Origin of the sequence: Aquibacillus sediminis (assembly GCF_005870085.1) — a bacterium.
Classification (GTDB): Bacteria; Bacillota; Bacilli; order Bacillales; family Amphibacillaceae; genus Aquibacillus_E; species Aquibacillus_E sediminis.
The window spans coordinates 1-230,686 of record NZ_SZNM01000005.1 but is presented as its reverse complement, the minus strand read 5'-3'; the positions used below and the strand labels follow the sequence as shown (position 1 = coordinate 230,686).

Sequence of the window (230,686 nt, the reverse complement as noted above, 5' to 3'; positions counted from 1 at the left end):
TCACCTCGTTCTTATGTGTTAAAGCCATCATCATGATCTGCTTAATATGATCATCATCTAACGAATAAAACGCTAATTTCCCTTCTTTTCTAAACTTTACAACCCCTTGTTTATGAAGGGTCCGTAAGTGATGAGAAGCATTTGCAATCGTAACACCTACAATATTTGCTATATCACAGACACATAACTCTTCCTCTAGACACAAAGCATAAGTGATTTTTGCTCTATTTTCCTCCGCAATAGCTTTTAGCATTTGTGAAACACTAGTAATGTCTACTGTCTGCATATCAGTTTGTATTCGATTAACCTTTTCTTCGTCATAACAATAAATTTCACAAGTGTCTTTCTTATTCATTTTCTCACCTTCTACATTCAAATACATGCTTGAATATAGTATAACGCTTCCTCTCCACGTCATTCAAGTGCACATTTGAATATAAAAGAATTAACAGAGCCCAATTGTAATTAACATTGTAAGTGACAGTTAAACGAACATGGTTATTGACGTTCATTTTTACACTTTAAACCCATACAGCACCATAAGATTTATGTACATTTGTAAAAAAATGTTACTTTTTACAATACCCATTTGGAGTTGAATTAAAAAAGAAGTACAAAACGCTAGTGCGTTATGTACTTCTTTTTGGTAGTATTTTTTAATTTTCCCCTCCGTTAATCAAACACCTAGTTTTACCTTGATTTCCTTGGGTCTATTCCTCTATACTTAGCTCTCCATCTACCATCAATACTTGTAATGTTAACAGTAATTGGTAGCTTACCGAAGGATCTCTTAGTTCTTGTTTAAGGATCGATTCTAATCGTTTAATACGATACCTTAATCCACTCATTGACAGGGCTAGGTCCTCCATTGATTTTTCTAGGTTTCCTCCATTCGACAAAAATACATACAAAGTCTTTACTAGTTCAGCATGTTCCTGTTTATTCGTATATAATTCTCCAAGCAGGTGTTTTGCTTTTTGTTTTATTGCTTTTCTATTGCTACTATTAATTAAAAAACCAACTACACCAAGGTCTTGAAACAATACGATTTTTTTCGATGTATTAGTCATTTGTAATGCTGTTATTGCTTCCTGATAGTACTCATTTGCTTCCTCAATTCTTTCGGCACAGGTACTGACACCTAACTTAAACGTTATTTTCTCAAAGGAATTCTCCAAGTTGTTCAAAAGGTTAGTAGATAATGAACCGATATTATCTTCTTTTTCCTCAACTGGAATCAATAAAACAATCACACCAGATCGTTCACCAATTAAAACATTCGATCTTTTTTTAAAATAATTTCGAATATACTCTCTTAACTCTTCATAAACCATTAACTCTGCTTCACGATCATCAGGTAGTGAATGATAATTCAATGCGAGTATATAATAGGCGTTATTAAGGTTAACATTAAGGTAATTTCCACGTTTGAAAATTTCTTCATTTGATGAAATGTCACCATTAATCAATTGGTCTAGCAAGTGACCTTTAATTCTCTCCATCGTTTCAAAAGATGTCTTCTCATTTAATAAGTATAAAGAACAAACAGTAGCAACGTTTTCTAGGATCATCTTTTCTACCTTCGATGGTGTTTCATCATGCCTGTAAATAAAAGTACAATAACCTAAACATTTTTTCTTCAACATGATAGGTGTTGTTAAATAGTGATAAGGTTTATTCTTAAGATGAATCGTTTTATAGAAATGCTTATTTTGTTGCCTATTATGCTCTAAACAGTCTCGTAATTGGGTTTCAAATTGTTCTAAAGAATCCTCACTTAAACCTGAATAAGACAAGGCGGATAAATTGATATCCTTAATAATAATTGGAAGTTGTGTCTCTTGAAACACAATATCTGTAATCGATTGTAAATTGTTTCCGTTAATTAATTCATCTGTTAAACGATTATGAATCGATACAGATTTGGATAAATTATTTCGTTCTTCTAATAACTGTTTATATGTATTTTCTAGTTCATTAAGGATGGTTGGATTATCATAATATTTTATTTCATCTTCTATTTCTCCATCCCATTCACGTAATGATTTCCCCACATAATAACAATCGCTAGCCCCTGTAGCTTTACAAGCAACTTCTTTAAAAATAATAGGTTGTTGGCAAATCTCTGAATAATACCCACTAGCATAACCTACTAACGTGTAACATACTGGATAGGAAGAATGTCCGAAATGGTTCATATGATCTTCAGCTTCAAATGAATCAATCCATTTCCCTTCAACATGAATCGACTTAATCGTTCCATCTAAGTGCGTTTCCATTTGGAATTTCGTTCGTTTCACATTCGTATAGCCCTTCATCATATGCAGTGTTGGACCTTGCTTCAAAAGATCTTCCATAGAATCAGCATTTTGACGTAATAATTTTTTAGCATCATCTTTGCCCAAATTCCATCCATAGCGAATCAAAAAACCTTTCATGTGATCTTCACTAATATAATGCATTAAATCCTTTCGAAGTGTGCCGAAAACTTTCGTAGATGTTAAAATCATTCGCTCATCATCTAAATAAATCCTGCCCTGATCATTCATAACATCTTTAAAAATATTATGCTCTAATTCCATTACGTCACCTCTTTAAGTGAAGGTTAAATACTTTTTCTAGATCTATTTATTGCATATAAGTTATATTATGCGACATAACCTTCGTAATTGTCTCTCTGCTATTCTGATTGAAATAAGTGATATACCATCGCTGCGGCAGAATACTACGCTTTCCATGGGCACGGCCTCAGCTAACTTGGTAAAGAAGACCACTTTACCAAGTGGATCTTCGGCTCGCGCTATTCCCATAGGAGTCTCCGTATTCTGCCTTCGCTGGTAACACAATTCTGATTAATAGTGAGTGTTAGACACTTTGCGGCGTTCTCCGCCATGAACAAAAAGCTTATAAGGTGTTATGGAACACTTTAGCAATGTGTATTTAGGCTTAAAATCATTTTTTAATAAATGACAACTTGCTTACTTGGACATAGTAAGCAAGTTGCACAAAATACAATGCACTCAAGTAGCGGAGGAAATACACGGAGACTCCCGTGGGACTAGTGGCATCGGTGAGACCCCGCAGTGAGGGACGAACGAGGAGGCTCACCAGCCCCCCACAGGAAAGCGTAGTGTATTTCCGCAGCGATCTATTGGCACTCACCATTTTAGGAAGTTGCTTATTTATGTCGCATAATATAGCTAATACGCACTTAAATCCATCACCGTTTATGAAAAATGTTGTATAAAAAGAGGGAGTGTTTGAACTCCCTCTTCTGTTTCTAGTTAAAATGCTAGCGATACATATTTGGTTTCTAAATATTCTTCAATACCATAGTAGCCACCTTCACGGCCTAATCCACTTTCTTTAAATCCGCCAAATGGTGCTTGTGGAGTGGATGGTCCTCCATCATTAAGGCCGACAATTCCATACTCTAGTCCTTCACTAACACGAATGGCACGACCAATATTTTCTGTAAATACATAGGCAGCTAAGCCAAATGGAGTATTATTCGCTCGCTCAATCATTTCCTGTTCCGTCTCAAAAGCCGTAACAGGTACTAGAGGGCCAAACGTTTCTTCACTCATGCACAACATATCATCAGATGCCCCTGCTACAACGGTAGGATAGTAGTAATTTCCTTGTTTAGCATCAGAAACAGTACCACCGACAGTTACATTTCCACCTTTGCTGGCAGCATCTTGTACATGTTCATCTACTTTCTCAATCGCTGCTTTGTCAATTAGTGGACCAATATCGGTAGAGTCACTTAAGCCATCACCTAATTGCAACTCTTTAACAACATCTGTTAACTTTTCAACAAATTGCTGTTCAATCGATTTATGAACATAAACACGATTCGTACAAATACAAGTTTGACCCGCATTACGGAATTTAGATCCTACTACCCCTGCAACCGCTTTATCTAAGTCAGCATCGTCCATGACGATAAAAGGAGCATGACCACCCAATTCTAGCGAAATTTTCTTCATTGTCTCTGCTGCATCACGCATTAATAGTTTTCCAACTTCCGTTGAACCAGTGAAAGTTAGTTTCCTCACGCGAGCATCATCCGACCACGCTTTTCCGATTTGACTGGAGCTTCCTGTTACGATATTGACAACACCCTTTGGAATACCAGCCTTTTCTGCCAATTCGACTAGTTTAATAGCAGTAATTGGTGTTTGGGAAGCAGGCTTTATTACGACTGTACAACCAGCAGCTAATGCAGGTCCGACTTTTCTTGTAATCATCGCAGCCGGAAAGTTCCATGGAGTGATCGCAGCAACTACTCCAACAGGTTGTTTTTGGACAAAAATCCGTTTATTTTGATGGGAAGCTGGAATAATATCTCCATATACCCGCTTTCCTTCCTCTGCATACCATGAAATAAAGCCATTGGCATAGTTTACCTCTCCAATCGCTTCTTTTAATGGCTTTCCTTGCTCTAATGTCATGGCCCTGCCAATTTCTTCTTTTTCTTGTTCAATCAATTGATGCCATTTAATTAGATAACTACTTCTTTCTTCTGCTGTTTTTTGTCTCCATTCGACTAATGCTTCGTGCGCCGCATCGACAGCTTGTTTTGCTTCCGCGGTACCGCCTTTAGGCACGGTAGCAATAACATCATCCGTCGCTGGATTTACGACATTAACTTGTTCGAGATCTTTTCCACACCACTGGCCATTAATGTATAATTGATAGGAAGTAACTGTATTCGTTTCCACTTACCTCACCCCTTCTTCCAATAGTTTGAATCTTCATACTATTATAGCACCTGGTCAACAGGCTGCAAATTCGAGATAGTCTTTTTGGTCATATTTTTATTACTAATCTTTGTAACGATGATGGATATTGTTTTGTTTATATGTCGGGTTTGTAAATTCATACAATTCCATCGATAATGCTAAGTATCGTTTTTCAAACAGATCTGCAAAATGATCTTTAATCACTGCAAATAAGTCCTCACATACTACCTTCTTTTGTTCTTCGGTTCGACCTTTTCCCAATTTTAATGTCACATGGACAAACGCATCGTCTTCCGAACCATCGGCAACAAGATAATCTTGTAGTGCAATTGCTCTTGAACGCAAGCCACCTATTGGGATAATATCCTGGTGTGTTAAAAGGGTTTGATTTACTTTCTTTAACAATTCTGGAATGTTGGATTCTGTTTTGATATTATCTGTAAATTCGATTACTAAGTGTGGCACCGGTAACCTCCTCCTTAACCTTCAACCTTATGCATGTTGGACATATGTCTCTTCCCCTACTATAGTGTTCACTAGTCTTCCGACACCTTCTACTTCCGTTATAACTTCATCTCCAACCTTAGTATCAACGGATCCCTTAGGCGTACCAGTTAACAGTACATCTCCTGGATTCAATGTCATAAATTCACTTAAATATTCAATTAATTCCACAATACCTAGCATCATGTCGGCTGTCGTACCTTGTTGTGTTAATTCACCATTTACGTAAGTCCGTAAAGCAAGGTTCATCGGATCCTCTATGTCTTCTTTATCAACTAACCAAGGACCAATTGGTGTACACGTATCACGGTTTTTCACGCGGAGGTTTGGTCGATAATAATTTTCTAGATAATCCCTCAAAGCATAATCGTTGGCTACAGTATAGCCACGCACGTAATCATATGCATCTTCTTTTTTTACATTTCGCGCTGTTTTCCCAATTACTACTGCTAATTCACATTCATAATGCATAAAAGTCACATCACTAGGTCGATAAGTTTGACTGCGGTGGCCAATAAACGTGTTTGGTCCCTTAAAAAATACGAGTGGCTCTTTTTGTTTGGCTGAAAAAGAAAGTTCTTTCGCATGATCCGCATAATTTAGTCCAAGTGTAAAAACTGTTTTTGGTTCAATTGGAGGGAGCCATACAACATCCGATTCTGATACAACTCTGCCGTCATTCAATTGAACACCGCCTGCTGCTTCTATCGCATCATGAATAGTACCATCATAGGCTACACGTGCATGCTTCATTATTTTCTGCCTCCTACCGTAACTTTTTCTTTTACAAGAGTATTTTCTAAAGTTCCTACATGTTCAATTTCAATTTGGATTTGATCATTTTCTTGTGCTAATGGTGCATTTTCAGGAACACCTACCAATAAAATATCTCCTTGATAAAGTGTCATAAAGTCTGTTACATCAGCGATTAAACGTTCAACAGAACGGATTAGATTTTTAGTACTATTCTCTTGTTTTAATTCTCCATTTATATAAGTACGAATTATTAATTGATTCGGATTCTTTACCTCATCACGATGAACAACCCATGGTCCAATTGGACAAAAACCATCTCGTGCTTTTTGTTTAATTGCCGGGCGGTAAACGCTCTCATGCGGAATACTGACATCATTGACAACGGTGTAGCCTGCAACATGTTGTAAAGCAGATTCTTCTTTTACTTTTGTTGTTGTTTTTCCTATCACAATCCCTAATGCTGCTCCCATTTCAAGGACAGATTCCTCTTCAGGCATTGGCACCGAACTAGCAAATCTATTGAATGTATTTACTGGTTTAATATATAAAATAGGTCCTTTAGGAGGAGCTTTATATGGATCTTCATTCATAGAAGGTTCTAACTGATCATAGACACCTTGATAGTTTAATAGTGCACCATAAACCGTTCCTTGTGTAGGCACATCAAAACTAACTTCGTCTACATTATATATAGTTCCATCAAGCTCAATGGTACGATCGTTTAAATTTGCGGTCGTTTCTTTGGATAGTTGGTCTCCACAAAGTTTGACTGTTACATTGCTCACGATTATCTCTCCTTTATGTTCGAGATGAATGATACGGAACCCGCAATCTAATCTACCACGTAAGGTCTGCTTAAATTGCGGACCTCTTTCAACGTCATTGTCTTCTACTCTTAGAAAAACAGACCAGTTACAAACTGGTCTAGATGAAAAGCGTTCCCTATTATTTAATTTAACGATTAGGCATGTTGTAATAGTAAACCATAATCTACTAATGTTTCACGTATTTCTTTTTGTAGTTCTTGTGAAGGTAGGTCCATCGGCAAACGCAATACTGGTTCGATTTTACCCATCATGCCTAATGCAGCTTTAACTGGTGCAGGATTCGTGTCTTTAAAAAGCACATCGTTTAAGCGCATAAGGTCATAATGAAGTTCCTGTGCTCTTGCTACGTCTCCTTCTTCCCAAGCGTCATGCATTTCTGCTACTTTCTTAGGTTCTACGTTGGCCGTTGCACTAATCGAACCTGCGCCACCAATTGCAAGCATTGGATAGCAAAGTAATTCAATACCTGAATATAATAAAAAGTCTCTACCGCAATGAAGCAATACGCGATTGACATGTTCAAAATCTTTATTGGATTCTTTCACACCAACAATATTTGGACAATCTTCATTTAAACGTGCTAATGTTTCCACTTCTAGATTTTGAGCAGTACGCCCTGGAATGTTATAAACGACAATTGGAATATCAACAGCATCTGCAATCGTTTTAAAGTGTTTATATAATGCATTTTGATTTGGCTTATTATAATATGGAACAATAACTAATGCTGCATCCGCACCCAATTCTTGTGCTTTCTTTGTTAAATACATTGCTTCATCATGATTGGTAGAACCAGTTCCTGGTGCAAATGGTACTCTGCCATCAATTGTTTTCACCGCATTTTCCATTACCTTTACTCGTTCTTCGACTGTTAACGAGCTAGGTTCACCTGAAGTACCTGTTACAGAGATACAGTGTGTTCCATTTGCTAGTTGAAACTCAATCAATTCTGATTGTTTTTCATAATCCACTTCATGATTTGATTTAAATGGAGTGATCACTGGTGTGATCGAGCCTCGTAGTCGTTGTTTGATTTCATCGTACTGGTTAGTCATCAACAATTTCCTCCCTATCAAGCTGTAATAATATATTAGACTAAGGCTGTTTTCATCAATGTTTAGAAAACAGCCTAGACTATTCATTTAGTTAAATAACAAATTGTGGCTTTCTTTTCTTCAGTGTTGGTTCATTTAATCCAATCTTTTCTCCAGTTTTTACATCCAATACTTCTGATGCTTCATCAAACCAGCTATCTGGTGCTTCATGTCCCCAGAATGTTTGACGTAGTGGGTCATCAAGGTCCCATTTAATCGGTTTGAAGTCTGGATCACCTGTATAGTAATCACCATTATATAATTCAATTCTGTGGCCATCTGGATCGCGCAAATATAAGAAAAAGGCATTGGATAGTCCGTGACGTCCTGGTCCACGCTCAATACTTGGCGCAAGCCCTGCAGCAGCTAAATAGTCACAACCATCAATTAAACTCATTGGATCTTTTAACCAAAAACCAATATGATGAAGTCGAGGTCCTGGACCATTCATAAATGCTACATCATGCACAGCTGGTTTACGGTGCAACCAAGCAGCCCAAACTCTTTGTTCCTCCCCTTCTGTATATTCAGAACATGAGAATCCTAGATTGTTAATGTAATAGTCATACGCTTTTTCAACATCAGGTACCATACAATTAAAATGATCAATGCGCTGTACTTTTGCACCTTTGTATAGGTCATAGCGTTGTAACAATCGCTCAACTGTATCCATTTCGGCATAATATTCTACTGGAAGGCCTGAAGTATCTTGAATACGGAACGAACGTCCTAACGCTTTTTGAGTTCCTTTCTCAAACCAAACAACTTCTGTTCCTTCGTTCTCAAAAACAGCTGCTAATTTGTCAAGGTCTTCATCAGAACGAACCCTATAGCTTATCGTTTCAATTGCAGGAACCGCTTTCTTTTTTAGTAAAAGGCTGTGATGGTTATGCTCTTCTAATCCTCGTAAATAAAGACTTTCTTCGTCTGAATCCGTTACCACAAATCCAAGTGCATCATAAAACTCTCTCGACCTTTCTAAATCTGTCACATGTAAGACGGCCCGACCTGTACGAATAATATCAAAACTCATAACGCATTCCCCTTTCCATTTATATATGGGTTCAAAAAGGGGGATAAGCACGCATCGAAGTTGATGTCGGTGAAGTGAAAGAGAAAATCATTGCGTTTTTTCCCTGCTTTTTGAACGCTTTAACTTGTTTCGTTCTTACTTACCAAACTGCGGAATATGGTGATCTTTTATTGCAACATGGATAATTTGTTGTTCTGTATAGAATTCAAAGGCATAATAGCCACCTTCACGACCAATGCCACTATGTTTTGAACCGCCAAATGGTGTGCGTAGGTCACGAACATTTTGCGAATTTACCCATAACATACCAGCGTCAATTGCTTGTGCCACGCGATGACCACGTTGGATGTCTTTCGTCCATACATATCCAGCAAGTCCGTAGCGCACATCGTTAGCAAGTTCAATTACTTCCGCTTCATCTTTAAATGTCATCGCTGCAATAACAGGACCAAAAATTTCTTCTTGCACAACACGCTTGTCATTGTTTGCATTTAAAATGATGGTTGGTGCTACATAGTTTCCTCGGCTTAAGTCTTCAGAAATATGTCCACTATATAATGTACATCCCTCTTCTTCAGCAATACCTAGGTATTTTTTCACATTATTATAATGCTTCTGGTGAATAAGTGGTCCAACTTGTGTATTATCTTCAAGCGGGTCACCAACTTTAATGTTATCGACACGTTGCTTTAACTTTTCAATGAATTCATCTGCAATACTTTCATGTAAATACAAACGGGAGTTGGCAGTACACCTCTCCCCATTAAAGGAGAAGATTCCCCATGTACAAGCATCCAATGCTCGATCGAAGTCTGCATCATCAAATACGATAATCGGTGATTTTCCACCTAACTCCATCGAAAAACGCTTCAATGCATCTGCACCGTTTTTCATAATTTCTGAACCTGTTGTCGTTTCACCAGTAAACGAGATCAGTTCAACATCTGGTTGCGCAACTAAGGAAGCCCCAGCAGTTTCACCAAAACCATGAACAACATTAAATACACCATCAGGTAAGCCTGCTTTATCAATGATTTCTGCCAAACGGTTAGCTGTTAATGGTGACCATTCTGCAGGTTTTAAAATAACCGTATTACCTGTTGCAAGAGCTGGTGCGATTTTCCATGTTTCTAGCATAAATGGCGCATTCCATGGTGTAATCAATCCAGCAATCCCTACCGGCTTGTGTACAGTGTAATTGATGAATTCATCATCCACTTGGTATGCTTCACCATATAAATGACTTTTCACCATGTTTGCATAGAATCGGAAATTATTTGCTGCTCTTGCTACCATCTTTCTTGTTTGGCTAATTGGCAAGCCTGTGTCAAATGATTCAAGTGGAGCAATTTCTTCAATATGTTCATCAATTAAATCTGCAATCTTATATACATAAGCTAATCTTTCATCTAGTTTTAAATTTCCCCATTCACCTTTAAATGCTTTTTTGGCAGCTTTAGCAGCTTTTTCGATATCTGCTTTATTCCCTGAAGCAACCATATTGATCTTCTCATTTGTAAAGGGACTGATATTTTCGAAAGTAGCTTGGCTTTCTGCCTCTACAAATTCCCCATCAATATACAACTTTATGTCTTGTACTTGTTGTTGCATTTGCACATGTTTATCCACTACTTGTTGTGTCACACGATCCTCTCCTTCTTCATATTCACTATTCGTTCAATTGAGGAGTAACAATTTTCTGATTATTACATTTTTAATTATATATTAAATCGTATATGATTTCAAACAGTTTGATCACGTTTTAATTTGGAAGCGTTTACAATGTTGTCACTCCATTCCCTCAAAAAAGAGAATGGTGAAGATTAGATAAATGTTGTCCCATTAGGCTTTGACTTTTGTGAACGATACGCTTCGATTGTATTTAGTTTATGGTTTCGAACAGCAGTCTCGATCTTTTCAAAACTTGATTGATCTTGTAACAAATCAATAATTTCAGCATGTTCTTCAATAGAAGCTTTTGCTCTTTTTGGGTTAAACGTTGACCCCGCTACCCTGATCGAGTCTAACCTACGCCAAGTTTTTCGGATATTATCCACTAAATATTTGTTTTCACAACCTTGATAGGTTAAATCATGAAATGCCCTGTTCAACCTCCCAAATTCACTAAAGTCAAATTCCTCTAAAGATTTCTTCATGTCTTCATTCATTTCTTTTAATGTTTCTATACTCTGTTGCGACATGTTTTGATGATTCATCGCTGTAGCGTATCCTTCCATTAACGCTAAAACGGATAACGTATCTAAATACTCGTTTTCATTGATTGGCGTTACGACCGGGCCTACATTTTGTTTATATTCGATTAAACCTTCCGCTTCCAATTGGCGGACAGCTTCCCGAATGGGAATAGCACTTGTTGACAACTCCTTCGCTAATTGATTGATTACAATTCTTTGACCTGGAGCGTAATACCCTTCAATGATTCTTGTTTTCATATAGTTGTATGCTTTTTGTTTTTTATTCATATTAGTAGTCATAGTATAAAAAATAATATACTAGATTATATATTATGTCAAAGTAAAGTTGCCAACGTTTTGCCGTTCCTACCCGTTATCTTGCGTAATCGACTTTTTCCTGTGTGCCATAACAACCACAGTAAAACAGTAATGGATCCCCATCTTTTATTTCGATCTCTCTTACCTTCCCAATAAACAATGTATGATCACCAACCTCATAGGTACGATCAACATCACATACAACCGAAGCAAGTGAATCTTTTATAACGGGAACATCCATCAGCCTTCCGAATTCAATTTCCTTCTTTTCCTTAGTCTGACCTGCAAAATGCATGGAAATATCCTTTTGCTGTTCCGACAAAATATTAACAGCATAAGAACCTGAGATATTAATTTTCTCTAACATCGTTGCTTTATTATCAATTGAAATAGTAACTAATTTCGGATCCATAGAAATCGACATAAATGCATTTGCCGTCATTCCATGGATGTTCTCCCCTACTTCTGTCGTTATTACAGTAACACCTGTTGCAAAGCGCCCCATCGCTTGTCGGAAAAGTTTATCATCCATCATGCTTTCTCCTCCCTTTTTCTATTTATATAGATACTGACCTTGTCGTTTCGATCCTGGCTAGAAATTCTATTGAACAAACTTGATCCATATCTAATAAAGACGCTGATAGATCTAGTTCATCCTCACTGTCCGTATAACAATGATAGATCCCCCTAATTTTTCTATCATGTTGAGATATTTCTACATCATAAGCACCTGATTTTGGAAGCAGAAACGCTTCCGTAGGTTTGACGATCAATTGGTTAGCTTTTGTTACGTGTAGCGTTGCCTGGATTTGATAATTAGTCCCCAAGTAACTTGGAATCAAATTCATTTCCCCTTTGCTAATCAATTCACGCACCAGTGTAGAGCTAATTTTATCCTTTAAATACGTTTTCTTAGGAATCACGGATAATCCAAATGATTGTTTGATAGACTCTCGACGTAGCATATTTGTGTTTCCAAGCGCCTTGAAACCAAACGTAAAGTCAAATCCAACCACAATATGTCTCGTATTCATATCCACAATATATTTAGTTATAAATTCTGATGGCGGGAGAGATGCAAACGATCGATCAAAATGTATGACAAATAATTTGTCAACCCCCATCGCTTCCATTCGTCTTATCTTCTGTTGCAATAGCATAATATACTTGCGATTTGTATCTCCCTTTAGCACTACATCTGGATGAGGACTAAACGTCATGGCTGTAAATGATAGATTTGCGTCTCTCGCAAGTTGTTTTGCATGACTTAGTAATGCTTGATGCCCTTTGTGAATACCATCAAAAAAGCCTACTGCCATCACATGTGGTTTTACATTGACCTTATCATCAGAATGGTTTAAGTAAACGACTTCCAAGTCTCTCTCTCCCTCCATGCTGTTGTTTTAATCAGACGTCATTTCCTTATGATTTTACCAAGTCAGGTTTTACAATATTTTCACGTTTTAGGAAATCACGGACCGCTTCTTTATATGGCTCTTTGTCATACTTATCAAAATAAGCCATCCCCATTTTAACCGGGTCACCAAAGAAATAATATTCATAGTGTGTTTGTCTGCTACCAAATGCACTCATGGTTAAATCCCATGCTAAGCGGAATAATTGGACACGCTCATACCCTTCAACATTTTTACCTTGCATTGCACGGTGTAAGATTGGGCCGATATCTTCATTTGCAAAGTCGTTGTATGTTGGAATCCCCATCAGACCAGAAGCACCTAGAATCCTTAGAATCTCTGTCATGCGTGGATAAATACGCGGGAACCAGTTTCTTGCTGCGTCCAGCGCTTCAAAGTCTGGGGTCATCACACCCCATTTATCAATTTTGGCATTGTGCTCTGCACGATATAGATGTGACTTCATGTTTTCTAGCGTTAACATAATCTCGGTTCCCTTATCTTTAACATGTTGGAAACCGTCGATCCCGATTGAATCCATTAATGTAAGGGTTACTCCCAATAGAAATTCTGTCTTAGCAATTCCCTTTGTAATAACTTGGTGAGACATATGCACCACTGCATTTGTTTCACCAAAGGCACGGTTACAGATGGAAGAATTCTCAAGTACAAAAACACGATCCCATGGTACTAATACATTATCGAATGAAACAATCGCATCTCCTTCTTCAAAAGAAGAACTCAATGGGTGATCGTATTTATTTTTACCATAATCAAAAGCTTCACGACTCAAATATTTCAAGCCTGGTGTATTGTTCGGTATTGCAAATGCTAGGGAATATGGATCATCTAGTTCCCCTGATTTCTTAACAGTAGAAGGGAAAACTAGGATTTCATCGGTAATACCTGCCTGTGTGGCTAATAAGCGAATGCCATCAACAACGACACCATTATCATTCTTTTCTACAACATGTAAGGCAACATTTGCATCTTTTTGCTCCGCTTGGATTTTTGCACGATTTACTTGTGGGTGAATTAATGTATGGGTGAGACTGATGTCATTTTCACGAGCGAATTCTGCATATTTTCTTGCATTTTCGGCAAACATCGGATCACCTTCACCATAAAAATCTGCCGCCTCTCCCATTGTCATGATTTCTGCATTTAAATAATCTGGAGAGCGTCCCATTAATCCTTTCGTAAAGTTTTGCCATTCCGCAATGGCTTCACGTCGTTCAATTAAATCTTCAACCGTTCTCGGTACCATGAATGTCTTTCCTACTTTTTCCCCTGTCGTCGGTGAAGTGTAAAGCATTTTATCAGGTTTTTCATATTGAAGATCATATAACTTTGCCATTGACTGAATCGCATTTTTAAATGCGGGATGTTCTGTTACATCATCAACACGTTCCCCATCCATATACACATTGTTATTTGCTTTTTTCAAATTATCAATATACTGTTGACCTGTTTTTGCTGGCATCTAACCATCTCCTTGTCATTTTTTAAACGCGCTAGTTGTAAACGATTTCAACTTACATTAAACTAATAGTAGATGAATTTTTTCTACGATAGACTAGTTACTCACCATTAGAGTTACCATCCATCACCCCTTTGATTTTTTCTGAAAAATTATTATATTTAAAATATAGCATGCGCTTTCATATTTTAAAAATATCTATTAGATTGGTTATCTATACAAAAAATATATACGAAATAATATATCATTTTAGACAAGGAGAATAAAACATGGATCTTCGACAATTACGTTACTTTTATACGATTGCCAAAGAAGGACAAATCACTCGCGCTGCTAACAAACTACATATGGCCCAACCTCCGTTAAGTACTAGTTTAAAAGAATTAGAGACTGAATTAGGTGTTTCACTATTTGAACGTAATCGAAAAAAAATGGAGTTAACAGAACCTGGGTTGCTACTATATGAAAAAGCTGAAAAACTATTTGAGTATTTAGATGAAACGGTGATGGAAGTAAAAGAAACTGGAGATGGATTAAGAGGGACACTTTCCATTGGATGTGTAAAAACTTGTTTTTCCCATATGCCAAAGCGATTAAAAACCTTTCGAACGCAATATCCCAACATCACCTATGAATTGATGGAGGGTGACTCCTATTTTCTCGCAGATCAACTGATGAACAGAAGTATTGATCTTGCCCTAGTCCGATTACCACTAGAAATGAAAGATTTTGAATATGTCCCATTGCCCGATGAAAATTATGTCGTTGTGATCCCAAATAGTTGGGCAGAAGATTTTTCCACGGGAAAAATTACGATGGCTAATCTGGTTAAGCTTCCTTTATTGCTATTACATCGACTTAGTGGGATTGGTCAATATGAAGTAATCCTAGACAAGTTTCATAAAAACAACTTACAACCAAAAGTCGTGTGCCAATGTCCTGATGTTGATATTTTATTAGAATTAGTTAGAGAAGGTTTAGGGGCATCGATTGTTCCTACTTCTGCTTTAACAGATCACCAATTAAATGGGATTAAAAAGTTAATGATAGAGGATGAAAATATTGTTTCCAAATCAGCTATTATATGGCTAAAGAATCGGTACCTATCTAAAAGTGCTAGACAATTTATTGAATTATTTCATGCATAATGGTTAACAGCAGTAAAATAGCATACCAATCATGATAGGATTGGTATGCTATTGCTTATCTTCTATCTATTTTAAAAATGAATAACTTATTAAACCAATGTCTTAGCTAAATCAAACGCTATTGGTTCGATTGGTTTGATGTCTTTACGGTTTGCTAAGAATTCGGGACGAGGTGACAGTTCAGAGAATGGTTGTTGCAATTTGTTTTCAACACTATTAAACACAAAGAATACATTACTGCGTGGGAAAGGAGAGATATTCCCTGCTGACCCATGCATAATATTGCTTTCAAAAAATAGAACAGAGCCAGCTGGACCTGTTGCACGGTCAATTCTTCCCCCACTTTGATCTACTAAGCCTTTCAAACTATCATTATCTGGTGTACCAAATTCTTGTTTCTTCAATGATTGTTCAAAGTGTGCATCTGGTGTGCCTGCAGCACATTGAATATAGTGCTTGTGTGAACCAGGTATTAACATCAGTGGTCCATTGTATTCATAGTTATCGGTTAAAATAATCGAACAACTAACTGCACGCATCCTTGGCATTCCATCTTCTACATGCCATGTTTCAAAGTCGGAGTGCCAGTAAAATTCTTTCCCTTTAAAACCAGGTTTAAAATTAATTCTCGACTGGTTTATGTAAACCTGGCTTCCTAATAATTGTTGTGCCACATTTACGATTCGCTCATGTGCAGATAATTTTTGAAAGAAATCCGTATTGCGATGGACATCAAAAATGGAACGAATTTCATCGCTACCTTGTTCCCGTACAACATGAGGTTGATTAACGGATTTATGATCATCCATCGTACCATTTAATTCTTTACGTAGAACATCTACTTCTTCATCTGAAAATAGTTTAGGAAACATTAAATAACCATTTTTTTCATAAAAGTTTAAATCTTGACTATTTAGTGGTCCGTCTTGTTGGGAGCCATAAATGACTGGATCCTTTCTTTCCATCATTGAAGGCGTTGCACTGATTCTGGAAGGATAGAAATCAACCATTATAACACTCTCCCTTTTCAAATGTTTTAAAAGTTCAGTTTCGAACTTTTTCCAGTTATGATTCTACTAATTTAGCACTACTCACTCAAGTCTGCTAATAATTGATAAGCTAGCACAAGCGGGCAAATTAGAAAATGTGTCACACAAAATTCATATTTATCTAAATCTTTCGGCTTTTATCAATCACTTGCTCTTTTTATTTTCGTTCGACTGAATCATCCATAGATGTCGAATAAAAATCACGCTTTTCCTTATTAAATTCGTATATTCTAAATTTCAACATGGCGATCATCCCTATAATTGGACCAATCGCTAAAGAAATAAAAGCCCATTCCCAACCAACCACTTTTTGTATCAACGGGATTATATTGATGGAAAAAATAGTGATTAGATATCCCATACACATTTGAAAGGTTAAAGCTGTCCCAACGTATTCCGAATCTGCAAAATCTGATACCGCGGCAGAATACTGAGCAGAATCTGAAATAATAAAAATTCCCCAAATGATTGATACAAGAACTGTAAGCCACAGTGTTTGACCATAGGTGAAACCAATCAAAATCGCACATGTTGCACTTATTCCCATTGAAACAATGGTTAATTGAGATCGACCAATCTTATCTGCAGCTACTCCACCAACGACACATCCAATTCCGCCTGCAATTCCGATCACTAAAAAAGAAATCAAGCCAATAACCCATGAATTTAGCGGCTCGGAATTTGTATGTGCGCTAGCCGTTAGAAATATCGGCAACCATGTCCACATCGCATACAATTCCCACATATGACCGATATATCCATAATTTGCCAACATAACTGGTCTATTAGTACTTACCTTTTTAATTAACCTAATCGTAAACGGCTTTCTTTCAACAACGATCGGTGAATCTTTTACCCACCAATTGATGATGATTGCTGCTAATACCGCTAAGATCGAACTGGTCCCAATTACCATTTTCCAATCTAGACTAGAATATAAAACAGTAGAAAGATGCGGCAATGATGAACCAATGGTTAACGCTGCGATTAAAGTCCCCATCGCCAATCCACGATGTTTAGGGAACCATTGTGCGATAAGTTGTACTGCTGGCGGATAGACACCTGCTAACGTTACTCCTGTTAAAACTCTTAATAAAATTCCAAATATAGCATGGTCCACTACAATCAACGCACCATTCATGCTTGCTCCAACTAGTGCAGAAATAGCAAACACTTTGCGAGGATTGTAATGATCTGTAAGACCCAATAGGGAACTAGTAAATGCTCCAATAACAAAACCTGCTGGTACTGCAGCTGATAACCATGCTTCTACCCGCAAAGTTGTGTTCCAATTATCAATTAAAGAGGGAGCAATTGCAGAGGCACTAAACCAGAGGCTTAATGCAAATAATTCAGCTATACTAATAAGACATAATGCTTGCCAAGATTGCTTCATATTATCACCCAACAATTAAATATTCATTTAGTTTACTAGAATATTGTTCAAAAGACAAAAGAGTATTTCAACTAAATGGGTTGATCAATCCAGAAAAAGGATAAACAGTATACCTGTGCACCAATTTTATAGAATAAACAAGAACCTTTTAATAGATAACTAAAAAACGCTCTAGTTGCATGACTAGAGCGTTTTTACATTAAATTCCGTGCAATATGAAGTTTACCAAAAATAAACCTGCAATAATATATAATGGAAGTGACACTTGACTTGGTTTTCCAACAACTAACTTAGCTAATGGATAAGCAATAAATCCAAACGCAATCCCATCCGCAATGCTGTATGAAAATGGAATCATGATAATAATTAAGAATGCTGGAAATCCTTCAGACAAGTCTTGTAGATTAATATTTTTGATATTTTGTAACATTAATCCACCAATAATAATTAAAATCGGTGCAATGGCACTACCTGGGATAATTGTAACAAACGGAATAAAGAAAATCGATAGTAAAAATAATAACCCGGTGACAATCGATGTGATCCCTGTTCGACCACCCGCTGTAATTCCTGCTGCCGTTTCAACTGTTGATACCGTTGGACTAGATCCAAACACACTACTCAACATCGTTGACACAGAGGTTACACGAAAGGCAGAATCGTATTTTTCTGGTTGCTCCGCTTGTTGCACTTGACCACTAACTAGCCCGATATTTTCAAACACTAGTACCATGGTAAGAGAAAATGTCGCAATCCAAAAAGTCAATGTCGCAATTCGTTCAAATGACAGTGCTGCAAACACTTCGCCGTATTCACCCAGGCCAGATCCAACACCAATTCCAGATGCTTGAATCCCGCTCATGTCAATTAAACCAAACATCCATGCAATCATTGTCCCAGCAAAAATAGTGATTAATAAGTTGGCTGGTACATTTCGTAAAAATAATACAAGTGCAATAATCAATGTCAGTAGAAAGGCAATCACTTCCAGGCTCCCGATATCACCGAGTGCAATTAAGGAGTGCTCTCCCTTGACAATGATTTGACTTTTTTCCAAACCAATCAATGCTAAAAATAGACCTAGGCCTACAGAAATTGCATCTTTTAAGGAGCTTGGGATCGATTTTGCCAATATTTTCGACAAACGCGTACTTGCAACGATGATAAAAAGTACACCAGACAAGAAGACAACGGCTAAAGCTTCTTGCCATGTTAATCCCATCGATTGTACAAAGGTATAAGCAAACATGACATTAACGCCCATACCTGGTACAAGTATTAATGGTGCGTTTGCCCAAAATCCCATAATCAAGCAACCTGCAACAGAGGTTAAAATTGTCGCCCATACAGCCGCTTCAATCGGTATACCTGTATCAGCTAAAATCGATGAATTGACGGCAATGATGTATACAATGGTAAAGAATGATATACAACCTGCTAGTAGCTCTTGCTTAATGGTAGAGCCTTTTTCATAGACACCAAATTGTTTATTTATTTGTTTCTGTAACATTTTGTTTCCTTCTTTAAAATTGTCCCTCTCCCACCCGCCATTCAAGTGGAATGACCAAAATAATAGTATACGTTTTTATGCAAAACAAAGCAATAGCCTGAAACGAAATGGAATTTCCTTCCAGGCCATCACAACTTTAGGCTTTAATAATCACTAGTAGATGTACCGCCAGTAACAATTGCAATACCTGCACTTGCACCAATACGTGAAGCGCCTGCTTCCACAATCGCATCAGCGGTTTCTCTATCACGAACACCACCAGAAGCCTTCACTCCAATATCAGGTCCAACTGTTTTACGCATTAGAGCGATATCTTCAACGGTAGCTCCACCTGTTGAGAAACCAGTGGAAGTTTTCACATAATCCGTACCTGCTTTCACAGCTAATTCACAAGCTCTCACTTTTTCATCATCTGTAAGTAGACTTGTTTCAATGATAACTTTCACTAGTGCTTTGCCCGCTGCCGCATCTACAACGGCGCGAATATCTTGTTCAACAGCGTCGTAATCGCCATCTTTTAGTTTCCCAATATTAATGACCATATCAACTTCATCTGCGCCCTTACTAATGGCATCTTTTGTTTCTAATGCCTTTGCTTCAGCTGTTGTTGCGCCTAGTGGGAAGCCAATCACGGTACACACCTTTACATCCGAATCTTTTAATAATGCTGCCGCTTGCTCGATTCGAGATGGATTAATACAAACGGAGAAAAATCCATATTCCATTGCTTCTTCACAGACTTCTTGCACTTGTTGTTTTGTTGTATCAGCTTTCAATACCGTATGATCAATCATGTTTGCTAATTTTTTATCCATTCGATCACCTCATTATGTGTTATAGTTCCGTTTCATTTTGGGGATGTCTACGCTTCTTTTGTTAAATCATCTGGAGTGAATGCTCCTGGCAAGAGCTCTTCAACGGTTGTTTCGAACTGCTCATGTTTTAAATTTGTTAAGATTACCTTCATATCTCTTGGACATAACTCGGACATTACTTGTCGACAAGCACCACATGGTGGAACAGGGCGCTCTGTATCTGCAACAACAACTAACAAATCAAAATCCTTTACACCTTCTGAATAAGCTTTAAATAGCGCTGTTCGTTCTGCACAATTACATACTGGATAAGCCGCATTTTCAATATTACAGCCATGATAAACATCACCAGTTGTTGTACGTAATGCTGCACCTACTGCAAATTTCGAATATGGTACATAAGCCATGTCTCTTGCTTTAACAGCCTCATCTATCATCATTTTGTTATCCATTCGTAAACACTCCTTTAGATGAATTTAACGGTCTAGTCTCACTTCATAGTATGACCTGTATTTAGTTTAATCTTGCAACAATTTCTTTCACGAATAAAAGGAATTTCTCTCTTGCTTGTTCTGTAGTTTCAATCACTTCATCATGAGACAATGGTTGATCTAGTATACCTGCCGCCATGTTGGTAATACATGAAATCCCGACAACATCCATGTCAGCATGTCTTGCAACGATCACTTCTGGTACAGTCGACATACCTACAGCATCGCCACCCATTGTTTGAAGCATACGAATTTCTGCTGGTGTTTCATAACTTGGACCGCTATTCCAAACATATACGCCTTCTTTTAGCGATATATCAAACTTTTTGGCAGCGTCTCTTGCTAAATCTTGTAGTGCTGGTGTGTATGCCGTTGACATATCAGGGAAACGAACACCTAAATCCTTATTATTTGGGCCGGTTAATGGGTTTGATCCAACATTGTTAATATGATCAGTAATCAACATTAAATCACCTGGTTCAAACGAGCGATTAACACTACCTGCAGCATTTGTCACCACAACAGTTTCAATCCCTAAGTCTTTCATCACGCGAACTGGGAATGTTACTTCATCAAGTTGATACCCTTCATAGTAATGAAAGCGTCCTTGCATCGCAAGAACTGTTACACCTTGCAAGTTTCCAATCACTAATTGCCCAGCGTGGCCTTCAACGGTTGAAACAGGGAATCCTGGAATGTCTGCATATTTAATTTTTACAGGTTGTTCAATTTCATCTGCAAGCACACCTAGGCCTGAGCCAAGTATAAGTCCAACTGTAGGACGTGTTTCGATTTGTTCTGCAATAACTGTTGACGCTTGTTTTATTTTATTGATATCCATAATTTTCTACCTCCATTACTTTATATCGTTTAGGAAACTTGTTCCATAATCTGGGTGTTTAATATTATAATTGTCTGCCACTGTTGCACCAATATCTGCAAACGTATCTCTTAATGCTATACGATTTCCTTGTTCAATTCCTTTATGGTGTACAAGCAATGGTACATACTCTCTTGTGTGATCTGTTCCATGATGAACTGGATCGTTCCCATGATCAGCCGTGATGATTAACACATCATCTTCACGTAATTTTTCGAACACCTCAGGAAGTCGCGCATCAAATGCTTCAAGTGCTTCCCCATATCCTTGAGGATCGCGTCGATGACCGTATTTTGCATCGAAATCAACTAAATTCAAGAAACTTAATCCATGAAAATCCATGTCCATTGTTTCTAGTAACTTATCCATACCATCCATGTTGGAAACCGTTCGTAGCGATTTGGTTACACCTTCTCCATCATAAATGTCAGAGATTTTACCGATCGAAATCACATCGAAACCTGCATCTTTCATTTCATTCATAACCGTACGACCAAATGGTTTTAATGCATAATCATGACGGTTTGGTGTACGTTCAAATGCACCTGGCTCACCAACAAATGGGCGAGCAATCACTCTACCAATCATATATTGTGGTGCTTTTGTAATTTCACGTGCCGTTTCACAAATTCGATAAAGTTCTTCCAATGGTACAACTTCTTCATGAGCTGCGATTTGAAGAACAGAGTCTGCAGACGTATAGACAATCAAATCACCTGATTGCATGTGTTGTTCACCTAATTCGTCTAAGATCGCTGTTCCAGAAGCGGGTTTGTTACCGATGATTTTCCGGCCTGTGCGTTCCTCTAGCTCGTTGATTAATTCATCAGGAAACTTTTCAAACGTACGAAATGGTGTATCAATATGAAGGCCCATAATTTCCCAGTGACCCGTCATCGTATCTTTACCAGCAGACGCTTCTTGCATTTTTGTATAATGAGCTTTTGGTGTATCTGCTTTATCAATCCCACCAATTTCACGAATATTACTTAAGCCAAGTGCTCCCATATTTGGCATTTTCAAACCACCCATATGATTAGCAATGTGGCCAAGAGTATCTGCTCCTTTATCATTGAATTGTTCTGCATCAGGTGCTTCACCGATGCCAACAGAATCCATCACGATTAAAAATGTTCGTTTGAAGTTTTCACCCATATGTCATTCTCCTTTTCAATGGACTTCTTTTATATTTCCATTATAAACCATTTTTCATTAAATTGTAAGACGTCCAACCTCTTTTTCGAAAAAAGATGGGGGCTATGATTAATGAGCCCCTGTTTTATTGGTGGATGATGTCATGAATTAACGGTCTTGTTTCAACGGTTTCTGTCGTGATACTATAAGTTTGGTAGATCTTCTCAACTACTTCTGCAACATCTTCCGTGTTACTGTGAATTGTAACGAGTGACTCCCCTTTTTTCACTTGGTCGCCAACTTTCTTGTTTAATACTAAACCAACAGCTAAGTCGATTTCCGACTCTTTTGTTGTACGTCCTGCACCTAGAATACTTGCAGCAATACCAATTTCATCTGCGATTATTTCTGATACATACCCATCTTGTTTTGCTTCCACTTCAAATGTGTAAGAAGCTGTTGGTAATTTTGCAGAATCATCTACAACAGATGCATCGCCGCCTTGAGCTGTGATAAATGTCTTAAATACTTCGATCGCTTTTCCAGACTGCATCACATCTTCTAATTTTTGTCTTGCCTCTTCAATTGATTTCGCTTCACCAGCTAAATATACCATCTGGCTACCTAGGGTAAGACATAGCTCTTGCAGATCTTCAGGCCCATTTCCTCTTAAGGTGTCAATTGCTTCTTTAACCTCTAAAGCATTTCCAATTGCAAAACCTAATGGCTGATTCATATCTGAAATAACTGCAATCGTATTACGACCTGCACCATTGCCGATTTGCACCATTGCTTGTGCCAATTCTTTCGCTCCGTCTAGTTCCTTCATAAATGCACCTGAACCTGTTTTCACATCAAGCACAATCGCATCAGAACCTGAAGCAATTTTCTTGCTCATAATTGAACTTGCGATTAACGGAATGGAGTTAACGGTTGCAGTCACATCACGTAAACCATATAACTTCTTATCAGCAGGTGTTAGGTTTCCACTTTGACCGACAACTGCCACTTTATTTTCATTCACTAGTTTCGTAAATTGGTTACTATCAATCTCTACTTCAAAACCTTCAATTGATTCTAATTTGTCAATCGTACCACCAGTGTGACCTAGTCCACGTCCAGACATTTTCGCAACAGGTACACCAACAGCTGCCACAAGCGGTGCTAAAATTAATGTCGTTGTATCACCGACTCCACCAGTACTGTGTTTGTCCACTTTGATACCTTCTATCGCGGATAGGTCAATTTGATCACCCGACTCTACCATTGCCTTTGTCAAAGCAACACGCTCATCTGTTGTCATGTCCTGGAAATAGATCGCCATTGCAAAAGCTGACATTTGGTATTCTGGAATCTCACCATTTGTATATCCTTCAATAATGAAATCTATTTCTTGTTTGGATAGTTCCTGTCCATCTCTTTTTTTGCTAATTAAATCTACCATTCTCATTTGAACATCATCCTTTTTTTACAAACTAAATATATTTAAAATAGCCGCACCTCCGCCGACAGGCTAAGGTGCAGACTATTCTCAATGTGATTTTTAATTAAAAGAACATACCTGCTACAGCAGCACTTAGTAGGGATGCCAATGCACCTGCAGCTACTGCACGAAGTCCCATTTTCGCAATATCACTACGACGGTCTGGAGCTAATCCTCCTAGTCCACCTAGTAAGATTGCCATTGAACTTAAGTTAGCAAATCCACATAATGCAAAACTTACGACAAGATTTGTTTTGTCAGATAAACTTTCCATTTCTGGAGCAAATGAAGCATAGGCAACAAATTCATTTAATACTAGCTTCTGTCCAATAAAACCACCTGCGGTTACAGCTTCTGCCCATGGCACACCCACTGCAAATGCTAATGGTGCAAAGATATAACCAAGAATTGTTTCTAGCGTTAAACCACCAAAAATTCCTAAAATACCATTAATTAAAGCGATTAATGCAATAAACGCAAGTAACATCGCACCAACATTCAATGCAAGTGACATACCATCTGATGCACCTTTAGCTGCTGCATCGATCACATTAGTTGTTTCTGTATCTTTTTCAATTTCAATTTCATCGGAAGTTTCGGATTCTTCTGTTTCAGGCATAAACATTTTCGCCATAATCAAACCAGATGGTGCAGCCATGAAACTAGCTGCTAGCAAGTACTCTAATGGAACACCTAATAAGTAAATACCTACTAAAACGGAACCAGCAACAGACGCCAATCCTCCAGTCATAACAGCAAATAATTCTGATTGAGTCATTTTTGATAGGAAAGGACGAACAACTAGTGGCGCTTCGGTTTGTCCAACAAAAATATTTGCTGCGGCTGACATCGATTCTGTCTTACTCGTACCTAATAATTTCGATAGTCCACCACCGATAAATTTAATTAAAATTTGCATAATTCCTAAATAGTATAAAACAGAAATTAAAGCAGAGAAGAATATGATAATTGGTAGTACGTGAAAAGCAAAAATGGAACCCCATTCATCAGTATTAGCTAACGTACCAAATAGAAATTCAATACCTTCATTTGCATAGTCAATAATATTTTGCACTCGGAATGTAACCCATTCTAATGCTTGTTTACCAGTTTCCCACTTTAAAACAACAAATGCGAAAAAGATTTGGAATGACAGTCCACCGAGAATTGTTCTTAATTTAATCGATTTCTTGTTTTTCGAAAAAATAAATGCAATGGATAAAATGACGAAAATACCAAAAATACCCCAAATCAAATGCATATTACTCACTCACCTTCTATTTATTTATGAAGCAAAAACTGCACCATTTAGTAACTCTTCCAAACTGTTTTAAACGCTTGCAAGATTAATTGATTTTGTTGTGATTTGGAAGAAAAATAGTAAATGGTAGGATGTCCAACGACAAAACAATTCATTGAATCCCCTTTCATTGCTTACATTACATATCATAAAGGTGAGACGTCCTACAAGTCAACAGTTTTTGACATATTTCTTTTGTTGTGCATTCTATCACTTATAACTCTTTCCTTTGAAAACGCACTCATATCAAGCATTTGAACGGTTAAAAGGCTTACCATAATATTAAATAGTCGGAACTTTTTAATAATACAAAATTAATACACTCTTTTTCTTAAAACATGGAAACTTATTTGGTCGGACTTAAAGAAGTTAATAGATGATAGAATTGGCCGATCAGCTGCGTCATAATGAAGTTGTTGCAATACTAATAATGGCGTATTCTCATCACAATCCAATATGTCCGATATTTCTTCATGATAGCCAATCGTTTTAATATTTGCTTTCGCATAACTAATTGGCATACCTGTTTCCGCTTCAAGGGAAGCGAGAAATGATTCTTCATTTAATTTGTAGCCCTTTGATAATAGGTTAGCCGGGATTTTATCAATACAATATACTAAAGGTGTCGTATCAGCTGTTCGCACCCTTTTCACTAACAACACTTGCTCATCTTTTGTCAGTTGTAATTCTTCGATGTCATCTCCATGTGGTTCCACATACCCAGTAAAAAGCAATTCCGTTCCTGGTGTCTTCCCTTTTCTTTCGATAAATTCGGTGATACTAAATAACTCCTCTATTCCCCCTGAGAATACGGGCTTTTTATTTACAAATGTTCCAACACCATGCTTCCTAACAACAATATTCTCTTCTTCTAATATACGTAACGCCTCTCTTAACGTATTTCGAGAAACGCGTAATTCTTTTGCAAATTCTGTTTCTGATGGCAAACGTTCACCTGGTTCTAATTCGCCATTCGTTATTTTTTCTTTTAATTGTTCGATCACAACTAAATAACGTGGTGTTTGGTAATTAAAATTCATTATCATCATCCTCCAATAGCTATGATTGTCAATAGTTACGTTAATCTCACCGAATGGTTAAAGCTTTTCATATTAATTGCTTCATCAAACAAACGGAATGCATTAATATCATAGCATAATATTGCATCGTATGTCCGACAATTTTAAAACCGTTTACAAAAATGTTTGTTTTTTAAAGGAGCCATCTTACCTTACTGTGTTCCATAACTTTAGAAAGTGATTGCTCTTCCACGGCAATGTAATGTTCCACTAAAAAATAATCATGTCGTTACGTATTTTTTACAAATTTCGATCATTATGTTAAAACATCTATTCCATTCGACTTTTTCATAATATAATACAACTAAGAAATTTCAATTTTTATTTTTAAATAGGAGCGTTTGTGATGAGATATAAGCGTGATGAAGCATTTCGTTATGAATTCGGTACCCCCATACCATGTGAAATAAAAATCATCAAAATCAATGAACAACGAGTGGATAGTAGTGAAGGGGACGCTAACATTCATGACCTTAGTCCTAGCGGGTTGCGGATTGCTTCTGATTTGGATTTATTAAGTGATCGAAATGATGTTGAAATCAGAATTCGCTTTACCCTATCCGATGGGCCAACTGAATTGGGTAACTCTGAAGATTCAGACAGCCAGGATGAAAACATTGTAACAGGAAAAATCATTTGGCAAAAGCCTCATTTTTCTGGAGAACAGTTTTATGGAGTCGAACTATATAATGATGACCAAACAAAAGACCAAATTATCGACCAACTAAAACATTTCATCCAACAAGAAAAATCGACGAACTAAATAGTAATGGCACCAATCTAATAATTAGATTGGTGCCATTAACCCTTCCGTTTTACAGTTTTTTACCTCTTATCATTCAAGAGTAACCGTTAACTAACGATATACCACACCACTTGAAGATAAACTTGAACAAACAAATAAAATGTTAGTGCATACAGTAAATTGAACTTAAAACCGTTTTTTAAGATACTTAGTCCATTTGAAGCACTTAAGACGATGATTGGTAATATGACAGGTGATAATAATACCGCAATCACACTGCCGGATGTCATCGATAGCACAACTAACTCTGGTGGATAAACCAACTGCACATGTTGCAAAATCCCCGCTACCAATACAATCACCGTTAATGGACCAAGTCCTAAAAAGCCTAAAAGAATCGCTGTAAACGGTAAAATCATCAAAAAGTTAACAAATGGCACCGTATTTTCAATATAAAACAGACCATCGACTAAATAATTACCAAGGCCCGATTGGTTGACAGCATAAATGAGCATACTCGCCGATAGCATTAGACTAAATTGTTGTGATTTATGTTTTACTTCCTTCGTGATATATTGTTTCATTTGCTCAACTAATTTGTAAGTCCGTTTTTTCAATAGAAAATACGCACTAGTCCATAGCATGATAATAGGTGGAATGATCAGTAATAAGCCCCATCCTAGTGTGATATGTACAATAAAGATAGTACTGAATAAGGTAACAAAAAGACAAGAAAATTCTAGTACATGTCGATGGACTTTTTTCCTATCGTTTGATTGCTGCATAAGGGTTCGAATCTCTTCTTTTATTCCTTTAGTAATATTGATTTGATAGTTTTTTTCTTGATAGGATTCAAATGGTAACGACAGTAGAATGCCGCCTAGTGAAATAAAGAAACCTTGCACAATCGTCCAACCAAGTGATGCATCCAATTGATCAACGGCAAAGGCAAAACTTGGGATACTAATTACCCAGAGTGTTGTCAAAGCAAATGAACGTAACAGAGCGGTTCCTTTAAAATACTCCCATGCTTCTGTTGTTTTGTTACGCAAGAAATCATTCACGAATTGATACATCATCGGAATCGCACCAAACAGCAAAAAATAGGCAATGATTTGGTTGACAAACATGATACCAACATAAAACTTTTTACTTGTATTTAAAAAACGATGGGCTACATGCATGATCGCTCCAATATAATCTTCTTCACGTAGGATCCACCCAATAACAGGAACAATGAATAACAATGCAATTAAGCTTCGCATTTGTAAAATCCCTTCCATCAAATACGGAATGATGGAACCTCCTGAAACTAATTGAATGATAGTTGCAACCACTAATAAAAATATTGGTACGAGAAACGAACGAATAGGTAAATAAACCGCTGCACATACCAATGCTAATAGACCAGTAACCGAAAGAATAGATTCGCCTATCTCGGATGGATATATGTATGTAAAATAATGCAATAACGTATACATCACGATCGAAACAGTAAAACCAATAGCGACTATTTTTCTCAATTTAATAATCCCCTTAATGATTTAAAAATAGAAACATAGTTAGATAGTTTCATTGTTTAACTTGTTTGTTATTTAACCAAACACGTGCGAAGTCAATCATCGCTCGTTGTTTCATTAGCTTACTTGGGGCAAGCCCAATCGTTGCTTGATTTACATGATGCGTTTTTTCAAAATCCTTGCCTACGTCCTCGAAACAGTCAGCATCATAGTCGATTTCCTCATAAGTTTTCCACACTCGTTCACCATTCTCTAAAAGAGCCGTACCCTTTTGCACCAAAGGTTTACCCTTCACATCATGTTCTGCAAAATGCAACGATGTGTTACTATCATGCCCTACCCCCAATAACAAAATCACTGCATTCAAATCATACATTTTTGCTAAAGGAGATGATGATCCAAACCCAGCTTCTAGCGATTGCTCAGATACTATGGCATCGGCATACTTCCCCCATGCCGCGAACGAGTAAGTTGGATGATTACTTCGCTTTACACCTGGATAACTTCTGAAAGCTTCAGCAATCTTGCCCATCCCTCTAGATGGCGTCACATCAGGTTCAAATGCTGGCATTTGTTCGCGAATGATTGGCCACCATTGTTCTGGCATTGGTGGATTTCCCCAATCACAAGGATCTGAATTATCACCAGTTTGAGTTGGCATCACGATGGTCCCTCCTTCCCCAACGACATCGATTAATGCTTGAATGACTGCGGTTGTTCCTCCACATACCCATCCCATTGAACTTAAGGAGGTATGGACTAGAACAATATCTCCTTCTTTTAGTCCAAGATGAGCAAAATCTTGCCTTAATGTTGCCCTAGTATTCGGTCGGTTCATTTGTGTTACTTTAGAATCTTCCTTCATATTCCTCTCCCCCGTATTAAAATGCTGATCTCGCAATCTTTGTTTTTTAATGTGCAGTTGCTATTTTACACGCAACAACCACCACTGTCCTTTATAAAATGAGTGCTAATATATCGCTGCGGAAATACACTCCGCTTTCCTGTGGGGGGCTGGTGAGCCTCCTCGTTCGTACCTCACTGCGGGGTCTCACCGATGCCACTAGTCCCACGGGAGTCTCCGTGTATTTCCTTCGCTGATTCGTGAACAATGAATTTTTATAGAAAATGGCTTAATTGCTTTAATGCTAATGATTCGCTTTTAGCATAACGCTGTATACAATATTGCCTTCAACGATGTACACTATTATAAATCAGAAAACTTATACCAGCGAAGTCAGAATACGTAGACTCCTCGAAAATAAAAATCAATTTTCTTCGTGCGATGTAACGCTGCCGTAGCATTCCTTGTCCTATGGGAACAGCACGAGCCGAAGATCCACTTGGTAAAGTGGGTTTCTTTACCAAGTTAGCTGAGGCCGTGTCCATGGAAAGCGGAGTATTCTGCCGTAGCGATGGTATAATACCTATTTCAATCAGAATAAAAGAAAGCAAAATTCCGAATGTTACTGCACAGTATAGAGCTACTGTGCAACAACACTCTTCCTGGAACAACCACTTAAAATTGTTCCCCCGTTTGATAAAACTGATATTTATTTCGGTCTTGTTTTGCAGCATATAAAGCAATATCTGCGTGATGTAATAGCCGCTTAGCTGAGGTACCATGTTCAGGGAATAGTGAAATCCCAAAACTCGACGTAACTTGAAATGGTTCTTCAATCAAACGATACGGTTGTTGTAACACCTCATGCAAACGTTCTGCAACCTCAACCACAGCATGTTGGTCTGCTATATGATTAAGCAATACGATGAATTCATCCCCTCCAACACGACAAAGTATATCTGACCCACGCACCGTCTTCCGCAACCGATCCGCAAATTGTTTTAACAACTCATCACCAGCTTCATGACCAAGTGAATCATTAATACCTTTAAAATTATCCATATCCATATACATGACAGCAAGTTTGGACTGTGACTCCTGAGCATGTTGGATGGCTTGATCTAATATTTCGGTAAACGATCTACGATTTTTTAACCCTGTTAACGGATCATGATAAGCTAAATATTGTAATTGCTGTTCATATTCTTTGCGCTCCGTTATATCACGGAGAATGACTTGTAATGCTTCTTCCCCATTATATTCCACTGGAGCAACCGATACTTCTGTATCAATCACCGTTCCATCTGACCGAACAAATTCTTGTGTAATTGGTTCAGTCTCTTCTTCATTACTATTTTCATATCTCATATTAGCTATCTGCTTGATTTTTTCACGTTCCTTGGATGTGACAAATTCCCATATCGAACGACCGATCACATCTTTTTTACTAGCATAACCAGCTAATTTTACACCCGCGTTATTAATATAACGAATTTTACCTTTTGCATATACAATCACCGCATCTGGTGACAGTTCCACTAATTTACGATAACGTCGTTCACTTTCTTTCAGCTTTTTTTGAAACTTTTTGCGTTCGGTTATATCCTTATACATACCAACTGCTAAAATATTACCTTTGTTAATCGGCCGATAGGAAGCTAAAATTTCAAGAATTTCATTTGATTTTGTCACGCGTCGTACTTCTGCATTTAGTACCTCTTGCCCTTGTCTAATCTTTTCGACAATCGATTGGTGATGGAGATCTTCCCCACCACCAGGAAAAATTGGTATCTGCTGCTTATCACGAATCTCTTCTTCCAAGTAACCAAACATTGCTTCAAACGTTGGATTTAATGATGCAATTGAACCATCCTGCGCAATGATAAAGATAGCATCTGTTGTATTCTCCCATACTAATTGTAACTCATTTTTTATTCTTTCCAACTCATTTTCCATTGCTTTTTCTTGGGTGATATCCTTTGCAATCCCATAAATTCCCTCTAATACCCCGTCCACCACGATCGGAATGTTTTTAACATGAAGAAGAATCTTTTTTCCGGTGTGGTGATAAACCCATATTTCATATTCCATATTCTTATCACTTAATGCTTGATTGAAATTGTTGACCGCCTTGTCTAAATCAAATTCAACGATAAGAGGATCGAATCGTTGACCAACTAATTCTTCCTCCTTATATCCAATAACCTTCACTGCTTTGTTATTAATACTTTTAAATTTGCCTTGTAAATCTAACTCAAAAACAAGATCGTCATTATGTTCAATAATGGAATAAAGATGTTTTTCCTGTCGTTCTAAGTTCTCTTTGATTTGTTTTAATTCCTCCTCCTTGAGATAACGATCGGTAATATCACGAACAATAGCTAATACATATGTACATTGCCCATCTTCGGTTAAAATCGGATTCAAGGAAGTTTCACCGATGCGGTTGCCATCGGCTGTTTCAATTGTATTCTCTACTTCTATCGATTGTTTCGTCTCGACTACTTCTCTGTATTTCTCAATAAGATGTTTTGCAAGTGGTGGAGAATCGACTTCCTCAATTCGTTTTCCAATTAAATCGTATGGTCTATTTAAAATGTTAATGCCAGCCTGATTGACATAGACATAACGAAATGAGTCTCCTTCAACTTCCATCAAAAACACTAAATCTTTAACAGAGTCAAATAATCCTGTGAAAACTTTATAACCATTCATTCTGTTTAAAAAACTTTTCATCACCTAACGTCCCTTTTCCTGCAAATTTAACTGCATTGTTTCTATTTGTAATCTTTTCTTACGTTTCCCATATCAAAGCAATAGAAACCTATAGAAAGGAATGATATGATAGGAAAATACTGTTAAAAATAGACATAGCAAAGGTGACTTGAATGACTAGACATAATATACAAAAGATCCCTCTCTCTACTTGGATGATCAGTAGTGGTATATTACTATTGTCCTTATTTCTCGAGGTATTTTCCACGCCCCATTATGACGGACTATTTTGGGTATTGAACCTTATCTCGGTTTCCCTCTTTTCGTTCCATTTAGGATTATTGGGCGGTGTTACAGCACTAGTGATCATTCTTTCTGTTCGCATCGGTGTCGACTTTCAACAATTCTCCTCCCTCCCAAATGAGATATGGACCCAGATGCTAATCATCAACGGATTCGGATTTGTTACGTCGATATTAATTGGTTATTTAGCTGGTAAACTAAGAGCGAATGAACGGAACATGCAAGAGATCATTGCTAATAATGATGTAACGTTTTGGTCAAGGAATCTAAAAACTGGTGAAGTGTATGTCACAGAAGGGAACGCCAAAATCTATGGTGTTACCCGTGAAGATTTCGATCGCAACCCAAATTTTTGGTTCGAAGTTATCCATGCCGATGATCAACCAACAGTGTTAGATGCCATCAAACGACAGAAATCTGGCCAGAAAACAAAAATTAGATACCGAATCATCCGTTCCAACGGCGATATTCGATGGGTAGAGGACCGTGGCACACCTATCATCAATCACAAAGGGACAGTTATCAAAGCAGCAGGTATTGTCATGGATATAACCAACCAAAAACAAAATGAAGAGAAAATGAATAAAATGGCCTATCTTGACGCACTGACAGGTCTTCCCAACCGAAATTGGTTCCAACATTACGTCGATCAAATGATTGATCAAGCTATCGAAAAAAACAACTCGATTGCGGTCATGTTTATTGATTTTGATAATTTCAAACGAGTCAATGATACATTGGGACATCGTGCAGGCGATGATTTGCTTAAACAAATGGCAGTACGGTTAAAATCATCGATACGAAAACACGATATCATTTCCAGACAAGGTGGCGATGAATTTCTAGTATTGATTGAAAATACAACCGTATCAGAAGTAGAAGATATTGCTAGAAGGATCCTAACGAAGTTGAATGCTTCTTATAATGTCCATGGTACAGAAGTTTTTTCTACACCTAGTATTGGTATTAGCGTCTATCCTGGCGAAAGCAGTTCGGCTGAATCCTTGATTGAGAAAGCTGACTTTGCCATGTACTTGGCAAAAGAAAATGGAAAAAATAACTACCAATTTTACAACGATGAATTAAACCGAAAAATGAAACGAAAATTAGTCGTTGAAACACATTTACATAAAGCGATTGAACAAGATGAATTTCAATTATATTACCAACCACAAATTAATTTGGCGACTGGTTGTCTAGTCGGTGCGGAAGCTCTTATTCGTTGGAACTGCGAATTAGGAAACGTGAAACCAGATGAATTTATCCCAATTGCTGAAGAAACTGGATTAATCGTTCCAATTGGTGAATATGTTATTAGGCAAGCTTGTCGTGATATTAAACAATTTGATCGTCACGGACTAGAGGCCTTTCCTGTTTCTGTGAACATATCGACAAAACAACTCATGAACCTTGATTTTATTGACCGTTTAATTTGGATTCTTGATGATGAACAAGTAGATGCACAAAGGCTTACGCTAGAAATCACCGAATCAACACTGCTGTTTTATGAAGAGGCCAAAACGAACATTATGCAATTACGTAACTTAGGTATCGGTATATCGATTGATGACTTTGGTGTTGGTTATTCATCCCTTAGTATGATCAAAGATGTTAAGATGGATGAATTAAAAATTGACCAATCGTTTCTAAATGATGCACTAGAAGATGCGCGTGTCTATTCGTTATTAAAGACCATTATCTCGATCGGAAAACAGCTACAAGCCAAAATTGTCGTAGAAGGGATTGAAACAGCAGAACAGCTTGAGATGTTAATTAGAGAAGATGTCTATGGACAAGGGTACTTTTATAGTAGACCAGTACCTATATCCCATTTTGAAAAGTGGTATCATGCCTTCTATCCAAAGGAGGTAGTTAAGCAAAATAGTTGATCATTGCTTTTAAATAGGTTGTGCTTGATCACTATTATGTCGTTGATTGAGGCCTGTGGATTCTGGGCGAGAAATAGTTAATTGAACTAGCATACCAAATCAATTTGGCATGCTAGTTTTTTGCTTAAAATTCGTACATTTCATATACTAAATATTGAAATTCAATTAGAAGTATTTGCAGAAGGGATGTGAAAGTTTGTCTTCCAAAAATGATAAAAAACGTGAAATCATCGATGCTTTTCATTTTAGACATTCGACAAAAGAATTTGATCCAAACAAGAAAATTACCGATGACGATTTCCAATTTATTTTGGAAGCTGGCCGTTTATCTCCAAGTTCATTTGGTTTTGAACCATGGCGATTTGTGGTCGTACAAAACAAGGTTCTTCGTGAAAAAATAAAAAATACATCATGGGGAGCTTTTGGAAAACTGCCTGAGGCAAGTCATTTTGTGATTTTTTTAGCAAGAACAAAATTGGACACAAAGTATGATTCAGCCTATTTAAAAAATCATTTCCAACAAGTTATGCAAATGCCTGAGGATTTTCTTCCAAAATATTTGCAGCGAATTGAAGAATTTCAAAAAGATGACTTTAAACTATTAGATGGCGAGCGTCCACTATTTGATTGGGCTTGTAAACAAACATACATTGCTTTAGCCAATATGATGACTGCTGCTGCACAAATTGGGGTGGACTCTTGCCCAATTGAAGGTTTTTCTATCGATAAAATGAATCAGTTATTAGACCAAGAAGGATTATTAGAAGACGGTCATTTTGGCATTGCTGTTATGTGTGCGTTTGGTTACCGAATCAACGACCCAAGCCCTAAAAAGCGCCGTCCACTTGATGATGTAGTGAAGTGGATTAATTAAATAGGTTCTTTTTGTAAGGTTTGTTACTTTTGTCTGTCGTAGTTAATAGCAACTACGACAGACCTAACCTTGCTGAAGGACGGAAGCGGACCCTCCCTTCCACTATTCAGTATACATTCCCATATACCTATCGAGGGTTATAGTTTTTGCGATAAAACAACCTAAAATTTTTTTAAGATTCCGCCTTCTGTTTTACCTTAAGCGCCCTACCGCTTTGCTACTTTCCGTTGACTTACAGGTACTTCTTTCCCATATGGAAGTGCGTGGTAAATAGTAAACAAAATGGTTCCCACTAAAGATGATATTCCTAGAATCAGATAAAGGGTGTCGCCACCAACAGAATCAATTAATGAGCCTCCAATTAAGGAACCCAATATCCCTGAAACACCAAAGAAGACGGTAACAAATAATAAGTGCCCTGTCGATTGCAAATTTCTTGGAATAAGTCGTGACACATATTGAAATGCCGCTAAGTAAAAAACACCGAATGTTAAACCATGCAAAAATTGAAAACCGATCACAATCATCGGATCCATTGCGGTAGCGTAAATAAACCACCTTGTCGAATACAACGCACCAGCTATAATAATAAAAATTAATGGATGAAACTTGCGGAACCAAAAGCCTGCAAAAGCAAACACAGCAGCCTCACTCGCTACTCCAATGAACCAAGAAAGACCAACAATCGCTTCCGTTCCACCAAGTTGTTTAATATAAATACCTAGAAAACTATCATTTGCACGATGTGTGATCGTTAAAAACATAATCAAGACTAAAAAGATAACGAGCGGCACATTTTTCAATAGTTTTTTTACATCGGCTAATTGGACTGTGGAACTTGATTCAACCTTGACATCTGTTAACCGTGAACAGAATAATAGTGTGGCCAATCCAAACAAAACATATGGCCACATAAGATATTGTACACCAATCCAATCTAGCACTTCTCCAACAGCTAACGCGGAAAATGCAAAGCCGATTGATCCCCATGTGCGAATACTCCCAAAGTTGACACCTAATTGAACCGATTTACGTTGAGCCAAACTATCACTAAGCGCCCCAATTGGTGAAGTGAAAAAGAAAAACACAAACGCCATTACTAAGATATATGCGAGCGTTGTCATTTGTAAAAAAATAACACTAGTAATGATTAAACCAAAAATACAAATAGTAAGTATGCGCTTCACTGTTCGATATTTGTCACTCATAAAGCCCCAAAACGGTTGTGCAACAATCGAAGCTAATGGACCAATCGCTAAGACCCAACCAATTTCACTACCACTCAAGCCAACATATTGTAAGTATAAAGGTAAAAACGTTACGATAATGGAATTGGCTGCATGAAAACTAAACAACATCGATTTTAGCGGTATGACTGATTCTCTGTTTGTCATAAAAAACTCTCCTATAAGATAAAGTGAAACTTCCAAAAGTGGACTTTTCGATTTCCCACTCCCACTGCTGTCCAGCTTAATGAAATGGACTTTTACAAGTAATTGATCACCTTCTTATTTTTTTATGCTTCATCTTGACACGGGGGAACTGCCTGTTAAGATGGGGTAAACTATAAAAAAATAACACTATTTTCATACTACACTATTTAACTTGTACAACATAACCATTTAATTTCGATTTTTTTGTGAACTTCTCTTTTTTTCTTTTCTTGTCATAGAATAAGAGGTGTAGAAAAAACTTCTCCACTAAAGTGGAGAAGTTGATGCATATGCTTATTCAGTAGTTAAAATGATTTTTCCTATATTTTTGTTGTCTTCCATATACTGATGGGCTTGTTGGGCTTGTTCTAACGGAAAAACTTGATCCACGATTGGTTTGAGTCTCTGTTGGCTAAACATTGGATAAGCATGTTGCATAAAATCCGTTGTTAATGCTGCTTTATAGTTATCGGATCGTGGTGTTAGTAGTGTTCCTTTAAGGTGGATTCGTTTTGCCATCAGTTGTTGAAGATTTATTTGATCTACTTTTGCACCACCAAGCAAGCCGATTAAAATCCAGCGACCATCTGTTTTTAAGCTTGCAAGATTTTTTTCATAATAAGAGGCGCCAATAAAATCGAGTACAACATCAACACCTTTTTGATCGGTTACCTCTAATACATGTTCGTCAAATGCCTGTTCCTTATAATTAATCGTATAATCTGCACCAAGTTGACGGCAATACGCTAACTTTTCCTCTGATCCAGCCGTAATTATGACCGTTGCACCTACTACTTGTTTTGCTAGTTGGATAGCAGCAGTTCCAACGCCACTCCCTCCAGCGTGAATTAGAACGGTTTCGTTTTGTTGCAAATTACCAAGCCAGAATAACGTTTGATATGCTGTCAAAAATACCTCAGGGATCGCTGCGGCCTGTTCAAAAGTTAAATGATCTGGTATGATCATTGCTCGATCTGCTGGCATGACTGCATACTCCGCGTACGCTCCACCATTGACCAACCCCATTACACGTGCGCCAACTGGAATTGACGGGTCATTGCCATTATCCTCTACAACACCAGCAATTTCCACACCTAAAATAGGATTTTTTAAATACCCTCCACGTCCTTTACGACTAATAATATCTGTTCGATTAATCCCTACCGCTTTCACATTTATTAACAGTTCCGTCATTTTTCGAGTTGGTTTATCTACAGTAGCAACTTGTAGCTGTCCTTCTTGTACAACCATCGCTTTCATTATTCAAACCTCCCTATCCTATTTATCTATATATTCTCTTTATGATATCGCCTTTCCTAGTAAAATAACATAAGTTTCAATAAATTCATAAAATACCACTTCACTTACAATTTTCATATAGATTTACAAAGCTCCTACATCATTTTTATTTCACTCGCTTAATCAAGACGACACCACCTGGGATCGTTGAACCTTGCCCTAACACCATAAAAATACAAAAATGCAGGCATTGCCTTCTTCCTTTTCTTCCGCTAAAATAATAGTTTGTGATTGAACGATTATCAATATTGAATTAACCTACATGCTGTTGAGACAAGGTGAAATAAAAATCACGCCAGCTGCAGGCACTTTTTAGGTGCGGTTAATTAGGGAAGCAATTACCCACATTATTTCCGGTACAAAAGAATGTAAGGTGAATAAAAATGACAAAAACAAACGAATTTCATATTCTTCCCCATGGGGCCAAACATAATAATGTAAAAAGTGCGAACTTTGCAGATCAAAACACAACAGTTGATCTCGTTATGGATCATGAAGAAGACGCATTTTTCTTCCGTTCTTTAGAACAAAACGGCATTAAACTCAATCAACCACAGCTTGAAGCTGTCCGTCACTTTGCTGGTGCTGCGCTTGTGTTAGCTGGCGCTGGAAGTGGAAAAACAAGGGTATTAATTTCAAGAACGGGTTACCTCATTTCCGTCAAAAAGGTACATCCTAAGAAAATCATGCTCGTTACTTTTACCCGCAAGGCATCAGAAGAAATGAAACAAAGAATTAGTCAGTTACCAGGATTATCTTTTACTGTGGCACAGACAATTACAATTGGAACATTTCATTCCATCTTTTTAAGGTTATTGCGAAGCAGGGGCTACCATCAACAAATACTTAGTAATGAAAAACGAAAACAAGTAGCGATTAAAATCATATTGAAGGATAAAGGGTTGCAGGATTCCTATGAACCAGAAACATTACTAGCGATTTTATCTGATTATAAAAATAACATTCAATCGATTGATGACATCCCGTCCAAATCAACAGTTGATAAAGAGATCAAATCAATCTTACAAGCTTATGAACGGTGGAAACAAGAGCATGGGTTGCTTGATTTTGATGATATATTGCTTGAAACCTATCATCTCCTTCTTCGTGACCCGAAACTATTAAAAGCGATGCAGACGCGATTTGACTACATTCTTTGTGACGAATGGCAAGATACCAACCCAATTCAATTTGCTCTAATTCAACTTATTGCCAAACCAACCAACAATCTATTCGTTGTCGGTGATGATGACCAAACCATTTATAGTTTTAATGGAGCGGATCGATCGATTATATTAAATTTCGAATCACACTATCCTTCTACTAAAGTAATTACACTCGATATTAATTATCGGTCAACTGCAAGTATTATTGGTCTAGCAAATCAAGTGATTGACTATAACAAAGACCGCAATAAGAAACAATTATTGGCAACCAAAACGAGCGAACACCCTCCCTATTATTTGCGACCGTCAAATACTGATGAGGAAGCGAAACAAATTATTAAAAAAATAACCGAAGAGGTTGAGCAAGGACATCGTAGCTATAATGACTTTGCAATTTTACACCGAACGAATAGTAGTTCAAGGGCAATATTTGATCTGCTCGTGCTTGAAGGGATTCCGTTTCTATCCTTTACGAAGGGAGAAACATTTTATGAACAAGCGCTTGTTAAACCAGTGATTGATTATATGCGGATTGCATTGAATCCAGTTGATATGGCGGCCTACCCAAGTATTTTACCGACCATGTACATTAATCGGGACTTCGGTTTTAAACATATCGAAACTAATCAACTCCTTGAACCTAAACAACAACCACTTGAGCATCTATTAACAATGACTCATTTGAAGCCATTTCAAAAGAAACAGATAGAAGAACGACTGAAAATAATTAAACAAATTAAAGCAATGAAACCTATTCAAGCAGTGAAAAAGATTCGAAGCTTTTATGATGAGTATTTGGAAGCGAATGAAACAAAGAATTTAACCATGCATAAAGAAATGATTTTAGAAACATTATCAGAAATGGAAGCTTCAGCCAACAAGTTTGATACGATCACAGATTTTATTAACTTTATCGATCAAGTTATTGAAAAAAATAAAGAGATGGAAACGATAAGAAGAACTCCAGATGCCAATGCTATTTCGTTAATGACGATTCATCGTGCGAAAGGGCTAGAATATCCTGTTATTTTCTTAGCTGGTGCTTCTGAAGGGATTCTTCCTCACAGTTCCGCAATCGAAGCTTCAGACAAAAAGGATCTTATTTCGATCAACAAGGGGTCTAAAAAGGTCGAAGCTGCCATTGAAGAGGAACGTAGATTAATGTATGTTGCGATTACACGAGCAGTTGAAGAATTATATATTAGTTCCCCTTCTTATTACAGAGGGGAACCAGCCGAAGAATCTCGTTTTATCCTAGATCCATTCACACCCGCAGATCAACAAAAAAAGCAACCAAAACACGGTGTATGGGTTTGGGAATGCTCTAAAGATACTTGCATATGTTGGATGCGAATGGAATCAAAAGATGAAATCAATCAAGAAACTCGCGAATGTCCAATGTGCAAAGCTGATATGGTCAAAACAAAACGCGAAATCTAATGAAGTCAGATAACCCTAACATCATGTAGTGTGTTAGGGTTATCTGGCTTCTCCTTTTGCAAAACGATATGCCAAACTAGGTTTATCAATTAAACTTAGTTGTTTTGAATTTGCATTTTGAAATATACAATGTTATTTTTTGGATTGATAACTAAAAAATTGCTTGCTGTATAATTGTTAAATAATGTGCAGTAACCACCACTGCCCTTTATAAGATGAGTGCTAATAGATCGCTGTGGAATACACTACGCTTTCCTGTGGGGGGGCTGGTGAGCCTCCTTGAAAATAAAAACCAATTTTCTGCGTGCGATGTAATGCTGCCGAAGCCTTCCTTGTCCTCGTTCGCACCTCACTGCGGGGTCTCCACCTAGGCCTTTCCTCCCGTAGGACAAGGAAAGCTACAGTGAATTCACATCGCACGCAGAAAAAGCGATTTCCTTTTTTAAGGAGTCTCCGTGTATTCCCGCTATTTAGTGTGCATTGAAGTCAGGTAGCCTTTCTTAAATTGATATTATTACGTATTTACACTTTTCATTAACCAGAAAACTTACTCAGCGTAGGCAGAATGCGGAGACTCCTGTGGGAACAGCACGAGTCCGAAGACCCCGCAGCGCGGTCTTCGCGAGGAGGCTGAGGGCGTGCCCACGGAAAGCGGAGCATTCTGCCGAAGCCATAGTATAACACTCATTTCAATTAGAGTTTAAGAAAGCAAAGTTACTACGCAGTATATAGCTTATGCGTATTAAATGTAACAAACACTGAAAACTTTTCTGTCCTTTATTAGCCTTTATCTCTATATTTTATCGCCAAATTAAGATATACTATATTTATTGAATAAACAATGAGGGGATACGTGGAAAGGGATGAACAAGCTACAAACTGGTGATCAAAACCTTGTTAAAAAAATAAACAAATCAATCGTATTACATGCTATTCAAACGAAAGGTCCTATTTCTCGGGCTCAAATTTCAAAAGATACAGGCCTAAACAAAGCTACTGTATCATCCATGGTGACAGATTTAATTGATGAGCATTTTGTTAATGAAATTGGTCCAGGGCCATCAAGCGGTGGCCGTAAACCAGTCATGCTTTATTTTAACAATCATGCTGGATATGCAATTGGCATTGACTTAGGGGTTAACTATGTATTAGCAATATTAACTGATTTAAAAGGTAATATTATTGAAGAGGAAATACAAACATTACATGGTGTAGAAGAAAACCAAATTATCGATCAATTACAGGGTATCATAGAGATATTGATGAAAAAATCTCCTAAAAGCCCCTATGGAATCGTTGGGATTGGAGTAGGTGTCCCAGGTATCGTAGATCAAGATGGAATATTATTATTTACGCCATATTTAAACCTACAACAGGCTAATCTAAAAACAGTATTGGAAAGTAAATTTGATATTCCCACCATTGTTGCAAATGAAGCGAACTCCGGTGCTTATGGTGAACAACTTTACGGTACAGGAAAAAATGTATCCAATCTAATTTATGAAAGTATTGGCATTGGGATCGGAACAGGAATTATTATAAATGGAGAGTTATATACCGGTTCAACTGGGATCTCTGGTGAAATGGGCCACCTAACCATTGAAACAAATGGTAAAAAATGTCGTTGTGGTAACCGTGGTTGTTGGGAACTTTACGCTTCGGAAAGTGCATTACTACAAGAAGCGAAAAAATTAGAAGTATTTAAAAATCAGAATGAAATTGACTTAGATACAATTGAACAGGAAGCAAAGAATGGCAATGGTGAAGTACTACAATTACTTAATACCATTGGTGAATTTATCGGTATTGGGTTAACAAATATCATTAATACTTTCAATCCTGAGATGATTATATTAGGAAATCGAATGACTCGATTTGAAAGCTGGATCTTAAACCCAATACATCGTGTGTTGGATGAGCGACTGTCTACTTATCATCGGGAATCAATCACAATTACAACATCTGCGCTTGGAGTATATTCCAATGCATTAGGGTCCGCTTCCTTTGCCCTTTCTAATTTCTTAGACACAAACCGAGTAACAGTAAATCATTAAATGGAAAAGTTACCAGGGCTCATCAACTGGTAACTTTTTTCTTTATCATATACTGCCTCACCTAATCAAGGAGATCTAGAAAACTAACATTCTCAGTGTATTGTGTGCGGTAGCATTTATAATAATTTTTTAATTGTTGTTTTGTCATGATAACGTGTATTAAGATTTTTCTTACATCATCCTGCACTTTTTCTCTAGATCTTGCGGATTTACAGCTTTTTCTTACATCATCCTGCGCTTTTTCTCTAGATCCTGCGTATTTACAGCTTTTTCTTACATCTTCCTGCGCTTTTTCTCTAGATCTTGCGTATTTATGGGTTTTTCTTACATCATCCTGCGCTTTTTCTCTAGATTCTGCGTAATTACGGCTTTTTCTTACATCATCCTGCGCTTTTTCTCTAGATCCTGCGTATTTACAGCTTTTTCTTACATCATCCTGCGCTTTTTCTCTAGATCCTGCGTATTTACGAGTTTTCCTTTTATTCCGTCGTGTATTTTGGATAATCACTGTACTTCAGTGGTTAAACAAAATACAATTTATGTTCATTAAAAGAGTCTAACCTAGTAGAAGTTAGACTCTTTTTATATGACGAGCTAATGTTTTATGGTAAGTCGTTTCCTGCTGCACGATAAAGTTCATACCATTCTTCTCTTGTTAATGTCACATCAGATGCTTTTGCGATATTAGTTAGCCGTTGCGGGTTCATCGTACCGACAACTGGTTGAATGTTAGCTGGGTGACGTAAAATCCAAGCAATCGCAATTGCCGAATCTGTTACCCCCTTCTTTTCTGCCATTTCTTGTAATTTAGCATTCACTTCAGGGTAGTCCGGATTCCCAATAAACGGTCCCTCGATCATCCCATATTGGAATGGTGACCATGCCTGGATTGTCATATCATTCAATCGGCTATATTCAAGCACACCACTGTCACGTACAATTGCTGGGTTATTTTGCATATTCACATTAAATCCGGCATCAATCATTGGTGTATGCATCAAACTTAATTGCATTTGGTTAATAATTAAATCTTGCTTCATATATTTCTTTAACAATTCCATTTGTAACGGATTTTGGTTACTTACCCCAAAATGACGCACTTTACCATTCTCTTTTAAAGTTGTAAATGCCTCTGCCACTTCTTCAGGCTCCATCAATGTATCTGGACGGTGAAGTAATAATACATCAATATAATCCGTTTTTAAACGTTTTAAACTGTCGTCCACAGATGCAAGAATATGTTCTTTTGAAAAATCAAAATATCCTTTGCGAATACCACATTTTGTTTGTAATACCATTTTCTCTCGCATAGATGGAGACATAATCGCATCAGCAAATACTTCCTCTGACTTTCCTTTTCCATAAATATCGGCATGATCAAACAAATCAACGCCTGCATCCATTGCATTTTCAATCACATATGTAGCTTCTTTTTTCGTTAAACGATCCATCCGCATACAACCTAACGCTATCTCACCAACTTCTAGATTGCTAGTACCAAGTTTGATTTTTTTCATCTTTGCACCTCTTTTCTATGATATAGCTCTATTTTACCACTAATGGTCGATCAAGTTATACTAATTTAGCAACAATTTGATGTGGCATAAGGACTTTAACTAAAACACAACGCATGGATAACCCACATTTCCAATCATCCATGCGTTGCCATTAATCTATCATTGTTTGCTCAATCATTTACTTCCGTTATATCAAACGAAATAATCCGATCGGTACTTGGATTATAGGTCACAGTTCCTCGCACTTTCATCTGCTCTTGATTTGATTGTAAAATATATTCATATGTTTCTTTCATTCTTTGATTAGTTAATTGATTTTTACTTACTAAATTATATTCTGTCACATTGTAATTGGGATAAGCCACTTGTGTCACTTCCAATAAATACTTCCCCCAACGTTCTTGTTCCAATTCTGGAGAAGGTGTGATTTCAATCGACAGAACACCAATCGACGGGTTTGCCCCTAAAGCTTGAAATGCTTGACGATGCAGATTCACTTTATTAGCTGGATAGCCTTCCACCTTATCCACTACTGTTACAATAATTTCTCTTTCACCTGGTAGTGATAAGTTTTTTATTTTCAATAGTTGCCCACATTGGTAGGGAGAGCTGTCACTTACAGCAGCTGTCATGTATTGATTAGTTGACCAAGCTATTCCACACTGCGTCGTTTGGCCACCTTCTGTCCATGTCGCTTGACCTTGTACAGATTGTTGCCTGTCTTGAAAAGCTGAGAAATTATTATGATAAGGTCCATAAACTTGCGGACTATAAGCATACGGATAAGTGTAATTAACTGGCTGATAGTACCCATTACCATGATAATAATGTTGATACATATTTTTTCCTCCTGTCTGCAGTACATGTGCGTATATAATAAACTATGAACAACAGCAGGAATTGTGACGAAATGCTTTTCAATGTTTCTTTCATTACGCCATATCTAGTTTTTCAACCGACAACTTTACTTTTCAACAATGGCACTAGCCACGTCATAATCTTTAAAATCTAGTTCGGTAGCTTGACCTAATACAAGCTTTGCTAACTGATCCCCAACATATGGTCCACTCGTTAACCCTGAAGCACCAAGTCCATTCGCAACATATAAGCCATCCACCTGTGGAACGCGACCAATAATAGGTAAAGAACCTGGTGTGAAAGGACGGAATCCTACCTTTGTTTCTAAATACGTACTTTCTGTTAATCCTGGGGCTACTTGTAATGCTTTATCAATGATCCCATGCATACCAGATACTGTTACATCATGGTTAAACCCAGCTTGATCTTCATGTGTCGTCCCTATAACCACTCTTCCATTTTTAAAGGTGAGCATATACTGATTGTAAGGAGCCATCACGACTGGCCAATTACTTGTATCCGTATTCGGCATTTGCAAATGCACAATCTGCGCCTTTTGAGGTGCCACTTGATAGTTTAGTCCAAGCGGTTTTAATAACTCGTTATCCCATGCCCCTCCTGTTGAAATCACACGATCAGCCGGGATCGTACTTCCATTTACCAACACCCCATTAACCGTTGATCCTTGATAAATTAACGAGGCACTACCGTGTACAAATTTCATACCAACTTTTTTAGCAGCACGAATCAGTGCATCACGAACTGCACTACCGTTAACTCGAGCACCCCCACTAATATGTACTGCTCCAAATCGATCGGACAATGGAGGAAAAATTTGACGTGTTTCTTCTGCACTTAATTTTGTTACCTCCCCCATATCAGGCGTATACGTTTTTCTGTTCTGAGCGACCTCCAACTTATTATCTAATTTTTGTTCGGTGTCATAAATATTAATGGCTCCAACTTGGGCATAGCCTGTTTCTGCTTCTCCATCTGCTTGCAAGCTTTGAGTTAGCTTGGGGTAATAATGCGCCCCATTTTCCACTAAGCGATACCATGATTTATTTTTTCGATTGGTGAGCCATGGACAAATAATACCCGCACCAGCATCGGTTGCTTGACCACGATCATTGCGATCAACGAGTGTCACATTTGCTCCCTGTTTTACTAAATGGTAAGCCGTGGAAGCACCAACAATACCTCCACCTATTACAACAATGTTTGGCATAATAACCTCTTTTCTTTTTGGGTGTTTCTAGATTGTTAAGTATGATACGCCATACGCTTCTATATTAAAACAATAAGTATTTATAAAAAGCAAAAAACTCTCTGAAAATCGAATAGGGGTCTCTCCACTCTAGTATTTCTGCGTGCGTACCACCTACATGACTAAATCCAGCTTGCTTAAACGCTAGTTTTGTTCGTGTCACATGGTAATATTGTGTGATCACCGTGACGGTTTCCATCTCTAATCGGTCGATGATTTGTTTGGCATTTTCAGCAGTCATCTCTGTATTATATCCGTTACTGTCGGTGGTTATATCCTCTCTAGCAATACCTTGATTGATTAAATAGTTATTCATTACTTTCGCTTCATCAAACCCTTCTTTCCCGGTTCCACCGCTAACAATGATATGTCTAATATTTCCTCGATCGTAAAGTTCCACTGCTTTGTCAAGTCGGGCTTTTAAGCGATCGGATGGTTCGCCATTTTGATTGACTTTGTTCCCAAGTACCACCCCGACATCTGAAGTCGTTTGGTCATCCTTCCATCCATCGATCATGATAACAACAGAATGAATGACGAACCATGCCAACATCACACTGATAAATAGAAGGATCCCCTTTTTAAGGATTTTCATGCCACTTCCTCCGTCGTTTATTATCCTTTTTCATGGTTGGTAGGACACACCGAATAAATCGTTTAGTCAACCAAACCTTTTACTGTTTATCCATTAAAATCAACTAATGCTTGTTTAGCAAGAGAGGAAATGACTATATCATCCATCGGTGGATTATGTAAACCCGCACGAATATCGCGATAATAACGTTGCAATGGATTGTTACTGGCTAAACTACGAGCCCCAACAATTCGCATCGCCAAATCGACAATCGTATTGGCACTGTTTGTGACAATATGTTTCACTGCACCTAGTTCACCAGCCATTTCCACTCGACGATCTGGTTGATCTTCCCAGCGCGCTGCCACTCCATATAACATTTGTCTTGCTTTGAATAGTTCTAGTTCCATTTCCCCGATTTTTCGTTGTACCTCAGGGACTTCTTTAATGGGACCTGGCAAACTATTTGGTTTATATTCACTTGCAAATTTTATCGCATAGTCTCTTGCTGCAGTAGCAATCCCTAAGTAACAAGCTGGTATATGTAATAGCCATGCTTTTGGTGTTGTGTTGTTAGCTAGAGTATCTTGATCTTCCACAAGTGCTGATGCCTCTACTCGAACATGTTCTAATACAAGATCATCACTTCTCGTCCCCCTCATGGAGATGGTATTCCATGTTTCTTCTATACGAATTCCTTCTTGACGATGGTCAATTAAAAACACACCTTTTTCTTCCGTGTTGTCAATTCTTGCTGTAACAAGAGAATAATCTAAAGCAGGTGCCATCGAAGTAAAGGTTTTACGACCGTTGATTACCCACTCATTCCCTTCCTTTACAGCTGTGGTTTGTGGCATCCCTCCCCTTGTTGGACTTCCTGTTGCAGGTTCTGTAGCTGCTCGATTGATTAATGCTTGATCGTTTACTATTTTTTCACACATGCTTGCAAATGTTTTTGGTTCCCACATGTTATTTTCAGCTAGTTCTAAAACAATGCCTAAATGCCAGCCAAGGGATAAACCTGTCGCTCCATCACCTCGTGCAATTTGTTCTTGCACAACCAACATGTCATATAATGTTAAACCTTCCCCACCAAATTTCTTTGGTACCGTTAAGGATAAATAATTCGCATCCTTTAAATCTGCAAAATTTTCAAAAGGAAATTTTCCTGTTTCATCTATTGTATCTGCGCGTTGGGCAAATTGTTTTGCCAACTGTACACTTGATTGGAATAAGGATTGTTGTTCCTTTTTTATAAATGAATGAACCATTGTTGACCATCTCCTTCATTATGTTTCCTTCTAGGATATCAAGTAATGATTTGATTTGCCATTCACAACTCATAATGTAGTATTGCATCTATGCTTTTGGAAAGGTTCCTTTCTAATGGTTTTGTGTCGCAGTTGCTAGAAAATACGACGTAGATACAAGACGAAAACTTAAGAAACGTGCACACCTAGCTTAAAAATTGATCTTAATGTACACGAAAACTTAAGAAACGTGCACATCTAGCTTAAAAATTGATTCTAATGTACACAAAAACTCAAGAAACGTGCACATTAGGAGGGAGTTTCGCCTCAAATATAGACGGGCACTAGATAATTGTACACATCTGACTTAAAAATTCGGTGAATATGAGTAATGATATTGAGCTACGTCTGAATCTATATTGTTTGTGACAAAGCAACAATCTTTCAGAAAACAGACTTTAGAATCGTTTAGCATTTTACACGTTTGAGTTGCTTATATTACTATCTTTAGTAAAAAAAAAGAGAGTGAAATTCACTCTCTTTTAACGACGTTTAAATTTGCTACCTTTACTTTTAGCACGAAGTTTTTTCATCATATCCTCGGTTTTTGCCTCTTCGGCTTGGGTTGTTTTCTCATCTAATGTAATCGACGTGACAGTATCACCTTCCATTGTGATGCGAAACCAATCATGTACCTCGCTTCCACTCGGGAGTTGATCCTTTGGAAGAATAACTTCTCTGTTATGTTCTTCTAATAAAATAACTGCGTATCGATCTTCTTCAATTCGATCTAAAACACCTTTCATGTTATTACCCTCCAATACATGCAATTCCTTCAGATTTAATATCGTCTATTCTGGATGGTCCAATACCATTAATACTTGATAAATCATCGATGGAATCATATGGTCGCAACTGTATTAAATCTTCTGCACGTGCGGGTCCAATATGAATAATCTGCTGTAAGTCTTCCATGGTTGCACTGTTTACATCCACACAACCATCATTGTTCGTTGACGGTGACGAGTTTGGTTCTTGTTCTGATTGGTTTGTTTGCTCAGAACTAGTAGAACCCTTGCTTGATGGGGTGATCGTACCATCCGCTTTAGTTGTGACATCATATGTTACCCCGTTTGTCGTTACAATAATCGTTCCATGAACATCGGTACCATATAAGGTTGCACCGTAATTTTTGACGGCATTTACGACTTCTACATGTGGATGACCATAAGAATTATCAGTACCAGCGCTATATATAGCTACTTCTGGTGAAACAGCTTCTAAAAATGCTTGGCTCGTTGAGGTATTTGAACCATGATGTCCAAGTTGAAGAATATCGGCATCAAGATCGATACCACTTTGCATCATAGACTGCTCTTGTTGTTTCTCCGCATCTCCAGTAAATATAAACTCCGTTTCACCATACGTCAATTTTAAAGAAATCGATTCTTGGTTTGCCTTTCCTGTAATACGACTCGGATGAAGGACTTCTATTTGTAATGAACCAACATCAAATACATCACCAGTACGTGGTTCATCATAATCAACACCATTTGCTTCAATTGCAGACAATACTCGTTGAAACGTCTTCGATGAACTTGTGTTACCTGACAACCATACCTCTCCAACATCAAATTGATTCACCACTTTGTCAAGTTGACCAATATGGTCGGCATCTGGGTGGGTGCCAATCGCGATATCAATAGCTGATATATTTTGTGAATTCAAATAGTTAACCACATTGTTACTATTCCAATCTCCAGCATCAATTAAAATCTTATAGGAGTCAAACTCTAACAAAGCAGCATCGGCTTGCCCTACATCGATATAATGAACCTTTAATGTTGACAACGGGCCATCACGCGGGGCATCTTCTGTTTGTTGCTCAGTTGAACCGTTTTTCTCCTCTGATTCTTGTTCTTTTAAGTTCTGTTTTTCTGATGAAGTTTCTTCATCGCTATCAGTACTTTGGTCAGCCTCTTCTTCAGCTTGTTGATCGGATGGAGCAGCCTGAGATGATTGTTCAACGTCATCATTCCCGCCACCCAACTCTGTCTCTTGTGGCGCTGTACCACATCCGCCCACTGAAAAAATAACAATGAACATACTAATCGTAAAAAGATATAAAGAATTTTTCATTAATCCATAACCCCCTAACTTTCTTATAATAACATATTTATTGGTTGTGATAGTTTCTTAAATACGCACCAATAGTAGGAAAAAATTGTTCCATTAATGGATAAAAATTCAACACCGTGGCAGGATACGATTAACCAACTATTACAAAGGAGGTGTTAATCATGAAAAAACTAACTATCCTCTTCGCCTCTGTGTTTGCTGCAGGTGTGACCGTAACAACTTCCTTACAGTTCACAGAAACCACTAGCGCTGATGGAGAGGCTCAACAAGTTTCTACCTCCCATATAACAAATGAACAAACGGTTGACCTAGAAAAAGGAATTGAAGTCGTTATTTATAAGGTTGGAAAGTTACAAGGCAAGGTAAATGTATCTCCAGATGACATTGGACAGATCAATGAGATTACCGAGTCAATTGAAGAAAATTGGGATATGATTGAAGAACAAGTAGAGGAAAAGTATCCAGATGATTATACGTATATTGAAGAAAGTCTGTACCCTTTAATTGCTGTTGGAAAACAGGAAAAACCTGATATGGAAGAACTTGAAAAATATATCAAAGAATCCGAACAAAAATTAACCGAGTTTCAAGAAAAGATTTCGGAATAACAACAGACACCGAACTAGGACGACGGTTCGGTGTTTGTTCATTAAAAAACAAATTATGTTGAATATAATTCATGTTATGACATGAACACAAGCTGTATTATACGACATAACTTACCGCTTCCTATCGAAGATGAGTGCTTAAAAGTCGCTGCGGCAATACACTACGCTTATTCGTGTACTCTGAATTTTTATAGAAAATGGTTTAATAAATATATATGGTCTTTTTATTGTTATTTAACACTTTTATAGAAACTGTTGGATTAGAATAAAGTATGCAATGAATGTCTTTATATAGCTTAATCACTTATCCCAATCTGAAAAACTAGTACAAGTGGAGGCAGAATACGGAGACTCCTCGAAAATACAAACCAATTTTCTTCGTGTGATGTATCGCTTCCGAAGCCTTCCTTGTCCTATGGGAACAGCACGAGCTGAAGATCCACCCGTGGATTAAGGAACGTAGGCTAAGATCGCCACGTCCTGTGGCAACGCCTGCGTGACCAACAACGTGTTGGCCCGAGGCCGTGCCCATGGAAAGCGTAGTATTCTGCCGGAACGATGATAAAGCATTTATTTCATTCAGAATGTAAGTTAGTAAATAGACCTGGTTATGTCGTATAATATAGCAATTGTATATGATGGAGCACCAAACCTTTCTATAATAACCACAAGAGAAAACGCTTTTTTATACTTTTATTCTGTGTTAGTATAATGATAACTTCTAAAGCGCCCTCACCTAACCTATCATCAAGAGCTATCTCCCATCATATGATCATCATCTAGTAAGAAAAAGTAGCATATACAAACTAGAGGGACCTATTTTTGAAACATTAATATACTAATGATATGAAAGGGATGTTGAAATGGCTCGTTCTAACATGCATGTTATTTTACGTTTAGAGATTGACAAACAACAAACAACCTTTGGTGAAATTGCTACAGCCATCGGGAATGCTGGTGGTGACATGGTCGCAATTGACGTAATTAAAGAAGGTCCAGACTTGACCGTTCGAGATGTCACCATACGTGTCAATAATGAAAGCGGTCAAGAGAAAGTCGTTGACGCAATTAATGCGTTAAATGGAGCAAGTGTGAAACACGTATCTGACCGAACCTTCCTTGTACACCTAGGTGGTAAAGTCGAAGTTAAATCGAAATTATCGATAGATAACCGTGAACAATTATCCCAAGTATATACACCTGAAGTGGCGCGAGTTAGTAAAGCAATTGATGAAAATCCACTGCTTGCCTACAACTTAACGATCAAAAATAATGCGGTAGCTGTTGTTTCGGATGGAACCGCGGTCTTAGGGTTAGGAAAAATTAAGCCCGAAGCTGCAATGCCTGTGATGGAAGGTAAAGCAATGTTGTTCAAACAATTTGCCAACATTAATGCCTATCCACTTTGTTTAAGTTCACATGAAACAGAAGAAATGATTAACGTGATAAAATCCCTTAGCCCAACGTTCGGCGGGATTAACTTAGAGGATATCGCATCACCACAATGCTTTGAAATAGAAGAAAGATTAAAAGAAGAACTAGATATACCTGTCTTCCATGATGATCAACATGGGACCGCAATTGTTGTGTTAGCTGGTATTTTCAATGCATTAAAAATAACGAAAAAGCGATTAGAAGATGCTAAAATTGTCGTTTGTGGTATTGGTGCTGCAGGGATTGCTATTACGAAAATGTTACTAAATGCTGGAGCTAAAAATGTAGTCGGTGTCGACCGTGATGGTGCGATTACACGAGATGAAACCTATGACAATAAAATGTGGAATTGGTACGCGGAAAATACCAATCCAAATAATGAAACAGGAGCCTTGTCCACTGTGATTGAAGATGCTGATATCTTTATCGGGGTATCTGCTGCTGGCATACTTAAAGTGGATGACGTCAAGAAAATGGCGACAGATCCAATTGTATTTGCACTTGCGAATCCAAATCCAGAAATTTCTCCAGAGGATGCAAGTCCCTATGTCAAAGTAATGGCAACAGGACGTTCTGATTATCCAAACCAAGTAAACAACGTGTTGTGCTTCCCTGGTATTTTCCGTGGTGTGCTCGATTGCAAAGCATCTGCCATTACCGAGGATATGAAACTAGCTGCAGCCAAAGCGATTGCATCAACGATTAGTGAAGATGAATTAAATGCTGAATATATTATTCCTGGTGTTTTTAATGACCGTGTTGTACCTAAAATTAGAGATGCTGTTATAGAAACTGCCTATAAAACAGGGGTTGCACGCCGAACTTAACATTGCCTTAAGAGTCGCAAAAAAATTGCGGCTCTTTTTCCTTAATATCTATATTCTAATAAAGAGGCTGTCCAAACCAATGGACAAGCCTCTTACTAATACAACCTACGCAATCACTTCTTCTCGTTTATCCTTAACTAGGGCACGATGTTGAGGGATTTCTGTTAATCCTATTAATAATGCTGTTAAGACCGCACCCCAAAACGTCACTTCTCCACCAACAAAAAACGGGGTGATAAAATAAACGAGCGCAGCAGCTGCGACAAAATCTGCAATTAATGCAAGTGTCATCGTTTCACGTCGCAGGAGCATTCTCTCCATCACACGTCCAACAATTGCTAACACAACCCCTAATATGATCGGTTGGTAGAAGTAGGCAAAATCAATTGGAAATAAAAACCAGGCAATCACAACAGCAATTGGACAGATGATTAATTTTGCAATCAAGTTACCGATCGTTCTCATCTCCTTTCAAATACAATTTTGTTTCCATCCCTAATTTGTGCATTTTAGTCAATCACATACAAAAAAAGGTCTAACCCCCTATTTGGGAGTCAGACCTTCTACATCCGTCTTTACACTTTAATGTTACCTTTTTTAATTTGTTTACTTCTTAACTGCCCACAAGCTGCATCAATATCAGATCCTTGTTCAACGCGGACACCACAATTTATCCCATTTTCCATCAATGTCTCATAAAACTTCAAGATATCCGCTTTCGTACTGCGTTGATATTGATTATGTTCATCAACTGGATTGTATGGAATTAAATTCACATAGGACAAGTGGCGTTTGTCTTTAAGCAATTTAGCCAACTGTTTTGCCTCTTCCACATGATCATTGACATCTCGCAGCAAAATATATTCAAACGTAATTCTTCGATTGGTCTTTTCTAAATAATAATCAATTGCTGGCATTAATTTTTCTAACGGGAATGCTTTATTAATTTTCATGATTTTGGTTCTTAATTCATTGTTTGGTGCATGTAACGAAACCGCTAAATTAATTTGAATGTTCTCATCGGCAAAATCATAAATTTTATGAGCAAGCCCACTTGTAGATACTGTAATATGTCTTGCCCCAATTGATAGTCCTTGCTTGTCATTGACAACACGGAAAAAGTCCATCATATTACTGTAGTTGTCAAATGGTTCACCAATCCCCATGACAACGATATGACTAACACGTTCCCCATTGCCTTGTCCATCAAGGTGATGTTGCACGTTCATGATTTGTTCAACAATTTCCCCACTGGATAAATCACGATTTTTTGTTAACAAGCCACTGGCACAGAAAGTACAACCGATATTACAGCCAACTTGTGTGGTAACACAAACCGATAACCCATAATTAAATCGCATCAATACTGTTTCAATTAAATTACCATCCTGTAATTTAAATAAAAACTTAATTGTGCCATCTTGAGATTCTTGTTTTATTTCTTCTGATAATGTTTGTATATAAAAATTGTTTTCCAATAAATCAATACAGTCTTGGTTTAAATTACGCATGTCCGAAAAATTAGTAACACGTTTTTTATATAGCCAATCCCAAACTTGCTTGGCCCGGAATTTCTTTTGACCTTGATCGACTAACCAAGCCGTTAATTGTTCAAACGTTAATCCATAGATGGATGTCTTTTCCATTTCTACCCCTCATTTCAAAACCTGTTCGTTCATTCCACTTATCTATACTACCTAGATTCACGTAAACGCGCAACCCGTATATATTGGAAATGTGTTAATTGTTGCGTATATAACTTTGATAAACTTGCTTCACATAGACACAAAAACCGAGTGCGATCGGAATAACAATTAAATAAAAACTAAACGAATAGGTTAACTTCCAACCGTTATAATGAAACACTTCAAAAAATGCACTTATTCCTTCAAATCCCATTGAAGCTAAAGACCATAGGAATATATAGCCAACTAGCCAGATACTTTTTGGCTTAAACAGATCATATAAATAAAATAAAAAATAGCCAAATGGACCATAGGTGACATAGGTTAAAAAGTCAAAAAGCTCATAGACATTCGTATCCATAATATCATATACATCACCAATAATTGCCCCAGACAATAAATGATCGGACAATCTGGCCACCGTACTCGTAAATAGCATAATGATAATAGAAACACTTAATGGAAAACGCTTTGGTAACAAAAATATGAGACCATAGAAGACTGTTATCGTAATCAAAATAAACCATTCATTATAGTCAAAATCCTGTGGTAAAATCATTGTTTAAGCACTCCTTCATTGACTAGCACTCGCCTAAATCCTAGCCATAAAAAAAGCGTACCGACCAAACCAATCAATAAAACAATGCTCGAGTAGCCTATATTCCACCCTGTATATTGGATTACTTCCGCATTGACAAGTATTCGTTCAAAACCAATGGCGAGGAACAGGAAAAAGAAACTTAAAACTACTTTTTTAAACCTACTTGTTATAATTTTCTGTAAATTAAAGAGAGACAAATAAAGCAATGGTAACAGAATGATTTCATATAATATAAATGTTACACTTTGATCTTTATTTGAACTCGCAATATCAACTAAACTAAATGTAGCGTAAATACTTGAATAGTAACTCGTAATCCAAAACTCCAAAACTAAAAAAAGATAAATATTCTCGAAGATACTTAATTGCTTTTTCGTCACAAAAAAAGTAATCACCAACAGGGTAGTTAAATTGATAGTGATCCATAATTCCATGTATCATCACTCACAAACATTTCGTATTAGCTACCAGTATGACCAAATATACAATTTTTAAACAAAAAACGACAAACATTAGAATAGTTGACATTATTTCAAAATAGATCGCTAACCAAAGTGAAACTTCAATTAGTAGGAGCCTAGCGTCCATCCATTTAGGATAAAAAAGACAGAATGATGATCTCATCCTGCCTTTTGATCTCGTAATCGTTGTTTAATAAACAAAACGGAACGGTTCCAAGCCCTAACTATCCATTCCCTACATTCCAAAAACTGATGCTTTTCCATTTTAGTTCGTGTTTTATTCAATATACTTACAAGTAGAATTTCACTTATAAGAAATAGCTCTAATCCAACATAGAAAACGTGAAGAAACAATGCCTCTTGGATTGTCCATGCATAGATAAACCAACCAAATGTTGCCATTGTGAAAAGAAGTAATTGTATCATCGAAGCTACAACCACGTTAGTACCAAAAACCGTAGAACTTGTAACGCTGTTCAAATAAATCGCCATCATGTAACTCACTATAAAGGATAAACCGGTAAATAGTAACACCATTAGCACATGACCAAATGCCAACTGTGTTCCCCCTCTCCTAATAAACTACTATACTACAACTGTATGCTTTACTTTTGTTTAGTAGTAAAAGGGTGTCCAATTTTTCCCATATTTAAACAGAGATAAAGAACACGAAGACTAATAAATAGCTCATTCACATAGTAGCGAGGCAAGAGGCTGTACATGGAAAGCGGAGTATTCTGCGGGAAAGATTGTATCGTACTTGTTACAATCAGTTTGAAATACAAAGCTTTATATAGGAAATAGTAACTCACCCTAATTTTTTTATATACCACGCGTCACAGCTATTATGCTCTGATCCATCTAGCCCTTGATGAAGCTGCTGAAACCCTAACTTGATGTAGAGAATATTTGCTACTTGAAGTTTCTTCAATGTTTCCAAGTAACAGTAGCTATAATATTGTTTGGCATAGTCAAGTGCTACCTTCATTAATTTTTTTGATAATCCTTTGTTTTGTGCTTTAGGTGCAATGTATAACTTTTGCAGTTCACAGACATCTTTTTTTCCTGCAAATGGAGCAATACCCACGCCTCCTACTACTTCTTCTTGTTCGTTCACTACCACCCAATATTTTGCATTGAATTGTTGTTTGTAAAATTGTGTCAACCTACTCAATTCTGGGTCATAATAAGCTGTTCCTGGTATGTTTAATTCAAACGATTCCAATGAACGTTTGATAATGTTTTCGATTTTTTGATTGTCTTTTTCTTCTATTTCACGAATCTGCATCCTATCACTCCCTAATCAAAGTATCTTGATTGCTTGTTTGAACCAACCATAGTGTAGCACACCCGCTTTCCTTTTTTAATAATCTAACTAAAAAGGCAACGTCAAACTGATGACGAAGCCTTATGAATAAGTCACCTATTCTATTCTTTAGAAAGGGGTTACTGTGACCTTAACGGGTTCCGTTCTGAGGTTCTCGCACCTTAAAACACAAGTGTATTATTAGTGCTATTAAAGGAAATATCACACAGAATTCACAATTAAATCACAAAAAAGGAACTTGGATTGAAATTCCAAGTTCCTTTTATAATTCTATGGCTTTGATCTTCAACTAACAGCTCCCGTTAGTGAAGTAAACACTTTTTGTTTTTAATATGGCAAGAAATTTATTCTGGCATTTTAAAATTAAAGTAATTTCCAAAATCAGAAGAGCAGTCACTTAAATGGTACTCAATTCCATCTTCAGTGTTGCTACTTTCAAGATTTGCACAAGTTGTGCTTTTTTCTCCTTTATCAGAACCTGCATATTCATCTTGTGAATTATCATAAGTGTATTTAATATCTTTTCCGTTATACTCTAAAGCAAGGAATATTGGGTCCCCTTCAGTAGTATATCTTACTATGCGTACTGAGTCTTTATCTTCATTTTCAACATTTTCAATGAAGTTTTTAAACTCATTTAAATTGCTGATTTCTCCACCTTGATTGACCGTCACATCTCCTTCTTTCACTTGTTGACAGGCAATTAACATTGGTAAAAGTATTATAAATACAAGTATTAAATTTCTCCTCACAATTTTCCCCCCTTCATAATTTAAATCTGTTTATCGAATTAGACGAGTTAAAACTTTATTAGTTTCAAATATTGCTGTTAAACATTCCTGCCTCGTTAGTTGAATAAGCTCGTTTGTTTCCCTATCTATATTTTAACATAAAATCCCAAACCCTTTATAAAAAAATCACCTCTGTATAAAAGGCGATTTATTTAAAGTAAATAATATCTTGAATAGAAAAAACACGGTCAGCAATCCCTAATCGTTGTGCAGGCGTTTTCTTTTGTCCATCATACCCCTTGATTTTAAAGCAGAAATTATAATACGTTCTTAGGATAGTAATAGCGTATTGGGCATACTTTGGGTTAAAATTAGAGTATATATAACTTTTACCATCACCTCTAGCCGTGACCAATGGACGTTCTAATATAGACAGTCTCCTTCTAATTTGTTGCATAAATGCACTTGTCGGACGATCACTAACTTTTAATATCATATTAGCCACATGACTATCATCAAGTGAAGATATGTCCGTTGTACAATCCACATAATGAAATCCTTTATCAATGCTTGGAATAGGGTGTTCAATTGGATTTTTCGCCCAAACATTGTAAGTTTTCGTTCCGTCAGTATCGACTTTATGGAAACTGTGTGTTTGCAGTTCTTCTAATAATCTGCGATAACCCAATTCGCTCATTGAGGTTTTATTATAACCATTCATTTTTCCCCAAGAGAACAGATCATTTCTGCCATCTTTATATTCTTGATAAGAGTCTTTTAAGCTTTTGCTGCGATCTACTTGGCATAAAAAATGGTGTGCATCGGTTAGTCTAATCTCTTTTGCAAAAGTTCGATATAAAGCAGTTAGAATAGATTTGTCATCATCTGTTACGAAACGCCAGTTTTGTGCATTAACCTTTTGTTTGATATGCCATAAATGAGCAAAAGTTGTATAGGTAGAGTTTAAGTGTAATCCATCAATATACTTTGACCTACGCTCGAATTTATAAAGTTCGTTTTGGTATTCATGCTCTGTCTGCGTATCATTTGATGTTGGTGGTTGCGGAAAGAAGGAAAAGCGATCAAAACGATCATTCTTTCGCACAAAAGGGTGCACATGGTCTTCTTTGAATAATTGAGTATCTTCGTTAATCTGTTCCATTGAAATATGCCAGTCAAAAGCAATATCAGAACGAAAAACATAGTACGAGTCAATATCACCACTTATAACAACATGTGTTGGGAATTGGCTATCCTCCAAATTATCATACCTTCGTCCGCCTTGCCCTTTCTTACGAACATTGTTCAAATAGTAAATCATTTTGTCAGTATTAATCCACATCGAATCGAATGACTTCGTTTCAAGAGGCTTTGTTTCATATCTTTCCAAAAATTCAAGACATCTACGGTATAGCCATTCTAATTTGGTGTAATAAGTCTGTGAGCCAATGCCCAATATTTCACAGGTTCTTTTAACAGGAGTGCGGCTGAGTAATGCTTTCATTAAAAGTGGCAACACATCATTTCTTTTTTGATTATAAGAAAAAGATTGTTCCCTTTTCGGCAATATATTCGTTATTTTATTACAAACTTTACATTGCCATTTCTGAGATTTCCCTTTACTTTTACCTCGTTTGCGGAAAGATACTTTATCAGTAAAAGGAGTTGTATGGCTAATCGTACAGCTATCACGATGAAAATTGTACTCTGGCACCCAGTCTTCCACTCGGTCAATCATTGCAAGACGCTTTATCTCTTCTGCGATAGACCAATTAGAGTAGGGTTTAGTGTTACAATTTAGCGTCATACCAATATGGGGTCTCAGAGGGTCTGGGTTGCAAACTATTGCTTGATTTTTTCTCTCGGCATTTCCGACGAGCTTATAACGGCTTGGTTTATACTTAACATCATCGTAACGAACTTGCGGTTTACCATGCCATTTGCAAAAAGGATTGTCGCAGTAATTCATTTGGATTTCGTGATCTTCGTTGTTGTAGGTGATCTTCACAGGATTGAAAGTCAAGGAGTTATATTTTCTGGAAAACCGCATAGGAGTTAATAGAGGATAATCACGAGTCCGTTCAACAATTTCATTACTTGCGATTGGCATTTGAACATTTAATATCTCATCATCAATTGTTGCTAACCGTTTTAGTTTAGCCAATATCCAATTCCTCCATTTCCTGATCGCTAAATAATTGATTAAGAATTCGCTTGTTGTAACGTTTGTTTTTAATCCACTCTAGGAATTGCTTATCTAATAAAATGTTAGTTAAAAACTCATCAACAATTTCATCTTCCGTGTGTTCTGTGAACTCGGCATAATGCTTAACAATAGATCGAGTCCGTTCTGAAATCTTCCAATTCACTTTGGTAATTCGCTTGTTTTTAGGTTCTATAAATTTGAAATCCATACAACTGCCTCCATTTCTGTATTCACATGAAAAATCACAATTTTTTCACACACAATTCACATACCCTACAATAATTATTTCCATATGTGCGAATTTCTATACGAATTTAATTGAAAAAACTTGAAAATTTGGATTAAAACACTGTTATGATAACAAATAAAAGCGTGTGAATTCAACTGTGAATTCACACGCTTTTTATAGTGTTAATTATACTGCGAGCACCTCTAAACGGAACCCATTACTGTGACCTCTCTCCTCTTCGTTTCCACCTAACAAATTGCATTCGCTCATTAAATAGGGTTGGATAGGACAAGTAGCCAACCATAATACTTGTAACCACCGCTGTTGTTAATAACAGAAATAAGATTAACAATTGAAATTGAACTGCCCGGACTGGGTCGGCACCAGCAATTATCTGCCCACTCATCATCCCTGGTAATTGAACTAATCCAATCGTTTTTTGACTTTCAATTGTCGGGATCGTACTCGCTTTAATAGCACGAATTAATTGATCATGGATTGCTTGTTTTGGTGTTCCGCCAAGGGTTAAAATCAACTCTGTTTCATCTTGATGGTCCTCCACTTCTGAAGTAAATCGATTTAAAAATAAAATAGACAGGACCATTGAATTCCCGATAATCATCCCACTAATGGGAATGATGTATTGCGCCGTTGCTGGTGTAATGGAAAGTCCAAGTAAAATGCTCTGTGTTAACACTTCTATAAACACAAAGGTTACAATAAGTTTCCAGGTTATTCCAGGGATTGTCGAACCTTTACGCCTAGCGTTTTGCGTTGCTGCCCCAATCATGAGCACAATCATCAACCAAATGTAAACCATGTGCTCTGCATCAAATACATACTGTAATAAGTATCCAACTGCTAACAACTGAATAATGGAACGAATCGCTGCAATGATCGTGTCTTTTTCTAAACCTAACCTAAGCGTTTTAGATAATACAAGGGGGATGATAACAAAAATAAGTGCAATCGATAACGTCAAATAACTCATTCAAACTCCCCCTTCACAAACTGTTTGACTCGTTTATCTTTAGGATCCTTTAACAAGCTACTTTCTCCTGTTTCCACTACTTCTCCTTCCATCATCACCCAGGTATAATTCCCAATCGTTAAGGCCTGTTCCAAATTATGGGTAATCCAAACCATTGTTGTTCCATACTTTTTATTAATTTTTTGAATAAGATGTTCAATATCCTGTTGGGATACACGATCAAGTGAAGAAGTGATTTCATCGAGCAATAAAATTTTGGGGTAATTGACGAGTGTACGTGCAATCGATAATTTTTGTCGTTGCCCACCAGATAAGTCCTTACTGTCCCGATGTAATATGTCCTGCTTTAAACCGACCACTTCTAGTAGCTCTTTTGCTCGTTGTTCTGTTATCTGTTTTCCTTGTAGTTGTTGTGGGAGGTTTAAATTTTCCATCACGTCTCCCCGAATCATTGTCGCTTGTTGCAGGGCAATCCCCACATGCCGACGCAATTCAATTGGCTCATAGTCAACTATTGGCTTATCACTAATCATAATTTCCCCTGCATCTGGTGATTGTAGTCCATTACAAAGCTTAAATAATGTTGATTTACCCGCACCAGACGGTCCAACAATCGTTGTAATCTGACCTTCAGGGAACATTCCAGTTATATTTTTTAAAATGGTGTCTCCTCTCATAGAGTAAAAGACATTTTCAAAACGTATCGCTGCTTGTGTACTCAATCTACCACTTCCTTCTCTCAATGAACTTACCAATAGTATGTACGATTATTTTATCATTCAATTACACAACTTCTGCCATCTACTTTCTTTTCGAATTGTCTTCTCTTGCATGTTCTCTCACTCTTATGTACTTCCTTGACGTAGACTTACTAGGTATAACCCAGAATTTGCACAAAAAAAGAGAGAGATACTCTCTCTTTAAAAGTTAATTGATTTTCTTTATAAATACAACCTTCAAATAATCCCCTTGTTTATACTGCTTGACCGTCTTAAAATCTGCCGGGAGACTGAACTCTTCCATTAGCTTATAGTTACCATGCGTTTCTTTAAATGCCTTGTCGATAAACCCTTTAAATTTATCGATACCAAAACCACTATAATTGGTGGATGCCACAATGACGCCATTCTTCTCGGTAATGGCGATTGCCTGTTTCAGAAGGTTTTTATAGTCTTTTGCAGCACTGAACGTATGTTTTTTCGAACGAGCAAAACTTGGAGGATCGAGAATTACCATATCAAATTTAAGACTATGTTTCATTGCATAATCGAAGTAATTAAACACATCCATAACTTTTATTTCTTGTGCTTGCTCATCAATGTCATTAATTTGGAACTGTTCGATCGTTTTTGGTAAACTTCTATTAGCTAAATCAACACTCGTTGTTTTTTTGGCTCCACCTAATGCTGCATAAATCGAAAAGGCACCAGTGTAGGAAAACGTATTTAACACTGTTTTACCATTCGCATAGTTATCTCGAATCGTTTTTCTCACTTCACGTTGATCAAGAAAAATCCCAGTCATTGGGCCTTCATTCAAGTAAACCGCAAAGTTCACACCATTTTCTTTGATGATAATTGGCGATTCAGCTCGTTCTCCGGCCAAAAAATCATCATCGTCGATATATTTACCACCTGTATCAAACCGTTTCTTTTGATAAACCCCTTTAAAAGTAGTGGCGTTTTTCAAGGCTTGCACAATTTGATCTTTAAACTGATAAATACCATGACTGTACCAATTAATTACAAAATAGCCATCATAATCATCAATCGTAACACCACCAATGCCATCACCTTCTCCATTAAATACACGAAAAGCATTTGTGGTCTCCTCTTGGTATAATGCACTGCGGTATTGTATGGCTGCAGCTATTTTTTGATCGAAAAAAGCTTGATCGAAAGTTTGATTTTGCCTTCTTGTCAACACCCAGCCATACCCTTTATTTTGTCGTCCATAATACCCGCGTCCAAGGAAGTTTTCATTCTCATCCACTAGTGTCACAATCGTTCCTTCTTGTTTTAATACCCCTACATTAACAATTGCCTCTTTAAAAATTAATGGATAGCCTGACTTAAATTTGTTCGCAAATTTATTTTTAATCACTAATTTTTCATGGTTTTGCATCGTTTTCATCCTATCTCTTCATTTACTATCGTGTTTTTTGTAAGTCATTTAACAGATCTATCCTTATTCTACCTGTTTTGGTGATTTTTAAAAAGTTTTTGCCTATTTAGAACAAACAGTTAAAATCTTACGCTCGTATTTAGCATGGTAGTTAGGTTACATAACGATGTTCATTGATGCGGATTGTTCACATCTGAGGCCACGATTAACGCATCGATAATGCTATTTAATTTCCATCGAATATCCTGAACTGTTTCGATATTAGAGTAAGTCGGAGTGTATTTATAAACGAGAATCATATTGTTAAACTGGTAAGCCTGCGCTAACGAATTGCTTGAAACATACGTATCTTTCACTTCGCTTTCAACAGTACTTACAAGTTGATCGTCAGTATATTGATGAACATATAACATCCCTTCCTTTAAATGATAACCATTTGCTTCTACACCATGAATGGATGGAAGGTCTTCTTCAGTTGGATCAATGGTTAAATTCTTATCCCGAAACAACTGTATCATCTGATCCAAGCTCACTGGTATATTTATCTTTCTGTAGGTTATTTCATCTTGTTGATCATTCTCATCTACACTCAACCGCGAACCATCGGGAGTAATGTAATAATGGTTAATGCCATCCATGGACACATGATCAACCAAAATTTGTTCATCCTTCACATAATAGATCGAATAGCTTGAAACCTTTTTCTTAAAAAGGTTGGAGGACCATGTTACTTGAAGTTGCGCATTCATTTCCCCCGTTATAAGTGCTTGGTAAAGATTACCGTCATTAAAGCTATTTCCGGTACGCATAAAGTGATAGTTCCAAACTTCTGAATTATGTGATACGTCCTCAATCGAATTTTCCGGTGTAATTGCATCAGGTTTTCCAAATAACTCCCTTACTTGCCCTTTGGTCGCTTCAATTTCCAATTCATGTTGTATCCTTGTTGCAATATCCTTTGTATCATTGAATTGACGATTTGACCCTGTCTGCCCTAAATCCAACGTTCCATTCTGATCAACTGGAATGATCATGATTAAAAATAACAACACCGCAGCTAGACTTCCAAAACCAATCGCTACTCGTCTAAACCAATTGGTCGGTGTTTTATTCTTTTTTGTAACATGTAGGAGATGTTGATGAATCTGATCTTGTCTTTCTTTATTAAAATGCCTTTCATAATCGGGTTTAGGAAGAGAGCGGATTTTTTCTATTAACTCATTATATTGATCATTCTTCATCAAGAAATCTCTCCTTTTCTTTTTGCAACGCATGTAATGCTCGGTGAAACGTAACGCGTACTTTATTTTCGTTCCAATTTAAAACAGTTGCCGTTTCTGTTACCGTCAGTTCCTTTACCCCACGTAAAATGATGACATCGCGATAATTTTTTTTCAGAGATTGAATTGCTTGGTATAGTCGTTTATGTTTTTCATTTAACTGCAAGATTTGCTCCGGGGTTGTATCATCTTTCGGTTCCGATACGTTATCAATTGTCAACATTTCTTTTAATCTAGTACGTTTCTTTTTTCTATTTGCATCGATGGCTACATGACGAGCAATACTAATAAGCCATGTTTTGGGACTTGAATCTTCCTTAAAGGTGTCCATCGCTGTGATCGCCCGAATGAATACCTCTTGCACCAAATCCTCGACATCTCCAGAAGCCGTATAATAGATTAAGAAATGGTAAATATCTTTGTTATATTGGTAAAACCAATCTGTTATGTCATGAGTGGTCATCCACTTTCTCCTCCATTTCTTTGTCTCTATTAATTAGTCGAACGTTACCGTCATTTATTACAGTTATTTTCATATTTTAATTCGTGGTTGATAGAAACTCCGACGTAACTGATTTTCTCGCTCGCCCTTTATAAAGTAAGTGCTAGTCTAGCGCTGCGGAAATACACCTACGCTTTCCATGGGTGGCTGATGAGCCTCCTCGTTCGTCCCTCACTGCGGGGTCTCACCCAGGCCATTCCTCCCATAGGAGTCTCCGGTGTATTTCCTTCGCTCTGTTGTGTGGATCGTAATTTTAAAGTATTTTTTTGTTTGATTATACGTACAAAAAATTTCTTTTCTCGTAGACATTAAACTCAGACTCAGCTATTGGTTTAGGTGTTTTATCTGACGTAAAACAGAACATTAATAACAGCGTAGGTAGAATACGGAGATCCTCGAAAATAAAGACCAATTTTCTTCGTGCGATGTATCGCTGACGAAGCTTTCCTTGTCCTATGGGAACAGCGCGAGCCGAAGATCCACTTGGTAAAGTGGTTTTCTTTATCAAGTTAGCTGAGGCCGTGCCCATGGAAAGCGGAGTATTCTACCGAAGCGATGGAATATTACTTACTTCAAATCAGAAAAATTAATCTTACACAAACTTACGTCGGAGTTTATTGTTTTTACGACAAATCAACAAGAATCCCGTATGATTTATCATACGGGATTTGGTACCAATTTTTCCATTATTGTTTTTGATAATTCAGCAACCAGCCAATACCATATTTGTCAGTCACATTCGCATGTAAGGCACCCCAAAAAGTGTCTTGTAATTTAACTGGGGCGTGTCCACCATCGAGTAAAGTTTGATACACTTCACGAATCTCTTGTTCACTTTCTAATTCTAATGTGATTTTGATCGTATCCCCTTGCGTCATGGCATCAAATTGATCAGAGAAATGAATGACACTACTCCCTAGGTGAAGTTCTGCATGCAACACCTTTCCCTCTTGACCTTTAAACATCTCTACATCATCCGCTAACTGAACATGTTTGATTTCACCACCGAGCACCTGTTGATAAAAATTCATTGCTTCTTGGCAATTTTCAATAAATATGTATGGACTTGCTGATTTCATTTATTCTTCCTCCTAACCTTCGCAATTAAAAACGCTTAGATAAAATCTAAGCGCCCTTAAACTCAATTATAATCTATTTAGCTCGTTTGATCGATTATTCTAATCCTCTTCTCTTATACCCTACACGTGAGCGATATTGCTGTGGGGAACGTCCTAAATAATGTACCGGAACACTATAGAAGTGTACAAGTTTCGTAAATGGAACTGATGCGAATAAGGCAAATCCTGTAATGACATGTAATTTAAAAATAAACGGTACGCCTAACATTAGCTCATACTGTGGGTTGAAAGTGAATAAGCTTCTAAACCACGGACCAATTGTTAAACGGTACTCATATTCGACAACCGTTAAATTGTAAACCAATGTCATATATACACCAATACCAGCGACAATAATTAAACTAATCACAGAGAAAAAATCTGCAAACGTAGCATGTACTCGAACACGGTCGATGGTCATTTTTCGGATTAATAAAATGATCGCACCTACTACCACCATTAATCCCGCTAAACCACCACCATAAATGGCACCGATATGATACAGATGATCGGAAACACCCATCCAATGATAAAATTCAATCGGGATAAAAACCCCCATGATGTGTCCGATAATTGCAAATAGCAAGCCATAATGGAATAAGGGAGAGCCAATTTTCAGCCATTTTTTTTCAAAAAACTCGGTTGATGGTGCTACCCATGAAAGCTGACCATACGCAAACCGATAAATACTCCCTATGATCATGATTGCTAATGTGAGATAGGGAAAAATCACCCACCAAAAGATCCCTTCCATTTTTTCGCCTCCTTGATAACGTTCTTGGTGTTAGTTATACATAATTGGGTATGGCAATTCTTCAAGGTCTGCTTCTTCACGATCTTGATCCATCTTCTGCAACTCTTCTTCTGTAGGGGCTTCAAATACGTATTTCATCATTAACGAAAGAAATGGATAATACGGATTTTCTTCTGGAAAATGGTTCAAGATGCGTTGTGTCACACAGGACATCCGTTTTAATAGTCGTTCCCTTCCTTTAAAATCGTCTTCAACTGCAACAAACTCAAACAACATTGGCAAGTAATCAGCCAATTCTCCGTCCACTCGATCATAACCCGCTTCATTAATCATTTTTTGCAACTTAATTAGGGCAGCACCACGTTTGGGACTATCGCCAAATTCGTGCGCTGATAAATAAAGGCCAACCTTTGATTTTAAATCAAAGGTATCCACATATGTCTCTTGCAATTGTTTGAGTGGGATGCGATAGACCGTATCTATCGCATCTCTCACTTCCTGCTTCATTTCTGTTGAAGCCACCATATGTTCTGCACAGTCAAGAACAGCTTGGTTGTCTTGTCCATCTGGATAGCTGAACATACGAGAAGCAATCATTAACAGGTCCGTTTGATAAGCTTTCATCCTTAACTACCCCTTTCGAATGGATAGGTTACCATGCCTTCAGGTGGTGCTAAATCCTCAATGCTACATGCGCCTTGTTCGTAATGGAGATCGTCATCCATTTCTCTACGACCAGTTGGGATCACAAAACGTTCATCATATTTTGCTACCCCTAATAATCGCGCCATGTCTTCAATATCTTCCACACTCATCCCTGCTTCATCTAGTAATTTACTTTCATTCAATGGATCAATCCCACCAACATTGATACTGCGCATATGCACACGCATCGCTGTTAACTTCAGCAATACTTTGCGGATTACTTCCGTATCTCCCGCAGATAGTAAAGAAGCTAAATACTCAACAGGAATACGCATTTGATCAATTGCTGGGATGTAGCCATCCGTGTTTAGTTCTTGTTCATTTGTTACGTGGTTCATAATTGGGCTAAGTGGCGGTACATACCAAACCATTGGCATTGTTCGATATTCAGGGTGTAACGGAAGCGCAATTTTCCACTTCATCGCCATTTTGTAAACTGGTGAATCTTGTGCGCCTTTGATCCATTCATTATTGATCCCTTGTTTTTCTGCTTCGGCAATTACTTCTGGATCAAATGGATCTAGGAAGCAATCTAATTGTGCTTCATATAAATCTTGTGGATCCTCAACAGACGCTGCTTCTTTCACTTTATCTGCATCATAAAGCACGACACCAATGTAACGAATGCGACCAACACAAGTTTCTGAACAAATCGTTGGCAATCCTGCCTCTGTTCTTGGATAGCAGAAGTTACATTTCTCTGCCTTGTGCGTGTTCCAGTTGTAGTACACTTTGTTATACGGGCAACCGTTCATGCAAAAACGCCAGCCACGGCATTCTTCTTGGTCAACCAAGACGATCCCATCTTCATCACGCTTATACAGCGCACCTGATGGACAGGATGCGACACAAGATGGATTTAAGCAATGTTCACAAATTCTTGGTAAGTACATCATGAATGTTTTTTCATATTCCATGGCGATATGTTCTTGTAGTTCCTGCACATTCGGATCCATTGGTACAATTTCACTACCACCGGCTAAATCATCATCCCAGTTAGAGCCCCACTCCGGTTTATCGATATATTTGCCTGTAATCATCGACTGTGGTCTTGCCACAGGAAGGTGCTCTGACTTTTCACTTTTGATTAAATTTTCATAATCATATGTCCATGGTTCATAATAATCGTCTAACGTTCCCATATTTGGGTTGTAGAATATGTTTTTCAATTTGGAAAGAGGTCCACCAGCACGCAGACGCAACTTTCCGTCTTTATATTCCCATCCGCCTTTATAACGGTCTTGGTCTTCCCACTGTTTCGGATATCCTGGACCGGGACGAGTTTCTACATTGTTAAACCACATGTATTCCGTACCTGGACGATTGGTCCAAGTGGATTTACATGTAACGGAACATGTATGGCATCCAATGCATTTATCCAGGTGCATGACCATACTTACTTGTGCCTTAATTCTCAAGCCAATCGACCTCCTTCATTGGTTTGACCACCGCGATCGTATCGCGCTGACTTCCGGTTGGACCGTAATAGTTAAATCCATAACTTAATTGCGAATAACCACCAATCATGTGGGTTGGTTTCTGTGTAATACGAGTGACACTATTGTGTGTACCCCCACGTTTTTTACTAATCGTAGAACCTGGAACCCCCATTGTCCGATCTTGAGCATGATGCATATATACCATCCCTTTAGGAATTCGATACGTAAGCACAACACGTGCTGTTACGACACCATTACGGTTATACACTTCGATCCAATCATTGTCTTTTAACCCAATCGAATTACCATCTTTTTCGTTCATCCAAACAACTTGCCACCCTCTAAACAACTGAACCATTGGGGATGCTTCCGTAAACATTGTGTGAATTCCCCACTTTTGGTGTGGTGTTAAATAACGAACCGTTAGTGATTGTTCATTATGCTGTGCTTCTGTTTCACCTTTTACATATGGACCTTTAGTTAATGGCGGCAAGTAGGTTGGTAATCCTTCACCATAATCTAGTATCATTTCATGATCTAGATAAAAACTTTGTCGACCAGTCATCGTTCTCCATGGGATGTTGTATTCCGTATTAACGGTAAATGGCGAATACCTACGACCATCCTTTTCTAACCCACTCCACACTGGTGTAGAGATGGTTTGTCGAGGTTGGGCGGTAATATCAAGTAACGTAAAGTCTTGTTCTTCATGTCCTTCTGCTATATCAGACAAGTCTTGCCCTGTTTTTTCCTCCAGTGATTCCCAACCTTCTACAGCTCGACTACCATTGGTTGCACCAGACATGAATAGAATGGATTCAATTGCATTAATGTCAGTTGATAAATCTGGATGTCCTTTACCAATTCCTTCATGCTTAGATGTACCAAGTCGTTTCCTAAGTGCGTTATATACTTTTTCACCAGGTAGTTTAACACCTTTGGCACCATAGCCTTGTTTCAAATTCGGGCCAATCGTCGTCATTTTCTGATATACATTTGGATAATCACGACGAACAACAGAGAAATTCGGCATTGTTTTGCCTGGTATTGCTTCTGTTTCTCCATGACGCCAATCTTTAATTTCGCCATTTGGCTGGGCAATTTCATCTTTGGAATCATGACCTAATGGTGAGGTCATAATTTCTTCTACTTCATTAGGTAAATGTTCTTTAGCAAGTTCAGAGAACACTTTAGCTATTTCCTTAAATCCATTCCAATCACTTTTCGCTTCCCATGGTGGATTGATTGCTGCGTTAAATGGGTGGATAAATGGATGCATATCTGTTGTACTAATATCGTACTTTTCATACCATGTTGCCGTTGGTAACACGATATCGGAAAATAGACCAGAACTTGTCATACGAAAATCAACACTTACAAATAGATCCGTCTTACCTTCTGCCCCTTTTTCTCTAACATTGACATCATTTGGTTGCCAAGAAACTGTATCATCTGCTTGGACTTGATCCTCCCCACCAATTAAGTGTTTAACAAAATATTCATGACCTTTCCCACTATCACCAAGTAAGTTAGACCTCCAATTAAAGAAAACACGCGGGAAGTTTCTTGGGTCATCGGGATTTTCAATCGACCATTCCACCTCTCCTTTTTTCACACGTTCCACGACGTCATTGATCACTTGTTGGTTGTTTGTTGCACCATTTTGTTTGGCTTCTTTCACAAGGTCAATCGAATTTTGGGAGAATTGCGGATACGATGGTAACCAACCCAGTCTTGCAGATAATGCATTCACATCTGCTGGGTGCATTTTATGATATTTACCACCCCATTTGGACTGTTCTGTTTCAACTACTTTTTCTTCGTAACGATACTGATCGGTAGCAAAATAGAAAAAGGATGTCCCGTTTTGCAAGCGTGGTGGTGCACCCCAATCTTTTGCAAATGCGACTTGTTGCCAACCTTCGACAGGGCGTACTTTTTCTTGTCCAACGTAGTGTGCCCATCCGCCACCATTTGTACCTTGAGAACCGGTAAGTAATACAAGATTTAAAATCGCTCGATAAATGTGATCACTATGGTACCAGTGGTTCGTTCCACCACCCATGGCAATCATTGATTTTCCTTTCGTTCGAGCTGCATTATCAGCAAACTCACGCGCCACCTGAATCACATGTTGTTTATTCACACCTGTAATACTTTCTTGCCATGCTGGTGTGTATGGTTTTTCATCGTTGTAATCTGTTGGGTAATCACCTTCAAGTCCACGGCTCACACCAGTATGCGCCATCATCAAGTCATATACCGTTGTAATTTTCAAGTCATTACCATCTTTATCTTTTACATGTTTCACAGGGACACCGCGACGAACGACATCACCATGTTCTTTCGCAAAGTATGGAAATTCCATTTTTACAGTTTCATCTGACATTGGTAAAAAGCTAAGTTCAGGGTTAATCATGGTGCCATCGTCTTTTTCAAGCTGCAGGTTCCACTTATTATCTCCGTCCCAACGGTGTCCTTGCGTACCATTTGGAACGGCAAAATTATTAGTATTTGCATCCCAAACAACTGTTTTCCATTCGCCAAGCTCGTGGTCATTATTAAGGTCTGCAGCATGTAAGAACCGACCAGAACGATATTCACCATTTTTCTGATCAACCGTTACTAGGAATGGCAGATCCGTGAATTTCTTGGCATAATCCATAAAATATGGCGTTGGGTTATCAACGTAAAATTCTTTCAAAATCACATGTGTCATAGCCATTGCCAATGCACCATCTGTACCAGCTCTTGCAGGTAACCAAACATCTGCAAATTTTTCATATTCGGCATAATCTGGACTAACCCCAACAACTTTGGTTCCGTTGTATCTCGCTTCTACCATGAAGTGGGCGTCTGGTGTACGGGTTTGTGGTAAATTGGTACCCCAAATGATGAAGTACTTGGTGTTATACCAATCCGCACTTTCTGGTACATCTGTTTGTTCTCCCCAAACTTGCGGGGACGCTGGTGGTAAATCGGCATACCAATCATAGAAACTAAGAATTGTTCCACCAATTAATGATAGAAATCTAGTTCCAGCTGAATAACTAACCATTGACATCGCCGGAATGGGACTAAAACCAGTTACACGATCAGGACCATACTTTTTAATCGTATGTATCGTTGCACTAGCAATCATTTCACAAGCATCGCGCCAATTTGCTCGCACAAAACCGCCTTTTCCCCTTGCTTTGACAATTTTGGTTCGTTTGGCGGGATCATTTTGGATATTCGCCCAAGCGGTGACAGGATCATGGCCTTGCTTGCGTTCTTCTTTCCACATATGAACCAAATCACTTCGAACATACGGATATTTCACTCGAACTGGACTATAGGTATACCAAGAAAAGCTCGCCCCCCTTGGACAACCTCTTGGTTCATATTCAGGAAAATCCGCACCGTTAGTTGGATAATCAGTTTGTTGCGTTTCCGAAGTAATAATTCCATCTTTCACATAAATTTTCCAACTACAAGATCCTGTGCAGTTCACTCCATGTGTCGAACGTACAACTTTATCATGGGCCCAGCGATTACGGTACATCTTTTCCCAATCACGTGGTCGTTTACTTTCTTCTGTCCAATTGTCATTAATTTTTTCTCCAGGCGTCAAAAATTTCAAATGCTTAAAAAATTTATTTTCCTGCTTAGCCATCACTATCACCTTGTTGATCTTCAATTGGATTAAAACGTTCTCCTACGATTTTGAACGTTCCTTCCCCTTCTGTAAGTTCCTCCACGAACGTTTTTAATGTAGGGGCATTAGCTGCCACTAAAATTAACCGTTCGATTGTCTCGAAATCATCTAAGCTATAAATCTTCTCCATCAACTCAGGTGAAATCGATCCAAACCGCATGGTCACTAGTTGGATTAAATCTTCACGATCTTGTCCAATTTCTGCTTCTTGTTCAAATAAAAACATTCGAGTCCCTCTCTTTCTATGGTTTAACCATTTTGAAATAGTCTGCAATAAGTATCTCTTTACAAGTCTCTCCAACCTGTTTGAAAAAATTAGTAATTTCTTCACTTTTTTGCTTGATTTCTTTTTCTCGGAAGGTTTGTGTTTGTTCCTTGCTAAAGTCCTCACCAAAACGAACTTGGATTTCAACATATTGGTCTACTTTTTTAGCAGTTGCTTGCACATCGTAGGCATGGATATGGTGTTTAGATAACTCTGCCATTAACAATCCATATGTTTCTGGATAGGCAACCCGTAATAGCTGTCGATTGGTTTGTTTAGATTGATTTTCCATGTGACATACCTCCCATAAAAGTTTTCCCTTTTGGTTGAGTCATAATATCCCTGTAAATGACAGGATCGATCAATGTTCAGGTAATACTTTTAATTCTTCTTCATTATGAAGTTCGTCTACTAAAATGAGACTATGGAAATGATGGACAACTTGTTCATTTATTCCATCCTGATCAAGTATGTCTTTTATTTGCTGAACAAGTTTTCGCATCAAATTATGATCCCGTGTTAAACCTGTAACTGCATCGTGTAGTTCCTGTGATTCTTTCGCAAGTTCTTTATATAAACCTTTTTCCTCTGCATCCGCATGGGCAAGCGTTCTCGTTTCCCAATGTTCAATAGCAATAAATGCCGTTTCTAATGCACGCTCTTCATCGTCTTCTTTTAATAAATTACCGATAACATTCGTTAATTCGCGTGCTTCTTGTAATGCTGCTTCATGAATAGCCGAATGGCTATCTAACTTTCGTAAAGCTGGTCCTGACATATACATCACTCCTTTTCTTGTTTGTAATTATTTCCATAAATAGACACACTATACTTCAGGAGGATAAATTTACCTTATGGCAACGGTGACATTAGTCAGAATAATCTTTCAATTAAGGTTAGTAATTCCTTACCCACATCTTGCTGAAATTAATCTTATTTTGATTAATAAAGTCGAAATTTCTGTAAATGAATTCATAAAAAAAACAACAAAAAGCAAATAAGCTTCTTGTTGTTTCTTCTAAAACATATAAACTTTACTATTTTCCCATTTAGGGAGCTTAAACTATTTGTTCTCAGCATCAGCACGATATAATTGCACTAGATAGTATATATTAATGAAGACAATACCTAAATTCATAAATCCCACTGGCAAAGCACCTATTAAAAAGCCATACAGTGAAAACAAACCCGATCCCAACAAATTGATCCATCTTAGTTTAAGAATGTTACTCATTAATAACGAGACAAGTACAATAAAAGATGCCAAATAACCTAACCATTCTAACCAATCAATATTCATGATCCTTGAAAACTCCTTTCCATAACTAGGAACAAACCGTATAACCTATTCAAAATTATTATTTGAATTGTTGGCCATTTTATTCTATCGTTATGGAACATCACTCACTGGTTAGAGGAATTCACTAGTAAATTTAGAGATGAATTACTATAAGCAAAAAAACTTGGGTTTAATTTCCAAACTTTTTCTAGTTTTCAAATCGTGTTGTTCAACTAAATGTCTCCGTAAATTCAATATACTACTTACTTTTTTCTTCTAAATATTCTCTTTCCTCTTTTGGTGATATATTTGAAATTCTATTATAAATTCCATTTAATAAATACAATCCTCTAAATATGCAACCCACTACAATTCCAAAAGCAACAATACCACCAACAAGTGGTCCCATCATCATTAAGATATAACCTAAAATTGCACTTAAAATGATTGATAAAAGTAAATACAAGAAATCCCTCCCATACATACTTTACCACAAGAAATTATTACCTTTGTTAAACTTACTTTTTACTTGAATAAGAAGGAGTTGTCGATGCGACAACTCCTTCTTTTGGTAAAGCTCGTCTTTAACAGACTTATTACTAATCTTGAAGAACTCATTCACTTGAAACATACCAATATTTTAGGTTACAACGATTATTTGCCACACACTGGTTCATTTGTAGTTTAATTAATCATTAAGGACATGCTTTACTCTACCAACTTGTCCATCTTGAAGGCGAACTTTAATACCGTGTGGATGGGTTGCAGAGTTAGTTAATAAGTCTTTGACAACCCCTCTCGTTAACTTCCCACTTCGTTGATCTTTTTTTAACACAATATCAACAGTCATTCCTGGTTGGATATCACTACGATTATTCCCGTTCAAAATAACCACTCCTTTTAACACTTGCTATTTTTTGTTATACCATCGTGCATTTTCATCCATATGTACGAATGGGATATCTGTATCCACTTCCCCTAAGATTTTTTGATCTTGGATGTCTGCACCTTTCAACCACAATCCAAAGTCAAACTCTGTAGGTTGTTGGTCACCACCTAATGTCATCCATGCTTTCAAGTCATGTGGAAAGTAAGCAGACGTATGGATCGTACCAGCCCAACTTTTGTAATCTGTCGAAAAAATTCCATTTCCAGTTCCGTTAAGTAATCGGTATGCCTTATCAACTTTTTGATCACCATGTTGTTCGATCACACGTTGCCTGCGTTCGGAATCAACTAAATAATTTCGATTTTCATGTTTCATAATTTCAAAATGATTGGTGCAAACAGTTGACTGACGAACTTCTACTCCACGTGGAGAAGCTTCTACGACATAGGTCTGTCCACTTGTATCATATACAATATAGCTAAACGAATGTCGGTGTGGAATTTCTTTTAACATATTAACTGCCTCACCTACATTTGCACAGGTCTCTAGGACAATTCTAGCGATCATACAACAAATAAAGCCATCTCCAGGCTTTTTACGGTGCATAAAATTATAGCCTAGTGCTAGTCCTTCCTCATTAATTCCATCGGTTCTACCCGTGATTCGTTGACTTGGCCCAATCATAGCATAGCCCTTGTCTGATGGTTGAAATAATACATATCGTCCTTCATACGTTTTGGGATGATAATCATAGTTTCGGATTAAATAATTTTCCCCCGTTACGATCGAGCAGCCTGATTTAACATACTCAGTGCGATAACCGCCAAATTCTTTCAGTACGCGTTCCATCGGCCAATTAAGCGCATCACCAAGACCTTCAAACTCATCCCACAACTGCGGTGCAAACATAGAAAATACCTGTTTCGCTTCTTGTTGGTCAATAGAGAATCTTGGTTTTCTTACTTTCCATTGTTTTTCACGATTGTTTATGATCAATGAATTCTTTAATTGTTCTCCCTGCTTATAACCAAAGTCATAATGATTTCCTCGGTATTGAATAATTTCACTATAAATTTGCTTCATGCTAATCCCTCTTTTACTGTGAAATAAGACTCTTTTGCAGGAAAATGTCGATCAATTCGCATAAGCTGTATTATGTGCAGTAACATTTATAATAGTTTTTTAATAGTTGTATTGTCATGATAACGTGTATTTAGATTTTTCTTACATGATCCAGCGCTTTTTCTCTAGATCCTGCGTAATTACAGCTTTTTCTTACATGATCCAACGATTTTTCTCTAGATCCTGTGTAATTACAGCTTTTTCTTACATGATCAAGCTAATTTTCTCTAGATCCTGCGTAATTACAGCTTTTTCTAACATGATCCAGCGCTTTTTCTCTAGATCCTGCGTAATTACGGCTTTTTCTTACATGATCCAGCGCTTTTATGGTTTTTCACGCATTATCACAGCTTTTTCCTTTGATTCCGCCGTGTATTTTGAAAAATCACTGTACATCAGTAGTTAAGTTAGTTAATGATTTGTTGCACATAATACAGCTAATACGTAACAACGATCAACAATACTACCAAAAAGAGCGTAATATAATATGTATAGCGTAAACGAAAATGATAGCAAAAATAAAGTAAATTACTTAGCAGGCACGGATCTCACCACAGAACCAACAGTTGTAAACAAAATAATTTTATTTGTTGTTGACTTTCCATGCCATTCTGGATTATAATAAGTTTACGCTATTTTGTTCGTCAAACACTTCAAGTAATCCGCAACGTAAAGTTTTCGTTTTGAGGCAAGAGCAAGAATAGTAATACATTTGTGTGGACGCCCCACACTAGGAGGAAAATAATATGATTCAAGGTTCAGTAAAATGGTTTAACGCAGACAAAGGTTTTGGATTTATCGAAGTAGAAGGACAAGACGATGTATTCGTACACTTCTCTGCTATCCAAGGCGAAGGCTTTAAAACACTTGAAGAAGGTCAAAGCGTAACTTTCGAAATCGAAGAAGGTAACCGTGGACCACAAGCTGCTAACGTTCAAAAGAACTAATTTTTTGAATTAGCATCGATAAAAAGCGAACTCTTAGGAGTTCGCTTTTTTTTATTTGCTCTCTTCCTCTCTTGTTAACCTCTTAAAACTGTAACCAATCCAGCGTTCGAGACGTCAAATTATAGTAGAATGATGTCGAAAGGAAGTTTTGTTATGTTCAAGCTAGGAAATACAAAATATGCACTCTTCTCTTTTATGCTTTCCCTTTTTTATATGGAACTTATATTTCGAGGACTAGTCACTGAAGAAATTTTTTCTATCCACCTACTTATTTCCCTACTATTCCTGACTGTTGGCGGATTAATCTTTTTTGTCTTAATAAGCTTTTTTAAACAAAAAGTTGCCTTTAGTATAACGGTGACACTACTTGGAATTACTGGACTTATCTATTCTTCTCAATTTATTTATTTTAAATTTTTCAAGACATTTTATAGTCTTTATTCAGCCGGAAACGCCACACAAATTCTAGACTTTTGGAATGATATCGTAACGATGACAGCTCAAAATAGCTTCTGGATTGTTCTTTTTTTTATACCGATCATCCTATTAGTCGGATTTCGTAAAAAACTTTTCCAGAAAGAACCAATTAAATGGCCAACTAGATTGTTTTTAATCGGTTGGATGATAGGGATACATATGACTGCGCTTGCCATCATTTATGTTGACGGTAAAGAACAACATTCTGCTTATGACCTATATTTTAATAGTAGTGATCCAATTACTTCATCGGAGAAGTTAGGGTTAATGACAACAATGCGGCTAGATTTCCAACGACTAATGACAGGATGGTCACCTAGTCTTGAACAACCAACAGCTGTCCCAGCATATCAACCAGAAGCTATAGAACAAACGGAGCCCGTTGATAATACAAATAGACTTAACGACACAAAAAAAGATATGGAACCACCAACCTACAATACGTTGGATATTGATTTCGAGCAGCTAGCATCAGAGGAAAGTGATGAGTCCATCCAAGCAATGCATGAATACTTTCAAGAGGTACAACCGACAGAAAAAAATGCATACACGGCTAAATTTGAAGACTATAACTTGATCCTAATTACTGCAGAAAGTTTTTCACCTTATGCAATCCATGAAGAAGCAACACCTACATTATACAAACTGGCACATGAAGGGTATCAGTTCACTAACTTTTATACCCCTTCTTGGGATGTTAGTACAACCGATGGTGAATATGTAGCACTTACAAGCCTCCTTCCCCAAAAAGGAGTTTGGAGTTTTGAAGAATCAGCCAACAATGAATTACCTTTTGTAATGGGAAATCAATTAAAAGAACAAGATTATCAAACGATGGCTTATCACAATCACTCCTATGATTACTATGAAAGACATCTATCTCATCCTAATATGGGATATGATTATAAAGGAATTGGCAATGGTCTTAATGTTAAAAAGGATTGGCCGGCATCCGATTTGGAAATGATGGAGAATTCGATTGATGAATACATCCACCAGCAACCATTTCACGCTTATTACATGACCGTTAGCGGCCATATGCAATATAATTTCTCAGGCAATAATATGGCGATAAAAAACAAACAAGTTGTCGACGATTTACCGTATTCTGATGAAGCGAAAGCATATTTAGCTACACAAGTTGAATTAGATCGTGCGTTGGAGTATTTGTTAAATAAGTTAGAAGAAGAAGGTATTGCGGAAGAAACATTAATTGCGATCAGTTCTGATCACTATCCATATGGGTTGGATAAACAAACAATCGATGAATTTGCTGGTCACGAAGTGGAAGAGAACTTCGAATTATACAAAAATGCCTTTATTTTATATACAAAGGATATGGATTCCAAAACGATTGATAAACCAGGATCTAGTCTAGATATTATTCCAACATTATCCAACTTACTCGGATTAGACTATGATTCAAGACTTTTAATGGGCAATGACTTGTTCTCGGAAACTGATCCACTTATCCCATTTTTAAACAAAAGCTTTATCACTGACAAAGGTCAATATAATGCTGAAACAAAAAAATTCACTCCTAAGGATGGTGAAGACGTGGATCAAGATTATATCGATTGGATGTCGTCTGAAGTAGATCGTAAATTTTATTATTCTACTATGATTTTAGAAAACAATTATTATGCTAGAGTATTAGATCGTAATTATTCCCAATAACAAAAAAGGAAGGTTGAAACATTGCTGGGTTTCATCCTTCCTTTTGAACGTTACGATTGTCTTCTTGAGAAATCAACAAACCTAAATTTATCAGGACGGTGTCGTGACTCTGTATACTGGAATAAGTGGGCATCATTTAAGTACACATAGTTTTTGATAATCACGATATTATGGAATCCTTCGAGATCTAGCAACTCTCGATCTTGTTGAGTCGGTTCTTCAACAACAATCTCTTTTTTAGCAAAACTAATCGTTAAACCAAGCTCATTCTCAATATAATCGTATAAAGAATCGGCACAGATTTGTTCGGTTAAGGAAGGTACAATTTTACTGTTCAACCAATCCTTATCTAAAATAATTTTTTCACCATTGATTTCCCTTATACGAACAACCCGCCAAATATGATCCTTTCCACCTAATTGGAGTTGTTGTTTTACATAGTGGTCAGGCTTTTCTAAAGACAGTCGATGTACAATCGTTCTCCAGTTATTTCCCATCTTTTTCCCAATTTCTTTAAAACTAACAAGTCCTGATACTGGGAAATCAAATTTGGTACGATCAAGCACTAAAGATCCCTTCCCCCGTACCTTCTGAATGTAACCATTTTGAGATAACAGGGTTAAGGCTTTTCGTATTGTTTCTCTTGATGTTGCAAATTGCTCTTTCAGTTCATTTTCAGATGGAATAAATGTGTTCGGTTCCATCTCTCCCTTATCAATAAGATTCGCAAGCTCATCATAGATCATCAAATACTTATTTTTCATGACACGTTCCCCATTTTACTTTTGTAAATAATAAACAATCGATTCATAAGGTCGTAATGTCAGTTGCTCAAACTGTTCGCTTGAATCATCATAATTAGATAGAATGATGGATCGTTCAAAACCTTCAACATCAACAGCGTTTGGAAGTTCAAACGTTGTTTCCGTTCCATAGAAGTTGTTTACTACTAATAATTTTTCATCTTCACTGTTTCGAACATAAGCAAAAATGGCATCATGATCCTCTAAAATCAACTGATAATCTCCATCTGTAATGATATCATATTCTTTACGTAATTGATTCAATTTTTGATAATGATAGAAGATTGATTGCTTATCAGCCACTGCGTTTTCTGCATTAATTTGTTTATAATTTTTAGCAGTTGGGATCCATGGGGTTCCAGTTGTAAAACCAGCATGTTCATCACTATTCCATTGAACAGGAGTTCTAGAATTATCACGAGATTTATCTTTCAATATCTCTAAAATCTCTTGTTCGTTCATGCCTTCTTCTTTTTTAATGTTAAACATGTTTAACGACTCCACATCACGATAGTCATCAATTGCTTCAAATTTAGGATTGGTCATGCCAAATTCTTCACCTTGATAAATGTATGGTGTACCTTGCAGCATATGAATTGTCGTTGCTAACATTTTCGCTGATTCATTATGGTACTCCTCATCATTACCAAAGCGTGATACCACTCGTGGTTGGTCATGGTTACACCAGAACAGCGCATTCCAGCCACCACCCTTATGCATTTCCACTTGCCATGTTGACAAAATTTGTTTTAGTTCCTGGAAATTAAAATCAGCTTTTGACCATTTTTCCCCATTTGGATAATCGACTTTTAAGTGATGGAAGTTGAAGGTCATACTCAATTCTTCACGCTCGGGATTTGTATATTTTATACAGTTGTCAATCGTTGTAGAGGACATCTCCCCTACTGTCATGATGTCATACTTTGAAAATACTTTCTGATTCATCTCGTGCATAAATTCATGCACACGTGGACCATCTGTATAAAATTTCCTTCCATCGCCAGGAGCTACAGATCCATCATCATTTGGAAAATCTTGATTTTTTGAAATCAAATTAATAACGTCTAACCGGAATCCATCAACCCCCTTATCCAACCAGTAGTCCATCATGTCATAAACAGCTTTCCGAACTTGTTCATTTTCCCAATTTAAGTCCGCTTGTGTTACGTCAAATAAATGTAAGTAGTATTGGCCTGTTGTTTCATCATACTCCCATGCAGAACCACCAAACTTAGATTGCCAATTGGTTGGTACTTCTCCGTTTTTACCATCTTTCCAAATATAAAAGTCGCGATAAGCATTATCTTTCGAAGCCATCGACTTCTGAAACCATTCATGTGCTGTTGATGTATGGTTGACAACGATATCCATGATGATCTTCAAATCACGTTTGTGTGCTTCTTCTAATAACTGATCAAAGTCTTCCATTGTGCCGTATTGTTCATAAATATTGAAATAGTCACTGATATCATAACCATTATCGCGTTGCGGTGACTCATAAATTGGTGTTAACCAAAGTACATCAACACCTAATTCTTTCAGATAATCTAATTTCTCAATGATCCCTTGAATATCTCCAACACCATTACCTGTTGTATCATTGAAACTCTTTGGATAAATTTGATAAACGACTGCTTTTTTCCACCATGGTTGCTTCTGCTTCATATGTAGACACCTACCTAAATATTGTTATTATTTTCTCATTTTGTAAAAAAGAGAGGAAGAAAAGCTTCCCCCTCCTCATTGTTTCGGTTATTTTATTTTCCTAATCGTTTATAAGCATTCGTCCCCATTTTTGTTCTTGACAAGATTACTGTTAGGATAAATGGGACAACAATCGCAATAATCATTGCCAAGCCAAACATAAGCATATCTTGTGCTTGAATGGATAGAATTCCCGGAACCCCACCGACACCAATAGAATTGGCCATAACACCATTACCTACAGAAATAACGGCTGCGATAGCGGAACCTACCATTCCCGCAATAAATGGGAACACGTATTTCAAGTTAATACCGAATAAAGCTGGTTCGGTAACCCCTAACCAACAGGAAATCCATGCTGGCACGGATACTTGTTGTTCTTTTTCATCTTTACGGTTCAGATAAATCATTGCAAGTACCGCAGAACCTTGTGCAATGTTTGACAATGCAATCATTGGCCATAGGTTTGTACCACCGAATTCACTCATCAATTGTAAATCAATCGCATTGGTCATATGGTGCAACCCTGTAATGACAAGTGGTGCATAAGCAAAACCAAAGATTGCAGCAAATAACCAGCCAAATGCAGAAGTTAATCCACTGTATACAACATCAGAAATCCATGAACCGATTGTCCAACCAATAGGTCCTAATACCATATGCGCGATTAAAACCGCTGGAATTAACGCAAAAAACGGTACAAAAATCATTGACACGACGTTTGGAATAACTTTACGCAAACCTATTTCTAAGTAAGCCAATACAAACCCAGCTAAAATGGCTGGAATAACTTGTGCTTGATAACCAATCATGTCAACTTGCGCGAAACCAAAGTCCCAAAATGGTTGGGTATCCGTTGTGGCAACATCATAGGCATTTAATAACTGCGGGGATACCAAGGTAAGCCCCATGACAATACCAAGTATTTGAGTTGTCCCCATCTTACGTGAAATAGCCCATGTTATCCCTACAGGTAAGAAGTGGAAAATGGCTTCTCCAATCAACCATAAAAACGAGTGGGTTCCGGCCCAAAACTGAGAAATGTCAACCAATGTTTGGGTACTTTCTTGATTTCCAAACAAAGTAAATGCTCCCGCATCATTAAACATCGCAATTTCACCGATAATATTTCTAAAACCTAAAATAAGACCACCAACAACAAGTGCTGGAATAAGTGGTGTGAAAATATCAGCCAAGTGTGAAATTAAGCGCTGAATAATGTTCATATTTTGCTTTGCTGCTTCCTTTGCCTCATCTTTTGAGGCAGTATCCCCTACACCAGCAAGTTTAGTGAATTCATTATAAAAGCTAGAAACCTCATTTCCGATAATCACTTGAAATTGGCCTGCATTTGTAAAGGTGCCTTTCACAAGATCAATCTCTTCAATCTTATCTGAATCTGCTTTGTCTGTGTCATGTAACACAAAGCGCATTCTCGTAGCACAGTGTGTGACAACTGAAATATTTTCGCTTCCTCCAATGCGTTCTAACAATTGTTTGGAAGGCTCTGTAAATTTACCCATTTTATTAACCTCCTACTGCATCAACAACTTAATACATAGTTTTATCTGTTTCATCATCAATATACAAAACTAAAAACTATTAGATTAACTTGTATATACATGATCCTGTTTGACTGCGTTTTCAATTATATCTTGTATATACATGTTGGTCAATCATTTTTTTGTCGGCTTTTGTTATTTTTCTACCAAAACGCTACTATTTAAAAGAGAACAAAATCGACGTAAGAAACATAAACTGCCAGTATCGACACCTAACATAAAAAGGATGAATAGATAATGTCAGTCATCAATACAAACAAACTGTTAAACGAATATGTAAAACATCAAAAACAATCCAAAGAAAAGCATCTTGATCTTCAAAGAAAACACATCTGCCAACCATTGACCTCCTACTTTGACGGCGTTTCAGCTTATGATATTCAACGACATTTGTTAGGACATGGCTTATTTTTTCCAGAATCTAATGACAAATACGATATAGAGCAGATCAATTCCAATAAAGTTTGGCAAAAAGTAAACAAAACCTATCACGTATTAAGAAAAAAATGGCATGGACCTGATGTTCCTATTTTTATTTTCCCTGCTAATAAAACACGACAATTAAGAGAGGAGTTAAACGGTGTTTCCGGCTTAGCACACGCAGACAAAGTATTTCTATTTGTTTCAGATTCTACCAATAGTGGCGATCTTCAAGCTTTAATTACCCACGAATATAATCATGTATGTAGATTATGTTATCTAAATCAAGAGGAAAGGAACATTCAACTTCTTGATTCAATTGTGCTTGAAGGATTAGCTGAAAACGCTGTGAACAAGTATGTTGGAAAAGAATATAGGGGAAAATGGACAACATTCTATTCACAAGATTTTGCCTTAAAGGCTTGGCGAAAGTGGATTAAACCACATACAGAGCTTCCGAAGAGCCACCCCTATCATAAACAACTATTGTATGGACAGGATGCTATACCTAAATGGCTTGGTTACAATGTTGGTTATTATATCGTTGAATCTTACCTTTCTAACACAAACAAAACAATAAAAGAAGCGATCGAAACACCTGCTTTGACTATGATAGAACAATCTAATTTCAGCAAAACTTAAAAGCATTGGATATTGGTAAACCTTTAGGGGAAGACAGAGTGACCAACGTCATAAGTAACATCTGTACTAAATAGGATTACTACTAAACGCATAAGATAGTCTGCAGCTTATCGCTACAGACTATCATCATTACCAGAAGAAAAACGGTAACAAAGTAATTCCCGCAATCGCACCTAAAGCTAATCCATATCCGAATCCGTAACCAGGTCCCCACCCCCAGTAAGGATAGCCAAAACCACCAAGATCTCGTCTTCGATCTAATGGATCAAGAAAGACACGATTTCGATTCACATTTCGAATAATACCTCTATGCACCTTACCATCATGCGTTCGGATTGCTACAGGACGATTCTTATAACGACAACACCGATGATACATGTGCTCAACTGACATCTATCCATCTACTCCTTTCATAAAATCAATAAAAAAACATTAGATTGCTTTTACAAAAATGAAAGTTTGTACCATTCATTAATACACCATATGTAAAAAGGAGTTATAGTGATTGGACAAAATAATTAAATCGAAAAGGAGAGGGAAAATTGAAAGGCAATACGTATCATGACTTCTTAGCTTATATGGGAATTAGTAGTGCCCATCCGGGTGGCATGGCACTTACGAAACAGATGCTTGCAAAATTAGGATTAAAGGCAGATCACCATGTCCTTGACGCGGGTTGTGGCACAGGCCAAACAGCTGCTTATATAGCAGAAACATTCGGATGCCAAGTAACAGCTGTAGATACGCATCCGGTCATGATTGAAAAAGCAAAGCAGCGGTTTAATGAGCAAGGAGTACAAATTCATGTATTACAAGGGAATATCGAACAATTACCACTAAAGAGTGAGGCTTATGACCTTATCATTGCAGAATCTGTTATTGTTTTTACAAAGATAGAAGCGACTCTGTTTGAATTTTTTCGATTATTAAAACCAGGTGGAGTAATTTTGAATTTGGAAATGACCACAAAACCTCCCATTAACCAATCGATGGTCAACCAATTTAAACAGGTATATGGAATAAAACAACTACCACAAGAATCAACGTGGCTAGAGTATTATCGCAAGACAAATTTTGATAATATAGAAGTCCTTAAGCGCGTCCAAGTTGCAGATCAAATTGCAACCGACTATGCAACCGGAGCAAAACAAATTGATTTAAATATTTCAGAATCCATGGATCACTCTCTTTACCAAATTGGTCATAAGCACCAATTACTCACGGAAAAATACCGTCATCAGCTGAACTACCATATATACCGAGCCCAAAAACCTGAGGCACCCTAGAAGTGTTTGGCAACAGAGTTTCATTTATCATTCATTCCCACGAAAAAACGCTTGGATAGGATAGCTCCAAGCGTTTAACTGCTTTTCGTTAAATTAATTAATCGTAAACTCCGCGGCCAAATAATACGTATCATAGTCCCCTGGTTCTCTAACATCCAGTACATCTTTCACTAAACGATATTGTCCATTTTCCAAATTGCCATAGAGCCAATCCCAATCAACTGTCCATTCACTAACGTCTGAAGAAGCTAATTCATAGCCAATATCATTAAATCCATAGTTCTCATCAAGTACAATTGGTACTTGATACCAACTTCCATTGATTGTCTTTTCTAACATATAATATTCGCCGTATGTGTATTGCTTGTCAGATGTATTCTCTAATATTACTGTTAATCCAGCAGAAGAGATTGTACCTTTCTTCACATCGATCGTTATTCCATCTATGTTGTTAACACTTTCATATGTTGTAGGTTGCCATTCCGTTGTTTCTGCTGAATCACCATTGCTACCTTCATCCCCACACCCCACCAAAAGTGTCACACCCATAATTATTTGAAATAAAAAAACTAACGATTTTCTCATAGGATCACCTCTTATATTTATAAGACGGAACATAACTAATTAAGTTTCATCCATTTACTATTCTATTAAAAGTTTCATTAACAAAAATATCCTACCAAACACTTTGCTGTTCGGTAGGCTATAAGCTAGATTGTTTATTACTTAACCCGTGACCCATTAAAAGTGACGCTCATCCACTTGGCCATCTCCTGCGCCAAACGATTAGACTCGTTGCTTTTTCCAAACGACAAATTCATATGCTCCAATTTTGGTCCACGGTTGTAACAAACAACTAATTGGGGACAGAAGTGGTGTATCATTACTAATTAACTTTTCCCATCTCCCTTGTACAGGTAGATCAATGCTATTGGTTTCAGCAGTTGGATTAATAAATATAGCAAAATCTTCCTCTTCTCCCATAAGCATAAAACCGAAAACTGGATTTGGCGTTTGGATAATGTGTAAGCGCTCTTGAATTTCTTTCACATTATTCATGCGAAATAACCGATAGTTGTGACGTAAAGAAATAAGGTTACGTACCCATTGAATATTTTCCTCTTCTTCTCCTCGTTGTTCCCAGTCCAATTGATTGATGTCATCACCAGATATATAACTGTTGTCATCCCCTTGTTTGGTTCGAAAAAATTCTTGCCCCGCATGTAAAAATGGAATGCCCTGACTAATTAATACAAGCCCAGTTGCAAGCTGGTGCATTCGTTTTCGGTCTGCATCTGTTGCAGTTGGATTCGATATCTTCAAGCGATCAGTTAGTGTATGGTTGTCGTGGCATTCGACATAATTGACGGATTGCAATGGATTGGAAAAGACATGATCGGAAAACCGAGCATCACAGCACCCTGCTACTAATGGGGGTAATCGCTCGAAATATTGTCCATTCCCATTGACATACCCTACATCGTCCACTTGAAACAAATTGCCTTTTAGTAAATCTCGGAATAGATCATTAAAGAAACTTACATGTTGTAATTGATCAGAATTGTTATTGGTTGATTTTTGTTCTGCGGGAAGTTCTGTCGCGAGGTCCCACCCTTCACCTAGCAAAAGAATTGGCCGATCTTTTTGTGAACAAAGATCTTGAATGGATTGCATTGTTTCTAAGTCAATCGCACCCATCAAATCAAAACGAAACCCGTCAACTCGATATTCATCAAGCCAATATTCTACACAGTCCAAAATAAATTGACGAACCATTTTTCTTTCTGTCGCTAGGTCATTACCAGTACCACTTCCATTACTCAATGTCCCATCTGATCGATACCTGAGGTAATAACCCGGAACTAATTGTTCAAATGCCGAATTTTCATAACAAAAAACATGGTTATAAACAACATCCAGAATGACTGACAAACCTTGTTGATGGAAAGCTTGTATCATCTGCTTCAGTTCTTGGACTCGTAAAGGAGGGTCATTCGCATCGGTTGCATAACTTCCTTCAGGTACAAAATAAAAGAGTGGATCATACCCCCAGTTATAACTATCTTTCGGGTGCAATTCATCGACACGGGCAAAATCCTGGACTGGTAGCAATTGCACATGGGTACATCCTAATTCTTTTATATAGGACAAACCACTTGAGAAACCTTGCTTATTTGATGTATTTTCTTCTGTTAATCCAAGAAATCTCCCCTTGTGTCGCGCGCCGCTTTGCGGTGAACTAGTAGCATCCCGGATATGAAGTTCATAGATGATGGCATCTTGTTTATTAATAGACGGATAAGTAGTTGAACGAAATTTTGGTGGATCTGTTGAATCTAAGTCGATCACAACACTTTGCGCACTATTGGCGGTCATACTTTTGGCATAAGGATCATTAACGAATTTTTCTTCTCCATCGTTCATTACGGAATAATGATAAGTAGTATTTTTCCAATCCCCCGCAACAAGCGTATGCCAAACACCATTCGGTTTTCTTCCCATTGTAATTCGTTTGTCATTTAATAGTAATGTAACATTTGTAGCTGTTGGAGCCCATACCGAAAACTTCGTCTCACGAGAAGTATAGATTGCTCCCAATTGTTCCTCACAAGCATCGTATAGTTGATCAAACCAAGCAGTTCGCACCACTTTCCGCGGATATACAGGTAAGTCAATCTCCCCCCAATCAAGTTGAACGTGTTTGCCAAGCAGTAGTGGATCGTGTAACCGAATCGTTGCGGTTTCTTCATTTAACCAATCCACTGACTGAACCGTATAAACTTGACCTTCTACCACTAGTTTAGGAACCGATTCGCGTAATCGCATGAGATTAGGCACTTTCACTGTCAGACAATCTTTTTCATCTTGCCAAGCGATTTCCTTCATCATTCGTTCCTCATTTCCATCTGTCAAAATAATTTGAAAAATATTTTATAAATATACCCTATATTATACAAATTCAAACATGAACATGTTATAATCATGAAGTATTTCATAATAAAAATGTTTTTAGCAACCTAGGGCGGTTGAGCAGTTCACTGATTTAAAACAAATTCGCGAACACCACGCTCTATTATTTTTCGATAAAGTTTTCAGAATATTCTATCACTTTTTGTCGAAGATCGCCTAGAAAGGGGTTTTACATGTCGAAACTAATCACAAATGAGGATCATTTTCTCTTTCACCAAGGAACACATTATCACTGTTACCAATTTCTTGGTTGCCATGTGAAGGAGTATAACGGAGAAATTGGCTTTCAATTCGTTGTTTGGGCTCCACATGCAACAGCAGTTGAGCTAGCCGGCGACTTTAACCAGTGGACCGGAAATCATTATTCACTGACACGACCGAATAAAGCTGGGTTGTGGATCGGTTTTTTCACGGACCTTACAGCAAATACGCCGTATAAATTTCGGATTACTCCGAAACAAGGCGAACCCTTTTTAAAAGCTGATCCATTTGCATTTCAAGCAGAACTTAGGCCCCGCACTGCATCGGTGATCCCTTCATTTTCAGAATATAGGTGGCAAGACCATGAATGGGAAATTCAAAAACAAAAGAATCAAGCCCATCATTCACCTATACTGATTTATGAAATGCATGTTGGTTCATGGAAAACAAAAGAAGATGGAAGTTTCTATACATACCGGGAATTAGCGAACAAGGTCATTCCTTACGTTAAAGACCTTGGTTATACACACATTGAGTTATTACCGATCGCGGAACACCCTCTTGACCGGTCATGGGGCTATCAAATCACTGGATATTATGCACCCACTAGTCGCTATGGTACACCTGACGACTTCAAATACTTTGTCGATCTATGCCATCAACATGACATCGGTGTCATATTAGATTGGGTTCCTGGTCATTTTTGTAAGGATGCACATGGATTACGGTTGTTCGATGGCGAGCCACTCTATGAATATCGCGATCCAGCTAAAAGTGAAAAACGCTCATGGGGAACGTTAACTTTTGATTTCGGGCGACCTGAAGTTCAAAGTTTTCTCATCTCTAATGCTGTCTATTGGTTAAAAGAATACCATATCGACGGGCTACGGATTGATGCCGTGGCTAGTATGACATCCCTTAATTTTGACCGAATCGAAGATGAAGAACCGTTAACAAACAGTTATGGTGGTGATGAAAACCTCGAAGCAATTGCTTTTATTCGAAAATTAAATGAGGTTATTTTTCAATACTTCCCTTCTGCTTTAATGATGGCAGAAGATAGCTCAGACCTTGCAGGGATTAGTCATCCAACCTACCTTGGTGGTCTTGGCTTTAATTTCAAATGGGATATGGGTTGGATGAACGATATCTTGACTTATATGGAATATGATCCCGTTTATCGAAAATGGCACCACAACTTACTAACTTTTTCCTTTATGTACGCTTATAGTGAAAATTTCGTACTCCCACTATCCCATGATGAAGTGGTCCATGGGAAAAAGTCTTTACTTGATAAGATGCCTGGAGATATGTGGCAACAATTTGCCAATCTTAGATTGTTATATGGCTTCATGATGGTCCATCCAGGGAAAAAGTTATTATTTATGGGAGGTGAATTTGGTCAATATATTGAGTGGCGAGATCAACATGAATTAGATTGGCTCTTATTTGACTACCCATTACACGACAGTATATTTACCTATGTAAAAGCATTAAATCATTTTTACCGCAATCATGCTGCTTTATATGAATTGGATCATCAACCTGAAGGACTCGAATGGATTGATGCCGATAACATTGATCAAAGCATTATCATCTTTAAAAGAAAAGCCAAAAATCCTACCGAGGATTTGCTCATTGTTTGCAATTTCACACCAAATGTTTACTACGATTATAAAATCGGGGTGACATTCCCTGGAACCTACATAGAAGTGTTTAACTCAGATCACACTCACTATGGTGGTTCAGGGCAACTAAACACTGCCAAACATTTTAGTTTTCCAGAACAGTGGCATGAACAAAAGCAACATATCAAAGTAAAAGTTCCGCCACTTGCCATAAGTATATTTAAAAAAGCGTCAGTTACGAAGCGCGAAGCTGAACCAAGTAAACAATTGCCTAATGCCAGTTTGAAGGAGGAAAAATGATGAAAAAAGAATGTGTAACAATGCTATTAGCTGGTGGTGCCGGGACACGGCTCGGTGCATTAACCAAAAATTTAGCAAAACCTGCTGTTCCATTTGGGGGGCGCTATCGAATTATTGATTTTGCCCTAAGTAATTGCCTACATTCCCGCATGCATACAGTCGGGGTTTTAACACAGTATTCCCCCCTCATCCTCCATAAACATATTGGAGTTGGTAAACCTTGGGACTTAGATCAAAAAGAGGATGGATTGACGATTTTGTCTCCATACACAGTAACAAACGGCGGGAATTGGTACCTCGGTACAGCTGATTCCATTACGAAGAACATAAACTATATCGAACAATATGATCCTGAACACTTGATTGTTATTTCCGGTGACCATATTTATCACATGGATTATGATAAGCTGTTGCAACATCATAAACAGAAGGAAGCAGAAGCAACAATCTCTGTTCTTGAAGTTCCATGGGAAGAAACATCTCGATTTGGGATATTAAATACTACTGATAATCTAAGAATCTATGATTTTGAAGAAAAACCAGTAAACGCAAAGAGTAATTTAGCATCAATGGGCATTTATGTGTTTAATTGGAAGACGCTACGAAACTATTTAGAAGAAGATGCAAAATCGTCGACTTCAAGCCATGATTTTGGCAAAGATATTATCCCGACGATGTTGGCTGACAACTGTCGCCTTTTTGCCTATCGATTTGAAGGGTACTGGAAAGATGTTGGTACGATTGAAAGTTATTGGGAAGCCCATATGGATTTACTAAAAGAGGAACAGCCCTTTTCGTTAGATAGCGATAGCTGGAGAACCTACTCGCATGATTCCAATCTAGCGCCACAGCTAATTGAGGAAACAGCAACCATCAACCGCTCACTTGTTAATAATGGGTGTATTATCGCAGGAAAACTTGACCATTCGATTTTATTTGAGAATGTGGAAGTGGAGAAGGACTCGATCATCAATCAATCGATTATACATCCAGGTGCCCGTATAGGAAAAAACGTTGAGTTAGAACGTGTGATCGTTCAAGAAAATGTTACCATCCCAGATCATACGAAAATCATAGCCCAACAAGATGAAGAACCGATCGTTCTATCACATACAGTGGGACAAAAGGACGCTGACGCTGCGATCTCTCACACCATTCAATAAGCACAGGGGGACAAAAAACTGTCCCCTGTCTCTAAAATTTTTTATAGAAAGGCGAGATTATTGGTATGCATACAGTAATGGGTTTAATTAATTTAGAGCATGAACACGACTTTTCTAATCAATTAACAGGTTCAAGATGCGGAGCCGCTATTCCATTTGGAGGTCGTTACCGATTAATCGACTTCACGCTTTCCAATATGGCAAAATCCAACATTAATGAAGTTGCCATTTTCACAAGAAGTAAGTATCGGTCTTTACTAGATCACCTTGGGTCTGGGGCCGATTGGGATTTAGATCGACGTCAAGGTGGGCTATTCATTCTTCCACCAGACTGGAACGACCCACATGATATCTCTCAAGGAGATCTCAAACATTTTCATAACAATCAAGATTATTTTGAAAGAAGCAGCGCAGAGTATGTCTTGGTAAGTGGTAGTCAATTCATCACCAATACGGTTTATCATGACTTTTTCCAACACCATCTAGATACGAATGCGGATGTAACGTTATTAACCACCACCTATGATGAATTGTTACCCGAGCACAAACAATGCATGAAAGCTTGTGTAGATGAAGACGGTACGGTCTACTCTGTGAAGCAAGATTCTACTTGTAAACATATTTTTTCAGGAGTTTATCTCATACGTAAGTCATTACTATTGGAGTTAGTTGAAGAATGTATCGCCAACTACAAAAATCACTTTTTCTTAGATGGTGTGATCGCCAATAGTGATCGCTTAAACATTCAAGCTTACAACTATCAAGGAGACAGTTCGATCATTAACTCTGTCGAAAGTTATTACCGTCAAAACATGGCTTTACTAGATCGACAATCTTATAAACAACTTTTCGAAAAAAATAACCCAGTTTTAACAAAAGTTGGCAACCAAGCACCGACAAAATATAGCGAATCTTCCATAGTAAATAGGTCAATTGTTGCGACAGGCTGTGTGATTGATGGCCAAGTCGAAAATAGCGTTCTATTCCGTGGGGTTCATGTCAGTGAGGGAGCTGTCATCAAAGATTCCATCATTATGCAGCGTTGCGTGATTGAACCTGGAGCCTATCTAGAGAATGTCATTATTGATAAAGACGTAACGATTACGAAGGATCAAGTGTTAAAAGGAGCAAAAGAACATCCATTTATTATAGCCAAACGAGAGAAAGTATAATAACAGTATTTGGTCAGAAAGAGGATCGAAAACTATGAAGCTTGGATCCTATGTTTTTAGATTGAAGGATTACAGAAAGTTACACTAAGTCAAAATTTTTTACCGAAACTTGTTGAACATTTCTATAAGGAGCGAAATATATGGAAAATAAAGTATTATTTGTTGCATCAGAATGTACCCCTTTTGTTAAAACAGGTGGTCTTGCGGATGTTGTTGGTGCCCTGCCGAAAGTTATGAACGACAAAGAGAAAACCGAAGTACGGGTCATCCTCCCTCTTTATCGCGATATTATTGATAACTGGAAAGAACAACTGGAATGGATCACATCGATTTATGTACCGGTCGGATGGCGGAATCAAGAGGCGAGTATCTATCAATTAACACATAATGGGGTCCATTATTATTTTGTTGGAAATGATTATTATTTTGCCCGCCATGGCGTTTACGGCTACTATGACGATGGAGAGCGGTTTATTTTTTTCTGTCAGGCCGTGATTCATGCTCTAGATGTGTTAGATTTTAAACCAGATGTTTTACATGCCCATGATTGGCAAGCAGGATTAGCAATTGCTTTTGCCAATATCATCGAACCGATTAAAGAGTTAAAAACAGTTTTTACTATTCACAATATAAAGTATCAAGGCATCCTTTTTAAAGATGCCTTTCACGAACTGTTTAACTTACCAGCAGAACATATTGGTGGTCTAGAGTGGAATGGCCTGCTCAACTGTATGAAAGCAGGTATATTTCACGCCGATAAAATCACAACTGTAAGTCCTACTTATGCAGAAGAAATTAAAACACCTTATTATGGCGAGGGATTACATCCGATCCTAATCGATCGCCAAGAAGACTTGAGCGGTATTATTAATGGTGTCGACTTAGATGAATATAATCCAATGACAGATCCTAATCTCTTTTCAAACTACAAATACTCGCGAATAAAGAAAAAAGAAAATAAGCAACACATGCAGGAAACACTTGGTTTACCGGTTGATGGGGATGTTCCACTGTACGTTATTATAACTCGTTTAGTAGAGCAAAAAGGACTCCATTTACTGCAGGCGATTATCGATGAGTTTTTACAAGATGATGTGCAATTTATTGTATTAGGAACTGGAGAGGAAGAATTCGAGAACTTCTTTTCTGATGCCCAACAACGCCATCCAGACAAATTGGTGGCTTATATTGGATTTGATGAGGGATTGGCACGGAAACTGTATGCAGCAGCAGATTTCTTTGTAATGCCCTCATTATTTGAACCTTGTGGTTTGTCACAATTGATTGCTCTTCAATATAAAACAATACCGATCGTTAGAGAAACCGGCGGGTTAAAAGATACCGTGACACCTTTTAATGAACACGATGGCTGTGGAAATGGGTTTAGTTTTACAAACTATAATGCCCATGAGTTATTACATGTACTTAGATATTCAGTTACCATCTACCATCAAGCCGATAGGTGGTCTTCCATCCTAAAGAATGTAAACAAAAGCCATTACAGTTGGGACGACTCAGCTCATGACTATGCCAAACTCTACCAATCATTCGACCCATCGTTTCATAAGGCTTTTTATTAAAAAAGGGTGTTATTGTATAGAAGCTATATAATGCGACATAACTTCACTTGTCCTTTACAGGATAAGTACTAAAATAACGCTGCGGAAATACACTACGCTTTCCTGTGGGGGCTGGTGAGGCTCCTCGTTCGTATCTCACTGCGGGATCTCACCTAGGATAAATTAAGGAACACAGGCTTAAACCGTCCTTGTCGGACAACGCCTGCATGACCCTCGTCGGGCCCTAGGAGTCTCCGTGTATTTCCTCCGCTATTTAGTGCGCATTGAAGTCAGGTAGCTTTTTTAAAATTGATATTATTACGTATTTACACTTTTCATTAACCAGAAAACTTACTCCAGCGCAGGCAGAATGCGGAGAATCTTCGAAAATACAAACCGATTTTCTTAGTGCGATGTATCGCTACCGAAGTCTTCCTTGTCCTGTGGGAACAGCACGAGTCCGAAGACCCACTTATGGATTAAGAACGTAGGCTAAGACCGCCACGTCCTGTAGCAACGCCAGCGTGACCAACATCGTGTGGGCCCGAGGGCGTGCCCACGGAAAGCGGAGCATTCTGCCGAACCGATAGTATAACACTCATTCAATTAGAGTTTAAGAAAGCAAAGTTACTGCGTAGTTAATAGCAAACACGCCCCAACAACAATGCTTACGAAAAGAACTTTTCATAAAGGATTACCAACCGTTACCTTTCAAAGGAGTTGTATAGCACTTGACAAAATGGACAGTAGAGCAATTGGTGGATGCCATCATTCAACACACAGAGAAGGAATATAATAAATCAATTGAGGATGCCACACCAGAAGAAGTTTATTATGTGATTAGCCAGATCGTTAGCAGGACAATAAATAAAAGTTGGCAACAAACTGAAAAAATGTATCATCAACATAAACCGAAACAAGTTTATTATTTATCAATGGAATTTTTAATCGGAGGTTTATTGGAAAGTAATTTACTCAATTGTGGGATGCGAGACCAATGCAATCAAGCTCTAACGAGATTAGGGTTTTCCCCATCAGATATTTATAGCCATGAACATGACCCCGGCTTAGGAAATGGTGGTTTAGGTCGATTGGCAGCATGTTTTCTTGATTCAATGGCATCTCTTGCTTATCCTGGCCATGGCCTTGGAATTCGTTATCGGTATGGCATGTTTGAACAGCGTTTCATTAACGGATACCAAACAGAGTTACCTGATTATTGGTTAAAAAATCCCTACCCCTGGGAAACGAAAAAATCTGAGGAAGCAGTCGAAATCCAATTTGGTGGTAACGTCAACATGTTCAAACGACGTGACGGATCGCTTGAATTCACCTATGAAAATACCGACAACGTTCTAGCTGTACCTTACGATGTCCCGGTTGTTGGCTACAAAAATAAAGTAGTTAACACACTTCGCTTATGGAGCGCCGAACCAGTAAACACTGTAACGCAAACAAAAAATGACGACTATTATCGAGAATTAGAAAACAATCATTCGATTGAACAACTATCAGGATTTCTATACCCTGATGATTCCACTGAAGAAGGAAAAAAACTGCGAATCAAACAACAATATTTCCTTGTGGCAGCTAGTCTTAAACAGATACTAAAACATTACAAAACAACAGAGCGTAAATCACTCATCCATTTACCGAAAAAAGTGGTCATTCAAATCAATGACACCCACCCAAGCCTTGCCATACCGGAATTCATGCGTATCTTAATGGACGAAGAAGGTTTTGGATGGGAAAAAGCATGGGACATAACCACAAATGTCTTTGCTTACACAAACCACACCATTTTAAGCGAGGCTTTGGAAAAATGGCCAATTGACATGATTCAATCGATCGTGCCTCGGTTATATATGATTATTGACGAAATCAATGAACGGTTTTGTCAGGGAATTTGGTTTGATCACCCTGAGTTACGCGACAAAATTCCAAAGCTTGCTGTGATTGCCGACGACCAAATTCATATGGCAAATCTTGCTATCGTTGGAAGTTTCAGTGTGAATGGTGTCGCGAAACTACACACGGATATTTTGAAAAATCAAGAGATGAAAGATTTCTATCATCTATTCCCTGACCGTTTTAACAATAAAACGAACGGGATTACCCATCGCCGTTGGTTGCTCATGGCAAATCCGAAACTTGCCGATTTGATTACCGATACAATCGGTCCAAAGTGGATCAAACATCCTAGAGAACTAACCCACTTACTCCGTTATGTCGAAGACCGTCCGTTATTAGAAAAACTCGGACAAATCAAACAGGAAAACAAACAAAAATTGGCTAACTATATACATAAAGCCACTGGAATTCTTGTTGATGACCAGTCGATTTTTGATGTGCAAATCAAACGACTTCATGAGTATAAACGACAATTGTTGAATATCTTTCACGTCATCTATTTATACAATGAATTAAAAGACAATCCTCACCTAGAAATCGTGCCACGAACTTTTATTTTTGGTGCTAAAGCCGCACCGAGCTATTATTTCGCCAAGGAAGTAATTAAATTAATTAATACGGTTGCCTCAATAGTCAACCATGATCCAAGTATTAAGGGCAAGATTAAAGTCGTTTTCTTGGAAAATTATAATGTTAGCTTAGCAGAAAAAATTATACCCGCTGCCGATTTAAGTGAACAAATTTCAACAGCAAGTAAAGAAGCCTCAGGAACTGGAAACATGAAGATGATGATGAATGGCGCACTAACGATCGGAACCTTAGATGGTGCCAATATTGAGATAAAGAACTTAGTTGGGGATCAAAATATCTTTATTTTTGGGTTACGTTCCGAGCAAGTATATGAGTTGTATGACAGTGGTGCGTATAGCGCCAATGACATTTATCAAAATGATGAACGCATCGCTCAAATTCTCAATCAATTACGCGATGGATTAGTTGGTCATCATGATATAGAATTCAAGGATATCTATTATCACTTGCTTGGTAGCAATGATCCATATTTTATTTTGAAAGATTTTGATTGCTATGTAGAAACACAACAACTTGTCGACCAAGCCTATCGTTATAACAATAAATGGTTATCAAAGAGTCTCATCAACATCGCCCACGCTGGAAAATTTTCCAGTGATCGGACCATCCAAGAATATGCAACAGGGATTTGGAATGTAAAGGAAATTTTCTAATTCATGCACATTTTATAGACCTTCTACATTAGAAGGTCTTTTTGCATGCGTAAAAAACATAAACCTATTGCTTTACAAACCTTCTTCTTCCAGTAACTTTCACACAAATTTTTCTTAGCAATCCACCAATAAGTAATCCTGGAATAAGAAAAATCATCGGTAAAAACACAGGCCCAATCAACCTACCCAAATAAGTATATTGGGTGCCATACATGAGTCCGATCGTTACAAAAAACGCACCAAAGACAAACGGCAAATAGGAAAATGGTGCAACCTCCCCTTCTGCCGAACAAAACCCATCCCATAGTGCAAACATATAGAGGCATGGATAAAACATTAACCATTGATACACGGTAACATCAATCGCTTGGTCCATCTTACCGTTAAAAGAATAAAGGATCGCCAAATTGAAATTACTTTGGACATTAATAAAAATTTCTAAAAAGACAAACAAAAACCCTTTGACAACATTTCCATTTAACAATTGACTAAATCCAGGTAAAGCTATATTCCATAGTATTGCTTCATGTTTCGTTAACGGATCCTTTCTCATTGCACTAAAGTCACCATTCCTTCTCTCCTATTTCATCTAAAAATATTCGATATTGCTTGCATAGATAGGAAGTCAATTGGTTTGATTGTAAGTACATGTCGCAAGGGTTGAATGGAATAGTTAACACTGATATCATCTCTCACTCCTCCTCCAAAACAAGCACACCTAGTATATGTTTGGAACAGGAAAATATCAGCGAAAAGTCGGACATTTTTCCTAAAACTTGATGTAAATCAAGTTTTTTTGTCGATAAACCCTTTATTATAAAAAGAAACCTTACACAGGAAAACAACAATTTATCCGCATAAAGGACCCTCCCACTAATGGAAGTTGCATTTTATTTGAGAGGATGATCATAATGCACCTTATTCTTTTAATATATACAAGTATGACAGGCAATACCGAAGAAATGGCTCAAACCATCGCAGATGAAATGGGACTCAATAATCTAGTCGAAACGACAGTAATAGATATGTTTGATGCCTATCCAGAAGATCTTAACCAATATGATGGAATTATGATCGGAATGTACACATGGGGGGATGGTGACGTACCTGATGAAATGTTGGAATTGCTGGATGAAATCGAGGATTATGATTTGACTAGCAAAGTAGTCGCATTATTTGGTTCTGGCGATACATTTTATGAGTACTTTTGTGGTGCTTTAGAACCCTTTGAAGAAGCACTACAAAAAGCAGGAGCTATAATGTCGCAGGAAAGTTTGAAGGTTGATATGGAACCAAGCAAAGAAGATTTGGAAGCATGCAGGAAATTCACTCGAATATTTCTTGAACAAAGTATTACCGCCACTACTGTATCCAGTTAACGGAGGCGAATAAAACATATAGAATGGTATTAATAGAACAAGACGCTCAGATTGTTTATCTAAGCGTCTTGTCCAACCTTTGTGAAAAGAGTGTAAAAAAGGAGCTTCTCATTAATTCAGACCGGACTATACATCGAAACCATTATACTCGTTTATCCTCGAACCGTTCTAAGTTTTTATTTTTTCCAATCGTGACTAAAATATCATGTAAACCAATCGTTGTATCCATCGATGGAATAATTGAAATATCTTGTTCATTTTTCTTAATCGCCACGATTGTACAACCGAATTTATCTTGTACATCCAAATCATTTAATGTTTTTCCGGCCAATTTTTCACTAGCAATAATCTCGACAATACTATAATCTTTTGATATTTCTATGTAATCTGTTACTTTGTCTGAACCAATGTGATGTGCAATCCTTCGTGCCATATCCCGCTCTGGATGAATGACGCGATCTGCTCCAATTCTTTCTAGCACTTTTTGGTGATGTTCATTTCGTGCCTTCACCCAAACTTGTTTTATACCCATTTCTTTTAAAATTAAAGTGATCAGGATACTTGCTTGTATATCTTCCCCAATACTTACGACAACACAATCGAAATTTCGAATTCCAATTGACTTTAGTGATTCCTCATCAACTGCATCTAATTCCATTGTATTTGTCACAATCGAACTAAATTCTTGCAGACGTTCTTGGTCTTTATCAATTGCTAAAACCTCAATACCAATATGGGTGAGTTCTTTACATAAGTTGCCTCCAAAGCGGCCTAATCCAATTACAACGAATTCTTTCTTTTGTTTCACTGCGTTTTTTTCCTTTCATTATTAAAGGTAACTGTCTTAGTATGATCGACAATGAAGTATATTATAATGAATTCGCTTATCCATGTCCATACATTTTATAAAATTGCACTTTATGGTAAACTTTTCATTATCAAGCCATTTAAGAGGAGAATCTTATGTCAAACTATAACATACTATTTCTAGACATTGACGGGACTATTCTAAAATCAGATCATACGATTGACCCATCAACAAAAGATGCGATTCAGCAAGTAAAAGAAAAAGGGATCGAAGTTTTCCTAGCAACCGGACGTCCACTTCATGAATTAGCCAATATATCAAAAGAATTAGATGTGCACTCATTTATCGGATATAATGGTGCATATGCAGTTTATAAAGACGAAGAAATTATAAACGAGCCGATGAATCCTGATACGGTTGATTTTTATCTGGATGTAGCCAAAAAACATAACCATGATATGGTGCTCTATACATCTAATGCAAACACATTTACTTCTCTAGAAAATAAGAGTGTCAAAGTATTTTCCGACATTTTCAATCTGCAAAAGAATACCTTATTTAATTCTGATGTTCGTGCTGACATCCTAGGTATTACTCTAATTAACATTGGCGAAGGAGCCTATAAACTTTATCACAAACCAGAAGAAGACATTTATTTCTCTCAAGTTAATGTTCCTAATTTAAAAGACAGTTATGACGTAATAAGAGAGAATGTCAATAAAGGACGCGCGATTAAACATATCTTAGACATGCTTCAGCTTTCACCGGATCGCGCAATCGCTTTTGGCGACGGCATGAATGATAAGCAAATGTTACAGTATGTCGGAGAAAGTTTCGCAATGGGAAATGCCAATCCAGAATTATTTTCATACGCTAAACGCACAACAACCAGTGTTGATGATGACGGTATATTTAATGGCCTGAAGACACTTGGATTAGTAGAATAATTTCGGAAATCCACTCAAATAATCGGAAAAATGCTTGGACTAACCCCAAGCATTTTTTTGCGGAATCGTCTTTATTGAACTAAAAATCCTTATAGAGAAAATGCTATTGGTAGACATATAAAATCGGTACATTATTGACACGATATATTTGGAAAATCGAACGAATAGTATAAAGGCACTTTTTTTGTAAAGTTTGTTTTATGTTTAAATTCGGAATAAACTCCAGCGGAACTTTGCTGTGAATCGATGAGGTTCCTCATTCCGTTATTTAACTAAATCACCCCTTTTCGAGCTGCGAAACGGACTCTCATTCCGCTATTTGCCCTTTTCTAACAATTTCCTCCTGTTTTGAATCAAATAGTGGAATCACGGACCGGATACACCTGTATTTAGGCTCTTTTTCGTGAAATAGCGGAACCTCAATCCGCTTTGTCTTTAGATGCGGTTCCTTATTCCGTTATTCGGCAAAATTACTTCATTTTAAGCTACAAAGTCGACCCATCTGCTTTCCCCCACTGTTACGTCGTTGTCTATGTTAATTGTACAAAACATCCTTTGTACAATTAGAATCCGTGAACATCACAAAACCCTTGTTAAATCCGAAAAAAAATGCAACAAAAGAATCAAAACACGGGGGGTATCTTGACTCTTTTATTGCACCCAAACCTTAACAGACACCAGAAGAAAGACTCTAAGCAATCCAATTGCTTACACGCAATTTTCATGCCCAACTGATGTTTATAGAATAACATAGCCTACAAGATAGGTCGCAATAGTTGTTAGAAGATCTAACATATTTTTTTAATAAAGTGACACTTCATGCAGTGGGGGTTTTTGCTCTATCCCTCTGAATGTTAGTACCACAAGGGAGGCCCTTGAACCAATCGGGGTGAAAGCGAAAGTTTCCCCCTACTTAAACATTACCATTTCATATCATGTTTTGAAGTAGTAGTCTTACGGACGGTTGCACCTGGATACATCCACTTAGGCAGGATACATATTTCTCCAACTTGTAGTCAACTGCCCTTCCTAAGTATGAGTACGACACATAAGTTGTTAGTGACTATAAGAAAAGGAGGTGCTGTTATGAGCTTCTACGGAGGTGGTGGCTACGGTGGTGGCTACGGCGGTGGCTTTGCGCTGATCGTTGTTCTATTCATCTTACTAATCATTGTGGGAGCATCTTTCTACAATTAATCTTTACACTCACCTTCTGTTTAAATATAGGGAGCCATTTTGGCTTCCTTTCTTTTTTAAAATATAGTTGTACTAGGTATGCTATTTTATGATAAAATGAATACAACAAGATTGTGAGACAGTATACAAAGTTTAATTTATATAAACCAAGCATCAGTGGTGATTATAGCTCTCCCTCCATAAGTGTTAGTTCAATAAAGAGAAACCAGCAGGCCCTTGAACTAATCGGGGTGAAGCAAAAGTATACTTCCACTTATACATTTCCGTTTCAATCATGTATTTGAAGTGGAATTTTACTGACGGTTGCACCGGAAAAAATTTAATGGTTGAAGGTGAATGAATTGGAAAAAAACACGCATAATAACAATTCTAGAAATCTTTCTGGTCTACATACCTTAGTAGCTTTAATACTACTTTTCATGGCAGCAGTAACCAAAACGATTTCGCCCATTTACTTTTTAGGTAGTTTTTTCGTTTACCTTACTATTGTAAACTTGTTATCACGAAAAAAATCAACAAAAACAATTCTTACCTATGCACTCTTAGCTATCTTCATATATTTACTAGGTTTTCTCTATCAAATTCAATAATAAATACTTGTGTTGCATCCTACTTTTGTGTGATAAAGTTCACTGTATAAATGATTTTTCTAAGGTAGAATAGGAAGAAATTACTATGAAAAGGTTGATTCGATGTATGATGTGAAAGAAATAGAAATTCTCCATAAAATAGAGGTATTGAGACAAAATATGTATGATGCCTATCAAAACCAGTCTGACAGTGAAGAAGTTGTGAAAATCTCCCAACAACTTGACCATGTAATGAATCAATTAACAAAGATCATGTAGGAAAGGTCTGAGCGGCCAAGAACACAACCAGGCCTTCCTATTCGTGACCTCACTTATCTTCTACTCTTTTAGACTTTACCTCAGCTATGATGACTAATGCTTCGTCGCCGTTTGATTATACTCCAAGTAAAACTACAAAATGATCAAATAAATAATAAAGGTATCGATATACATGATTGGTTGTTGTTCCCATAACCAACAATTGGTATATACCAAAAACCAAATAAAGTAGAAATTCAACCAGTAGTTTTTTCTTTCCCCCACTTATTTTCTTTGGATTCACCTCATAGATTGAAGCGGTGATCATACTGCCCGTTACATGCTAGATAAAACGGCTATAACATGCCCTTCACGAGATTGTTCGTGGTATTTGCTTGGAATTCTTGATCAACAGCTCAACCATATTTAAAATATTCTATTAACCATAAATAATTAGGCATAATAGCGGACAATCCCCCATACCCTTTATTAGTTATAGAATCTGAATTTCTATGAAAGGTTGTGAAACATGTTAGGATTAACCGGCTTATTACTGTTTTTAGCAACAGGATTTTTTGTTTTGAAAAGCAGTAAAAAAAAGGTAATAGAAAGTGTAGCATTTAGTAAATTTTTAAATGATAAATCGAAAGTACATGAAGGGGAACTCAACCCCGATCAACTCCCTCCAAAAGAAAGTTTCACGGATAAAGTAAATGACATTTTTGCTAATGGTAAAGGGAATTATAGTGGCCATGATGATGATGATAGTGAATAACAAAACCCTCTAGTCCACAGCATACTAGAGGGTTGTTTTTAGATCATGCATTTAAATCGATCGACTTACCTTTGATTAAATATAGAACATTTTCGCCAATATTGGTTGCGTGGTCCCCAAAGCGTTCGATGTAGCGAGCACAATAAGCCATTTGCATAATATGTTGTATACTTTGTGGATTGGTAGCAGTTTCTTCCAACAATTCTTTCGTTACTTCCCCGTATAGCTTATCAAGCTGATCATCGAGTTCTGCTAGCTTTCTAGCAATTGTCATGTCTTCATGCTTATAAGACTTAATCGAGAGGTCAATCATTCTAATAGCAATCTCTTTCATATCGCTTAATTTCTCATGTATGTTAATTCCATGATTCTCACCTAAATGTTGAATCGATTTTGCAATATTTTTGGCATGATCTGCCATTCGTTCTAAGTCTGTTGAGATTTTCAACGCTATAATAAGCCTTCTTAAATCTGATGCCACTGGCTGTTCTCTTGCAATTAGCAAAATCACTGCCTCATTAATATCCATTTCTTTTTGATCAAGAACTTTGTCATCTTCAAGTATGTTATTGGTTGCCTCCAAATCACCATTATACAATGCCTCTACGGAACGTGATAATTGTTCTTTGGCACCTTCGGCTAAGTCAATAACCATTGTTTTCATTTTTTCAAGTTCGGCATGAAACTGTTCTCTACCTACCATTACATCGCGCTCCCCTCATTGATCGTTTAACCAAAACGTCCAGTAATATAATCTTCCGTGCGCTTATCTCTCGGTGTAGAAAATAATGTATCAGTATCAGAAAATTCTACTAATTCGCCATTTAACATAAAGGCCGTTTTATTAGAAATACGAGCCGCTTGTTGCATGTTATGCGTCACGATAACTATTGTATACTTATTTTTTAATTCTTTTATTAGTTCTTCTACTTTTAACGTAGAGATTGGATCCAGCGCAGATGTTGGTTCATCCATTAAGATCACATCTGGTTCAATAGCTAAACAGCGTGCAATACAAAGTCGTTGTTGTTGTCCACCAGATAAGCCAAATGCATTCTGATTTAAACGATCTTTTACTTCGTCCCATATAGCAGCATCTTTCAAGCTTTTTTCAACAATCTCATCGAGTACTTTTTTCTTCTTAATCCCATGAATACGTGGACCGTAAGCCACATTATCATAGATCGATTTCGGAAATGGATTCGGCTTTTGAAAGACCATTCCAACCTGGGTGCGTAACTCTTCTACCATATTTTTTTTATTAAAAATATCTTGATCGTTGTATTTAATGGTACCAGCAATGTTAACACCAGAAACTAAATCGTTCATACGATTTAATGTCTTAAGCAACGTTGACTTTCCACAGCCAGAAGGTCCTATAACTGCCGTAATTTGATTCCTCGGTACTTGTAAATCGATTTTATATAGTGCCTGATTAGAACCATACCATAGGTTAAAATCTTCAATTGAAAAAACAGTGTTGTTTGCCACAATAATTCCCTACTTTCTAATATTTATTTTGGAATTTGTTACGGATCCAAACCGCGATCGAGTTCATCAATAATAAGATAATTAATAATACAATAATTCCTGCTCCTGCAACATATTGCCATTCTTCCTGTGGCCTCATTGTCCAACTATATATTTGAATTGGCATAACAGTATATTTTGATAATAACGAATCAGGTATGGAGTAAATTGCAGTGGCAGCACCTACAATAATTAATGGCGCTGTTTCTCCTATCGCTCGAGATAAGGCTAAGATAGATCCAGTTAGTATCCCTGGAATAGCCGCTGGTAAAACAATTCGCCATATTGTTTGCCATTTCGTTGCCCCCATCGCGATTGATGCTTCACGTATATCATTTGGAACCGATCTGATCGCTTCTTGAGAAGCAACCACAATGACTGGTAAAATTAATAAACTCATCGTTAAGGCACCAGCTAGTAACGTATAACCAAAATTTAATAGATAAACAAAAAATGTTAGACCTAATAATCCATACACAATGGAAGGTACACCAGCTAAGTTTTGTATATTCACTTGAATAAATCTAGTAAACTTATTTTGGCTAGCGTATTCTTCTAAATATAGGGAAGTCGCAACACCTAGTAGGATTGCTACCGGTGCAATAATTAACATCATAAATAGTGATCCTATAATTCCTGCAAATAACCCCGCACTATCAGGATATGGTGCCGAGAAATTTTTTAAGAAATCCATATTTAAATACCCAAGACCTTGGTTTACAATTCGAATCATTAATAATGCTAAAAATATTAATGCGATCGACGTCGCAACAATAATTACATACTTGAATAAGCGGTTTAGCATAACTCTTCTTTTAATGCGTGGACTATTTTCCATTAGTAATCCTCCCTAAATTTACGGGAAATATATTGAGATAATAAATTCATAATAAATGTAAACACAAATAACGTAATCCCTACTGCATAGATACTATAATAAATCGTTGATCCAAATGTAGTATCACCTTTCGCTCCTTGAACGATGAAAGCTGTTAAGGTTTGTATCGATTGTGTAGGATCCATCGTTAAGTTTGGTGAAGCACCAGCAGCGATTGTTACAATCATTGTCTCTCCAATAGCACGTGATATAGCCAATACGATAGAAGCAATAATCCCGGAAAATGCAGCTGGAATAATAACTTTAAATGTAACTTCTAGTTTGGTAGCTCCGAGTGCATAGGCCCCTTCTCGTAGTCGATTTGGAACTGCGTTCATTGCATCTTCAGATAACGATGCAATCATCGGTGTGATCATAATCCCAACTACAATTCCAGCACTTAACGCATTAAAAATCTTTAATTCTGGTATAACATTCATCAGTACTGGCGTGACAAACGTTAAAGCGAAATAACCATAAACAACCGTTGGAACCCCTGCTAGGATTTCTAATACTGGTTTAATTACTCTTCTAGTTGTATCCCCTGCATACTCACTTAAAAAGATAGCAGAAGCAATCCCTAAAGGAAGTGCAACACAAGCTGCGATCACTGTTACTAATAACGTACCGGAAATCAATGGTAAAACACCAAATTTATCAGACCATGGTGACCACTGTGTTCCAAAGAAAAATTCAAATAGAGAGACATCCGAAAAAAATGTAAATGATTCACTTAAAAGCGTAAATATAATACCTAATGTAGTTAAAACTGAAACACTTGCACATAACAACAAAAAGATTGGTACTGCTTTTTCCGTCGTCTGAAACAGGCCTTTATTAGTTTTTTTTTGGTGGATCATTTCTTGAACGGATAGGAGCTGTTTCTTTTCAGATTTCATAACATAACCCTCTTTTCTTTCTTACTCATTATAGAAGGATCTACCAATTTTATTGGTAAATCCTATCGTTTTATTAAGTGACTCTATTTTATTGTCCAGCAAGTTCATTAATGGTCTTGATTTGCTCTTGATATTTTTCATCCGGCAATGCAACATATCCTACTTGTTGTGCAGCAGCACCAGCATTTTCTAGTGCAAAGACAGTAAAGTCATGAACTTGGGGCTTATCTTGTAAATATTCCGCATTGACATAAGTGAATAATGGTCTAGAAAGTGGTGCATAAGAACCATCCTGAATGGTTTCTCCATTTGGTTTAATGGCTCCATCCCCATTATCAACACCAAGCACTTTTAATTTATCCTGATTTTCAAGGTAATAAGCATAACCGAAGAATCCAATTGCATTAGGATCATTCGTAATACCTGTTACTAATGTGTTGTCATTTTCCGATAGTGTAACATTCTCATCTTGTCGCATTGGCTTTTCTTCTAAAATCACTTCATTAAAATAGTCGAATGTACCAGAATCATGCCCTGGACTGTATACATAAATTTCTTCTTCAGGCCATTCAGGATTGATCTCTGACCATTTAGTCTTGCCACTCTCAGCTAAGAAAATATCTCTTAATTGCTCAACTGTTATATTTTCGATGAAGTCATTCTGTTGACTCACTACGACAGAAAGACCATCATATGCAAGCTCTATTTCATGTAGTTCTGTTCCATTTTCTTCCGCTTTGGCTCTTTCTTCTTCTTGAATTGGGCGTGACGCATTACTCAAGTCGATTTCACCTACGGTAGATTTTTTAAACCCACCACCTGAACCTGAGGAGTTTAGGGATGTCTCAACTTCAGACTTAACCATGTTATATTCATAGGTTAAAAATTCCATAATAGGTAAAACAGTCGAAGATCCATCGATGGCAACGGAACCTGAAAGTTCTTGTGCTTCACCTGCATGATCTTGATTTTCATTGTTTCCTTCATTTGTTCCACATGCAGCAAGTAATCCGATCGTTAGTACTGCCATCATAATCACCTTTATATTTTTCATTATGTTTGCCCCCTGAAGATTTAATTTAATAGCTCGTTTATCTGGTACACTTATATAATAACGAATAAATATTAAGTAAATATAAAGCTATCGTTAAGAGAATGTAAATTATAAAGTTTTTGTCGAAAAAATAATAGTTATGTAGAATTATATAAATGAAGCTCTTGGAGCCTTGCTCCTAATAAGTCTTTTTAGCTAAAGTTTCCTAACAGGATTGGTTTACCTGAGATAAAATAACAGAGTGGTTTAATTAGAAAAAAGCGCTCAGATTACCCAAGCGCTTTGATCTTTAAATTAAATACAAGTGTTGTTAAAAATTAAACCTATAAGGATTCCGAACAGACATCTGTTCCGCAAATTAATAGAAACTACATTTATTGGTATGATGCCGACACCCATTCCGCTATCTTAGAAAAAACTTTATTGGAATCGCACGAACAAACCTGTAATTCTTGTTAAGATCACCCATTATTTTCCTGCTAATTCATTGATCGTATCGATTTGCTCTTGATATTTCTCATCTGTCAATGCAACATATCCTACTTGTTCCGCAGCAGCACCAGCATTTTCTAGTGCATAAATCGTAAAGTCAAGAACTTGAGGTTTCTGTTGTAAAAACTCAACATTTACATACGTGAATAGTGGTCTAGAAAGTGGTGAATAAGAGCCATCTTGGATCGTTTCTCCATTTGGTTTTACCGCTCCATCGCCATTGTCAATTCCTAGTACCTTAAGCGTATCTTTATTTTCTGCATAGTACGCATAACCGAAATACCCAATTGCATTTGGATCATTCGAAATTCCTGTCACTAATGTGTTGTCATTTTCTGATAATGTAACATTTTCATCTTCTCTCATTGGTTGATCTTCTAAAATAACTTCATTGAAATAATCGAATGTTCCGGAATCATGTCCAGGGCTATAAATTACAATTTCTTCTTCAGGCCAATCTGAATTGATATCTGACCATTTTGTTTTTCCGCTATCTGCCAAGAAAATTTCTCTTAATTGCTCTACTGTTAAGTTATCAACAAACTCATTTTGTTGACTTACAACTACTGATAAGCCATCATAAGCAAGTTCTAACTCATGTAATTCAATGCCATTTTCTTCAGCGATCGCTTTTTCTTCATCTTTTATTGGACGTGATGCATTACTTAAGTCAATTTCTCCAACCGTTGACTTTTTAAATCCACCACCTGAACCAGATGAGTTTAAGGATGTTTCAACACTAGGTGTAACCTGATTGAACTCATAAGTTAAGTATTCCATGATTGGTAAAACAGTCGATGATCCGTCAATGGCAACTGGACCGGAAATTTCTGCTTCTTCTTCAGTGTTTTCACTTGTTCCTTCACTACCTGTGTTTTCTTGCGTTTGTTCTGCATTATTTCCTTCTTCACCAGAGCTTTCTTCTGAGCTACATGCTGCTAGTAACCCAAGTGTTACCATTAATAATACTGCAAAACCTACTAACTTTACACTTTTCATTTTCTCTTTCCCCCTAATTTTTTAAATTACTTGTCTATCAAGCTTCTATTACATCATAACGTCTGAATATTAAGAAAGATTAAAGCCAGGGTTAAGAGATTGTAAATTTCCTTGAATTTACAAGTTTTTGTTTTACTAAAACAAAAACCCGCCTCTTTACGAGACAGGTTTGTATGTTAGAACCCCAGCTATTATTCCTAACGCTTCAATTCTTCTAACAATTGAATAATCTTATTATTTTGTTCGACTTGTTTAGCACTCTTCTTCTTTATGTCATACACCCACATCAAGATTAACACGGTGACAACAATCGGTATAAGTATACTCAATAAAGAAAACAACAGCCCCAATGGTGCAATACTCGTCATCATTTTATTCCCGCCTTTTTTAATGGTAGCATGTGCAAGTTAGGTGCCACTAACATGAATTCAATCAACTGCTGGACTCATCTGTAACTACCTAAAGATTATTTCATGCGAATTCAAACACTTTTAGGATACATATAACGATTATAACAAAAATCTTAAAAGTGCTGTTAAAGTTCATTTATTTCTTCTGTATATAATCACTATGAAATTCAGTAAATTAATCAGTGACAGAACCAATGATGGAATGCTGTAATACGATATACCTTTTTGATGCCTTATCAACTCAAAACACGCTAAAAAAAGGAAGTAAACATACTTATATGTTTAAAAAGTAGAAACATAGGGTATCTGTCAAAGGGGTATATATAAAAAAGGGGGCACGCACGGTGGACAACGCGCCAAATGATACTAAACTACTTAGTGGTTTTTTCCAAGAAAATAGCGAAAAATTTGAAGCTATTTTGTTACAAGAGGCTGTTAATGTTAAGGATAAGATTGATGAGATCCTTACCATTGGCAATATTGACCTTGTCAATAACGCCCATAAACTAGTGGTATATATAATAGAAGGAAATGAGAAAGAGCTGCGCGCTTTTGCCAAACAAGAAGGCATTGCCTGGGCATCTCAATCGATTGCGCTATCTTTTAAACTTGAATGGATTCAAGCCATTCGTCGAACATTATGGAATATTATACAAACATACCATAATGCACAAAGCAAACATATATTCAACGATTTTTTTAGCCTTGAACAACAGATTAACAATCGTGTGGATAGTTTTTTAAATACCTTTTTTATAAGTTATTCTACATACAAAGACACTTTGATAAAAGCCCAAAAAGAGTTAGTTGAAAATTTGTCTGTACCAATTATCCCAATTAACTCCTATGTTTCTATCCTACCTTTAATTGGTTCGATTGATAAGTCACGAACAGAAATCATTGAGGAAAAGGTGTTAGACGAAATCGGCCTCTCAAGAATACAAACATTGATCATTGACTTATCTGGTATTGCTGAAATGGAAGACGAAGTGGCAGTCGATTTCAAAAAAATCATTGATGGTTCCTCGATGATGGGGTGTGAAACGGTCATAACCGGACTAAGAAAGGAAGTTGTCCAAAAGATTACCCAGTTAGAGATTTCTTTTGGAAAGGATACCAAAACATTGGGAACTCTCCAACATGCCTTGAGAGAATTTATTAACTCGTGACTAAGTCCTAGTTTTTCATAAAAATTTGGGAGCCGATTACATTTATTAAGTGGCGATTATTCAAATTATTTATTATTGGAGGACATTCGGATTCTTATCACGAGACCAGCATACAAAAGGGCGATCCATTTCATTTGGATCGTCCTATGTTTATTCTATAATTCTTTAATTTTATATGTGTTACGCCCGGCTTCTTTTGCATCATAAAGTGCATTGTCTGCACATTTCAATATTGCAAATTCTGTGGCTCCTCCGGGAGGGGCTAAGGCTATCCCAATACTGGTTGTTACCTCGAAGGTTTGTCCATCTTTTTGCCATCGACGTTGCATCGTTTGATGAATCGATTGGGCAATCGTAGCCGCTACTAGCTCAGATTCCACCTCAGGTAATAAAATAACGAATTCGTCGCCACCTAATCGCCCAACCATGTCGTGTTCACGTACCGACTGTTGCAGTCGTTTTCCAAATTCCTCAATCACCCAGTCACCAATATCATGTCCCCATGTATCATTAATCATTTTAAAATGATCAATGTCCATCATCATAACCGCAAGTCGTTGTTGGTTTTCAGATACCTTGTTTACTTCTTCTGTTAAACACTCGCGAAAGTAACGGCGATTAGGTAATCCCGTTAATGGATCATGATGGGCAAAGTATTCTAACCTTTCCTCATACTCCTTTTGAATCGTTATATCTCTTGTTAATACAACTAAATGTTTAAAACGGTTATGTTTGTCAAATACTGGCGTCCCATTGGATTCCGACCAGACCCAGTCGCCCTCGTGATTATATTGCCTAAATTGAACCGTAAAAAGCTCCCCGCTATTAATGGATTTCAATATCACTTCATTGATTCGAGAAGTGTCATCTGGGTGAATATTATGTAAAAATAAATTCCCCTCATATTCATGATTATCAAACCCAAGAATTTGTTGATAGGAAGGTGAGCAATAAATAATCGTCCCACTATCATCAATTAAAGAAATTAAATCATGGGCATTTTCGGTTATGATTCTAAAACGTTCTTCACTTTCTGCCAATCGTTTTTGGGCTTCAACAAAATCAGTAATATCTCGCAATATCCCATACATTCCGAATAATGTACCATCTATAATTAACGGAGTTACTTTCACTGAAACTGTCACCGTTTCCCCTACTTTATTGATCAATCTCAATTGGGCAAATCCAGTTTCACCATCTTTCGCCTGGTTCAAAAGGTCGTGATAAGTTGATTGGTCTTTCTCCACCACAAGCGTTGAAAAAGAAAGGCCAAATAATTCCTTCCGTTTATACTGGGTCACTTGTTGGACAGCAGTATTAGCATTAGTAACTATACCAGATAAATCTAAAGAAAAAATAGCGTCTGAGTTATGGTGAAACAACGATTTATACCGCTGTTTACTTTCTTCTAAATATTCCAATGTTTTTTCAGTTTCTAATTTGGCTTGTTTTTCATCGGTAATATCTTTTACCACTGCAACAACTTGATCAATCTGTTGTTGTTCATCGTTAAACGGTGTTAAGATCGTTTTTGTATAGATTGGTTCGTTAGATCGTGATAGATAGGAATACTCGTACGTTGTCTGGATGTCACCGCCTTCACATATTGGTGGTAGAGATCCTCTGTCAATTTTGATCGATTCACTTTACGTATTTCTTTTCCAATAGCACTATTTGTCATACCTGTCTGTTCCATTGCTGCTCGATTTAAAAATTCATAGTAAAAGGACTCCCCCTCTACCCGAACAATAAATACCATATCACTAATACCATCCATTACGACTCGATCAAATGAAATCATAAATAAAAACCGCTTCCTTTACGCCATATGGCTTTTTTCTAATCGCATTCCAACTAATATTTCCTTTATCAATAATTAGGCGAGACCCCCATCTTCACACTGGTGTTCGTAGGACTCCCCCACTTCCAGCTTTAGCTAAGTGGTAGGTAGTTTAAATAGTACTATAAAAAAAGCATGAATCAATTCAATTTCATTTTTTACCTATTTTAAAAAAAACACCTGGATTACGTAGATGTATATCCAAGTGTTTTTCATTTATCGACTGCGAACAAGTAAATCGACAGCTTCTTTGATTAAGTCTTCTGAGCTTTCCCCCTCTTTTTTTTCTTCTCGGATACAACGTTCAAGGTTTGAGCTGACAATTAGAGCAGCGGTACGATCGATCGCACTTCGGACTGCAGACATTTGCGTCACAACATCTCGACACTCTTTTTCTTCTTCCATCATTTTTAATAGACCTCTTACTTGGCCTTCAATTCGTTTCATTCTATTTTTTATTTGCGCATCATATTCCACATCGATCGTCCCTTTCTATATCAAGAATGTGAGTTTCTTAAATAGGTTTATACAAGAGCTATTTTGCTAATCAAGACTGCTTACTTCTCATGTTAAAATTGTAGACAAAAATTCCTAGTTTCTCAAGCTTTAGCATTAAATATGACAAAATTAAGGAAACTTGTAAAACAAAGACAAAAGGATGGCCTTTCTCACCAAGTCTTATTCCCTCTTTACTATAAATGGAAGAGATAAAATTGGTATAAAATTTCACACAAAACACAACTTATAAAAAAAGATAAAAAAGGAGCATTGCTATGTTAACACATCAAACGAATCGACTCCGAAAAGCATTAATGCTTTTGTTAGTTGCTGCCTTGATCTCTAGTGGAGCTACTACAGCACATGCACAATATCAAAATGTGCCAACCGCGGAGATCGCTATTAATGGGAAGGCTGTAGATGGAATCAATCCAATAAAGATTGATGGTACGTACTATTTACCGTTTGTAAAATTAGCTAAACTACTAGGTTACAACCACATTAAATTTGAAGAGAAAACCAAAACATACGAAATCACGGATGGTTCCACAACGATTCGAACAACGATGGGGGGAACCAAAGCGAAAAAAGGAAACGAATATGTCAACATTAAAGCTCCAAGATGGGTAAACGAAACAGCTTATATCTCATTGCATGCTGGTGGTGCTTTATTTAATTCTTATATTACTTTTAAGAAAGAAAATGGTTCGGTTCAAATCCAAAAACCCGCTTCCCAATATATTGTGCACACCGGGGATACGCTATGGAATATCTCTCGTATCCACCATACAACTGTCGAACAATTAAAAGCAGAGAATAATTTAACATCCAATCTAATAAAAGACGGTCAACGCTTAAAAATCCCTGCTAGAAATAAAATGAAAGAAACGGAACCTACCCGTGAACAAACACCGACAAAGAAATCTGAAACAAGCATCACAACATTAAGACAAAACATCCTTACAGAAGCGAAAAAATACCTTGGTGCAGGGTATAAATTTGGGGCGACACTCGCCGAAGCGCCGAAACTGTTTGATTGCTCTTCCTATACACAACTCGTATTTAAAAATAATGGCACTGACATTCCCCGTGTTTCAAGAGACCAAGCAAGTATTGGTAAAACAGTGACAAATCTACAAGCTGGGGATTTGATGTTCTTTACCAACCGTGACTTGTATTCGGATGGCAGAATCGGTCATGTTGGGATTTACATGGGGGATGGAAGTATGATTCATGCCTCCACATCACTAGGTGTTGATATTACTAAAAATGTATTAGAGCACCCATATTGGGGACCTAACTACTTGTTCTCCAAGCGTGTAGTCGAATAAATCCTATTTCACCATCTACCGTAATGCATATTGTTGAAAATGGTGCGAAAACTATTGTTAATTTCTATGTAAATACAACGATTAAGAATATAGCAAAAGGCATTGCTACTTCCAGCAATGCCTTTTTTATTATGTTTGTTAAATTAGCCCCGTATGCTTCATATCATTCTACTGGCATTTTATCTGTAATTTCTCCATCTCCACTTGTCCACACCCGATATTTTTCACCTTCAATTAAAACAACTAATGAATATTCCGAGAACCATTCTCCCCATTGACCAATACTATTTATTGACACTACTTTAGTTATTTCAGGGTTGTGTTCTGTTACATTTTCTTCTACATGATCAAGTTTTGCTTTGGTATATAGATTTATCGAAGCATAACCTCCAACAAAAATAATGCACATGCTTATAAGTACAATTATTATGACTTTCCTCAAACAACTCCCTCTTTTCAGTCCAATTTTACTGCGGATAAACAAATTTCTTTTTTCACATAACTGCTGCGATAGTTGCTATATAAATTTTAACAAATAATCAATACTACATGCAGAATATTCTATCTTATCTTTTCTTATCACCTTAAGCATATAAAAAGGGAGGCAATTTCACCTCCCAAAATTCTATGATTCACTATGTTTTATTTAATTTTCCTTTCAATAACAAACTACTTAGGTTACTCTGATCCTGTTTTATCTATTGATAAAGATACTTTCTCTAATGGATCACCCGATATATCGGTGATACAATGTCTTCGCTTCGGCGATATCTTTTGTACCGTGGATTAACACACGCCCATCTTTAAAAACGACTAGTCGGTGGTCCTCAATCGAAAACGATAGTAGATAAGGATTTTGATCCACTTTGCCACCTTGATTTGAAAGCATGAACGCTAATTGATCTAAATTTCGTTCCTGCTGCACAGGTGGACGAATTTGGACCGTGTCTCTTCCGCACAATACTGCTGTTTTCGTTTGGTTTTCAAAAGCTAAGTTTGGATAAGTTCGATTGGTGCCACAAGATAAACAAGTCTCTTTTTTAATCTTATCCACATTAATGGCAGTATGTTGATTGTTCCATAAATCAAATGAAACGAGCTTTCTTCGCAATGCTTGAAAATCTTCCACTAAAATTTTTAATGCCTCTGTTAACTGGTAGGATACAACCATGTTGACAGCTGGACTAATGATCCCAACTGTATCACAAGTCATCCCACCAATTGGAACCGTCTCTAGCAGGCAATGAAGACATGGCGTTTCTCCAGGTAAAATAGTATAACTAATTCCATAACTACCAACACACGCCCCATAAATCCAAGGAATCTCGAACTTTTGAGAAATATCATTGACCATCATGCGAATATCAAAGTTATCAGTCGCATCGATTATTAAATCGACGCCTTCGACAAGTTGTTCGAGTTCTTGCACGCCGACATCTAGTACACGCGCATCGATGTTGACTTCTGCATTTATTTGGGTTAGTCGTTTCTCAGCGGCAACAGCCTTTGGCATTCGTTCTTCCGCATCAGCCTCGACATATAATTGTTGGCGCTGCAAATTGCTCCATTCCACATAGTCACGGTCGACAATTGTTAATTTGCCAACACCTGCTCGAACTAATCCTTCAGCATTACCTGTACCAAGTGCACCTGCACCTACGACAAGTACATGCTTCTTACCAATTTTTTGCTGTCCATCAGGTCCAATTGGTTTAAATAATTGTTGTCGAGAATAACGATCACTCAACAATGCTCATCCCTTCTGTCGGACTACTTGCGGTTGCGTATCGTTTTTTCGGAATACGGCCTGCTTCATAGCCTAAACGCCCTGATTCAATTGCCAACTTCATCGCTTCTGCCATTTTAACTGGATCGTCTGCTGCCGAAACTGCTGTATTGAGTAACACACCATCCGCGCCAAGTTCCATTGCTTTCGTTGCATCGGAAGGGGTACCAATTCCTGCATCGACAATCACAGGCACTTTCGCTTGTTCAATAATAAAACTCAAGTTTAATGGATTAATAATTCCTTGACCAGAACCGATTGGGGAAGCACCAGGCATGATCGCATGTGCCCCTAATTCTTCTAATCGTTTTGCTAGCAAGACATCATCTGACGTATACGGTAACACAGTAAAGCCTAATTTAAGCAATTCTTCGGTAGCTTTTAATGTTTCTACAGGATCTGGAAGTAGTGTTTTTTGATCACCGATCACTTCTACCTTTATCATGTCACATAGTCCAGATGCTTTTGCCAATTTAGCAGTTCGAACCGCTTCCTCTGCGGTTTTTGCACCAGCCGTGTTTGGTAACAATGTGTACTTGTCGACATCTAATTTTTCCAAAAAATTCGGTTGATTTGGTTCAAAGATATTCATGCGTCGAACCGAAAATGTTAACACTTCTGTTTCTGAAACGTCAACTGCTCGCTTTTGAATATCAAAGTCTGGATATTTCCCCGTTCCTAGTAATAATCTTGACGTAAAGTTATAGTTTCCAATTTTTAACATAATCATCCGCCTCCTACAAAATGTACAATTTCTAATCGATCGCCATCCTGGATTTTTGTTTTTGAATAGGATTCTTTATCTAAAATGGTTGCATTCAACTCAACGATCGCTTTTTTCTGATCTAATTCAAAATGTTCCAACAACTCAACTACGGTTTGAACCGTGTCTTGTACCGTGACGGTATCTCCATTAATGAATAGTTCCATATACTCTTTCCTCTCCTCCCTACACAAACAATTTTTTATGACGGTTTACTCGAAATGGTGTTAGATCGATTGCTGTTGGTTTACGGTCAACCAAATCAGCAATCAGTTCCCCGGTAATTGGCGCGAGCAAAATACCATTACGAAAATGCCCTGTTGCTACGGACAAGCCATTATAGTTGGGGTGTTCCCCTAAATATGGCAATCCGTCATTGGTTTGTGGTCGGATGCCAGCCCAAGCTCTTTCCCATTCTGCCTCTGTAACCTTAGGCACTAAGTTTTTTGCTTTTTCCATCAACGTTGCAATGCCACCCATTGTCACGTTTTCATTGAATGAATCTGGTTTTACTGTTGCCCCAATCACAATTCTTCCGCCCACTTTTGGAACAAGGTAGCACCCATGCGAAAAAATTGTGCGTGACAATAATGGTTGGTTGGATTGAACAGAAAGGCATTCCCCTTTAACGGGATAGGTTTGTAAGTGCATGCCTGTTTGTGCTAACAACTGTTGACTCCAAGCACCACCTGTAACAATCACATGATCCCCTGTAAATGTGCCCTGATTAGTTGAGACACCCGTGACATGACTTTTTTCAAATAGGAATGATTCAACAGTGACATGTTCTTTAATTATTGCCCCTTGAACCACTGCAGCTTTTAACAGTCCTAGACTAAGTTTAGGGGCAGAAACTTGCCCATCTTTTTCAATATACATTGCACCACGAATGGTGTCTGCGAGTGCTGGTTCAAGACGACGAACCTCTGCACCTGTTAACCAATCTGCTTGTTCGTTTGCTGCTTGTTGGATCGCTATAATGTCTTTATATTGTTGCTCTTGTTCTTCAGATTGTGCAATTTTCAACATGCCTTTGTTAATCAACTCAATATCAATGCCAGTTAGTGACTTTATTTCTTCAGCAATTGCTGGAAACATCGAACGACTTGCTCTGGCTAACTGAAACAATGGACCATCTTCATTCAACTCTGCTTGAGCAGCAAGCATTCCTGCTGCAGCACCAGACGATTTGCTTGCAAGCCTATCCTTTTCTAACAGCAACACTGTTTTTCCTCTTTTAGCTAGAGCATAAGCAACAGCTCCGCCATTCACGCCACCACCAACGACAATTGCGTCATAATGTTTTACCACCATATTTTTACATACTCCCTTCCCAAACTATATGGACATTTTCTCCACATATGCATTCACGGCCTGAACTGGATTTGCTGCCTCTAACACACCTGACATGACCGCAATCCCTGAAGTACCTGCCTCAATGATTTGATGTACATTGCTTGGTTTGATTCCACCTATTGCAAAAACCGGTATTTGTACATGCTGGTTAACTTGTTTCAATTGCTCTATCCCTCTAGGAGTTAGGTTTGGCTTTGAATTTGTAGGAAAAATATGTCCATAAATGAGATAGTCAGCCCCATTTACTTCTGCTTGTTTTGCTTGTTTAAGAGAATGAACAGAACACCCAATTCGTAAACCAGGAAACGTCTGTTTGACAACCTCAACAGGCATCGACCGATACCCCAACTGCACCCCTCCAACCTTTGTTGCATACGCCACATCGATGCGATCATTGATCACTAGTTTAGATAATGGTACATGATGTTTTTGCAACAATCCTACAAGCTCATAGATCTGTTTTGCAGTCATTGATTTTTCTCGAATATGGATGGCATCAACATAAGGGTGAATGCTAGCAGCTATCTTGGAAAAGACATCTGCTTCCTGTTTGCCGGTTGAGATAATATGTATTTTAGTTGGTTTCATAACACCCATCCTTTTTTCCATACAAAAAAACCACTTTCTTTACTCAGCAAAAAGAAAGTGGTTGCATGTTTAGACAGTATAAATCTAACATTCCTATAATCGATGCAACACCACTTCCCTACGCTGGTATAATCCAGATCAGGTTCCAAGGGTCTTAAAGCCTTACTTTAATCTCAACCTTTCCGTCAATCTTCTCACAACGTCCCGATCGAACGAATTGCATCCAATTGAAAGGTACCCCTAGTGGACTTTTGGTATTTAATTATTTATAAAGTAGCATATCATGTTTCCTAAAAATGTCAATCGCTTTCACGTAATTTTTTCTTAGATTATCTAATCAAAACTAAACAAGTAATAAACCATCCAGATCGATAATCTCTATTTTTTTATGGGATTTTTGCTTGATATAACCTTGTTCTTCTAGCTCATGAATTTTACGACTAATGGTTTCTGGTGTGGTTCCCAAATAAGATGCTAAATTTTTTTTCGTCATTGGGAGTTCGAACGTGTGCGATGAATCATTTTGCTCCAAACATTCTGCTAAAAACAGTGCGATTCGTGTTTCCACTTTTTCCGTGGCAAATTGTGTTGTTAGCTTTTCGGACTGGTCTAATCTACTTGAGAACTCATTCAATATTTTTAACGAGATAGACGGGTATTTTAATAAAAACGCTTGTAAATCGGACCGTTTAATCAAACAAACACCTGTATCAACCATTGCTTCAATTGCTTCAGCATATGATTCATGGGTCGTTTCATTGAAAAGAGCTAACTCACCCGTGAAATCACCAGGATTTAAAATACGAACAAGCTGTTCTTTTCCTGATTCAGATAATCGATAAATTCTTATTTTTCCATTATTTACGATATATAAGGAATCAGATTCTTCGCCTGCTCGATAAATCATTTCCCCTTTTTTATACGAAACAGACTGTGCTGTTACCATGATCTCGTCCATTTGATCCTCTTCTAAATGGTTAAAAATTGGAACTAAGGATACACAGGCTTTATGTGCCCCAATATTGTGTTGACAGCTATGGGGATGTTGATGCACATTCTTCTCGATCATTTTCCCACTCCTTTACGGGTAAAAATTCTTACAAACACTATTCTTCGATCCACCATTTCTAACTAAGTTTATACTTGGGTATTTTCTAAGAACACTAATTGGTTGGTAAGTTTCTAATTTCAGCATCCCATAAAAAGGATGAATTTGTTGTGAGATACGGCACTGTGTCTCAAACAGTCTTCACCGCTCGATCTGCTTCTCTCCAGTATATATGTAGTTCGTATTGTTAAAAATTGATCACTATCAAGTTTGGTCAAGTTAAGTTTTAAAAGCTTTTAACTGCATTTTTTATGAAGTTAGTGACAGTTTATATGTAGTTGTACTATTTAAGACAGCATTAAATCACCCATGATCTTTGTATAGTTTTGCCAGTTATGCTTATGTCGATCATGTACATACTAATCCCATGAGAAAGGAGTGGATGATTGTGGATTTTGATATCACAGAAATCAGCAATGACATGCCTGACTTTGAGAACCACAACCAAGCTAGAGAATGGTTCAAAGATCAGTTCCACGATAAATTTTCACTAAGAAGTACAGATGAGAAAGATGGAAAAAAAGTGTTTTATTATCACATCATCAAAGATCCCGAATCCTATAAACGTTATATGGAAAGTTTCGCTAAACCAGTAAAACATGAGATCACCAACTGGGAAACTTTTAAAAGTTATTCCACTGTTGAAATTACTGAGGATGGGGATATTCATTTAATTTCTTAATGTAAACAGCACTAGCCATGCGTGTATAGGTTGGCTGGTGCTGCCAAAGAGAAAGCTCCCCATCTAGATAGAACGATGTATAGATTAGCTTGCTTTTTGATTTTCAATATTTCGCTCCATTCTTCTCTGCCTTGCACGATAGTCTCTTAGGACTTGGTTTGCTTGAGGAACGTCTTCTTTCCTGACTTTAATGCGAACAACGCATTGTCTATAACCAAAGGAATAGAAGTTTTCAAAGTTATAGGGGATCTCATATTTTATATAGTTTAATTTATTACCTTTTAATACCCAATAATAGCGCATAGCTTCGTTTAAAGAAGATTCCCTCACTTCGTAAACGGTTACAAAACGATGTTGCTTCTCCATCATAGCAATCAAAATTGCTGCAATAAACGTGATACCAATCCACATGGAACCCCTTCTTTCTATTTTTGGTTAACTATTTTTAAAACATTGTACATCATGTTAAATAGTCTTTGCCATAATTTTTCGAAAATTCACCGTGGTGACTTTTCCCATTAAAACGACACTTTTTTCACGCTCTCTCTATAAGTATTGTTTTACTGCACATTTGCCATATTATGTGTACTTACTTTTGCTTACTTTCACTCTGATTCAAACAGGAGGTATATGATTACGTGTTAAACGTGCTTAGTTGTGTTCAAACCTTAAACAAACGCATAAAACCATTAACTTTATTGCATATCATTTAGCAGTTAAGTAACAGCAAGCTTATATAAATTCTTTTTTAAATCACTCTGAACGGACTTAATAGGATACCTTTATATTGCTCACTTCACATGTAACCGCTTTGAAAATGGCAATCTCATGACATCCTCACAATTTTCCTCGATTTTAACCAACAAAGTTTTATAATGAAGAAAACACGAAATTTTTTTTAAAGGAATGATAAGTGGAGGACTGAAACATGGATTTATTGACAGAGTTATTGAATAACCCGCTTTTATTATTAATTGTCATTTTATTTTTAGGATCTTGGCTTGGACAAATAAAAATTAAAGGACTCAGTTTAGGTTCAGCTGGCGTACTTTTAGTCGCTATGGTTTTTGGTCATTTTGAATATCAAGTATCTCCCATTGTACAAAATTTAGGCCTGAGTCTTTTCATTGTTGCTGTTGGGTTACAAGCAGGTCCTCGTTTTTTCCGAATGATGCGCTCAAGTGGTGTGATCTTTGGAATCATTGGACTTTTAATTGTACTTGTTGCAGCCATCACCACGATCATTGTCTCCAAAGTTTTTCATTTATCAGAAGCATTAAGTATCGGGTTAATGACCGGTGCCCTAACGAGTACACCAGGGTTAGCGGCAGCACTGGAAGCAACCAATGATCCGCTTGCATCTGTCGGTTATGGAATCGCCTATCCATTTGGGGTAATTGCGGTCGTGTTATTTGTGCAACTGCTACCTAAAGTTTTAAAAGTCGACTTAATGAAAGACTTGAACCGAACCAAAGACCCAACCCGAACAGACGACTCACCAGAAGTTATAACCGTAGAGGTAACTAATCCTGATATTAACAAACAAACCTTACGAGAGTTAAAATTCCAGCGTAATAATTCTGTTGTCATTAGCCGAGTAATCCGTAAAAATTGGAATATTATCGCGCTGAGTGATACTGTCATTTTAAACGGTGACCGATTAGTAACGGTTGGAATGCGCGATGATCTGGAGAAATTCTGTGACTATGTCGGAAAAAAAGTGGAAACAAACCTTACGAATTCCGACCATGTAAAACTTCGAAAAGTGACTGTAGAGTCTGACGATATTGTTGGGAAAAACATTAAGGAATTACGACTAAGAAGAAATTACGGTGTTACCGTTACTCGCATTGAGCGTGCTGGATTTGAATTCAATCAAAATGCTCGCATGCGCTTAGAAAAAGGCGATGTACTTACGATTGTAAGTAGTGAAGATCGTTTAGACCATGTTGAACAACTATTTGCTAGTAACAAACAAACCGAAACTAATATACACATTTTTTCTTTAAGTATTATATTACTAATTGGGATTATAATTGGGATGATCCCACTAAACATACCTGGTTTAGGAACCATTACATTAGGTGTTGCAGGAGGACCTTTATTCGTCGCATTAATCATTGGTCACTTTGGAAAATTGGGACCAATTCAAGCCCGCTATTACCAGCCATCCAATCAGGTAATACGTGATATTGGCCTTGTTCTCTTTCTAGCTGGTGCAGGGACGACAGCCGGAGAAGGTCTAGTTGAAGTCGTACAAACAGAAGGTCTAAGTCTTGTCTTTGGTGGCTCACTGATTACGATTCTTCCAATTGTTGTTGGCTTCTTAATCGCTAGAAAAGCTTTTCGTTTAAGCATTGTCCATTCCTTTGGTGCGTTATGTGGAGGAATGACAAGTACACCAGGGCTTGGTGCTGTTAACCAATTAGTTGATGCAGAAGATCCTGCCATTGCTTATGCTGCAGCTTATCCATTTGCATTGATTTTTGTTGCTGTGGCAGCACAATTGTTGACCTTTTTTATATAGGATTGTTAGTGAGCTTTGTTGTCAATAAAATATCGTAGATGGATAGAAAATCTAAACGTAATTTTATTGCGCTACCTTCGATTTAATAAGCGACTTGAAATTTACTTGGGTGATCATTTCGTGTCGCTAACGACTTAGAAGCGACACGAAACTAGAGTAACAGCGTTTTAATTTGTAAATGACTTAAAAGAAAAGCAACATGTATTACAGTTAGTTACACTGTCATGCTCACAATGCGATTGCACAGTACGCAACTTAGGAAAAGTGGAGAAAGGCAAATCTACGAGACAGTTACATCGAATTCTTTATATATTACGACAAAAGGTCATCCATCAATTTTGCTGGGTGGCTTTATTATTGTATGCAGTAACACTAGGCAAGTGCCCAGCATATAATGAAAATTAGATTAATGTGAAAGGAGTTGGCGTATGAATCACTATCCGATTATTGCTCAAAATCCTCCTGTTGAAGAAGTGACAAGTATCAGTTATCCTAACATCCATCCAAAGGCTGTGATTGGTACCGATTCAATGATCATAGGAAACATTACCGTTTCCAATGATGTGTTTATTGGGTTTAAAAATTTACTTCGAGCTGATTCAGGTTATCCATACTTTATTGGTCCTTACACCAACATTCAAGATAATGTACTTATGCATGTTCATCCAGGCAGAGAACATGTGACAGTAAATGATCAAACATGGGGGGTGTTTTTAGAAGGAGAAATTAGCGTACTACACCATGCTTGTGTTCACGGTCCACTATTTATCGGACGGAACACCTTTATCGGGCAACATGCTAATATTTATGATGCAGAGATTGGACGTAATTGCGTTGTGATGCACGGTGCTACCGTTACCAATGGGGTAAAAATTGCCGACAATCGCTTTGTTGCACCTGGTAAATCTGTATGGAAACAAGAAGATGCTGATGCATTACCACCAGTACCTACTAAACATAAAGATTTAAATCAACATATTGTCGATCACTATTACCGACTTGGAAAATCTTATTACTATAACACTCCTTATGCCTTTGCATTTCAATCTCCCATGTAATGTGATGCTTGGAGAAAGTTGGTAAAACATATCAATAGGAACATGTAGAAACCTAAAAACGTAGTCCATTCTTCTCTGAAATGGACTACGTTTGCTTATCTATGTTACTTTTCTATTGTTCGTTCACCTTTAACTATTCCATGCTTAATGTTGCTCGATCTTCCTTGATCAAACAAAAATGCGTGATTTGGTGCTGTGATAAAATATATTAGTCTAATGACATAGCAATAAGGGGCTATAACATGCTTTATTGTTTTTGGTAAATTTTGGTTGCGTAAAAATCCCTATTTCCCTATACTATAAATATGATTCATCTCGAACAGTAGACGATAATGCTACATTTAAGACATTCACTCAGATTATAAAGGGGCTTATTATGGTTTCTAAACAAGAAGAACTAATTTTCATCAAGGAATTAAAACTACTGATTAATGATTTTGAAAGATGTGAAGATATAGAAATAAAGGCTAAAATTCACGAAGATATTAATTTATTAGTGGAAGTTATTAGGCCCCACAAACGCTAACATCTTGTTAGCTTGTTGTTTCCTACATTTATTATCAGAAAAAACACCTCTCCCCCCCCCCCTTAATGGACACCTTTTCACCTCACGTATCCAACTTCAAATGAAGCTCACACCCTCTTATCTGATCTTTAGAACAAGTTTCCTAGTTCCATTGACACTCCCCATAACACCGTAAACCGTAACAAGTGCTCAATGCAGCTTTTTGATAAATACACCCTATTTGTGATAAAAGCCCTAGCAAGGATAAGTCATTTGTCATTTACTATACCAAACACTCTTTATGGAGGTGAGTATAATGACACCGAATTTGGCAAAGTTTGTCGATCGATTACCCATACTTCCAACAGCAAATCCCCTAAAAAAAGCGAAAAACGCATCTTTCTATGAAATGAGAATGGAAGAGTTTAAGCGAAAATTTCATCGGGATTTACCACCAACGACAGTATGGGGATATAACCGCCAAGTTCCCGGGCCAACAATTGACGTAAAAAAAGGAGAAACCGCACATGTGAAATGGATTAACCATTTACCACCTAGACATATCCTTCCAGTTGATACGTCAATTTTAGAAAAAGGTTTACCAGAAGTACGTACGGTTACGCACTTACATGGTGGTCATACCCCTACTGAAAGTGACGGTTACCCTGAAGCATGGTTTACACGTAACTTTGGACAGGTAGGGCCAGCTTTCAAGCAAAAAGTTTATAACTATCCGAATAATCAGCGGGCAGCCATGCTTTGGTACCACGATCATGCGATGGGATTAACACGACTGAACAACTACGCAGGCCTCGCGGGGGCTTACATTATCCGCGATCAACATGAGAGATCTTTAAATCTTCCCTCAGGTGACTATGAAATCCCACTGGTCATACAGGACCGCTCATTTAATCAGGATGGTTCTCTTTCTTATCCAACCCAGCCTGACGACGCTGCAACCAACTTACCTAATCCATCGGTTGTCCCCGCTTTTCTTGGTGACACGATTGTTGTGAATGGAAAAGTTTGGCCATATGTTGAAGTAGAGCCACGTAAATATCGTTTTCGTATCTTGAATGCATCGAACACAAGGGGGTATACACTATATCTCGATTCCAATCAGTCAATATTCCAAATCGGATCGGATGGCGGTCTGTTAAAAAAAACAAGTAAAATGAAGCAAGTTACGATCGAACCATCTGAACGGTTTGATGTGATTATTGATTTTTCAAAATGGAATAGGAAGAACATTACCTTGAAAAACGACCTTGGAGCTAATGCTAGTGAAGATGATCAAACCGATGATATCATGCAATTCGCCGTTACCAAACCATTAACAAGTAAAGACAATAGTCGAATCCCTAGAGATTTGTCTTCTATACCTTCATTACACAAGCAACCAATTAAAGCACACCGACAATTAACACTACAAGGCTCTAACGATCAATATGACCGCCCCCTACTGATCCTAAATAATAAAAGATGGCATGAGCCGGTAACAGAGAAACCGCAACGTGGAACAACGGAAATATGGTCATTTGTCAATACAACCAACTTCACCCACCCAATGCATATTCACTTAGTCCAATTCCAAGTGTTAGATCGCCAACCTTTTGACTTAGATCATTTCAATCAAACAGGGGAATTTATTTATACAGGTTCACCTAAAGCACCAAAAGCAAATGAACGTGGTTGGAAAGATACGGTGGCTGCACCAGGTGGGCAAGTCACACGCGTCATTGCTAACTTTGGGCCATATACTGGTGACTATGTATGGCATTGTCACATTTTAGAACATGAAGATTATGATATGATGCGACCATTTAAAGTAATTGACCCTAACGAAAAATACCATGACTCATAATGATCATAGAGGCAGGAATCACTGTATTGTGATTCCTGCCTCTTAAAATTCATCTAATTGATCGAGGTTATTTTCTTTAATCCCATCTGGTTCACTACGAATAATATCTCTACCATATTTATGGAACACATCGATATGAGCTAATTTACCTGCTTTAGCCTCATCAAGTGCCGTTACATAATCTAATTCTCTGCCAGTCTCGGTCTTAAAAGCAATAATATCACCATCATCATTTTTTCTAACTGCAACCACTTGTTCTTGACCAGGGATTGCTCCCTGTCTAACTTCAGCCTGTGCTTGTTCATCAGCCTGTTGCTTGTATTCATTATAGATTGATTCAAAGTCTTGTTGTGCCATTACTTCACCTCCTAAAACCTAATTATAATATGCTCGAGCATCCGTATTATTATTAGTTTTTAATGTGGAAAGTGGTTTGAAAGATTGTATTTTTTTGAAATGAAACTTTCATAAAAACGGGACTTACTGCCTATTAATACGGAATAACTCATTAACATTGCTTTATTAAACTCTTATAGTAAGTAAAAATAGGAAAAATAGCATAAATATAGTTCCTTTATCTCAAAATAAAAACAAAGGTAGTAATATGATGGTTTTTCTTATATGATTTGATATGAGGTGACACACATTGAAATACATCTATTTAATTTTAATTTGTTCATTGCTATTTTGGGAAACTGATCAACTTCAAGATATATTTAATTTTTCTGTCTTTTGGCAATATCTTGCGAATATTTTATTAGTAGGCTACTTTGCTTATTTATTAGAAATTCCACTTTCTATCAAGAAACTCATCCATCGTAAGAGAGTACAATAATAGAACAGAATGACATAAAAGATTTGTGTGCTTTTTAAGACTTTACTTTTATTGCAATTAGAAACCATAATAAAAGGCTCTAGTTAGAAGCCTTTATCTTTACTATCCAACAATGTTTGTTAAAGATACTTATTGGTGGAAACTACACTCATTCATATTTAGTTGTAAAGTTATGACATAAATGAGACGTAAAAAGCGATCAGCGAACCCTATTTCAGGTTCTTGCTGATCGCTTCATCTTGATTTTATTTTACCGTCCAGTAATACCCTGTATCTACATAATTATCCTCGCCACTTGCATCCCTCACAAGTGTATCGACGGAATATGTACCATTTGGTATTCCGGTTTTACTAATTTGGTATGGTCTATTGTCTAGCATAGGCATGTTAATGTTGCCATTGGTTCCTGCATGATAAATTAGGGGATTCCCATTTTTCACCGGATTAAGTACTACATACACATCATTAGTTTCCGAATCGGTTTCGACTGTACCTCTCATGGCTAACAAGTTTCCTTCATCCTGAATCTCTTCCAATTCAACGACTGATGAGCTTAATTCTGCAGCTTCTTCGGGTGAAAAAACAATATCTGCCTGGGCAGTCTCATGAAGTTCACCAAGACGTTTGGCATTTTGCTTACCAAGTTCATATTCATCACCATCCACATACAATACATCCCGCTCGGATCGATACGTATAACCTAGGTCTGCTTCAAACACGACTTCATCGTTCACTACTTCGACAATGGTTCCTTCCACATAATTCTCCGGCAATGTCTGAGAGAAGATATTCCCAACAACCTCTCCATCATCATTGGTAATATGTCCACCAAATGTTGTGAGGTAGCTGTTTCCACCGAGATAATCTGCATCTCCAATAAACGGGGTATAATCTTCGCTTCCACGTTCCTGTCCATAACTCCATACCTGTTCAACTGTCATATTCTCTTCATCAATTTTATATTCAACGGCGCGCGAATAGTTATCTTCCACATCTTCTGTCCGTCCATTCCCATTATCATAGAGAAGGATATTATCATTATCCAGTTGGGAAGCCGCATGTTGTGCATACTGCCATTGAAAATCTTCCCCCACTGGTGTAAGAAGTTTATCTTGAAGTTCCTCCGGCCATTCTCCTCTATTCCGATCACTTAAAATCCAAATAACTTCCCTTGTTGCTTTATCAAATTTCACAACTGCATCTTGATGGCGGGAAGAAAAGATAATGGAATCATCATTTTCATTATAGAAAATGGAATTGACATGCAGGTAATCCTTCTCATTGAAAGCAATTGCCTGCTGCCTGATTTCGTCCTCCGAAGCATCAGATATGACGTCACCGAATCCTTCAATTGTCTCTCTTAAATACTGCTCATTAGAAATGACACCTTCCATTTGAACAATTTCTCCGAGATCATATTCATTGACGATTTTACCCGATTTTCGGTGAATTTCAATTGCATAATCTTCTACCGTATTGGAATGCTCTTTTTCAGCAAGTGTGAGAAGATTGCCATTAGGGAGCTCTATTGCATCATGATGTTGCCCATTTACAACATACTCGTTATGCACTTTACCCATCAGATCCATTTCAAACAGGCCCGTCTTATAATAAACTGGTGCCTGCATCTGATCAGTCTGTACAAGGAATTTCCCATTTTTCAGCCTTTTCATCGAACTCTGTTCCTCTATTGCGCCTTCCTGATACTCATCCGAATTTATATACCAACGCACATCTCCGTTCAAATCGAAAGCAAACATATTGCTCGTGAACGTTAACCCATCCTTCATTCTTTCTGGATCTGCCTTGTTCACTCTAATGTCATGAACTGATTCAGGTAGAGGATCCGTTGTGATTGTCAACTCTTTTGATTTTTCATTTCCATCTTTATCGATAAGCGTAATGGTTACCTTATTGTCCTTTCCAGCATACAAACCATAAACAGGAACTTGATGCTTCTTGGTAGACTCATCAAAGGTGTGCTTGATCCTTGTATATTCGTCCTTCCCATCCACCTTCACGGTCACTTGTGAATTTTCATCCGATTCAAACATGACAAGTGCTGTTAAAGGCGACCATCCATATGGATCTTGTACAACAAACGGATTGGAAAGCGTATAATCTCCTTTCTTGTATTCATCCAAAATGGTCTGTTCCAACTTCGATTGCACATCCAGCACATCACTGTTCGGCACATTATCCAGAGCCTTCTGTTTGCCTAATGCTGCCGAATTGTCCTGGGCTGCCGCAGTTAATCCTTGTACAGTCCCTGAAAACATAATTACTACAGCAACTAATGCTAAAACTATTTTTCTAGTATTCAATGTATCTTCCTCCTTATTTTTGTACTAATAGTACACTTTTATATTACAAGTTTAAATTTTAACTAAAAGTTTGTTAATATTTCAAATGTTTTAAAGAAATTATCATAAAGATAGTTCAAAAGAAATAGGAAAAAGCGATAACCAGGACTCTAGCTTGATTTTTATATAATCATATAGTAATGTAAATGAAACACTTAAATGTACTGTTAGTACATTTAGCTGGAAGTATATTGACATTTAATTTTCAATAAACAGAATAAGGGCGGAATTTTATGACGGGACCATTTTCTAGAAAACAAATCCAGCAAAAACGTGAAGACTATATTCTTCAAGTAACGGAGGAAATTTTAACTGAGAAGGGTTATTATGACATGTCAATGGATGAAATAGCTTCTCGTGTTGGAATTAGTAAAGTTACACTGTATAGGCATTTTAAATCAAAGGAAGACCTCATCTTCTCACTATTATTTCGCGACATGCCTACCTTTTTTCAAGAACTAGATCAGAAAATTCCAACAAATCTTCCTGTAATCGAAAAAATTGAATCTATTATTTATTTGAGTATGTTAAAGTTTTTACAAAGAGATTCAGCGCTTTCGCTATCTTTCATTTCCTCATTAGGCGAACTTCCTATATTCCTAAAAAGTAAGCAAGAAGAACTTGAAAAAGTTGATAATGCTTTAGCGGATTATTTACTTCCATTACTTAAGGACGGCCAATCTGAAGGATCGATCGATTCTTCTATTCCACCTGAACTCCTGTTAGGGACATTTTCTGGCATCATCTCCTCACTTGGCCTACGAGACGCCAATAATAATATAAGTGAGAAAGAACTTGCTGAAATAGGAACACGTCTATACATGAAAGCAATTATCGTTTGAATTTCATAGGCAAATATCTTTTTTGAGACAGCACTAATATAATTTTGTTAAGTAAATAAATGAGGCTGGGACATAACTAGCCAATAATGATAAGAAAGGTTTCGATCATCGTTCTTTGATGACCGAAACCTTTCTTGGTTGTATTATTTTCATGACCTGTTGTCCTATTTGCGTTCTTGAGGTTGTACTTTCTCAAGTTCAACGCCATGAATGCAAATCCTAATTCATTTTTTCTTTTTCTTTGCCCCCTCACGGACATACGAGTGAAGCAAAAATTAGCCTTCAAATAATCCGAAGACTGGTTCCACATCAATTTTACGCTGACCGTAAATCTTACCAGTTTCTTTATTCGAAAGCTGCTTTCTAATGTATTCTTTTTGCTCTTACCCCACTGAGTGTTAGCCCGTCCATTCGGGGTGAAAGCGTAAGTTTTACTCCCACTTAAACATCTCCGTTTCACTTTATGTTTTGAAGTGGGAGGTCTTACGGACGGTTGACCGGGATAAAGTTTTCAATTATTCCCTTCCTTCGATTGGTACATTGGGATCGTAATGGGCAACCAGAACAGTCTTCCCATTTGTAAACTTTAAACGTTCGCGTAAACCCGTTTCTATGGTGTGCCTTTTCGATTGCCTAGAATGATTTCTTTTTTCAATAATTCATCATACATTTGGTTGGACTTCTCCACTAAACTGAAACTATATTTTTCAATCGCTTTACGCCAAACAAACGTAAATACGTAATAACTCTTGCACCTCTGGCTCAACACGAAAACGATTGATCGTACGGTAACTAGATTCATACCCTTGTAATAACTACATCATACGTACACTATCTTTTAATAATGCTTCGATCTTTCTCCTAAAGAAAACAAATTGGTTGTAAGCACACAAAATAATCTTCACCAACAATAAGCAATAAGTTGGAATGGTGCAACTTATTTATATAACTGGGTATTGTCCCAGCCTCTTTTCTAACTTTTATTGGTATACATCTTTAGGGATTTCTATCTCCTGATTCCCTGCAACACCTGGGGCCACTTCGTATGCTTGAAATACAATCGCAATGCCTCGATCAGTAAAATAAAAGCTTGTATCCTTTCCTAAGGTAATATCCTCTTTTTTAACATCTGGGAAAAAGATATTGGGACGATCTTTCATATAGTTCCACAAGTACTCTTTTGCTTGCTCAATCTGGTCATCGGTTGTTAAAATATCCGTCAAAAACACCTGTTTCGCCTCTGTTAAATCAAAGTTAAAACTTTTTACCTCAGTAGATCCATGTGCCCCACCTGAAAACATATAGTCACTCGTTAAGATACTAAGCTTTTCATCTTTTTGATACTTGACCTCAAATTCACTCTGATAATCGAATGGAAAACCTTGTTCTTCCGCCTTCTCTATTGTTTCTTGATAGGATTCATAGGAATCTTTAATGTAATCTTCCAGAGTTTTGTTTATGTTTTTCTGTATGGAGTCGTCTTCCATCCCACTAACTTGTGGGTATTTCAGTTCTTGTATATCTTTATAGTATTTCGCTTCCACCTGAAACGAATTGGTTGCTTGTTCCTTTGCTTGAATAGGTGTCATAATTGTGCTAATCACTAAGATAATTACAATCCCAATAACCCATTGTTTCTTCACCATTCCAACTCCTTTGGCAAACTTTTTTATTTTTTAGTATGCACGTACTTCAAAAGTTTATGAATGAACAAAAGAACTATCTAAATCATCATTGGGAATGTATAAAGAATCTCAGACACAGATCATGAATAATGAAAATATCCAAACCTAAGCACTAAATGACAAACAACTCACCTAATTATTTAAATGTTTTCGCATACTGAGCTAGATAATCAGTCCGATAAATGTCGTTCGGATACTCAATAAAGGCAGTATCTTCATATTCATAAAGGTACTGAACAAACTCATTTAACGCACCCATATATTCGTTATACAAAAACTCAAAACTAATCGTTTCCTTTGGCATCACATTTTCTTCACACACTTTTGGATCGGTATAATTTACATACGTCCGGCATGGCAGTGGTCGAACTTCATAAGCAAGACACTTGTTAGTTTCCGTATCTAACATCGGACATGGAACAAGACGTTGCTTATATTTATATTTAAAATCTTCGTCTGCTTCAAAATCTAAAGCAGTTACTTGTTCTACTTGCTCTCCATATTTCTCATAATAACGGTTTAGATGGCGTTGAATGGTTTGCCTACGTTGGTTCGGAAAATTTTCAATCGCCTTTTTCATAAGTTTTGCTTCCATTTTATTAATAATAATCGGAAAATAGCAGCAAAAAGCGCATCCCATTCGACAAGTCGAAGGTAAGTCTACTGCTTGCTCCATTGCTGTTATTTCATCGCTAACAACTTGCAATAACTCTTGGAAACTAGCAACCAATTTTTGTTCTGTCGATGTGTCACGATCTGCCCACATCTCAACAACTTGATAAAACTTTGCTTCTTCAATTTGATATACATCATTTAATTTCGCACATTTATGTTGAATTTCTTCAAATGAAAGATACTTGTCCATCAACGAATTCTCCCTTTTTTCAATTACTTACTATTGTTAAGTATTTCTCACTAAATGTAAAGACTAAACCGCATACAATTGATAGAGAAAAGAATTCCCACTATCACTTTTTGCTCATCGCCTTTATAATAGAAAAGATGAACTTTTTGAAGGAAAAGGTGTTAAAAACATGAGTTTACTAACAGTTAGCAATTTAAGTCACGGATTTGGTGATCGTGCAATTTTTGATGATGTTTCGTTCCGATTATTACAAGGGGAACACATTGGACTTATTGGCGCCAATGGTGAAGGTAAGTCAACCTTCATGAATATTATTACAGGAAAATTAGTGCCTGACGCAGGAAAAACCGAATGGGCCAAACGTACTCGAGTTGGTTATTTAGACCAGCATACAGAACTGAAACAAGGGATGACCATTCGTGACGTCTTGCGTACCGCTTTTCAATATTTATATGATATGGAAGCAGAAATGAACGAACTTTTTGCTAAGATGGGAGAAGTAGATCCTGAAGAATTGGAAAAATTGTTAGAAGAAACAGGCCAAATTCAGGATGCATTAACTAATAATGACTTTTATACGATTGATGCGAAAGTCGAAGAAATTGCCAACGGACTTGGATTAGATGAATATGGCTTAGAGCGCGATGTCCACGACTTAAGTGGTGGGCAACGAACCAAAGTACTTTTAGCGAAGTTGTTACTAGAAAAGCCTGACATTCTACTTCTTGATGAGCCAACCAACTATCTTGATGTCGAGCATATTGAATGGTTACGAAACTACTTGTTGGCCTATGACCATTCCTTTATTCTCGTTTCTCATGACATTCCATTTTTAAATAGTGTAGTAAACTTGATTTATCATATGGAAAATCAAGCATTAACACGCTATCCAGGTGATTATGATGAATTCCAACGTGTCTATGAAATGAAGAAACAACAACTAGAAGCAGCCTACAAGAAACAACAAAAAGAAATTGCCAATTTGAAAGATTTTGTTGCTAGAAATAAGGCAAATGCTGCCACAAGTAAAATGGCAATGTCTCGTCAGAAAAAATTGGATAAAATGGATGTTATTGAGTTAGATGCGGAAAAACCTAAGCCAACCTTTGACTTTAAACAAGCACGTACTCCAGGTAAGTATTTATTTGAAACAAACGAATTAGTTATTGGTTACGGTGAACCGCTATCCAGGCCACTAAATTTGGCTATGGAACGTGGGCAAAAACTTGCACTATCTGGTGCAAACGGAATTGGAAAAACAACCTTATTACGTAGTATTTTAGGTGAAATTCCTGCTGTTGACGGTTCAGTAGAATTAGGAGACCATTTGCATATTGGCTATTTCGAACAAGAAATCAAAGGTGAAAGCCAAAACACTTGTATCGATGAGATTTGGGATGAATTTCCACATATGACCCAACAAGAAGTTCGAGCTTCCCTAGCTAAATGTGGTCTCACCAGAAAGCACATTGAAAGTAAAGTACAAGTGTTAAGCGGTGGGGAAAAAGCTAAAGTTCGCCTTTGTAAATTAATGAATAAAGAAACCAATTTGCTTGTGTTGGATGAACCAACAAACCACCTTGATCGTGACGCAAAAGAAGAATTAAAACGCGCTCTAAAAGAGTATAAAGGGAGCGTACTACTCATTTCACACGAACCAGACTTCTATCAAGATGTAGTCACAGATGTGTGGAATTGTGAGGATTGGACGACAAAGGTATTTTAATGAATAGAAAAAACGCTCGGAGCTGATTTCGTTAAGCTTCGAGCGTTTTTTTTATTCGTTATTCATAATTTGCAAAACGATCTAATGCGCCTCTATCTCTAAAAATGAAGTTTTTATATAAGGAAAACCCTAAACCTTTTTATCCCCCAGTGATTGATCGTACCATAATTCCAAAAGTCCTCCTCTACCATTTCCTTTAGTTCACCTTTTAGATTGTAGAAGAATGCTTACGAACGGTTGCACCACGATAAATTATTACCACTAAAAAACATTTTGCCAGTTTTTGTCGTTTTTAGGCATGTGTTGTGATATAATTTCATTAAAATAAAGCGCTTTCTAATTTAATTCAATTTAACATGGTACAGGAATGGATTTAGTAACTAGTTTAGGAGGTTATCTGTTTGAATTTTTCTTTTCGTAAAAAAAGGGTTAGAAACAAAAAAATAAAAAATAAAACAAACACGAACAAATCGTTAACATCATTGCTTACCAAAAAACAACCAGCCAACAAACACACGGTTAATAGAAAACAATCGATCAGCACAAAAATTCTTTTCAGTTTTTTAGTAAGCGTTTTAGTTTGTGTGTTGGCGGTTGGGGTCTCGTCCTATTTCATTTCAAATAATATTATTAAATCAAAAGTAACCAACGCATCCGAACAAACCATTGTCCAGGCAGGAGACAAGATAGATTTTATCTTTAACCGTTACATAGATCGAACACGAGAAATGTTAATGAATCAAAGTTTTGTAAACGCTGTATCAGATTATAGTAGTTCTACAGACACAGATAGTTACGAATATCTACAACTACAACAACAAATTGAAGGTTATTTATCTGAAATTGCACTTGTTGATGATGACCTTGATTTACATATGATTAACACTACGAACAACGATGTCTTTTCAACTGTTGATTTTTCCAATACTAAAAAGATTGTTGATCAATCTTGGTATACCGAAGCAAATAATTCTGATCAATCTCAATTCTGGATTGGTGGTAAGAAAACATCATTACTTGAAAATCGTGATCACCCTAGTGTAAGTTTTGCGCAAGCAATTACGATCGATGACACCCCTTACTATATGGTAATCGAACTCAAAGGTGAGGCGTTTGAAGAAATGCTTGAGGACGTAACATTCGGAGATAACACGGTTAAAATGGTTGATTCTAATAATAGAATCGTTTTCTCATTTGATAAAGAAGAAGTAAATACGGAGAATGGTTATCCAATCGACATCGATTTAAAAGAAAATGTATTCGAAACGAATCAACAATATATTTTTCAACATCAATCTGACGTAACAGATTGGTACTTAGTTGGTGCAGTCGATGCAAAAGAATTAACAAAAGATACACAACAGATTTTATATATTATTGTAGCAATCATTATTCTATCTTTAATTCTTTCATTCTTTATCGCCAATCGAATTGTCAAAATAGTTGGCGTTCCACTCCAACAAATATCCGAATTAATGTACGTAGCGAAAGATGGCGATTTAACCGTTCGATCGGAGTTAAATGAACGTAAAGATGAAATAGGAACACTAGCGAAAAGTTTTAATCAAATGTTGGACAACATTTCTACCATGATGAATAAAACCAAAGACTCCACAACAAACGTGTTAGAAGTAGCCAATAACTTGGCAGAGGTTTCACAAATGCAATCAAATGCAGCAAAAGAAGTAGCATCGGCTTCCGAGGAAATAGCCAGTGGAGCAGCTAACTTAACGGAAGAAGCAGAAAATGGTAGCAGTTTAGCAACTAAAATTGATGATGAAGTTCATAAAGTGTTGGCTAATAATTCGGAAATGGAGAGTCATGCCAAACAAGTTATGGAAAATAGCCATACTGGTGTTGAAAAAATGAATGAACTTATGGATCAAACAAAACATGGGGAAGAAATGATCTCTGCACTCATGAATAAAACAGAAACATTGAAAACAAGCACGAACCAAATCAATAATGTGATGACAATATTGACAGAGGTTGCTCAACAAACGAACCTACTCTCCTTAAATGCAGCTATTGAAGCAGCGCGTGCAGGTGAAGCAGGTCAAGGATTTGCCGTTGTCGCCGATGAAATTCGTAAGTTGTCAGCTAGGTCACAGGAATCGATTGACACCGTTGGAAGCATCACTTCCGAAATTACGAACGAGGTCAATCAAACATTACAAGTACTACAAGAAGCAAACCCAATTTTCAAAGCGCAAGTAGAAAAAGCTCAAGAAACAGATGGCCTATTAAATCATGTTGGTACAAGTATGAGTGAGTTCTCAAATAAAATAGATCTTGTATCTCATTCAATTCAGCAATTACAGCAATCTCAGGAACTTTTATCTACCACTGTGCAACAAGTTAGTGCTGCAGCTCAACAATCCTCTGCGATTAGTGAAGAAGTTTCTGCATCAACTGAAGAGCAATTAAAAGGAAGCGAAGTACTCGTTACCACTTCCGATCAATTAAAACAACTATCAGAAGAATTACAGAAAGAAATGGACAAGTTTACTATTTAAATGGAAAAGCACTCCAGTTAACATCTGGAGTGCTTTTTTACTGCGTATTAGCTGTATTAAGCGACATAACCTCTGTAATTTTGCTTGTACTATCCTAATTGAAATAAGTAGTATACCATCGCTACGGCAGAATACTCCGCTTTCCATGGGCACGGCCTCAGCTAACTTGGTAAAGAAAACCACTTTACCAAGTGGATCTTCGACTCGTGCTGTTCCCATAGGAGTCTACGTATTCTGCCTTCGCTGGTATAAGTTTTCTGATTAGTGATAGATGTAATACTTTATAGATCCAAAAATAAAGAATTTGGTGCAAGGTTATATTACAACATGCTATCAAACATAAAAAGAAATAACATATGATTTTATTAAGCAAAGCACTATAAAACTTCAGAGTACTGAAAAAAGCGGAGGAAATACACGGAGACTCCCGAGGCCCGGCAAGGGTTATACAGGCGTTGTCCGACAAGGACGGTTTTAGCCTGTAATCCTTAAAAACCATCGGTGAGACCCCGCAGTGAGGTACGAACGAGGACAAGGAAGGCTACGGCAGCGTTACATCGCACGCAGAAAATTGGTCTTTATTTTCAAGGAGGCTCACCAGCCCCCCACTGGAAAGCGGAGTGTATTTCCGCAGCGCCGTTTTAGCACTAACTTGATTAAGAATCAGCGAAAGTCATGTGCAGTTATGTCGTATAATATAGCTAATATAACACAAACCCTTCCCCTATCAATACGAAATAAAAATCACAAAAATGTAAACGTTAACATTTTTGTCACAGACATCACTGTCTTTCCATGTTATACTTTAGTTGTAACAAAGATAAGATAACAAAAAACAAAACATCTTTCTTACTAAGTGAACATTATAGGAGACTCAACCATCCTAGTTAGTTCCGTTTCAATACGGTTTGAAAGAAAACTAGGAAAAATAAAGTCGGCTATCATGAAGCAAAAAAATTGGTTGTAACATCCTACACTAGCTTCTTCGAGAAAACTTGAAAGAAAGCGTCGGACCTAATGTTCTATTGTGGTCAAAGTGGTTAAAAAAACATCATAACCCTTAAGGAACCTAAAGATCACTCAGTTAGTTGAATATTGTGCTCGATTTACTAGGTTTGTAACGATCTTGATAACTTTAGCTTATTGGGAAAGCTAGAAGAAAACCAGATCAAAGACCATCGAGGAAATCAATCAATAATTTAGCAGAAATGTGAGTCTTTAGTCCAACCTTAACCGTTTGATGGACAGTTGATCACCTTTAAACATTAGAATGTTAATTAAATTAACACGCTCCTACTTTCAAGCCGATCATTATGAATTTTGAGTCTAAAAAATAAATAGTTTAATCAGGAAATCAGTATCCATTTTCACGGAACTGACTTATCCTGAGAGGGCACACTTCAACTAGACAGTCGACGATGACTGTAACTATGATTTGTTGAAATCAGAAGTGATTGACCCCGTAATGGGATGAATTAAGATCGATTACCGTTTCAGGTAGACGAATAAATCCCATTAGGATATGGAATGGTTGGGTCCCCTATAATGTTGACAATATCGCTCCTGATGATGGAGCGATATTTTTTTACACAGCCCCAATTCCTGCTGCTTTTTCCACCTGGGCTTGATGGGAGGCATCTGCTTTACCATCCTTATGTCGGGTGCTATCTCCAAAATAGACATCAAAATGCCCAGTAATGCCATTTCCTGATATATACTCACGTTCATGTGGCATAAAACTCATACTAGCAGCGATTTTCCTACCATCTACTTCTAAGATGACAGCGCGCGGTGTCCATGAATAACCTCCCCATATCGACTTGGCAATATTGGTGTCATTTATAGATACTGTTTCTGAGTCAGCATGATTGGCCCCAATCGTTCGTTTGATATAAAAACTTTTTCCCGTTACAAAATCTGTAACCTTTGCTGTTTTTCCAATTGTAAACACATATTGTGCTTCTGTCCACCAATCTAAATATTCCCCATGTTTCTCACTTACAACCTGTTTCACTCCAATTTGATGCACAGGGATCGTTAGCTTTTGACCAATGGAAAGCATACTACTAGCAGTTAGATTATTAGTTCGTAATAACTCTTGTTGTGGAATACCATACCGAACACTTATATCCCAAATTGTATCCCCCGCTTTTACTGTGTGAGTTGTATACGTAACAGTATTTGTACCTGCTTGAACTGGAGCATTGATTCCATTCGGTATTGTTAAGGCTTGGCCGACTTGAAGCATATCGCTTTTTAATTGATTAGCCGTACGTATGGCATCCACGCTTACGTCAAAGCGATTAGCAAGAGCGGACAAATTATCTCCCGACCGCACTGAATAGGTAAAAGTTACTCTTTCCTGTTCAATTTGTTCTGGTGTTGTTTGTTGAACGGGATGTGATGGTGCGTTTTGACTTGGAATATTCAACGTTTGTCCAATACGTAAAAAATCTGATGTTAAATTGTTGGCGCTTTTGATTGCATCTACGGTTGTACCAAATCGTTTCGCTAATGTCGTTAAGTTATCTCCTGACACAACTGTATAACTTTCCGTTGTTTGTTGTGTTGGTGCTGTCTCTGTTGTTGCATCTGTTGTCTTAGCAGTTGGGATCGTTAACTCTTGACCTAAACGTAAAAAATCTGATGTCAAATTATTGGCGCTTTTGATTGCATCTACAGTTGTGCCAAATCGTTTCGCTATTGTCGTTAAGTTATCTCCTGACACGACTGTATAACTTTCCGTTGTTTGTTGTGTTGGTGCTGTCTCTGTTGTTGCATCTGTTGTCTTAGCAGTTGGGATCGTTAACTCTTGACCTAAACGTAAAAAATCTGATGTCAAATTATTGGCGCTTTTGATTGCATCTACAGTTGTGCCGAAGCGTTTTGCTATTGTCGTTAGATTATCTCCTGACACAACTGTATAACTTTCCGTTGTTTGTTGCACTGGAGTGTTGTCTGTTATTTCGGCTGTTGGTATGGTTAGGTCTTGACCTACTCGCAAAAAGTCTGACGTTAAATTGTTGGCGCTTTTGATTGCATCCACCGTTGTACCGAAGCGTTTAGCTATCGTTGATAAGTTATCCCCTGATACTACCGTGTAACTGGCCGACCCTTGTTGATCAGAAGGTTTTTCTGTTGTCTGTGAAGTTTGTGGTGTTGCTTGATTGATACTCACAGGAATTACTAACGTTTGCCCAATTTTTGTAAAATCACTTGTTAAACGATTAGCTTCTTTGATTGCGTCTACCGATGTATTATACTTCTTAGCAAGAACGGTGAGATAATCCCCTGATTGCACGGTATGAAATGCTTGAGGAATAATGAGTTGTTGATTAAGGCGCACTGTATCAGAATTAAGGTTATTCGCCTGCTTGATCTGATCCACTGTTGTATTAAACGTTCGAGCAAGACTCCATAAAGTATCAGCTGGTTTTACTTGATAATAGATGGAATCAGCTTGCACGACTTGCTGTGGTGATGATTCTGATGTCGTTTCTGCCGCTTCCGCTATCGTCCCACCAATTGGGATAGACATCATCGCCATCCCGCCAATTACCACTTTTACCATTGTAATTTTTAAATTGGGATAACGATTATTTAAAATTTGGCGTACATTTGTCATCATATTTTTCTTTGTTGTTGGTGACTGATCTAACTCTGATGCAAACTCTGTTAATTGATCATCAAGATAAATAATCATCATATACTCATTTGTATAGTGGTTCACTTTTTTTATATCATATCTCTGAAAATGCTCCATTACCGATTCAACTCCTTTACTACAATCTCAATCGTACATTGTAGTATTTGTCAAAAGGCTATGAAACATGCTTCAACCATCATAAAAAAACAGTTGTAATTAATCCTTTCGTTTAATAGACAATAAAAAAGACCACAACCTTCATAGCTGTGATCTTAGGTACCTCTATTGTTTTTCACTAAATTGAAAAACTGTTTCTTCTTGGCCCATTTCAATCTTTAAATCATAATCATCCAATAACCAAGCATCTTCTTTATTGAAATAAAAAGTAATTCCTTCCACTTCTTCTTTAATTGCAATTTCGCCTTCCTGCGCTACTTCAACACCTAAAAAATATGACGGATGTGCGGTTTTAATCCCTCCATATAATTTCACAAAGAAACGAACATGGTCTCCTGCCTCTAAACCCATTTCATCTTTGTACCATTGTGCTGCTTCTTTTGTAACTGAAAAACTCATCCTAACACCTCTTCTATATCTATTTTCTTCAAATAGTTATGGTTCCATACTTATTTATTTATCATCATGTATGGATTGCTACTATTCCCTCTCTCTCTAGGTTATACCTTTATTCTATCACTGTCCAACCAAACAAAACGTGATATATGTCATATATAATCTGCGATACCCTAACCTATACGATGCTAATAAATCCACAATTATAAGCCAGTCTACTCGATAACAAAATCCCCCTCATTAAATGCAGGATTTTGTTTTATCTTAACCGACATATCATTCAGTAATTTCGCTAATACATCACGATCTGATTCTTCAATCATAAACTCAACGCCATATTCAAAGGATTCTTTCCCATTCTCTTCTTGCCAAACAATCTTTCCACTTAAGTGAATATTTGTGTTCATGATGGTCGTATTAAATCCGTAGACGATATTTTCATGAGACTTCAAACGTAAATGGGTTAAAAATCTTAAACCACCCAAGCCAATATCTTGAACGAAAACTTCTGATGATCCTAGTGATACAGGTTTATCATTAAAAGATAAAATTGTCATTTGTGTCCTTAACGAGAACGGTAACTGGACTCGAAAATACTGTCGTCTTTCTCTTCGCGGTTGGACTTGTGGTTGCTTAGGTGGGATGATTTGCTTACGGAAGAATTCACCCATTTGCTCACTATCAACCGACTCACTATATAAGTATCCTTGTATTTCATCACACTTGAACTTTTTTATCATATCTAGCTGGTCTTTTGTTTCGATTCCTTCCGCAACAACTCGTTTATTTAATCCTTTGGCTAGATCGATAATGGATTTAATTATAATCGCATCTTGTTCATTATCTGCTATATGTCGTGTAAATTCACGATCTATTTTAATTGTGTCAATTGGAAATTGCTTTAGATATTGAACATTCGAGTACCCTGTACCATAATCATCCAACGCAATACAAACTCCTATCGCTTGTAGACGTTTGAGATGTTGTTCTACAATTTTTTTACTTGGTAATAAAGCTCCTTCAGTAACTTCAATCTCCAACATTGCTGGAGAAATCTTGAATTCTCGAATATACGACTCAATCTTATCAACGAGATCCGTCATCATGAAACGTTTCGGAGATAAATTGATGGAGATAACTGTTTGAGAAATTCCTTGCTGTTGCCATGTATTAATTTGCTCACATACACTTCGTAATAAAAAATCATCAATCTGTTGCAACACCTTTACATTCGCTTCTGCTACAGGGATAAATTCTGCAGGTGAAATTACTCCCCATTCAGGGTGATCCCAACGAATAAGCGCCTCTGCTCCCAGCACTCGTTCTGTAATTGGACTAATTCGTGGTTGGTATTCAATATAAATTTGTTGTTTCGATAATGCGTGTCTTATGTCATTTTCTAATTGAAATAATTTAAATGACTCAATATTTTTGTTGGGCGCATAGATTTGGTAACTACCTTTTCCAGTTTGTTTCGAGTATTTTAAAGCCGTATGTGCATTACTCACTAAAGAATGATGGTCCACACTATCAACCGAAAAAACACTTATTCCAACACTTAGCGTAATGTACACATCGTAACTGGCAATCTTAATAGGCAATTCCGTCGCCTTTACAACTTGTTGAGCAAATTGGTAATAATCAGCTTGATTCGGAAGGTGTTTAACAAGGGCAATAAATTCGTCACTACCAATATGAAAGAGTACCCCCTTCTCGTTCATCACCTGTTTCATTTTTTCTGCCGTCTTTTTTAAAACAACATCGCCAACTTCATAACCAAAATTAGTATTCACTTGATTTAACCCATCTACATTAATGTAAAAGCAAGCAAAACTTTTCTGCTTTTGTTCGTGTTCATGGATCCACTTTTTAATCGCTTCTCTTGAATAATAACGATTTGGTAATTGAGTCAATGTGTTATATTCTTCATTTTCTTGCGATATATGTTTAATCAAACCTGTTAATTGACTTTCATCCGTTAACGGGTCATCGTTTGATTGACTGGATTGCTTCCCTTTTGGTAACAATCGTTTAATACTAGGTTTTATTTTAAACATCCTTTCCCACGTTTGATATTTGATTGGAGTGCACTGGTAAGACTTAGTAGCTAAAAATTGGTACTATATTTCCTCATGTGCAAAATAAAAGGCAAACCAACTAGTTGGTTTACCTTTTATAAAATCATAAATAGTACTTCGGTAACTCGGCCACCATCACTTTTTTGCTTTAGGTCCGTAGCTTTGCGTCCTTACCTTTCGATAAGTTTGCCATTATCGGTAAACGTGATATGTAATTTTTTATACTATAAGTATAGAAAATTAACAGCTGGTTTTCAACACAATTCGACAAGAACTACCATCATTCTACTAGTTAATATTTTAAAAAATTCTGTCATTTTTATCAATGGATTCCCTTATGCTTGTATTAATACTGGATAAGGAGAGGATTCAATGCTAATCACGCTTTTCACAACTACTTCTATGTCAATTGTGAAAGGGGTTAGAACACGATTAAATCAGCTTCTTCATCAGCTTTCTATAAATGATTTTGATATCAAATTATTCTCTTCTAAAAAATATAAGCCGCCTAATGTTGCTTTTTCCCATTTTTTAAGATGATATTGTAATTTTTTACATGCGCACAAAAAGACTAGGCAAAACAACTTCCCACCTTTTTCTATTTTACAAACACCAAAAATTACTTCTTCTCACAAACCAGATAAGTATACAAACAGCTCCATCGCACAATCAAGCTTTCTTTTCTGATTTGAATACGTTATCCAACAAATTGAAACGCTCAACAATTTCACGGAATCGTAAACAGCTACCTAAATCATTATTTTATTTTTTGAGTTTAATAAGCAATAAAAAACATAACTTCTAATTTCAAGGAAGTTATGTTTTTTATATTATATCAATACGAATAACACCATAGCCTAAAACATAATAAACTTAAAAATATTAAAGATATTAATAAGTAAAACAAGAAGGATGGTTATATTAAATATCTTGGAAATGGTTTTATTGGTGTATTTCATCACCAAATTACTACCTACAATCCCCCCGAGTATTCCTCCAACAATCATATAAACAAGCATCGATAAATCGTACTCTCTAATATCTGTCGTGAACAGGACTAGTAAGAGGGATGACAATTGGGAGAAAAAGATAATGAACAAGGAATTAAACGAGGCATTTCTTGCATTCATCGAGAATAATAATGTTAAAATTGCTACATTTAGCGGCCCACCACCAATACCTAAAAACGCTGACAACAAACCCAGAACAAATCCAGCAGTAAAGATGATGGTATTGCTTTCCACTTGGTAAGTCTTAATATGGTTTTTATTTTTTATGAATAAATAAATACATAACAAAATCACTGCAAGTAATGTTGATTGAAACGCACCGATCGTGGCAGAAAGCTTTAATTGAAGTATTACAAAATTGAAGATAGCTTTTCCAACAAACCCACCAATAATTGAGCCTATGGCAATTAACAGGCTATTCTTCTTATCTAATTCAAATTTTTTTTTTCGTATTTTTATTAACGAAGTAGCAGCCATTGCAAAAACGGTTGCGGCAGATAACACGCCGATAGTAGCCAAATCAAAATGTCCGAACACATCTAATACCGGTTTGATGATGACGCCCCCACCTAAACCGGCCATTGCTCCTAGTGTGGAAGCAACCATCCCAATAAAAAAGTATAATAAAAATATTTCCATCATCTCCAAACCTATAACTAAACAACATGAATTACTATACCATAATCTGTAAGTTTGTAAATATTTTCACACTAGCTTTTAGCCCAACAATTTCGTGTTTATTTTAACCACATAGAGGGTTTCTATGTGTACATGTGGTTGAATCAAGGCTGAATGATTGCAGAATATGTTGCTACGGACCCTCTTTCTTGGACGTTTCAGAACTCAACGTCTACTTAATCCGCAGTGAAGATATGCGTGCACCAAAAACACACCAATACTTAAACAATAAGTATCGGTGTGTTTTGAAATTTATCCATCACCATTCAAAATATCTCTTGTCTTATCTAAAATCTCTTCATCTTTCAACCTAAATTTAAACTCAACCCGCCTTGATGCTTCTGCACTATAGTCTCCATTTTCATCCCGGCGGCTGTCCGTAAATGACTTACCATTTACCGTTAATTTATCTTGTAGATGGTCTTGGATGTTTTTATATGGAAATTGATCACCTAGAATATAATCTGCAACACTAAACGCCCGCTCTTGGGAAAGCTCCAAGTTGTATAAATAACTATTCTCTCGATCGGTGTGTCCTTCAATGATGATTTCTGCAATATAGTCTTCATACCCACTACCTAATAACACATCTAAATATTTAGGTACAAATTCGTCAAGAAAGTGAAACGAATCCTCCTTTAATACTGCCTCATCATATTCAAATAAAATCTCTGTATCGAATATAATCGCTCCTGTCTGTTCATCTACCTCGATTCCTAGTGGTGAATCATTAAATTCTTCATTTAAGTCACTTACCAGCTGGGCACGAACACCCATGATCTGATCTAATGTTTTTTTCATCTCTTCAATTTGTAATGATTTAATTACCATCATACTAATGAAGATTAATACGAAACAAAGCAAAATCGACGTTAGTAAATCTGTAAAAGAAGGCCAAAACTGACTATCGTCCTGTTCTCCCTTAAATAACTTCTGATATTTATTAATCATGCCCACTCAACCTTACCGCGTCATTTAATTTAGATGTTTCCTGACTGTATGCATGTAGCTGCTGATTTAACTTTTGAATTTCCTGGTTTAACTCAGTAAAGGTTTGGTTTGTATAACGTCCGTTTGTTTGTTGCATCTCCTCCACTATCTGACGAATTTCTTTGAATTCTTTTTTCATTCCAGTGTTGGTAACATCCATATAATCACCAATCGTACGAACCACTTTATCTAGTTTATCTCCGAGTTCACCTTCCAATGTCGCAACATATCGTGAAAGCGTGTCTTTCATGAAAGTTAAGTTCGAATCCAATTGATTCTCTCGCTGTTGAAAGCCTTGTTGCATTTGGGATATCGTATCATTCATTTCTTTAATGAGTTGATTATTTTTGATCCCTACTTGTTCATACGTAGTGGTCGCTTCTTGTAAATGTTTCTCTAACATAAACGTTTCGGTTGCATGTGACTTCAGATGATGATGGAATTCATCATTAAAACGCTTTAGGTCATCCAACTGACCTGTTAACTGATTTCTAAACTCTGCCTGTGTTTGATTCATCGCTTCTAATGCTTGCGGTAAAGGCGTAATCGAATCGCCTACACGCTGGAAATCTCTTGAGAATTCACTTAAGTACTTGGTCATTCCTGATAACTTAGCACTTAGATCATGGCCAAAGATGTTTTTAAATTCTTGGTTGTGTGCTTTCATTTGTTCGGCTAACCCACGACATTCTTGATTAATTTTTTCAAAGGCATGTTTGACAGAGGATTGTCCATCAGCAACAGAAGACGTAAACTGCTTTAAATCATCGACAGAGTCTTCAAAGTTGCGTAATGTTTCCATTTGTGCTTCGGATGTACCTTTCATTTTTTCGTAGGTTTTTTCAAACGTTGTGACAACTTTGTCATTCCGTTCATCCATTTTGTTAAAATAACTAAACAATTGATCAAAATTATCATTCAGTTTGGCTGTTGCTTGTTCAAACCCTTCCGTCATCTCTCCTACGCGCTGAAAAATAACTTGAAAGTGTTCGAGATTGCTAGCTAACCCTTGATTAAAGGTTGCTAAATCTTCCGCTGATTGTTGCAAACCTTCTGTATAATCTTGAAAGCCTTGAAAGGAGTTTTCGATTCCTTGTAAAGATTGTTGGTTCGTTTCTTGTAATCGATTGATGGAACTGTGAATCATCTCTGTTACATCAATCAGACGAGCCAATCCATTTTGTTCTTCCTCTGCTAAATTGGTTTCTACTTTTAACATCATATCTGTTAACAGAAATTCTGTATTACAAATCTTCACAAGCATCGTCATGATTAAAGAACAACCCATCCCCGCGATACTAGTGTAAAAGGCAACATCAATCCCCGCTAAGACACTTGCAACATTTTCAACTAATTGTTCACCGCCAGCGTCAATACTACCTAACGACATCGTTAATCCAATAAATGTACCTAACACCCCGATTAAAATAAATACGGATACTGTCATCTGAATCATTTTTATTAAATTAACAACAGGTACATTGAATACACACCATGATGAAAATTTCTCCTGTACAAATGTATCTACTTTTACCGATTCTTCTTGTTGTCTATGGTCAAACTGTTCTTTTATTGTGCGTAACGGTTCTATGTCCATTCGTCCTGTTTCATTTAAATAGTTTCGTAGTTTTCTTAATTTATTAAATAAAAGGATGTGGACAACAAATGTAACAGTAAAAGTAACAAACAACACCATAAAAATCAGTTCGATTACATCATTTGCTAAAATCGCTTCAGCTTTTTGTTCGCTAATGAAAATTTGTAAAATGGCTTCGACCATCGATTTTTCCCCCTATCTCATGAATTCTGACATCATGTTCAGCTCAATTAACAAACGTTTTAGGGTCTCTATTAATGCATATTCCAGGCTTGGTTAAAACATGAGTGATAGAATTGGAAAAGCTTTCGATTTGGAAGTTGGTCGCAACGTGCAGAAGAGTTGAACTACACCTAACGAACAAAGCACTTGGCCTATTTCCAAGTGCTTTCATGACGATGTATCAAGTTGTGCAAATCCATTTACTTTGCTGAGCTCATTACTAAACAGATAAATCATAAAATATATAGGAAACGAATAGTAAAATTCCCATTTTATCGTTTCATAGTAGCCAAAATAGGAAATAATTGGTTCTCCTACAAACGTTGTCAATAGCGAAAATATAAGTCCCTTAACCCATGGGGAAACATTAGGTTTGTATGTGCATAGGCTGGAACCCACGGAAAGACCTCATAATAATACCGCCACAAATCATATTGTGAGCCGATGAAATCTAGAAAAGATGAAATAATAATAATCGAAAAACCAACAAACAACATACGGTACCGACTTGTTGTCGGCTGAACGATCCACCATATACCCCATGGGATGATAGTAAGTGCAACACCACCCCACCAATGAAGGATGAAAACGACATCGGATAGCCAAAGATCTACTTTTAATTCTTGAGCTTTAGCTGTTAATTCAGAAACAGTTTCTTTCTTATTTTTCATAACTTGATTCCAAAACGGACTCATTTGTTTTTTTAAATCTCCTTCTTATTGCTTTCGGTAAATAATCATGCCAATGATCATGGGAATAATCATTGTCAAACCTACTGTTAAGGTTGGAACTGGCAATTGTTTTGCAAAGATCGCTCCCATTTCCCCCATGAATCCTGCGATAACGAAAGGAATGGCAGTAACGGTTTTGTCGGCACCTTTTTTAGCATAAAACCATGCGTCCCAAACGGCATAGACATAAAAACCCGGATAAAATAACATGGCGTCATAAACTGTTACATCCAGTGCCTGTTGGTGCATTCCATTGAAATCCAATTGAATAGCTCGATTAATTTTTCCTACCATATTATCAAAGTGTTCAAAAATCACAAAAATGATCCCTTTAAAAAGTTGTTTGTTATAGATCTGACCGAAGCCAGGCATCAATAATGAAAATAATGCTGCAATGTTTCTCATCTTACATACCTACTTTATGACGATAGTTAAGCTATATTATTTGAAAACCGTTACAAAATATACTACTTTTTGACTAACTTAACTCAAGGTTTAGTTTAACCCTAACCAAACAGGTATTATTACCTATTAAGCAAAGAGGAACAATTAACTGAAATCATGGTGATTATTATCCGAATGGACTGCTCCTATTCTTCGCAAACGAGCTTCCCTATGACTAGTACTAATATCACAATAAAAAATTGGATTTACATGAGGGTATCATATAAATCCAATTTCATGATGAAATCTTTCTAATGTAAGCCATCATACCTCGAATCATCAGAAAAGATGCAGCTAGTGAAAATAGAGAGTAATACCATTTCCAACTATTATACCGAATCAAACGCGTTCGTCTTTCTAAATAGGTCTCTATAATTGTGATAGGTGTACTGTACAAAAAGGCCTGAACAATCATAGTGAACAAATTAGATCGATACGTTGTTTGATTGTAAAACACACACAACAATGGAAATAAAATCATATCAAACAATACACTACTCTTAAAGGCGTTTGGGAACTGACGGATTGGAAATTCCAATATTTTTTTGCTAGCAATAATGTTACCAAAAAAAGTAGATAAGAAAGCTTTCAATAAAAAGGCGATAATCCCTTCTTTGGTAGAACTTTTATTGATAGCATATGGTATCGTTACAATTCCTAATATAGATAAACTATTTAAAATCACTTTCTCCTTCATTTAACCTCACCTTTTTCTGTGAACTCTCTAAAGTTATTGTGTGTCTGTTCTAGAGGTTCATACATTTATTCCAGAAACTCTTCATATCTTCACACTTTTTTCATATTTACTGAGTACACTTAGATTAAGAAAAGATAACTTCGAAGGAGTGGCTTGCGTTGAAATTTACTATCGATGATCACGGTGTTCATACGATGTTACCGCATAATACACTACACATTTCAAAACAAGAACAGCATGGATACCGCCCCTATCAACTACTAATTGCTTCCATTGTTGGTTGTAGTGGCAATTTATTGCGACAAATTTTAAATAAAAAGCGAATCGATTATCATACGTTACAAGTCTCTATGAAGTTAAAAGAAATCCTGATCAAGCAAATCGAATCGAAGAAATACATTTAACTTTTATTATTTATAGTGAAAAGGCTCTCGATTCAACTAAAGTTGAAAAAGCTCTTGCATTAACACGAAAAAATTGTGGGATGATACAATCTGTTCAAGATAGTATCCATATTACCGAAACGTATGAATTAAAACAGGCATAAAAAATTTCTTAAAACAAAAGCATGCTGTCCAGTTGAACCAGACAGCATGCTCTTATTTTTGTAAGTGAATTGTAAACCAAAAAGTATGTTTGTCATCTTTTGTCGAATCTAAACCAACCTGACCGTGGTGATGTTCCACGATTTCCTTGGAAATCGAAAGTCCTAGTCCACTACCGCCTGTTTCCTTACCGCGAGAATTGTCGACGCGATAAAAACGGTCAAATACTTTTCCGCGATCCTTTTCCGGAATGGGGTGTCCGTTTCCGATCACCGAAACTTTATATACATCTTCACATAATTCCCCTTTAACACAAATAGGCGTAGTACCTTGGTTATATCGAATCGCATTTTCAATCAAATTACTCATCACTTGCATCATGGCATCTTTATTCACTAAAACAAATCCATCCTTTACTTGTAGCTCAATCGGAATATTATGTTTCTCCAATAACCATTGAAATAACTCCACCGATTGATCAATAAGTTCCGCCATGTTTATAGATTGTTTATCTAAGAAAGTTTGATTGGAGACATGATCCCACTCTTTTAATTGTTCTAACTGCTTTACCATCTTAGTCAGACGTTTTGATTCTTCATAAAGAGATTCATATAACTGTGGGTCCCCTACCATTACCTCATTTTTCAACGCCCCCAAATAACCATTCAAATTGGATAAAGGCGTTCGAAACTCATGCGATAAATCAGATATAAGTTTATGACGATGCTCCTCATTATATTTAAGTTGTTGCACCATATCATTAAAATGATGGACTAATTGACCTGTTTCATCGTTGGAGGTTGTTTTAATTGGGGCGGGATAATGTCCCTTTTTCATCCTTTTTGTTGACGTAATTAATTCTCTCAATGGTCGGATTAATTTTCTTGTGAGGTAAAAGTGAATGGTGCTCCCAATCACAATCGCCGCAAGACTGAAGATGATTAAATAACCAAATAATGTTTGATTAAACCGGGATTGTTTCTCCACCGTTACCATTCCGTCGACTAACAAACAAGCTGTATTATATAAGGCAAACCCTGTTACAATAATAAAAGATGCAACAACTACAACATTTAACAGCGTCAATCGAAATAAAAATGCTTGATGAAATTTACGGAACAAATTTATACCCCATTCCGCGAACTGGATTGATTCGTTTAGGGTCACTTGGGTTGTCTTCTATCTTTTCACGTACTTTTTGATATGCGCATCAATGGTGCGATCCATAATGGTCCGATCTGAATGAGGGTACAGTTGGTCAATCAATTGTTCTCTAGAAAATAGCCTATTAGGGTTTTCCGTAAAGTAATAAAGCAAATTAAATTCATGTTTCGTTAACTTAATTGGTTGATCATAAAGGATTACTTCTCCCCTTCTAGGCTTTATACAAAGTCCTCCATGAACAATTTTTTGGCAAAATTGTCCTGTTCGTCGCAAAACTGCTTCCACATGTGCGACTAGTTCTTCAGGTTCGAACGGTTTCGTTAAATAACCGTCAGCCCCTAGTTTCAAACCATTAATCTTATCTTCTGTCCGTGATTTAGCAGATAACATGATGATGGATACCTCATTCTTCTCTTGCTCACGAACCCATGTACAAAATTCCTCGCCACTAACTTTTGGTAGCATTAAATCTAATACGATCAAGCAAGGATGGTGTGTTAAAAATACATCTTTTGCCACTTCCCCATCCGCTGCTTCTACTACTTCAAAACCCGCTTTTCGCAAATAGATACCGACTAATTCTCGGATCATCCTGTCATCTTCTACTACTAAGATCGTTTGGTCCATTTTGTTCCACCCCTGTATGTTTTCGTATTTAACAGAAGGTGTTTTAGCTCATTGTTTCAAACTCTTGCACCATCTGTTCATAATTCAACGGCCCATAGGCAACAAATTGGATTTTGCCATTTGAATCAATCATAAACGACGTTGGGATTGGTTGAATTTGATAGGTTGTCGCTACGTCTAGCTCCGCATCTTGTAAAATGGAAAAAGTTAAGCCGAAATCATCAACGAAGTCATGCACATCTTGTACGGCGTCCTCCGTATCGGTTAAATTAACCGCTAAGATTTCCACACCCTTGTTCTCATGAAACTTCTGCATATCAGGCATTTCCGCTCGACATGGTGGACACCATGTTGCCCAGAAGTTAATCATTACGCGTTCACCTCGATAATCAGAAAGTTTGACGCTCTCGCCTTGTAAGGTCTCAAGCTCGAAATCTGGTGCTTGATCGCCGACATTTAAACCAACTGTTTCACTAGACTTTTTCTCATTTTCACCATTACCTTGATCACTAGCTTGTTGTTCCAATTCATCCACTTCATCCCTTGAACTAAATTCAGAAGTTGCTTCCTGTTGATTGGTGACATCATAAATCGCCCATGCTAACATTCCAACTAGAACAACACCTACGATGATTGACTTTTTCATATGTATGACCTCCTCTATTGCTGTACTATTTTTCTAATGCCTTAAACAGTGAAATGGAAACGCGCCAATTAGTATGTAGTTTATTTTTATTTTACACATTACATGAACAATATGAAAATTTAACGAAAATTAGTAAAACGCTCATTTGGTGAAATTCGTTGCTTTTTTATGTGGCAGTTGATAGAAAATACGACGTAACTAATGGTTTTCTCGCTCGCTTTTATAAAATGAGTGCTAGTATAGAGCTCCGGAAATACACTACGCTTTCCACGGGCGGCTGATGAGCCTCCTCGCTCGTCCCTCGCTGCGGGGTCTCACCTAGGCCTTTCCTCCCGTAGGACAAGGAAAGCTACAGTGAATTCACATCGCACGCAGAAAAAGTGGTTTCCTTTTTCAAGGAGTCTACGTGTATTTCCTCCGCTCTTGTTATGTGCATCGTAATTTTATAGCTTTTTGCTTGATTATTACGTACAAAAATTCCCTTTTTCTAGTAGATAACAATGATTCACTTTTGGTTTAGGTATATGTATCTGACGTTAATCAGAACACCACTAACAGCGTAGGTAGAATATGGAGACTCCTCGAAAATAAAGACCAATTTTCTTCGTGCGATGTATCGCTATCGAAGCATTCCTTGTCCTATGGGAACAGCGCGAGCCGAAGATCCCATGAATTAAGGAACGTAGGCTAAGATCGTCACGTCCTGTGACAACGCCTGCGTGACCAACATCCTGTTGGCCCGAGGCCGTGCCCATGGAAAGCGGGGTATTCTACCAAAGCGGTTGTACAGCACTCAATTCAAATCAGGAAATAAGATACTCACATAAAACTTACGTCGGAGTTTATGTTTATTGCGACAAAACAACAACCTTTTAGGAAACAGCCAGGTAAAATAACAAAACGATAAGGAAGCTATTATCCCTTATCGTTCAACACCCCTGTTAAATGCTTTGGTCAATCGCTTGAATTAAGCGATTTTCAATATCTGTTGCGAAATCCTTTATTGATTCATCCTCCACCATTTGAATTAGCGCGGTTGGCTTCGGTAGACCAATTTTTGTTTTTCCTTGATCTTCATAAACAACAATCTTACAAGGTAGAAAGTAACCAACCATTAAGTTTTCCGATAACACACGATTTGCTTCATGAGGATTACACACTTCTAGGACAAGGTAAGGTTGATTAAAATCTATCCCTTTTGATTGTAGTTTTTCTTCAATATCAAATTGCCATAATACACCAAACTGTTCTTGCTTTAAGCTTTCCTCTAATGAAGAAACTGCTTCTTCCATTGTGTTGTTTGTTTCAACTGTATAGTGGAACATTAGAAGCCTCCTTAAATAAACTTACTTACAATTGAGACGATCACAAACACTGCTCCTGCCAGGAACATAATCTTTTGTGAGGGTCATAACATATTCCACAACTTTTTCATTTATTTTACCTCACTATCCGTATATTAATCATGTAAACTTGCTTCGACTGCATAGTGTTGACTATTTAGATCAATAAACTCCACATTAAAGTTCGCAATTTTTAAAGCCTCTAGTAACTCCTCTGCAGGAAGACGGTGATTTAACGGTGGTCCTGCCTCCATCTCGATTGCTTTCCATTCAATGATAAGTATTTTCCCGTCTTGTTTTATAATACGTTTAATCTCTTGAACCGTTTGATCGATACTAGACACTTCATGCATGACCATCGAGATCATGGCTTTATTTACGGACTGATCCTCCAATTTAATCGTCACTAGATCACTTTCTACATAGTGAATATTATCTATCGATGCTATTGCTGCGTTTTCTTTTAACATGTTCAACATTTTCGGTTCAATATCTACCGCATACACGGTATTGGTGGTCTTTTGTGCAATGGGAAGTGTAAAATAACCATTGCCTGCACCAAGATCGGCCACAACATCTTGTGAATCGATTTCTAAGTAGCTTAGGAGTTTATCCGGCGGTAATAGCGCTTTTCTTTCTTCACTGAAAAGTTTATCTGCTTTTTCTGGGTTGAATTTTTTATCTGTCAAGTGGTATTCCCCTTTCCTTTGTTAATGCGGGATTTTGCGTTTAAGGAATTATCTGCCTTTTCAAGGAATTATTATATTTTTTATGGGATTGAGTTGCTTCACTTTGAGACTAGACGCTTACATATTTTGCGCCTTATCTTCACAGAAGATTTTATATAGTAAAATAGCAGGCTTGAATAACCTGCTATTTTACTTTTTGTTAGTTATTAACCTTTTTTAATCCAAAACTTTAATACGTCGCCTTCTTCTGTATCTTGAAGCAAATCATGTCCTCCTGATTTTGCCCATGCGGTTAAGTCACTTTTCGCACCCTTATCTGTTGCATGCACTTCTAGAATGTCTCCCGTTTCTAAATCATTCATTGCTTTTTTTGTTCTTACAATTGGCATTGGGCATGCTAAACCTTTTGCATCTAATACTTCATTAGCTATAATGCTCATTCAATTACCTCCTTACTAATCAACTTCTACTTCATCTTCCCAATCCAACATGCCACCTTGCATGTTAGTAACATCATATCCTTTATCTGTTAAAAAAGCACAAGCATTTCCACTTCTACCTCCAGAACGGCAAACCATAAAATGATGTTCATCCTTATCAATTTCATCTAGTCGTTCTGGAATTTGTCCTAATGGAATATGTTTAGCTCCTGGAATTTTCCCTTGTGCTACTTCCTCATCTTCCCGGACATCAATAATGCTTAATTTTTCTCCTGCTTTCACTTTTTTCGCTAGTTCATTTGCTGAAATTTCTTTCATAAATTTATCCTCCATTCTATTTTCTTCTAATGATTTATCCCTGTACACAGACCACTATATACCCTAATAGGTATTTTGTAAACTAAAAAAACTTAAATGTTTTTTAGCTTGCAAAAAGATGTTTATCTGCTTTTCACTAATAAATTAACAGCTTCCTTGATAAGATCCTCGGATTTTTCACCATTTTCATTTTCTTCTCGAATACATTGTTCCAGGTTAGAACTAACAATTAATGCAGCTGTCCGATCTAATGCACTTCGAACCGCAGACATTTGCGTCACAACATCGCGGCATTCTTTTTCTTCTTCCATCATTTTTAATAATCCACGTACTTGTCCTTCGATACGTTTCATTCTATTTTTGACTTGTGTATCGTATTTCATAGTAGCATCTCTCCTTATCCAAATCCTCTGTTAAATAATAACCAACAACTGCCATGCCTTTTTTTCGTAATAACCGGGTTGCTAAGTTCTTTTCAACATAATCCGTAGCGATTAAAATAATAGGTTTATTAGGTATCTCGACAAAATGCCGGTTCAAGTAAGGTAATGGAACACACGTCGTTCCTTTTTTCGTATTCTTACATGACGTTTGGTAGTCACGAACATCGACAATGACAGTATCATCTTGATTGTAATATCGATTGATTTCATCTATTTTTGTTACACCAAATACAGGGATATATCGTTTATAGAGAAGCAGTAGACTTAGAGTTATTACGATTGCAATTATTATAGTCATGTTCTCTCCTCTATTCTATTTAGTTTTGTTATAGCTCCATTTTATACCCCTGCAGGTATCTTGTCAACCTGTGCAAAGTATAAACCCAAACAGAATGGCTATGACAAGAATATAGTTAGAATCTGTTGTCGAGGCACCACAATCCTTATCGTTTTGTATTAGTATCACAAGTAATGTATAAATTATGGGCAGTTTTCATTGTTTTGTCTCAAAAACATAAACTTTTACTTAATAGATAAGGTGAAGGAAGATGGAATGAAGACACTTTCGCACCTTAAACGGGAAGTTTAAATGAAATAGCAGAATGAGGATCCGCTTGAGATCTATTGATGTTTGTTATACTCCACATAAAAATCCCCTCACAAATGGGAGGGGATTTTGTACATTACGCGTCTTTGCGAATGTAAGTTACATAGGTCTTGTCATCTTGTTCGATTTTTAGCACGGTGTTACCATTGCTTGCACACCAGCCCTTAATATCATTGATAAAGTTAGGGTCAGTCGCTAGTACTTTAAGAATATCGCCTTTTTCAAAGGTCTTCATTGTTTTGAATACGTTCATAAGTGGTCCAGGACATTGTAAACCTGTCACATCAAGTTGTTGATTGCTTTCAATCGTTGCGGCTTCTTCTTCTGCTTGCTCATCACCATTGTGGAACACAGCTGAGTAAGTTTTCCAACCACCATCTAAGTTTTTCACTTTGTAGCCATTAGCAGTTAAGATTCTTGTTGCAAGGTAACCGCGTAGGCCAACTTGACAAGTAATATAGATGGTTTCGTCTTTTGGAATTTCATCTAAACGATCACGGATTTCTCCTAATGGGATATTAACAGACCCCTTAATGAATCCTGCTTCTCTTTCTACAGGTTCACGTACGTCAATCAACATGCCGCCATCTTCAATCACTTGGTCAATTTCATGCCATTGCGCTGTTTCGATTCCTTCATCAATCATATTAGAAGCAACATACCCTACCATGTTTACAGGGTCTTTTGCAGATGAGAATGGTGGTGCATAAGAAAGTTCGATTTCTGTTAAATCATGTACGGTTAAATTCCCTTTAATCGCAGTCGCAATCACGTCGATACGTTTATCCGCACCATCTGCAGCTACTGCTTGTGCACCAAAGATTTTACCTGTTTCACCATCAAAAATAAGTTTTAGAGCAATTGGTGCAGCACCAGGGTAATAACCTGCGTGTGAAGCTGGGTGTACGTGCGCCACACGGTATTCTATTCCTTTTTGGCTTAGTACTTTTTCATTGTTCCCTGTTGTTGCTACTGTTAAATCGAACACTTTTGCAATCCCTGTACCAAGTGTTCCTTTGTATGCTTCTTGTTTGCCATAGACATTGTTGGCTACGATTCGACCTTGACGGTTTGCAGGTCCTGCTAATGGAATCATGGTTGGTTGTCCATTAATATAGTCTGTTACTTCAATTGCATCTCCTAGAGCAAAGATTGCTGGGTCATTCGTTTGCAAGTATTCATTTACTTTAATACCGCCACGATCACCAAGTTCTAGACCTACTTCAGCTGCTAGTGAGTTTTCAGGTTTTACACCAATGGATAGCATCGTCATATCTGTAGTAATTTCTTTTCCACTAGACAAGACAATCTTGTTACCATTATCTTCAAATGCTTTTACTCCGTCTTCAAGAATTAAGTTCACGCCTTTATCTTTTAAGTGACGGTGTACAATTGCAGCCATTTCGTAGTCAAGTGGCGCCATAACTTGTTTCGCCATTTCGACAAGTGTAACATTCACACCACGATCTACTAAGTTTTCAGCCATTTCTAGACCAATAAATCCTCCACCGATCACAACTGCTTCGTTTGGCTTACGCTCGTCCACATACGCTTTAATTTTGTCCGTATCTGGAATATTTCTTAGTGTGAAGATGTTATCTGCTTCTTTAATCCCTGGTATTGGTGGGAAAATTGGTTTCGCACCAGGTGATAAAATAAGCGCATCATAGCTTTCTTCATATGTTTCACCAGTTTGAACGTTTTTCACTGTAACTGTTTTATTTTCACGGTCAATCTTTGTTACTTCCGTTAAATTACGAATGTCTAGGTTAAACTTCTTACTCATTCCTTCAACCGTTTGCACAAGTAATTTGCTACGATCCTTAATGGTCTCTCCAATATAGTATGGAAGGCCACAGTTCGCAAATGAAACATATTCTCCTCTTTCAAATAGTACAATTTGTGATTCTTCATCTAATCTTCTAAGTCTTGCTGCTGCCGTTGCACCACCTGCAACACCGCCAACGATAATAATTTTTTTCATAGTTGTTTACCTCCAATAGTTTCGAACTTTTTGATTTATACACATACCCCTATAGGTATTATGTTAATTATTATAAGACCACTCCAATGATTTCGATGTGATAAATATCACACCTGATAGATTTTTATCTAAAAAACATTGAAGTGCTTCACAAAGTGAAACTTCACTCAGTGGGAGTTTTTGCTCTTCCCCCACTGAGTGTTAGTTGAACCATTCGGGGTGTTAGCGTCCGTTTTACTCCCACTTAAACATCTCCGTTTCACTTCATGTTTTGAAGTGGGAGTCTTACGGACGTTTGCACCGGGACAAATTCTACAAAATATCGATCCAGATTTTGATAGCTGTTCCTAAAATTAGTAGTGCTAATATTATTTGTAATGCTTTCGTATTTACTTTTTTACCAGCATTTGCTCCTAGAGGTGAAGCAATTAAACTAGCAATAATCATAATAGCTGCTGGAAAATAATCGACTTGACCAGTGGTAACTTTTCCAACGGTTGCCCCAATCGAAGAAATAAAAGTAATCGCCAAGGAAGAGGCAATCGTCATTCGTGTCGGGATCTTTAACACAACAAGCATAATCGGAACCAATAAGAAGGCACCTGCTGCCCCTACAATCCCTGCACCAACCCCTACGATTAATGCTAGAATCGCTGCTAAACCTTTGTTAAATGTTACTTGATCAAACGGAATATCATCGACACCTTTTTTCGGCACAAACATCATGACTGCTGCAATCAAGGCTAGTATTCCGTAGACAAGATTAATACCTGCTTCAGGCATTAACTTGGAACCATAACCACCAATAAAACTACCAATTAAAATACTAACTCCCATATATAGGATTAGTGTTTTGTTTAAATAGCCGCCTTTACGATATGCCCAAACACCACCAATGGTTGCAAACAGCACTTGTACTGCACTAATACCTGAAACTTCGTGAGCTGTAAATGCTGTAAGTCCAAATAATGGTGGAATATATAAAAGCATCGGATATTTAATAATAGAACCACCGATGCCTAACATCCCTGAAATAAACGAACCAAAAAAACCTATAAGAAAAATCGTAATGATAAATGCGAGATCCATCCCTGCTTTCTCCCCTTTAAAAAGGCCCCTGAGAGCATACAGGTTATTGTCTTTGCCTGTATGTTCATTTCAAGGGCCACGTTTCTTTTTTTAACCTTTTTTAATCCAAAACTTTAATACGTCATTTTCTTCGGTATCTTGTAATAACTCATGACCACCAGATTTCGCCCATGCTGTAAGGTCACTTTTTGCCCCTTTATCTGTAGCATGCACTTCTAGAATGTCACCACTTTCTAATTCGTTCATCGCCTTTTTTGTTCTTACAATCGGCATTGGACATGCCAATCCTTTTGCATCTAATACTTTTGTTACGTCCATTATCCATACCTCCTAGGGTTGTTTTTAATTAATATGATCTTTGTTTCTCTCTTGAGAGCGAACGTGTATATTAATGCCTAAATTTGATTCAGATATAAAGATTAATTGCAGTTTCGTGTACATCTAGAGCTTTTTTTCACGCTAATGTGCACGTTTCTCGGCTTTTCGTGTATATCTGGAGCTTTTTCTCTCTCTAATATGCACGTTTCCCAGCTTTTCGTGTACATCTAGAGCTTTTTCTCTCTCTAATGTGCACGTTTCTCGGCTTTTCGTGTACATCTAGAGCTTTTTCTCTCTCTAATGTGCACGTTTCTCGGCTTTTCGTGTATATCTGGAGCTTTTTCTCTCTCTAATGTGCACGTTTCCCGGCTTTTCGTGTACATCTGGGGCTTTTTTTCACGCTAATGTGCACGTTTCTTGCAGTTTCGTGTACATCTAGAGCTTTTTCTCTCTCTAATGTGCACGTTTCCCAGCTTTTCGTGTACATCTGGAGCTTTATCGCCTCCAGATATACACGTTTTTTCAATTAAAATCTTCTTATCTCACCGCACAACGGTTTGGTCCGATTTCCATTTCTCTTTGCTTTTCTTCTTCTGGTGTAATTTTACCCATGTTTGTTTCACGAATTTCTTGGTACGCGTTTGGTTGTGGTGGTAAGTTTTCTGTCACGATTCTTCTAAACTCGTTTTCGTCTTCCATGTTCAAGCCATGGTTTTCAGCGAATAGTTTACCTAGTTTTTCACCAACAGATCCGTCTTCGTTTAATTCATCAATAATCATAAAGTGTGCTGGCAGAACAACTAATTCATCAGATAGTTCTCTATAACGAGAATATAGACTTTCTCTTAAGTCACCTACCCAATCATCAGCAAGTCCCGCTAGGTCTGGGCGGCCGATCGAGTCGATGAATAGAATATCCCCTGACATTAGATATTTCTCATCTACTACGAATGAAGTAGATCCAATCGTATGTCCTGGTGAATAGAGTGCGTGAATTTCGATTGCTGTGTTACCGATTGTTACAACATTTCCACCTTCTAATGCCTCATATTCAAATGTAACTTCTGTTGCATCTTTTGGAGGTAACCAGTACGTTGCATTTGTTTTCTCTGCAATCGTTCTTCCTCCAGAGATGTGGTCTGCGTGTAAGTGCGTATCAAATACGTTCGTGATTGTCGCACCTTTTTCTTCAGCAAAATCTAGGAAAATATCTGTCATACGTGTCGCATCGATAATTGCCGCTTCCCCATTAGAGATAACCATGTAAGAAAGACACCCTTTTCCGATACGTACGAATTGATACAGTTCCCCACCATCATTTAGATCGCCAACTTTTACAGGCTCTAGGTGTTCACTCCATGCTTTCATACCACCTTGTAGATAAGATACGTCTAAACCTTCATCAGAAAGCATTTCTGCTACCATGACAGATGAACCTTCTTTGGCACAGACAACTAAGATATCTTTGTCTGATGGAAGTTTTTCGATAATTTCTTCTACACCATCTAATAGTTCAAAATAAGGAATGTTCAAGTAGTCAAAGTTATGCCCTTCAATTTTCCAATCTGCAAAAGCATCTTCATTACGAACATCTAAGATAAATAATTCTTCTTTGTTAAACACCTTTTTCGTTACATCACTTGCGTTCATTGCGTTTACTGCCATTTTCAAATTACCCCCTGTAGTATAATTGAAATTAAAAAATTTTGATTTACTTTTTTAATGCATCCATAATTTTATTTGGATCAAACCCTAATACCCATTTACCATTTATTTCTGTCTGTGGTACCCCCATTTGTCCTGTTGTTTGCACCACACGTTGCATTGATTGAGGATCCTTTTCCACATTAACCTCTGTGAATTCGATATTTTTATCTACTAAGAAATTTTTCATCATCACACAATATGGACATTGTGTGGTTGTATAAACGGTAATATTATTCATTATACTTCCTCCTTAGGTTAATTTGGTTGTTTCTCCAGACCACTCACTCATACCTGGTAATACATTCACAACATGGTTAAAGCCATTATCCGCTAATTTTTGTGCCGCTAAGTCACTTCTACTTCCAGTACGACAAATCACATAGATTTCATCTTCTTTGTTCAGTTCATCCATACGCGTTTCAATTTCTCCTAATGGAATAGATTTCGCGTTAGGAATATGATTAAATGCATATTCTGCTGCTTCTCTTACATCAAGCACAACCACATTGTCTGCTAACTTCGCTTGTAACGCTTCATTTGGTGTGGTATGTGGATGTTTCTTTTCTACTGTTTCTTCATCAGTAGACTTTCTTAGATAGTGTTTTAATGTTTCACCTTCTTCAATTGTTCCTAAATACTGATGTCCAGCACTGTTTGCCCAAGCTTCGATATCAGCCTTTGAGCCTTTATCTGTTGCTTGCACTTCGATGACTTGCCCTGCTTCTACATCTTTCATCGCTTTTTTAGTTTTCACGATTGGCATTGGGCATGCTAACCCTTTTGCATCTAACAAATGATCCGCTTTTAATTGTTCCATATTACAACCTCCAAATACCTATTAGGGTATATTTTTAATTAAAAAAATTTCCACCTGTTGGACAGGTGCGTAGAACAACCTTATTCTACGTCACCTTCCCACGCAAGCATACCACCTGTCATGTTGGTGATCTTAAAGCCCTGACTTTCAAGGAATTGTGATGCACGACCACTTCGACCACCAGAGCGGCATACCATAATATATTCTTTTGATTTATCAAGTTCATGCATACGGAACTCTAATAGCCCTAAGGGGATGTTCATCGCTCCAGGGATTTTCCCTTCCTTCACCTCATCAACTTCTCGAACGTCTACAATATTTAAGTCTTGCTTTGTTAAAAGTTCTTTTACTTCGTTAGCTGTTAGTTGTTTCATAGTTGTCTCCCCCCTAGATCTTAACGCCAAGCGTTCATTCCGCCTTTAACATTGGTTACATTTGTAAATCCTGCATTTTTTAATAGTTTGCTAGCTTTTTGACTACGCATCCCACTCGCACAAATCACAACGACTTCTTCGTCTTTGGATAATTGCTTTTCTGCTTTTTGTACTAATGTGTTAAGCGGAATATTTTTAAACTCTTTAATATGGTTCCCCTTGAACTCACCAGGTGTGCGAACATCGACAAATTGTTTACTTTTATCATTTAATTGATTTTTCAATTCTGCTGTTGAAATGTTGGTAATGCCTATTGTTGGTATAAACCGTTTTACAATAAAAAATACAATCAGTGCTAGTAAAAGATAATTGATATATTCCATTTTGTTGGCTCCTTTTAGGAAGGGAATATTCCCTTCTATTTATTAGATAAATAGATTTACATTACCGTCTTCCGCATCACCTAAATAGGCAGCAACACCTGCATAGTCAATATCATCTAACAATTCTTCTTTTTGTAAACCTAGTAGATCCATTGTCATCGTACATGCTACTAGTTTTACATCTTGTTCTTGTGCCATCTCAACTAACTGTGGCAATGGCAAGGCATTGTGTTTTTTCATAACACCTTTAATCATTTTTGGCCCCAAGCCAGCATATTGCATTTTTGATAGGCCAAGCTTATCTGCGCCTCGTGGCATCATTTTCCCAAACATTTTTTCCATAAATCCTTTTTTAACTGGTACATTCTCATCTTTACGCAGTGCGTTTAATCCCCAGAAAGTGTGGAAAATCGTTACCTCGTGATCATATGCTGCAGCACCATTGGCAATGATGTATGCCGCCATTGCTTTATCGTAATCACCACTAAATAAGACAATCGTTGTTTTTTTGTTCTCAGACATAATAAAGTCCTCCTTGTTATATTTAAAAATTAGTATTTGATTTTTTGACCAGTACGGTTACCCCTATGGGTATTATAATAGTAAAAATAACCTAGGATGTCAACCCTCTCTCTTTCGGCATTTGTTAGTCATTTTTCGTTACTGCTGAACAGCCGGTCGTGTCCGCCTGACAATTCTCATTGTATACCCCTGCAGGTATTATGTCAACATCCTTATTTATATTTTTTAAAGGTTCATTTTGCACGTTGTGATTTTGCAATCAACTTTGAGTAGGTAAGCGGGGAGGATATCAGAATGAAGATCCAAGCCATTCCACAAACTGGAGGTATTTGCGAAGTAACGGAATAAGAGCCCACTTTCACCCATCCGAACAAACGTTACATCGGAATTTTTTATATCCATTGTGAAATGACACTTTTACAAAGCCATTTTATAGTAAGGATCTTCAACAATACCAGATCGCTAGAATACATCGATCTCATCATTCATAAATTGATAGTAGTAATCAAATTACTAGAAACGGAGTGAGTTTTAATGGAAAAGTGTCATTATTGTAGTCAGCGAGCTACTAGCTATTGTATGTATACCAAAAAATCTCTTTGTCCTCGCTGTTACATTAAAGTTGGAGGTCTCACTTTTTGTAACATGCAGGCAGCAAATAAGTATTTTAAAGGTAAATCAAAATAACACAACTTTATACCCTAGCATGTATTACGTATAGACTTATTAATTGCTTTTCTCTCACAGTTATTCTGATTCGGGCAATGTGTTTCTCCTAGTTCTTTTCACGCCGTCAAAAAGAAATGCCAGACACAAATAGATCATTCGTATCTGGCATTTTATTGAAAGAATTTTATCCTGGGATTGATTCTTCCGCATTAATATACCCTGCACCGTAGATATTCGGATCTCGATCTTCCCATAAAACCGCTCCATCTTTTAATTGTGTTTTTATTTGAAGAGGAGTTAAATTTGGATCGTGTTGTTTCATGAGGGCAACAACACCTGCGCAAATTGGTGTTGCCATTGATGTTCCCGATAACACAAAATAATCCGTATCGACACGACTAGTTTTTTGAATTTTATCTAGATAGGATCCTGGCGCCCTTAAAGAAACGATATTCACACCTGGCGCCAATATATCTGGCTTGGTTACACCATAAATGGTTGGTCCTCTACTCGAGAAGTTTGCCACATCATCATCAGATCTTGTTTCTGAAGTATTACGATCATCTAATGCACCGACAGTTATGACTTGATCACTGACCCCTGGACTAGCGATTGTACGTGGATCTGGCCCTTCATTTCCAGCTGCTACACATACTACAATGCCGCTGTCCCAAGCCTGCTCAACTATTTGCACCATCGGATCATCGTTTTCCGTCCCATATCGCTGTGCTGGTGAACCTAAAGACATACTAATAATGTCAATTTGGTCTGTGTTGTTACTTGCATTGTAATCGATACACCACTCAACACCTTGCATCACCGTTTCTAATGACCCAGACCCCATTTTATCTAATACCTTGACACCTATAACATTCGCTTCCGGAGCAGGTCCAGCATAAGTTCCACCTGAAGCCGATCCGTCACCAGCCACATCACCTGCACAATGGGTACCATGTCCATTATCATCATAAGCATCTGTACGGTCATTAATAAAATCTGTAAATGCTGTTATACGTCCTTCCAAATCTTGATGAGGTTGGATCCCTGTATCTATCACTGCTACGGTTGTTCCTCTTCCTGTTAGAGTTGTTCCATTTCGAACGACATTTTCTGCATTCGCAGAAGGAACTGCATGGTCTAATAATGCTTCGACCTTTCGATTGAGATACACTTTACGAATAGTATTACAGTTATTCAGCATGATTTCTAATGCCTCTGGGGTTAAATCTACACTGCAGCAAGAAATACTTCGGAATTCATGTCTAATTGAACAAGTAGGTTGGTTGGACATCATACTAGCTACTGTATTTTTCCCTTTATAATAGGAACCCTTTTCAAATTGAATGACAACGGACATTCGTTTATGACGTTTTATTCGTTTTTCAATCCATCCATGCATAAAACATGGAACCCAGCGGAATGGTTTATACAAATTTAATACTTCATTACGCAGGGAGGTATCCATTTTTATTGCATGTGTGCGGACCATTTGTACCATTGAATAGCCAAACACCTTTAAAACCTCCTTTACTCTCAGATGTTGTAATCTATGAAAGAGAAGGTTAACTTGGAAAGGTGTTTGTCTATCAATCTAGTATAATATGTGAATGACCTAGTCTATTTGACTATGACATAGGGCTATGCTCAGATTAGATAACCTGTTAATCTACTTAAGTTGCGGGTATTGACACAAACTCGATGTGCGACATCTTTTTTATAGCCCGAAATTCTTCCCGTTCGATTGTTTCGGGACAGTAAATTTAGTCATTCACTTCCTCATCCAGTTTTGCTTTCGTATTTGGTCCATACACCCCGTCAACTTTTAAATCAGAATACATCGATTGAAATCGCCTGATAGCATCCTCTGTTTTCGGACCATAATAACCATCAACGGTCCCAACGCGGAAATTTGCTGCGTTTAGTGCTCGTTGTATTTGTTTTACGGCATCTAGCTGTTGCCTTCCGTGACGCCAGCGATTATATACCCCATCCGGTAGCGGATATGTTTTAATTGCTGTTGTTAATCTTGCTTGTGTGATTGGTCCAACGTATCCATCAACCGTGATGTTTTGATCTTGTTGAAAATCTCGGACAGCTTGTTCTGTTAAAGGCCCAAACGAGTTATCAATCGCGCCATGATAGAAACCAAGTTTGTTTAAAAGCGATTGGAGGTTTCCGATTGCAGGACCAAGATCACCAGTCGCATAGTAATCAATTGAAATCTCCTTTTCTAAATAATCAGTAGGATTTACAGAATTGGATCGTTGTGAGTTCCAACGACCGCGATGCAATTCAAAATGAAGATGCTGACCAGTTGAATTACCCGTATTACCCATTACACCAATCGTTTGTCCTTGGCGTACACGATCCCCTTTAAATACACGGCGAGATCTAGAGCGCATATGGGCATATAAACTTTCCCAAATAATCCCATCTACTTCATGCTCTAAGATGATGTATTCTCCGTAACTATTTGAGTGTACAGATGTCGTGACAGTTCCATCTGCTGTTGCAAAAACTTCATGATATCCTGAATCCGCAATATCTGTCCCACTATGCAATCGTCCCCACCGCTGTCCGTACCCACTAGTAATACGCCTCGTATCTGTCGGCCAACTAAATGTGACAGCCATATCACCCACGTCCTTTCTATTGAATTCTTGTCCACTCTTTTTTGTATACCTCCCCCTATCTATAATCGATTCAAAGTAGAGTGGAAGTGTCTTGACGGATTACCTAATTATTAAAAAAATGATAACATTGCGGATGAGGATGGGATCGGCGTATTTGCGAAATTCTGTCTCCGTTTTACGGAATTATCCTATTTTTCGCAGTATAAACTCATTTTTAAAAACACGCATTCCCTTACAAAGCAACAAAAAATGCCACTCCATCAAATGGAATGACATTTTTAGAATCTATTGTACTTTCTTCAAATCTTCTATAATCGTTTCAATCTCATCGGACTGTGTACCATCATAGAATTTAATTGCTTTTCCTTCTGGATTGACTAAAAAGAATTTCGTACCATGTGTCACTTGATCACTTCCCTCTGGAGCTTCCTCTAACCATGATTGAAATGATTTAATCGACAACTCTTTAATTGTTTCAAAATCATAACCAGTTAGAAACGTCCAATTGGATAAATCTGCTTGATAGTCTTCTGCATACTCTGTTAACACTTCTGGTGTATCATAATCTGGATCCACACTAAACGAAACAAGTTGGGCGTCTAAATCCTCTTCGTTGAGACGATCTTGGAGTTTTGACATATTGCTCGTCATTGGTAAACAGATAGTTGTACAATTTGTAAAAATAAAATCTGCAATCCACCATTCACCCTCTAAATCTTCTAATGCTAGTGTTTCATTGTCTTGGGTTGTAAATTCAAAATCTTGTACATCTCTTGACATGTTGGTTTCAATGTCACCACAGCCAGCGAGTAATACAACACTAGCAACAAATAAAAAAAGTAGGAAACAACGTTTTTTCATCTATATATCCTTTCCTTCCCATAATGTATATCTATCATTATTGTAAAGAACAATTGAATAGAAGTAAAAGAATTAATCCATGTTTTCCCACTGTTGTACCATTTGTTCTTCATTCATTGGTCCTTGTGCAATAAAGCTGGTACGACCATTGGAGTCAATCATATAAGATGTTGGATATGCTTGAATTTGATAAGATGCTGCCAGTTCTCCTTCATCATCCATTAGTATAGGGAAAGTTAACCCCATTTCTTCTATGAATTCACGGACATCCTCTATACTTGTTTCGGTTGAAGTTAAATTGACCGCAAGTACTGCAACATCCTTCTCTTCATAAAACTGTTGCATATCTGGCATTTCCGCTCGACATGGTGGACACCATGTCGCCCAAAAGTTAACCATCACACGTTGGCCACGATAATCCGACAACCGTACTGTTTCACCATCTAATGTTTGGAGTTCGAAATCTGGTGCGATCTCTCCCTTTTCAAGTCCAACATCCTCTGCTTGTTCAACGTCCTCCCCTTGATCAGGCGATGGAGAAATAATCATTGTACCTTCTTCCCCGTCAAGTACGGTGATATCATCGTCATTTGCTGAAGCGATAAAGTCATAAACAGCCCAACCAAGCATGCCAACGATGATGACAAGTAATATCGTTTTTTTCATGTAGCTCCTCCTAACCAAGGTTAGCAAACCATGTATCTTGGACTAATTTTAGTAAAAATGTACTAATTCTTTCCATCTCACCACTGAATAAAAACAATCCCATGATAATCATGATCACTGCACCGATCTTCATAATGATTTGACTGTGCCTAACAATCCACCTTGTCGAACCGAGGAAAAAGGTTAACACAATAAATGGTAAGGCAAAGCCAATTACATACATTACTGAGTAAAATAAACCATGACCAGGATCGCTTGTGGCTAATAAAATAATGGAACCGAAAATTGGACCAATACATGGTGTCCAACCTGCAGCAAAACCAAGTCCAACAAAAAACGTCCCTACATAGCCTGTTGGCTTTTTGGTATGGTGGAAACGTTTATCTTTCATTAAGGCAGGAATCTGAATCCACCCTGCCGTTAACAAACCCATAAATATGATAAAAATACCAGCAATACGCTGAATCAATTCTCCTGAATTCCCAATCAATAACTGCTTAATCCATTGCCCTAAAAACGATGCCCCCGCACCCAATCCGATGAAAATAATCGAGACACCGAGTAAAAAAAATAAAGAATGCGTTAACAGTTTACGACGGACTTGGAGGTTCTGATTTTCTTTTAAATCTTTCACACTAATCCCTGTTATATAAGATAAATATGCTGGAAAAATCGGTAATACGCATGGTGATAAAAACGATATTGCACCTGCACCAATTGCTAAAAACATACCGACAAACCACATCGTATCTGCTTCAATTGCTCCCACTTATAATCCCTTCTTTCTGTATATGAAAATAGTGATACTTACGAATAAAACGATTCCAGTAAACCATGGTTCCATCATGTAACCAAATACAGTTACAAAGGCTTGAGTCCATGCTAACACCATCAATCCGAACGACCATAGGACACCTATCATGAGTATAACCGTAGCTGTAGGAAACCGTCCACGAATAAATACAAATAGCAAAAGTAAACCGGCTACTAACATCAACGGCCCTAATGCATACGTATTGTCGTTCCAAATGAGTTGGATAAAATCATAGACAAACGATGCAACTAAAAACACATGAACAAATGCATCTAAAAAGACAAGCATGTCCATTTGCTTACGTTTAAACTTGATGACCAACAATAGAACCGTCGCTACAATTGCCAAGTAAAACGAACTTGAATCACTAGGATATGCTAAAATGGCGATCGGATCTTCAATAAAGATAGATGCATGTAATAAAATTTTTGCTAACCAGATAAAAATTAAGAGATTAACAAATTGCGAGGTGAGCTCCTCGATTTGTTGTTTTTTTTGCTGTTTGTCGCGATCACTCATCATATAGTAAAAAACAAAACCAATGGCTATAGATAAAATGATGATACCAATGGAAAATAATTTAGCAATGCTTGCAGTTGAAATTTTTGGTTCCTCCAATCTATAAGGTCAGTATCCTTATCATAGATCATTTATATTAAATTTTAATGAACAAAACTAAATTTCTCCAATAAAAAGTATGGATACTAGTATTCGTTGCGTATAGATTGACCTTAATGGTGCGTATCTAGGCGATATTACGCGCAACCTAACCATATTTACGCGCATTTCCAAGAAAATCACGCGTAACCTATCCAAAAAAGTGTTATAATAATAATACATTTATTACTAGCAACATCTTGGAGGTATTATGCTTACATTTGAACACAAATTACAAATTATTGAATCTTTTCTTGAATTGGAGCGCAACGATATATCACTTGGGCGAGTGAATTTTCACTATCCAGATAGTATCTATGAGAAAAAGATTGTTGTCTACCGCCTTCATCCTAATGGAAATGGCTTTGTTTATGGGGAACTAATGGACAACCTTGATTATGATGTGGATAACAAGGGCATGATTAACATTCGCGATTTCACAGAGAATGAGCTTCGCGAGGTAATAGAAAAATCGATCGCTTCACTTTCAGAAGACCTTTTTGAAGAAGAATGGATCAATGAAGAAAAACAAGTGCTAACGCTTGTTCATGACTTTGATCTATGGAATATTTATGCGGACGACATGCTAGACGGAACCTTTCCTACTTATAGCGGGGCCACTAGTTACTTAGAACAAGAAGGATTTAGACGAAAATTTTAAGGTAATGAAACAAACGTACCCTGAGAAAAATTAAATCAGAGTACGTTTTTTACTGTTGGCAGAACTTTCTTGTCTAGCGTCACTTTCAAACGGGAGGTCAAACTACTCCCATTCCTTATATTAAGTATACCCATTGTTAATTCTTCTTTTTTTCTTCCCATAGCTTGATCCGTTCTTCATGACTAACCTCTTTATGTACTTGATGCAACATCCATATATAACCAAACGGGTCCATGAATATGGCGTTCGTTACTCCGTAGTCAGGAATTTCCGTCACTGCTTGTACCTCTGTACACCCTACTTCCATCGCTTTTGTATAGGTCCCTTTAATGTCTGGAACAGTAACATTAACCCAACTCGTTTTAGGATCGTCTATTGTTGGTGCAATTAAATGGAATGCTGGGTTTTCATCTAATAGATGAAAGCGAACATCGTATAGGGTGAAAACTGCCTCATTTTCACCATGAGGAAGGTTTGAAACCTCCACACGCTCTGTATCAAATATATTTTCATATAACTCCAGTGCTTTTAAGCTATCTTTCACAACCATATCTATTTCTACTCCAACCATAATAAACACACTCCTTTTACAAGTTAGGAAACAAACTTGTGTCCCCCACTCCTTGAATGATTTGCGTTACATCATTTGCTTCTAATTTTACCTCAATCTATATTTCGATTTGATTTATGTTCCAACGCTAGGTTCCTTTTTCGACCACTACATGATTTTGTATGTTTTTCATACCTACTGACGTTCCTTGATTAATATTGAATCAACTGGATAGTACATTTATCAAGCTCTCCATTACTGCTAATTAACATGTACTGTTTGACCAATCGTTTTCATTTCTTTCTAATATTTGACCCTGTTAGGCAGCATCCTTAACTTCTTCTTGCACTGCATTGCGAACAGCAAAGCTATAACAGCTGCGAGTCATTTGGTCTCTTTTAATGTATCCATCCCCAAATGACCTTTTTTGATGGTCATCTTTTTTTAATCAACTAATACTCATAATTAAAGCTAAATAACTTGAACAGACAAATAGGACACTCAGCAAAAATGTAATCATTGTCGATGCTTTTTTAAAGAAAGCGTAAAAAATCATGACCAAAAATAGTAGTGCAATGATAATAAGAAATATACTCAACATATTGACACTCAATTGAACTTCCATACCGGGATAATACTGCCCTTGATAAAAGAATTCAAAAAGGAAAGACAGCCCATCAGTTTCCGGTGTACTAGCACTTGGGGGAGCTTGTTGGCCCATTGCCGCAGTTATGGAAAAAATAAGAAGTGCAACAATACTTTCAGCTTTCACCCATGGAATAGGATTGAAATTTTTAGCCTTTATTAATTTTTTACGGATAAATATACCGTTAACAACAGCATAGACAAATAACGATATAATGAGTAAATGTTTTATTAATAGAAATTGCCCATAATCAACTGTCCATGAATCTGGATATTGGGATAGATCCATAAAAAACGACATTAGAAGTATTCCAGAAGCTGTTGTCACTAGAACACACCCAATGGCAATGGGAGTAAACCAATACAGAAATTGCAACCAATTCACATAATTTTTGGAAAACCAGCTAACTACAAACAAAACACCAATCCAAATGCTAACCGCCGTGAAATGAGCCAGATGGGTTAAAACACCTTTTGCTTGTTCCAAAGAACTTGCATGACTGGACCATGCAAGTCCTATCATTAAAATAAATGTTAAAAGACATCCAGCCCAAGAATATTTTGTTTGTACCGGTTGATAAAAAGTAACAATAAAAACAAACAAAACCATAACAACTATTGTCGTAAAAATCCATGCGTTTCCAATGTCAAACGTTAATAATACGGTTTGTAGTCCAGCTTGCCATCCTAAGTTCTCTTGCAAATTCAAAATCAAAACGAGTACAGGTGTAAAGGAAAATAAAGCTACACCAATTGTTGCCATAATCATATATCTTTTACTCACAAAAACATCCGGACGAAATTGCCTAGGAACCAATGATAATATGAAACTCCCCGTTAATATTGCAAAACAGAGATATAAAGTTAATTCGCTAATAATTACCAAAAACATTGATTACTTCATTCTCCTTAATACGAAAAAGAAGATAATGATAGCCACTATTAATCCGAACACGATAACAGGAACAGGATTGGATGAATCTTCATTTTCTACTTCACCACCTGCAACATCATTTTCTGTTCTATCTTCTGTTTTGGTCGCATTCTGTTCAGTATCTTGCTCATTATTTTCTTCTTTGTTCGTTTGCCCATCTTCACCATTTTCATTCACCGAGTCTTCTTCATTATTGGTATCAGCTGATGGTGATTCCGCCTCAGTTACATTTATCTCAAATGAAAACTCCCCTTCCATTTGATGCCCGTCAGCACTTATAATACTCCAAACAACTTGATAATTTCCATTTTCCAAATCATTCGCAATTGTTCCGATCACTTCAGTATCATTAACGGTAAGCTCTTCAATGGAAACAGCTTGTCCATTCGGTCCCAGCAATTCAAATGTGCTTCCTTGTTCAATCTTCCCATCAAAAGTTAATGTTATTTTCTCTATATCTTCTGTAATAACCTCACCATCTGCAGGTATAGAACTCTCTAAATGAGAATGTGCAAAGGTAAGTGGTACAAAAGAAAACAGTAATAGCAAAGTGATCAATGTTATTTTCTTCAAAATATTCCCTCCTAATAATTCTTTATACGAAAAAACCAGGTAAACTTACGTAATTTCTTAACACGACTTTTGTCACAAATAAAGGAACAAACGACATTCTCCAAATACTCAGTTCCTCTTTTTCCATGCCTCCTTTAATCAAAGTGGGCTAATTCAAATTTTTAATTTATCTACTAAAAGTATAAATCACTCATCTGAAGTACCTAGTGTCATTCCACCGTCTACAACAATTTCGGTACCTGTACAATAAGAGCTTTCATCAGAGGCAAGAAATGCTACAGCACGTGCAATTTCAATTGGTTGTCCAATCCGTCCTAAAGGTACTGAATCATAATATGTAGGAACATGCTTGCCCTTAGTAGCCATTTCTGTTTCAACTCCGCCTGGATGAACCATATTTACTCGAATTCCTTTTGGCCCTAACTCAATAGCTGCAGCTTTTGACATTGCAACCACAGACGCTTTTGTCGCAGCATAGACAGAAGACTGGCTAATTGGCGCAAATGCAGAAATAGACACATTGTTTATTATGGAGCCTTTTTGCTGCTTCTCCATTTGAGGAATAACTGCTTGCATCCCCATAAATACACCAAGTTGATTAACATTAATCAACTGTTGATAATCGTCTACGCTTGTCTCTATAAAGGCTTTACGTTTTAGAGATCCGGCATTATTCACTAATACATCAAGCTTTCCGAACTTATTTATCACCTTATCAACCGCTGATTTCCACTCTAATTGTTTTGTGACATCTAACTGGACTGGAATTGCTCGATCTTCTCCAATCATCCTAGCCACTATTTTAGCCTCATCATAGTTTCGAGCACCAACCCCTACCATAGCCCCCAACGTGGCAAGGTGTTGAGCAATAGCTTTCCCCTGTCCTCGATTAGCCCCGGTGACCAGAACGACGTGGTTGTTTAAACATGACATATCCTCACTCCTTTTTTAATGACCGTAAAATGAAACTTCACTCCGTGGGGTTTTTTGCTCTTCCCGCACTGAGTGTTAGTTGAACCATTCGGGGTGAAAGCGAAAGGTTTACTCCCACCTAATTCACTTCAAGCTTGAAGTTGTAGTCTTACGGACGGTTGCATCGGGATAAAGCCAGATTTATATGAAACTTTTCCGTTAATATAGTATCAAGCATAATTTCCCCACCTAAATAGCTGTGCATTAGACATTTAGCCCAAAGTCGCTAAATATGCCTACAATACTTCACAATAGCCATATTTATTCTAACATAATAGTAAGCATCCATTGTTAAATTGAAACGAATCAAGTTGTTTTTCTACTTTGTCAAATCTAATACAGCAATAGTCAAATATAACATTTACTAATAAAAAATGACTACTAATTGTTAGACAATGTAGTAGTCATTTCACGCTATTTTATCCCGTATGTAACTGGCAGTAAATGTCCGATTCTGTTCAAGGGCCAGCGGGTCTCTCCTTGCGATACTTACAATCAGTGAGGGATGAAAGCCCCACTGATTGAAGTTTCACATTATTATTGGCCATAACTTCTATATAATATCAGAAAAACATTTCTAAGGTTTTCCACCTTTTCCTTCATTTTGTTGCTTTTCCGCACTTTGATTTGCACGACTATTTGAGTTGCGATTACCATTATTGTTCTTCTGCTCTGACTTCCCCTTTTGATTGTTCCTAACATTTCCTTGATTGGAATGGTTATGTTTTTGTTTTTCACGATTTGCACTATTTTGATTGCCTTTGTTCTGTTGTTTTTTCACTTGATCCGATTGATCAGACGGTCCTTGTTTTTGTTGGTTTGATTGGTTATTGCGTTTTTCATTTGGACGATTTTCGGGACGGTTCGATCGATTGGATGGATGATTCGATTTAGTATTTGGCTCGGATTTATCTTTGCTAACTCCATGCTGGTTTCCATTGTTCGTTTTATCATTTGGATTGGCATTGTTAGATTTGTTTTGACCTTGTTTTTCCTTCACTTCTTTCATGAACGCTGGAATAGACGTGTTTCTTAATTCCTCCAGGTCCACTTCAACCTCATCTTGCTCAAACCGTTTGTACACTTGATATTTGTTAACAGATAAATCCTTTTGCTTTGATTCATCTACTAATTCTTTTGTCCCTTTTTCTACCGAGACATCCGCATCAATTTCATGTGTTTGGATCGATTGATTCATACGTTGGCTAGTATCCCGGTCATCAAATTCCAATTGATCATGCAATGGGACAACTGTTAAAGCAACCATGCCTTTTTCATCTTTAGCTAAATAGTTTTGCGAAATCGAAATATCTATTATCTCGTCTAGAATAACATCGATATGTTGCTTTTGATTCGCAATTGCATCCACTACTTTTTGTCCGTCTTCATTTAGAGACTGAATTGATGTGACCTGCAATTGTTCATTTGCATAAATCTCAATGCTAGGATTGATATCAACGGCATATAAATACGCTTCGCTCTCTTGGGTAAAAGGAAAGAAAGCATACGTTATAATTGCAAGAAGCATTACCGCTACAACCGAAACATATTTGGCATCCATAAAACTTGGTCGTTGCTTTTCTACATGTGTATATAAGTCTCCAATCATTGGCATTTCATGTTTGGAACGAGGAACATTTTTAAAAGTACCATCATTACACAACAAAGTAATCGTTTCATTGGTAATTTCCATCACTATGCCTTGATACGTTTTTATTTTCATACTTTTGCCTCACTTCCAACTGGTACTTCAATGTACGCAGAAAGTTGTTTCCATTCCGGATGCAATTTCAATAAGATAAGCGTTACAATATATTTTCGGTGCCGTTCAATTGTTTTCCGTCGATGACCATATCGATTAATTAATTCGGTTGCTGGCAATCGCTTTTTTTGCACAAACAATTCTACTAGATCGTTAGCTTGCATTACATCATCCGCTAGTTTTAATAGTTTTCTTTTTGTTCGGCGATGTTTAGGCGAGAAATTTTCTAATTCTTCAAACCGAACACCATAATCATCAAGCTTTTCCCGTAACTCATTTATTTCTTCGATCAAATCATTTTGCCTAACAGATAACTGGTACGATTCCATAGACTTTTCTACTTCATAAACATTAATAGTGGAATCATCATCCGCTTGAACCTCCAGCGGAATGTGCATCGCTTTCTGCTCCTGACGAAAATGATCAATTAATGACCGTTTGATCAATAAATAGACGTAATTTAAAAAAGATTTGTCGGCATGAATATCATACGTATCAATTGCACGGTTAAAAGCAAGCAACCCAATACTAGATTCCTCGTCACTCCATGTAATATACCTTTTGCAAATGTGACCAACGGTATGAATAATGTAGGCTTTATAATGTTTAATTAATCGTTCTCTAGCTATTTCATCACCATTAGCGGCTGAGAGAATAGATTTCGTTACTTCCTCTTCGTGCATGATATCCCCCTTCACAAACCCGATACATTCCCACGATTATCATACGTCTATTTTGATTAAGGTGAAAGAGGCCAAAATATGGATTTTTTTGGGGTGTGCATATAAGGAAGGAGCCCTAGATGTGGACTCCCTCGACAAGATCTTCTTTGTTTTTACTGTTTTGGACCTTTACCCTTAGCCTCTTTTGCTGCTTGTTTACGTTCTTGCTTTGCTTTTTCTTTTTGTTGTTTCGCTAGCTCTTTTTGCTGTTCACGTTCTGCTTTTGCTGCTTCTCTTGCTTCTTCACGTTCTGCTTTCGCTTCTTGTTTTTGCTGTTTACGTTCTGCTTTCTCTAATGCCTTTGCTGCTTTACGTTCCGCTTTTTCTTCCTGCTTCACAAGTTTTGCTTGTTGTTCGTCAGTATCAACCTGTTCTTCACTTTCTTCTTCATCAATTTCTTCTTCGTCTCGTTCCTCATCATTGTCTTCTTCTGTTTCTAGATCTGTTTCAGTGTCCTCTTCTGTTGCTTCTTCTAGACGTTCTTCTTTTAACTCATTAAAGATCTCTTCTGCTTCTGCTCTAAGTTCACTTATTTGTTCATCTGCTTCTTCTTGTGTTAATTCTTCATTCTCCACTTGTTCTTCAATGTCAGCAATTTCAGCATCTAATTCATTTCGAATTTCTGCATATGCTTCTAATAGATTTAATTCTTGTAATTTATCTAATGTTTCTTGGGAAACTGACAGATCTTCTAGCGCTTCTTCATCTTCCGCTTGTTCTGCATCCTCCAACTCTTCTTCGATTTCTTGTTGTCTTTGTTCAAGAACATACTTCATCATGTTTCCAGGATGAATACCTAGTTCTTTCGCAAGTTGTCCGTACCCTCTACCTTCTTGTCTTAGTGCAACAACTTCTTCTACAGTACGATCACTTTGTTCTGCTAAAGATACAATTTTAACAATTTCTCCAAAGCCAAAACCTTGTTCACGTAGATCTTGAATATCCTCTGTTTCTATTCCATTTACTACATTTGCAACTAAGTATGCTTCTTGACGTTTCTCGTTTAGTTCTTGTTTTTGTTCTTCATCCACTTGTTCGGTAACATCATCATCGACATTGGTAGAATTTTCTAATTCAACAGATAGTTGTTCCTTCACATCTGAATCGACTGTTTCATCTGTTGTCACTTCTCCAATTTTTTCTTGGGCTTGTTCTAAGATATTAATATAATCGCTAATTGCTTCATTCAATACTTCCTCTTCACCTTGCTCAATCAATTGTTGCGATTCTGCTAATCGTTCTTTCAAAAACTGCAATAATAACTCTGACTCTTTTTGAGGATCAACAGTAAATAATAATTGAATATCTTCCGAAGCTTTGTCTAGAAAATATAATAAATTATTAGGAGTTAGCATTCCTGCATCAACAGTTGGATCATCCACTACTTCCGTCAGTTCATTTATATTCTCGGAATCAACTTGTGCATATGCTGGTGTTGTTGTAAGCAACGCCCCTGCTAAAAAAATACTTGATGTAAACATTAATTTTTTCTTCATTGTTACTTCCCCTTTTCGATATGATTTACTAGATTTGTTATTAAGTATGATTTGCTGATAACTAGTTATCTATTAGTTATACGGAAGGAATTTTTATTTTGTGGGGGGTGATAAAAAATTTTATAAAAAATGATGCCAGGTACTGCTAATAGACGTGCGTCCATTAACTATACCTGGCACCATTACCGTATTTTGTTATCCTAAAAGTAATGTAAAAAAAATAATGATACTGCCGGTGCTAATGATTGTAACTGTATCAAAAGCAAACTCAGTAACAGAATGTTTGAGGAAATGTTTGTAGTAACCCGTGGAGTTTCTTTCTATTCCTGTAACTTCCATGTTCTTATGTTGCATGTATTGATCCTGCTCTTGTCCGATTGCCTCCATTCGAATCCCGGTGTGACTTGTTTCCATCGAGGCCATTAATCCGATTAATAGTAACATAATCCCTTCAACGAAAAGAATATTTTGAATGGAATAGATCGTATAACTTGAAATTGATATTCCAATGAGGTAGGCAATTATTATAAAAATAAAACAATAAAGTGTCGAGAATACCCATTTTTTTATCATAGAATTATACCTTTTAAACCTCCCCTTTTCCTATTATTATACATGATTCCCTGTCATAATTCATGCAATTTACAGAATCTTTAAGATTAAGATGTAACGGTTTACAAATGTTGCAGTATCGAACAGCATAACACATATAAAAAAGTTAAGATTGATGTAGCAGCATTTTCAAACTTTGGATTGTTGCTACCCCATATCATGGTAACTAAAACATTAACTGTTAAAAAACACGATTATAAGTAAGAAACCTAAAAGAAGACATACACTACTTGTTGTGTATGCCCCCGATAATGGCTAATTTCATTCGTATCTCATATTCCATGTCCATATGGACGTAAATAACCCCACAAAAGAAATCGTAATTGCTGACAATATCACGGTTTCAATTGAAAAAATAAGGCCACCAATGCCAATAATGAACGCATCAATAATAAAAATTAAGATACCTACATTTATCCGTGACCCTTTTGCTAATAATTGAGCAAGTAAGTCAGTTCCACCCGTACTAGTGTTAAAACGAAGCATCATTCCCATGCCAATCCCAATAAAAATTCCACCAATAATCGAGCTCGTTATGGATGACAAGTGAAAACTCCGAATAAATGGATCATGTAATGGATATAAGAAATCGATGATTAAGGAGGAAAACAACATACCATGCAAACTATTATAAAAGTAATGTCGGTTATGAAACCACGCTAACACAAAAACCGGAATACTCATCATGATAATAATAAAGCCAGCCTTAAGCCCCGTAACATAACTAATGATTAACCCTAATCCAATCATGCCACCATCTAATAACTGAAACGGAACTAAAAAGAAATTAATGCCCATTGACAACAACAAACTTCCTATTAATATGGATACAATTTTTTTCATCAAGAACATTGCTCTACTCATCCCCACAAATTGGACATGTTTTACAATATGAATGTAAAAACGAAAAAATGAACAGGGGATACTAGCTTTATCAACAGCTGCAGATTAAGGTGGAAATAGGCTGTATTTAGATGATATTTTATTAAGAACTGCAACAACAAAGTATTGCTTATAATTGTAAGTAGTAGACAAAGACGCTTGGGGGTGGTTATTAGTTTGTTAGGTATCTTGTTGTTCCAGTAAAGCTTAATTTTATCTTACATGTGGCAAAATAAAAATCCTCTTTACTAGAGGACTTAGTTTATGGATATATTTAATTGTTGCAGGTCGATAATTAGACCTACAACTTCTATTTCATCGTTAATAAAGATTTGATCTTTAGTATAAACAAACTCAAGTCCACCGACTCCTTGAATTGTTTGAGTTACATCATTTGCTTCTGATTTACCTCTATTTCTTCAAGTTTATTAACATTAAAGATTGTTCCAGCAGATCCGGTATCGATTAAAACATTCTCTAATTTTAAGCTGCGACCTCTAAAAGTTACTACAACCTCTAAAAATGGTAATTCTGACAATTCAATTATCTTAATCATATTTTTCTAAGTCCTGTCCATTTTTTCTCATATATATCGAGATCCTCTCTAGATGTATGAAAGAAGTATAGTTCACGATTAGTCTTTTTCTTTTGTAATTCATTGTGGCGACGGAATGCGTCCATTGAATCGTCAAAAGAATCTATTACAGCTATTTCGTCTACTATGCGATAATTACTATCTGAGTGAGCTTCAATTGCTTCAAATACAACCCACTTATCAGGATATGCTTTTCGAACTTCTCCCCATAACATACATACTCCCCCTCTCGTAAAATATAAATTTTCTATTATCATTTTATCAAAAATTTTATTAATTCAACTCAAGTTTCTTGATTGAAGAGTTTATTTATTCACTCTGCCTTTCAAATCCTTATTAGTTTCCTTCTTAAAACGGACATATTTTGGAAATAATACTATTTCAACTATTACCGCAATTAAAATTACAAAATTCGCTAGAAGAACTAATATAGGCAAAATCTGTTCAAATCTCATTATGCCCCCCTTATTTAAGTAATTTTTATTCCTTTAAAATAATACAAAAAGATTAAGTTCTGCATTCTTCGTTTTTTTCATTAACCTTCCCTATAGTTTAATAACTAAATGTTAATTATTTAATAATTCCTGTTCTAAAACCTTTGTATTTTCTTCATCTAATTCTCCAAATCCTTCATCTTCTTCATCGCTAATAATTGTCGAAGTTCCATCTTTATGAAACCAAATTGAATAATTAACCAACTTTTCAGGTTTGCTTTCACTAACTTTTAAGAAATGAGTTGCTTTTACAACTTCCTTAGCTTCCATATCAATTATCTTGTTTGGTTCCCATTCAATTTTTCCCCAAACACTTCTTAAATTTTCTATACTACTTTCTTCTGTAATCATAACTTCTTCATCGTTATTACCATTAGCTTCAACTACTTCAACATCAATTCTGGTCAATTCAGATTTCCCATTCCAAATAAATATCAAGATTATAGTAGCAATTAGAATGGAAAAACCAACAATCCATTTTTTCAATATCTCCACTCCTTTGAATACTGTCTTTCTTAAACTTTAATGCTTCTTTACTTCAAGAAGTAGCATTACCACTCTTTCGGTAATCCCACTCGTTTGTTTAAAAATCACTTAATTTAGGGTTACAATTTTTCATAACCACAACAAAAACGCGGATACACCCAGAACGAAAATTGTAGTTATAAGTAATAATGTGAAATGTTCTTTTTTCTCGTTAACTAACATTTCAATAAGTTTGACAGCATTAGATAAACCTAAAGAAAGAAGCATACCAAAAAGTAATAAATTTGGAGAATCATTTAAAGTATTCGAACCTACTAACCCCGAAATAGATATAAATAAAACCCGAACGGCAAAGTAAATTGTAAAAACGCTTAATAGAACTTTCAAGGCTAAAAATAACTTATTACTTTTTCTATATATTTCTTGAATCCTGCTTACCATTTTCAACTTTAACTCACCCCTATTTGAGAAAGTGCCTCTTTATCAAAATAAGAGTTGCCAACCGACAACTCCTTGTCCCACTTTTGCTCCCTTTACTTTAAGTATGTTTGTTCACATACTTTATCATTGATAGCCGTAAGTATCTCCTTCATCTAATTTTAAAATATGATTATTTATAGATACGCTATCATTACTTTCCCATTCCACTTCAACTTGTTCTACTCTGTCTTGATAATAAATTCGTTTTTTAAACCATAGTGGTCCGTTTAATTCCCCTCTTACTCCAAATGAACCTGCTGCTCCTGCATCGTAACGATAAAAATCAATTGTATAATTATCATCAGGAGAACTTGCCGTCTTTATATGTTCATTAGCTCCCATTGATGAAAAGAATAGTGTAAATGATAGTACCAAGAAAAGTCCGATAGATGTCAATGAAGACAAAATAACCGTTAACCAGCTTCTTGTTTTTGCCCACCAGTTTCTTTTATCTTTAAAACCAATAATCCCTAACGTAAAGGCTATCAAACTAATTATAAGCAAGATATAATTTGGCGGTGCAATTAACCAAGTATTGTTAATATTAGAATACAATGAGTAGGCTGCTAATCCTAAACAAACAAGTATTAAATAAAAAGACCATAAGTTATATTTTTTCCCCATAGAACTCCCCCCTGACTATTTCCTTCTTGTACTAACCTGCCAATTTACTTTAATAAATAAGCTGCTTAATCCTTCTTGAAGATAAGCATCCCGTTTAATAAGATTATTTACATACGTACTACCTATTAACCTAAAACATAAAAAGTTGTAACATCACTGTTATTTTCAATATTTTCAACTAGGATTTCTAATCCATAAAGATGAGCAGCCTGTTAGAAGCAATCGCTGCCGTATTTAATAATTTATTATCTGCAACGTGCTTAGCACTGGCAGCCGTATTAAAAAACTCTTGCAATGTGAAATTTAACTGTCTTAGATAAATTTCACACTCTTGAAGTGCCTTTGGATGAGAAAAAACTGTTTTTATACTATTTAATTCTTGACCTTTTAAAGCCATAAGACAATGATGAGTATTAAGGTCAATTTTTTTCATAACAGCCCAATGACCAGAAGAAAGCAAGTCATTCACCTCTGATACATAACCCGAATTTGATGTTTTAACGGGTAATACTGCATAATCTGACCGTTTATTTTTAACTGAATCCAGAGCATTATAAAAACTATTACAGTACAAGAAAGATATAGAATCATCTAACATTTCTAGTGCCGCTGTTTCTGCATAGCTACCTGTTATCCCACAAATAGAAACAATCATTTCTTTTACTCCTTTTAGATATAATTGTAAACCAAAATAAGAATTTCCCTAAATAAAAACATAGTTATAACTCTCTTTATGTATGTTGCTCTTATTCAACTATTCCTGCTCCGCTAGTTTAAGATCATCACTTCACAATCTTACATTATTTTAACACAAATATTCAGAATTCATCGTAAAATCGAAATTAAGCAAAAAAGAAACCCTTCACATTAGTAGGAATAAAAAACAACATAATCGTTTAACAATAATGTTAGTTAGTATAATATTGGAATGCATTTTCGTATGCTAATTTATGCTAAAAATTCCCCCTAACAGTCTCACATTAAAGTAAAGACCAAATCATATGTGTGTGATTTGATCCGCTAATTAGTATGTTATTTCTTATGTTTCTCCACCGAAATTAAAATCAGGTGTTATTTTCTTATATGGGATACGGACGGGATGTTTCTTGGAGATAGCACTCGATCGGGGCGCACGTTTCACTCGTTTTCGTCCACTGGTTTTAGCGATCATGCTCTATTTAAAGCACATTGATCTGTTTTTTGTTTACTGCTTTCGTGGTAATCCTTTATTTAGGGTATGTTTGACAACAGGTTGTGTATCAATTACATACCCCATGTTATACAATCAGTCAAAAACTTATTTTAAACAGTTAATTCGAATAGGACGCCAATGCATCATACATTAAGTCCCAAAACTTTTCTTTATCTAGTCCATAGGCAAAATCAACATTAGGCTCTCTACCTGTTACCCCTAATCGATCAATACTTGTAAGACCATAGGAAAACTCACCTTTTGTTTCAATATCAACTCGAACCCGTTGCATCTGAAAAATGGAAGGATTAATTAAATAGGCAATCGTACATGCATCATGAATTGGTGCCCCATCAAAACCAAAATGTTCTTTATAAGTTTTGGCAAAAAAGGTCAACAACTCCACAACAAAGGTCGCTACCTCATTGTCAATCTTTGCTAGTTTATTCACCACGTCATCCGTAGCAACTGCTTGATGGGTAACATCTAATCCAAACATCGAGATTGGAACACCACTTTCAAAAACAACCTTTGCCGCCTCTGCATCAACATAAATATTAAATTCAGCTGCTGGTGTCCAATTTCCAAACGTTCCACCACCCATTAGTACTATTTCCTTTATTTTGGGAATGATCTTTGGTTCCCGAACCATCGCTAAGGCAATGTTAGTCAGTGGCCCTGTCGGAACAAGGGTAATATCATTATCGGAGGCTAATACTTTTTCAATCAGTAAATCAACCGCATGCATGTCAATCGCCTGTTTGGACGGATGGGCTGGTAGTGCTGGACCATCAAGACCAGTCTCTCCGTGAATTTCTTCGGCGATTTCTTGTTTTTTAACAAGTGGTCGGTTTGCCCCTTGAGCCAGCGGAACATCGTCTAATCCGATAATGTCACAAACTTTTAAAGCATTTAACGTATTCTTTTCGACTTCTACATTTCCTGCAACCGTCGTGATTGCTTCTAATTGTAAATTACTTATTTTGGATGCTGCTAGTATTAATGCGATCGCGTCATCATGTCCTGGATCACAGTCTAGTATAATTTTTCGACTTGTCATTGCTGCCCCTCCTACATTTCGATATACCTCTGTCCTTTTTGTAACCGTTCACATCAACGATAATATTTCTTAGCAATCTCGTCAATATGGTAGACAGCTAGACTAAAGAAAAGGGTAACCCGTATCGACAGGTTACCATTTTCACCTTACTTATTTGCTTGTTCAAATTCTTTCATAAAGTCAACCAGCGCTTCTACCCCTGCTACAGGCATTGCATTGTATATACTTGCGCGCATTCCCCCTACCGAACGGTGGCCTTTTAATGTTTCTAACCCTTGCGCCTGCGCTTCTTCTACGAATTTAGCATCTAGTTCATAGTCTGGAATCACAAATGGAATATTCATAATCGAACGACTATCCTCTTTAACTGGGGATGCATAAAAATCAGATGCTTCGATGAAATCATACAGCAATGCTGCTTTTTGTTCATTAATCTTTTGCATTTCTTTTAACCCACCAAGTTCATGTAACCAATCAAACACTAATTTAGCCATATAAATCCCAAATGTAGGTGGGGTATTGTATAGTGACCCACTTTCACTATGTGTCTTGTAATCAAGCATGGTTGGACAGTTTTCAGGTGCATGACCAATTAAATCGTCGCGAACAATCACAACCGTTAACCCAGCAGGACCAATATTCTTCTGTGCCCCAGCATAGATCATTCCAAATTTTGAAATGTCGAGTGGCTCTGACAATATATTGGAAGAAACATCTGCTATAAGTGGTACATTTCCTGTGTCAGGAATATCACGAAAAGCTGTTCCTTCAATCGTGTTGTTTGTTGTAATATGAACGTAGTCTGCTTCAGGATCAATCATACTAGCGTCCACTTCTGGTATATATGTAAAATTCTCATCCTCTGAAGAAGCAATCACCCGAATATCCCCATACTTTTGCGCTTCTTTAATGGCTTTTTTCGACCATGAACCGGTGTTGACATAGTCTGCTTTCCCACTTTTGGTTAGCAAGTTCATTGGTACCATCGCAAATTGTTGCGATGCGCCCCCTTGAATAAACAACACTTTATAATTGTCTGGTATCCCCATTAATTCTCGTAATCGTTGTTCCGCCCCAGTAATAATATCTGTAAAAAGACCTGAGCGGTGACTCAGTTCCATGACAGACATTCCCGAATCATTGTAATTAAGCAGCTCCGTTTGGGCCTTTTCTAATACATCAAATGGTAACATGGATGGACCAGCAGAAAAATTGTACACTCTTTTCATGATTCCAACTCCTATTCTAGTTATGATAGAAAGTAGTAAGTTTTATTCCTTACCTTTTGCCCAGGCGATCGGCAAAAATATAACGATGTGTTCCCTTACGGTCATCCGCTCTTCGCCAGTTACACAACGTCCTTTCATCTTGTGATTATTCTATCAATCTATCAAACATTACTCAACCTAATTTTTCAAAAATTTGGTTAACTTTTGTTTAATTTTGTCGTGTACTCCAACTTTATATAAACAAATAAACGCTTGGGACCAGTTAACCCCAAGCGTTTATGTTCGATTCAGCTACTGTTATGCTACATCATATCCTTGTTCTTCAATCGCATCTTTTAGTTTTGCTTCCTCTACTTTCGCCTCATCATAGCTAACTTCTACTTTCCCTGTGTCTAGGTTTACATCAACACTATTCACACCTTCTATTTCTTCCAATGCGCCGTTAACCGCCGCTTTACAATGTCCACAAGACATTCCTTCTACATTTAATGTTATATTTTTCATTATGAAAACCTCCTATAAGAATAATATGAATATACTATATTTTAACTGGCAAACGATTCCTACTTAGTAGAATGAAATAGCCAGAAAAAAACGATCTCGTTTTAATGAACTTTCCTACAATTATATAGAGACTAAACTTTAACTCGCTTTAATCGTAAAGCGTTCGAAACAACAGACACGGAACTGAATGCCATTGCTGCTCCTGCGATCCATGGTTGCAGCAGTCCAATCGCAGCAATTGGAATACCGGCTGAATTGTAAGCTAAAGCCCAGAATAGATTTTGACGGATATTTGTCATTGTTTTTCTACTTAGACCGATTGCTTTTGGAATATTGGACAAATCCCCGCCAACTAAGGTAATACCAGCCGTTTCGATTGCGACATCAGTACCAGTTCCGATTGCAATCCCAATGTCGGCAGTAGCCAATGCGGGAGCATCATTAATCCCATCCCCAACCATGGCTACTTTTTTCCCTTGTTCTTGCAGGGATTTCACATGGTTGGCTTTATCCTCTGGTAGCACTTCGGCAAATACATGATCAATACCCACTTGTTTAGCAATTGCGTTAGCAGTTCGTTCATTATCACCAGTAATCATATATACTTCAATCTGCTGATCTTCTAACTGCTTGATCGCATCTTTAGCTGTCGGCTTGACTGTATCTGCAACGGCCACAATTCCTACTAGTTCACCATCAATGGCAAACATCATTGCAGTTTTACCTTCTAATTCATAGTTTGTCATTTTATCTTCATGACCCTGAAAGTCTACTTGATACTCATTCATTAACTTTCGTGTACCGACTAATACATTTTTGCCATCGATTTGTGCTTCAATACCATGCCCAGGTATCGCTTCAAAATCTGACGCCTCCAGTAATGCTACATCTTGCTCTTTTCCATAGGCCACGATCGCTTCGGCTAATGGGTGTTCAGAGGATCGTTCGGCAGCAATCAAGTATGGTAAAGCCCCATCGACAAATGTCTCAACATCGGTTACTTCAGGTGTTCCTTTTGTAACGGTACCTGTTTTATCTAAAATAATCGCATTGATTTTATGGGTCGTTTCTAAATGTTCCCCACCTTTAAACAATACCCCAGTTTCTGCACCTTTTCCTGTTCCAACCATTATCGAGGTTGGGGTTGCTAACCCTAATGCACAAGGACAGGCAATTACCAGAACAGCGATTGATGCTTCAAGTGCTGCTGGTAAATTTTGTGGATCAACAATAAAGAACCAAACAACGAAGGTTAAGATAGCAATGACAACAACGATTGGAACAAAAATACCTGAGATCACATCGGCCATTCGTTGGATTGGTGCTTTTGAGCCCTGTGCATCTTCAACCACTTTAATGATCGAGGCTAACGCCGTATCTTTCCCTACTTTTGTGGCTTCCATTTGAATGGTTCCATTTTTATTAATCGTTGAACCGATCACCGCATCCTCTGTTGTTTTTTCTACTGGGATCGATTCCCCTGTAATCATTGATTCATCAATCGAGGATTTCCCAGAAACAATGGTACCATCTACGGGTATTTTTTCCCCTGGTTTCACGACAAGTCGATCGCCAACTACTACTTGTTCTAATGGTACTTTTACCTCTTCTCCATCTCGAATCACAGTCGCATCTTTTGCTTGTAAATTCAATAATTGCGAAATGGCTGCAGTTGTTCTGCCTTTAGCCATTGCTTCAAACAGTTTTCCAACCAAGATTAAGGTAATTAAAACCGCACTTGTTTCAAAATATAAATGAGGATGATAACCTGTATTAATCGTTGCTCGAATTCCTTCAACTAAACTGTAAAAATAGGCTGCAGAGGTACCTAGCGCAACAAGTACGTCCATGTTGGCACTTTTATTCCGCAAATTCTTGTACGCCCCAACATAGAACTGCCACCCAATATAAAACTGAACAGGGGTTGCAAGTACAAACTGTACCCATGGGTTCATTAAAAAGGCTGGCATCGGAATACCTGATTCCCATGGCAGGTGGCCGACCATTGTGTAAAGCAGCGGTAAACTTAAAATAGAAGAAAGGAGTACTTTCATTTTCATTTGATGAATTTCCGCTTCCTTATGGTTTTGTTGGTCTTCTCTACTTTGGCTTAATTTAGCCTCATAGCCTAATTTAGCTACCTTTTCTTCCATTTGCTCGACCGTAACCATGCCAGGCTCATACTCAACAACCCCTTTTTCAGTAGTCAAATTAATCGATGCATTAACTCCATCCATTTTGTTTAAAACTTTTTCTATTCTTGTCGAGCAAGCGGCACAGGTCATACCATAAATATCAAATTCTGCTTTCTCTTTCTGAACCCCATAACCTAATTTATTAATTCGTGCTGAAATGTCTTCTGGTGTTACTTTATCTTCGTCATAATCTATCGTAGCTTTTTCCATCGCTAGATTAACGTTGGCGGATACACCATCCATTTTGTTGAGTGACTTTTCAATCCGAGTGGAACAGGCTGCACACGTCATGCCTGTAACCCCTAGATCTACATGCTTCTCTGCCAAGTTCATTCACCTCCTATTACGATTTTGACAGTTGTTGCATCACTTTCATTAATTCTTCAATCGATTGCTCACCATCGCCTGTTTGAATCGCATCTGAAACACAATGATGCATATGTCGTTCAAGCAATTGCATACCCGTATTTTTTAAGGCCGAATTAATCGCACTAATTTGCGTTAAAATATCGATACAATAACGATCCTCTTCCACCATTTTTTGAATCCCTCTTACTTGGCCCTCTATCCGTTTTAAACGGTTAAGTACTTTTTGCTTTTCATCTTCGGTGCGAGGCACCATGTGTTTATGTGTATGGTTATTTTTTTCATTTTCAGTCATGTGATCACCTCTTATTTATACCCTACCATGGTATAGTATGGTTTTCAATAAAAAAATACAAATCGTTAAAAAGTGTATCTAACTCAATATGAAATTTTATCATAACCATTGTTAAAAGCTCCTATTCAGAACACCCTACCATGGTATAGAAGAATATTTCATTCTCCCCTGCATACTGTTATTAGTGGACAACTTATGATTGGGGATGAATGGATGACAACCACATTACTAATAATTTTATTGATAAGTATCATACAAACGTTCTCGATCTTTTCATTCGTTCTATGCCACCGAAATCATCTACCAAAAATGACTGGTATGCTCGTGTCTATGTCCCTCGGAATGTCTGTAGGGCTTTGGATCGGAGTTATCTTTGGGATTATTTGGACAGGAAATCTATTTCAATCAACAGTATATGCTATTTTGATAGGCTTAACTGTGGGGTATGTCACAGGTATGCCAATTGGCTTAATAGCTGTCATTGACGGCGCGCTGTCTGGATTAATGGGAGGTATGATGGGCGCAATGCTTGGGGATATGATCGCGATGTCTCATCCAGACACCACCATTAAACTATTATCCTTTATTATTTCGATGATTTTAACCATTGTACTCTACACGATAGGTGAACAAATTCAGAATAAGACCTATCATTCCTTTTGGTTTGTTAACCATTCATTTTTAATGCTTTTCATCATTACTGCAATATATTTCGGTTTGAGTTTTACAGGGCCAGTTTTTTTTGGTCATTAACGCGAAACTTCAAATGGTTGGGGTTTCTTTCATCACCACTTTTCTACGATTGAAGTGGACTTACAGCCAGTTACATGCAAAAAAAATTGTGCAGAATGAAATGAACATTCTGCACAATTTTTTCACGAAAAGATGGTAAAATGATCTAAAACTCACAAATCAAGGTGATTCGATGTATCAATTATTTAGTCAACTGAGCAGCTGGCTCAGCCATCCATTTTATAACCTCGCCTTATCTTGGGAAGGACTACCCATTTTGTCCGCCTTTCTATTAGGGATTGTTGGCGCCGTAGCACCATGTCAATTCACAGGCAATATTGGAGCGATAACGATCTACGGAAACCGATCCTTGCAAGAAAAAATCCCATGGGTGCACATTTTATTGTTCATTTTTGGTAAGTTAGTCGTTTTTTCTGCGTTAGGGTTCATTATATGGTTAGCAGGAGTCGAAATACGAGGAAAGTTCACCATGTATTTTCCTTGGATGCGTAAAGCTATTGGCCCCCTTTTAATCTTCATAGGTATCTACATGATTGGGTGGATTAAGATTAGATGGAACAGTAACATGATCCGGATCCCTGAACGGATCAAGAATAGTAAAATGGGAAGTTTTTTAATGGGAGTTAGTTTTACATTAGCATTTTGTCCTACCATGTTCATGTTATTTTTTGTTACGCTTATGCCAATTGTTTTGTCCACATCGTACGGTGCGGTACTACCTTCAATATTTGGGTTAGGCACATCCATCCCGCTAATACTGGCTATCTTTCTCATTTGGTATTTTGAACTAAGTGGGCAATTTATGAAAAAAGGTAGAAAAATTGGAAAGGTCATTCAGCAAACGGCTGGAGTATTCATGATTCTATTAGGTGTATTGGATACGCTTATTTATTGGCAATAAGTTATGCTACCTTACTTTTTTCCAAAATAGTTATCAAACTATTGTAGGTGAGGAAACGACTAATAAAATACTAAATTAAAACAGGCACTCCATCCTTACGATGGCAGTGCCTGTTCTTGTTTAAGCTTTTAAAAACCTTGCATTAATTGCTACGATTACCGTACTTAGCGACATCAATACGGCACCAACAGCTGGGCTTAGAACTATACCAAGTGGAGACAGAACACCTGCAGCTAAAGGGATCGTTACGATATTATATCCAGCAGCCCACCACAGATTTTGAATCATTTTTCGATAAGTCGCTTTTGATAAGGTTAGAATCGAGACAACATCATTTGGATTACTCCTAACAAGGACGACATCTGCAGTCTCCATTGCCACATCTGTTCCTGCTCCAATTGCAATTCCAAGATCGGCATTGGCTAAAGCTGGTGCATCATTGACACCATCCCCTGTCATCGCTACCTTTAAGCCTCTTTTTTTAATTTCTTTAATCTTATCTGCTTTCTCATGTGGTAATACTTCCGCATATACCTCATCTAAATTCAATTGACTAGCTACCCAATTGGCAACTTGTTTGTTATCTCCTGTCAACATCATTGATTTCACTTTAAGTTCATTTAAATCTACAAGCGCCTGTTTAGCTGTTTCACGAATTTTATCCGCTAATGCAATCATGCCAGCTAAGTTGTCTTCGATTAGAACAAACACGACCGTTTTTCCTTGTTTCGAAAGTCTTTCAAATTCTTCCGTTGGATAGCTAATTTTCTGTTCATGGACATATCCTGGGCTCACTACTTTAATCTCTTTACCATCTACTTTTCCTTGCAGTCCTTTTCCTGTTAACGATTCGAAGGAGTCCGTAGCTTTAAAAGTAATCCCTCGTGCCTTAGCATCTTCTACAATTCCTTGTGCGATTGGATGCTCGGACTGCGCTTCCAAAGAGGCAGCGAGTTGAAGAACATCATGTTCATCAAAACTAGATTCAATAGTTAAATCTGTAATACCAAATTTTCCTTCTGTTAATGTCCCTGTTTTATCGAATACAACGGATTGAAGTTTTCTTGCTTCTTCAAAACTCGTTCGATTACGAACTAGTAAACCTTGTTTAGCTGACAATGCAGTTGACCTTGCTACAACTAAGGGTGCCGCTAAACCTAATGCATGTGGACACGCAATAACCATTACCGTTACCATTCGTTCAAGTGCATAATTAAAATTATACCCAATGGCTAGCCAGACAATTAGAGTAGTAATACCGGCAATTAGCGCAATAAAAAATAACCATTTCGCTGCCCGGTTAGATAAATCTTGTGTTCTTGATTTGGATTGTTGGGCCTCTTTCACCATTGTTACGACTTGTGATAAGTAACTCGCTTCACCAGTTTTATCAACAGAGACCGTAATAGAACCTTCCCCATTAACCGATCCACCAATTACTTGATCATCTTTACTTTTATCAACAGGCACCGACTCACCTGTTAACATCGATTCGTCGACAGCTGATTGACCTTTTATAATTGTTCCATCAACTGGCACCTTTTCACCCGGCTTTACGAGTACATGGTTTCCTTGTACAATCTCAGAGATTTGCACATCTTTAATCTCACCATTTTCTTCAACCAAGTGTGCTTCTGATGGCATCAATTTAATTAACTCTTCTAGAGCATTGGAAGCCCCCATGACCGAACGCATTTCAATCCAATGGCCAAGCAACATGATATCGATTAATGTTGCAAGTTCCCAGAAAAAATTATTTCCGGTAAGCCCAAAAACGGTTAAGGTACTGTACCCATAAGCCACGATAATTGCTAATGCAATCAACGTCATCATACCCGGATTTCTTTGTTTTAACTCATCGATTGATCCCGTAAGAAAAGGCAAGCCTCCATAAAAGAAGATGAAGGTGGATAACGTGAATAAGATGTACATATCTCCTGTAAATCGCCAATCCACTCCTATGAACCCTTGTATCATTGGTGATAATAGTAGAATTGGGATTGTAACAAGTAGTGAAATGTAGAAACGCCTTTTAAAATCCTCAATCATATGACTATGGTCGTGGTGTCCGTGCTCTTCTTCATGGTGGTGTTGATGCCCCTGATGATGTGACGTATGTGTGTCTTTTTTTCCATGATCATGAGAATTATCATGAAGAATATGCTCATTATGATGCTCGTGATCATGGTGTCCGTGATGTTGATGATGTTTCATTTCTATCACCTCTTTTTAGACTTTTTCATTGTCACTTAATCACAACACATTGATAGTATTTCCTTAAAAAATGCAGATTTTGTGCAGAAGCGTATATTTTTGAACATGTGACTTATAACAATTACATTGTATCCATCGATGTGTTCTCACTCTTTTTTAACATAATCGCAAATGTGCTACCTTTCCCCATCACACTATTCACCTCAACTATACCTCCATGCCTCTCCACTATCTCTTTTACAATAGCAAGCCCTAACCCACTTCCTCCAGTTTCACGAGATCGGGATTTTTCAACGCGGTACAAACGTTCCCATATATATGGAAGTTCTGATTCTGATATTCCTTCACCTTGATCGGAAATTTCTATCCTTACTGTTTCGGTTTGATCCACTACTGTGACGGAGACCTTTGTTTGTTCCATAGCATATTTCCATGCATTATCTAATAAGTTACTTATTACTTGTCTAAAACGTATCGGATCAATGGAGATTTCAATGTTTTTATTACATGAAAATTCTAATTGAATATTTTTTTCTTTAAAGGCAGGTGAGAATTTTTCAATCATATCTTGAAGGAACTCATACAACCTTACTTTCTCTTTTTGTATTAAAAACTGGTTCTGATCCATTTTCGCAAGCATAAACAAATCCTTCACCATTTCAGTTAATTTAGTTGCTTCCTCTTGAATAATCGCGGCAAATTTTTCACGATCTTCAGAATGTAAGTTAGTCCTACTTAATAAATCTGCATACCCTTTTAGATACGTAAGAGGTGTTCGTAATTCATGAGAAATACTTGCTAAAAATTCACTTCGCTCCTTTTTAAGGTGTTCCAATTCCTCTGACAAGCTTTGGATCGTTCTAGCCAGTTCACCTAACTCATCATCACGAAATGTATCAAGGATAACATCATGATTGCCTAATTTTAATTTTTCTGTCGCAGTTTTCATTTTTATTAATGGTCTTGTAATCGATCTAGATAAGTAAAAGATGGTAACGATAGAAACAACAACAGCCACGATCCCAACAATTAGAAATGAGATCGTTATATCTCTAATCATCTGTCGTATTGGTACGGTTTCCGCAAACATATAAACATACCCTTTTGTTTCACCATTGATGTTAATCGGACTGATCGTTGCTAAATATGGTTCTGTTCGCCACCTAGACTCTACTAATATTCCATGATGCGAAAACTCCATTGTCTCCCCTTTTTGAATAAGATGTTTCATCTCTTGATTCACATCATGGGATGCATCTAACTGATTAAATTGATCATCAACAATCACTACCTTTGTATCAGCCTCTGACTCCATAAGTGCAACGTGTTCAATCGTAGTTGGTTCAAAATTTTTCTCTAACACATCACGATGATTCATCCCACGGGATAGTAGGTTTTCGGTTTCACTTTCAACCCTTTCATTTGTAATCGATACATACAGAAAGAAAAATAACATCGACTCCATTAATAAAATAAATATTAAAAATAACAGACCTAATTTAAAAGAAATTTTATTTTTCATATTTTCTCCCTTATCCTTACAACAATGGTTGAACATGTATCTATTCATTTAGGCTTTGTCAACTATATGTTTTAGTATGACGGTATAAATCTACCAAATCAAACTTTATAGCTATAGCTCAATTATAAGAAGAAAGTGTCAAGAAACTTTGCATTTTTGCATTAAGCCAATAACTAAAAGTGATCCTATATTAGGCATGGTTAAAATTAAAACGGATAATTGCAATGGGATAGTTGAATATTAGTCAGAATACATATTAAAAAGAAATTGAGTACAAACTGTGTTCAAACAAAAATATTACTGAACCATTGTATTCATTCATTGAGGATGTTTTTCAAGGAGGTGCAGATAATGGAAAGAAAGCCTATGCACTATGATGGAAGTGGGAAAATAGTAAGTGTTAAGTTAACTGAAACAAAACCATTTGAAATCACTGATGAAATGAGAAGAAACATTAGTGGCAACCCATACATCTTAAAATAAAGTGAAATTTCATTCAGTTTTTTTCTCTCCCTAAAATAGACCAGCAAGCCCTTGAACCAATCGGGGTGAAAGATCACCCCACTTAAACATTTCCGTTTCATGTTTTGAAGATGGAAGTCTTACGAACGGTTGCACCGGGATAAATTTAAAGGATTTGTCTATAATAAGACAAGTCCTTTTTAAAAACCTTCGTTTGAACACAGGGGTTAGAACTTTACATTATTATTTTTTTCTCGAATTTAACTATCTAAATGCCTGGGATTTTTAGTCACAAATGAAAGGTTATCTAAATTTAAAATTTGAAAGGTGATCATAATGACAAAAGTATTATACATTACAGCCCATCCTCATGATGAAAAGCTATCTTTTAGCATGGCTGCAGCTAAAGCATTCATAGACACTTACAAGGAAAGAAATCCTAATGATGAAGTTGTTCATATTGACCTTTATAAAGAGAATATTCCTTATATAGATGCCGATGTTTTTCAAGGATGGGGGAAACTTCAATCTGGTAATGGCTTCGAGGAACTAAGTAAAGAAGAACAAGAAAAGGTGGGGCGGTTAAATGAATTAAGCGATCAGTTTATTGAAGCTGATAAATATGTATTCGTAACACCTTTATGGAACTTTTCTTTTCCACCATTAATGAAAGCTTATATTGACTCTGTTGCAGTAGCAGGGAAAGCTTTCAAATACACGGCGGAAGGTCCAGTGGGATTATTAACAGATAAAAAGGCACTTCACATTCAAGCTCGTGGAGGTATTTATTCAGAGGGCCCAGCTGCCGCTATGGAAATGGGACATCGTTATTTAGAAGTACTTATGAACTTTTTTGGAGTTCCATCATTTGAAGGTTTATTTATAGAAGGACACGCTGCAATGCCTAATAAAGCAGAAGAAATAAAACAAAATGCAATCAATCGTGCAAAAGATTTTGCACATACATTTTAAGAAATAAGTAATTTAATGGCAAGTATATTCAAAACTTCTATACTTGCTTTTTTTTAATCCACTTGTTTTCTATAAAGTGAAACTTCACTCAGTGGGGATTTTTGCTCTTCCCCTAGTGAGTATTAGTACCACAAGGAAAGACCCACAGACCCTTACAACCATTCGAGGTGAAAGGAAAGTTTACTCCCACTTAATCATCTCCGTCTCATTTGATTGTTTGAAGTGATGTCTTACAGACGGTTGCACCGGAATAAAAAATGTATGTATAGCAAAAACACTCAGAATTGTTCTAAGTGTTTTTGGTTGTTTTTATATTGCTAATTGAATTGTTATCACTTTTCTCTCCCAAAATTATCCGTTAATCTAATAATTGGGATACCTTTTTGTCTTATCTAATTCTTTCACTTTTAACAATGACTATAGAAAATTTAAAAATCAAGTAGAGGCCTATACGTTATAGTTCTTGAAGTTTTTTCTAAATTTAATGAAAACAGTAGCGAGCGAAACCATACCTATTATGATAGAAAATACAATAGTAAAAGGAAAGCGATCCGTTTGAGAATTCGGTGCCTCTATCCCCTCTTCACTTGTAACCTGTGCTTGCTGCTTGTCTTCTTTTACCTCTTCTAATAAAAAAGACTTGTTTAAATCGTCAACTTTTTGTTGTACGGAAAGTGTCCCATCATTAGATAATTCTATTTCAGGTTGTTCATCCTTTATTTGTGTAAAAACGAGGTCCTCTTCTGCTCTATAATCATTTCCATTATCACTTATATATTCTGACCCTTTTTCAATCACAGTCGTTTGAAAATGATCGAAACCATAGTCTAATAGTTTCGTAGTGTCTTGGTATAAAGCTTCTTGATTCGGAGCTTTCAAGACAACCGCAATCAAACCAATATCTTCTCGTTCTGCAGTCGTAATTAAGGTCGGGCCAGACTCCGATACATAGCCTGTTTTTCCACCTGTCACACCGTCATAAGGCATCTCCCTCATTAATTTATGATGCGTGTACAAAGTCGCGTCCCAATTCTCGCCATTCCATTCTAAACGTTCGATACCAAAAATAGACGCAAATGTTTCATTTTCTATTGCATACTGCGTAATTTTAGCCAAATCAGCGGCGGTCGTTACATGATCTGGATCAAACAACCCATGTGGATTAACAAAATTCGTGTTCTTAATATCTACTTCTTCTTTTAAGTAGCGATTAAGATTACGAGAGAATTGTTCCATATCACCATCTAAATGTTCTGCTATTGCTACACCAGCATCATTTCCAGAATTAACTAATAATCCCTCTACTAACATCTCTAGTGTGAGCTGTTCACCCTCTTCTATATATACACTAGACCCAATCACTCCACTAGCTTCCTCACTAACCGTAACCTTATCATCAAGATTTCCTTGCTCAATTGCGTATATAGCTGTAGCCACCTTGGTCAAACTTGCTGGGTACATGTTCGATTCTGCATATTTTTCATATAACACTTGCCCACTGTTGGAATCTATTAGGATAGCTGCCTCACTTGAAAGACTAGGACGTTCCTCCAGCTCCTCATGGGCAAGTGTGGTTGTTTCAAATAATAGTGTAAAAACAATCAAATAGATCGCAATTCTGAAGAAGAACTTCAATTTTTCACATCCTCTCATGTTGCCCTAACGTAATAGCACCTATCCTTAGATTTTACTTAAAAATTGTACAAAATCTATACTTTTCACGATGTGTAATACAATTGTTAACTTTGTTAAAAAAATGAAAACAGACAATACCTAGTAATTTTGCTTTTTTTACCCGTTTTTCACATTAATCTCCAACTAATGTGAAAATTCTAGAAAAAGAAGGTTTAGTTTATCCATTTATACCCAACGCCCCAAACCGTTTTTAAACAATGATCAATAGGAAAGCCAGATTTTCTAACTTTATCACGCATGTTGCGAACATGAGAATCCACCGTTCGCCCTTCCGTTTCGGAATCCATTCCCCAAATTAGATCAATCAATTGTTCTCTTGAAAAGACCCTATTAGGATTTTTCATTAAATAGCCGATAATGGAAAACTCTTTTGGTGTTAATGGAATAACCTCCCCTTGATAAGTCAATTCATGGTTTGTCTCCTCCCACACCAATCCATCATATGAAATACTCTTCTCCTTGCCCAAACGACGTAACAACGCATCAATCCTGGCAACAAGTTCTTCTTCATTAAACGGTTTCGTTATATAGTCATCGGCACCTATTTGTAATCCTTTCACTATATCCTTCTTTTCTTCTCTAGCAGTTAACATGATAATAGGTACCGAAGAAAATAATCGTATTTGTTTACATACTTCCCACCCATCCATATTTGGCATCATAACATCAAGTATTACAATGTCATAGATTGTATGTTTCATTTTCTCAAGTGCACAATTCCCTGAAACTGCTCGTTCACATGTAAAACCTCTTGCCTCTAGATAAAAACTTATTAAATCAAGCATTCTAGATTCATCATCAACTACTAATATTGTTGGCATATTCAGCTTTCTCCTTCTTTCGTTTGTTTCATTGTTTATGGCGAAATTGCTATATGTAATATCAACAAGTTTTTAAAAATCTATCAAAAAAAAGATTTAGACAAACCATCGACCATCAAAACTCTAAAACTATACTTTTATACAGTGTAGCAAAAAACTGTGGAGATTTTATGCACGTTCAGTAAATAATAGTTGATTGCCGGGAATGTGCATAAAATTTACACATTACTCTCTTATAATTTATCAAATTTGAAACGAAAGAAGCAAAGCTATGACTAATAAAAAAGACTGTCCCCTTTAGACAGCCTCATCTAGTTATTCAAAAAAATCAAGTACAACTGTTTGATCAAAAAATTCCTCTAATTGAAGCACATAATTACCATCTACATTCGGAAAAATAGCAATATATGATGGATGATGTGCATCTTCACTTAGCACCGTCCATTGTTCGGGTTCAATCTTTTCACTTCCATCTACTAGATAAATCGAATCTTCTAATCCTAATTGACTTAAATCACCTGAATGTGTCGTTAATGAAATTTGGAATGCTAGATATTCACTTAAATCTAACTGTACACCTTCCACTTCATCTACATTCGTTATATGTGTAGCTTCAACGTCGACAGATTCAACGGTTTGACTGACAGTATTCACCTTGGAGTCATTATTGACAACAGAATTTTCATTAGCGAATTGGTAATTGATTTCAGTATTACCTTCTGCAACAAAATCTTCCAATGAAATTTCATGGGGTTCTTCTCCAATTGAAATTTTTTCTTTTATTTCCTTCTTTTCCCTATCAATGCTTACTAGATCATTTGAACTTCGATTGGTCACATATACTTGCTCCCCATCTAACGAAAATGCTACATGATTGGTATAGGAGCCTGTAGGAATGATCGCTTTTGTTTCCAATGTAGCTGTATCAATCACATGCACATCATTGGAGTCATTATTTGCTACCCATAACTCTTCGCCATTTAGGGATACGGTTACACCGTGCGGACCATCACCTGCTTTCACTGTTTGGACCGTCTCCAATGAATTTGTGTCAATCACTGAAACGACATTAGATTCCACGTTCGCAACAAAGACATACTTTTCATCAGGTGTGATTGCCACTTCATTTGGTACCTTTCCTACTTCAATCGTTTGAACAGAATGGCTATCCGTTTCGATCACTGAAACACTATCATCATTTACATTTGCAACCCATACTTGATCACCACTTGAGGTAACAGCAACATGGGCTGGTCCGCTACCTGTTTGAACTTCTTCTGTCACTGTAAATGTATCAGTATCTACGATCGCAACACTTCCTCCATCTTCCCCAAGCCCAGCATTAAGTGATACATATAGTTGTTGTTCATCAGGACTAATATCAATGCCGTGAACACCTTTGTCAAATACTATTTCGTTTAGCGTCTCCTTCGTGTCTGTATCAATCTTAAGCAAAGTTTTTCCATTAAAACCTGTACCACTATAGACCACATCACCATCTAAAGTTGCTGCAATACCGTGTGAAGCCTGATCCGAATCAATGTCTATTTTATCCGTTTCTTCATATGTTGTTGGATCAATCACAGAAATAGTTCCCTCACCTGCATTAGCAACATAGAAGGATGCTTCCTTTCCTTCTGCTTCATTATCTGAGCAACCAACTAAAAATAGTAATCCCACAGTCAATAAAGCTATAAATATTTGTAGCCGTATTTTCATCGTCATTTTACCTCCCATTTTTCAAACCTACATCCAGCCTAGCTGTTAAATGTGCAGATAGTGGGGAGATTCAAGAAAATTTTAGTTATTCAAGAACTGATGATCACTTCTTCCTGCTGCTCCTCATCTATTGATTCAATTTCGATAATAACTTGATGTGGTATACAAACGATTGGCTTACCAGGTTTAGAAATATAGCCTGTTTGAACACATATTTGCTCAGGGCAGGTTGAGCTTTCTATACGTATTTGCTCGCCTTGGACTTCTATAGCACTTGGGTTACAATCTACTTCCGGTATTTGTAATCTTTCTACACCTTGATGATCAGTTAACCTGAACCGTTCTACCTCTCTATCGTTTACAGTAATGGCGGCTTCATATACTGCATGCTCCGATGATTGACTTACTTGAATAAAACTAAAAATCAGTAAAGGGACAAAGGATAATACGATAAAGAAGAGAATGAGAATTATATCCCAGTGTTTAATCATATCGGTAAAATTTTTCACATTTTTTCTCCTTAATCAAGGCCATAAACAAGACCATTTGCTATTTTGATCTTATCATTATACTCCACTTAAATTGTTGAATTTTCCTGTTTGATTATAGCCTTTATCCTTTTATATTCTTCTTCATCTATTTCTCCTTTCGCTAGTCTTTCATTCAAATAATGAAACGGTGAATCTTTTTTACTACCACCACTCACAAAATTGCTTACTAAATAAATCCCAAAGCTAAATAGCGCAGTCCAGAATAGAATCATCGACCACCACATTATGCTTGTATGCATCATTCTTTCACCTACTTTTTTAATAAGTATAAAAAATAAATATCGAGAAACTTTGCATCTAGTGACAGTAATGTGAAATATATGGGTGATTTTTTCATGATGGTGAAAAGGATTCCTTGTTAACCTAAGCGCGTTAACCCAACAAAAAGAAATACGAGTCATGTTAATGGAAAACTCTGAGGCTGTTACGTAGCGAATTTCAAAAGATCAAACAGTGAACAAAAATAGAAGGCAACAGTACAGGTGAAATCCTGACCCCTTGCCCAACAAGGTGCTACTATAATAGTAAAACTCCGTCAGTTAAGGTTACCGCCTATTAAATTTGAATACATTTATATAATTGGAGGATAGTTAAGTTTAGTTCATTTTTCAAGTTCTTGTTGTTGCTATTCATGATCACTGTTCATTATTCACTAGGATCATAGATGAAGCTGTTCCCATTTTTTTCATATTGGTTGAAAAGTTGTTGATTGATTTTCAGTGCTTGCTCACGATCTTCTGCAGGAGCTGTAATCATTAGCCCATCGGCTGCCGACCACGATCCCCTATCTTCATCTTCTGTATCCCTAGAGTAAACGGCGATGGTGAATTGAGAAAAATCATTGTCACTATAAACAGTTCCGTAGTAATAAATCGATGGTTCAAGCACACCATCCGCACGCGTACGACCAAACGATACGACCGAACCATATCCATCCTCAAACCATAATTCTAATTCCCCTCGATCCTCTGGAACTCTAGGGACCTCCTCCCCTTCAAATTCTACCGTTCCATCAAATCTTGTTTTACCAAATAAAGGATTCCGTAATCTACCATCGATACGCATCTTTATCTGCTCTCGAACTTCCTCATTCCCTAACTGGTAATAGACGCCATTTAAGTTTTTTGTATATGGTTTTGGATAGTAGTTCCACGCAACAGCTATGATGATCACTAGAACCACTGTGATTGTAAGTTTAATTTTCATCGTTAATCCCCCAATCATCTTACGTTACATTCTTCCCTCTTAGTTTATCACCTCTAGATTATGAGGAAAACACTTTCAAATAGGTAACGTCGTTCAGTTATAGAACGACGTTACCTATTTAAAAGTTTATGTACCTCAACCTGCAAGCCAGATTAATTGCTAAAAAGCTAGTACAAGTTATGGTAACAAAGATGTCAGAACCACAAAACTTATCACTTTTTGACTTTGGCGCGGACATTCAATACCTTATTTTCAATAATTGTAGCCTGTAGGAAGAGCCAGCGGACATCTGGTTCCTTATTTGATCCATTCACGGTATTTATGCTCAATTTCTAGCAAATAGAGAATCAAATGTCCGCATACCTTCCATCATTACTGTTTTCAGCTAATTTAACGGATTAAATGTCCGCACAGCCCTACACGACAGCCCTCTTCACAAAAAACGCAAAGGCCGTTTTCTAAGAAAATCAGCCTTTGCGCTCGCATCCTATATTAAGATAATTCAATCAATAAATCATTCGTCTCTAGTGGATCTTCACCCGCAACATGAATCTTCTTAACCGTACCATCTTTTGGTGCTTGGATGGTTGTTTCCATTTTCATTGCTTCAGTAATGATTAAATGGTCGCCTTTGCTTACTTTTTCGCCTTCGTTTACTAATACTTCAATTACCGTACCAGGCATGGTCGCACCGATATGATCTGGATTGTTTTTGTCCACTTTTGGTTTAACGTCAACTTCAGCATGAACACTTTCATCTTTAACCGTCACTTCACGTGGTTGGCCGTTCAATTCAAAATAGATTGTTCTCGTACCGTCTTCGTGTGGGTGACCAATTGACATTAGTTTGATAACCAATGTTTTACCTTGTTCAATTTCAACATGAATTTCTTCCCCTAACCGCAAGCCGTAGAAGAAGGTTAAGGTGTCAAGCACGGCTAAATTACCATATTCATCAAAGAAATCGTAATATTCTTCGATCACTTTTGGATATAAGGCATAACTAATTGCCTCTTCGTCCGTAACCTCACGATTTAATTTTTCTCCTAGTTCTTGTTTCAAGTCATCAAAATTAACAGGCTCTAACTTTTCCCCTGGACGAACAGTTAATGGCTCTCGACCTTTCAAAATGATTTCCTGCAATTTCTTCGGAAAACCTTGATGTGGTTGACCTAGATACCCTTGGAATAATTCCACAACAGACGATGGGAAATCTAATTGGTCGCCACGTTCATAAATATCCTCTTCCGTCAATTCGTTTTGCACCATGTATAAGGCCATATCCCCAACCACTTTGGAAGATGGGGTTACTTTCACAATATCTCCAAACATGTCGTTAACACGACGGTACATCCGTTTCACTTCATCCCATCGTTCTCCTAATCCAACAGCTTTTGCTTGTTGTTGCAAGTTACTATACTGTCCACCTGGCATTTCATGCATATACACTTCTGTATTAGGTGCTTGCAAACCAGACTCAAATGCTTGATAAAGTTTACGAACATCGTCCCAATAATAGTTGATCTGTTCAACCGCATCAATATCAAGGCTTGGTTGACGCTCACTTCCTTGCAGCGCATAGTAAAGCGTACTCAAGCTTGGCTGTGAAGTTAATCCAGCCATGGAGCTCATTGCGACATCCACTACATCTACGCCAGCTTCAATAGCTTGGGTATATGTCGGAATTCCATTTCCGCTCGTATCATGGGTATGCAAGCGAATTGGTAGATCAACTGTTTCTTTCAATGCACGAATGAGACGATAAGCCGCTTGTGGTTTCAGAAGCCCTGCCATGTCTTTTATGCTTAACATGTGTGCACCAGCTTCTTCCAGCTCTTTCGCAATTTCTTTATAATAGGAAAGATCATATTTTTGCCTGCTTGGATCATCAATGTCACCTGTATAACAAATCGCTGCTTCGGCTATTTTACCTGTTTCACGAACGGCAGCGATCGCAGGTTTCATACCTTCTACCCAGTTTAAGCTATCAAAAATTCGGAACACATCAATACCTTCCTGAGCAGCATGATTAACAAATGCTTGGATCACATTATCTGGATAATTTTTATACCCAACGGCATTCGATGACCGTAGTAACATTTGGAATAACACATTTGGCGCTTGTTTCCGCATCGCTCGAAGACGTTCCCACGGATCTTCTTTTAAGAAACGATAGGCAACATCAAAGGTAGCCCCACCCCACATCTCAAAAGAGAATAATTGTGGTAACAATTCCGCTGTTGGTTTTGTAATTTCATTTAAATCTTTTGATCGAATTCGAGTTGCAAGCAAGGACTGATGGGCATCTCTGAATGTTGTATCTGTTAGTAATACTTGTTTCTGATCCTTTAACCAGGTTGCTAGTGCTTCAGGTCCTTGGTCATCTAAAATTTGTTTGGTTCCAGCTTGGATCGTATCAGACATCTGATAGTTTGGAACACGCGGTTCGTCTAGTACTGGTTTCTCTTGCTGATCCACACCAGGGAACCCATTCACGGTAGTACGCCCAATATAATTTAACATCTTGGTTCCTCGGTCTTTTGTCTCAGGAAACTCAAACAGTGTTGGTGTGGAATCAATAAACGATGTATCATACTCCCCATTTAAAAAGTTCGGATGTGTAATCACATTTTCTAAAAATGGAATATTCGTTTTAATCCCTCTGATTCGGAACTCTTTTAAATTCCGATGCATTTTCGTTGCCGCTTGTTCAAAGCTAAGTGCCCATGTTGAGACTTTAACTAATAAAGAGTCATAATACGGTGTGATCACCGAACCTTGGAATCCATTCCCTGCATCCAATCGAACCCCAAAACCGCCACCAGAACGATACGCTTTAATTTTTCCAGTATCAGGCATGAAGTTATTAAGCGGATCTTCTGTTGTTACACGAGACTGAATCGCAAAGCCAGTCGTTCTTATATAGTCTTGACTCGGAATATCGATCTTTGGGCCATCTAATGCGTGGCCATCGGCAATCATTAATTGGGACTGGACAATGTCAATCCCTGTTACCATCTCTGTAATCGTATGTTCTACTTGGACACGAGGATTGACTTCAATAAAGTAAAACTCATTGCCTTGAACAAGAAATTCAACTGTCCCAGCATTTATGTACTGCACATTTTCCATTAATTGCACAGCAGCATCAGCAATCCCCTTCCTTACTTTTTCAGACAAGGAAACACTTGGTGCGATTTCTACAACCTTTTGATGGCGTCGTTGGATCGAACAATCACGTTCATACAGATGGAAAATATTCCCCTGACGATCTCCTAAGATTTGCACTTCAATATGTTTCGGGTTTTCAATGAATTTTTCCAAATAGACATCATCAGCCCCAAAGGCCGCCAATGCTTCTGATTTGGCTCGGTCGTAACTGTCTTCTAATTCATCCATACTGCGTACGACACGCATCCCGCGACCGCCGCCACCAAGGGCTGCTTTAATGATAAAAGGAAAGCCATAGTTCTCAGCAAACTCTCGCACTTCATCCAACCCGCTAACAGGGCCATCGCTACCTGGAATGACTGGAATATTAGCTTTTAGTGCTTGTTCTCTTGCCTTGACCTTATCCCCAAACATTTCTAATTGTGTTGATGTTGGTCCAACAAACGTAATGCCTTCTTGTTCACAACGTCTAGCAAACTCAATATTTTCCGACAGAAAACCATATCCAGGATGAATCGCATCGACATCAGTAGATTTCGCAATCTCAATAATGCCTTCAATATCCAGGTAAGCATCAATTGGTTTTTTTCCTTTTCCAACTAGGTACGCTTCATCTGCTTTGTACCGATGATAGGAGCCGGTATCTTCTTCCGAATAAATCGCGACTGTTCGAATATCGAGTTCGGTACAAGCACGAAATACCCGAATCGCAATTTCTCCTCGATTTGCAACAAGTACTTTTTTCATCTCTTTATTCCCCCTTGCTCAAAAATGCAAATAAAATTTACTACAGTTTTTCTAACATGGTTAGTGGCAGTTTGTTTTTTTATTGTTGTTGATTTTTTACAATTTGTTCAACAGTTTAACTATTTAGATATTTCTGACACCTTTTTACATATGATTTATGATACTATAAAATTCATAAATTTCACAGTGAAAGGAATTTGGTCAGAAAAAATTGTTCATCGTTTTGCCATTTTCTATTACCACAAACAATAATTGGTCTATATATGTAAGGATAGTTGAACTATTTAAAGAACGATACATTTATTTCTTTTCAACCTAACTTAGTAGCCTTAGAACACTACTAGATACCACATTTGACACTTTCCTTCTCTCTAAGCCTGTGCTATATTTTTAACAGTACATTGATTGTACCTAGTATTAAAAATCAGGAGGAGATTACGATCGAATTTGAAATGGCACCAAAAGCCAACAATCTTAGGTTAGTAGCAACAACAAAGCAGGATCAAGATATTCATGTAACGATTCTAGATCAAGAAGTTGGATTTATTTATTTTTATTTAAGTGATATAAAATTGCAACGCAAAGACGTGCAAGCATATATAACGGACTTGCACCCTAAAATTCTATCAGGAGTCTATGATGCTCAGCTAGTAGATATGGCAAAAGAAGAAATTTGTTGTTAACAATTGAAATAAAGATCGTCATCTTATAAAAAAACTCTTCATTCATATTGAATTGAAGGGTTTTTTAGTTATATTATGTTCTAAGCTAAATGAAACAAATTAAGTCAGTAACTGCCAAGCCTGTATTGTGATCCAATAATACATATGTAATCTAGGCCATTACGCTTTTGAAAAATGGTTAAACTGAGTGAATACTCCCACTAAGTAAAAAACGCTCAAAAAGTTGTTTATTTCAACTCTTTAAGCGCATTTTTTATCCTTATAAACTGCAGTAGACCTCAACTCCATAATGATCCGAAACAACTGGCTGATTGTCGCCATTAAAGATCACATTGGATCGATTGACCTCTATTTCTTGATTGACAAAAATGTAATCAATTCGCTTATCCGCTTTACTTGTAGCCCAACCAGCAATACTACCTTCGACCGTAATGCCTGTATCCTTTTCTTCGGCTAGTTGATAGGTATCTAGTAATCCTTGTTTAAGCAAATAATCATAACCTTCTTCACGTTTGGAAGCTTCACAATTAAAATCACCCATTAACAAACAGAGCTCATGCTGTGGAATACGATGAAGTAGCCGGTCCATTTGATGGCGAGCAGGTTCTAGTTCATCATACCACCAACCAAGGTGACACGAGTAGCATGTGAAAGCTTTTCCCCCATAATCAATCGTTACTTCTACAATCTTTCGTGTTTTTCCACTGGATAAATCAGTTTGATCACTAACAAAAAAGGAGTCCTGATTTTGAATTGGATGTTTGGTCATTATCGCCACTCCTTCCTCATACACCTGTTCATAGTGAGCAAGGTGTGCCAGATCCCAAACAAATTGATAATTGTCAGAACCTAATGCATGTAGTCGTTCCTGAAGTACATAAGCATAGTTATCCTGTTTAACTTGTCCGTCGAGTCTTTTAGAAGAAGTCAACTGACTTACCTCTTGTAAAGCAATCACGTCATAGGAACCGTCGTGAATTGTTTTCGCTAATTGGTCAATTTTTTCGCTTTGATTTTCTTCCTGCCATGAATGGCAATTTAATGTTAATAATTTCATATGCTCGCTCCGTCTTGATTGATAGAATGTTCACTCGTTTCTTTTATATCATAACATTAAATGAGTCTTCTTTTAAATAATGCTGGTTCCTAAAAGGAAAGTGAATATTGTTTATGACATATAAGCTGTATTATGTGACATAACTGTTTCCTTCTCCTCCCTTAATTATTATGAGTGCTAAATTAACGCTGCGGCAATACACTACGCTTTCCGTGGGGGCTGGTGAGTCTCCTTGAAAATAAAGACCAATTTTCTGCGTGCGATGTAATGCTGCCGAAGCCTTCCTTGTCCTCGTTCGTACCTCACTGTGGGGTCTCACCGATGATAAGTTTAAATTGAGATTTTTATGTATATACACTTATCATTTATCAGAAAACACACAACAGCGAAGGCAAAATACGGAGATCCTCGAAAATAAAGACCGATTTTCTTCGTGCGATGTATCGCTGCCGTAGCCTTCCTTGTCCTATGGGAACAGCACGAGCTGAAGATCCACTTGGTAAAGTGGTTTTCTTTACCAAGTTAGCTGAGGCCGTGCCCATGGAAAGCGGAGTATTTTGCCGTAGCGATGGTGTAACACTTATTTTAATCAGAATAGTACAAATTAAAATTACAAGGTTATGTCACATAATACAGCAACTACGCACTAAAAAACAACAATCAGTCAAATAGCGTCTTTCTAAATAGATTGTTGGGACTGCAATACTATTTTTCTTATACAATATCCTTCAATCGACTAGGCCTACAAAGGAAATAACCTTGTCCAAGGGAAATTCCTAGTGATTGGGCTGCTTCCATTTCTGCTTCTGTCTCCAAGCCTTCTAAGATCAATTGGCTTTCATTTTGTTCACAATAGTTAACAAAAAATGAAATAAACGATTGTTTTTGTTTCGATTGATGCAAGTCTTGAGCAAGATAACGATCTAATTTTAAATAATCTGCTTCTAACTCGATAAGGTTTTGGATGTTCGCAAACCCTTTTCCAAAGTCATCAATTGCTATTTGAAAACCTAATGCTTTTAATTCCAAAATCCGTTTTTTTAGTGCATCATAATTGGTTATATTTTCAGTCTCAGAAATTTCTAAGACAATTTGTTGTGTCTTCAAATGACTTTCCATCTTGGTATGACTAATAAATGTTGGGAAATCTTGATGTAAAATAGTTGATGGTAAGATATTAACAAACACCTTCCCATCTTTTTTGGAAAAACCATCCTCCTGGTAAGATGATACCGCTTTTTGAATAGATGCTGAATCTAACGCATAAAGCAGGTTAGCTTGTTTTGCTGCTTCAAATACATATTCTGGATTTGGATAACTGTCCGATCGCAGTAACGCTTCATAACCTATTTTTTCCCTACCATTAAGATGATAGATCGGTTGAAAAAAATGAAAAAATCTCTCTGCTGTGATAAAGTTTTCTATCGACAAACTCGCCCACTCCCACTTTGATTGTTAATCATTATCAACACTTATTAGAGAGACTTCTAGAGTCATGCTTGTAACAAATGGTTGATAATCATACTTAGCAATTACTAAGTTTCTCAGTTGTCAGGACTACAATCACCCAAACGGGCATATAGTTTATTAAATAACTAAAAACACATAGTCCTTACAATAACTATAGATCATAGTTTTTAGTGTAAAAAAAGGTGAACCAAAGAAAAACTTGGTTCACCTTAATAGGGACGTTTTCTTCGGTAGCCCGGCGACCATAGCTCGGAAAGCTTTAGGCCCGTGGTTTTGCGTCCTTACCTTTCGATAAGTTTGCCATTGTCGTAAAAACCTATATTATTCATTTTAATTATAACATCTTTTTACAATTTTCCAACACTTTCAACAAAAATAGACATAATTTATGCTGCTTTTTGGCTTTTTCGACAAATCAACCATGAGCATTATCTTTGATAAAAAAACCAATACTTTTGTTGTTATACAATTTGCAAGAATCAATGCTATCAATCTAGCTCTCGGACTTGCGCGTATCTGGCATAAACTTGCGCGCAACATACCCGGACTTGCGCGGATCTGGCATAAACTTACGCGCAAAATGCTCGAACTTGCGCGTATCTGACATAAACTTACGCGCAAAATACTCGGACTTGCGCGTATCTGGCATAAACTTACGCGCAAACTACCTGGACTTGCGCGGATCTGACATAAACTTACGCGCAAAATACTCGGACTTGCGCGTATCTGGCATAAACTTACGCGCAACCTTAATTATAAAAAAGAGCACTACCCTAAGTAGCGCTCTATTCATTAAAATAATCCACAATTGCATCGGCGGTTCGCTCGGATGCTTTGCTGTCACTTACACTATCTGGCACTATTTATTGAGATATTAAATCTGTATCCACTTGTTTTTCAACGCAGTCAAAACCACATTCGTACGGTCACATACATCCATCTTTTTCATAATCGTACTAACATAATTTTTTACCGTACGTTCGGAAATGAACATTGCATTAGCAATTTGATCATTTTTATACCCTTTTCCAAGGTATTCAATTACTTCCCACTCGCGACTAGAGAAAATACCATTTGGTTGCTTTGGTTGGTGTTCGTTTGCATAGCATCCTAATAAATGGGAGGATAGCTTGGAATGAATATAGGTACCTCCATTTATAATCTGCTCCATTGCTGATTCAAACTCCTGTAAATCCATACTATTGTAAAAATATCCATCAAGCTTTAGTTTAAATACTTGTTGTAAATCAGGATGTTCCACATCTGATGTCCAGGCAATAATCTTTTTATGATTTGTTTGATATAAATTAATAATCTGAAATAGGTCAACATCAACATCCAAATCCACAATGAGTAAATCCGCAAGTGGATGGTGACTGATTGGTGATTCAATGTTATTTGAAGCGTATGCTTTTGTCTGCTTTGAAAATCGCTCTTGTAACAAACTAACAATACCTTCTGTTAGCAATGAAGGATTCTTAAATACATTAATTTTCATGTTTTACTTCCTTTTCCCTTTTTCTTTTTCTATCATCAAAAAAACTATCATCATCGTTTCCTTTGATCATAGTTAGGTAGTGTTATTACTATTGTCAGTTTCTACCATAAGAATACGTGAAGCACAAATATTTTTCAACATATTTCGACTTTTTGTACATATTTTTTCAATAGCTTCGATTCATTCTTCTAAAAAACAGGGAAAAGTTAACAAAAAAGTCAAACTTTATCGACATAAGGTCTTGTAATGTGACGTCCGCTTTGCTAATCTATATCATAGTTAAAAATATTAGATATGTAGAGGAATTTTTTCAAATGGGGGACTTACTGGCAATGAATTATTTAAGTGATGATTTGTTAATTGATGCATACGAAAAAGCGTTAGAATTAGATTTAGACGACTATTTTATTCAATTATTAAGTGACGAATTACATCATCGAGATATTCACGATCAAACAAACGACCTATGCACGGTCTAAGTCACCCTAGCCGAACACCTAGAAATAGAAAATAGACTAAAAACTTACATATATTAAGGCTAAGCTATAATACTATTTAAACTAGAAAAACCTCCTATCATTAGGAGGTTTTTGTTTTAGCTTTTGTTATCTATTTAGTTAAACATTAGACGTTCACTCGATCGTATAAGCCATGTACTATCATAGCTACTCGTTACCATTCTCCTTCAAATTTCGGGTTTGGTCCGTATTCATTGTCGCCTTGTTCACTATCCAGGCACATAAACACTAAAATAACAATTCCCCCGACGATCGGAATTAACGAAACGAGGATCCACCAACCCGTTCGACCACTATCATGTAGTCGTCGAACAACTACCGCTAGCGATGGGATCAATACTGCTAATGAATAAAGAAACGTCACAATCCCCATTATTCCAGCGATTGACTCAAGCATAGACAATAGAAATACAATCACTGCATTGACCAACGTGAACATCCAATATTCCGTACGACGCGCTCTTCCGCCAAATTCAGCATAATTTTTTATTACTTTAAGATACCACTGCACATCAGTTCCTCCTCTGCACTTGTCAATATGCATCTACAACCATTATATGGTAAGGACATGTTTCCTATCACGATCTATTCTCTAAACAATTAGAAACATTTATTGCACATTCGACATGACACATTGTCACTTACAACCCCTCCATTATAGGTGACGACAAGTTTGCTCGTCAACCTAGGAGGGGGTCTGACTCCCATTCCCTTGTTTCCTTTTCTTTATCATTCCAATGAGTAACATGAGTAGGGGGATAAACAGGCCGAACGTGATTGCAAAGAAAGGCCAATAGAATTGGGAAAAATCCATAAAGTAGATGATGTTCGGAAATAAAATGATGCCTAAGATGACAACGAAAAAGGCAATTGGCGTTGTCAAGGTTTGCACACTTTTCAATTTTAAAAGATAGCTAACCCCTAAAGATAGTGCATAAAAATTAATCGTTAATTTGAAAAAGATACTAAAAAACCAAGCAATTGCTACAAGAATCTCGATTCGTTCAATAAACTCAGCGATACTAATTTTTTTACCTAAAATATAGGTAGGATACTGATTTCGCGCTGTGAAATCAGGTCCTAACACCATCAATGCCATAAACGTTATTATGAATAAGATAAAAGAACCTAAGGCAACCCCAATGTAAAACCCTTTCTTTGCTTTATCTGGTTTGTTTACGGATGGAAAAATTGCAAGAAAAACGAATAACTGAAAATAAGGAACTTCACTTGCTGGAAACACAGCTAAAAAAGCACCAGCGATATTTTCACGGAATAGAGGTTGGATGTTAGAAAAATCTGCTTGAGGAGCGACCAATACTATTAACAGGATCAAGGAGAACAGTGCATAAGGAAAAAAAATCTCACTCGTTCGACCGATTACTTCTAAGCCGAGTTTCACGGCAAACAGACTAACAAGAATAAAGATAATCATAATCACGTAAATGGGGGTTTGAACCATCACTTGCGTGGTAATAAAATCACCGATTTGCCTAAGATTGGTTGCTAGTAGATAGATTACAAACATTAGGATCAGCACCGAAATAATTCTGCCAATCCATTTTCCAAATATAAATTCAAGCAACTCAAACAAATGTTTTTTCTCATCAAGTTGTGCAATTTTATTTAATATAAATACAACACCAAATCCAATTAGACTAGAACCGAGGACAGATATCCAACCATTCTCCTTCCCATAGCTTGCCACGAGTGAAGGGAGATAAATGACGGATGTACCCAATGTGTACATAAAAACCAGAATTGTAAATTGTCGCACACTTATTTTTTCTTGATGAAGCACTATCATTCACTCCCTTATTGGTTCACGATTCGCTCGACAAGTTGCTTGTACGGTTCTCCAACAGGCTTATAAACTTGCTTGATCCATTCTGTAGGATTTGGAAAGGGTACTTCTAGGACATATAAAATCATTATACCTACGACAAATAAAAAGAAAATCCAGTACACAAATTTATCCCGATTTGATTTACTCTTTTTCACCGTTGGATAATCCAGCTTATACACTACGGCTGAAGCAACGAGAACACCAATGACTTTGATCATTTTACTGTTCATCCTTTTTCTTTTTCTCTTCTATCTCTTTTTGGAATGATTGGGTAACCGTTCCAGTTCTGCGTAATGTAACATCGACATTCACTTCCGTTTGCAATTGTTGTACGAAGACGTCGCTCCACCGGCCTTCGATCTCCTTCCATCTTTTATAGTTTGAACGACTAATCACTTCCCCAAACCCAAAAATATCACTCTCCAATTCTTTCGCTTGATCAATACTGTCTTTTATTAATTGCTCTATTTCTTTACCCAATTGTTTTTCAATTTTTTCAAAGTTACTTGGATCAGTAATATCTATTCCACATTCTACGTCACCAATATTTGCTTCTGTCTTTATATCTATGGCAACCGTTGGTGTGTCATTTTTGAACTTACCTTCCATTTTTGTATTACTTTTGATTACTTCGGCTACTACTTTTTTGTCGTCCCCCTCCTCACACGCTGTTTCTTCAACCGTACTCTCCACTTCATTTATGACGTAATTCAAGCCCTTGCTATCATCTCCACTTAACCAACCTACTAATTGATCATTTTTAAAAACACCTACCGTATCCACCTTCACAAAGGTAGGAGAGTGAACTGCTTCTACATTATCGAGTTTATTCCCTTGATTAGGGTCACCAATGATGTCTACTCCAGTTAATACAGCTTCCTTTCCTTTAGAAGATATTGATGAAAGCAGTACATCAAGACTCACCTTTTTTGTTTTTGCCCAGGCTTGTTGAGAGGATTCTATGCTCGAAGCCAGTTTCTCAGCAGAAATCTTTTCTAAAGGGGTTAATATGTTAATCGCTTCTGCTGCTGTATGCCCTCGAGCAATCGCTAAATGAAAATCTGCTCGCATTTCATGGTCACGAGAAATAAAATCTAAGTTGCGAGCAATTCCAGCTTCTGCGAGTGCTTCTCCAATTACAATGACGTGAATATGCGACAAATAAACTTTTCTAGGTGCAATCGTGGTCAACTTTCTGAGTGCTTCAAACACCGTCTCCCCTGTACTGGAATACGTAGAGACAGCCGTTCGATTCGTAAAATTGTTTCCTGCAATTTCGTCTGGATTTATTACTTGTACCGTCAGTTTGATCTGGTCATCTTCTTGATCAATCGCCAGTGCTGTTGCAAGTGCTAAATCCGTTAATTCATTTGCATCCCAACAAGCGGTTAGAAATAGTATGAAGATGATGATTACACAAACTATTTTTAGCTTTTTAACCATAATCAATCCTCACTCTATCTGACATGTTATTGCTTCGTAGATGGTGGTTTTGGTGACGGCGTATCTTCTCGTTCCAGGTCTGTTTGGTTTATTAATTTAGGTCGATTACGCAAATTCCAAAAAGGCATTCGCACCAACGCGTCTTTCTGATCACTTGGGATAAACGGTCCCATCGGAGCAAGATAAGGAATGCCAAACGACCGTAAACTCGTTAGATGCAACACCATAACAATTAAACCTAAAATAATGCCCACAAGTCCGAACATAGCTGCTAACGTCATAAAGCCAAACCTTAAAATTCGTACTGAGATGGCCATATTAAAAGTCGGCGAAACAAAACTACTAATGGCGGTTAGGGACACAACAATTACCATTGCTGACGAAACAATTCCCGCTTCAACTGCTGCTTGCCCTAATACTAGGGCACCGACAATTGAAATCGCATTGCCAACTGCTCGAGGCATTCGTGTTCCCGCTTCTCGTAAGATCTCAAAGGTGATCTCCATCAGCAAAGCTTCCACATAAGCCGGAAATGGCACCCCTTCCCGTTGGGCAGCAAGACTGACTAACAATTGGGTCGGAATCATTTCTTGATGAAATGTAGTCAGTGCAATATAAGACGCTGGTGTCAGCAAGGCTAGAAAGAAACAGAGATAACGAAGGAGCCGAACGAGCGTACCAACGTCAGAGCGCTGATAGTAATCTTCACTTGATTGAAAAAAGTGAACAAACAAAGCAGGGACCAACAGCACAAACGGTGTGCCGTCCACCATGATCGCAACTCTTCCTTCTAACAGACCTGCACAAATCGTATCGGGTCTTTCCGTATTATAAATGGTTGGAAACGGTGTGAATGTTTCATCTTGAATCGTTTCCTCGATATAACCACTTTCTAAAATCGCATCAATATCTACTTTATCTAGTCTTTGCTTTACTTCTTGCACCACTTTTTCATTGACAACCCCATTGATATAACAAATAGCAACATCTGTATTGGTTTTCTTGCCAATCACTTTATTTTCAACCCATAAATTTGGATCCTTTATTCTCCTGCGGATGAGAGAGGTATTGGTCCTCAACACCTCAGAAAATCCATCCTTTGGCCCCCTAACGACGGTCTGGGAGGATGGTTCTTGCACCCCTCGACTTTCATATCCCTTTGAACCAATTGCGAATCCCTTAACATACCCATCCAATAGAAGGATGGAATCACCCGCTAAGAGATATTGAAACAAGGATTCATAACTGTTTATTTCAGACACTTCACTATTGGCTACAATACGATCTTTGAATTGCTTAAAAAAATCCCCCTGCTTACCGCTAACAGACACTGATGTTGATTGCCCCGAATCATTCGAAATGTCTTTCCCTGAAATTTCCTCCAGTTCAGTATCTACCATTAATGTTTCCATGATGAAATTCTGAATAAAACTCTTATCAGCCAATCCATCCATATATAATAAAGCAGCCTTTATTGTTTGGTTGTTCCCTACTTTAAAATTCCGTACAACGAAATCAGAACTTTCTCCTAAACTAGACCTTACCGAATGAACCGTATCTTGTAGCTTTTTTTCCAATGTTGTTTGATCAGAGGGGATATTGTTAACGGCAGCAGATTTCTTTTTCTTCTGTCGCCATTTATTTAATAAATAAGAGAAATTATGTTTCATGCACTACCCCTCCTAACCAACTATTCATCACGAGTTATATTTTCCCACCTTTTGGTTATTATGCAAAAATTAGCAAGCATCAATAGTTGTTTTCATAAAATCGCTAGGTGAACGGGAAAAATTAGGGAGTTTCCGTGCCCTCCCAGCGTGGTTTCCTTCCTGCGCGGGCACGAAATGTCGTTTTGATTGCTCGTCTATTTTTAACAACTGTTGCATAAGTTGGTTGTTGAGGTGAAAACAATGAGAGAACAGGCGACAGGAAAGATACACATCTTTATCATCATGTTTTTTATTAGTTTAGTGATGCGCATGCAAATTCCGATTTTCACACCTTATGCCGCTGCATTCGGGGCATCAAGTGTCTTAATCGGTGTTATTCTTAGTGTCACGTCGTTTGCAAATTTATCAGGAAATTTAATTGTCGGGCCTTTAGTTGACAGGTTTGGAAAAAAGTTATTTATTATCTTGCCATTATTTGCTTCCAGTGGTTTTTTCATCGCTCACGGACTAGCTTCTGATTCGGTTGAATTATTAATTTTCCATGGATTAAATGGTTTGGCATTAGGATTCTTTCTACCAGCATCTTTAACCTTATTATCCGCCTATGCAAAAAACAGTAATCAACAAGGGAAGAATATTGCCATCAACGGAATGCTAACGACGATTGCAGGAATTATTGCACCACTTATTGGTGGAAAATTAGTTGGGATAATCGGATATGTAAACACCTATTTTTTTATTGGGGCTTCGATGGTTGTAATTGGAATATACACAGTGAAATTTCTCGGAGAAAAACAGCAAGTGATGGTTGTGAAAAAGAATCGCTCTACCGTTCGCTTGACCCAAATTTTAAACAATCCTGCTTTACAAATGATTTATTTAATCGGTTTTGCTGTTATGTATATTCATGGGGTAATTATTTACGAAATCCCATATTTAACCGTTGAACAAGGTGTATCCACTTTTAACACAGGGCAACTGTTTAGTTATATGGGTCTTGGTACCTTTTTGACATTATCGATGTTATTTATCAATCGGTTTGATCCACTGAAACGATTAATGGTTGGCTTGTTCGGAATGTCAATGACGTTATTCGCCTTATTTAGCACGACATTGCCATTGGCTGCGCTATTATTTGTAGTAGGGATTTTCTTTGGCTTAATCATGCCCGCCATGGCTGCTGCGATCACAGACTATGCTGCAAAACAAGTACACGGACGAGCGTATGGCTTTATGTCGGCGATTTATTCTCTCGGCATCATTGCTAGTTCATTTGTGACCGGGGTCATTCGTGATGTAATTTCCCCCTATTTTATTGCCTTTTTGATTGGTATGTTTGTGTTAACTTTTGTAGGATATAACAAGTACCGTCTGCCTAAAGGGCTTCAGACGTCTTAATTTGGGGGTATTTGTTTCTAAGAAGAATGAATGAGGAGAGAAGTTTTCTAGATAAGAAATGGGCACTCCCCATGGTCAACCATTTTCATGGGGAGTCTGCCCTTTTATGAATAGAGAAATTCATTTAAATAATAAGGAACGTTACTATTATAGTAAGCTTTTTGTTTGTTTACATAGCTTTTAATTTCGTCAAAAAAAGCGTCACTTAGAATCGGGTATTGAACGGTACGTACTTGATCAAGTTCAGAATTATGCTTGATAACGGTATCGATACTATCTAGTAAATTGTCCACCAATTTCTCTGTAGGTGTAATCCCCATAATATCTTTAAAAATCTGCTGATCAGCATCCACATCAAGTACATGATAAGGCAATTTCATATCAATATGGATACCATCTACTAAGTCTTTTCTAAACAAATGTTTCACTTTGTCACAATAAACCCCACACGTTGTTACAATAATTTTCCCATCAAATCGTGCTCTCACATTCTTAAGCAAATCTTCAATTTCTTCTATCTTATCGATTAGAAATTCTCCGCCACTAAACATCACTGCATCAACTAAATAACCACTTTTTTCTAAATAGGTGTATAAGCCTTCTTTCGTCTTATATTCTTTCGGTGTCTGTGCTACGATTTCATCATAGTTATGACAACCGAAACAATGGAACAGACAACCTGATAAGGAATGAATTAATAATGTTGTATGTCCTGGTAAATCGTTAAATGTTCGAATGAAGTTTTTGTAAAATTTCATAATGAGCAATTGGAAACGGAGGCAATGTCCCCCTTTCTTTATTGCTGTACAACCTCCTCCATTGTTTCATCTTTCAACCGTTTACGGACAGTCCAATCGTGGCGTCTCGCTTTTGACCAGAAATTATATTTTCCTTGATAATAACCATTGTCATCGACATGGAGATTGTTTCTCGCAATCATTTTCAAATAGCCAATCACCCGACTAAAGGTAGCAATGTCGACCGAATGACAGGTTGGACAACAATGAATCGATTTGCCATCGGCTGCTACAATTTTCTGCCCACAATCCATACACGAAGTAATCGTTGGGGTTAGGGTGATATAATTAATTGGTTTTTCAAAAATCTTATCTAAATAGGTAACAAGTTTTTCTGGAGAAACTTTAGACTCTAAGAAATGGTGCAATACACTTCCTGATGTAGCATACCCCTGAAATTCTGCACTATTTTCTAATTGATCCAAGAAATCTTCCTCAGAAAATGGCGTCATACATCCACTTGTTAAATAAGGATTTTCCCCTTCTCCTTGCACAAAAATGTCACGCCCGTGTTCTTTCGCCCATTTGACATCATGTCGAGCTAATTTAATTGCTGCATTTTCCGCTGGTGCATACTCGATCCCACATGCTACCTTATCGCGTACAATAAATTCATTGATGATTGCTGTTATATACTGCATCAACTCATGGGCAACTAATTTTCCTTGTGAATCTTTTATTCCGTGTGGATAGCCAACATTGATGAGGCCTTCATTCATTCCCGTAACAGCAAAAACATTGAAATAGTTTTTTAGATTTTTATTGTAGGCAAAAAATGTTGGATAAAGGTCTTTATTTCGCTCCAACCATTCTCTTTTTGCCAGATGCGCTTCTTGCATGACCTCCATGTATTCTCGAATCTTCTGTTTTATTAAATTTGAATTGTGACCAAACTCCATCAGTAAGCGATTCATATTTAAATTTAACACTTGCACGGCACCAGTCGAGCCTGTCGAGGAACCAAATACGCCACCGCCCGCTTTAGATAATGTCTCCATATTGATTTGCAAACGACAGCATAAACTTCTGGTTACTTCAGGATCTTTCGCCTCAATCGTTGGATTCAATGCTTTATAGTATGGATCTTCGAAAGGTTTCGTCTTAAAGTTTTCAAAATACACGCCACCCCAGTGGTACATTTTGTCGAGCAACTCTAAGAACATCGGATTGGTACTATTAAAATCATCATCAACTTGCACGGTGATTAATGGAAAAGTAAATGGAATGCCATCATTGCCTGTCCCTTCACTCATGACGTCTATGATTGCTTGATTAATCCGATCAAAATAAACACTTGGAATATCTTTATACTGGATCGAGCGCGGCGTACCACCGATTACCATATATTCATCTTTAATCTCTTCAGATGGTTTTCCAAATTCTAATGTTATATTGGAAAAACTACTTTGCGCACCAGAACGCAATGGCATATTTAGTTCCCATATTAAACTTTGAAAAAGCTGTCTTAACGTATCATCTGTATAGGTAATGCCTTTCTTTTCCTCATCATATAGGTAAGATGCAGCAATCGTTGACAACTGTGCAAGCATAACAGCACCTGAAACTTGTTGGGAAATCAATGTCACCACATTGCTAAAATGCCTAAGTAAAATCGACAACCGACTTGTCGGTTTGGATGTAATCATGTTTTTAGCTAGAGAAGGAATTCCTTTTGTTGCAATATCTAAACAACTAATCGACACACAATATGGTGCAAGTTGTTTATCATGAACATAGACAATCCCTTCATCATATAATTCTTTTATTCGATCTGGCAAAATGTGCGAGAATAAGTATGCTTCTTCATTGAAGTTGTTCATATTATGTCGTAACAATGGAAGCGAATAAACAAAATTACTGTTTTCCCTTTTTAAATAATCAACCTTTTTGTCATCATCCTTTGATGTGAACTTATCAATGATGTGTTCTGCGTTTTCAAACATCGTCACCACTCCTTTTTTTAACTATAGCCGTTCAATATTTGCTCATTTGCTAAATGATCGCACCTCCTCACGCATTTTTATATGTAGCGTTGTTCTAGAACATAAAAAAAGCTCCCAATCATGGGAGCGAGTAGGACGACAGAAAATAGAAAAATAAAAACTATTACTATCGTTCCATACTCTTACTCCCCGAAGAGTGTTGAAACTTACTTCATCAAGACAGGTCTCCTGACTCGCGCATCAACCTACTTTGGACCTTCCCTTATGCTTCACATAAAGTGGTATCCCATTTCGTCCACGCTTACAGTTGCGGGGGCAGTTCTGGATTTACACCAGATTCCCTATTAAGCTGCCAAACAGCATCTTAATGAAGATGATACAACATATCGTATTTAATTTTACCCAAGACACTGTATATAGTGCCTATATGTATATGTAAACATAGTCAAAACAGAAAAACAGTGATATATGTCACTTTTTTCCAAAGTGAAAGAAAAAGTCAGCCCAACTCGTGAACTTCTGTCCACAAAGAGAGCTGACTCTGGTTATTCAGGTATACCTGGTTTTTGTTCTTTGGTCCATGTACTTGTTGCTGGTATTTTCGAATGATCTGCTCGGTATGCATATTGCTTCGCGATATCCGTTACTTCTCGTAATAAGCCTTCTTGTAATGTTGTTGGTTTTAATCCTTTTGATAGGAATAAGTCATTTTTAACGTGCAACTCGTTTTCAGCTGCTTCTTTACGAGGATTGGATACATAGGCAATATCTCCGTCTGTCATCTCACTTACCAATTTTGCCAAATCGTTGACACGATGTGTTTCTGTCATTTGGTTAAAAATCATCACGCGTTCATCACGCGTTGGTGCATTTTCAAGCGCCAGTTCAATACAACGAACTGTATCTTGAATATGAATAAAGGCACGCGTTTGCCCACCAGTACCATGAACTGTGATTGGATAACCAACTGCCGCTTGCATTAAGAATCGATTCAACACGGTTCCATAATCCCCATCATAATCAAAACGGTTGATTAAGCGTTCATCCAGATTCGTTTCTTTCGTATTCGTACCCCAAACAATCCCTTGGTGCAAGTCCGTGATTCTTAAATTATCATTTTTATTATAATACTGGAACAGAAGTTGATCTTGTGATTTCGTCATATGATAAATTGAGCCGGGATTGGTTGGATAAAGAATTTGTTGTTCAATTCTTTCCCCTGTTTCTGCTTTTACTTCAATATCTAAATAACCTTCTGGAATCTTCATCCCAGCTGTTCCATATCCATAGACACCCATTGTTCCTAAGTGGACAAGGTGACTATCTAAACCTGATTCCACCATCGCACATAACACATTGTGGGTCACATTCATATTGTTGTTGACCGTATAGCGCTTATGTTTCGATGATTTCATCGAATATGGAGCAGAACGTTGTTCAGCAAAATGAACAATTGCATCAGGTTTTTCCGTTTTCAACAGGTGCAATAGTTGTTCATAATCTTCCGCAAGATTGACATTATAGAATCCAATTTTATTCCCTGAAACTTCTTCCCATACTTTTAATCTAGTTCCGATAGGCTGGATCGGTGTTAATGATTCTGCTTCTAATTCATTATCAATATTTCGTCTTGATAGATTATCGATAATAGTCACTTCATGTCCTAAGTTGGATAGATGTAAGCTCGTTGGCCAACCACAAAAACCATCCCCACCTAGAACAAACACCTTTTTCTTTCTATTTGTTAAATTCACTTTATTACCTTCCTTTTAGCTATTCTATTCCATTCTAACAATCTGTAATTATTCATTTTGTATAATATTCCCAATCAAAGTATAAATCAGATCCTTGAAAAAAAACAGTATTGGTTCGATTTTTTTATACTTATTTACACAACATTAACTTTCATGTTGCGTAAGAATTTCTTCTAATTCTTCCCATTCTACAATGCGTGGTAAATCAAGATGACGGTTATACGATTGATCCTTCACATATACATTTACAGATTCTTCAAGCAAGGTTTGAAGAACGGCTGGTTTATCATCAAAATAATAATCGAGTTGTAACTGCTTAATGATTTCTACTTTCTCAGCATCCAACATGCCATAATAAAATCTTTCATCACAAACAGGAAAACCCTGCTGTTTCATCCATTGTTTGGTTCGTTCTCCATGAATTTTTGGTCGTGCCGTAATATAATAGATTTCATGTCCTTGTTGAGTCAATTTTGTTAATATATCAATTGCCTTAGGATAGGCTGGGCATGAGGTATAATAAATATCCTCTTTTGAACGATGCCACATATCCTTTCCTTGTTGACCGGTTAGACCAAATAAAGAATGAATTTCCACACAATCTAACTCATGAAACTTCTCCACTGGAACATTTTGTTGTAGCTTTTTATTATAAATATGAAAGGCGTGTTCACGTAAATTAATTAATGTGTCATCAATATCAAACCCTAACTTCATCCAATCTCTCCTTACATAAGTAGTGTTGTAGTAATGTAGGCTTGTTAACATTAAAGACTGTTTTTCGTATGTTTTTTTACCCTTTGTGTTGCCGTTACATTATATTGTACGCAATAACTTTACGTAATTTGCTTTCTTACATTGGAATTCATTTAATTACAAATAAAAAGCGAGAGGTATACCCTCGCTCTTGATCGCTATTTTCGCAACATTTCATATACTTGGTCAACATCTTTATCGCCTCGTCCAGATAGATTAACGAGAATCGCATTTTGTTTTGCCATTGTCTTAGCCAATTTCATCGCATATGCAACTGCATGAGCGCTTTCTAGGGCTGGGATAATACCCTCCGTACGAGATAATTCTTGGAATGCTTCCAATGCTTCTTGTCCGCTAATCGTCACATATTCAGCTCGTCCGCTTGTTTTTAAATAACTGTGTTCTGGGCCAACACCAGGATAGTCTAATCCAGCTGCGATTGAGTTGGTTGATTGGGGTTGATGATCGTCATCTAACAATGTGAACGATTTAAATCCATGAAGAACAGCAGGGACCCCTTCAGAAATTGGTGCAGCTTCTGTTGGTTCTACACCAATTAACCGGACACTCTCATCCTTGATATAATTGGCAAATGCCCCAATCGCATTACTTCCCCCACCAACAGCTGCAACAACTGCAGTAGGTAGCTTCCCTTCCTGCGCTAGCATTTGTTGCTTCGATTCTTCACTAATAATAGATTGAAAGTGTTTAACGATTGATGGATATGGGTGTGGCCCAACAGCTGAGCCAATTAAATAGAACGTATCCTTATAATTGTCGACAAGATCCTTTAACGCTAGATCAACTGCATCTTTCAAGCGTGCTTCACCTGTATCTACTGGAACAACTTTGGCACCTAATAATTCCATTCGAAATACATTTAAGGCTTGTCGCTCCATATCCACTTTTCCCATGTAAATTGTACAAGGAATCCCAAACATCGCACAAGCAGTTGCCGTTGCCACCCCATGTTGACCCGCGCCTGTTTCTGCGATAATACGTTTGGCACCCATCCGCTTCGCTAATAAAATTTGTCCAATTACATTGTTGATCTTGTGGGCCCCTGTATGATTAAGGTCCTCCCGTTTTAAATAAATCTTAGCCCCACCAACTTTTTCGGTAAGGTTGCTTGCATACGTTAATGGATTTTCTCGTCCGACAAACGATCGTAAATAATAGTTATACTCTTCTTTAAATTGTGGGTCATCTCGATACTTGTCAAATTCATCCGCTAGTTTCGTGAGAACTTTTTGTAAATCGACTGGAATATAACTACCACCAAACTCACCGAAGAATCCAGTCTCTATGACATGGTTAGATTCACTCATGCATCATCAACTCCTTGAAAAACTAGTTTACAATAATTTATTTGTAAACAGTTTAACACTTCTGTCACTATTTTGGTGAAAAAATTTATTATTTTGATAGATCCACATCACGTAAATATTGATCAATTCCAGGCATTTTACCTGAAAGCGTATATTCTTCCACACGATTTTTCCCTCTATTTTTTGCTTTATACAGAGCCACATCGGCCATTTCAATTAAGTTGGTAGGGCTCAAATCATCAGAAGGGATTAATGTCGCAATTCCAATGCTAACCGTTACATTGGTTTTGATCTCCGATGATTCATGTGGAATGTTTTGTGAATTAATTTCTTTTCGTACTCTCTCTCCTATATAACAAGCCCCTTGCTGATTCGTTTCGGGTAAAATAATCGCAAATTCTTCCCCGCCATACCTTGCCAAAACATCTGTTGGCCGCTGCAAACAAGTTTGAATCGTTTTGGTAACCATTTTAAGACATTCATCACCTTGAAGGTGCCCATACGTATCGTTATAGTTTTTAAATTGATCGATATCGACCATAATGAGTGATACACTTCGCCCGTACCTATGAGCTCGTTCCCATTCTGTTTCTAATGTTTGATCAAAATAGCGACGATTATAAACACCTGTCAGCCCATCTACATTGGAAAAATTTCGTAATAATTGATTGGCTTTTTGTAACTTTTCTTCCTGTTCTTTACGTTTGGTAATATCACGAAAACTGACTAATAGAGCTGATTTTCCATTATACGTGATTCGTGCAGTACCAATTTCAGCAATTATTTTCTCGCCAGTTAATGTTATGAATTCAATCTCCGTGCTTTTTGGTGAGGGGTAACCCTCATAAAGAATCGTTTTTAATTTAAGTCTTATTTCATGCTGTTTTTCATCGGGAAGAAAATCGATGATCGATTTCTTGAGTATCTGTTGTTTGTTTTCACCACCTAATAGCTCGACGGCTCGATCATTGACATATAGGATTTGGTCATGATCGTGAACATACAAACCATCTGGATATAACTCAATTAATTGACGATAGCGTTCTTCACTTTCTTTCAATTCTTTTTCTGCAAGTTTTTGCTGTGTCACATCTTGCGCTACCCCAATCACGCCGGTAATCTCGTTTTTGACAATGATTGGCGCTGCGTTAATATACAGGTGAACTTCCCTTCCCTCTTTGGACATAATGATTGTTTCAAAGTTTGCCGCACTTCCTTCCATTACTTTAGAGAAGTGTTCCGTTGTTTTAGGGAGTTCGCTTTTTTTTACGAGCGGTATCCATGAACTGCCGATTAACTCTTTTTTCGAGTACCCTAGCGTACGTTCTGCAGCATGGTTACCATTAACAAAGTGTCCCTCCATATCCAACACAAAACTCGCATTTTGGTTGTAATCAAATAAGGATTTATACCGCATTTCACTTTCTTCAATTTGCCACTCTAGTTGTTTGCGATCAGAAATATTACGGACATTGGCAATAATGGCATCTTTTCCTTGAAAACGAATCGATGCCGCTTTTACTTCAACATAAACTTCCTTACCCGTAGCCGTAATATACCTTCGCTCTGAAGGTCCATAAGTACCGTGTTCCCCCATACTTAACACCTGCGATTGGAATGTCTCTTCATCTTCATCTGATAAATAACTTAAGATCGTGGTACCGACGAGATCGCGGTCTTCTTCCACAAGTTCTTTAAAGTTCTGATTACAATATAGAATTTTATTATGGTAATGCACAACAATCGCATCAGGAGAAACATCTACTAAACTACGGTACCTTTGTTCACTTTCTTTCAAGGACTGCTCTGCTTGCTTCCGCTTTTGATAAGGCTCTTCAATTGTTGTAACATAGATACCTTTATATAGGAAATAAACACCTATTACCTTATAAGCATGACCTAACATATTCGTGACATCGTTTACACTTTGATATAACGTAAACGTGAATTCACTTAGTATAAATAATTCTAGTGCAGAAATGATGTACAATGTCGCCAATTGTTTATCTTTCCGATAACGCGTTAATAATACAACAATTGTACACATCAGTAGAAAGATGACCACATATTCTAAAGCATTTTTAAACGTCGTTGTACCTTGCCCTTCTACAACAAGTGTCGGTAATAAATTGATTTGTGTTTCAATCACTAGCACAGTAATAACAAGGTATAGATTAGCTAATAAAAACACCATTTTTCGATAACTTGAATGGATTGGCTGATCTTTCATTAGAAAAATGGCTAGTAAACCGACTGCTTCCGTCAATCGAGCTAAAAGCCAAAACCATGTCGCCCTAGGAATCGAGCTTTCCATCATGAAAAAAGGCATCCCATTATATGTAAGCATATGCCACATTTCAAGGATTGCAACCACATAAAACAATGACCCCAAATATAAACGATGGGCCGATAAACTTTCTCTAAAGATCGTCCAAGCTAGAAGTGCAATCGCAAATGCTATGATAATAATAAACATTTCTAATAAGACATGGAAGGATAAATGATTTTGAGGATTATATAATTTTTCAAGTGTGCTGGAAAAGTAAGTGATAGTCAGATAGATGAAAAGGATTGTTATCGTAAAATAAACGTGTTTACGTTCATGTTTTTGTAGAAGCATAAGGAAAACTCCTTCCATTTTCTTCTTTAGCAAATTGTATCACACTTTTTAGGTATTTTTCCTTAGATTTTCTGACTTTTCACTGAAAGTTACGTTTTTGACCACCTTTTTTAGCAAAAAGACTAGACGACCAACCCTTTTTAAAATTTTTTTAGGTTAATAGTCTTGTTCATTCCTCCCTATCAAAACTAGTACTTCTGTTCATTTGATTGCATTAGTTCCTAAAAGTCTTAACTTAGGTCATTTACCACTTGCTTTGGCAATAACAGTTTATGTAGAGGGAAATTATTATATATTAATGCTATTATCGAATTTATTATATAGTATACATAATTTAGTAGGTTTATTGGGTACGAATTGCTTTATCAAAACCAAAGCACTTGGGTCTTAGATGACCCAAGTGCTTTCGTGTAAGAGGATAGTTTCTCCCGATAAATGAATAATGAACAAAAACCCTAGGTTACCTAAATCATCCTCGTCAAGATTAAGACAAGCCTCGGCATGACGCTTTTTGCCACAAAGAAGATTTGACTTAAGTCCTCGCAGGAATAGCCCTGAAAAAATTTTATCCATTCTTTCCTATTATAAAATAGCCTTTTGTTTACCCCGTAGTTGATTAAACAAATTCTCCACGGTTCCGATCCCGACGTGATCATACTTAGCCAAAATAACAAGCTCATAGGGAAGTTGACCAACAGTCATGATTTGATCTTCATTTAATTGTCGTAATAAACTCGGAATGCCGGTAAATTGGTCCGTCGTTAAAGGGATTTGCGACAAACTTTCTGTCACCACAATGTGTTGATCTTTATAAAAGAAAAACAATTCCCCTGGACGTTCTACCGTCAATTTCCGACGCACTTTTTCTTCCTCAATAAAAAGCTTTAATTCATTAAATAACGTTTCGTCGTTCTTGTCATTATAACGCTTAACATGTGTATGTAACCCTTCTAAGTCCGTAGGCAATTCACTAATAATTCGTGCTTGTTGAACAGCGCCTAATCGGATCAAAAATGTCTCAGATTTATTAAATCGTTGTGGTAGTAAGAAAGCATCACGTAAGAAATAAGGAACTTCTAATTGCTCACCACGATAGGACAGGCTTCGTATTGGTGTAAAACCAGGTAATTCTAACCCAGCTTGAACTGATTCCGTTGTTGCTGCAACTTCGGTATGCATTTGTTCATCAACGATTTTTTGAACAGAAGATGTGAGCAATTGCTCCATTGATTGTAGTCGCACTTCTAATTCAGAAATGTCATAGGCTTGCTGTTGTTGTGGGGTTGGATCTTGATATGATGGTACGATTATCTCAACAGGACCATAAACTTCAACATACCATTTCACAATCGTATATACTCTTTCCCATGAGTATAATGCTTCCGAATACCGAAACATTCTTGCATCATGTGCAGCCTTGTTGCCAATTTGTCTGACATGGTGCAAGGCATCACGAACGTCTGCCGTTAAATAACCATTGTCATCGAGAAGGTCTAGTCGCTTCTTTAAATTAGTATAATCACCATCCTGTAGTTGTTCCACACTTATAACCTTTTGTAATATGGTTTCCACAAATACTCTTGCATGCGTGAGCATTGTACGTGGACTTGAAAAGATACTATATTCTAATTCACGTGCAACAAAGGCCAATTCTTTCGAGATCGGTTCTAAAAATTGATAAAAATAAGTTTGCTTCGTCATGTTGTTTCCTCCGAACTTGTTCCATTTTCACATTAAAAACCCCCTTAAAAATATTCCTATCTTTAAGGGGGGGTAGGTAGCTTAGCGGCGTCCTACTCTCGCAGGGGCAAAGCCCCAACTACCATCGGCGCTGAAGAGCTTAACTACTGTGTTCGGCATGGGAACAGGTGTGACCTCTTCGCTATTGCCACTAAACATGGGTGTATTTAATTAAATATGCACCTTCAAAACTAGATAAGAAAGTCTCAAGACAAACAAACAACAGTGTATAGCCTTTAACAGTCTAGCTCCGTGGGCTAGATGCTCGCGGCATAAGCAGTTCACCTAGGGGCCACATGATGTGGGTCATGCCGACGTTGTCACAGGACGTGACGAACTTAGTCGGCCTTCCTTTCACACCATGGTCACTTGCGGCGCTCTGCTTTTGCGTTTCACATCTGACCAAGCCCGCTCCGCTTTCTATATATAGTTAAGTCCTCGATCTATTAGTATCCGTCAGCTGCACGTGTCACCACGCTTCCACCTCGGACCTATCAACCTCATCGTCTCTGAGGGATCTTACTCATTTAAAATGAT

General features: G+C 37.2%; 211 protein-coding genes, 2 rRNA genes, 4 pseudogenes and 5 riboswitches (1 of these 222 cut by a window edge). Of the genes and pseudogenes, 42 read left to right on the top strand and 175 right to left on the bottom strand.

What is annotated here, in order from left to right:
- The 13 genes from FCI53_RS08050 to hpaB all read right to left on the bottom strand — a co-directional run.
- Positions 1–355: the 5' portion of an ArsR/SmtB family transcription factor gene (locus FCI53_RS08050; protein WP_138417616.1), read on the bottom strand. The gene continues 14 nt to the left of window position 1, outside the view; only the first 355 of its 369 coding nucleotides appear in the window; the start codon lies at positions 353–355; its stop codon lies off the left edge, out of view.
- 355 nt (positions 356–710) lie between these two features.
- Entirely contained in the window at positions 711–2,582 is a 1,872-nt protein-coding gene (locus tag FCI53_RS08045; protein ID WP_138417614.1) for a XylR N-terminal domain-containing protein, read from the bottom strand.
- Between the two features lie 702 nt (positions 2,583–3,284).
- Positions 3,285–4,727: an NAD-dependent succinate-semialdehyde dehydrogenase gene (locus FCI53_RS08040; RefSeq protein ID WP_138417612.1), complete on the bottom strand. Its 1,443-nt coding sequence runs from the start codon at positions 4,725–4,727 to the stop codon at positions 3,285–3,287.
- Positions 4,728–4,829: 102 nt separating this feature from the next.
- Positions 4,830–5,213 carry a 5-carboxymethyl-2-hydroxymuconate Delta-isomerase gene (locus FCI53_RS08035; RefSeq protein ID WP_138417610.1) on the bottom strand — a complete coding sequence of 128 codons (384 nt, stop codon included), beginning with the start codon at positions 5,211–5,213 and terminating at the stop codon, positions 4,830–4,832.
- Positions 5,214–5,240: 27 nt separating this feature from the next.
- Positions 5,241–6,005, bottom strand: coding sequence for a fumarylacetoacetate hydrolase family protein (locus FCI53_RS08030; RefSeq protein WP_138417608.1), 765 nt, complete (start codon positions 6,003–6,005; stop codon positions 5,241–5,243).
- Positions 6,005–6,793, bottom strand: a complete 789-nt coding sequence (locus FCI53_RS08025; RefSeq protein ID WP_138417606.1) for a fumarylacetoacetate hydrolase family protein — start codon at positions 6,791–6,793, stop codon at positions 6,005–6,007. The genes FCI53_RS08030 and FCI53_RS08025 overlap by 1 nt, the downstream gene beginning before the upstream one ends.
- A gap of 176 nt (positions 6,794–6,969) precedes the next feature.
- The gene (gene hpaI, locus FCI53_RS08020; protein WP_138417604.1) at positions 6,970–7,890 is read right to left on the bottom strand and encodes a 2,4-dihydroxyhept-2-ene-1,7-dioic acid aldolase; all 921 of its coding nucleotides are present in this window, start codon (positions 7,888–7,890) and stop codon (positions 6,970–6,972) included.
- Positions 7,891–7,981: 91 nt separating this feature from the next.
- Entirely contained in the window at positions 7,982–8,962 is a 981-nt protein-coding gene (gene hpaD, locus FCI53_RS08015; RefSeq protein ID WP_138417602.1) for a 3,4-dihydroxyphenylacetate 2,3-dioxygenase, read from the bottom strand.
- Between the two features lie 135 nt (positions 8,963–9,097).
- Positions 9,098–10,573, bottom strand: a complete 1,476-nt coding sequence (hpaE, locus tag FCI53_RS08010) for a 5-carboxymethyl-2-hydroxymuconate semialdehyde dehydrogenase (protein ID WP_138417711.1) — start codon at positions 10,571–10,573, stop codon at positions 9,098–9,100.
- A 212-nt stretch (positions 10,574–10,785) separates the two neighbouring features.
- The gene (locus FCI53_RS08005; RefSeq protein ID WP_246050046.1) at positions 10,786–11,445 is read right to left on the bottom strand and encodes a GntR family transcriptional regulator; all 660 of its coding nucleotides are present in this window, start codon (positions 11,443–11,445) and stop codon (positions 10,786–10,788) included.
- A gap of 85 nt (positions 11,446–11,530) precedes the next feature.
- Positions 11,531–12,010 (bottom strand): flavin reductase family protein, encoded by a 480-nt coding sequence (locus tag FCI53_RS08000; RefSeq protein WP_342774183.1) that lies wholly within the window; start codon positions 12,008–12,010, stop codon positions 11,531–11,533.
- 22 nt (positions 12,011–12,032) lie between these two features.
- The gene (locus FCI53_RS07995; RefSeq protein ID WP_171038105.1) at positions 12,033–12,851 is read right to left on the bottom strand and encodes an FAD synthetase family protein; all 819 of its coding nucleotides are present in this window, start codon (positions 12,849–12,851) and stop codon (positions 12,033–12,035) included.
- 46 nt (positions 12,852–12,897) lie between these two features.
- Positions 12,898–14,373 (bottom strand): 4-hydroxyphenylacetate 3-monooxygenase, oxygenase component, encoded by a 1,476-nt coding sequence (gene hpaB, locus FCI53_RS07990; protein ID WP_138417596.1) that lies wholly within the window; start codon positions 14,371–14,373, stop codon positions 12,898–12,900.
- A gap of 266 nt (positions 14,374–14,639) precedes the next feature.
- Between hpaB and FCI53_RS07985 the strand changes: the two genes are divergently transcribed.
- Positions 14,640–15,518, top strand: a complete 879-nt coding sequence (locus tag FCI53_RS07985) for a LysR family transcriptional regulator (protein WP_138417594.1) — start codon at positions 14,640–14,642, stop codon at positions 15,516–15,518.
- Between the two features lie 89 nt (positions 15,519–15,607).
- Here the strand turns inward: FCI53_RS07985 and thpD are convergent, their stop codons facing one another.
- The 10 genes from thpD to FCI53_RS07935 all read right to left on the bottom strand — a co-directional run bounded on the left by thpD (position 15,608) and on the right by FCI53_RS07935 (position 26,616).
- A complete protein-coding gene (thpD, locus tag FCI53_RS07980; protein ID WP_138417592.1) occupies positions 15,608–16,528 on the bottom strand; it encodes an ectoine hydroxylase in 921 nt (306 codons plus the stop codon).
- A gap of 196 nt (positions 16,529–16,724) precedes the next feature.
- Positions 16,725–17,963 carry an MFS transporter gene (locus FCI53_RS07975; RefSeq protein WP_138417591.1) on the bottom strand — a complete coding sequence of 413 codons (1,239 nt, stop codon included), beginning with the start codon at positions 17,961–17,963 and terminating at the stop codon, positions 16,725–16,727.
- A gap of 199 nt (positions 17,964–18,162) precedes the next feature.
- Complete coding sequence (locus FCI53_RS07970) at positions 18,163–19,473, bottom strand: NCS2 family permease (protein WP_138417589.1); 1,311 nt, start codon at positions 19,471–19,473, stop codon at positions 18,163–18,165.
- A 143-nt stretch (positions 19,474–19,616) separates the two neighbouring features.
- On the bottom strand, positions 19,617–20,288 hold the full coding sequence (gene deoC / locus FCI53_RS07965; protein WP_138417587.1) for a deoxyribose-phosphate aldolase: 672 nt from the start codon (positions 20,286–20,288) through the stop codon (positions 19,617–19,619).
- A gap of 47 nt (positions 20,289–20,335) precedes the next feature.
- The gene (locus FCI53_RS07960; RefSeq protein ID WP_138417585.1) at positions 20,336–20,740 is read right to left on the bottom strand and encodes a cytidine deaminase; all 405 of its coding nucleotides are present in this window, start codon (positions 20,738–20,740) and stop codon (positions 20,336–20,338) included.
- 61 nt (positions 20,741–20,801) lie between these two features.
- Complete coding sequence (locus FCI53_RS07955) at positions 20,802–21,620, bottom strand: purine-nucleoside phosphorylase (RefSeq protein ID WP_138417583.1); 819 nt, start codon at positions 21,618–21,620, stop codon at positions 20,802–20,804.
- 15 nt (positions 21,621–21,635) lie between these two features.
- Positions 21,636–22,814 (bottom strand): phosphopentomutase, encoded by a 1,179-nt coding sequence (gene deoB / locus FCI53_RS07950; protein WP_138417581.1) that lies wholly within the window; start codon positions 22,812–22,814, stop codon positions 21,636–21,638.
- A gap of 124 nt (positions 22,815–22,938) precedes the next feature.
- Entirely contained in the window at positions 22,939–24,243 is a 1,305-nt protein-coding gene (locus FCI53_RS07945) for a pyrimidine-nucleoside phosphorylase (RefSeq protein WP_138417579.1), read from the bottom strand.
- A 97-nt stretch (positions 24,244–24,340) separates the two neighbouring features.
- Complete coding sequence (locus FCI53_RS07940; protein ID WP_138417577.1) at positions 24,341–25,537, bottom strand: NupC/NupG family nucleoside CNT transporter; 1,197 nt, start codon at positions 25,535–25,537, stop codon at positions 24,341–24,343.
- A gap of 353 nt (positions 25,538–25,890) precedes the next feature.
- Positions 25,891–26,616 carry a GntR family transcriptional regulator gene (locus tag FCI53_RS07935; protein WP_425457162.1) on the bottom strand — a complete coding sequence of 242 codons (726 nt, stop codon included), beginning with the start codon at positions 26,614–26,616 and terminating at the stop codon, positions 25,891–25,893.
- Between the two features lie 385 nt (positions 26,617–27,001).
- On the opposite strand from FCI53_RS07935, the gene FCI53_RS07930 reads away from it, so the two are divergent.
- The gene (locus tag FCI53_RS07930; protein WP_138417575.1) at positions 27,002–27,418 is read left to right on the top strand and encodes a PilZ domain-containing protein; all 417 of its coding nucleotides are present in this window, start codon (positions 27,002–27,004) and stop codon (positions 27,416–27,418) included.
- An 89-nt stretch (positions 27,419–27,507) separates the two neighbouring features.
- On the opposite strand, the gene FCI53_RS07925 is transcribed toward FCI53_RS07930, so the two are convergent.
- The 3 genes from FCI53_RS07925 to FCI53_RS07915 form a co-directional block, all read right to left on the bottom strand.
- Positions 27,508–28,923, bottom strand: coding sequence for a hypothetical protein (locus tag FCI53_RS07925; protein ID WP_246050045.1), 1,416 nt, complete (start codon positions 28,921–28,923; stop codon positions 27,508–27,510).
- Positions 28,924–28,972: 49 nt separating this feature from the next.
- The gene (locus FCI53_RS07920) at positions 28,973–29,785 is read right to left on the bottom strand and encodes an AAC(3) family N-acetyltransferase (RefSeq protein ID WP_138417573.1); all 813 of its coding nucleotides are present in this window, start codon (positions 29,783–29,785) and stop codon (positions 28,973–28,975) included.
- A gap of 654 nt (positions 29,786–30,439) precedes the next feature.
- Positions 30,440–32,500 (bottom strand): PAS domain S-box protein, encoded by a 2,061-nt coding sequence (locus tag FCI53_RS07915; protein ID WP_138417571.1) that lies wholly within the window; start codon positions 32,498–32,500, stop codon positions 30,440–30,442.
- 152 nt (positions 32,501–32,652) lie between these two features.
- On the opposite strand from FCI53_RS07915, the gene FCI53_RS07910 reads away from it, so the two are divergent.
- Both FCI53_RS07910 and FCI53_RS07905 read left to right on the top strand, forming a co-directional pair.
- Complete coding sequence (locus FCI53_RS07910; RefSeq protein WP_138417569.1) at positions 32,653–34,671, top strand: putative bifunctional diguanylate cyclase/phosphodiesterase; 2,019 nt, start codon at positions 32,653–32,655, stop codon at positions 34,669–34,671.
- Positions 34,672–34,867: 196 nt separating this feature from the next.
- Positions 34,868–35,545, top strand: coding sequence for an NAD(P)H-dependent oxidoreductase (locus FCI53_RS07905; protein WP_138417567.1), 678 nt, complete (start codon positions 34,868–34,870; stop codon positions 35,543–35,545).
- 206 nt (positions 35,546–35,751) lie between these two features.
- Here the strand turns inward: FCI53_RS07905 and FCI53_RS07900 are convergent, their stop codons facing one another.
- Complete coding sequence (locus FCI53_RS07900) at positions 35,752–36,939, bottom strand: MFS transporter (protein WP_138417565.1); 1,188 nt, start codon at positions 36,937–36,939, stop codon at positions 35,752–35,754.
- A 333-nt stretch (positions 36,940–37,272) separates the two neighbouring features.
- Positions 37,273–38,238, bottom strand: a complete 966-nt coding sequence (locus FCI53_RS07895; protein ID WP_138417563.1) for an NAD(P)H-quinone oxidoreductase — start codon at positions 38,236–38,238, stop codon at positions 37,273–37,275.
- A gap of 422 nt (positions 38,239–38,660) precedes the next feature.
- Between FCI53_RS07895 and FCI53_RS07890 the strand changes: the two genes are divergently transcribed.
- Positions 38,661–40,883 (top strand): UvrD-helicase domain-containing protein, encoded by a 2,223-nt coding sequence (locus FCI53_RS07890; RefSeq protein WP_138417561.1) that lies wholly within the window; start codon positions 38,661–38,663, stop codon positions 40,881–40,883.
- 863 nt (positions 40,884–41,746) lie between these two features.
- Positions 41,747–42,937: an ROK family protein gene (locus tag FCI53_RS07885; RefSeq protein WP_138417559.1), complete on the top strand. Its 1,191-nt coding sequence runs from the start codon at positions 41,747–41,749 to the stop codon at positions 42,935–42,937.
- 61 nt (positions 42,938–42,998) lie between these two features.
- On the opposite strand, the gene FCI53_RS07880 is transcribed toward FCI53_RS07885, so the two are convergent.
- From FCI53_RS07880 to FCI53_RS07845, 8 genes are all read right to left on the bottom strand, one after another.
- Complete coding sequence (locus FCI53_RS07880) at positions 42,999–43,445, bottom strand: hypothetical protein (RefSeq protein ID WP_138417558.1); 447 nt, start codon at positions 43,443–43,445, stop codon at positions 42,999–43,001.
- Between the two features lie 94 nt (positions 43,446–43,539).
- Positions 43,540–44,454 carry an aldo/keto reductase gene (locus FCI53_RS07875; protein ID WP_138417556.1) on the bottom strand — a complete coding sequence of 305 codons (915 nt, stop codon included), beginning with the start codon at positions 44,452–44,454 and terminating at the stop codon, positions 43,540–43,542.
- 170 nt (positions 44,455–44,624) lie between these two features.
- The gene (locus FCI53_RS07870; protein ID WP_138417555.1) at positions 44,625–45,293 is read right to left on the bottom strand and encodes a DUF3889 domain-containing protein; all 669 of its coding nucleotides are present in this window, start codon (positions 45,291–45,293) and stop codon (positions 44,625–44,627) included.
- A 125-nt stretch (positions 45,294–45,418) separates the two neighbouring features.
- Positions 45,419–46,540: an NAD(P)/FAD-dependent oxidoreductase gene (locus FCI53_RS07865; protein ID WP_138417553.1), complete on the bottom strand. Its 1,122-nt coding sequence runs from the start codon at positions 46,538–46,540 to the stop codon at positions 45,419–45,421.
- A gap of 64 nt (positions 46,541–46,604) precedes the next feature.
- Positions 46,605–47,174, bottom strand: coding sequence for a YdcF family protein (locus tag FCI53_RS07860; protein ID WP_138417551.1), 570 nt, complete (start codon positions 47,172–47,174; stop codon positions 46,605–46,607).
- An 86-nt stretch (positions 47,175–47,260) separates the two neighbouring features.
- Positions 47,261–48,424: an acyl-CoA dehydrogenase family protein gene (locus tag FCI53_RS07855; protein WP_138417549.1), complete on the bottom strand. Its 1,164-nt coding sequence runs from the start codon at positions 48,422–48,424 to the stop codon at positions 47,261–47,263.
- A gap of 521 nt (positions 48,425–48,945) precedes the next feature.
- Entirely contained in the window at positions 48,946–49,209 is a 264-nt protein-coding gene (locus FCI53_RS07850; RefSeq protein WP_138417547.1) for a DUF3006 domain-containing protein, read from the bottom strand.
- 4 nt (positions 49,210–49,213) lie between these two features.
- The gene (locus tag FCI53_RS07845) at positions 49,214–50,542 is read right to left on the bottom strand and encodes an MBL fold metallo-hydrolase (RefSeq protein WP_246050044.1); all 1,329 of its coding nucleotides are present in this window, start codon (positions 50,540–50,542) and stop codon (positions 49,214–49,216) included.
- Positions 50,543–50,703: 161 nt separating this feature from the next.
- Between FCI53_RS07845 and FCI53_RS07840 the strand changes: the two genes are divergently transcribed.
- Positions 50,704–51,150: a hypothetical protein gene (locus tag FCI53_RS07840; protein ID WP_138417545.1), complete on the top strand. Its 447-nt coding sequence runs from the start codon at positions 50,704–50,706 to the stop codon at positions 51,148–51,150.
- Positions 51,151–52,013: 863 nt separating this feature from the next.
- Positions 52,014–53,411, top strand: coding sequence for an NAD-dependent malic enzyme (locus FCI53_RS07835; RefSeq protein WP_138417543.1), 1,398 nt, complete (start codon positions 52,014–52,016; stop codon positions 53,409–53,411).
- 105 nt (positions 53,412–53,516) lie between these two features.
- Here the strand turns inward: FCI53_RS07835 and FCI53_RS07830 are convergent, their stop codons facing one another.
- From FCI53_RS07830 to FCI53_RS07705, 26 genes are all read right to left on the bottom strand, one after another.
- On the bottom strand, positions 53,517–53,876 hold the full coding sequence (locus FCI53_RS07830) for a DUF2512 family protein (protein ID WP_246050043.1): 360 nt from the start codon (positions 53,874–53,876) through the stop codon (positions 53,517–53,519).
- A gap of 110 nt (positions 53,877–53,986) precedes the next feature.
- Entirely contained in the window at positions 53,987–55,057 is a 1,071-nt protein-coding gene (rlmN, locus tag FCI53_RS07825; RefSeq protein ID WP_138417540.1) for a dual-specificity RNA methyltransferase RlmN, read from the bottom strand.
- Between the two features lie 94 nt (positions 55,058–55,151).
- Positions 55,152–55,655 (bottom strand): hypothetical protein, encoded by a 504-nt coding sequence (locus tag FCI53_RS07820; protein ID WP_138417538.1) that lies wholly within the window; start codon positions 55,653–55,655, stop codon positions 55,152–55,154.
- On the bottom strand, positions 55,652–56,131 hold the full coding sequence (locus tag FCI53_RS07815; protein WP_138417536.1) for a hypothetical protein: 480 nt from the start codon (positions 56,129–56,131) through the stop codon (positions 55,652–55,654). The genes FCI53_RS07820 and FCI53_RS07815 overlap by 4 nt, the downstream gene beginning before the upstream one ends.
- A 186-nt stretch (positions 56,132–56,317) precedes the next feature.
- Positions 56,318–56,716 carry a hypothetical protein gene (locus tag FCI53_RS07810; protein WP_138417534.1) on the bottom strand — a complete coding sequence of 133 codons (399 nt, stop codon included), beginning with the start codon at positions 56,714–56,716 and terminating at the stop codon, positions 56,318–56,320.
- 250 nt (positions 56,717–56,966) lie between these two features.
- The gene (locus FCI53_RS07805) at positions 56,967–57,446 is read right to left on the bottom strand and encodes a GNAT family N-acetyltransferase (protein WP_138417532.1); all 480 of its coding nucleotides are present in this window, start codon (positions 57,444–57,446) and stop codon (positions 56,967–56,969) included.
- 383 nt (positions 57,447–57,829) lie between these two features.
- The gene (locus FCI53_RS07800; protein WP_246050042.1) at positions 57,830–58,237 is read right to left on the bottom strand and encodes a DUF4362 domain-containing protein; all 408 of its coding nucleotides are present in this window, start codon (positions 58,235–58,237) and stop codon (positions 57,830–57,832) included.
- 187 nt (positions 58,238–58,424) lie between these two features.
- Positions 58,425–60,380: an insertion element protein gene (locus FCI53_RS07795; protein WP_138417530.1), complete on the bottom strand. Its 1,956-nt coding sequence runs from the start codon at positions 60,378–60,380 to the stop codon at positions 58,425–58,427.
- Positions 60,373–60,630, bottom strand: a complete 258-nt coding sequence (locus FCI53_RS07790; protein ID WP_138417529.1) for a hypothetical protein — start codon at positions 60,628–60,630, stop codon at positions 60,373–60,375. Before FCI53_RS07790 ends, FCI53_RS07795 begins: the two co-directional genes overlap by 8 nt.
- A 238-nt stretch (positions 60,631–60,868) precedes the next feature.
- Positions 60,869–61,642 (bottom strand): ABC transporter permease, encoded by a 774-nt coding sequence (locus tag FCI53_RS07785; protein ID WP_138417528.1) that lies wholly within the window; start codon positions 61,640–61,642, stop codon positions 60,869–60,871.
- Positions 61,639–62,319: an ABC transporter ATP-binding protein gene (locus FCI53_RS07780; protein WP_138417698.1), complete on the bottom strand. Its 681-nt coding sequence runs from the start codon at positions 62,317–62,319 to the stop codon at positions 61,639–61,641. Before FCI53_RS07780 ends, FCI53_RS07785 begins: the two co-directional genes overlap by 4 nt.
- A gap of 250 nt (positions 62,320–62,569) precedes the next feature.
- On the bottom strand, positions 62,570–63,766 hold the full coding sequence (locus FCI53_RS07775) for a class I SAM-dependent rRNA methyltransferase (protein WP_138417527.1): 1,197 nt from the start codon (positions 63,764–63,766) through the stop codon (positions 62,570–62,572).
- 170 nt (positions 63,767–63,936) lie between these two features.
- Entirely contained in the window at positions 63,937–65,007 is a 1,071-nt protein-coding gene (locus tag FCI53_RS07770; RefSeq protein WP_138417526.1) for a hypothetical protein, read from the bottom strand.
- Positions 64,997–65,509 (bottom strand): RNA polymerase sigma factor, encoded by a 513-nt coding sequence (locus tag FCI53_RS07765; protein ID WP_138417525.1) that lies wholly within the window; start codon positions 65,507–65,509, stop codon positions 64,997–64,999. Before FCI53_RS07765 ends, FCI53_RS07770 begins: the two co-directional genes overlap by 11 nt.
- A 725-nt stretch (positions 65,510–66,234) precedes the next feature.
- A complete protein-coding gene (locus FCI53_RS07760; protein WP_138417524.1) occupies positions 66,235–66,627 on the bottom strand; it encodes a VOC family protein in 393 nt (130 codons plus the stop codon).
- Between the two features lie 94 nt (positions 66,628–66,721).
- Positions 66,722–67,420 carry a respiratory nitrate reductase subunit gamma gene (gene narI / locus FCI53_RS07755; RefSeq protein ID WP_138417523.1) on the bottom strand — a complete coding sequence of 233 codons (699 nt, stop codon included), beginning with the start codon at positions 67,418–67,420 and terminating at the stop codon, positions 66,722–66,724.
- A 30-nt stretch (positions 67,421–67,450) separates the two neighbouring features.
- A complete protein-coding gene (gene narJ, locus FCI53_RS07750; protein WP_138417522.1) occupies positions 67,451–68,044 on the bottom strand; it encodes a nitrate reductase molybdenum cofactor assembly chaperone in 594 nt (197 codons plus the stop codon).
- A gap of 2 nt (positions 68,045–68,046) precedes the next feature.
- The gene (narH, locus tag FCI53_RS07745; protein ID WP_138417521.1) at positions 68,047–69,543 is read right to left on the bottom strand and encodes a nitrate reductase subunit beta; all 1,497 of its coding nucleotides are present in this window, start codon (positions 69,541–69,543) and stop codon (positions 68,047–68,049) included.
- Positions 69,533–73,219 carry a nitrate reductase subunit alpha gene (locus FCI53_RS07740; protein ID WP_138417519.1) on the bottom strand — a complete coding sequence of 1,229 codons (3,687 nt, stop codon included), beginning with the start codon at positions 73,217–73,219 and terminating at the stop codon, positions 69,533–69,535. The genes narH and FCI53_RS07740 overlap by 11 nt, the downstream gene beginning before the upstream one ends.
- Complete coding sequence (locus FCI53_RS07735; RefSeq protein ID WP_138417517.1) at positions 73,212–73,487, bottom strand: hypothetical protein; 276 nt, start codon at positions 73,485–73,487, stop codon at positions 73,212–73,214. Before FCI53_RS07735 ends, FCI53_RS07740 begins: the two co-directional genes overlap by 8 nt.
- 16 nt (positions 73,488–73,503) lie before the next feature.
- Complete coding sequence (locus tag FCI53_RS07730) at positions 73,504–73,818, bottom strand: hypothetical protein (RefSeq protein ID WP_138417515.1); 315 nt, start codon at positions 73,816–73,818, stop codon at positions 73,504–73,506.
- A gap of 69 nt (positions 73,819–73,887) precedes the next feature.
- Positions 73,888–74,304 carry a hypothetical protein gene (locus tag FCI53_RS07725; RefSeq protein WP_138417513.1) on the bottom strand — a complete coding sequence of 139 codons (417 nt, stop codon included), beginning with the start codon at positions 74,302–74,304 and terminating at the stop codon, positions 73,888–73,890.
- 285 nt (positions 74,305–74,589) lie between these two features.
- Complete coding sequence (locus FCI53_RS07720) at positions 74,590–74,826, bottom strand: YgjV family protein (protein WP_138417511.1); 237 nt, start codon at positions 74,824–74,826, stop codon at positions 74,590–74,592.
- Positions 74,827–75,064: 238 nt separating this feature from the next.
- Complete coding sequence (locus FCI53_RS07715; RefSeq protein ID WP_138417509.1) at positions 75,065–75,271, bottom strand: hypothetical protein; 207 nt, start codon at positions 75,269–75,271, stop codon at positions 75,065–75,067.
- A 222-nt stretch (positions 75,272–75,493) separates the two neighbouring features.
- Complete coding sequence (locus FCI53_RS07710) at positions 75,494–75,691, bottom strand: YwbE family protein (RefSeq protein ID WP_138417508.1); 198 nt, start codon at positions 75,689–75,691, stop codon at positions 75,494–75,496.
- A 24-nt stretch (positions 75,692–75,715) separates the two neighbouring features.
- Positions 75,716–76,777, bottom strand: coding sequence for a C45 family autoproteolytic acyltransferase/hydrolase (locus tag FCI53_RS07705; RefSeq protein WP_138417506.1), 1,062 nt, complete (start codon positions 76,775–76,777; stop codon positions 75,716–75,718).
- Between the two features lie 785 nt (positions 76,778–77,562).
- On the opposite strand from FCI53_RS07705, the gene FCI53_RS07700 reads away from it, so the two are divergent.
- On the top strand, positions 77,563–77,763 hold the full coding sequence (locus tag FCI53_RS07700; protein WP_138417504.1) for a cold-shock protein: 201 nt from the start codon (positions 77,563–77,565) through the stop codon (positions 77,761–77,763).
- Between the two features lie 153 nt (positions 77,764–77,916).
- The gene (locus FCI53_RS07695) at positions 77,917–79,917 is read left to right on the top strand and encodes an LTA synthase family protein (RefSeq protein ID WP_171038104.1); all 2,001 of its coding nucleotides are present in this window, start codon (positions 77,917–77,919) and stop codon (positions 79,915–79,917) included.
- Positions 79,918–79,967: 50 nt separating this feature from the next.
- Here FCI53_RS07695 and treR read toward each other — a convergent pair whose 3' ends face one another.
- From treR to treP, 3 genes are all read right to left on the bottom strand, one after another.
- Positions 79,968–80,681 (bottom strand): trehalose operon repressor, encoded by a 714-nt coding sequence (gene treR / locus FCI53_RS07690; protein WP_138417500.1) that lies wholly within the window; start codon positions 80,679–80,681, stop codon positions 79,968–79,970.
- Positions 80,682–80,696: 15 nt separating this feature from the next.
- Positions 80,697–82,385, bottom strand: a complete 1,689-nt coding sequence (gene treC / locus FCI53_RS07685; RefSeq protein WP_138417498.1) for an alpha,alpha-phosphotrehalase — start codon at positions 82,383–82,385, stop codon at positions 80,697–80,699.
- A 92-nt stretch (positions 82,386–82,477) separates the two neighbouring features.
- Complete coding sequence (gene treP, locus FCI53_RS07680) at positions 82,478–83,947, bottom strand: PTS system trehalose-specific EIIBC component (RefSeq protein WP_138417496.1); 1,470 nt, start codon at positions 83,945–83,947, stop codon at positions 82,478–82,480.
- Positions 83,948–84,223: 276 nt separating this feature from the next.
- On the opposite strand from treP, the gene FCI53_RS07675 reads away from it, so the two are divergent.
- Positions 84,224–85,048, top strand: coding sequence for a DUF2268 domain-containing putative Zn-dependent protease (locus tag FCI53_RS07675; RefSeq protein WP_138417494.1), 825 nt, complete (start codon positions 84,224–84,226; stop codon positions 85,046–85,048).
- Positions 85,049–85,177: 129 nt separating this feature from the next.
- Here FCI53_RS07675 and FCI53_RS07670 read toward each other — a convergent pair whose 3' ends face one another.
- A complete protein-coding gene (locus tag FCI53_RS07670) occupies positions 85,178–85,441 on the bottom strand; it encodes a hypothetical protein (protein ID WP_138417492.1) in 264 nt (87 codons plus the stop codon).
- A 149-nt stretch (positions 85,442–85,590) separates the two neighbouring features.
- Between FCI53_RS07670 and FCI53_RS07665 the strand changes: the two genes are divergently transcribed.
- Positions 85,591–86,334: a class I SAM-dependent methyltransferase gene (locus FCI53_RS07665; protein ID WP_138417490.1), complete on the top strand. Its 744-nt coding sequence runs from the start codon at positions 85,591–85,593 to the stop codon at positions 86,332–86,334.
- A 93-nt stretch (positions 86,335–86,427) separates the two neighbouring features.
- On the opposite strand, the gene FCI53_RS07660 is transcribed toward FCI53_RS07665, so the two are convergent.
- Both FCI53_RS07660 and pulA read right to left on the bottom strand, forming a co-directional pair.
- Positions 86,428–86,919 (bottom strand): immunoglobulin-like domain-containing protein, encoded by a 492-nt coding sequence (locus tag FCI53_RS07660; protein WP_138417488.1) that lies wholly within the window; start codon positions 86,917–86,919, stop codon positions 86,428–86,430.
- Positions 86,920–87,120: 201 nt separating this feature from the next.
- A complete protein-coding gene (gene pulA, locus FCI53_RS07655) occupies positions 87,121–89,223 on the bottom strand; it encodes a type I pullulanase (RefSeq protein ID WP_138417486.1) in 2,103 nt (700 codons plus the stop codon).
- A 254-nt stretch (positions 89,224–89,477) separates the two neighbouring features.
- On the opposite strand from pulA, the gene glgB reads away from it, so the two are divergent.
- From glgB to FCI53_RS07630, 5 genes are all read left to right on the top strand, one after another.
- Positions 89,478–91,433, top strand: coding sequence for a 1,4-alpha-glucan branching protein GlgB (gene glgB / locus FCI53_RS07650; protein WP_138417484.1), 1,956 nt, complete (start codon positions 89,478–89,480; stop codon positions 91,431–91,433).
- Positions 91,433–92,596, top strand: a complete 1,164-nt coding sequence (locus tag FCI53_RS07645) for a glucose-1-phosphate adenylyltransferase (protein WP_138417482.1) — start codon at positions 91,433–91,435, stop codon at positions 92,594–92,596. The genes glgB and FCI53_RS07645 overlap by 1 nt, the downstream gene beginning before the upstream one ends.
- A 65-nt stretch (positions 92,597–92,661) precedes the next feature.
- Complete coding sequence (gene glgD / locus FCI53_RS07640) at positions 92,662–93,768, top strand: glucose-1-phosphate adenylyltransferase subunit GlgD (RefSeq protein ID WP_138417480.1); 1,107 nt, start codon at positions 92,662–92,664, stop codon at positions 93,766–93,768.
- Between the two features lie 140 nt (positions 93,769–93,908).
- Positions 93,909–95,348 (top strand): glycogen synthase GlgA, encoded by a 1,440-nt coding sequence (gene glgA / locus FCI53_RS07635; protein WP_138417478.1) that lies wholly within the window; start codon positions 93,909–93,911, stop codon positions 95,346–95,348.
- A 710-nt stretch (positions 95,349–96,058) separates the two neighbouring features.
- The gene (locus FCI53_RS07630) at positions 96,059–98,482 is read left to right on the top strand and encodes a glycogen/starch/alpha-glucan phosphorylase (RefSeq protein ID WP_246050041.1); all 2,424 of its coding nucleotides are present in this window, start codon (positions 96,059–96,061) and stop codon (positions 98,480–98,482) included.
- 64 nt (positions 98,483–98,546) lie between these two features.
- Here FCI53_RS07630 and FCI53_RS07625 read toward each other — a convergent pair whose 3' ends face one another.
- Together FCI53_RS07625 and FCI53_RS22025 are read right to left on the bottom strand one after the other, a co-directional pair.
- Positions 98,547–99,035: a hypothetical protein gene (locus FCI53_RS07625; protein ID WP_138417476.1), complete on the bottom strand. Its 489-nt coding sequence runs from the start codon at positions 99,033–99,035 to the stop codon at positions 98,547–98,549.
- Positions 99,036–99,045: 10 nt separating this feature from the next.
- Positions 99,046–99,171: a hypothetical protein gene (locus FCI53_RS22025; RefSeq protein ID WP_281279516.1), complete on the bottom strand. Its 126-nt coding sequence runs from the start codon at positions 99,169–99,171 to the stop codon at positions 99,046–99,048.
- 222 nt (positions 99,172–99,393) lie between these two features.
- Between FCI53_RS22025 and FCI53_RS07620 the strand changes: the two genes are divergently transcribed.
- On the top strand, positions 99,394–99,861 hold the full coding sequence (locus FCI53_RS07620; protein WP_171038103.1) for a flavodoxin: 468 nt from the start codon (positions 99,394–99,396) through the stop codon (positions 99,859–99,861).
- A 142-nt stretch (positions 99,862–100,003) separates the two neighbouring features.
- Here the strand turns inward: FCI53_RS07620 and FCI53_RS07615 are convergent, their stop codons facing one another.
- Positions 100,004–100,669, bottom strand: a complete 666-nt coding sequence (locus FCI53_RS07615) for a potassium channel family protein (protein WP_138417472.1) — start codon at positions 100,667–100,669, stop codon at positions 100,004–100,006.
- Between the two features lie 155 nt (positions 100,670–100,824).
- Between FCI53_RS07615 and FCI53_RS07610 the strand changes: the two genes are divergently transcribed.
- From FCI53_RS07610 to FCI53_RS07595, 4 genes are all read left to right on the top strand, one after another.
- A complete protein-coding gene (locus FCI53_RS07610; protein WP_138417470.1) occupies positions 100,825–101,616 on the top strand; it encodes an HAD family hydrolase in 792 nt (263 codons plus the stop codon).
- Between the two features lie 1,086 nt (positions 101,617–102,702).
- On the top strand, positions 102,703–102,813 hold the full coding sequence (locus FCI53_RS07605) for a YjcZ family sporulation protein (RefSeq protein WP_138417468.1): 111 nt from the start codon (positions 102,703–102,705) through the stop codon (positions 102,811–102,813).
- Between the two features lie 692 nt (positions 102,814–103,505).
- On the top strand, positions 103,506–103,661 hold the full coding sequence (locus tag FCI53_RS07600) for an aspartyl-phosphate phosphatase Spo0E family protein (RefSeq protein ID WP_138417466.1): 156 nt from the start codon (positions 103,506–103,508) through the stop codon (positions 103,659–103,661).
- Positions 103,662–104,169: 508 nt separating this feature from the next.
- Positions 104,170–104,415 (top strand): hypothetical protein, encoded by a 246-nt coding sequence (locus tag FCI53_RS07595; protein WP_138417464.1) that lies wholly within the window; start codon positions 104,170–104,172, stop codon positions 104,413–104,415.
- Positions 104,416–104,458: 43 nt separating this feature from the next.
- Here FCI53_RS07595 and phoU read toward each other — a convergent pair whose 3' ends face one another.
- The 7 genes from phoU to FCI53_RS21375 form a co-directional block, all read right to left on the bottom strand.
- Entirely contained in the window at positions 104,459–105,118 is a 660-nt protein-coding gene (gene phoU / locus FCI53_RS07590; protein ID WP_138417462.1) for a phosphate signaling complex protein PhoU, read from the bottom strand.
- A gap of 26 nt (positions 105,119–105,144) precedes the next feature.
- A complete protein-coding gene (pstB, locus tag FCI53_RS07585; RefSeq protein ID WP_281279515.1) occupies positions 105,145–105,906 on the bottom strand; it encodes a phosphate ABC transporter ATP-binding protein PstB in 762 nt (253 codons plus the stop codon).
- 16 nt (positions 105,907–105,922) lie between these two features.
- Positions 105,923–106,783, bottom strand: coding sequence for a phosphate ABC transporter permease PstA (gene pstA / locus FCI53_RS07580; RefSeq protein ID WP_138417458.1), 861 nt, complete (start codon positions 106,781–106,783; stop codon positions 105,923–105,925).
- Positions 106,783–107,721 carry a phosphate ABC transporter permease subunit PstC gene (gene pstC, locus FCI53_RS07575; protein WP_138417455.1) on the bottom strand — a complete coding sequence of 313 codons (939 nt, stop codon included), beginning with the start codon at positions 107,719–107,721 and terminating at the stop codon, positions 106,783–106,785. Before pstC ends, pstA begins: the two co-directional genes overlap by 1 nt.
- An 88-nt stretch (positions 107,722–107,809) precedes the next feature.
- Positions 107,810–108,775 carry a PstS family phosphate ABC transporter substrate-binding protein gene (locus FCI53_RS07570; protein WP_138417453.1) on the bottom strand — a complete coding sequence of 322 codons (966 nt, stop codon included), beginning with the start codon at positions 108,773–108,775 and terminating at the stop codon, positions 107,810–107,812.
- A gap of 468 nt (positions 108,776–109,243) precedes the next feature.
- Entirely contained in the window at positions 109,244–110,266 is a 1,023-nt protein-coding gene (locus FCI53_RS07565; protein WP_138417451.1) for a PstS family phosphate ABC transporter substrate-binding protein, read from the bottom strand.
- Between the two features lie 197 nt (positions 110,267–110,463).
- Positions 110,464–110,637, bottom strand: coding sequence for a hypothetical protein (locus FCI53_RS21375; RefSeq protein WP_171038102.1), 174 nt, complete (start codon positions 110,635–110,637; stop codon positions 110,464–110,466).
- A 383-nt stretch (positions 110,638–111,020) separates the two neighbouring features.
- On the opposite strand from FCI53_RS21375, the gene FCI53_RS07560 reads away from it, so the two are divergent.
- On the top strand, positions 111,021–111,845 hold the full coding sequence (locus FCI53_RS07560; protein ID WP_138417449.1) for an STAS domain-containing protein: 825 nt from the start codon (positions 111,021–111,023) through the stop codon (positions 111,843–111,845).
- Between the two features lie 155 nt (positions 111,846–112,000).
- Here FCI53_RS07560 and FCI53_RS07555 read toward each other — a convergent pair whose 3' ends face one another.
- From FCI53_RS07555 to FCI53_RS07545, 3 genes are all read right to left on the bottom strand, one after another.
- Entirely contained in the window at positions 112,001–113,320 is a 1,320-nt protein-coding gene (locus FCI53_RS07555) for a sensor domain-containing protein (RefSeq protein ID WP_138417447.1), read from the bottom strand.
- 44 nt (positions 113,321–113,364) lie between these two features.
- Positions 113,365–113,646, bottom strand: coding sequence for a hypothetical protein (locus FCI53_RS07550; protein ID WP_138417445.1), 282 nt, complete (start codon positions 113,644–113,646; stop codon positions 113,365–113,367).
- 255 nt (positions 113,647–113,901) lie between these two features.
- Positions 113,902–114,162, bottom strand: a complete 261-nt coding sequence (locus tag FCI53_RS07545; protein WP_138417443.1) for a metal-sensitive transcriptional regulator — start codon at positions 114,160–114,162, stop codon at positions 113,902–113,904.
- Positions 114,163–114,458: 296 nt separating this feature from the next.
- Here FCI53_RS07545 and FCI53_RS07540 point away from each other — a divergent pair, with 296 nt between their 5' ends.
- Positions 114,459–115,514 (top strand): C40 family peptidase, encoded by a 1,056-nt coding sequence (locus FCI53_RS07540; RefSeq protein ID WP_138417440.1) that lies wholly within the window; start codon positions 114,459–114,461, stop codon positions 115,512–115,514.
- A gap of 163 nt (positions 115,515–115,677) precedes the next feature.
- Here the strand turns inward: FCI53_RS07540 and FCI53_RS07535 are convergent, their stop codons facing one another.
- The 7 genes from FCI53_RS07535 to FCI53_RS07505 all read right to left on the bottom strand — a co-directional run bounded on the left by FCI53_RS07535 (position 115,678) and on the right by FCI53_RS07505 (position 121,076).
- Positions 115,678–115,956 carry a hypothetical protein gene (locus FCI53_RS07535; RefSeq protein ID WP_138417437.1) on the bottom strand — a complete coding sequence of 93 codons (279 nt, stop codon included), beginning with the start codon at positions 115,954–115,956 and terminating at the stop codon, positions 115,678–115,680.
- Positions 115,957–116,241: 285 nt separating this feature from the next.
- A complete protein-coding gene (locus FCI53_RS07530) occupies positions 116,242–117,261 on the bottom strand; it encodes a thiazole biosynthesis adenylyltransferase ThiF (protein WP_138417434.1) in 1,020 nt (339 codons plus the stop codon).
- Complete coding sequence (locus tag FCI53_RS07525) at positions 117,254–118,024, bottom strand: thiazole synthase (RefSeq protein WP_138417432.1); 771 nt, start codon at positions 118,022–118,024, stop codon at positions 117,254–117,256. The genes FCI53_RS07530 and FCI53_RS07525 overlap by 8 nt, the downstream gene beginning before the upstream one ends.
- A 2-nt stretch (positions 118,025–118,026) precedes the next feature.
- Positions 118,027–118,230, bottom strand: a complete 204-nt coding sequence (gene thiS, locus FCI53_RS07520) for a sulfur carrier protein ThiS (RefSeq protein ID WP_138417429.1) — start codon at positions 118,228–118,230, stop codon at positions 118,027–118,029.
- Between the two features lie 19 nt (positions 118,231–118,249).
- Positions 118,250–119,377, bottom strand: coding sequence for a glycine oxidase ThiO (gene thiO, locus FCI53_RS07515; RefSeq protein ID WP_246050040.1), 1,128 nt, complete (start codon positions 119,375–119,377; stop codon positions 118,250–118,252).
- Between the two features lie 24 nt (positions 119,378–119,401).
- Entirely contained in the window at positions 119,402–120,007 is a 606-nt protein-coding gene (gene tenI / locus FCI53_RS07510) for a thiazole tautomerase TenI (RefSeq protein WP_342774182.1), read from the bottom strand.
- Positions 120,008–120,105: 98 nt separating this feature from the next.
- Positions 120,106–120,259, bottom strand: a riboswitch (TPP riboswitch).
- Positions 120,260–120,350: 91 nt separating this feature from the next.
- Positions 120,351–121,076: a Crp/Fnr family transcriptional regulator gene (locus FCI53_RS07505; RefSeq protein ID WP_138417426.1), complete on the bottom strand. Its 726-nt coding sequence runs from the start codon at positions 121,074–121,076 to the stop codon at positions 120,351–120,353.
- A gap of 427 nt (positions 121,077–121,503) precedes the next feature.
- Here FCI53_RS07505 and FCI53_RS07500 point away from each other — a divergent pair, with 427 nt between their 5' ends.
- Complete coding sequence (locus FCI53_RS07500) at positions 121,504–121,797, top strand: hypothetical protein (RefSeq protein ID WP_138417424.1); 294 nt, start codon at positions 121,504–121,506, stop codon at positions 121,795–121,797.
- A gap of 84 nt (positions 121,798–121,881) precedes the next feature.
- On the opposite strand, the gene FCI53_RS07495 is transcribed toward FCI53_RS07500, so the two are convergent.
- The gene (locus FCI53_RS07495; protein WP_138417422.1) at positions 121,882–122,208 is read right to left on the bottom strand and encodes a hypothetical protein; all 327 of its coding nucleotides are present in this window, start codon (positions 122,206–122,208) and stop codon (positions 121,882–121,884) included.
- 517 nt (positions 122,209–122,725) lie between these two features.
- Here FCI53_RS07495 and FCI53_RS07490 point away from each other — a divergent pair.
- The 4 genes from FCI53_RS07490 (at position 122,726) to FCI53_RS07480 (ending at position 127,751) form a co-directional block, all read left to right on the top strand.
- Positions 122,726–124,324, top strand: a complete 1,599-nt coding sequence (locus FCI53_RS07490) for an aspartate:alanine exchanger family transporter (RefSeq protein ID WP_138417420.1) — start codon at positions 122,726–122,728, stop codon at positions 124,322–124,324.
- A 428-nt stretch (positions 124,325–124,752) separates the two neighbouring features.
- Entirely contained in the window at positions 124,753–125,382 is a 630-nt protein-coding gene (locus FCI53_RS07485; protein WP_138417418.1) for an LbetaH domain-containing protein, read from the top strand.
- Between the two features lie 376 nt (positions 125,383–125,758).
- Entirely contained in the window at positions 125,759–125,908 is a 150-nt protein-coding gene (locus FCI53_RS21370) for a hypothetical protein (RefSeq protein WP_171038101.1), read from the top strand.
- 295 nt (positions 125,909–126,203) lie between these two features.
- On the top strand, positions 126,204–127,751 hold the full coding sequence (locus tag FCI53_RS07480) for a multicopper oxidase family protein (RefSeq protein WP_138417416.1): 1,548 nt from the start codon (positions 126,204–126,206) through the stop codon (positions 127,749–127,751).
- 42 nt (positions 127,752–127,793) lie between these two features.
- Here the strand turns inward: FCI53_RS07480 and FCI53_RS07475 are convergent, their stop codons facing one another.
- A complete protein-coding gene (locus tag FCI53_RS07475) occupies positions 127,794–128,108 on the bottom strand; it encodes a DUF3892 domain-containing protein (protein ID WP_138417414.1) in 315 nt (104 codons plus the stop codon).
- A 289-nt stretch (positions 128,109–128,397) separates the two neighbouring features.
- On the opposite strand from FCI53_RS07475, the gene FCI53_RS07470 reads away from it, so the two are divergent.
- Positions 128,398–128,586: a hypothetical protein gene (locus FCI53_RS07470; protein ID WP_138417412.1), complete on the top strand. Its 189-nt coding sequence runs from the start codon at positions 128,398–128,400 to the stop codon at positions 128,584–128,586.
- 245 nt (positions 128,587–128,831) lie between these two features.
- On the opposite strand, the gene FCI53_RS07465 is transcribed toward FCI53_RS07470, so the two are convergent.
- Positions 128,832–130,910 carry an aryl-sulfate sulfotransferase gene (locus FCI53_RS07465; RefSeq protein ID WP_138417410.1) on the bottom strand — a complete coding sequence of 693 codons (2,079 nt, stop codon included), beginning with the start codon at positions 130,908–130,910 and terminating at the stop codon, positions 128,832–128,834.
- 272 nt (positions 130,911–131,182) lie between these two features.
- On the opposite strand from FCI53_RS07465, the gene FCI53_RS07460 reads away from it, so the two are divergent.
- Positions 131,183–131,791, top strand: coding sequence for a TetR/AcrR family transcriptional regulator (locus FCI53_RS07460; RefSeq protein WP_138417408.1), 609 nt, complete (start codon positions 131,183–131,185; stop codon positions 131,789–131,791).
- A 76-nt stretch (positions 131,792–131,867) separates the two neighbouring features.
- Here the strand turns inward: FCI53_RS07460 and FCI53_RS22185 are convergent.
- The 4 genes and pseudogenes from FCI53_RS22185 to FCI53_RS07435 all read right to left on the bottom strand — a co-directional run.
- Positions 131,868–132,403 (bottom strand): annotated as a pseudogene (locus tag FCI53_RS22185) (transposase); the annotation flags it as partial.
- Between the two features lie 25 nt (positions 132,404–132,428).
- Positions 132,429–132,702: pseudogene (locus FCI53_RS07445) on the bottom strand (IS5/IS1182 family transposase); the annotation flags it as partial.
- Between the two features lie 69 nt (positions 132,703–132,771).
- Positions 132,772–133,434, bottom strand: a complete 663-nt coding sequence (locus FCI53_RS07440; RefSeq protein WP_171038100.1) for a DUF3298 and DUF4163 domain-containing protein — start codon at positions 133,432–133,434, stop codon at positions 132,772–132,774.
- Between the two features lie 178 nt (positions 133,435–133,612).
- Complete coding sequence (locus FCI53_RS07435; protein ID WP_138417403.1) at positions 133,613–134,341, bottom strand: YkgJ family cysteine cluster protein; 729 nt, start codon at positions 134,339–134,341, stop codon at positions 133,613–133,615.
- Positions 134,342–134,510: 169 nt separating this feature from the next.
- Between FCI53_RS07435 and FCI53_RS07430 the strand changes: the two genes are divergently transcribed.
- Complete coding sequence (locus FCI53_RS07430) at positions 134,511–136,067, top strand: ABC-F family ATP-binding cassette domain-containing protein (RefSeq protein ID WP_138417401.1); 1,557 nt, start codon at positions 134,511–134,513, stop codon at positions 136,065–136,067.
- 401 nt (positions 136,068–136,468) lie between these two features.
- Entirely contained in the window at positions 136,469–138,583 is a 2,115-nt protein-coding gene (locus FCI53_RS07425; RefSeq protein WP_138417399.1) for a methyl-accepting chemotaxis protein, read from the top strand.
- Positions 138,584–140,168: 1,585 nt separating this feature from the next.
- Here FCI53_RS07425 and FCI53_RS07420 read toward each other — a convergent pair.
- The 9 genes from FCI53_RS07420 to FCI53_RS07380 all read right to left on the bottom strand — a co-directional run bounded on the left by FCI53_RS07420 (position 140,169) and on the right by FCI53_RS07380 (position 151,249).
- Entirely contained in the window at positions 140,169–142,346 is a 2,178-nt protein-coding gene (locus FCI53_RS07420) for a muramidase family protein (RefSeq protein ID WP_138417397.1), read from the bottom strand.
- Positions 142,347–142,511: 165 nt separating this feature from the next.
- On the bottom strand, positions 142,512–142,805 hold the full coding sequence (locus tag FCI53_RS07415) for a HesB/YadR/YfhF family protein (protein WP_138417395.1): 294 nt from the start codon (positions 142,803–142,805) through the stop codon (positions 142,512–142,514).
- A 212-nt stretch (positions 142,806–143,017) separates the two neighbouring features.
- Positions 143,018–144,859 (bottom strand): EAL domain-containing protein, encoded by a 1,842-nt coding sequence (locus FCI53_RS07410; protein ID WP_138417393.1) that lies wholly within the window; start codon positions 144,857–144,859, stop codon positions 143,018–143,020.
- A gap of 137 nt (positions 144,860–144,996) precedes the next feature.
- Positions 144,997–145,081, bottom strand: a riboswitch (cyclic di-GMP riboswitch).
- Between the two features lie 656 nt (positions 145,082–145,737).
- Positions 145,738–146,529, bottom strand: coding sequence for a sulfite exporter TauE/SafE family protein (locus FCI53_RS07405; RefSeq protein WP_138417391.1), 792 nt, complete (start codon positions 146,527–146,529; stop codon positions 145,738–145,740).
- Between the two features lie 291 nt (positions 146,530–146,820).
- The gene (locus FCI53_RS07400) at positions 146,821–147,519 is read right to left on the bottom strand and encodes an OmpA family protein (protein ID WP_138417389.1); all 699 of its coding nucleotides are present in this window, start codon (positions 147,517–147,519) and stop codon (positions 146,821–146,823) included.
- Positions 147,512–149,338: a MotA/TolQ/ExbB proton channel family protein gene (locus FCI53_RS07395; protein ID WP_138417388.1), complete on the bottom strand. Its 1,827-nt coding sequence runs from the start codon at positions 149,336–149,338 to the stop codon at positions 147,512–147,514. The genes FCI53_RS07400 and FCI53_RS07395 overlap by 8 nt, the downstream gene beginning before the upstream one ends.
- A gap of 365 nt (positions 149,339–149,703) precedes the next feature.
- On the bottom strand, positions 149,704–150,072 hold the full coding sequence (locus FCI53_RS07390) for a hypothetical protein (protein ID WP_138417386.1): 369 nt from the start codon (positions 150,070–150,072) through the stop codon (positions 149,704–149,706).
- A 21-nt stretch (positions 150,073–150,093) separates the two neighbouring features.
- Complete coding sequence (locus FCI53_RS07385) at positions 150,094–150,513, bottom strand: hypothetical protein (protein ID WP_138417384.1); 420 nt, start codon at positions 150,511–150,513, stop codon at positions 150,094–150,096.
- A gap of 274 nt (positions 150,514–150,787) precedes the next feature.
- Positions 150,788–151,249, bottom strand: coding sequence for a CBO0543 family protein (locus FCI53_RS07380; protein WP_138417382.1), 462 nt, complete (start codon positions 151,247–151,249; stop codon positions 150,788–150,790).
- Between the two features lie 194 nt (positions 151,250–151,443).
- Between FCI53_RS07380 and FCI53_RS22180 the strand changes: the two are divergent.
- Positions 151,444–151,796 (top strand): annotated as a pseudogene (locus FCI53_RS22180) (OsmC family protein).
- A 52-nt stretch (positions 151,797–151,848) separates the two neighbouring features.
- On the opposite strand, the gene FCI53_RS07370 reads toward FCI53_RS22180, so the two are convergent.
- The 24 genes and pseudogenes from FCI53_RS07370 to FCI53_RS21670 form a co-directional block, all read right to left on the bottom strand.
- On the bottom strand, positions 151,849–152,916 hold the full coding sequence (locus FCI53_RS07370; protein ID WP_246050038.1) for a sensor histidine kinase: 1,068 nt from the start codon (positions 152,914–152,916) through the stop codon (positions 151,849–151,851).
- Positions 152,906–153,585 (bottom strand): annotated as a pseudogene (locus tag FCI53_RS07365) (response regulator transcription factor). The gene FCI53_RS07370 and the pseudogene FCI53_RS07365 overlap by 11 nt, the downstream one beginning before the upstream one ends.
- A 43-nt stretch (positions 153,586–153,628) precedes the next feature.
- Positions 153,629–154,231 carry a redoxin domain-containing protein gene (locus FCI53_RS07360; RefSeq protein ID WP_138417380.1) on the bottom strand — a complete coding sequence of 201 codons (603 nt, stop codon included), beginning with the start codon at positions 154,229–154,231 and terminating at the stop codon, positions 153,629–153,631.
- Between the two features lie 941 nt (positions 154,232–155,172).
- On the bottom strand, positions 155,173–155,556 hold the full coding sequence (locus tag FCI53_RS07350; RefSeq protein WP_138417376.1) for a DUF302 domain-containing protein: 384 nt from the start codon (positions 155,554–155,556) through the stop codon (positions 155,173–155,175).
- Positions 155,557–155,690: 134 nt separating this feature from the next.
- The gene (locus tag FCI53_RS07345; protein WP_138417374.1) at positions 155,691–156,263 is read right to left on the bottom strand and encodes a class I SAM-dependent methyltransferase; all 573 of its coding nucleotides are present in this window, start codon (positions 156,261–156,263) and stop codon (positions 155,691–155,693) included.
- Between the two features lie 206 nt (positions 156,264–156,469).
- Complete coding sequence (locus FCI53_RS07340; RefSeq protein WP_425457159.1) at positions 156,470–156,703, bottom strand: sulfurtransferase TusA family protein; 234 nt, start codon at positions 156,701–156,703, stop codon at positions 156,470–156,472.
- Between the two features lie 15 nt (positions 156,704–156,718).
- A complete protein-coding gene (locus tag FCI53_RS07335; RefSeq protein WP_138417371.1) occupies positions 156,719–157,021 on the bottom strand; it encodes a rhodanese-like domain-containing protein in 303 nt (100 codons plus the stop codon).
- A gap of 122 nt (positions 157,022–157,143) precedes the next feature.
- Positions 157,144–157,404 carry a metal-sensitive transcriptional regulator gene (locus FCI53_RS07330; protein ID WP_138417369.1) on the bottom strand — a complete coding sequence of 87 codons (261 nt, stop codon included), beginning with the start codon at positions 157,402–157,404 and terminating at the stop codon, positions 157,144–157,146.
- Positions 157,376–157,762 (bottom strand): rhodanese-like domain-containing protein, encoded by a 387-nt coding sequence (locus FCI53_RS07325; RefSeq protein ID WP_138417367.1) that lies wholly within the window; start codon positions 157,760–157,762, stop codon positions 157,376–157,378. Before FCI53_RS07325 ends, FCI53_RS07330 begins: the two co-directional genes overlap by 29 nt.
- A gap of 385 nt (positions 157,763–158,147) precedes the next feature.
- On the bottom strand, positions 158,148–160,055 hold the full coding sequence (locus tag FCI53_RS07320) for a CoA-disulfide reductase (RefSeq protein WP_138417365.1): 1,908 nt from the start codon (positions 160,053–160,055) through the stop codon (positions 158,148–158,150).
- Between the two features lie 312 nt (positions 160,056–160,367).
- Positions 160,368–161,144 carry a sulfite exporter TauE/SafE family protein gene (locus FCI53_RS07315; RefSeq protein ID WP_138417363.1) on the bottom strand — a complete coding sequence of 259 codons (777 nt, stop codon included), beginning with the start codon at positions 161,142–161,144 and terminating at the stop codon, positions 160,368–160,370.
- 90 nt (positions 161,145–161,234) lie between these two features.
- On the bottom strand, positions 161,235–161,462 hold the full coding sequence (locus tag FCI53_RS07310; protein WP_138417361.1) for a sulfurtransferase TusA family protein: 228 nt from the start codon (positions 161,460–161,462) through the stop codon (positions 161,235–161,237).
- 537 nt (positions 161,463–161,999) lie between these two features.
- Positions 162,000–163,127 carry an MBL fold metallo-hydrolase gene (locus FCI53_RS07305; protein ID WP_138417359.1) on the bottom strand — a complete coding sequence of 376 codons (1,128 nt, stop codon included), beginning with the start codon at positions 163,125–163,127 and terminating at the stop codon, positions 162,000–162,002.
- A gap of 46 nt (positions 163,128–163,173) precedes the next feature.
- Positions 163,174–163,407 carry a glutaredoxin family protein gene (locus FCI53_RS07300; protein WP_138417357.1) on the bottom strand — a complete coding sequence of 78 codons (234 nt, stop codon included), beginning with the start codon at positions 163,405–163,407 and terminating at the stop codon, positions 163,174–163,176.
- A 12-nt stretch (positions 163,408–163,419) separates the two neighbouring features.
- Positions 163,420–163,986 (bottom strand): sulfurtransferase TusA family protein, encoded by a 567-nt coding sequence (locus tag FCI53_RS07295; RefSeq protein WP_138417355.1) that lies wholly within the window; start codon positions 163,984–163,986, stop codon positions 163,420–163,422.
- Between the two features lie 80 nt (positions 163,987–164,066).
- Positions 164,067–164,360: a rhodanese-like domain-containing protein gene (locus FCI53_RS07290; protein WP_138417353.1), complete on the bottom strand. Its 294-nt coding sequence runs from the start codon at positions 164,358–164,360 to the stop codon at positions 164,067–164,069.
- Between the two features lie 20 nt (positions 164,361–164,380).
- Entirely contained in the window at positions 164,381–164,743 is a 363-nt protein-coding gene (locus FCI53_RS07285; protein WP_138417351.1) for a rhodanese-like domain-containing protein, read from the bottom strand.
- Positions 164,744–164,785: 42 nt separating this feature from the next.
- Complete coding sequence (locus tag FCI53_RS07280; RefSeq protein WP_138417349.1) at positions 164,786–165,265, bottom strand: DsrE/DsrF/DrsH-like family protein; 480 nt, start codon at positions 165,263–165,265, stop codon at positions 164,786–164,788.
- An 853-nt stretch (positions 165,266–166,118) separates the two neighbouring features.
- Positions 166,119–167,447: a S8 family peptidase gene (locus FCI53_RS07275; RefSeq protein WP_138417347.1), complete on the bottom strand. Its 1,329-nt coding sequence runs from the start codon at positions 167,445–167,447 to the stop codon at positions 166,119–166,121.
- Between the two features lie 247 nt (positions 167,448–167,694).
- Positions 167,695–168,567, bottom strand: a complete 873-nt coding sequence (locus tag FCI53_RS07270; protein WP_138417346.1) for a peptidoglycan-binding protein — start codon at positions 168,565–168,567, stop codon at positions 167,695–167,697.
- Positions 168,568–168,852: 285 nt separating this feature from the next.
- Positions 168,853–169,428 (bottom strand): SCO family protein, encoded by a 576-nt coding sequence (locus tag FCI53_RS07265; RefSeq protein ID WP_138417344.1) that lies wholly within the window; start codon positions 169,426–169,428, stop codon positions 168,853–168,855.
- A gap of 72 nt (positions 169,429–169,500) precedes the next feature.
- Positions 169,501–170,094: a TlpA disulfide reductase family protein gene (locus tag FCI53_RS07260; RefSeq protein ID WP_138417342.1), complete on the bottom strand. Its 594-nt coding sequence runs from the start codon at positions 170,092–170,094 to the stop codon at positions 169,501–169,503.
- Between the two features lie 10 nt (positions 170,095–170,104).
- The gene (locus tag FCI53_RS07255; RefSeq protein WP_138417340.1) at positions 170,105–170,863 is read right to left on the bottom strand and encodes a cytochrome c biogenesis CcdA family protein; all 759 of its coding nucleotides are present in this window, start codon (positions 170,861–170,863) and stop codon (positions 170,105–170,107) included.
- Complete coding sequence (locus tag FCI53_RS21670; RefSeq protein ID WP_210238484.1) at positions 170,864–171,526, bottom strand: hypothetical protein; 663 nt, start codon at positions 171,524–171,526, stop codon at positions 170,864–170,866.
- Between the two features lie 250 nt (positions 171,527–171,776).
- On the opposite strand from FCI53_RS21670, the gene FCI53_RS07245 reads away from it, so the two are divergent.
- Complete coding sequence (locus tag FCI53_RS07245; protein WP_138417338.1) at positions 171,777–172,226, top strand: hypothetical protein; 450 nt, start codon at positions 171,777–171,779, stop codon at positions 172,224–172,226.
- Between the two features lie 136 nt (positions 172,227–172,362).
- On the opposite strand, the gene FCI53_RS07240 is transcribed toward FCI53_RS07245, so the two are convergent.
- The 21 genes from FCI53_RS07240 to FCI53_RS07145 form a co-directional block, all read right to left on the bottom strand.
- Positions 172,363–172,797 (bottom strand): VOC family protein, encoded by a 435-nt coding sequence (locus FCI53_RS07240; RefSeq protein WP_138417336.1) that lies wholly within the window; start codon positions 172,795–172,797, stop codon positions 172,363–172,365.
- A 427-nt stretch (positions 172,798–173,224) separates the two neighbouring features.
- Positions 173,225–174,205 carry a copper resistance D family protein gene (locus FCI53_RS07230; RefSeq protein ID WP_246050037.1) on the bottom strand — a complete coding sequence of 327 codons (981 nt, stop codon included), beginning with the start codon at positions 174,203–174,205 and terminating at the stop codon, positions 173,225–173,227.
- A gap of 111 nt (positions 174,206–174,316) precedes the next feature.
- Positions 174,317–174,928, bottom strand: a complete 612-nt coding sequence (locus tag FCI53_RS07225; RefSeq protein ID WP_171038099.1) for a copper resistance CopC family protein — start codon at positions 174,926–174,928, stop codon at positions 174,317–174,319.
- A gap of 186 nt (positions 174,929–175,114) precedes the next feature.
- Positions 175,115–175,861, bottom strand: coding sequence for an SDR family NAD(P)-dependent oxidoreductase (locus FCI53_RS07220; protein WP_138417330.1), 747 nt, complete (start codon positions 175,859–175,861; stop codon positions 175,115–175,117).
- A 616-nt stretch (positions 175,862–176,477) separates the two neighbouring features.
- A complete protein-coding gene (locus FCI53_RS07215) occupies positions 176,478–177,623 on the bottom strand; it encodes an anti-sigma-I factor RsgI family protein (RefSeq protein WP_138417328.1) in 1,146 nt (381 codons plus the stop codon).
- Entirely contained in the window at positions 177,620–178,345 is a 726-nt protein-coding gene (locus tag FCI53_RS07210) for a sigma factor (protein ID WP_138417326.1), read from the bottom strand. Before FCI53_RS07210 ends, FCI53_RS07215 begins: the two co-directional genes overlap by 4 nt.
- Before the next feature lie 152 nt (positions 178,346–178,497).
- Positions 178,498–179,880 (bottom strand): DUF5667 domain-containing protein, encoded by a 1,383-nt coding sequence (locus FCI53_RS07205; RefSeq protein WP_138417324.1) that lies wholly within the window; start codon positions 179,878–179,880, stop codon positions 178,498–178,500.
- A 195-nt stretch (positions 179,881–180,075) separates the two neighbouring features.
- Positions 180,076–180,453 (bottom strand): hypothetical protein, encoded by a 378-nt coding sequence (locus tag FCI53_RS07200; protein ID WP_138417323.1) that lies wholly within the window; start codon positions 180,451–180,453, stop codon positions 180,076–180,078.
- A 300-nt stretch (positions 180,454–180,753) separates the two neighbouring features.
- Positions 180,754–181,344 (bottom strand): YitT family protein, encoded by a 591-nt coding sequence (locus FCI53_RS07195; protein WP_138417321.1) that lies wholly within the window; start codon positions 181,342–181,344, stop codon positions 180,754–180,756.
- Between the two features lie 415 nt (positions 181,345–181,759).
- On the bottom strand, positions 181,760–181,930 hold the full coding sequence (locus FCI53_RS21365) for a hypothetical protein (RefSeq protein WP_171038098.1): 171 nt from the start codon (positions 181,928–181,930) through the stop codon (positions 181,760–181,762).
- Positions 181,927–182,184, bottom strand: a complete 258-nt coding sequence (locus tag FCI53_RS07190; protein WP_138417319.1) for a hypothetical protein — start codon at positions 182,182–182,184, stop codon at positions 181,927–181,929. The genes FCI53_RS21365 and FCI53_RS07190 overlap by 4 nt, the downstream gene beginning before the upstream one ends.
- 90 nt (positions 182,185–182,274) lie before the next feature.
- The gene (locus FCI53_RS21360) at positions 182,275–182,424 is read right to left on the bottom strand and encodes a hypothetical protein (RefSeq protein WP_171038097.1); all 150 of its coding nucleotides are present in this window, start codon (positions 182,422–182,424) and stop codon (positions 182,275–182,277) included.
- Positions 182,425–182,535: 111 nt separating this feature from the next.
- Positions 182,536–182,949, bottom strand: a complete 414-nt coding sequence (locus tag FCI53_RS07185) for a hypothetical protein (protein WP_138417317.1) — start codon at positions 182,947–182,949, stop codon at positions 182,536–182,538.
- A 129-nt stretch (positions 182,950–183,078) separates the two neighbouring features.
- Positions 183,079–183,396, bottom strand: coding sequence for a hypothetical protein (locus FCI53_RS07180; RefSeq protein ID WP_138417315.1), 318 nt, complete (start codon positions 183,394–183,396; stop codon positions 183,079–183,081).
- Between the two features lie 117 nt (positions 183,397–183,513).
- Entirely contained in the window at positions 183,514–184,053 is a 540-nt protein-coding gene (locus FCI53_RS07175; RefSeq protein ID WP_138417313.1) for a DUF5412 family protein, read from the bottom strand.
- Positions 184,054–184,240: 187 nt separating this feature from the next.
- Positions 184,241–184,708 (bottom strand): prephenate dehydratase domain-containing protein, encoded by a 468-nt coding sequence (locus FCI53_RS07170; protein WP_138417311.1) that lies wholly within the window; start codon positions 184,706–184,708, stop codon positions 184,241–184,243.
- 655 nt (positions 184,709–185,363) lie between these two features.
- The gene (locus tag FCI53_RS07165) at positions 185,364–186,305 is read right to left on the bottom strand and encodes a nucleoside hydrolase (protein WP_138417309.1); all 942 of its coding nucleotides are present in this window, start codon (positions 186,303–186,305) and stop codon (positions 185,364–185,366) included.
- A gap of 146 nt (positions 186,306–186,451) precedes the next feature.
- On the bottom strand, positions 186,452–187,534 hold the full coding sequence (serC, locus tag FCI53_RS07160) for a 3-phosphoserine/phosphohydroxythreonine transaminase (RefSeq protein WP_138417307.1): 1,083 nt from the start codon (positions 187,532–187,534) through the stop codon (positions 186,452–186,454).
- Positions 187,535–187,585: 51 nt separating this feature from the next.
- A riboswitch (ZMP/ZTP riboswitch) is annotated at positions 187,586–187,667 on the bottom strand.
- 164 nt (positions 187,668–187,831) lie between these two features.
- A complete protein-coding gene (gene copZ, locus FCI53_RS07155) occupies positions 187,832–188,038 on the bottom strand; it encodes a copper chaperone CopZ (RefSeq protein WP_138417305.1) in 207 nt (68 codons plus the stop codon).
- A gap of 131 nt (positions 188,039–188,169) precedes the next feature.
- Positions 188,170–190,566, bottom strand: a complete 2,397-nt coding sequence (locus tag FCI53_RS07150) for a heavy metal translocating P-type ATPase (protein ID WP_171038096.1) — start codon at positions 190,564–190,566, stop codon at positions 188,170–188,172.
- 10 nt (positions 190,567–190,576) lie between these two features.
- Complete coding sequence (locus FCI53_RS07145) at positions 190,577–190,894, bottom strand: metal-sensing transcriptional repressor (protein WP_138417301.1); 318 nt, start codon at positions 190,892–190,894, stop codon at positions 190,577–190,579.
- Positions 190,895–191,107: 213 nt separating this feature from the next.
- Between FCI53_RS07145 and FCI53_RS07140 the strand changes: the two genes are divergently transcribed.
- Together FCI53_RS07140 and FCI53_RS07135 are read left to right on the top strand one after the other, a co-directional pair.
- A complete protein-coding gene (locus FCI53_RS07140; protein ID WP_138417298.1) occupies positions 191,108–191,647 on the top strand; it encodes a hypothetical protein in 540 nt (179 codons plus the stop codon).
- A 172-nt stretch (positions 191,648–191,819) separates the two neighbouring features.
- Positions 191,820–192,548, top strand: a complete 729-nt coding sequence (locus FCI53_RS07135) for an urease accessory protein UreH domain-containing protein (protein WP_138417297.1) — start codon at positions 191,820–191,822, stop codon at positions 192,546–192,548.
- Between the two features lie 120 nt (positions 192,549–192,668).
- Here FCI53_RS07135 and FCI53_RS07130 read toward each other — a convergent pair whose 3' ends face one another.
- A complete protein-coding gene (locus tag FCI53_RS07130) occupies positions 192,669–194,762 on the bottom strand; it encodes a heavy metal translocating P-type ATPase (RefSeq protein ID WP_138417295.1) in 2,094 nt (697 codons plus the stop codon).
- A gap of 121 nt (positions 194,763–194,883) precedes the next feature.
- Positions 194,884–196,284: a sensor histidine kinase gene (locus tag FCI53_RS07125; RefSeq protein ID WP_138417293.1), complete on the bottom strand. Its 1,401-nt coding sequence runs from the start codon at positions 196,282–196,284 to the stop codon at positions 194,884–194,886.
- A gap of 351 nt (positions 196,285–196,635) precedes the next feature.
- Here FCI53_RS07125 and FCI53_RS22020 point away from each other — a divergent pair, with 351 nt between their 5' ends.
- Positions 196,636–196,767, top strand: a complete 132-nt coding sequence (locus FCI53_RS22020; protein WP_281279513.1) for a hypothetical protein — start codon at positions 196,636–196,638, stop codon at positions 196,765–196,767.
- 315 nt (positions 196,768–197,082) lie between these two features.
- Positions 197,083–197,718, top strand: a complete 636-nt coding sequence (locus FCI53_RS07120; RefSeq protein ID WP_138417291.1) for an FMN-dependent NADH-azoreductase — start codon at positions 197,083–197,085, stop codon at positions 197,716–197,718.
- Positions 197,719–198,165: 447 nt separating this feature from the next.
- Here the strand turns inward: FCI53_RS07120 and FCI53_RS07115 are convergent, their stop codons facing one another.
- From FCI53_RS07115 to pyc, 7 genes are all read right to left on the bottom strand, one after another.
- On the bottom strand, positions 198,166–199,353 hold the full coding sequence (locus FCI53_RS07115; RefSeq protein ID WP_246050036.1) for a D-alanyl-D-alanine carboxypeptidase family protein: 1,188 nt from the start codon (positions 199,351–199,353) through the stop codon (positions 198,166–198,168).
- Positions 199,354–199,565: 212 nt separating this feature from the next.
- Positions 199,566–200,234 (bottom strand): response regulator transcription factor, encoded by a 669-nt coding sequence (locus FCI53_RS07110; RefSeq protein ID WP_138417287.1) that lies wholly within the window; start codon positions 200,232–200,234, stop codon positions 199,566–199,568.
- 315 nt (positions 200,235–200,549) lie between these two features.
- Entirely contained in the window at positions 200,550–201,953 is a 1,404-nt protein-coding gene (locus tag FCI53_RS07105; RefSeq protein ID WP_171038095.1) for a YncE family protein, read from the bottom strand.
- Positions 201,954–202,042: 89 nt separating this feature from the next.
- Positions 202,043–202,462, bottom strand: coding sequence for a NusG domain II-containing protein (locus FCI53_RS07100; protein ID WP_138417283.1), 420 nt, complete (start codon positions 202,460–202,462; stop codon positions 202,043–202,045).
- 68 nt (positions 202,463–202,530) lie between these two features.
- On the bottom strand, positions 202,531–202,743 hold the full coding sequence (locus tag FCI53_RS07095; RefSeq protein ID WP_138417281.1) for an SHOCT domain-containing protein: 213 nt from the start codon (positions 202,741–202,743) through the stop codon (positions 202,531–202,533).
- A gap of 406 nt (positions 202,744–203,149) precedes the next feature.
- A complete protein-coding gene (locus FCI53_RS07090) occupies positions 203,150–203,710 on the bottom strand; it encodes a hypothetical protein (protein WP_138417279.1) in 561 nt (186 codons plus the stop codon).
- A gap of 492 nt (positions 203,711–204,202) precedes the next feature.
- On the bottom strand, positions 204,203–207,628 hold the full coding sequence (pyc, locus tag FCI53_RS07085; protein ID WP_138417277.1) for a pyruvate carboxylase: 3,426 nt from the start codon (positions 207,626–207,628) through the stop codon (positions 204,203–204,205).
- Positions 207,629–208,080: 452 nt separating this feature from the next.
- On the opposite strand from pyc, the gene FCI53_RS07080 reads away from it, so the two are divergent.
- Positions 208,081–208,311, top strand: coding sequence for a hypothetical protein (locus FCI53_RS07080; RefSeq protein ID WP_171038094.1), 231 nt, complete (start codon positions 208,081–208,083; stop codon positions 208,309–208,311).
- A gap of 259 nt (positions 208,312–208,570) precedes the next feature.
- On the opposite strand, the gene FCI53_RS07075 is transcribed toward FCI53_RS07080, so the two are convergent.
- From FCI53_RS07075 to FCI53_RS07065, 3 genes are all read right to left on the bottom strand, one after another.
- The gene (locus FCI53_RS07075; RefSeq protein WP_138417273.1) at positions 208,571–209,368 is read right to left on the bottom strand and encodes an endonuclease/exonuclease/phosphatase family protein; all 798 of its coding nucleotides are present in this window, start codon (positions 209,366–209,368) and stop codon (positions 208,571–208,573) included.
- A gap of 714 nt (positions 209,369–210,082) precedes the next feature.
- The gene (locus FCI53_RS07070; RefSeq protein WP_138417271.1) at positions 210,083–210,799 is read right to left on the bottom strand and encodes an EAL domain-containing protein; all 717 of its coding nucleotides are present in this window, start codon (positions 210,797–210,799) and stop codon (positions 210,083–210,085) included.
- Positions 210,800–211,064: 265 nt separating this feature from the next.
- Positions 211,065–211,150: riboswitch (cyclic di-GMP riboswitch) on the bottom strand.
- 562 nt (positions 211,151–211,712) lie between these two features.
- Positions 211,713–212,336: a response regulator transcription factor gene (locus FCI53_RS07065; protein WP_138417269.1), complete on the bottom strand. Its 624-nt coding sequence runs from the start codon at positions 212,334–212,336 to the stop codon at positions 211,713–211,715.
- A 314-nt stretch (positions 212,337–212,650) separates the two neighbouring features.
- Between FCI53_RS07065 and sda the strand changes: the two genes are divergently transcribed.
- Entirely contained in the window at positions 212,651–212,815 is a 165-nt protein-coding gene (gene sda, locus FCI53_RS07060; RefSeq protein WP_342774181.1) for a sporulation histidine kinase inhibitor Sda, read from the top strand.
- 193 nt (positions 212,816–213,008) lie between these two features.
- Here sda and FCI53_RS07055 read toward each other — a convergent pair whose 3' ends face one another.
- The 5 genes from FCI53_RS07055 to FCI53_RS07035 form a co-directional block, all read right to left on the bottom strand.
- Complete coding sequence (locus FCI53_RS07055) at positions 213,009–213,365, bottom strand: DUF805 domain-containing protein (protein ID WP_138417267.1); 357 nt, start codon at positions 213,363–213,365, stop codon at positions 213,009–213,011.
- Positions 213,366–213,539: 174 nt separating this feature from the next.
- Positions 213,540–214,655: a GerAB/ArcD/ProY family transporter gene (locus FCI53_RS07050; RefSeq protein ID WP_171038093.1), complete on the bottom strand. Its 1,116-nt coding sequence runs from the start codon at positions 214,653–214,655 to the stop codon at positions 213,540–213,542.
- A 14-nt stretch (positions 214,656–214,669) separates the two neighbouring features.
- A complete protein-coding gene (locus tag FCI53_RS07045; protein WP_138417263.1) occupies positions 214,670–214,918 on the bottom strand; it encodes a hypothetical protein in 249 nt (82 codons plus the stop codon).
- 1 nt (position 214,919) lies between these two features.
- Positions 214,920–216,143, bottom strand: a complete 1,224-nt coding sequence (locus FCI53_RS07040) for a Ger(x)C family spore germination protein (RefSeq protein ID WP_138417261.1) — start codon at positions 216,141–216,143, stop codon at positions 214,920–214,922.
- 26 nt (positions 216,144–216,169) lie between these two features.
- Positions 216,170–217,813 (bottom strand): spore germination protein, encoded by a 1,644-nt coding sequence (locus FCI53_RS07035; RefSeq protein ID WP_138417259.1) that lies wholly within the window; start codon positions 217,811–217,813, stop codon positions 216,170–216,172.
- A gap of 240 nt (positions 217,814–218,053) precedes the next feature.
- Here FCI53_RS07035 and FCI53_RS07030 point away from each other — a divergent pair, with 240 nt between their 5' ends.
- Entirely contained in the window at positions 218,054–219,211 is a 1,158-nt protein-coding gene (locus FCI53_RS07030) for an MFS transporter (RefSeq protein ID WP_138417682.1), read from the top strand.
- Positions 219,212–219,315: 104 nt separating this feature from the next.
- Here the strand turns inward: FCI53_RS07030 and FCI53_RS07025 are convergent, their stop codons facing one another.
- The 9 genes from FCI53_RS07025 to FCI53_RS06985 form a co-directional block, all read right to left on the bottom strand.
- Positions 219,316–219,969: a 4Fe-4S cluster-binding domain-containing protein gene (locus tag FCI53_RS07025; RefSeq protein WP_138417257.1), complete on the bottom strand. Its 654-nt coding sequence runs from the start codon at positions 219,967–219,969 to the stop codon at positions 219,316–219,318.
- A gap of 38 nt (positions 219,970–220,007) precedes the next feature.
- Positions 220,008–221,951, bottom strand: coding sequence for an anaerobic ribonucleoside-triphosphate reductase (gene nrdD / locus FCI53_RS07020; protein ID WP_138417255.1), 1,944 nt, complete (start codon positions 221,949–221,951; stop codon positions 220,008–220,010).
- A gap of 201 nt (positions 221,952–222,152) precedes the next feature.
- Positions 222,153–222,333: riboswitch (cobalamin riboswitch) on the bottom strand.
- A gap of 163 nt (positions 222,334–222,496) precedes the next feature.
- Positions 222,497–223,705 carry an NAD-dependent epimerase/dehydratase family protein gene (locus FCI53_RS07015; RefSeq protein ID WP_138417253.1) on the bottom strand — a complete coding sequence of 403 codons (1,209 nt, stop codon included), beginning with the start codon at positions 223,703–223,705 and terminating at the stop codon, positions 222,497–222,499.
- Positions 223,706–223,849: 144 nt separating this feature from the next.
- On the bottom strand, positions 223,850–224,422 hold the full coding sequence (locus FCI53_RS07010) for a 5' nucleotidase, NT5C type (RefSeq protein ID WP_138417251.1): 573 nt from the start codon (positions 224,420–224,422) through the stop codon (positions 223,850–223,852).
- A gap of 197 nt (positions 224,423–224,619) precedes the next feature.
- Positions 224,620–225,789 carry a tryptophan synthase subunit beta gene (gene trpB / locus FCI53_RS07005; protein ID WP_138417249.1) on the bottom strand — a complete coding sequence of 390 codons (1,170 nt, stop codon included), beginning with the start codon at positions 225,787–225,789 and terminating at the stop codon, positions 224,620–224,622.
- Positions 225,790–225,877: 88 nt separating this feature from the next.
- Positions 225,878–228,409, bottom strand: coding sequence for a sensor domain-containing diguanylate cyclase (locus tag FCI53_RS07000; RefSeq protein ID WP_171038092.1), 2,532 nt, complete (start codon positions 228,407–228,409; stop codon positions 225,878–225,880).
- Positions 228,410–228,991: 582 nt separating this feature from the next.
- A complete protein-coding gene (locus tag FCI53_RS06995; RefSeq protein ID WP_138417245.1) occupies positions 228,992–230,110 on the bottom strand; it encodes a DUF4145 domain-containing protein in 1,119 nt (372 codons plus the stop codon).
- 79 nt (positions 230,111–230,189) lie between these two features.
- A 5S ribosomal RNA gene (rrf, locus tag FCI53_RS06990) occupies positions 230,190–230,305 on the bottom strand.
- 270 nt (positions 230,306–230,575) lie between these two features.
- Positions 230,576–230,686 (bottom strand): 23S ribosomal RNA (locus FCI53_RS06985); the annotation flags it as partial.

What these genes read in the sequence shown, in the direction of transcription:
- FCI53_RS08045 (WP_138417614.1), bottom strand. Translation starts at nt 2,582, where the DNA reads ATGGAATTAGAGCATAATATTTTTAAAGATGTTATGAATGATCAGGGC.
- FCI53_RS08030 (WP_138417608.1), bottom strand. Translation starts at nt 6,005, where the DNA reads ATGAAGCATGCACGTGTAGCCTATGATGGTACTATTCATGATGCGATA.
- hpaI (WP_138417604.1), bottom strand. Translation starts at nt 7,890, where the DNA reads ATGACTAACCAGTACGATGAAATCAAACAACGACTACGAGGCTCGATC.
- hpaD (WP_138417602.1), bottom strand. Translation starts at nt 8,962, where the DNA reads ATGAGTTTTGATATTATTCGTACAGGTCGGGCCGTCTTACATGTGACA.
- hpaE (WP_138417711.1), bottom strand. Translation starts at nt 10,573, where the DNA reads ATGCAACAACAAGTACAAGACATAAAGTTGTATATTGATGGGGAATTT.
- FCI53_RS08005 (WP_246050046.1), bottom strand. Translation starts at nt 11,445, where the DNA reads ATGAATAAAAAACAAAAAGCATACAACTATATGAAAACAAGAATCATT.
- FCI53_RS08000 (WP_342774183.1), bottom strand. Translation starts at nt 12,010, where the DNA reads ATGATGGATGATAAACTTTTCCGACAAGCGATGGGGCGCTTTGCAACA.
- hpaB (WP_138417596.1), bottom strand. Translation starts at nt 14,373, where the DNA reads ATGCCAGCAAAAACAGGTCAACAGTATATTGATAATTTGAAAAAAGCA.
- FCI53_RS07985 (WP_138417594.1), top strand. Translation starts at nt 14,640, where the DNA reads ATGGATCTTCGACAATTACGTTACTTTTATACGATTGCCAAAGAAGGA.
- thpD (WP_138417592.1), bottom strand. Translation starts at nt 16,528, where the DNA reads ATGGTTGATTTCTATCCTTCCAGAATCAGTGCAACGCCTTCAATGATG.
- FCI53_RS07975 (WP_138417591.1), bottom strand. Translation starts at nt 17,963, where the DNA reads ATGAAGCAATCTTGGCAAGCATTATGTCTTATTAGTATAGCTGAATTA.
- FCI53_RS07970 (WP_138417589.1), bottom strand. Translation starts at nt 19,473, where the DNA reads ATGTTACAGAAACAAATAAATAAACAATTTGGTGTCTATGAAAAAGGC.
- deoC (WP_138417587.1), bottom strand. Translation starts at nt 20,288, where the DNA reads ATGGATAAAAAATTAGCAAACATGATTGATCATACGGTATTGAAAGCT.
- FCI53_RS07960 (WP_138417585.1), bottom strand. Translation starts at nt 20,740, where the DNA reads ATGGATAACAAAATGATGATAGATGAGGCTGTTAAAGCAAGAGACATG.
- FCI53_RS07955 (WP_138417583.1), bottom strand. Translation starts at nt 21,620, where the DNA reads ATGGATATCAATAAAATAAAACAAGCGTCAACAGTTATTGCAGAACAA.
- deoB (WP_138417581.1), bottom strand. Translation starts at nt 22,814, where the DNA reads ATGGGTGAAAACTTCAAACGAACATTTTTAATCGTGATGGATTCTGTT.
- FCI53_RS07945 (WP_138417579.1), bottom strand. Translation starts at nt 24,243, where the DNA reads ATGAGAATGGTAGATTTAATTAGCAAAAAAAGAGATGGACAGGAACTA.
- FCI53_RS07940 (WP_138417577.1), bottom strand. Translation starts at nt 25,537, where the DNA reads ATGCATTTGATTTGGGGTATTTTTGGTATTTTCGTCATTTTATCCATT.
- FCI53_RS07935 (WP_425457162.1), bottom strand. Translation starts at nt 26,616, where the DNA reads ATGAATTTTAATTACCAAACACCACGTTATTTAGTTGTGATCGAACAA.
- FCI53_RS07930 (WP_138417575.1), top strand. Translation starts at nt 27,002, where the DNA reads ATGAGATATAAGCGTGATGAAGCATTTCGTTATGAATTCGGTACCCCC.
- FCI53_RS07920 (WP_138417573.1), bottom strand. Translation starts at nt 29,785, where the DNA reads ATGAAGGAAGATTCTAAAGTAACACAAATGAACCGACCGAATACTAGG.
- FCI53_RS07915 (WP_138417571.1), bottom strand. Translation starts at nt 32,500, where the DNA reads ATGAAAAGTTTTTTAAACAGAATGAATGGTTATAAAGTTTTCACAGGA.
- FCI53_RS07910 (WP_138417569.1), top strand. Translation starts at nt 32,653, where the DNA reads ATGACTAGACATAATATACAAAAGATCCCTCTCTCTACTTGGATGATC.
- FCI53_RS07900 (WP_138417565.1), bottom strand. Translation starts at nt 36,939, where the DNA reads ATGACAAACAGAGAATCAGTCATACCGCTAAAATCGATGTTGTTTAGT.
- FCI53_RS07895 (WP_138417563.1), bottom strand. Translation starts at nt 38,238, where the DNA reads ATGAAAGCGATGGTTGTACAAGAAGGACAGCTACAAGTTGCTACTGTA.
- FCI53_RS07890 (WP_138417561.1), top strand. Translation starts at nt 38,661, where the DNA reads ATGACAAAAACAAACGAATTTCATATTCTTCCCCATGGGGCCAAACAT.
- FCI53_RS07885 (WP_138417559.1), top strand. Translation starts at nt 41,747, where the DNA reads ATGAACAAGCTACAAACTGGTGATCAAAACCTTGTTAAAAAAATAAAC.
- FCI53_RS07875 (WP_138417556.1), bottom strand. Translation starts at nt 44,454, where the DNA reads ATGAAAAAAATCAAACTTGGTACTAGCAATCTAGAAGTTGGTGAGATA.
- FCI53_RS07870 (WP_138417555.1), bottom strand. Translation starts at nt 45,293, where the DNA reads ATGTATCAACATTATTATCATGGTAATGGGTACTATCAGCCAGTTAAT.
- FCI53_RS07865 (WP_138417553.1), bottom strand. Translation starts at nt 46,540, where the DNA reads ATGCCAAACATTGTTGTAATAGGTGGAGGTATTGTTGGTGCTTCCACG.
- FCI53_RS07860 (WP_138417551.1), bottom strand. Translation starts at nt 47,174, where the DNA reads ATGAAAATCCTTAAAAAGGGGATCCTTCTATTTATCAGTGTGATGTTG.
- FCI53_RS07855 (WP_138417549.1), bottom strand. Translation starts at nt 48,424, where the DNA reads ATGGTTCATTCATTTATAAAAAAGGAACAACAATCCTTATTCCAATCA.
- FCI53_RS07850 (WP_138417547.1), bottom strand. Translation starts at nt 49,209, where the DNA reads ATGAAAGGTGTTTTAGATCGAATTGAAGAAGATCGATACGCAGTTATT.
- FCI53_RS07845 (WP_246050044.1), bottom strand. Translation starts at nt 50,542, where the DNA reads ATGAAAAATTCTTTATATCTTTTTACGATTAGTATGTTCATTGTTATT.
- FCI53_RS07840 (WP_138417545.1), top strand. Translation starts at nt 50,704, where the DNA reads ATGAAAAAACTAACTATCCTCTTCGCCTCTGTGTTTGCTGCAGGTGTG.
- FCI53_RS07835 (WP_138417543.1), top strand. Translation starts at nt 52,014, where the DNA reads ATGGCTCGTTCTAACATGCATGTTATTTTACGTTTAGAGATTGACAAA.
- FCI53_RS07830 (WP_246050043.1), bottom strand. Translation starts at nt 53,876, where the DNA reads ATGAGAACGATCGGTAACTTGATTGCAAAATTAATCATCTGTCCAATT.
- rlmN (WP_138417540.1), bottom strand. Translation starts at nt 55,057, where the DNA reads ATGGAAAAGACATCCATCTATGGATTAACGTTTGAACAATTAACGGCT.
- FCI53_RS07820 (WP_138417538.1), bottom strand. Translation starts at nt 55,655, where the DNA reads ATGATTTTACCACAGGATTTTGACTATAATGAATGGTTTATTTTGATT.
- FCI53_RS07815 (WP_138417536.1), bottom strand. Translation starts at nt 56,131, where the DNA reads ATGGAATTATGGATCACTATCAATTTAACTACCCTGTTGGTGATTACT.
- FCI53_RS07805 (WP_138417532.1), bottom strand. Translation starts at nt 57,446, where the DNA reads ATGCAGATTCGTGAAATAGAAGAAAAAGACAATCAAAAAATCGAAAAC.
- FCI53_RS07790 (WP_138417529.1), bottom strand. Translation starts at nt 60,630, where the DNA reads ATGGATTTCAAATTTATAGAACCTAAAAACAAGCGAATTACCAAAGTG.
- FCI53_RS07785 (WP_138417528.1), bottom strand. Translation starts at nt 61,642, where the DNA reads ATGAGTTATTTGACGTTATCGATTGCACTTATTTTTGTTATCATCCCC.
- FCI53_RS07780 (WP_138417698.1), bottom strand. Translation starts at nt 62,319, where the DNA reads ATGAGAGGAGACACCATTTTAAAAAATATAACTGGAATGTTCCCTGAA.
- FCI53_RS07775 (WP_138417527.1), bottom strand. Translation starts at nt 63,766, where the DNA reads ATGCAAAACCATGAAAAATTAGTGATTAAAAATAAATTTGCGAACAAA.
- FCI53_RS07770 (WP_138417526.1), bottom strand. Translation starts at nt 65,007, where the DNA reads ATGAAGAATGATCAATATAATGAGTTAATAGAAAAAATCCGCTCTCTT.
- FCI53_RS07765 (WP_138417525.1), bottom strand. Translation starts at nt 65,509, where the DNA reads ATGACCACTCATGACATAACAGATTGGTTTTACCAATATAACAAAGAT.
- FCI53_RS07760 (WP_138417524.1), bottom strand. Translation starts at nt 66,627, where the DNA reads ATGAAATCAGCAAGTCCATACATATTTATTGAAAATTGCCAAGAAGCA.
- narI (WP_138417523.1), bottom strand. Translation starts at nt 67,420, where the DNA reads ATGGAAGGGATCTTTTGGTGGGTGATTTTTCCCTATCTCACATTAGCA.
- narJ (WP_138417522.1), bottom strand. Translation starts at nt 68,044, where the DNA reads ATGAAAGCTTATCAAACGGACCTGTTAATGATTGCTTCTCGTATGTTC.
- FCI53_RS07740 (WP_138417519.1), bottom strand. Translation starts at nt 73,219, where the DNA reads ATGGCTAAGCAGGAAAATAAATTTTTTAAGCATTTGAAATTTTTGACG.
- FCI53_RS07735 (WP_138417517.1), bottom strand. Translation starts at nt 73,487, where the DNA reads ATGTTTTTATTTGAACAAGAAGCAGAAATTGGACAAGATCGTGAAGAT.
- FCI53_RS07730 (WP_138417515.1), bottom strand. Translation starts at nt 73,818, where the DNA reads ATGGAAAATCAATCTAAACAAACCAATCGACAGCTATTACGGGTTGCC.
- FCI53_RS07725 (WP_138417513.1), bottom strand. Translation starts at nt 74,304, where the DNA reads ATGTCAGGACCAGCTTTACGAAAGTTAGATAGCCATTCGGCTATTCAT.
- FCI53_RS07720 (WP_138417511.1), bottom strand. Translation starts at nt 74,826, where the DNA reads ATGAATATTGATTGGTTAGAATGGTTAGGTTATTTGGCATCTTTTATT.
- FCI53_RS07705 (WP_138417506.1), bottom strand. Translation starts at nt 76,777, where the DNA reads ATGAAGCAAATTTATAGTGAAATTATTCAATACCGAGGAAATCATTAT.
- FCI53_RS07700 (WP_138417504.1), top strand. Translation starts at nt 77,563, where the DNA reads ATGATTCAAGGTTCAGTAAAATGGTTTAACGCAGACAAAGGTTTTGGA.
- FCI53_RS07695 (WP_171038104.1), top strand. Translation starts at nt 77,917, where the DNA reads ATGTTCAAGCTAGGAAATACAAAATATGCACTCTTCTCTTTTATGCTT.
- treR (WP_138417500.1), bottom strand. Translation starts at nt 80,681, where the DNA reads ATGAAAAATAAGTATTTGATGATCTATGATGAGCTTGCGAATCTTATT.
- treC (WP_138417498.1), bottom strand. Translation starts at nt 82,385, where the DNA reads ATGAAGCAGAAGCAACCATGGTGGAAAAAAGCAGTCGTTTATCAAATT.
- treP (WP_138417496.1), bottom strand. Translation starts at nt 83,947, where the DNA reads ATGGGTAAATTTACAGAGCCTTCCAAACAATTGTTAGAACGCATTGGA.
- FCI53_RS07675 (WP_138417494.1), top strand. Translation starts at nt 84,224, where the DNA reads ATGTCAGTCATCAATACAAACAAACTGTTAAACGAATATGTAAAACAT.
- FCI53_RS07670 (WP_138417492.1), bottom strand. Translation starts at nt 85,441, where the DNA reads ATGTCAGTTGAGCACATGTATCATCGGTGTTGTCGTTATAAGAATCGT.
- FCI53_RS07660 (WP_138417488.1), bottom strand. Translation starts at nt 86,919, where the DNA reads ATGAGAAAATCGTTAGTTTTTTTATTTCAAATAATTATGGGTGTGACA.
- pulA (WP_138417486.1), bottom strand. Translation starts at nt 89,223, where the DNA reads ATGATGAAGGAAATCGCTTGGCAAGATGAAAAAGATTGTCTGACAGTG.
- glgB (WP_138417484.1), top strand. Translation starts at nt 89,478, where the DNA reads ATGTCGAAACTAATCACAAATGAGGATCATTTTCTCTTTCACCAAGGA.
- FCI53_RS07645 (WP_138417482.1), top strand. Translation starts at nt 91,433, where the DNA reads ATGAAAAAAGAATGTGTAACAATGCTATTAGCTGGTGGTGCCGGGACA.
- glgD (WP_138417480.1), top strand. Translation starts at nt 92,662, where the DNA reads ATGCATACAGTAATGGGTTTAATTAATTTAGAGCATGAACACGACTTT.
- glgA (WP_138417478.1), top strand. Translation starts at nt 93,909, where the DNA reads ATGGAAAATAAAGTATTATTTGTTGCATCAGAATGTACCCCTTTTGTT.
- FCI53_RS07625 (WP_138417476.1), bottom strand. Translation starts at nt 99,035, where the DNA reads ATGAGAAAGGATCCGTTAACGAAACATGAAGCAATACTATGGAATATA.
- FCI53_RS22025 (WP_281279516.1), bottom strand. Translation starts at nt 99,171, where the DNA reads ATGATATCAGTGTTAACTATTCCATTCAACCCTTGCGACATGTACTTA.
- FCI53_RS07620 (WP_171038103.1), top strand. Translation starts at nt 99,394, where the DNA reads ATGCACCTTATTCTTTTAATATATACAAGTATGACAGGCAATACCGAA.
- FCI53_RS07610 (WP_138417470.1), top strand. Translation starts at nt 100,825, where the DNA reads ATGTCAAACTATAACATACTATTTCTAGACATTGACGGGACTATTCTA.
- FCI53_RS07605 (WP_138417468.1), top strand. Translation starts at nt 102,703, where the DNA reads ATGAGCTTCTACGGAGGTGGTGGCTACGGTGGTGGCTACGGCGGTGGC.
- FCI53_RS07600 (WP_138417466.1), top strand. Translation starts at nt 103,506, where the DNA reads ATGTATGATGTGAAAGAAATAGAAATTCTCCATAAAATAGAGGTATTG.
- FCI53_RS07595 (WP_138417464.1), top strand. Translation starts at nt 104,170, where the DNA reads ATGTTAGGATTAACCGGCTTATTACTGTTTTTAGCAACAGGATTTTTT.
- phoU (WP_138417462.1), bottom strand. Translation starts at nt 105,118, where the DNA reads ATGGTAGGTAGAGAACAGTTTCATGCCGAACTTGAAAAAATGAAAACA.
- pstA (WP_138417458.1), bottom strand. Translation starts at nt 106,783, where the DNA reads ATGGAAAATAGTCCACGCATTAAAAGAAGAGTTATGCTAAACCGCTTA.
- pstC (WP_138417455.1), bottom strand. Translation starts at nt 107,721, where the DNA reads ATGAAATCTGAAAAGAAACAGCTCCTATCCGTTCAAGAAATGATCCAC.
- FCI53_RS07570 (WP_138417453.1), bottom strand. Translation starts at nt 108,775, where the DNA reads ATGAAAAATATAAAGGTGATTATGATGGCAGTACTAACGATCGGATTA.
- FCI53_RS07565 (WP_138417451.1), bottom strand. Translation starts at nt 110,266, where the DNA reads ATGAAAAGTGTAAAGTTAGTAGGTTTTGCAGTATTATTAATGGTAACA.
- FCI53_RS21375 (WP_171038102.1), bottom strand. Translation starts at nt 110,637, where the DNA reads ATGATGACGAGTATTGCACCATTGGGGCTGTTGTTTTCTTTATTGAGT.
- FCI53_RS07550 (WP_138417445.1), bottom strand. Translation starts at nt 113,646, where the DNA reads ATGATTTCATTTGATCGAGTCGTAATGGATGGTATTAGTGATATGGTA.
- FCI53_RS07540 (WP_138417440.1), top strand. Translation starts at nt 114,459, where the DNA reads ATGTTAACACATCAAACGAATCGACTCCGAAAAGCATTAATGCTTTTG.
- FCI53_RS07525 (WP_138417432.1), bottom strand. Translation starts at nt 118,024, where the DNA reads ATGTTAAAAATTGGAAACTATAACTTTACGTCAAGATTATTACTAGGA.
- thiS (WP_138417429.1), bottom strand. Translation starts at nt 118,230, where the DNA reads ATGGAACTATTCATTAATGGAGATACCGTCACGGTACAAGACACGGTT.
- thiO (WP_246050040.1), bottom strand. Translation starts at nt 119,377, where the DNA reads ATGGTGGTAAAACATTATGACGCAATTGTCGTTGGTGGTGGCGTGAAT.
- tenI (WP_342774182.1), bottom strand. Translation starts at nt 120,007, where the DNA reads ATGAAACCAACTAAAATACATATTATCTCAACCGGCAAACAGGAAGCA.
- FCI53_RS07505 (WP_138417426.1), bottom strand. Translation starts at nt 121,076, where the DNA reads ATGATCGAGAAGAATGTGCATCAACATCCCCATAGCTGTCAACACAAT.
- FCI53_RS07495 (WP_138417422.1), bottom strand. Translation starts at nt 122,208, where the DNA reads ATGTGGATTGGTATCACGTTTATTGCAGCAATTTTGATTGCTATGATG.
- FCI53_RS07490 (WP_138417420.1), top strand. Translation starts at nt 122,726, where the DNA reads ATGGATTTATTGACAGAGTTATTGAATAACCCGCTTTTATTATTAATT.
- FCI53_RS07485 (WP_138417418.1), top strand. Translation starts at nt 124,753, where the DNA reads ATGAATCACTATCCGATTATTGCTCAAAATCCTCCTGTTGAAGAAGTG.
- FCI53_RS21370 (WP_171038101.1), top strand. Translation starts at nt 125,759, where the DNA reads ATGGTTTCTAAACAAGAAGAACTAATTTTCATCAAGGAATTAAAACTA.
- FCI53_RS07480 (WP_138417416.1), top strand. Translation starts at nt 126,204, where the DNA reads ATGACACCGAATTTGGCAAAGTTTGTCGATCGATTACCCATACTTCCA.
- FCI53_RS07475 (WP_138417414.1), bottom strand. Translation starts at nt 128,108, where the DNA reads ATGGCACAACAAGACTTTGAATCAATCTATAATGAATACAAGCAACAG.
- FCI53_RS07460 (WP_138417408.1), top strand. Translation starts at nt 131,183, where the DNA reads ATGACGGGACCATTTTCTAGAAAACAAATCCAGCAAAAACGTGAAGAC.
- FCI53_RS07435 (WP_138417403.1), bottom strand. Translation starts at nt 134,341, where the DNA reads ATGGACAAGTATCTTTCATTTGAAGAAATTCAACATAAATGTGCGAAA.
- FCI53_RS07430 (WP_138417401.1), top strand. Translation starts at nt 134,511, where the DNA reads ATGAGTTTACTAACAGTTAGCAATTTAAGTCACGGATTTGGTGATCGT.
- FCI53_RS07420 (WP_138417397.1), bottom strand. Translation starts at nt 142,346, where the DNA reads ATGGAGCATTTTCAGAGATATGATATAAAAAAAGTGAACCACTATACA.
- FCI53_RS07415 (WP_138417395.1), bottom strand. Translation starts at nt 142,805, where the DNA reads ATGAGTTTTTCAGTTACAAAAGAAGCAGCACAATGGTACAAAGATGAA.
- FCI53_RS07410 (WP_138417393.1), bottom strand. Translation starts at nt 144,859, where the DNA reads ATGTTTAAAATAAAACCTAGTATTAAACGATTGTTACCAAAAGGGAAG.
- FCI53_RS07405 (WP_138417391.1), bottom strand. Translation starts at nt 146,529, where the DNA reads ATGGAAATATTTTTATTATACTTTTTTATTGGGATGGTTGCTTCCACA.
- FCI53_RS07400 (WP_138417389.1), bottom strand. Translation starts at nt 147,519, where the DNA reads ATGATTAATAAATATCAGAAGTTATTTAAGGGAGAACAGGACGATAGT.
- FCI53_RS07395 (WP_138417388.1), bottom strand. Translation starts at nt 149,338, where the DNA reads ATGGTCGAAGCCATTTTACAAATTTTCATTAGCGAACAAAAAGCTGAA.
- FCI53_RS07390 (WP_138417386.1), bottom strand. Translation starts at nt 150,072, where the DNA reads ATGAGTCCGTTTTGGAATCAAGTTATGAAAAATAAGAAAGAAACTGTT.
- FCI53_RS07385 (WP_138417384.1), bottom strand. Translation starts at nt 150,513, where the DNA reads ATGAGAAACATTGCAGCATTATTTTCATTATTGATGCCTGGCTTCGGT.
- FCI53_RS07380 (WP_138417382.1), bottom strand. Translation starts at nt 151,249, where the DNA reads ATGAAGGAGAAAGTGATTTTAAATAGTTTATCTATATTAGGAATTGTA.
- FCI53_RS07360 (WP_138417380.1), bottom strand. Translation starts at nt 154,231, where the DNA reads ATGAAAAAGTCAATCATCGTAGGTGTTGTTCTAGTTGGAATGTTAGCA.
- FCI53_RS07350 (WP_138417376.1), bottom strand. Translation starts at nt 155,556, where the DNA reads ATGTTCCACTATACAGTTGAAACAAACAACACAATGGAAGAAGCAGTT.
- FCI53_RS07340 (WP_425457159.1), bottom strand. Translation starts at nt 156,703, where the DNA reads ATGAGCATTATAGCTAATGAAGTATTAGATGCAAAAGGTTTAGCATGC.
- FCI53_RS07335 (WP_138417371.1), bottom strand. Translation starts at nt 157,021, where the DNA reads ATGAAAGAAATTTCAGCAAATGAACTAGCGAAAAAAGTGAAAGCAGGA.
- FCI53_RS07330 (WP_138417369.1), bottom strand. Translation starts at nt 157,404, where the DNA reads ATGAAATACGATACACAAGTCAAAAATAGAATGAAACGTATCGAAGGA.
- FCI53_RS07325 (WP_138417367.1), bottom strand. Translation starts at nt 157,762, where the DNA reads ATGACTATAATAATTGCAATCGTAATAACTCTAAGTCTACTGCTTCTC.
- FCI53_RS07320 (WP_138417365.1), bottom strand. Translation starts at nt 160,055, where the DNA reads ATGAAAAAAATTATTATCGTTGGCGGTGTTGCAGGTGGTGCAACGGCA.
- FCI53_RS07315 (WP_138417363.1), bottom strand. Translation starts at nt 161,144, where the DNA reads ATGGATCTCGCATTTATCATTACGATTTTTCTTATAGGTTTTTTTGGT.
- FCI53_RS07310 (WP_138417361.1), bottom strand. Translation starts at nt 161,462, where the DNA reads ATGGACGTAACAAAAGTATTAGATGCAAAAGGATTGGCATGTCCAATG.
- FCI53_RS07305 (WP_138417359.1), bottom strand. Translation starts at nt 163,127, where the DNA reads ATGGCAGTAAACGCAATGAACGCAAGTGATGTAACGAAAAAGGTGTTT.
- FCI53_RS07300 (WP_138417357.1), bottom strand. Translation starts at nt 163,407, where the DNA reads ATGAATAATATTACCGTTTATACAACCACACAATGTCCATATTGTGTG.
- FCI53_RS07295 (WP_138417355.1), bottom strand. Translation starts at nt 163,986, where the DNA reads ATGGAACAATTAAAAGCGGATCATTTGTTAGATGCAAAAGGGTTAGCA.
- FCI53_RS07290 (WP_138417353.1), bottom strand. Translation starts at nt 164,360, where the DNA reads ATGAAACAACTAACAGCTAACGAAGTAAAAGAACTTTTAACAAAGCAA.
- FCI53_RS07285 (WP_138417351.1), bottom strand. Translation starts at nt 164,743, where the DNA reads ATGGAATATATCAATTATCTTTTACTAGCACTGATTGTATTTTTTATT.
- FCI53_RS07280 (WP_138417349.1), bottom strand. Translation starts at nt 165,265, where the DNA reads ATGTCTGAGAACAAAAAAACAACGATTGTCTTATTTAGTGGTGATTAC.
- FCI53_RS07270 (WP_138417346.1), bottom strand. Translation starts at nt 168,567, where the DNA reads ATGGCTGTCACATTTAGTTGGCCGACAGATACGAGGCGTATTACTAGT.
- FCI53_RS07265 (WP_138417344.1), bottom strand. Translation starts at nt 169,428, where the DNA reads ATGAAAAAACGTTGTTTCCTACTTTTTTTATTTGTTGCTAGTGTTGTA.
- FCI53_RS07260 (WP_138417342.1), bottom strand. Translation starts at nt 170,094, where the DNA reads ATGAAAAAAACGATATTACTTGTCATCATCGTTGGCATGCTTGGTTGG.
- FCI53_RS07245 (WP_138417338.1), top strand. Translation starts at nt 171,777, where the DNA reads ATGCTTACATTTGAACACAAATTACAAATTATTGAATCTTTTCTTGAA.
- FCI53_RS07240 (WP_138417336.1), bottom strand. Translation starts at nt 172,797, where the DNA reads ATGGTTGGAGTAGAAATAGATATGGTTGTGAAAGATAGCTTAAAAGCA.
- FCI53_RS07220 (WP_138417330.1), bottom strand. Translation starts at nt 175,861, where the DNA reads ATGTCATGTTTAAACAACCACGTCGTTCTGGTCACCGGGGCTAATCGA.
- FCI53_RS07215 (WP_138417328.1), bottom strand. Translation starts at nt 177,623, where the DNA reads ATGAAAATAAAAACGTATCAAGGCATAGTGATGGAAATTACCAATGAA.
- FCI53_RS07210 (WP_138417326.1), bottom strand. Translation starts at nt 178,345, where the DNA reads ATGCACGAAGAGGAAGTAACGAAATCTATTCTCTCAGCCGCTAATGGT.
- FCI53_RS07205 (WP_138417324.1), bottom strand. Translation starts at nt 179,880, where the DNA reads ATGAAGAAAAAATTAATGTTTACATCAAGTATTTTTTTAGCAGGGGCG.
- FCI53_RS07200 (WP_138417323.1), bottom strand. Translation starts at nt 180,453, where the DNA reads ATGATAAAAAAATGGGTATTCTCGACACTTTATTGTTTTATTTTTATA.
- FCI53_RS07195 (WP_138417321.1), bottom strand. Translation starts at nt 181,344, where the DNA reads ATGTTCTTGATGAAAAAAATTGTATCCATATTAATAGGAAGTTTGTTG.
- FCI53_RS21365 (WP_171038098.1), bottom strand. Translation starts at nt 181,930, where the DNA reads ATGATTAAGATAATTGAATTGTCAGAATTACCATTTTTAGAGGTTGTA.
- FCI53_RS07190 (WP_138417319.1), bottom strand. Translation starts at nt 182,184, where the DNA reads ATGTTATGGGGAGAAGTTCGAAAAGCATATCCTGATAAGTGGGTTGTA.
- FCI53_RS21360 (WP_171038097.1), bottom strand. Translation starts at nt 182,424, where the DNA reads ATGAGATTTGAACAGATTTTGCCTATATTAGTTCTTCTAGCGAATTTT.
- FCI53_RS07175 (WP_138417313.1), bottom strand. Translation starts at nt 184,053, where the DNA reads ATGGGGAAAAAATATAACTTATGGTCTTTTTATTTAATACTTGTTTGT.
- FCI53_RS07170 (WP_138417311.1), bottom strand. Translation starts at nt 184,708, where the DNA reads ATGATTGTTTCTATTTGTGGGATAACAGGTAGCTATGCAGAAACAGCG.
- FCI53_RS07165 (WP_138417309.1), bottom strand. Translation starts at nt 186,305, where the DNA reads ATGACAAGTCGAAAAATTATACTAGACTGTGATCCAGGACATGATGAC.
- serC (WP_138417307.1), bottom strand. Translation starts at nt 187,534, where the DNA reads ATGAAAAGAGTGTACAATTTTTCTGCTGGTCCATCCATGTTACCATTT.
- copZ (WP_138417305.1), bottom strand. Translation starts at nt 188,038, where the DNA reads ATGAAAAATATAACATTAAATGTAGAAGGAATGTCTTGTGGACATTGT.
- FCI53_RS07150 (WP_171038096.1), bottom strand. Translation starts at nt 190,566, where the DNA reads ATGAACTTGGCAGAGAAGCATGTAGATCTAGGGGTTACAGGCATGACG.
- FCI53_RS07145 (WP_138417301.1), bottom strand. Translation starts at nt 190,894, where the DNA reads ATGACTGAAAATGAAAAAAATAACCATACACATAAACACATGGTGCCT.
- FCI53_RS07140 (WP_138417298.1), top strand. Translation starts at nt 191,108, where the DNA reads ATGACAACCACATTACTAATAATTTTATTGATAAGTATCATACAAACG.
- FCI53_RS07135 (WP_138417297.1), top strand. Translation starts at nt 191,820, where the DNA reads ATGTATCAATTATTTAGTCAACTGAGCAGCTGGCTCAGCCATCCATTT.
- FCI53_RS07130 (WP_138417295.1), bottom strand. Translation starts at nt 194,762, where the DNA reads ATGAAACATCATCAACATCACGGACACCATGATCACGAGCATCATAAT.
- FCI53_RS07125 (WP_138417293.1), bottom strand. Translation starts at nt 196,284, where the DNA reads ATGAAAAATAAAATTTCTTTTAAATTAGGTCTGTTATTTTTAATATTT.
- FCI53_RS22020 (WP_281279513.1), top strand. Translation starts at nt 196,636, where the DNA reads ATGGAAAGAAAGCCTATGCACTATGATGGAAGTGGGAAAATAGTAAGT.
- FCI53_RS07120 (WP_138417291.1), top strand. Translation starts at nt 197,083, where the DNA reads ATGACAAAAGTATTATACATTACAGCCCATCCTCATGATGAAAAGCTA.
- FCI53_RS07110 (WP_138417287.1), bottom strand. Translation starts at nt 200,234, where the DNA reads ATGCCAACAATATTAGTAGTTGATGATGAATCTAGAATGCTTGATTTA.
- FCI53_RS07105 (WP_171038095.1), bottom strand. Translation starts at nt 201,953, where the DNA reads ATGAAAATACGGCTACAAATATTTATAGCTTTATTGACTGTGGGATTA.
- FCI53_RS07095 (WP_138417281.1), bottom strand. Translation starts at nt 202,743, where the DNA reads ATGCATACAAGCATAATGTGGTGGTCGATGATTCTATTCTGGACTGCG.
- FCI53_RS07090 (WP_138417279.1), bottom strand. Translation starts at nt 203,710, where the DNA reads ATGAAAATTAAACTTACAATCACAGTGGTTCTAGTGATCATCATAGCT.
- pyc (WP_138417277.1), bottom strand. Translation starts at nt 207,628, where the DNA reads ATGAAAAAAGTACTTGTTGCAAATCGAGGAGAAATTGCGATTCGGGTA.
- FCI53_RS07080 (WP_171038094.1), top strand. Translation starts at nt 208,081, where the DNA reads ATGGCACCAAAAGCCAACAATCTTAGGTTAGTAGCAACAACAAAGCAG.
- FCI53_RS07075 (WP_138417273.1), bottom strand. Translation starts at nt 209,368, where the DNA reads ATGAAATTATTAACATTAAATTGCCATTCATGGCAGGAAGAAAATCAA.
- FCI53_RS07065 (WP_138417269.1), bottom strand. Translation starts at nt 212,336, where the DNA reads ATGAAAATTAATGTATTTAAGAATCCTTCATTGCTAACAGAAGGTATT.
- sda (WP_342774181.1), top strand. Translation starts at nt 212,651, where the DNA reads ATGGGGGACTTACTGGCAATGAATTATTTAAGTGATGATTTGTTAATT.
- FCI53_RS07045 (WP_138417263.1), bottom strand. Translation starts at nt 214,918, where the DNA reads ATGATCAAAGTCATTGGTGTTCTCGTTGCTTCAGCCGTAGTGTATAAG.
- FCI53_RS07040 (WP_138417261.1), bottom strand. Translation starts at nt 216,143, where the DNA reads ATGGTTAAAAAGCTAAAAATAGTTTGTGTAATCATCATCTTCATACTA.
- FCI53_RS07035 (WP_138417259.1), bottom strand. Translation starts at nt 217,813, where the DNA reads ATGAAACATAATTTCTCTTATTTATTAAATAAATGGCGACAGAAGAAA.
- FCI53_RS07030 (WP_138417682.1), top strand. Translation starts at nt 218,054, where the DNA reads ATGAGAGAACAGGCGACAGGAAAGATACACATCTTTATCATCATGTTT.
- FCI53_RS07025 (WP_138417257.1), bottom strand. Translation starts at nt 219,969, where the DNA reads ATGAAATTTTACAAAAACTTCATTCGAACATTTAACGATTTACCAGGA.
- nrdD (WP_138417255.1), bottom strand. Translation starts at nt 221,951, where the DNA reads ATGTTTGAAAACGCAGAACACATCATTGATAAGTTCACATCAAAGGAT.
- FCI53_RS07010 (WP_138417251.1), bottom strand. Translation starts at nt 224,422, where the DNA reads ATGAAGTTAGGGTTTGATATTGATGACACATTAATTAATTTACGTGAA.
- trpB (WP_138417249.1), bottom strand. Translation starts at nt 225,789, where the DNA reads ATGAGTGAATCTAACCATGTCATAGAGACTGGATTCTTCGGTGAGTTT.
- FCI53_RS07000 (WP_171038092.1), bottom strand. Translation starts at nt 228,409, where the DNA reads ATGCTTCTACAAAAACATGAACGTAAACACGTTTATTTTACGATAACA.
- FCI53_RS06995 (WP_138417245.1), bottom strand. Translation starts at nt 230,110, where the DNA reads ATGACGAAGCAAACTTATTTTTATCAATTTTTAGAACCGATCTCGAAA.